Origin of the sequence: Bradyrhizobium sp. CCBAU 45384 (assembly GCF_028128665.1) — a bacterium.
Taxonomy (GTDB): domain Bacteria; phylum Pseudomonadota; class Alphaproteobacteria; order Rhizobiales; family Xanthobacteraceae; genus Bradyrhizobium; species Bradyrhizobium manausense.
Map to the genome: position 1 here is coordinate 1 of NZ_LBIZ01000117.1, position 228,670 is coordinate 228,670.

Below are 228,670 nucleotides of genomic sequence, written 5' to 3' on the forward strand. Positions count from 1 at the left end.
GCGAGCGCGACCGAGGCCGAGATCATCGCCTTCTGCCGCACCCATATGAGCGGGTTCAAGACGCCGAAGGCCGTCGTGTTCGGGCCGATCCCGAAGACGTCGACCGGCAAGATCCAGAAATTCCTGCTGCGCAATCTGGTCGACTCGGCGAAGGCGATCTCGGCTTGAGCCATCATGAAACGGTTTCGAACGCCGCCAGCGTGCTGAGACGTAGCACACCGCACGCAGGCACCGCGCGTCGCGCTCCTTCCCTCCACTGCCCGGAGCTCTCACGAGCTCCGGGCTCTCTTTTGGCAGGCAGCGACCCATTCGGCGCGATGACGGCGATCGCAGCGTCAGTATCTTGGCGACACCCCAGTGGCATGGGCGGCAGGTCAACGCGCGGGGCGAGGTCCGCCAGGCGCTCGCGCCGGTCACTAATCAGCTGGCTCGGTTGTGGTTCAAATACGTGCGAGATATGCCACTCGGCAGAGACAAAGATCTCTTCACGACCGGCTGGTGTCCTCCAGCCCTGCGCGCCTCGCGATCAGAAAGATGGTCGGAGGAGACGGGTATCGCTCGAGACGCGATCCTTTTCCTCGATCGTCTTGCCGTCCACCGTTGGCGCAAGATCTGCGACAGTCCCCTCCAGGATCGTGGCCACCTCCAACAGTGAGATCACCAGGCGTGGCATGCGCCGGAGTTTCTCTTCAACGGCAACCGCGCGGAGATCGTTCATCGACTGCCCACCGAGCAGGCGCCATCCCCCAAAGGCGATCTCGCGGACATTGCCGGAGAGGTGTCCCACTGACGACAACGACTGCTTTGATTCAAGCAAGAGCTCGTCAGCCATGCGATCCATCACTTTGATCACGGCAATCGCATCCCGCGCGACACTAGCGAGACTGTCCCCATGGCCATTGTGCTTGCCGGATTTACCGAGGCTCTCCCAAAGCGCGATGGCCACAGATCGATTATGCAGTTCGGAAAGTCGGGCCACCAGCGTCGAGAATCGCGACCGAGCGGTTCTAACAAGTGCTTCCAGCAATGACAGGTTGGCCTGCATCGATGCCGATGCGGCCTTCGACCTGATGAGTGTGAAGTACATCATTTGCTCCAGAGGCGCCCTGCGATCGCGGCAATACAACTCTAGATTACAGAAGGGCAGCGCGCTTGAACGTCTTGAGCCACGATTGATCAATGCACGCCTCGAAAGCTGATCCCGCTAAAATTAGTCTGCCAGCATCTTGCCAGCCGATCGCCAGCGCCGCAGCGGAATGACGGCTTGGCAAGTTCGGACCGCAAAAAACATGATATGCACCAATCTCGATGGTGAGTTTTCTCTCGCACGCATCGCCAGGGAATGGGGTCTATCGGCAGCGCATTTTGCCCGCGCTTTCAAAGTCAGCACGGAGACACCGCCACATGTGGGCTGCGCCGGCAGCCGAGCTGTCACTGCCCCTCTCTTCGAAAGCTATTTAATCCTATCATTGCCCGGCCTAACCGCTTGAAAATACTGGATAGGAAGAGCACCTTGCGCATGAATCGCCTATCGCGATCCAAACATTTCCGTTCAGCCCTCCTCGCGGAGGCAACGCTCCCAATGAGGCCATATGGCTGCTACGTCTGCCGACAAGCTCAAGCTTTTTCGTATCCGCCGCGCGCCAAAAGGCGGCCGCAAGGCGGCCGCGCCGGGCCCTGACGTCGAAGAAAAGATCCTTGATGCGGCGGAGTTCGTATTTGGGCATTTCGGCTTCCGGGGGGCGACGACTGCTCTGATTGCCAAAAAGGCATCGATCGCAAAACCCCACATCTACTACTATTTCGAGGACAAGGAGGATCTCTACCGCGCGGTGCTCGAACGTGCGATGAACATGTGGGCGCGGGATATGGACAATCTGGACATGACGTCCGACATCCAGACCATTCTTATCGCCTACATCCACAAAAAAATCGATTTCTCGCGAGATCACCCTCATCTGTCGCGCATCTATGCAAACGAAATCATCAGCGGCGCACAATTCATCGGCAGCTTCATCGAGAAGGTCTCAACCCCATTGCTGCTCGACAAGGTCGCGACGTTGGAGCAATGGGCGGCGAGCGGGTCCATTCGCGCGATCAGCGCAGTGGATCTCTTCTTCTGCATCTGGGCAATGACGCAGGCTTATGCCGATTTCTCGAGCCAAATGATCATCATGAAAGGCAAGCGGCAGCTGGAGGATGCGGATTTCGATTCCGCAAAAGCGACCATCGTCCAGCTCGTTCTTGGCGGCCTCGGGCTTGAGAAGAGCGACAAGCCGACGAACCGGCTCCCGACGAGCGGGCCACGGCAAAGCCGGGCACCTAAGGCACGATGACATCTGGATGAATCGTCATCGCGCTTTCGGTTGTCGTCTGCGCACGACATCCACGCAAGCGTATGCCGCGTTTGTCGCGAAGGAAGATTGCTTCGCACCTTTCGGGACCATGCTTTAGGCCCTTGCTCGGCCGCGCGCATCCCGACTCTTCAAGACTTTCCCTCGACAAACGTCACTTCGGCGCTCGCGGCCGACCGGCCACTCTACCTTTAGTTGTTCGCCCAGCTCGCGTCAATGACTAGAGGCGGCCATGAAAACCTTATTGTAAAACTATTTTATCGAACGTAAAATTATTTTATCGATCGTTACAGAGATGGCATGTCGCTTGCTTCGATCCGATCGCCTCGCATGGTGCGGGCCTTCGTCAAACAAACATTGGAGAGAGGATATGACATCCAACAGCGGCGACGTTCCCGCGCTGGTCATTATCGGTGCTCATCCCAAGCTCTATAATCACGACCTTGCTCCGACCGCGCCCGAGGGACGAACATGGGGAGTATTCAGCCTGTTCGCGATGTGGATGTCGGATGTCCACTCGGTTGGCGGCTATACCTTCGCCGCAAGCCTGTTTTTTCTCGGCTTGACCGGATGGCAGGTTCTTATCTCCATGACGGTCGGCATCACGGCGGTCTACTTCCTAATGAACCTCATTGGCCGCCCCTCTCAACGATACGGCATCCCCTTCCCGGTCATGGCGCGCGTGTCGTTCGGGGTAATGGGCGCCAATCTCGCCGCCATCGTGCGAGGCGTCGTCGGCATCGTCTGGTACGGCGTACAGACCTACTTCGCCTCGAAGGCGGTCCAGGTCCTCATCATCACTTTGGCACCTTCAGCAGTCGATCTTACGCACAACAGCACTATCGGCCTGTCCACCCTCGCCTGGTTCAGCTTTCTGTTCATGTGGCTGTTCCAGCTCATCATTTTCCTGAGCGGCATGGAGCGCATCCGCCGCTTCATCGATTTCTGCGGACCGGTGGTCTACGTTGTCATGCTGGCCCTCGCGGTCTGGATGCTGTGGCAGACCGGCTTTTCGAGCCTGTCGCTTCAGCTCAGCCCACCCGCGGCATCGAACGCGGCAACGATTGGGGTGATGGCCAATGCCGCAATGCTGATTGTCGCGTACTTCTCGGCCCTCCTGCTCAATTTCGGTGACTTCGCCCGGTTCGCCAAGAGCGAGGACGCCATGAAGGCAGGAAACCTGCTCGGCTTGCCCGTCAACTTCCTGGTGTTTTCGATCATCACGGTGATCGTGACGGCCGGCACTCTGAACGTGTTCGGGGAAGCGATCATGGATCCAGTCCTGATCGTCGAGAAAATCGGCAACCCCATCGTCGTCATTGTGGGCTCGATCACGTTCATCGTTGCGACCATGGGCATCAACATCGTGGCGAACTTCGTTTCCCCCGCCTATGACATCTCCAACCTCAATCCGGAGCGCATCAATTTCAAGATGGGCGGCCTCATAACGTCTATTCTGTCAGTGCTTGTATGTCCCTGGCTGTTCGTGGCGAGCCCATCGGCCATCACGCTGTTCGTGAGCATCTTCGGCTCAACGCTCGGACCGATGTTCGGCATCATGGTCGCCGACTACTACCTCGTGAGAAAGCAGATCGTGAGAGTGGATGACCTCTATACGATGTCGCCGAGCGGAGCATTCCACTACGACGGCGGCTGGAACTCCAGGGCGTTGATCGCGCTGGCACTATCCGGGGTCCTGTCGATTGGATTGTCCCTGTTGGGTGCCTATGGACTGATCCTCAACGTCGGAGACTGGGGATGGCTCATCGGAGCTTGTGTCGGAGGAACGATCTACCGAGCGCTATCGAAAGAGCAGGACTCGGTCCCCATCGTCGTCGGGGCAGGTGAATGACGGCCGTCTTCGCGGACCCACCGCCATGCCGGCGGCGTCCGGGAAGAAACTTCAGCATGCGCGTTCGACCGAACGCGCATGCAAGATTGAGACGAGCTCGTGATCACCTCAGCAGCTACTGCCGATTATCCGCCCGTTCTGCGGTTTTCAGTGGATGCAGATCGTTGACCGCTTCTTCCAATATGGTCGCGACCTCCAGCAGCAAAATCACCAAACGCATTATCCGCTTGAGATTGTCCTCGTCAGGAACGGCCGGCGGAGCACCCGGCTTCCGCTCGCCCGCCGAGCGCTGTCGTCCGAAGTCGATCCTGCGGATCCGCGAGGTTGCGCTTGAACACCTTGAACCAAGGTTGAACGAATCGAGCCTGCGACGACATGCGGCGGCAGGGCTGGTCGCAGACTGCGCCAAACGGTTCCGGCGGCGCTCCGGGAGCCGACAATGATCAATGCTGGCCGCTACGGAGATCGCTTCGCAAGACTATTTCCCATGCTCCGGCAGCCGAACACCGGAACAGTCAAATCGCTACAGAAGGGAGCGTTCGCCGCCGTCCGGATAACATATTGCGGGGCGGTCGGTGATCCGACATTGCCATCCCCGGCCGACGAGGCTTTTGGGCTTTGCGTTCGGCTACAGCATCAGAGAGGCGAGATATGGGTGGACGGCCGACATATGCGCAAGGGCGCCTTGAAGGACGAAACAACCGTCTACGATCTGCGATGCGAAACGATCATTCACTTCCATGACCCATTCGACTTCCTGTACCTCTATCTGCGCCACAACGCGCTAAGTGAACTTGCGACCGAGCTTGACCTTGGTCGCTTTCAATATGACGTCGTAGCCGGTGCGAACCTCCTCGACCCTGTCCTGGCACATTTGGGCCGCTGCCTGCTGCCGGCCTTGGAGAGACCTCAAGAGGCAAACGAGCTGTTCATCGGCTATGTTTCGATGGCTCTTAATACTCATTTCCTCCGCAAATACACGATCAGTCGACCTGGCAACCGCCCTTGCCGCAGCGGATTGGCGCCATGGCAGCTTCGGACCGCGAAGGCACTCATCCGCGCGAATCTGGACGGCAAAATGTCACTGGCACGGATCGCGTGCGAATGTGGCTTGTCAGCTGCCCACTTTGCGCGCGCTTTCAGGATTAGCATGGGGGCACCACCGCACCGGTGGCTGATGAATCAACGCATCGAGCAAAGCAAGGCCTTGCTGCTGGACTCGACGTTGTCGCTGACGGAAATTGCAATCAAATGCGGCTTCGCCGACCAGAGTCACTTCACCAGATCCTTCTCAGCGGCGGTTGGCGCCACACCAGGCCGCTGGCGACTGATCCGGAAGACTTAAAGCGCGCCGCTAGATGCTCGAAACAGGCTCGCATGCCGACACTCGACCGGTCTGACTTTCTCATCATTCCATCGAACGAAAGTGCTCCTCGACCGACCACTCAACCAAACCGACCGCTCCGGAAGGCTTCGAGGCTCGGAACGTCGTTTCGCCTGTCGATGAGGCCTGCGACGACACGGCTCGTGGCACCGGCCAGGGTCAAGCCGAGATGTCCATGTCCAAAGGCGTGGATCAGGTTGGGAAGGCGCCGGCTGGGTCCGATGACGGGCAGCGAGTCCGGAAGCGAAGGACGAAAGCCGAGCCATCGCGACTGAACCGGTCCAAGGTCCGGGAAAATCCCGCGGACGCCGCGCTCCAGCAGCGCGATCCGGTTCGGATTGATCGGTGCTTCGAGGCCGCCGAGCTCGACCGTTCCCGCAACCCGCAAGCGGCCCGCCATCGGCGTGAGATAGAAGCCGAGATCGACCGGACTGACCGGCCGCTTGATCGGGCAGGCATCCATCGCGAATTCGATGTGATAACCGCGCTCGGTGTCGAGCGGGATGTCGTCTCCGGCTTGTGCGGCGAGATCGCGGGACCACGCACCAGCGGCAAGGACAACACTATGTGCTTCGATCGTGCGGTCGCCACACACGAGATGGATGCGGCCTCCCTCCTGCGGTTGCAGCCGGTCGACACGCGCGCGTTCGAACAAGGCGCCTTTCGCCGCCGCCCCGGATGCCAGCCGGCCGGTCAGTGCGGCCGGATCAACGGTGTGAGCCGCATCGGGAAAGAAGATGCCGCCGGCTGCGCGCGGCAATGCCGGCTCGAGCCGCGCGACCTCGTCCGCGCTCAATCGCTGTTGTCGCACGCCGAGCTCGTTGCGGAGGCGGGCTGCCCAATCGCCGTCGTCGTGTGGCATTTTCCCGCGATAGAGATAGAGGCAGCCTTCATAACGAAGCAGATCCGCAAGCTGCGCCTGCTCGGCAAGCTCGCGCCATGCCGGAATTGCGTCCTTCAGCAGGCCCGCAAGCGCGTGTCCGTTGCGGCGCGCGCGGGCAGGCATCGATTGCCAAAGGAAGCGCGACAGCCACGGCACGAGTGCGGGCAAGGCGGCCAGCCTCACCGAGAGAGGGCTGTCTGCGCCAACAAGCAGGCTCGGCAAGTTGCTGAGAACATCGGGGTTGCCGACCGGCGCGCAAGCGTAGGGCGCAAATGTTCCGGCATTGCCGTAGGAGGCGCCCGAACCGGGCTCGTTGGGATCGATGACGACGACGTCACGGCCGCCGTCCGCCAGCCGAAACGCGATCGCTAGCCCGATGACCCCGGCCCCGACGATCGCGACGTCCGTTTTGATCAATTCGGCCACAATGCCTCAGACCGCTCCCGAGATTTCGAAATGACCGGCATTGAGCAGGTCGGCCATGATCGCAAGCGCCTGGCGCAATTCACCTGAAGACGGTGCTGCACCGACATTGATCCGCACCGCATGGGCGAGGGTCTCGCGTCCGACGGCGAACGCATCCGCCGGGAGCACGCCGACGCCCCGCTGACGGCAGGCACGGGCGAACGCCGCGCCGCGCCAGGGTTCGGGCAAATGCAGCCAGGCGTGCGGCGACGTCTCCTGCGACTGGACATCGAAGGCCGCAAGCGCATCACGCAAAATGGCCTGCCGCCGACGCAGCTCCTCGCGCTGAACGTCGATGATGCGCCTCGCGGTCCCCTCCTCCAAAAGGATGGTGGCGATCAGCGCCGTGAGCGGGCTGATGCTCCAGCAATCGATCCGGAGCGCCGCTGCAACGTTGCCCAGTACCGCACGCGGCGCGACGACGAATCCATAACGCAGGCCCGGCGCAATGCATTTCGACAGGCCGCTGATATGGACGGTGAGTTCGGGCTCCAGCGCTGCGAAGGACGGGACGGCGCGATCGAGCAATGGACGGTAGACGTCGTCCTCGATGATCAGCACGTTATGGCGGCGCGCGATCGCGGCAAGCGCGCGGCGACGCTCCTCGCTCAAAGTGACCGTGGTCGGATTATGCAGGGTGGGCACCAGGAAAACCGCGCGCGGACGCAGGGTCGCGCAAGCCGCCTCGAATGCGTCGGGCCGCATGCCCTCGCGGTCGATCGACACCCCACGCAGGTCGACGCCTTGTGACCGGCACAGCGCGCTGATGCCTTGATACGTGATGGAATCGGCAAGCACGACATCGTCGGGCTGCGTCAGGGCACGCAACACGCAGGCAAGGCCATGCTGAGCGCCATCGGTCAGCACGACGCGGCCTGCATCACCGTCGCCCGCGACGCCATCGAGCCAATCGGCGACCGTGGCGCGCGCCCATTCAGGACCCTCAGGAGGATGGTAGTCCTGCAAGGCGCTGAACCTGCGATCTTTTGCGATGTGCGGGAGCAGCAGCGCGAGCGCTTCGCGATAGGCCGACGTGGCCGGCCTGTTGACGGACAGATCGATCAAGCCGGCCTCATCGCTGGGAGCCGATTTGAAGCCGCCCTCCTCCGTCTCCCTACCCGCGACAAGGGTCCCGCGGCCAGGGCGCGCCTCCACAAGTCCTCGCTGCTGCAACGCAGAGAAGGCACGCGTGACGGTCGTGACATTGATGCCGAGCAGGCGCGCAATTTCCCGGTGCGGTGGCAAACGATCGCCTTCTGCCAGCTCTCCGCGTGCAATTCTCTCACCGATGGCATCCGCCAAACGCTGATAAATTGGTCGATCGTTGTTCGGCAATTCCAGATTTTCGAGCATTGCGGCTTGGCGCCCCGGACGTTCCTGTCATCAGCAAAGCCTTCTTATCATGGAGAAAAGGACCAGACAATCTGACTTGTATGCATACCAACAGGCTTTGCAAGTCTATTATATGGCACGATGTCTGCCATAAATTGCATCATATGATCCGCTTGACGGTGGAATTTCCGCATTATACGGTCACTCAATATCGTATTGTCTGACCACATAACTGCGGCGGGGCGCCCTGGAGGTCGAGCGATGGTTTTATCAGGACAAAGCACGTCGCTTCGCGAAGCGTTGACCGAGAGCGCCCCCTCCGCAATGGACCGGCCGGCAGCCGTCGCCGGCGGAAGAACGGGGCCGGCGGCCCGGGCCGACGCCAAGTTTGTCGAATTCATCAACGTCGAAAAAACCTATGGAAATTTTCACGCCGTCCGCCGGCTCAATCTGAGCATCGGCCGCGGCGAGTTTCTCACCTTCCTCGGGCCGTCGGGCTCCGGCAAGACCACGACCCTGAACATGCTGGCGGGCTTCGAACGCCCGAGCCAGGGCGTGATCACGCTCGACGGCAAATCGGTCGACCGCCTGCCGCCCTATGAGCGCAACATCGGCATGGTGTTCCAGAACTACGCCCTGTTTCCGCATATGAGCGTAGCCGACAACGTCGCCTTCCCGCTCTCGGTGCGCAAGGCGCCGAAGGCCGAGATCGGGCCGCGCGTCATCCGCGCGCTCGAGATGGTCAAGCTGGAGCGCTTCAAGGACCGCAAGCCGACGCAGCTCTCCGGCGGACAGCAGCAGCGCGTCGCGCTGGCGCGCGCGCTTGTCTTCCAGCCGACCCTCGTCCTGATGGACGAGCCGCTCGGCGCGCTCGACAAGAAGCTGCGCGAGCACATGCAGATCGAGCTGAAGCAGATTCACGAAATGCTCGGCGTCACCATCGTCTACGTCACGCACGACCAGAGCGAGGCGCTGACGATGTCGGATCGGGTCGCGATCTTCGAGAGCGGCAACATCGCCCAGATGGGTACGCCCGATGCGCTCTACAACGAGCCTGCGACCGCCTTCGTCGCCGGCTTCATTGGCGAGAACAATGCGCTGGATGGCGTCGTCGAACGCGTCGACGGCGATCAATGCCTGGTCGCGCTGCCGACGGGACTGACGACATCCGCCATGGCGATCGGCGGCATCAGTCCCGGAGCCGCGGTCCAGCTGGCGATCCGGCCCGAGCGGATCGCAGGCAACGGCGAGCCGGCGGACAACCGCTTCAAGGCCATTGTCGAGGGCCGAATCTATCACGGCGACCATCAACGCCTGCTCGCGCGCCTGCCGGGCGGACAAGTGCTGACCGTCAAGGTCAGCCCCGACGCTGCGATGGCGACGGGCGAAACCATCGATCTGAGCTGGCGCACGATTGACTGCCGGGCCTTTCCGGCGGGCGCAGCTCCAGACGGCAACACTCCGAACACAGGGAGCGTGACATGAAGTTGATCTACCGGACGACCTTGGTTGCCTTATTACCTGTCCTGGCAAGCGCAGGAATGACCTCGCAGATCCGGCCCGCCAGCGCCGAAGAGCTCACCGTCATGGCAACCGGCGGTGAGTGGCAGGCGGCGCTGCGCAAGGCCTGGTTTGAGCCATTCGCCAAGAAGACCGGCATCACGTTCAACGAGCAGGAATACACCGGCGAGCTCGGCAAGATCAAAGCCATGGTCGAGACCGGCAATGTGCCGATCGATCTCGTGACCGTCGAGACTTCGACGGTCCTGCAAGGCTGCGACGCCGGCGTGCTGATCCGCCTCGACTATGCCAAGGTCGCCGATCGCGCGCGGTTCCTCCCCGGCACCGCGCTCGACTGCGGTGTCGGCATCGACGTCTATGGTGACGTCCTTGCTTACGACACCACCGTGTTGAAAGAGGCGCCGACATCGGTGCTCGACATTTTCGACACCAAGAAGTTTCCGGGCAAACGCGCCATGCGCAAGGCGCCGGCACAGAATCTCGAATGGGCGTTGATGGCCGACGGCGTGCCGATCGCCGAGATCTACAAGGTCCTGGCGACGCCCGCCGGCGTCGACCGCGCCTTCAAGAAGCTCGATACGATCAAGAAGGACATCGTCTGGTGGGAGGCCGGCGCGCAGCCGCCGCAACTGCTCGCGTCCAAGGAGGTGGTGATGACGACCGCCTGGAACGGACGCATTCAAAACGCGATCGACAAGGACAAGCGGCCGTTCGCGATTGTCTGGGATAACCAGATCGTCGAGTACGACATGATTGCGATTCCGAAAGGCGCCAAGAACCTCGACCTCGCCTACAAGTATCTGGCTTATGCGGCCGGGCCCGAGGTGAGCGCGCAGCTCGGCGCATACATCCCCTACGGTCCCGTGATGGCGGATGCGACGCCTTTCGTGCCCAAGGATGTGCTGGCGAAGCTGCCGACGGCGCCGGACCACATGAAGACCTATCTGGTCGGCGATGTCGAGTTCTGGGGCGACCATGGCGAGGACCTGGTGAAGCGCTTCAACGCCTGGCTTGCCCAGTAGATAGCGCGGCGATAGCGCGGCGAGATCGCGATCGGGCAACCTGCCCGATCGCCAGCGACCACACGAGGTGACGTTCATGTCGTCGATCGCAATATCAGGCGTCAAACCGCGCGCCGGCGCCACCGACCGCAGCGACAGCCTGCGGCCACTGGCATTGGCCGCGCCGCTGCTGCTCCTGCTCGCCTTCAGCTTCGGAGCGCCGATCGTGCTGCTGCTGTCGCGCGCGGTCTATGAGCCGACCATCGCCAACGCGCTGCCGCACACCATCGCGGCGTTGCGCACGGACAGCGCGCGTGTCCCGGCCGAGCCGGTGTTCCGCGCCCTCGCGGACGACCTGAAGACCGCCCAGGCGGCGGGCGCGATCTATGAATTCGCCAAGACGCTCAACACCCGCCTGCCCGGCGCGCGCAGCCAGGTGCTGCGGCTCGCGCGGCTTGCCGGCCAGGATCCGGCGGCCACCAAGGAGGCGATGATCAAGGCCGCGCCGCTGCTCGGCGAAGACCAGGGCTGGACAGCGATACGCGCGGGAACCAACCGTTTCACCTCGTTCTTTCTGCTCAGCGCGTTCGATCTGCGCTGGACCGACCAGGGAACGATCGGCGCTGTCCCGGCCGAGCAGGCCGTGTTCACCCGGGTGTTCGGACGGACCTTCCTGATCGCGACGCTGGTGACGCTGGCGACCCTCGCACTCGCCTTTCCGCTTGCTTATGTCATGACCAACGTGCGGCCGGTGATCGCCGGCATCGTGCTCGTGTTGGTGTTGCTGCCGTTCTGGACGTCAATCCTGGTGCGCACGGCCGCATGGACCGTGATCCTGCAGAAATACGGCCTGCTCAACGATCTGCTGCTCTGGCTTGGCGTGACATCGGATCGCCTGGAGCTGATGTACAGCCGGACCGGTCTCATCATCGCGATGACGCACATCCAGCTGCCCTTCACGCTGCTTCCGATCTATAGCGTGATGCGCGCGGTGCAGACCTCGCAGCTCAGGGCAGCTCAATCGCTTGGCGCGCGGCCCTTCACCGTGTTCCGCAGGATCTACCTGCCGCAGGTCATGCCCGGTGTCCTGGCCGGCTGCCTGCTCACCTTCATCCTGTGCCTTGGCTATTACATCACGCCAGTCCTGGTCGGCGGCGCCAGCGACCAGCTGATCAGCAACTTCATCGCCAACTACGTCAATGTCGAGCTGAACTGGGAAATGGCGGCGGCGCTCAGCTTCGTGCTGCTCGCATCCACGCTCGGCCTGTACGTGACGATGACACGCTATCTCGGTCTCGACCTCTTCAAGATGGGATGAAGCGCCATGCTGTCGCCCTACCCGACCACCTCTGAACGGATCCGCGTCGCCGCGCTCTGGATCTGGTGCGTGCTGGTGCTGATCTTCCTCGTCGTGCCGATCTTCGTGCCCGTGCCGCTCTCGTTCAACAGCGGATCGTTCTTTACTTTTCCGCTCGCAGGCGTTTCGACACGCTGGTACGAGGTCGTGCTCGGCACGCCGCGTTGGCGTGCTGCCATCGGCAACAGTCTGCTGATTGGGGCGGGTGCGACCGTGCTTGCCACCTTTCTGGGAACGCTGACTGCGATCGGCTTGTCGGACCCGAAATTTCCGGCGCGTCGGTTTGTCGTGCCGCTCCTGATCTCGCCGCTCATCGTGCCCGTCGTCGTGACCGCCGTCGGGACTTACCTGTTCTATGCCCGGCTCGGACTCGCCAATACCTATGCCGGCATCATCCTCGCCCACACCGTGCTGGCGAGCCCCTTTGTCGTCGTGACCGTCGGGGCGAGCCTCTCGGGGTTCGATCGCAATTTGATGCGGGCGACATCGATCCTCGGAGCAAGGCCCCTGACCGGATTCTTCCGGGTCATGCTGCCGCTGATCCTGCCCGGCGTGTTGTCCGGCGCGGCCTTCGCCTTTGTGACATCGTTCGACGAGGTGGTCGTCGTCCAGTTTCTTGCCAACGCCCAGCAGCGCACCTTGCCGCTCGAAATGTTCACAGGCCTGCGCGAGCAATTGAGCCCTGCGATCACAGCCGCTGCGACATTGATGATGGCACTGTCGATCCTGTTGCTGATCGTTGCCAATCTGCTGGCCCGCCGGTCCAGACAAGCCGGCCTGCCGGCCGAGTGAGGCCTTGTTGCATGTCCTTCCATACGACGATCAACGGCACACGCTGGACCTTTGATGACCTCAAGACGCTGCTCGCCAAGGCATCGCCGGCCCGCTCCGGTGATGCCCTGGCGGGCATCGCGGCGCAAAGCGCGATCGAGCGCGTCGCCGCCCAGACGGCGCTTGCCGATCTTCCGCTCAAGACGTTCCTTGATGTCGATCTCGTACCGTACGACGAAGACGAGGTCTCTCGTCTGATCCTCGACCGCCATGACCTCCCGGCATTCGCGCCGGTGTCCCATCTCACTGTAGGCGGGTTCCGCGAATGGCTGCTCGACACACGCACCACGACAAGCCAGCTGACGGCGCTGGCCCCTGGCCTGACCCCGGAAATGGCTGCCGCAGTCTCCAAGATCATGCGTGCGCAAGACCTGATTGCGGTTGCCGCCAAATGCAACGTCGTGACCGCGTTCCGCAGCACGATCGGATTGGCCGGCCGACTCTCCACGCGGTTGCAACCGAACCATCCGACCGACGATTCACGCGGAATTGCCGCCAGCCTGCTCGACGGACTCCTGTTCGGAGTCGGCGACGCGGTCATCGGCGTCAATCCCGCAACAGATACATTTCATGACTATGTGCGCGTCGTCACCCTGCTCGACGATGTCCGCCAACGCCTCGACGTTCCGACGCAGACCTGCTGCCTGGGTCATGTTACCACCGCGATCCAGGCCATCAATCTCGGCGCTCCGGTCGATCTCGTCTTCCAATCCATAGCCGGCTCGGAAAAAGCCAATCTAGGATTCGGGATCAGCCTGTCCGTCCTAGCGGAGGCCCACGATGCCGCGCTTTCGCTGGCGCGCGGCACGGTCGGCCGCAACGTGATGTATTTCGAGACCGGGCAAGGCAGTGCCTTATCCGCAGATGCGCATTTCGGCATTGACCAGCAGACGATGGAGGCGCGAGCCTATGCCGTCGCGCGGCGCTTCAGCCCGCTGCTCGTCAATACGGTGGTCGGCTTCATCGGTCCCGAATATCTCTACAATGGCAAGGAAATCACGCGGGCCGGGCTGGAGGACCATTTCTGCGGCAAGCTGCTCGGCGTGCCGATGGGATGTGACGTCTGCTACACCAATCACGCCGAGGCCGATCAGGACGACATGGACACGCTGCTGACATTGCTAAGTGCCGCGGGTGTCAGCTTCGTCATCGCGGTCCCCGGAGCCGATGACGTCATGCTGAACTATCAGAGCCTGGCGTTTCACGACATCCTTTACGCGCGCCAGACCCTCGGCCGCCGATGCGCGCCGGAGTTCGAGAGTTGGCTGAGCCGGGTCGGCCTCGCCGACGCGGACGGTCGCCTGCTCGAGCAGCCAGCATCCGGAGCGATCGGTCCGGCCATTGCGTTGATCGAGACGATGAGAGCCTGATGATGCGCGACGACCCTCCCCGTGACGGCGATCAGCTTGCGGTGCTGGATAAACTTGCAGGCCTGCGGCGCTTCACGCCGGCACGCATCGCGCTCGGACGATGCGGTTCCGGTCAACCGACGATGACGAGCCTCAACTTCATGCTCGACCATGCGCGCGCGCGTGACGCGGTTCACACGGCACTTGATTTCGAGGCGCTCGGGCGATCGCTTCGCGAGCGGAACTGGGACGTCATTGCCGTCCGGAGTGCTGCGGTCGATCGGGCCGAGTATCTGCGCCGCCCGGATCTGGGACGCCGCCTTTCGCCCGAGGGGCGTCTTGCCATCGAAGGCCAGCGGCGTGGCAACGACGTCGCGATCGTCGCCGCCGATGGCCTCTCCGCTTCGGCCATCGAGATCAACCTGCGGCCATTGCTCGATCATCTGCAACGGCTGTTGTTGGCCAAGGGCCTCACTGTCGGTCCCATCGTTCTGGTCGAGCAGGGACGCGTCGCAATCGGCGACGAGATTGGTGAAACCCTTGGCGCGAGGTTGGTCGTCGTCCTGATCGGCGAACGTCCGGGTCTATCGGCCGCGGACTCGCTCGGTGCCTACATGACGTGGCAGCCACGAATCGGCACGATGGATTCGAACCGAAACTGCATATCCAATATTCGCCCCGCCGGACTGCTGCCGGAAGACGCGGCAGCCCAGATCGTCGGCTTGATCGAACTGGCATTCAAGCATGCCGTGACGGGTGTACAATTGAACGATTTGCGGGAAGCGGACGCAATGCTTCTGGTCGGGCCTCGCGCAAACCACGTAAACCGATGAGCGACTCCCGCTTTCCGCGCGGGCTTAAGTTCAAGATCACTGGCGAGTGGCTCCCGGCGGTGCGCAAGCTATTCGGAACCTCGACGTAGGAAAAAGACGGCTGGCTCTATCCATCAGAGGTCATCATGGCCAATGGAAGCGGAGAGCGGCTCGAACCCTCGACCAAATCTTCTGATGAACCAGAAAATACTAAGCACCTCTCCCTGGCTTGGCTTGGTCGGGATCAAAGGAGATCTCGAGGATCATCTGCTCCGGACATCGCGCGACAATTCACCTGTCGCCACATTTATCAAATGAATCCGCGCACAAGCCGGGCAATGCACGACCAAGACCGCCTCGGCACGCGCCCCTGAGGCAGGCTCGCAGATAGGATGTTGAACGTTCATGCCCGTGTTGGGGCAGCGAAACAGGATGTTGGACATGGAAGCTCCGTGACACAGACCTGTCTCTCCCCTGCCCGAAGATCAACTCAGGAAGATCACCTAGGCGGCAGAAGCCAAAACCCCATCCTGATACCGCCGCTCACTCCCTTCGATGCTCGATCCGTTTCGCCGACCCACCGTTAGTGGTAACATGTAACAGTTGCGCGCAGCGCGGGGGAGCAGACCATGCACAGGTACGTCGCCCGGGCAAACATCGATCACTACGTAGAGATTTTGAAGGACATGAGCCTGTCGACGCAGCGCCGAAGCACCACGATCGCACTGCTTATTGCTGAGCTCGACAAGCTCGGCGCGGACGGCGAGCATCTGGAGTTCGCGGAAACCAAGGTTTCAGCGAGCCGTCAACAGGTCGCACAAGCAGCCGCCCGCCGCGATTCTCTCGCCCTCGGCACATCCGCGCGGGAAAACGCAGAGAGATACCTGATCCACCTTGAGAATGTTCATACGGTACTGGATGATTTCTGCCACCGCCTTCGTCACAGAATCGCATCGGGTCCCGCTTGAGAGCTGACGGAGGTCGCGCAGGTAACGCGACACCAAGCCGCGAACTCTTGAGGAGGTGATGGTCGGCTCGGTTGCGATCAGGCAGCGACGGACTCGTTCGTTTCTCTGTTGCCGAGTAGTGGCGTAAACTGCTCCGCGGTCACGGTTTCGTTTGCAATCAACAGTTCAACACCGGCGTCAAGGTCGGCACGGCGTCGCTGCAGGATATCGCGGGCACGGCGATCACCCTCCTCGATCAGATTGCGCACGGCAAGATCAATCTCGCGGCCGGTGGCTTCGGCAGCAGTCACGACCGTATCCTGGGCCGCGAGAAATGCCTGGGGCTTGGGGGCATAGGTGCGCTGCCCGACCGTCTCGTCCATGCCGTATTTGGTCACCATCTCAATGGCCACCTCGGTCGCACGTTGAAGATCGTCGGCGGCCCCGGTCGAAATCGCACCATCGAAGATCAGGCGCTCCGACGCGCGTCCACCCATCAGCACCGCGACCCGGTTCTTCAGCTCTTCGATGGTCAGCAGGAACCTGTCTTCGGTGGGACGCTGAATGGTGTAGCCCAGCGCCCCGATTCCACGCGGGATGATCGATACTTTCTGCACCGGATCGACCCCCGGCAGGCTCGCAGCCACGAGAGCATGGCCCATCTCGTGATATGCAACCCTACGCCGCTCCTCCTTGCCGAGCACCCTGCTCTTCTTTTCCACTCCGGCAACGATCCGCTCGATCGCGGCGACGAAATCGGCGAAAGAGACCTCGCCAGCGCCCCGCCGGGTCGCGGCTATCGCGGCCTCGTTGACGAGATTGGCAAGGTCAGCCCCCGTGAAGCCGGTTGTGAGGCCAGCTACCTTCTCCAGATCAACTAGCTCACCCATCCGGATCTTGCGGACGTGCACTCTGAGAATGGCAATGCGCCCCGTCTTGTCTGGCCGGTCGACGAGGACCTGCCGGTCGAACCGTCCTGCCCGCAACAGCGCGGGATCCAGGATTTCAGGGCGATTGGTCGCCGCCAACAGGATCACGCCGACGCTCGGATCGAAGCCGTCAAGCTCGGACAGGAGCTGGTTGAGGGTCTGCTCCTTCTCATCATGACTCGACAACGACAGCGGTCCACGGCTACGTCCAAGTGCGTCGAGCTCGTCGACGAAGATGATGCATGGGGCTGCCTTGCGGGCTTGCTCGAACAGGTCACGCACGCGCGCGGCGCCGACGCCGACGAACATTTCGACGAACTCGGAGCCCGAAATCGAGAAGAACGGAACGCCGGCCTCGCCGGCGACAGCGCGGGCCAGCAACGTCTTGCCGGTACCGGGCGGTCCCACCAATAGGATGCCCTTCGGCACATGCGCACCCAGTCTGCCGTAGCTGCCGGGATCCTTTAGAAACGACACCACCTCCTGCAGCTCGAATTTCGCGTCATCGACCCCGGCGACGTCGGCGAAAGTCACCTTGATGTCCTTCTCCACATAGACTTTGGCACGCGACTTACCAATCGCCATGAGTCCGCCAAATCCCTGCCGGCCGGTCATGCCGCGCCCGATCCAGTACCAGATCAGGAAAAAGACCACGATCGGGAAGATCCAGGACAGCAGGCTTTGCAATGCGCCGCTCCCGGGAACGCCAGTGACGCTCACGCCCTTCTGCGCGAGCTTGTCGGCCAGGACCATATCAACCCGCGCGGTGACGAACGCAGACTTTCCGCTCGGGAGTTGTTCCTTCAGCTTTCCCTGGATGCTATCGGGTCCCACGGAGACCTCTGCGATCTTTTCCTGGGCGAGCAGCTGCTCAAACTGGCTGTAAGGAATGGTCTCGATCGAATTATAGGTTGCGACAAGGAATTGCAGGGCGACGAGCAACATACTGCCTGCGAAGATGATGGCCATCACGATGGTCTGCTTTCGCGACCCTTGACCTGCCTCCACCTGCTCCTCCCATCAACATCAGCTCGCACTCAATTGGTAACGGGAGATGGCCGCGTCGGATTGATTCAGGTCCACTCGATGGCCAACACCGCTGCAGACCGCGACATCGGCATTGATCACCTGTTTGACCAAGATCAATTTCCGTCAAGCACAGTCGTACACAATGTTTGGCGAGATTTCGGCACAAGGCAGCACAGCCGAGGCATTTCAATGGCTCACAAACAAGTTTTGTTCCATTCAGCCGCGCGCGAGAAAGTCCTGCGCGGCGCTTCCCTGCTCGCGGATGCGGTGCGCGTTACGCTCGGTCCGAAGTCGAAATCCGTTCTGATCCAGAAAGGATGGGGGGCGCCGATCGTCTGCAACGATGGTGTCACCATCGCGAAGGAGTTTGATCTCAAGGACGCCGAGGAAAATCTTGGCGCTCAGGTTCTTCGCCAAGCCGCCGAGAAGACGGGTGACGTCGTCGGAGACGGCACCAGCACCTCGACCATCCTCGCGCATGCCATCCTGTCGGACGGAGTTCGCAACGTTGTTGCCGGCGCGAGTGCGATCGACCTGAAGCGTGGTCTGGACCGAGGGACGCAGGCCGCCATCGCGGCGCTGCGCGCGATGGCAAAGCCGGTGAAGACGGGAGCCGAAAAAGCTCAGGTCGCGACGATTTCGGCCCACAACGATACGTCCATCGGTGAGCTGGTCGCCGACGCGATCGAAAAGGTCGGCGGTGATGGTGTGATCTCGGTGGAGGAATCCAAGACGACAGAGACCCTCCTGGACGTCGTCGAAGGGATGAAATTCGATCGTGGCTTCCTGTCCCCTTACTTCGTCACGGATGCCGACCGGATGGAATCGGTGCTGGAGGACCCATACGTCCTTTTGTGCGACCATAAGATCGGTGCATTGCGTGACCTCGTCCCCGTCCTTGAGCAAGTCGCCAAGAGCGGCCGGTCGCTCCTGATCATCGCCGAAGACATCGAGGGCGAAGCTCTGGCGACGCTCATCGTCAACCAGCTGCGTGGCGTGCTCAAGGCCTGCGCGGTCAAAGCACCTGGATTCGGCGATCGGCGCAAGGCCATGCTGGAAGACATCGCGATTCTAACCGGCGCCCAGGTGATCTCGGAAGACATCGGCCTGAAGCTCGAAAGTGCCACCCTGGAGCAGCTCGGCCGCGCCGCGCGCGTGGTTGCGGACAAGGAGAACACCACCCTCATCGGCAGTGGCGGCGACCGTTCGCGCATCGACGCGCGGGTCGCCCAGATCCGGGTCGAAATCGAGAAGACCACCAGCGACTACGACCGGGAGAAACTCGAGGAACGCCTCGCCAAGCTCTCTGGCGGCGTCGCCGTGATCCGGGTCGGGGCACCGACCGAAGCCGAGATGAAGGCGAAGAAGGAAGCCCTCGACGATGCCATTAGCTCGACTAAGGCTGCGGTTGCGGAAGGCATCGTACCGGGCGGCGGACTGGCGCTGCTTCGGACTGTCGCAGCCGTGGCCAAGGAAGAAGCGGCTTGCGAGGGAGACGAACGTACTGGCGTGCAGATCCTGAGGCGAGCACTCGAAGCGCCGGCCCGTCAGATCGCCGAGAATTCCGCTACCGATGGAGGCGTCGTCGTTGCGCGGATGCTCGGCAGCGAGGGAAATTTCGGCTTCGATGCTGCCCGCAAGGTCTATGTCGATCTCGTGGAATCCGGCATTGTCGACCCCGTGAAAGTCGTGCGGACCGCACTTGAAAACGCCGTCTCAGTGGCGAGCGTCCTGCTTCTGACAGAAGCGACGATGACTGAACTTCCGGAGGCGAAGCGCGAGCGCTTGGCGGAGCACGATATGGCGATGTAGGGCACGTCCCAACTGCCCCGTTTTTTTGGCCAGAAGGTTGACGACACGATCGTCCAGATCTTGCCTACACTTCTGACACCGGCGTGGGAATTTGAGGGAGATCAACCAACGCGCGACAGCCGCGATTATTCTTTCTGTTGACCAATATGGTCAGCCTCTAAGGAGAAGATGATCATGGCAACCGAAACCAAACTACCCGTCACCAAGACCTCCACCGCACCCGCAGCGCCCGGCACGGCATGGCAGCCATTCCAGGCCCTGAGGAACGAAATCGATCAGATCTTCGACGATTTCGGCAACGGTTTCTGGAAGCGGCCATTCCCGTCGCTTGCCCGGCTGGAGCGTGATCTGTCCAAGAACTTCAGCGCGCCAGCCGTCGATGTTTCCGAGAGCGACAAGGCTTACGAGATCACGGCGGAGCTTCCCGGTCTCGACGAGAAAAACATCGACGTCAAGCTCGCCAATGGCGGTCTCACCATCCGCGGCGAGAAAAAGGAAGAGACTGAAGAGAAGAAGAAGGACTATTACGTCTCCGAGCGCCGCTATGGCTCCTTCGAGCGCTACTTCGCACTGCCGGACGATGTCAACTCCGACAAGATCGAGGCAACGTTCAAGAACGGCGTGCTCAAGGTCGTCTTGCCGAAGACCGAAGAAGCGCAGAAGTCTGCCAAGACCATCAACGTGAAGGCCGCCTGAGCGACCGTCGAGGGGAGGCTGTGATTGTCGCGGCCTCCCCGACGACCAACATATCGGCAAGCGCACCACGCTATCACCGCTTTGCCTCGCAATAGCGCAATGGAGATGTTCCACCTTTCGCGTTGTTGGAGATGCCATCGAGGAATTGACTGGCAGCGTCGCGCGCGGACAGGAAGCGACGAGGTGCGGCCGACGGAAAGCGGCCTACGAATGCTTCCTGCGGTTAGGCAGATTCAGCGTCCTCCAGAGCCTCCTTGACCGCGCGTCGGACAGGATTGTCTGGAATGAAACGTTGATAAGGGAGGTTTGCCATGCAGGCACGAGACGTGATGGTATCGCCAGTGGTTACCGTGGGACCGACTGCAACCGTCCGCGAAGTCGCTCAAAAGCTGCTGGAGCGTCGGATCAGCGCTGTACCGGTCGTGGATGCCGACAACAAGGTTCTCGGAATCGTGAGCGAAGGCGACTTGCTGCACAGGGCCGAGAGCGGGACCGAACGCTCTTCTTCCTGGTGGTTGCGCCTGTTGATCGGCGACGCCCAACTCGCGACCGACTACGTCAAGTCGCACGCGATCAGGGTGCAGGATATCATGACGCAGGATGTTGCGACCGCGGCGCCCGAGACGCCCTTGCATGAGATCGCGGTGCTTCTCGAAGAGCGTAGGATTAAGCGCGTTCCCATCGTCAACAGGGAAGGTCAGCTCATCGGAATCGTCAGCCGGGCCAACTTGCTCCAGGCGATCGCAAGCGCCAGGCCGACGCTCGAGATATCGCTGCCAGATTCAGCCATCCGAAAGAGGTTCTTCGAGGAAGTCCGAAAGCAACCATGGGCTCATACGTTCAATTTGAATGCGACCGTGCAGAATGGTGTGATCGATATCTGGGGCTTTGCCCCATCGCTCGCCGAACGTGCGGCCGTTCGCGTTGTCGCAGAAGCGATCCCGGGCGTGGTGGCGGTGAACGACCATCTGCTGGAAACCCCCGCCTTCGTCTATTGACCTGCAGGACCAGTGATCAGACACGGTCGCTGGTCGGCCGCCCGGCGGCGCCGCGTCGATCTCACGGGTCCGCCCTCGACGCGGTCGGAGATGATAACAATGCGACCGCCGCGCATTTCGACATCGGCGCGAAACTCATCGCTTGCTGTCACGATGGTCCGCCGCGAATGGCGGGGTCGGGCTGTGTTACAGATCTCTCCGTCACCTCATCATGGCGGATGTCTGGAAGATGCGCCCCCACGACGCGAGCGCCGTGATGTCGCCGCCGGCGAGACCGAGGGTTCGCCATAGCGTGACCGCGACGGAATCGAGGACGGCGATATCAAGCTCGCGTTCGAGTGCGGGCGCAAGCGCCGCGCCGTCGAGATTGGTGCAGAGGATGACGGCGGCGTCGGCCCCCTGCGCCGCGACCGCGCGGACCATGTCGGCGATATCAGCGGGAGCGACCTCGCCGAAGGAAAAATTGTCGCGCAAGCCGAGATGCCGTTCAGCATGCGGTGCGATGCCCTCCCCGGCCCAGACATTGCCGATCCGCCGCTGCACGTCGTCCGTATAGGGCGAGACGAGCGCGACGCGTTTGGCGCCAAGCGCGCGGACAGCCTCGATACAGGCGAGCGTCGAAGTCGTCGCGGGCACGTTTGTGCGCGCCGTGATCGCCTTGCATAGGCTCCTGTCCCTGTCGATGCCGAGCCAGCTTGCGGAGGTGCCGTTCCAGGCGACGGCATCGACCTTGGCATCGGCAAGCAAGTCCGCCGCAGGCAACATCACCGAAACATCGAACTGACTTAGCGCGGCAGCATCGAGCGCAATCTCGGTGACGCGAAAGCGCGAGAAATGCGCGGTGACGTCGGTTACATCATGCAGCATCGCGCTCGTGACCGGCTCGAGCACCGAGTTGGAGGACGGCGTGATCATGCCGAGGCGCTTGCGCAAAACTGACATCGATCACGATCGCTCCGTTGTGGCGAAGCGCATCCGCGCCCGCTGCAAAGGATCATCCGCATCCCCTTGCGTTCGCGCAACCGGCAATTTGCATGCTGCATACAATTTGTTCGATAAGCACGTGTTTTGAGCCACATACGTCTTCTATTTGAGCACTTGGTTTGACTGGGAATGGCTAGGATCGGGCGCAACAGGAAGTCCCCGCGTGCAGCACAGATCCGATCCGAACCCGGGACGAAAGTCGCCCAAACTCAAGAGGATGGGCCTGCACGAGCGCGCTGCCGCGCGGATGCGGACGATGATCATTCGCGGTGAGCTCCCGCCGGGATCGCAGACCCAGGAAACAAAACTGTCGAAGGAGCTTGGCGTGTCGCGCACTCCGCTGCGCGAGGCGATGAAGGTGCTGGCGGCTGAAGGATTGATCGAGCTTCGCCCCAATCGCAGCCCGCGCATCGCCGACATTGCAGTCGAGACTATCTCGGAGCTATTCGAAGCGCTCGCCGGCATCGAGCGGCTCGCGGCAGAACTCGCCGCGGAGCGCGCCAGCGAACGCGATCTTGCCCGCCTGCGCACGCTCCAGACCCGCATGGAAGGTCATCATCGCAACGGCAAGCTCGACGATTATTTTGCGATCAACGGCGAGATACACAACACCATCGTCCGCATGGCCCGCAACACGCCGCTCCGTGAGGCGCACGAGACATTGATCTCCCGGGCCGAGCGCGCGCGCTATCTCGCGCTGGGCGCCGACAAGCGCTGGAGCAATTCGGTCGAAGAGCACGCCAATATTCTCGCCGCACTCGAAGTACGGGACAGCGAGGCAGCAGGACGCCTGCTCGGCGCTCATGTCCGTCAGACCGGCATCGCATTGCTCGAGACTCTTGTCCCCAAAACCAAGCTGACGGCGGCCTGACCATGAAGCTGCTGCTGCTCAACCCCAACACCAGCACCCCGGTCACGCAGTTGATGACCGAGGTCGGGCAGCGCGCAGCCGCCCCCGGCACCGAGCTCATCCCCTGCACCGCGGCCCGCGGCGTGCCCTATATCGCAACGCGCACCGAGGCGCAGATCGGCGGCGCTATCGTGCTGGAAATGCTGGCCGAGCAGCATCGCAAGGTCGACGCCGCGATCATCGCCGCCTTCGGCGATCCCGGCCTGTTCGCTGCGCGCGAGACGTTCGACATTCCCGTGATCGGTCTTGCGGAAGCCGCGATGCTGTCGGCCTGTATGGCTGGGCGCCGATTTGCAATCGTGACCTTCGCGCAAGCGCTCGGCCCCTGGTACGAGGAATGCGTGCGCGACCATGGCCTGCGAGAACGCTGCGCCGGCATCCGCATGCTCGACACGCCGTTTCAGGCCATCTCCGATGTCGGCGGCGAGAAGGAAGATGTGCTCGTCGAGCTGGCGCAGCGAGCCATCATCGAAGATGAGGCCGACGTTCTGATCTTTGCCGGCGCGCCGCTCTCCGGCCTTGCCGAGCGCGTGGCCGACAGGATCCCCGTTCCTGTGGTCGACCAGGTCGTCGCCGCCGTGAAGCAGGCCGAGGCGGTGGTAGCGCTGCGGCTGCGCAAGGCGACCGCAGGCACGTTCCGCCGGCCGGCCGCCAAACCGACCATCGGTCTTGCCGACGCGCTCGCCGCGCGGCTCGAGCGGCGCGACAGCTAGGGAGGCCCCGGCGGCGATGCAAGAAGTTCAATCCGTTTTGAATCGCCGAGCCGGCATTCCAAGGCTTGCGACTTGCTTTCTCTCTCGACGAAACCGGAGCTACCATCATGGCTGAAGCGCAAGGCGGCCGTTCGCTCGTCGTCGACGCCGTCACCCACCGCTATCCGAGCGGCGCGCTTGCGGTCGAGAACATTAATCTCGATATTAGGGGTGGCGAGATCATCGCGCTGCTCGGTCCGTCCGGCTGCGGCAAGACCACGTTGCTGCGCATCATCGCCGGCTTCATCGCGCAGACGCAGGGACGCATCATTATCGGCGACGACATCGTCGACGCGCTGCCGCCGAACAAGCGGGCCGTCGGCATTGTGTTCCAGAACTATGCGCTGTTCCCACACCTCTCGATCAGCGAGAACGTTGCCTATGGACTGGCCGCACGCGGCGTCGACAAGACATCGCGCCAGCGCGAGGCACAACGCCTGCTCGAGCTGGTGCAATTGCCGACCATGGCGGAGCGTCTGCCAAGACAGCTCTCCGGTGGCCAGCAGCAGCGCGTTGCCCTTGCCCGGGCGCTCGCGATCAAGCCGTCGATCCTGCTGCTGGACGAGCCCTTTGCCGCGCTCGACAAGAATCTGCGGCTGGACATGCAGATCGAGGTGAAGCGGCTGCAGCGCGTGTCCGGCATCACCACGCTGATCGTGACCCACGACCAGGAAGAGGCGCTGTCGATGGCCGACCGCGTCGCGGTGCTGAGCCACGGCAAGCTCGAGCAGTTCGGCTCACCGTCCGATGTCTACGACCGGCCGCAGACCCTGTTCGTGAACACGTTTGTCGGCTCCACCAACCGCATGCCCGGTGTCGTGGTCTCCGCAGATCGCACGGCCGCAAAAGTGCGTCTCGACGCAGGCGCGGAGATCATCGCCCGGCCGGCGGCGGGCAGCCTCACCGAGGGCGCCCGCGTCACCGTCTGCATCCGGCCCGAGCATCTGCAGTTTGTCGGCGACGCGTCGGGGTTTGCCGGCGTGGTCGGCATGTCGCTGCCGTTAGGTGCCACCGTCGTCCACGAGGTCACCACTGCCGATGGCTCCGGCGTAAAGGTCTCCCAAGCGCGCATCGGCGAGACGCACGCCTTGGCGAGCGGCGCGGCCGTGCGCCTCGCACCGCTCGCCCCCTCGCTCGCAAATGCCTTTCCCGCGACGCTTTAGTTCCAGTCATTGTCCACAACGGAGTTCGACATGATCCTCAACCGCCGCAGCCTGATGACCACCGCCCTCACCCTCGGAGCCATGAAGGCGTTTCCCGGACTGAGCTTCGCCCAGGCACGCCCGCTGGTATTTGCGACCTTTACCGGAAGCTGGGAAGAAGCGCACAAGGCCGTGCTGGTGCCGGCCTTCCGCAAGGCCAACGCCGATGCGGCGATCGTGCTCGACCCCATGCTTTCGGTCGACCAGATCGCGAAGATCAACGCCGCCAAGGCCAACCCGCCCATCGACGTCATGCTGCACGATCCCGGCCCGGCGCTCGTCGCGATCGGCCAGGACCTCGCCGAGCCCTATCCGGTCGAGAAGAGCGCCCATTACAAGGACCTGATCGCCGAGGCGCAGGAGCCGATGGGTCCCGCGCCGTTCTTCCAGGTGGTCGGCCTCACCTACAATCCCGAGGCGATCAAGACGCCGCCGACATCCTGGGCTGATCTCTGGAAGCCGGAATTCAAGGGGCGTGTCGGCATCACCAATCTCAACTCGACGCTCGGCACCGGCTGGCTGGTCGAGATCGCCAAGATGCGCGGCGGTTCGGAAGCCAATGTCGATCCGGGTTTCAAGGCGCTGGAGGAACTCAAGCCCAATCTCGCCGCGGTCGCCGCCAATCCCGGTGCGCTCGCGACCCTGTTCCAGCAGGGCCAGATCGACATCTCGCCCGGCAATTTCAACGCCATCCAGATCCTGAAAGCGCGCGGCGTGCCGGTCGAGTTCGTCGCGCCGAAAGAAGGCGCCATCGCCTTCAAGACCACGATCCACATCGTCAAGAACTCGCCGAACCGCGAGCTGGCCTTCAAGCTGATCGAGGCGGCGCTGACGCCGGAGGTGCAGACCACGTTGATGAACCCGCCCTATCTGATCGTCCCGACCAATTCCAAGGTGACAATGGGCGGCGAGATCGCGCGCGTGCTGGCCAAGGACACCGCGGAGCTGAAGCAGAAATTCGTGTTCCAGGACTGGAAAAAGATCAACGAGCAGCGCTCGGCATGGATCGAGCGCTTCAACCGCGAGATCAAGATCTAGGACAGGCTCAAAACCATGGGCGCAGCTCCGGCATCACGGGACGTCACGTCCTACGGAATGGGATTGGCAGCGCCGCTGGCGCTGTTCTTCCTGCTGTTCTTCGTCGCGCCGCTGCTGCAATTGCTCTGGCTCTCGCTCCACAACGATACGGCCGGGCTCCATTGGGGGCTCGGCCAATACCTGCACTTCCTCACCGATCCCTTCAGCCTCGGCGTGCTCGGCTCGACGCTGCTGCTAGGGGCCGAGGTCACAGCGGTCTGCCTCCTGCTCGGCTTTCCCATCGCCTGGCTGTATCAGCGCGTTGGACCAAAGCTGCAAACCATCATCATCCTGATCGTGCTGCTCCCGCTGCTCACCAGCGTCGTGGTCCGCACCTTCGCCTGGATCGTGATCCTGGGCCGCCAAGGCATCATCAACGCGACGCTACAATCCCTTGGGATCATCGATACGCCGCTCAAGCTGCTCTACACCCAGTTCGGCGTGGTGATCGCGCTGGCGCAGGTGCAGATGCCTCTGATGACGCTGCCGCTGATCACCGCACTCGGCCGGATCGACCCCAATCTCGATGATGCCTCCTGCTCGCTCGGCGCCGGTAGCTGGCGCACCTTCTTCAGGATCGTGCTGCCGCTGTCGCTGCCCGGCGTGATCGCCGGCTGCACATTGACTTATGCCGCGGCCATCACTGCTTTCATCACCCAGTCGCTGATCGGCGGCGGCCAGATGCTGTTCATGCCGATGTATCTCTATCAGCAGGCCTCCACGCTCCAGAACTGGCCGTTTGCGGCAGCAATCTCGATCATCTTCCTGCTCGCCGTGCTCGCGGTCGTGTCCGTTTTTACCACGCTCGGCCGCCTGTCGCGCGGCTATGGAGGTGCCTGATGAGCGGGCGCAAACGCACTCTTGAGGCGCTCAGCTTCGAGCTCGTCATGACCGTCATCGCGGTCATCGCGCTTGTTATCATCATCGCGCCGTCGCTGGTGGTGCTGATCGTGTCCTTCACCAGCGGCTTCTCGCTCAAATTCCCGCCGCCGGGTTATTCGCTGCGCTGGTACGCGGAGTTGTGGAACGCCTGGCAGCTTCACTTCGCGGCCAAGAACAGCCTTGTCGTCGCGTTGTGGGCCACGAGCCTCTCCGTCATCCTCGGCGTCGCGGCGGCGCTCGCAATCTCGAGGTCGCGAACGCTATCGGTGCGGCTGCTCGATTCCCTCTTCATGTCGCCGCTGGTCTTGCCGGCGCTGGCCTTTGGTCTGGCGGCTCTGATGCTATTCTCGCTGGTCGGCCTGCCGGTGTCGCCGCTGACCCTGGTGATCGGCCACACCGTAGTCTGCGTACCCTATGTCGTGCGCAACACGGTCGCCGCACTTGCCCAGCTGGAGCCGACACTCCTGGAAAGCTCGGCGGTTCTGGGCGCGAGCCGGCTCTATACGTTCCGCCGAATCGTGCTGCCGCTGATCCGGCCGGGCATCATCGCCGGTGCCTTCATCGCCTTCATGTCGTCATTCGACAACGTGCCGGTCTCGCTGTTCCTGCGCGATGCCGCGACCGATATGCTGCCGATCCGGATGTGGCAGGACCTCGAGGGTAAGCTGGATGTGACCATCGCCGCGCTGTCGGGTGTGCTCATCATCGCCACCGTCGCGCTGGTCGCGGTGATGGAGCGCGTCACCGGCCTGTCGCGGCGGCTGACAAGCTGATCAGGCGCCGCGGAATAGCGCAAAACCCCAGCGCGTGAATTTCAGCGGCAGATGAAAATGCTCGTTGACATCCTTGATACGGAAGCGAAATGGCGTCACGGTCAGGAAGCCCTCGCTGTCGCCAAAGAATTCGCCGAGATGAAACAGCACCTCGTACTCGCCCGCGGTCACGCCCGCGCCTTGTGCGACGGCATGATCGAGTACGCCATTGGCCCCGAGCCGCCCGTCGGCGATACGCGCGGAGTCCGGATCGATCTGCCAGATCTCAACGCGCAGCCCTTGCGCGGGCCGTCCGCTTGCCACATCGACCGCGTGAATGGAAATACCGCCTGCCACCATGTCCCTCCCGTGAGCGCGGCGCCATGGTAGACGCAAACACACAGCTTCGGCCAGCGTCCGCGTTGCTGCCGGCCCTGGGCGCGATGACCTCGCTCCAGGCGCTGGTGGCGCTGGCCCTGTTTGCGCCGGGCGTGGTCGCGCCGCGCGCCCACATCGAGGTCTGGCAACTCTCGCTGTTCTCCTGCGCGGTTTTCACCATCGGCATTCCCGCCTCGTTCTGGGGTGGCGGCCTTATTGCCCGGATGGGCTCGCTCCGGATCGCAAGCCTCTGTGCGGTGGCGATCGGGATCAGCATGGCGCTGGCCGCGTTCGGCACGACGGCCGCCCTGCTCGCCGCCGGCCTCTGTCTCGGCCTCGCGTTCGGACCGGAGACGCCGGCCAGCGCAGCGCTGCTGGCGCGGCTCGTGACCACCGAACGCCGTGCCTTCGTGTTCTCGGTGCGCCAGACGGGTAACCAGATCGGCGCCGTCTGCGGCTCGCTGGTGCTGCCAGCGGTCGCGGTCTCGCTGGGACCGGCCTGGTGCTATGCGGCGGTCGGCGCCTGCGCGCTGATTGCGATCCTGCTGTATGAGTGGCTGCGGCCGGCCTATGCCGGCAAGGCCACTCCGCCACCAGAACTCGATCTCCGCGGGCGACTGGCACTGGTCACGTCAGACCGGCGGATCGCGACGCTGGCGCTGGCCTCGATGCCGTTCAGCGCTATGCAGGTGTCGCTCAACACGGTCTTCGTCACGCTCGGCACGCGCGAGCTTGGCCTCAACCATATCGAGGCGGGCATGGCGCTGGCCTGCGCGCAGGCCGGCGGCCTCATCGGCCGTCTCGGCTGGGGCTTTGTCGCGATGCGCCTCAACGCCTCCCGCGCGGTACTCGTCGTTATCGGCCTCGGCATGGCCTTCTGCGCCGCGCTGCTCGGCCTCGACGGCGCCTCGCTTGGCCGTACCGGACAGTTCGCCATTGCTGCCCTGTTCGGCCTGACGGCGTCGGGCTGGAACGGCGTTTTTGTTGCCGAGATTGCCCGCCTCGCCCCCCAGGATAGGGTCGGCGAGACCACTGGAGCGGTTCTGACCGCATCCTATGCGGGCCTGCTGGCCGCGCCGGCCGTGGTATCGATCCTGGACGGCGCCGCCAGCCTCGGCGCGGCCTTCTTCGCCTTGGCGGGCCTTGCACTGTGCGGCACATTGGCTCTGATGTGGGGAGACCACGGCAAAGCAGGTCAATAGCGCGCCACGCGCGTCGTATCGGCGTCTCGCGGCGTTGACCACGTCCCGCTAATGCGCCGTTCGTCTCCCCCCGGCATTCGCCTTGCGTGTCGCGCTTCGTTTGCCGGAGCCCTTCGCACCCGCTCCCTTCTTGCGTCCGCCACCAGCCGACGCGGCCATGGCCGGTTTGGCTTTCTGCCAATCGGAGAGGAAGATGGTCTCGAAGTACTTGGCGATGCCCGCATGTTCGAGGATGACGCCGGCGTCGCGATTGGTCTGGACGCCGGACGGCGAAAAGTTCTGGCTGCTGACCACGGCGATCTGGGAGTCGATCACGAAGCCCTTGTTGTGCACGTCAGGCTGCAGGCTGATATTCGCCGTCAGGTCGACGCCTGTCGTTTTCATCTTTTCGACCCATGGCAGCCCCCATCGGGCACTCTCGATCAGCCTGACCTTCTTGCCTTCCGCGATCTTGTTCGCGATTGCCTGGAGCAGCTGCTCGTACAGGCTTCCGTCTCCCTTGGACGACTCAATGTATTGAAGCTGGATGTCGATCGACGTCTTGGCGTTCTCGATCAGATTCATGATGTTCGTGAGATATTGCGGGTGACCACCGGGCAGCAGGTCAGGTGTCAACAACGGCGTGATCGCAAGCGCGCTGTTGGAGAAGGTCTTGGCCGCAACCGGCTTCTTCTTCGCTTGCGCGGGCGTGATGGGCGGCGGATTTGCGTGCGCGGCCTTCTTGGCGCGGGCGTCAGCGATCGCCGTTTCGACGGCAACCGCATTCGGGGCTTGATGCAGGATGGCCTGCCCGTAATCGTAGTTCAGGTAATAGGCGAAGAGCTGCGCAAGAGCCTTGTCCTCGATGATGACGTGCCAGTCGCGATCTTCAGTCACCGGCCGCGGCCGAGCGGGATTCGGCTCATTGCTGTTGTTCAGGTTGCCGCTCGACAGCCAGAACCGCTGGTCGTCCTGGACAATCACCTTGATATGGTAGGCAAAGGGAAACATGAACGCGGTCACAAACGGGTCCTTGTCGTTCAGGGCCCAGGCGATCTTGGCGCGGCCCCCGAGGCCCGCCCTGAGATCCTGCACGGTCACGGAGTCGAGCTGGTCGCGCGTCTCGTTGGGCGCAGGGTCATCGAGAACCATCTGCAACGTCTTTTGACCCGCGAGGTCAGCCAGGAAATCGGCGAGCAGGGACCCTGAGGTGAAGTCATACATCCCCACCACTAGTGAATGCTGCGTCGCGGTCAAAAACTTCGACAGGGTTACGTAGCCTGCATCCGGGCTCACCGCCACAGTGATCGTGGTGTTGAGCTGGCGTCGATCGAGCGCGGGAGCCCCGGCCGGCGGTGAATATTGCAGCGCTTGCTTGGTCGCGTGCGCGGAGATCGCCTCATGGATGGTCGGTTGCGTCGTCCTGGACTGCGCGAATGCCGTCTGCGTGTCGCTGGCGGGATCGTCGAGCAGCTTTCCGCTCGGCATTTCGCGCTCCAGCGGCCAGGTCGGTGCTTTTTCCTCCGGCCGCGCGTGGAGCTCGCTCAGGACCGCCGCCGCAGGGTCGACGACGCGGAGACGTTGATGCGCGCTGGCCTCGCGCACGTCGACGGGGAATTTTCCGAGCTTCGTCGGCAGTAGATCGCCACGGGCGATATCGGCGGGGCTCTTCTTGGTATGCACGGTTACGACGATAGCCTGCTTGCCGGTCAACTGATTACCCGCGATCTCGAAGCCGGGCCGGACGGTCAGCACACCCGGCTTGCGCAACTTTGCCAGGTTCTTCCGAATGGTTTGGTCGATCTCCTGCGCCGCAAATCTACCGGCCGTCTTCATAGTGCACGTCCTCGCGAATGACTGAGCTGCGGCGTTGACCAACTTCCTTGAGCGCCAGAGGTTTGATGCTCTCGGGGATACCCGAGAGCACAGCAAATTGATGATGCCGAAAAGACCGCCTGTGCCCGAGCCGCACGCCTAACCGATTGGGTCGCCGGTGCGATCGTCCGTCTGAAGAGATTGAGTCTGGAAGCGCACAAAGAGGGCAACAATTTCCTGGCCGCTGTTGAAAGACAAGAACAGCGCTCCGTCGCCGTGAACCCGGTTGTCGCTCGCGAATTGCCCGCGATTACCCTGCATCATGTGAATGTCATGAATCCCCCTCTCGGGTTGAAAGCCAAAATACTTATCGACCTGCCCCGCGTCCTCGAAAAATTCGCCAAAGGCCACCACCATGGCGCTTGGGTCCGCTTTCGCCCGTTCAATATTGGCATCGAGCAGGTTTTTGAGCGAAACGCCGCTGCCCGCCGGAGGAATCGGCTGCATCGCATCGACCGGGAAGAGATCGCCGCGTAGATAGTCGAGGCCCCCGGAGCCAGACGGGCCGGTCTGCAGCGCCTGAAAGCCGGGATCGCCGTTGAGATAGGGCGCGAGGTCCAACGTACCGGCTTGCTGGAATTGGTCGTCAAAATAAGCCAGCACCTCGCTCTGATCGACCGACCTGACATTGACGGCGATCCGATAGTCCCCCCCGCCATCCACCCTGATCTCGTAGTGGGGGGAAGCTCCATCCGGGCTCTCAAAGCCGTCCACGACTGAGCCGACCAGGACACCATAGTGACGAACCGCGCCTGGCGGCTTCCTGCGCTTATGAGGCATTGCAGCTCTCCGCTTCAAATGATGCAGTCAACGAACCAAATCGCAGACGTCCAGGGCCTCAACTGCCCGATCTCAGCTGCCTCTCGATCGAATCGGCCGCTCGAAGCGCCAGAGCTGCGACAGTCGACGTCGGATTGGCATTCGCCCCGGTCGGAAAGACGCTGCTGCCGACGACGAACAGGTTGGGGTGGTCAAATGCCCTGCATTCAGGATCCACGACAGCTTTCGTTCGATCCGTTCCCATCCGGGTCGTCCCCATGATGTGACCAGAGCCAAGGAACAGCTTGAAGGTCGGCTGGTCGTCCATCATGAAGCGATGCGTGACGTCAATATGATCGAAGATCTTGTTGTGGAACTGGATGATCTTGTGGAAGCAGCGCTCGACATAGCCGCCGTCATTGTCGAAGACCTTGTAGGCGATCTGCGGTCGCTGAAGACCGAGGTCGTCTTTCTTGTCAGCGGGCGCAAGGCTGACCCTGTTTTCGAGAATGGGTAGCTGCTCGCATGCGCTATTCAGCGTGATCTGGTGGGTCGCATGCTTTGCCAGCGTCTCCTTCAGCTTTGTTCCCGCATAGCCGAAATCCCTCACGAGGTTGACGATACTTCCCGGCAGCCAATCGCCCTGCGCCGTCGAAGGAAACCGACCGCTCCCGCGCGGCCAGCTCGCGATGGTGGAGGCCCAGCCATCGTTCTTGATCGAGCATTTGAAGGACGCGTAGACCTCACGGAATGCACCGTCGCGGAAACCCTCGATGTGCGAGGTGGTCTGCGGTCCCCTGTATGGAAAGACCGGCGCTTTCGCCAGCGCAAACGACTGCTTCATGGGATGATCCATGAGATAGCCGCCCAGGACCGGACCGCAGGAGCGCGCCGCATTCGAGCGCAACAGGATCATCGGATTTTCAATGCCGTGAGCCGCCAGCACAACGATGCGACCTGTCGCGTAACCTTCCGAGACGACGGCCCTCCTGCCGTTCTCCTCCGGCTTGGTGGAATCCTCCTGCCAGACCCAGTTCAAATAGTGGACGCCGACCACCCGCTTTCCCTCGCTGTCGAAATCGAGATTGCGAACGACAGCCTGCTTTCGCAGCGTTGCTCCGGCACGAAGGGCTTTCTCGACATGAAACACCGCTTCGTATCGAGCCTTGATGGGGCACAGCGGCACGCAAGACGTGCGGCCGTCGCAAACCGGGCGGCCGTCATACGGTTGCGAGTTGATCGCATGCGGAACGGGTGTCGGCCGCAGCGAGATCATTTCCCGCTTCATCGGCGTGGGGGCCCCCTCGAGCCGCGCATCCATGTACTCGTCGTCGATAACTTCCTTGAACTGCTGATCGACGTAGCTCTGCGCCAGCGGGGGCATCGGGTAAGGCTTGCTCATCGGGTTGTGGAAGCGAGGCCTCCTGAAGTCGTCCAGGCTTCCCGATACGCCCATCTCCTCCTCGGCCCGAACGTAGTAAGGCTCGATGTCTGAATAGCCGATGGGCCAATCCACGGCTTGCTTCACGTGATAGGTGCTGTTGAGCTTGAAATCAGTCGGCAGCATGCGGACATAGATCGCCTGCCAATGCCAGGTCGTTCCTCCGACGATCCGCTCGTAGAAGCTCTTGAACATGTCGCCGGAATACTGCGGCGGATAATAGAGGTAGTTCGACGTATCCGGAGCATTCGTATTGCGAGGATCCGGCTGCGTGGCAAGGATGTTGTCGCCGCAATACGGACTGTCCGTCGCCTTGGACGTCGAAGCCGCGTAGGCGGACAACAGCTCATAACGGCCGATCGATTCGCGTGCGACGCCGCCGGCTTCCAGGATCAGGACGCGAAGTTGCTTTCGCGCAAGCTGATTCGCGATGAGCGCGCCGCTCACTCCTGAGCCAACGATAATGACGTCGTATTCGGGTTGAGAAATCCTGGTCGCCATGCACTCCCCCTTCGCTCGGAAAATCTGCAGGCCGTTAATGCAATCGTGACCTAGGCCAGACGAGGGGCCTTGGCCCAGTAATTTGGCTGGAAGGGCTTCATCGGCATCATCGGTGCATGCGCACCAATGACCTTCCAAATTATTCCTTGCTCGTATTGATCAGTCGTGCCGTAGACCCACGCGGGACCGACGGTCGTATTCAGGAAGAATGCGGACAGATACCAAAGATAGATCAGCTGCTCCGCAGCGGCCCGAATATCCTTGTTGTTCATGATGGCGTCCGCGGTCTCGGCATTCGCCGCAATCAGCTTGCGAACATCGATCGCCGGGACGTTTAATTTGGCGAATCGCACGAGATACTCGCGGCCGAGGCGAATATCGTGCAGTAACGCAAGCGGCATGCCCGTGAGTGTTCGCGAGACCTTCATGAAATCGGCAAGCAGGTCGTCGAGATCGTCGCCCAGGGCCTGTTCAGGAGCCGAGACATGGCACTGGGCCTCGCCCTCCTCCCAGATGTTTGCCTGGACCGCCGGGGCGAGGAAAGCGTTTCCGGCCGCGGCAAGGCCCGTGATCGCTACGCCTTGCAGCAGATGTCTTCGATCGATCGCAATGACAGAATGGCTGGAAGGTACGTCTGAAGCAGATCGGCTCATTGCAATGCCTCCGCCAAAACAGACTGGAAAATGAGAAAATCAATCCGCTTACGCAAGTTACTCTTGATAGGGTATTCAACGCAAGAGCGAGGTTCGCTCACTCGGCTTTTTTCATCGCCCACACGTTACACGGGTGAAGCCCGAGGTGCTAACGTCGACCACAACACACCATTCCTGTCGTTCCGAAAGTGAAGCAGGCCACAGATTGGAGTGTATTTTTGATGTTCTGCCTTGCATGCACGCCGGTTCGAAAAGGCAAACTTCAACGCTCGGACGGATCTGATTCAAAGTTGATTTGGTTGATAGGACAGGCAGGATGACCGATGCAATGCAAGGGAGTTCAACCATTCGTTGAATTGGCAGCGTCGGTCCTAGAGATGGGATGGCGGCTGGACGCTCGTTCTCATCGCGTGTTCGCCTCAGCGAAATTCGGGTTGCGAGCTGCCGCCCAGCCAGATTGGACCGGCGCATGAAGGCGCCCAAAACAGAGGTCCGATGCGACGCGTGTAGCGGCACAGGATCTCAGCCGGCCAAGCACTCGAAAAGACCAGGACGGCGCATCTTCCCGCCCAAGTGCAAGAAATGTGGCGGCAGGGGGAGAATCCCTGCCGAACTCCGGCTTGGGATGATCCCTCCCGCCAAGCCGCGCTTCCGGCCTTCCTGAAATCGAGAGATCAGCTTCCTAGACGATGCCTGCCGAAGTCCCGCCGGCGCTGGGACGTTCGCTCGCCTTCCTCGCCCGGTAGCTGGACGCGCGATACGCGGCAATTGGTGCGATAGCCCCGCCGGCCCGCATGCGCGCGACACCAAGGAGCGGCGAGACATCGGTGGTGAAGGCACGTTTCAATTCAAGATGCGCGCCGAGCGCATCGTTCGCGTCCTGCGCCGCTTCAAGGGCGGGGCGATCGACGATCAGAGCCTGTGCATAGGCGCGCTGCAACTCGATTGCCGATTGCATCAGGCTCTCGATCGGATCGGTCACGTTGTGCGACTGATCGATCATATAAGCGGGCGCTAAGCCTTCCGCTTTGCGACGCTCGGCGTCGATCAGCTCGTTGAAAACAAGAAACAGCCGGAACGGCTCGACCGAGCCGCTGTCGAGATCGTCATCGCCATATTTTGAATCATTGAAGTGAAAGCCGGCGAGCTTCCCGAAGCGAACGAGCCGAGCCACGACCTGCTCGATATTCACGTTCGGCGCATGATGGCCAAGATCGACAAGGCAATGCGCCTTGGGCCCGAGTTCCTGCGCGACCGCAAAACTCGTGCCCCAGTCCGAGATTACGGTCGAATAGAACGCCGGCTCGTAAAGCTTGTGCTCGAGGAACACCCGCCAGTCGGCGGGCAGTGCCGCGACGATCTCACGCATCGCGTCGATGTAGCGGTCGAGCGCCTTGGTCAGATTCGACTGGCCGGCAAAGTTCGAGCCGTCGGCGATCCAGACGGTCAGCGCTTTCGAGCCGAGCTTACGGCCGATCTCGATACATTCGACGTTGTGGGCGACGGCCTGCGCGCGCACCCGCGCATCGGTATGCGAGAGCGAGCCGAATTTATACGAAAGCTCCTGGCCCGGCTGATCCTGGAAGGTGTTCGAGTTGACTGCGTCGAAGGCCAGGCCCTGACCCGCGGCCTGTTCGTGCAAGGCGACATAGTCGTCAACCTTGTCCCACGGAAAGTGCGGCGAGATCGTCGGAGTTGCCCGCGTCAATTGCTGGATCACCGCGCAATCATCGATTTTCTCGACGACATTGCGCGGCTCACCCGGCCCCGGAAAGCGGGCAAATCGCGTCCCCCCAGTGCCGACGCCCCAAGTCGGAATAGCGACGCCGAAGGCCATGACCTTCTGCACCAGAACGTCCGCATCGATCCGGTGCCGCGCCAGCGCGCGCTTCAGGGCGTCATAGTCTTCGCTGATCGCGCCTTCGAGCCGCGCATTGTGTTCGGCGATGAAATCCGCGCTGATCGAGAACGGGGCGCTCATCGCGTGAAGGCCTGGGCGTTGCCGGCATCGACATTGAGAATGTTGCCGGTCGACTTGGCCGAAAGGTCGGACGCGAAGAAGTAGACGCCCTCGGCGACGTCCTCGGGGAAGACCGACAGTTTGAGCATCGAGCGTTGGCGGTAGACTTCCTCAAGTTGGTCCTCCGCAACCTTGTTGGACGCCGCGCGTTGCTGGCGCCATTCGCCCTCCCAAATCTTCGAGCCGCGCAGCACCGCGTCGGGGTTGACCGTGTTGACGCGGATGCCATGCGCGGCGCCTTCCAGCGCCAGGCAGCGGGCGAGATGGATCTCCGACGCCTTGGCGGCGCAATAGGCCGAGGCGCCGGCCGATGCGGCAAGGCCGTTCTTCGAGGCCACGAAGATGATGGCGCCGCCGATGTTCTGGCGCTGCATCAGCCGGAAGGCCTCGCGCGAAACCAGGAAATAACCTGTGGCGAGAATGTCCATGTTCTTCTGCCACAGCCCAAGACTCGTATCCTCGACAGGTGAGGCCGAGGCAATTCCCGCATTCGAGACGACGATATCGACGCCGCCAAAGGCGCGCGCGGCCTCCTCGAACGAGGCGACCACCGCCGCCTCGTCGGTCACATCGAGCTTCACGCCGATCGCCGCATCGCGGCCATGGCGCTTCGTGATCGCCGTAACACGTTCGTTCAGCGCGCTCTCGTCGATATCCGCAATGATGAGGCAAGCGCCTTCGCCGAGCAGCCGCTCCGCGGTTGCCCCGCCAATGCCGCCGGCACCGCCGGTCACATAGGCGATCCGCCCGGCAAGCGATTTCGGCTTGGGCATGCGCTGGAGCTTGGCCTCTTCCAGCAGCCAGTATTCGATGTTGAAGGCTTCCTGTTCGGCAAGGCCGACATAGGCGCTGACGCCCGAGGCGCCGCGCATGACGTTGATCGCGTTGACGTAAAACTCGGCCGCAACGCGCGCCGTCGCCTTGTCCTTGGCAAACGTGAACATGCCTACCCCCGGCACGAGATACACCACCGCGTTGGGATCGCGCATGGCCGGCGAGTCAGGACGTTTGCAGCGCTCGTAATAGGCGGTGTAGTCGCGCCTGTAAGCTGCAAGGACCTCGTCGAGGCCGGCGATCACCTCGCCGAGATTGTCGCGGACGGGATCATAGGGCAGCAGCAAGGGGCGGATCTTGGTGCGAAGAAAATGATCCGGACAGGAGGTGCCGAGCGGCGCCAGCTTCGTCAGCGCGCTGGAGTTGACGAATTCCAGCACCTCCGGCGCATCGGTGAAATGGCCGATCTTGCGCTCATCCGCGGAGATCTTGCCACGGATCAGCGGCATCAGCCTCGCCGCGATCGCGCGGCGCCTGTCCGGTGCGGCCGTCTGGACCATGGCGCCGCCGAAGGCCGGCTTCTGCTCGTGTGCGGCGAGCCAATCGGCGGCCTGCTGAATCACGCGCAAGGTCATCTCGTAACAGGCCTTCGACGTCTCGGCCCAGGTAAAGAGCCCGTGCCCGCCGAGAACCACGCCGACGTAGTCGGGATGGCACTTAGCCATCTCGCCGAGCTTCAGGCCGAGATCGAAGCCGGGCCGCTGCCACGGGAGGAAGCCGAGCTTGCCGCCGAACACCTCGCGGGTGAGACGCTCGGCGTCTTCCGAGGCGGCAATGGCGATGACCGCATCGGCATGGACATGATCGACGTGCCGGTGCGGCACAAAGGCGTGCAAGGGCGTATCGATCGACGTCGCGCGCGGATTGAGATCGAAGGTGCAGTGATTGAACATGGCGACCATCTCGTCCTCATGGGCGAGGCCGCGATAGAGGCCTTTCAGACCTTCCAGCTTGTCGAGATACAGCGTCGAAAAGCCGTCGCGCTTCATCGAGCCGATGTCGCCGCCGGAGCCTTTGACCCAGAGCACGCGCACGCTCTCGCGCGTCAGCGGATCCTTCATCTCGATCTTGGCCGAGGTGTTGCCGCCGCCGAAATTGGTGATGCGTAGATCGGCCCCGAGCAGGTTCGAGCGGTACAGCAATTGACCGGCTTCATCGAGCCCGGCAGCGAACGCGTCGTCCCAAAGATTTGGCAGGGGCGTGGCCGCAACCTCGCTCATGACGCATCCTCCCTGTGCTCGATCTTTCGGTCAGCTTAGGCCAGGGATTCAATCAAGGTCAATCACCGGCACTCAGGACCGCGACGCAATATGATTGATGCAGCGCGATATTGAGCGAATATGACGGTTTGCAGTTGACCACCGGGCGGGAGCATGACCTATTTACGAGTAAAAGGGAGGGCGACGTGCACGAGCGGGAACGCTGGCAGGTCATCAAGGCATTGTTGCGCGAGCGGTCACTCGTGCGCATTGCCGACGCTTGTCACGCGACCGGCGTCTCCGAGGCCTCAATACGGCGCGATTTCGCCAGGCTCGCCGAGCAAGGCGTCGCGATCAGGGTGCACGGCGGGTTAGAAGCGCTGCCGGACACCGCCAGCGCACCAAGCGACGTCCTCTCTCTTGCCACCCGCTCCTTCGACGTCAGCCAGACGCTCAACATCGATGCCAAGCGCGCCATCGCGAAAGCGGCCGTCGCCCTCTGCGCCGATGGAGACACGATCATCATCAATGGCGGCACGACCACTTATCAGATGGGCGAGTATCTGCGCGAGCGCCGCCTGAAGGTCTTGACTAATTCCTATCTGCTCGCCGACGCGCTGATCCACACATCGAAATGCCGCGTCGCGTTGCCGGGCGGCGAGGTCTATCGTGAGCAGGGCATGATCGTCTCGCCCTTCGACGAGGACGCGATCCAGCATTATTCGGCGACACGAATGTTCATGAGTGCGATCTCGATCGGACCGCTCGGCGTGATCGAGGGCGATCCCCTGCTCGCCCGCGCCGAATCGAAATTGTTGAAACGTGCCGACAAGCTGATCGTGCTCGCAGATTGCTCGAAATTCGTCTCGCGCGGCAGCCTTGTCGTCTGCCCGCTCTCGCGCATCGACACGCTGATCACCGATTGCGACGCGCCAAACGACGCACTCGACATGCTGCGCGGACATGGTGTCCGCGTCGTAATTGTCGATGCGAGCGCTCAAACCACTGCGGCGGCGTGACCATGACAACGGACCCGCATCGTGAAGCTCCAACCGCACCGCTCCTGTCGGTGCGTACGATCGAAAAGTCTTTTCCAGGCGTGCGGGCCCTGTCCGGCGTCTCGTTCGAGGCCGCCAGGGGCGAGGTCCACGCCTTGCTCGGCGAGAACGGCGCTGGCAAGTCGACGCTGATCAAGATCATCTCCGGCGTATTCCCGCCCGACCGCGGCGAGGTGCTCGTGGATGGCAGGCCGGTCGACCTTGCGCGGCCGGACGATGCCAGGCGCGCCGGCATTGCCACGATCTATCAGGAGCTGTTGCTGTTCCCGGAGCTTACGGTCGCCGAGAATATCTTCATGGGTCACGCGCCGCGCGCGGGCCTTGGCCGGATCGACTGGCGGGCGATGCACGAGAAGACCAATGCCCTGCTCGCCTCACTCGAGATTCATGATCTGCAAGCCGACCGTGTCGTCGGCTCCCTCAGCGTCGGCAATCGCCAGCGCGTCGAGATTCTGCGCGCCCTGTCGCAGGATGCGCGCATCCTGATCATGGACGAGCCGACAGCGGCTCTGACCGAGTACGACGTGACGCGCCTGTTCGACATCGTGCGCAAGCTCAAAGGCCGCGGTGTCGCTGTGATCTATATTAGCCACCGGCTCGACGAGATTTTCGCCATCGCCGATCGGGTCACCGTGCTGCGCGATGGCGCACATGTCGCAACCAGGCGCGTCGCGGACACGGACGCAGCCGAGCTCGTGCAATTGATGGTCGGCCGCAGGATCGAAAGCCTGTTCCCGAAGGTCACGGTTCCGATCGGCAAACCGGTGCTTGAGGTGATGGGTCTCGAGCGACGGCCGCTGACGAGGAGCGTCTCGCTCACGGTGCGGGCCGGCGAGATCGTCGGCCTTGCCGGCCTCGTCGGCTCGGGTCGCAGCGAGCTCGCGCAAACCATTTTCGGCGTCACGCCGGCCGATGGCGGCGAGATCCGGATCGACGGGCAGCAAGCCGATATTCGCTCACCGGCCCAGGCGCGCTCCCTGGGTATCGCCTACGTTCCCGAGGATCGCGGCACGCAAGGCCTGGTGCGGCCGATGACGGTGCGCGAGAACTTCAGCCTCGCCGCGCTGGGCAAGGTCGCGTTCGGCGGCTTCATCGATCGCGGCGCCGAGCGCAGGCTCGCCGGCGATGGCGTCAAGCGCTTTGCCGTCAAGACGAGCTCGCTCGAGCAGGTCGCGGGCAAGCTCTCCGGCGGCAACCAACAGAAGATCGTGCTCGGCAAATGGCTCGCCAATGGGCCGAAGCTGTTGATCCTCGACGAGCCCACGCGCGGCATCGACGTCGGCGCCAAGGCGGAGATCCATCGGTTGATGGGCGAGCTCGCGGCCCAGGGCCTCGCCATCCTGATGATTTCGAGCGAGCTGCCGGAGGTGCTCGGCATGAGCGACCGCGTGCTCGTGATGCGCGAAGGCCGTGTCGTTGCCGAATTCCCGCGCGAACAAGCGACGCAGGAGTCGGTCGGCGCAGCGATGATGGGGAGTCATGAAAACGCGGAGAAAGCCGCATGACGGCGGTCACCTTGGTCAGCGCCGAGGTTAGTCCGCGGCGGCGGCTGAAGGTGCTCGCCTCGCAGGAGGCCTTGCTCGCGATCGCGGTCATCGGCCTTGCCATCGCGGTCGGCCTTTACAATCCGCGCTTTCTGGCGGCACGCAACCTTTCCGACGTACTGCTAGGGAACGCCTATATCGCTGTCGCCGCAGTCGGCATGTCGATGGTGATCGTATCAGGCAACATCGATATTTCCGTCGGCGCGCTGATCGGCGTCCTCGCGACGATCAGCGGAACTCTGGCCGTGAATGGCGCGCCGATCGTGGTCGCCTGGCTGGCAGCACTCGTTGCCGGCGTCGTGGTAATGGCCTTGCAGGGTGTCATCATCGCCTATCTGCGCATTCCCGCGATCGTGGTGACGCTCGGCATGCTGTCGATCCTCAAGGGCGGCCTGATCAGCCTCACCGGGGGCAAATGGATCACCGACCTGCCCGATAGCTTCCATCTCGCCGATATCGAGCTCTTCGGCATGCTGCCGTTTCCGGTCTTTCTCATGATCGCGGTGACGATCCTGGCCGCGTTGTGGATGCGCTATTCGGCCTCGGGCCGCGCGATCTACGCGGTTGGCGGCAACGCCGAAGCAGCGCGGCTGTGCGGCATTTCGCAGCCGCGGACGATCGTGATGGTCTTCGCGCTGCATGGCTTGTTCGCAGGAGCTGCCGCCCTGCTCTACGCGACGCAACTGCGCGTCATCCAGTCGACCGTGCCGCCCAATCTCGAGCTAACGATCATCACTGCATCCGTCGTCGGAGGCGTCAGCATTCTTGGCGGCGTCGGCACGGTCGTCGGTTCGACCCTTGCGGCCGTCCTGATCGCCGAGATTGCCAGCGCACTGGTCTTCATCGACGTCTCGCCCTACTGGATTCGCGCAGTGCAGGGCGTTCTCATCCTCGTGACCGTGATCGCCGACATTCTGCGGCGCCGGCGCATGGCCGGAGCATGAGCGCCATGAGCGAGATCCCCCTCCCCCAAGCCGCCAAGCGCGTCATGCCCTGGTGGCTGCTGCGCCACGAGACCATGCTCGCGGTGATCCTGCTCATCGCGCTGATCGGGCTGGGGAGCATGAACAGCCGCTTCCTCACGCTCGACAATCTGCTCAACCAGGGCAGGCTGACGACCGAGGTCGGGCTCATCGCGCTGCCGATGACCTTCATCATCATCACCGGCGGCATCGATCTCTCGGTAGGCTCGATCGTCGGGCTCTGCGCGATCCTGCTCGGCTACTCCTGGAAGGTTTTCGGCTTTCCCCTGCCGCTGGCGATTGTCTTCTCGCTGTTCATCGGCGGCGTGGCGGGGTTCCTCAACGGAATCGTCATCACCAGGGTGAAAGTGCCGCCGCTGATCATGACCATTGCGACCCTCGCCCTCTACCGCGGCCTCGCCGAGGGGATCAGCCAGGCGCGTTCGGTGCGCGGCTACCCGGAATGGTTCTACTTCATCGGACAGGACAATCTCTTCGGCGTGCCGGCGCAGCTCTGGCTCTTGCTGATTGCAATCGTGGTGACGGCAATCGTTCTCGACCGCACAACGTTCGGCCGGACGCTCTATGCGATCGGCAACAATGAGACTGCGGCGCGCTTTTCCGGGTTGCCGGTCGATCGCGTCAAGCTGATCATCTACACTCTATCGGGTTTGATGGCCGGCCTTTCCGCGTGCGTTCTCGTCTCCCGCGTCACCACGACCCGCTCGGACATGGGGATCGGCTATGAGCTGGACGTGATCGCGGCGGTCGTGCTCGGCGGCACCAGCATATTCGGCGGCGTTGGCACCATCTGGGGTACCGTAGTGGGCCTCGCGATGATCCAGCTGTTGAAAAACGGGCTGGCCCTGACCGGCGTCAAGGGCGACGCGACGATCGTCGTCATCGGCACGGTCCTCATCCTTTCAACTCTTGTGGCGAGTTCGCTCCAGCGGAGACGCGAGGGCGTTTGACGGCGTGTCTAGCCGCAAAAAAGCGGCATCAAAATGGGAGGAAAACAAGATGAAGCTCGGATTAGCTGCTGCATTCCTCGGCGCGACGCTGCTGGCCGGAACGGCCTCGGCCGCGGACAAGAGATGGGACGGCGCGGACGACCTGCCGGTCAATCCGCTCGCCTGTTCGGCTGGCGAAGCCAATGCCGCGCCCGCGGCCAAGCCTTATGATGGTGGCAAGCCGACAAATGCGGCTGACAAGGCCGGCAAACCGATCACACTGGTCGACGTGCCGAAGCTGATCGGCATCGGCTATTTCAATGCGACATCGAAAGGCATGCAGGATGCCGCCAAGGCGCTCGGCAATGTCACGGTGAAGACCGACGGCCCGACCGAGGCCAAGATCGACGAGCAGATCAAGTTCATCGACAATTACATCACCAGCGGCGTCGACGGCATTCTCTTCGCTGCCAACGATCCGGTGGCGATTGCGCCGGTGCTGAAGAAGGCGCTGTCGAAGGGCATCCACGTCGTCGGCTATGACGCCAATTCGACGCCCGATGCACGCGAATGGTTCGTCAATCAGGCCGAATTCAACGGCATCGCCAAGGCGATGATCGATTCGATGGCCAAGGAGGCCGGCGAGGACAAGAGCTTTGCGATCGTCACCTCGACCTTCACAACGCCGAACCAGGCACGCTGGATCGCCGAAATGTGGGCCTATGCGCAAAAGTGCCATCCCAAGCTGACATGGCTGGAAACGGTCGAGGCGCAGGAGGACAACAACCTGTCCTTCAACCAGGCGACGACGCTGATCAACAAGCATGGCGACAAGCTGGCCGGCCTGTTCGGCATGACTTCGGTCGCAACGCCCGCCTCCGCGGAAGCCGTCACCAAGGCCAAGCTCTGCGGCAAGGTCGCGGTGGTCGGTCTCGCCACGCCCAACGCGATGAAGCCGTATGTCAATGCGGACTGCGTCAAGTCGGTCGTGCTGTGGAATCCGGTCGATCTCGGCTATGCCGCGACCTATGTGGTGCGCGCCGTGGTCGACGGCAGCCTGAAGCCGGGCGCGACCTCCGTCGACGCGGGCAAGCTCGGCAAGCTGAACGTGGTCAATGGCAGCGAGATCCTGCTTGGTTCGCCCTTCATTTTCACCAAGCAGAACATCAAGGACTTCGATTTCTGATCTGAACGCCTCGTCCGGCGCCGAGCGCGGTCGGGCGAGGTTGGTTGCCGAGATGCTCCACTCGCCTTGAGTTGACGATGAGCCAGACGGTCGCAGTCCTCGACATCGGCAAGACCAACGTCAAGCTTGCCTTGTTCGACCGCGGCCGGCTGCTCTGGGAAAAGTCGGCGCCCAATCGCATTCGGTCGGGGCCTCCATATCCGCACGAAGACGTCGAGAGCGCATGGAGCTTCTTCCTCGATGCGCTTCGTGAAGCCGCAGGCACACATCAGATCAATGCGATTGTTCCGACCGCGCATGGTGCTGCCGGCGCCTTGATCGGCGAGGGCGAGCTCGCCGCGCCGGTCATGGACTACGAATTCACTGACGTGGATGCGATCGAGGTCGACTATGCCGCCCTGCGCCCGCCCTTTTCGGAGACTCTTTCGCCGAAGCTGCCGGCCGGCCTCAATCTCGGCCGCCAGCTCGCCTACCAGAAATGGCGCTGTTCGGACCTCTTCGTCAAGGCGAGGCATTTCGTCGGCTATCCACAATATTGGGCTTGGCGCCTGAGCGGCGTCGCGGTCTCCGAAGTCACCACCATCGGTGCTCATACGGATCTCTGGGCACCGCGGGAGGGGCAGGTTTCGAGCCTCGTCAGAGCTCTTGGCGTCGACCATCTGCTGCCTCCGATGCGCCGCGCCTTCGAGCCGCTTGGTCCGATTCAGCCTGCCATCGCGGCCGCAACCGGGCTCGCGTCTGACACGCCGGTCTTTTGCGGTATCCACGATTCCAACGCTTCACTTCTGCCCTACCTCGTCTCGCGCCAGGCGCCGTTCACCGTGCTGTCGACCGGAACCTGGGTCATCCTGATGAGCGTGGGTCTTTCGCTCGATCAGCTCGATCCTCGCGACGACACGCTCGCCAATGTCGATGCGCTGGGCCGCCCGATCGCCTGCGGACGCTTCATGGGTGGACGCGAATACGCCATCATCGCGGAGAGCGGCGGCAACGCGGACCTCGACGCGATCGAGCGCGTCATCGCCTCCGGCGCGATGGCCCTGCCCTGCTTCTCGGGCCAGGGCGGACCTTATGCGACGACCGCGGGCGTGGTCCGCGGTGAAGTCGCAGCGCAAGATCGGGCCGCACTTGCGACCCTCTATTGCGCGCTTGTCAGCGATCTGATGCTGACACGCATGGGAGCGGCCATCGGCGACCTCATCATCGAAGGAACTTTCGTTCGCAACCTTCTCTTCTGCCAGACGCTCGGCGCGCTACGCCCGTCGCAGCGTGTCTTTGCGGCGGAGGACGCCTCAGGCACGGCACGCGGCGCGGCAATGCTTGCGCAATGGCCCCCTTCTTACCGGATGGCGGAGCCGGCCCCTGTCGCTCCGATTTCGATATCCGGCCTCGATCGTTATGGTAAGGCCTGGACGGCAATAGTCGACTTGATCGCTCGGTGAGCCAGCGCCGAACCGGTGATCAGCGCGCGCGTCATATCGAAAACGGAACCAACACGCTGATTCGTGCCTTGAAGATCAAGGAGGATCAAACATGGCACGTACAGCATGGAAACGTCCCGGCTCGCCGATCGGCAAGAAGGGACCGCGCAAGGCAAACCCCTCGTACAAGCGTCGCTCGCGTCAGCCGTGGTCGACGGCGGACGTCAGGATGTTGCGGCAGCTCGCGAAGGGCAACACCCCCACGGGCGTCATGAGCATCAAGCTGCAGCGCCCGGTCGCGGCGATCCGCAGCAAGGCGCATCGCGAAGGCATCTCGCTGAAGCCGATCAATCGCTCGCCCTATAACCGGCGGGCGGCCAAGACGCGCACGGCGAAGCGGCGACGCTGACGAGCAGGCCCGGCTTCCCTCGCGAGGCCGGGCCTGGCGTCTCGACGACTGCGTGAGCGTCGGGGAACTCCTCGTCCGTGAAAGAGAGCCGCAGATGATCCATCACGTCTCGGTCGGCACAAATGACGTTGGCCGCGCGAAGGCATTTTACGACCCGCTCATGCGGCTGATCGGCTTTCGCCTCATCAAGGTCTCGCCGACGGCAGTTCACTATGGCGCCTCCGACATCGCCTTCAGCCTCGAAACGCCGATCGACGGCCAGCCGGCATCTGCAGGCAATGGGGTGCACATCGCCTTTCAAGCGCCCGACCGGGACACCGTCAGGCGCTTCCATCAGGTCGCCCTCGCGCAGGGCGGAGGCGACGCAGGCGCACCCGGAATACGGGCGAACTACAACGCGAATTATTTCGGCGCATTCGTCCGTGATCCCGACGGCAACAAGATCGAGGCTGTCACCTATGCCGCCAGGGAGAGCTTCGATTTGTTGGCGACCTCGACAGATGTGCCGAAAACGGGTGCCGCTCCCTAACAAATGATAAGGCAGCGCGATGGCGCAGGTTTTGGTTGGCACGTCCGGCTGGCACTACGAGTCCTGGCGGGGTCCGTTCTTTCCGGACGGCCTGCCGCTGAAGCAGCAGTTGCGTTATTACGCCAGCCAGTTCGCGACCACGGAGCTGAATGGCGTATTCTACCGAACGCCGACACCCGAGGCGGTCGAAGCCTGGCGCGAACAGACCGGCCGTGACTTCGTCTTCGCCTGGAAGGCGTCCAAATTCATCACGCATTGGAAGCGCCTGACCGATCGCTCGCAAAACAGCCTGGAGCTGCTGGAAGACCGCATGTCATTGCTGCGCGGCAAGGCGGGGCCAATTCTCTTTCAACTGCCACCGCAGTTCGAAGCGAACGCCGACAGGCTCGGCTCCTTCTTCAAGCTGTTGTCGCGGAAACGCCGCTACAGCTTCGAATTTCGCCACCCGAGCTGGTATCAGCCCCGCATCCTGCGAATGCTGGCTGACGAAAACATGTCGCTCTGCCTGTCGGACCACCACGATGCGCCCGCACCCTGGAAGCGCACGGCAGATTTCGTCTATGTGCGCGGCCACGGCCCGAGCGGACGCTATCACGGCCACTATACCGGACCGATGCTGGCGCAATGGGCGCGCCGCATCAAATCCTGGAAGCGGCAAGGCTGCGATGTCTACGTCTATTTCGACAATGACCAGAAGAGCGCCGCGCCCGCCGACGCGCAGAAGCTGAAAGCGCTGCTCTAGCGTCAGGGACCACCGGCAACAGAGCCTGCGATCACCATGACAAGCTCGGCAAGGTCGATCTTTCCGTTGACGACCAATTCCTCCGAGGAACCTTCGACCCTCAGCGCTTGCGGCCGGTTGGCCGCCTGACGCTTGAGTTCGCCGACGATGGATTCCTTGAGCTTCTCTTCGAGCATTTGTGCTCTCCCTGCGTCATTTGGGGTTCGGGTCTTCGAGGCCGAAGCCGGGCTCCTGGAGCTGCCCGCTCCGCGCAAGCCGGACAGCATTGCCGAGCGCACGTGCCGCATTCAAAACCTCCTGCTGGAACGCGTGGTCTTCATCCAACTCGTGATGCGAGGTGGCATATTGCTCCATGTAGCCAACATAGCCGTCGAGCTCCCCGAAGCGGCCCGCGGAGATCAGGTGCATGTCGGTCAGCCAATCCGATAGTGTTCGGCGCACGCCCTCGGCACCGACGCTGTCGCCGTGAACGACCAGCCCGAAATGCCGGCCCGCGAGATGGCGCGGGTACGACCAGCCCTTCAGCTCGATGGCCTTGGCTTCGACGGCCTTCTTGCCGTGTGTCGATGTCGGGTCAGGGTTGCCGCCGTCCGCGCAGACCAAGCGATCCATCATCGCCTTGAGGCCGCCCGGCACGTGATACCAGTTCACCGGCGTCACGATCAGGATGCCGTGGGCGGCGACCCAGAGCGGATAGATCTCGTTCATCCAGTCGTCGGTCTGACCCAGCGAATAATTGGGATAGCAGCTGCAGGGCCAGTGGCACAGCGGCATCGCGGTGGAGACGCAGGACTTGCAGGGATGAATGGTCTTGCCGAACTCCGATGTCAGACGGGACAGATCCAGGATGTCGACGGCAAAGCCCATCTCGATAAAGACAGGCTCCGCGAGCTTGACCATGCGCCAGGTCTTTGACATTTCGCCGGGACAGGTATGCTCGCTGCGCGCCGAGCCGTTGATGACGAGGATGCGCGGCACGACGCTGGCGTCGTCGTGTCGGCGCTGCGCCTTCAGGATCGCGTCACGCGTGGCCAGCCAGTCGACGGCGAGATCATAATCGGCATCAGCAAAGCCAGGGCCAGCCTTACGAGTCACCGGCGCCTTGCGCGAATGGCTGTAAGCATCCCAGGCAGCGCCGACGATCGCATCGAGCTCCCGCTCAAGCGAAGCAAAGACAGGATCGACGAACCGGCTCCTGTAACGGCTTTCGAATTCCTCACGCGACAGCTTGACGGGCGGCATCCCCTTGCGAACGTCCGGTTCCGCCATGCTAGCTCCTCGCGAAGATGGGTGTGATGGACCCAACCCGAGAGGCCCCCATGCGGTTCCTACCTTCGCCAATCCACCCCACACTCAGGACTCGCGTTCGCGTTCTCGCGGCGCAGCGCGCCCGAGCTTTGCTCTGCAACGTCCCCCCGATGAAAGAGGGCGCAGGGAAGACCGGGTGTCCGACCGGCACCCGCGGTCCACTGTGCGATAGTCTGCGCTACAAGAGGCTGCACAGCGGCATACAGGTGAAGCCGAAACATCCGGCCTTCCCTGCGCAGTGGTTTGACGGCTTATGTCGTGATCTCCCCGGGGAGCGATGCACTATTGCCCCCGTCGTCTCGCAGATGACTGATGTGCACGTCCGGTTGGACATCGCACATCACCACGAGCCTTGGCGCACAGGCTCCGGGCGCCAGGACCACACGATTTTGCCGTACGCGGACCACACCGGTCGTTTGCGCGATGCCTTCGCTCACGGTTGCCCGCCCTGCAAAGCCCGATCGCGCCGATGTGGCCCACGCCCACCGCCGTCCGGCCCGCGTCGTGACGATCGCGATACGCCCCTCTTCCGTGGGCCGGGTTGCCTCGACATATACGCCGTTTCCGAATTTCGGTAAAGTGGAATATTTTTGACCATAGGCGTTGCCCTACGCCTGGCGTGTTTTGCCTGTCGGGTAACGCAAGGTCTTGTAGCCCGACACATTGAACCAAAGCCGCCCGATGGCGTTAACCCCGGCACCGCCGGGTGACAACCGGACACAACAGGGAACGATGGACGTGGCGCATTTTTCCGGTTTCTGCCCACGACATCAACGCATCGGTACGCGCTGACATCTAACCTGTTCCCGGCGCGTGCAGCCTTCCCGCCGCACGCGCCAACACAGCCCTCCTACTGCTTTGCCGTGCTGGCTCGGCCATCTTGCGATGCTGCCGCGCCAGCATTTCGTTCGGCGTGACATTTGCAACCGTCGTCTGAAGCCTGTTCTTCATGCCGGTGACGATATCGGACTCGCCGCGCAGCGTCGCCTCGAAGCCTGCTCTCGCGACCTCATGTGCGTCGTCCTTCTCCGGTGCCGACCCTGGTATCCATCATGTCGGCGCGGCGGAAGAATTCGGTCTCGCGGCGCAGAGCCTGTCGACGCCTTCCGTCGTGGCGAGATCGGCCTCGACCGCTTCCACGCTGGCACCGCTGTTGCGGAGTTCGGTGGCGGCCTGCTGGATAGCCGGCTCGTTCGCGGCAATGACGAGGTCGAAGCTGTCTTCAGCACAGCATTTGGCGAGTTCCAGGCCGATACCGGTGGAGGCGCCGGTGACGACGGCGAGTTGGTTGGCGGGCATGGGCAGATGTCCCTGAGGTTAAGGTGATGACGCCCAATCGCTCCACCACCTCCGCGTTCCCATCGGCACGCAAGCCAGCCGGTTACAGAATTTGCGCGTCCGATAGCAACCATCGTTCCATCCTGGACTTAGATGCCTCGTAGTTCAGGCGGGGCACGATTCAGGCGGAGCACGGACATGAAGGCGCTGGTTTGGCACGGCAAGGAGGACATCAGGTGCGACACGGTCACCGACCCTGAAATCCAGGATCCGCGCGATGCGATCATCAAGGTCACCAGCTGCGCGATCTGCGGCTCCGATCTCCACCTCTTTCACAACTATATCCCCGGGATGATGCCGGGCGACATCATGGGCCATGAGACCATGGGCGAAGTGGTCGAGGTCGGCTCCGGCGTCGACGGCAAGCTGAAGAAGGGCGATCGCATCGTCGTCCCCTTCACGATCATCTGCGGCGAATGCGAGCAGTGCAAGCGCGGCAATTTCTCGGTGTGCGAGACCACCAATCGCAAGCGCCATCTCGCCGACAAGGCGTTCGGACATGCGACCGCCGGCCTGTTCGGCTACACGCATCTGACCGGCGGTTATCCTGGTGGCCAGGCCGAGTATCTGCGCGTTCCCTTCGCCGACGCCACTCACATCAAGGTTCCCGGCGGCATCCCCGATGAGCAGCTGCTGTTTCTGAGCGATATCTTCCCGACCGGCTGGCAGGCCGCCGTGCAATGCGACATCGTGCCGACCGACACGGTCGCGATCTGGGGCTGCGGGCCCGTCGGCCAGATGGCCATCCGGAGCGCGATGCTGCTCGGCGCCAATCAGGTCATTGCGATCGACTGCCTGCCGGAGCGGCTGAGCATGGCCGAGGCCGCCGGCGCCACTACGATCAATTTCGAGACCGAGAGCGTGCTGGCGCGGCTGAAGGAACTCACCGACGGCAAGGGTCCGGAAAAATGCATCGATTGCGTCGGCATGGAAGCGCATGTGATGGCCTCCCTGCCCGACACCGTGCTCGATCGCGCCAAGCAGATGGTGATGCTGGAGAGCGACCGGCCTCACGTGTTGCGTGAAATGATCTATGTCTGCCGGCCCGGCGGCATCATCTCGGTGCCCGGCGTCTACAGCGGTTTCTCCGACATGCTGCCGATGGGCGCGTTCATGAACAAGGGACTGACGATGCGGACCGGCCAGACCCACGTCAACCGCTGGACCGACGATTTGCTCCGTCGCATCGAGGAGGGCGAGATCGATCCGTCCTTCGTCATCACCCACACCGTGCCGCTCAACCAAGGTCCCGAGATGTATCAGGTGTTCCGAGACAAGCGGGATTCCTGCGTCAAGGTCGTGCTGAAGCCCTGAAGGAGCCATCATGTTTCATTTCTCCAATATCGTGCGCTCCAAGGGTGATCCTGAGATCGTCGAGAGCGGACCCAGCCTGAAGCGGCCGCAAGACCAGCTGGCACGCGCGCTCGGCTGGTTCAGCCTCGGCCTCGGTGTCGTTGAGCTGCTGGCGCCGCGGCGGGTCACGGAAACGCTGGGCATGGAGGGCAGCGAGACCATGGTTCGCGCCTTCGGCGTCCGCGAGATCATAGCTGGGATCATGTCGCTGTCCGTCGAGAAGAATGCCGGCCTCTGGGCCCGCGTCGGCGGCGACGGCCTCGATGCAGCCGCATTGCTCTCCGGCCTGACATCCGACAATCCCAAGAAGGGCAACATCGCGCTGGCGTTGCTGATGGTCGGCGGCATCGCCATGCTCGACTATCGCGCTGCACAGGATACCAAGCCGCGGCGACCGCCGCGCGATGCAAAACGCAAGCTCTATCCCGGCCGCAGCGGCTTCCCGAAAGGAGTGAAGGCGGCGAAGGATCGTGCGAAGGACATGATCCAGCACGCAACGGCCGGTGTCACTTCCTGACGAGCCTGGCACAGGGCGGCGCCTCCGATCGCGCTGGTTCGCCGCGATCGAGCTCGGCCTGATCAGCAGCAGCTTCTCGACCATCGTCAGCCAGCTCTTCGCCGCCCGCATCGGACGCGACGCAGCCGTCGACTGGATGACCGTTGCGGCCATTCCGGCGCGCGACTGGGCGATCAGCGCCGAGCCGAGCTGGAGCGCGATCGTCACCGGCATCGCCTTCCATCAATGGGCCGACTTCTCGTGGGCGGTGGTCTTCTTTGGCGTGCTCGGGCGCTGGACCGCGAACCTGCGACCCCGGACAATCCTGCTGCTGGCCTTGCCCTGGGCGGTGTTCTCTTCGAGCATGGAATGGTTCGTGCTGGTGCCGCTGTTTCCGTTCTGGCAGCCGCTCTTCAGCCTTCAGCAACCCTACTGGATCGGCCTGCTCGTTCATGGCTCTTCGGCCGTGATGTATCCGCTGTTCGCCAGGTTGCGCTGGCGCCGGGGCCAGGCACCGGCGCAGGTCGTCACCTTCACCAATGCATGGGGCGCGGGCGCCGTGTCGGCCATCGTACTATTGGGGACTATCGCCCTGCTCGGCAGCGGTGGCTACGAGATCCCATGGCGGGGACATGACAGGGAGGTGGACCAGACCTATCTCCGACACATGACGACGCATCATGAGCAGGGCGTCGGGCTGGCTCGGTTCGCCGCCGCCCATGCCCGCGATCGGCATCTGCGCAAGCTGGCCATGCTGATGGTCGCGAGCCAGACCGGCGAGATCAGGATTTTCGCGCATTGGTGGCTGAGCTGGTTCGATACGGATATCCCCGATTGCACCGCCGAGGAGCGCGCCGCCATGCCCGGCTTCCTGACGCCGGTCGAGTTGCGGCTGGTCAAGCTTGCTCCGCCTGATCAGTTCGATGCTGTTTTCGTCGAGATGATGAGCCGGCATCACCGCGGAGCGGTGAAGATGGCGGAGCAGATGTGGCACAGCGGTGGCGATCCGCGCCTGCGCGTGATGGCCCATGCCATCCGCCACGAGCAGCAGGGCGAGATCGCGTTGATGCAGGGAATGAGCGGTCTTGACGCGGTCGTCACGGCGACGCGGAACATGCTGGGAGACAATGTCAATTGATCGCGAGGCGTCATCACTCGCGCCAGAGCTCCATCAGTTCCTCGCTGGTCAACAGATCGACCTGGCCGTGAAACCGTGTGCGGTACATCGTCATGAGCGCATCGTGGCCGACATCCGACGAGCTGCACAACGCGTCCTCCACGAGGACGACCCTGAAACCAATGTCGACGGCGCTCAGAACCGTCGACAACACGCAGACATCGGTCTCCGCGCCGGTGATGACGACGGTCCCGACGCCCTTTTCGACCAGCAGACTTGCCAGGGCCGGATTGCTGAAGGCGGAATAGGCCGGTTTGTCGATGATGCGAACCGGAGGAACGTAGCGGGCCAACGCCGGCACGAGGTCGAGAGCGGATGACGGAAGGTGGTTTCGCGTTGCCTGGTGCCAGCGCCGAAAATAATTCTGCCACTGCCCTGGACGATCCTCCGGCACCTTCGGCGTGATGAAGCGTGTAAAGATGGTGCGGGCCTGGTAGCGCGACACGATCGAGACGATCGTCGGCAGAACCCGCTCCATCCAGGGCGTTGCCCACAGGCCGCCCGGGGCGAAGATATTCTGCATGTCGATGCAGAGATGGGCTGCATCCCTGACTTCGGCGACCTCCGATTGGCTGTCTCGCATCGTCCTCCACCGTCGGCATCCCGCGACATTCTGGCCGGCGTTTCGCGCATCCGTACTAGGAACCTGCCCGGGCGCGAGGCGTTCCAAAGCCACATTGTAAAAGGAGACATCGGATATGGGCCTCTTTACCAAGGACATTAAGTCGATGGAGGATCTGCTGATGCACGGCCTCCAGGACATCTATTATGCCGAGCAACAGATTCTGAAAGCGCTTCCCAAGATGATCGACAAGGCCACCAACCGCGACCTCGTTGCGGGGCTGAAGGCGCATCTGGAGGAGACCAACAAGCAGGTCGAGCGGCTCGACAAGGTCTTTGCCAAGCTCGGCAAGCAGCCGAGCGGCACCGACTGCCCGGCCATCGACGGCCTCATCAAGGAAGCCGACGAGACCGCCGGCGAGATCGAGGACAAGGCGGTTCTCGATGCGGCGATCGTCGCCAACGCGCAGGCCGTCGAACATTACGAAATGTGCCGATACGGCACGCTGATCGCCTGGGCGGAAGAGCTCGGCCACGACGAGATCGTGCGCTTCCTGACCACCAATTTGAACGAGGAAAAGGCCGCAAACACCAAGCTCAATACGGTGGCGCTGCGCAAGGGCGTGAACGCGAAGGCATCGAGTGCCGCTTGATAGCCCGCGCCAGACCAGGTGCCGTAAGACTGGTTGCGTGGCGGGCGATCTCCCTCGGCGTTGCGATCGCGACCACCTGCCCTCCACCAGTCGTCGCGCTGAACGATCGGCTTCTCGACGTCGGCCGGTGCAGGCCAGCGTTCGGCTCATCGAGCGGAATGCATGACTGGAAGCGATGTCACAGCTCTTCGAGGCGCCGCCAGCCGTGCAGAACGCGCCGCTCCTGCGAGGTGAATGCGAAGAAGCAGCCGCCTCCGGCGAGCTGGTCGTGGACGCGATCAATCGCCAAACCGGCGTAATGGCAATACAAGAGAGTGCCGACGCCACCATGGCCGACAAAGAGCACGTCGCCGGGCGTGCCGCGGGCCAGCACATGCTCGACCTCGCCGACAATGCGCAGCTGGGCGTCAACCGCGCGTTCCCAGCCCCGAATGCTGACGTGGGGTTGCCCGAAGAACTGATTGGCCGTCGCCTCGAACTCGTCGGGGACGAGGAAGCCCGTGGCCGATCGGTCGTTCTCGTGCATCGCCTCGCGCACCTCCACGCCGATACCCAGCTTTGCAGCGATGATCTCAGCGGTCTCGATCGCCTTCCGCTCTCCGCTGGAGATGACCTCCCTGGTTCCCGACAGCTGCCCCGTGGCCGTCACGGTTTCCGTACGCGCTCTGCCAATCTGGCTCAGGCCCCATTCCGGAACCGGAATTGACGGATCGATCGTCACCTGAGGATGGGTCAAATAGCGGACGACATTCGTCATGGCTGAACGATCGCCTTACTTGCTTGCAGTCGGCATCGCATCGCCTCCAAAGTGCCTACGTCGCAACACGCAGGCCAGAAGCATCGAAGACGTGAACATCGGGACCCGCGGCAACGAGTGTCACCGTCTCGCCCGGCGCCGGCGTCTGCCGACCGCGGACCTCCGCAACGAACATCCTGCCGTCGGCGCGGCGCAGATAGGCGAAGGAGGCCTCGCCAAGCCGCTCGACCAGTTCGACGACGCCTTCGGCGACGAAAGCACCGGCCTCGCCCCGGACAAGATGCTCCGGGCGGACGCCGACCGTCAGCCTGTCGCCGACCTTCAGCGATGCCGCAGGAATGTCGAGGTCGCGAAACGCGGCACCCGTCACGCGCGCGCGTCCGCCCTCGATGCCCTTGACCTCAACCTCGAAGAAGTTCATCGCAGGCGAGCCGATGAAGCCGGCAACGAACAGATTGGCGGGTTCATAATAGAGGTCGAGTGGTTTGCCGACCTGCTCGATGCAACCCTTGTTCATCACGACGATGCGGTCGGCAAGCGTCATCGCCTCGACCTGATCGTGCGTGACATAGACGATCGTCGATTTCAGCAGCCTGTGCAAATTCGCGATCTCGACACGGGTGGAGACACGCAGGGCTGCGTCGAGATTGGAGAGCGGCTCGTCGAACAGGAAAACAGCGGGCTCGCGCACGATCGCACGGCCGATCGCGACACGCTGACGCTGACCTCCGGACAGATCGCGCGGATAGCGCTCGAGCAGCTCCTCGAGCCGCAGCATGCGCGCCGCCTCTGCGACGCGCCGCTCGCGTTCGGACGGCGGAACGCCGGTGAACTTCAAGCCGAACGTCATGTTCTTGCGCACATTCATGTGCGGATAGAGTGCGTAGGACTGGAACACCATCGCGATGCCGCGCTCGGCGGGAGCGAGCGTGTTGACGAGCTTGCCGGCGATATGGATGTCGCCGCCCGATGCACCATCGAGCCCGGCAATCATCCGCAGCAGCGTCGACTTGCCGCAACCTGAAGGACCGACGAGAACGACGAATTCGCCGTCCTCGATGCTCAAATTGACGTCGTTGAGCACCGTCGTCGCGCCATAACGCTTGTTGAGTTGCTCGATGCGCAGATTGGCCATTCTGACAACCTATTTGACTGCGCCGGAGGTGAGGCCCGCGATGAGTTGGCGCGAGAGGATGACGTAGATGATGACGACAGGCAGGATCGCCATCGACAGTGCGGCGAGCACGGAATTCCAGTCGGTGATGTACTGGCCGAGAAACTGCTGCACGCCGAGCGTCACCGTATGGGTCGAATCGCTCGAGGTCAGAATCAACGGAAACCACAGGTCGTTCCAGATCGGCACGATGGTGAAGACAGCGACCGTGGCGATGGCCGGCCGCAGCAGCGGGGCGACCACCTCGAAGAAGATGCGGGTTTCCGGCACGCCGTCGCAGCGCGCCGCATCGCGCAAATCCTTCGGGATCTGCTGGATGAACTCGCTCAAGATGAAGATCGACATCGGCAGGCCCTGCGCGACATAGACCAGGACCAGAGCCGTCAGCGTGTCGTTGAGCCCGGCGGACCGCATCATGTTCAGGATTGCGACGGAGCCGAGCCGGATCGGCACCATGATGCCGATCGACAGGAACAGCGCCAGCGCCGTCGAACCACGGAAGCGATACTCGGTCAGCGCCCAGGCCGCCATGGCCCCGAACAGCAGGACCAGCGCCATGCTGACGAGAGTGACGATCAGCGAATTCGAATAGTACAGGAGAATATGGGAGGAGCGGAACACCTTCTCATAGCCGATCAGGCTGAAGGTTGATGCGTCCGGCGGCGCCAGCGGGCTGCCGAAGATGGCGCTGCGCACCTTGAACGAATTCATCACGACAAGCAGGATCGGACCCACGGCCAGGAGGCTGTAGGCAATCAGGACCAGATGGACACCGATGCTCCTTGCGCGCTGATCCGTCGTCATGCCTCCCCCTCAGAAAGCGTAACGGCGGATGCGCCGCTGCACGAGGAAGAGATAGAGGCAGAGACCGAGAAGGATGATGAAGAACATCACGGTCGCAACCGCGGCGCCCATCGTCGGATTGCCGAGCTGGAGCTGATTGCCGAAGAAAGTGCGGTAGAAAAACGTGCCGAGGATGTCGGTGGCGAAATTCGGTCCCGCAAGCGCGCCCTTGACCGAGTAGATCAGATCGAAGGCGTTGAAATTGGCGACGAAGGTCAGGACCGAGACCAGGCTGATCGTCGGCAGCACCAGCGGCAGCTTGATGTGAAAGAAGATTCGGAACTGTCCAAGCCCGTCGACGCGTGCCGCGTCGATCAACTCTTCGGGGATGTTGAGCAGCGCGGCGTAGATCAACATCATCGGGATGCCGACGAACTGCCAGACTGAAATCAGCGACAGGGTGACGAGCGCGCTCGATTCGAGCCCCAGCCAGGGAGCAAAGAGCGAGCCCAGTCCGACCGCCTTCAGGGCGCCGGAGGCGACGCCCCAGAGCGGCGAAAGGATCAAATTCCAGGAGAAGCCGACAATGACGACCGACAGCATCGTCGGGAGAAACATCACGGTGCGATAAAAGCCCTTGAGTCTCACACCCGGCAGGCTGAGCAATCCCGCGAGCGCAATACCGACCGGATTCTGCACGCACATATGCACGATGAAGAAGATCAGGTTGTTGCCGAGCGCATTCCAGAATGGCTTCGACCAGAGCGCATCGCCGAGCAGCGTTCGGAAGTTGGCGAGGCCGACGAAAGACCGGGATCCGGACGGATCGCTGGTGTAGGTGGAGAGCGCCATCGTCGCGACGAGCGGATAGATCGAAAACAGGGTATAAATCACGACCGCAGGCCCGAGAAAGAACAACAGAAGGCCCGCGAGCTTTGCGCGAGGCATCTGGGCCGTGACGTGCGAGACCGGTTCAGCCATGACGGTAAATGAACAAACCTACCATGCGTTATCGCGCTGTGTGCTCGTGCCTTCTCCTGGCAGAGCGTGCAGCAACTATCGACCAAGAACAGCCCCTCTCCCCGCGAGAGCGGAGAGAGGGAGACCTCATATCACTTGGCGGGCTTGTACCACTTGTCGAGACCATCCTGGAGCTGCTTGCCGGCAGCTTCGGGCGTCAGCTTGCCGTTGACCACCTGCGCGGACACGTTCCAGAGCTCGTTTTCGAGATTCGGCGTACCGCGCGACAGGATCTGATACGAATTGCGGATCGTCGACTTGCAGGTCTGGCGCCATCCGACCATCGTCGCAGCGACGTCGTCCTCGACCTTCACCGGAGTCTTGCCGAGGGGGAAGAAGCCGGGAAGCGCGTTGGCGTAGATCGTTGCGAATTCCGGCGTCGTCAGCCATTCCAGGAATTTCTTGGCATCCTCCTTGTTCTTCGAGGCTGCGTTGATGCCCATCGCGATGTCGGTGTGATCGGAGATATAGCAATCCGTCGTGCCGGCCGGCTGCGGCGGCGGGAATGCACCCATGGCGAATTTCGCCTGGCCGCGGAATGTCGAGATGTCCCACGAGCCGGCCGCATAGATCGCGCCCTTGCCGAGCGAGAACAGGTTCTGACTGTCGGCGTAGGTCTGCGCCTGGAAGCCCGATCCGAGATAGGGCGCCCAGCCTGCGATCTCTTTGAAGGCCGCGACGTATTGCGGATCGGTGAGCTTCTCCTTGCCGGCGATCAGATTGGCCCTGCCCGTCTCGCCTTTCCAATAGTCGGGACCGATGTTCTGGAAGCCCATGGTCGCGGCCTCCCACTGGTCGGCCGTGCCCATCACCAGCGGGACATAGGTCCCGTCCTTCTTGAACTTCTCGAGCACGGCGTGGAATTCGTCGAGCGTCTTCGGCTCGGTCACGCCGAGCTTGGCGAAGGCCTCCTTGTTGTAGATGAATCCGGCGATGACGGAGGCGATCGGAACACAGAATGTGGTCTTGCCGTCGTCGGTCTGCCACGCAGCCTTTGCGACGTCGGAGAAATTGTCCATGCCCTTGATGCCGTCGACGGCATCGAGCTGATGCTTCTGGTAGAGCGCGAGCGAGGCGTCGAACGGACGGCAGGTGATGAGGTCGCCGGCGGTGCCGCCATCGAGCCGCGCGTTGAGGGCGGCGTTGTATTCCTTGGGCGCCGAGGGCGCGAATTCGACCTTGATGTCGGGATAGTGCTTGTTGAAGGCGGGAATGATCTTGGAGTTCCAGATGTCGGCGTCGTCATTGCGCCAGCTCTCGATCTTCAACGAGCCCGCCTCGGCCGATGCCAGCCCCGCGAGCAACGCCAACGCGGCAACCTCAGCTCCCAATCCGGCCTTGAATGTCCGTCTCATGCTACGCTCCCTTGTTCGGGCCTTCGCCCTTGCTTCCGTGGATCCTTGCGCGGCGCAAGGCGTCGTCGATTCGGCCTCCCGCAACAGCGAGCCAGTTGACGGCTTCGCTCATGCTGGGGATGCCGCAGGCAATCAACACCGCCGGCTTGACGTCGCCGCCGGCCTCACGCAACGCCGCTGCCGCCTGGGCATCGCTGACGTCAGCGATCGCGGCGACGATCCCGCGCGCCCGCTCGCGCAACTTCGCGTTATCCGCCTTCAGATTGACCATCAGCCCTTGATGAATGTGACCGAGCTCAAGTCCCATCAAGGATGAGAGCATGCCGAGCGCGGCCTTCTGCGCGGCTCCGGCCGCGAGCCGTGTCGACCCGCGCAGCGCCTCCTCCCCGCTTTCGAGCAGGATCGAGGCGTCGGCGACAACAAGCAATGGCGAGACCGGACGGTGCGCGACGCCAATCACGAAGGCGCCGCGGCGACGCGCCTCTGCGGCCGCGGCCACAGTGAACGGCGTCGAGCCGCTCGCCGATACGGCGATCACGGCGTCGCGGGAGAGATCGCCAAGCTCTGCTATCGAACGCTCACCGGCTGCAGCATCGTCCTCGGCCGCGCCGTCGATGCGAAATGGCTCGGCGGTCCCGCCGGGCAGGACAATGGCGATCCGGTTCTGATCAAGACCGAACGTCCCGGGAAGCTCGGCGGCATCTTCGGCCGCCGCAAGGCCCGACGACCCCGCGCCGGCATAGACCAGACGTCCACCCGCTCGCCAAATGGCGGCGAGCAGAAGCGCCGCCGTGCGGATGTCACCGGAGACAGAAGCGACCGAAGCAATCGCGCGGCGGTAGGAGGCCAGCATCGCGTCGGCAAACATCGCCTCATCTGAGGTCACGACATCGATGGTGTCGCCGCACCTCTCTCCGCCCGTGTCCAAGTTCGGCAGTACCGACATCGTGAATACCAATGGTAGATACCTCTTGTATTCGTTTTAGACACGTGACATACCACTTGTCTAGAGGCGTTAAGAATTTTTTTAGGAGGCCCCTTGGAGACAGCCCGGTTCTTTCTCGGAGTAGACGGCGGCGCCACCCGTTGCCGCGCGAGACTGCGGGACTCGTCCGGCCTCGAGCTCGGGCGCGCCGTAGGGCCGGCTTCGAACATCTATCTCGACTTCGACGAGGCGATGCAGGTCGTGCGCGACACCATCGAATCCGCGATCAGTGCCGGCACGCCGCGGCAGGAGATCGCGGTCGGTCTCAGCCTTGCCGGGCTTTCGGACGACAATGAAGCGAAGCGTGTCTCCGCCGCCCTGCCCGGCTTCGCGCGCATCGTCGCCGTCAACGATGCGGTCGCTGCCTGCGTCGGAGCCAACGGCGTCGGCGACGGTGGCCTGATCATCGCGGGCACGGGCTCGGCGGGCATCGCGCGTGTCGGAGCGCAAACGACGATCATCGGCGGACGCGGCTTCTGGCTCGGCGACGACGGATCCGCCGCGCGCCTCGGCGAATCCGCGCTTCGCGCGACGCTGCGCGCGATCGACGGCCTGGAGCCGAGGAGCGGCCTCGCACAGGCGCTCGGTCGACATTTTGGTGACGATCCGTTGCGGATGAGCCGCTGGGCGGCGGAAGCCAGACCGCGCGACTACGGCGCCTTCGCGCCGCAAATCCTTGACGTCGCAAGATCCGGAGACATGCGCGCCCGCGAAATCGTCGGGGAAGCAGCCTCCGCGATCGCGGCGCTCGCGAACGCGCTGAACGCGCTCGGCGCCGAGCGCATTGCGCTGGCGGGCGGTTTCGGCGAGCCGTTGCGCCCGTTCCTGCCGCCCGATGTGGCCAAGCGCCTCGCCCAGCCGCGGCGCGACGCCGTCGACGGCGCTATCCTTCTCGCCGGCGGAACGCTCGCGGAGGACCCGGCATGACCCTGACGGTCGAGACTGCGCCGGGCCAGAAGCTCTATCGTGCCGTGGTCGATGCGCTTCGGCGCGAGATCGAGACCGGGCGTTTTGCGGAGACGCAGCTGCTTCCGGCCGAGCGCGTATTGTGCGAGCTGCTCGAAGTATCGCGCACTACGCTGCGTAAGGCGATCGCCGATCTGATCGCCGAAGGCGTGCTGTTTCACCGCCACGGCGCCGGCACCTTCATCCATCGCGCAACGCCGCGGGTCGAACAGCCCTCCTCGCGCCTGACCAGCTTCACCGAAGACATGCGGCTGCGCGGATTGGTGGCGAGCTCGCGCGAACTCGAACGCGGCGTATTCCTGCCGACTCCGGAAGAGGCGATGATGCTTGGCGTACGGCCGAACGATCGCGTGTTCCGGCTCGGGCGCCTGCGCCTGGCCGACGGTTCGCCCATGGCAATCGAACGCGCCGCCGTGCCGATACGCTTTCTTCCTGAACAGGATAAGGTCGGCGACTCGCTCTACGAGGCGCTCTCCGCGGGGGGATTCAAGCCGACCCGTGGCCTGCAGCGCTTGCGTGCGACCCTGCTCGATCCTGCCGATGCCAAACTGCTTGGCGTCGCGCCCGACAGCCCCGCGCTCTACATCCAGCGCATTGCCTACCTCGCCGACGGAGCCTGCGTCGAGTTCACGAAATCCTGGTACCGTGCCGACGCCTATGATTTCGTCTCCGAACTCACGCTGTCGCCACCGGCCCGAAAGGCGCAGCGATGACGACACAGATGCTTCAGGAGATCGGCGAGGCAGGTGAAGCGGCTGCGCGCCAGCTTGGTGAGAATGCGGAACGGCTTGCTGAAGTCGTGGCGCGCCTGCGTGCCCTCGATCCGCCGCTCGTCGTAACCATCGGCCGTGGCTCGTCGGATTGCTGCGCACTCTATCTGAAATACCTCCTCGAGATTCTGTCTGGGGTGCCGTGTGCCTCTATCGGCCCCTCGATTGCGACCCTTTATCGGACGCCGATGCGGCTCAAGGGCTGCGTGTCCGTCGCGATCTCGCAGTCGGGGCGCAGCCCCGATATCGTGGAAATGCAGCGCGCCGCGCGCAGCGGCGGTGCGCTGGCCCTCGCATTGGTCAACGACGTGGCTTCGCCACTGGCGCAAGAGGCCGAATTCCTGCTGCCGCTCTGCGCCGGCGCGGAACGCTCGGTCGCCGCGACCAAATCGATGGTGGCCGGTCTTGTCGCGGGAGCAAGCCTCGTCGCGGCCTGGCGCGAGGATCGGCAGCTCGCCGACGCGCTCGCCGGCCTGCCGGACGTTCTCCGCAGCCAAACAACGCCGCCGCCCGCGACGATGCTGGAGAGTCTCGCAGATGCCCGCAGCGCTTTCGTGCTCGGCCGCGGCGCGACACTTGCGATCGCCGCGGAAGCGGCACTCAAGCTCAAGGAGACGTGCGCGATTCACGCCGAGGCCTACTCCGCGGCCGAGGTGCTGCACGGTCCGGCCGAGCTTGTGACTTCGGGCTTCCCCGTCATCGCCTTCCTGCCATCCGATCCGGCGCGCGAAGGCATGCTGCCGGCGCTCACGGCGCTGGCCGACGCCGGCGCGACGGTGATCGCAATCGAGGCTGGCGGGGATGATGAGCCGAACCGTCTCGCGACGGCACGGGTCGGGGCGCCGCTGTTGGAACCCATCGTCATGATCCACCGTTTCTACCGGCTCGCCGAAGCGCTTGCGCTCCGGCTCGGGCGCGATCCCGACCGCCCGCGCAATCTGCGCAAGGTAACGGAGACCGTCTGATGATCGTTCTGTCCGGCGCGCGCATCTTCGACGGCGAACACTTTCTCGATGACTACGTGGTCGTCATCGATGGCGCGCGCATTGCCGCCATCGTTCCCCACGCGGAGCGACCTGACGGCCCAGTGCAGGATCTCGGCGGCGGCCTGCTTGCGCCCGGCTATGTCGACGTTCAAGTCAATGGCGGCGGCGGCGTCCTGTTCAACGAGGAGCCGACGCCCGAAGGCATCGCCCGCATCGCAGCCGCGCATCGCAATCATGGCACCGTCGGGCTGTTGCCGACGCTGGTAACGGACGCGCCGCAGGTGATGGACGCCGCAATCGCTGCGACGCGCGAGGCGCGGCGCCTGACCCCTGCCACGCTCGGCATTCACCTGGAAGGGCCATTCCTGGATCCGCGCCGCAAGGGTGCGCATGAACTCAACTACATCCGCGACCTCGGGCGCGACGACGTCGCGACGATTGCAAAAGCCGATTGCGGCGCGGTCATGCTGACGCTCGCGCCCAACAGGGTCGGAACCGAGAGCATCGCCGAGCTCGCGCGGCAGGGCGTGCTCGTCTCGCTGGGCCATTCCGACGCGAGCTACGAGGAGGCGCGAAGGGCCGTTGAAGCAGGTGCGCGCGCGTTCACCCATTTGTTCAACGCGATGAGCCCGCCGACGGGGCGCGAACCGGGCATGGTCGGCGCAGCGCTCGATCTCGACGATGTGTTCGTCGGCCTCATCGCCGATGGCCATCACGTCCACGAGGCGAATTTGCGCGTTGCGCTCGCCGCCAAGCGGCACGACCGTTTCATGCTGATTACCGACGCGATGCCGCCGGCGGCCGGCGGCCCCGATCATTTCGATCTTCAGGGTCGCCGCGTGACGTCCGTCGACGGTTGCCTGCGGCTCGACGACGGGACGCTCGCCGGCTCGGTTCTGACCATGGACGAGGCGGTGCGCTATGCCGTCAATGTCGTCAGGCTTCCGCTCGCCGATGCCCTCGCCATGGCATCGCGCGTTCCGGCGACGTTTCTGCGGCGCGAGACTGACCTCGGCCGGATCGCACCGGGCTATCTCGCGAGCCTCGTTCATCTCGACGACGAGCTACGGGTGCTGGAAACCTGGATCGAAGGCCACTCCTCCCGCGGCTCCGAGCATGATGCGGTGGCAGACAACACCTGACTGAAGGACGCGAGCGAGCCATGTCCTCCCTTTCCATGTCGCCTCAACGGACTATTCGCGTTCTCGTGGTTGGCCTCGGCACCATGGGAATCAGCCATGCCCGTGCCTATAGATCAATCGAGGGTTTCGAACTCGTCGGTCTTTGCACCTCTCGCGCGGCCGATCGCGACGATCTCGAGGCCGAGTTTCCCGCGCTTCCGCGCTTCGAAAGCTACGACGAGGCGCTCACGCGTTTGCGTCCCGACGCCGTTTCGATCTGCACCTACACCGAGCATCACGCCGCCATGGCGTTGCAGGCTTTCGCTGCCGGCGCCCATGTTTTCTGCGAAAAGCCGCTGGCCGACACGCTGGATGCCGCGCGGCACGTCGTAAGCGCGGCACGCGCGGCCGGAAAAGCGCTGTTGATCGGCTATATCCTGCGCGTCCATCCTGCATGGTCGCGGTTCGTCGAGATCGGGCGAACGCTCGGAAAGCCGCTCGTCATGCGCATGAATCTTAACCAGCAGTCTGCGGGCTCCTTCTGGGAGGTGCACAAGAGGCTCATGCGGTCGACCTCGCCGATCGTCGACTGCGGCGTTCATTACGTCGACATCATGTGCCAGGTGACGCGAGCCCGTCCCGTCGCGGTCCACGCCGTCGGGGCGCGGCTGACGGGCGAGATCGCACCTAGCATGTACAATTACGGCCATCTCCACATCACGTTCGACGACGGCTCGGTCGGCTGGTACGAGGTCGGCTGGGGTCCGATGATGAGCGAGACCGCTCATTTCGTGAAGGACATGATCGGCCCCAACGGCAGCGTGTCGATCGTCGCGAAAGAGCGGAGCGATGCAGGCGCACGTTCAGCAGATCACGACACGCATACACGCACCAATGCGCTTCGCATCCATCACGCCGCGCGCGACGGCGAAGGCCGCTTTGCCAAGCCGGACGAGTTGGTCTCGACCGCAGATGAACCCGGCCATCAGGAGCTCTGCGAACGCGAGCAGCGGATGTTTCTGAGGGCGATCCGTGGCGAGATCGACCTGTCCGAGCATCACGAGGACGCGATCAACTCGCTCCGCATCGTCTTTGCCGCCGACGAGAGCGTTCGAACCGGTGAGGTCGTACGCCTGTAGGTCGGCACCCGTCTTCAACCGTCAACGATGGCGACCGCCCGCGTCCAGCCTGCGGATGCCCGCTCGATCTTGACCGGAAAGCACGACACCATGAAGCCGGTCGAGGGCAGAAGCTCGAGATTGTGCAGCTTTTCGATGTGGCAATAGCCGATGTGGCGTCCGGCCTTGTGACCTTCCCAGATCAAGCTGGCATCCCTGGTCTCGGCATATTTCTTCGCGGTGTAGACGAAGGGCGCATCCCAGCTCCAGCCATCGATTCCGGTCAGCCGCACGCCGCGTTCCAAGAGATACATGGTCGCTTCATAGCCCATGCCGCAGCCCGAGGTGACGTAGTCCTGCCGGCCATATTTGGCGCCGGCGCTGGTGTTGACGACGACGATCTCGAGCGGCGACAGCTTGTGCCCGATCCGCTTCAGCTCCGCCTCGACATCTCCGGCAGTCGCCACATATCCGTCCGGCAAATGGCGGAAGTCGAGCTTGACGCCGGGCTGGAAGCACCATTCCAGCGGCACCTCGTCGATCGTCCACGCGCGCTCGCCGCGGTTCATCGTGGGATGGAAGTGCCAGGGCGCATCGAGATGGGTGCCGTTATGGGTGGAAAGATTGACCATCTCCACCGCCCAGCCCTGGCCGTCAGGCAGGTCCTCCGCCTTCAGCCCATCGAAGAACTGGAGCATGCGCGGCAGGCCCTGTTGATGATCGATGTATTGAATGGTCGGATGGTTGCCCGGCGGATCGGCCGGCACGTCGTTTTGCAGCGGGACCGAGATATCGATCAGTTTGCGCGCCATGGTGTTTCCTCGTTGCCTGTTTTTGTCTGCTTGAATCCCAAACGTCTTTGCGCTCAAGCGTCTTGCCGCTCGACCCTGTTCTTCAACACGCCGATTTTCTCGACTTCGAGCTCGACCGTGTCGCCATGCTCGAGATACCAGCCGAGCTCGAGGCCGCAGCCATTGCCCACTGTGCCCGAGCCGATGAATTCACCCGGCATCAGCGTCTCGTCCTGCGTGACATGGGCGATGATCTCCTCGAATGAGAACAGCATCCCGTCCGAGACGCCGGTTGAGCGGGTCTCGCCGTTGACACGGGCTTCCATCTTCAACCTGTAGGGATCGCCGATCTCATCCGGCGTCACGATCCACGGCCCCATCACATTGCCGCCGTCAAAGCTCTTGCCCTTGGCGGGACCGAGCCGCCCTTCCATCTCGATGCGCTGCGCATCGCGCGCCGAAAAATCGTTGAAGATGGTGTAGCCGAAGATGTGATCCCCAGCCTTTGCCGCTGGAATATTCGCGCCCCTGTTCTTGGTGATGATGCCGAATTCGAGCTCGTAATCCATCACCTTGCTGTAGCGCGGCCATTTGACGGTCGTGTTGGTGCCGCGGACACTGAAGCGGTTGGTAATGTAGAAGATCGGCTGCTTGCGATAGACCTCGGGCAGTTCGCCGAGCGGCTCGGCGTCGATCCGCGCCAGCTCCGCCATGTCGCCTTTCGCGCGCGCCGCGAGCTTACGCTGCCCGCGCGGCGCCTGGAGGATGTGCAGCGGGAACGACATGCCGTCACGCATCTGCCGAGGCTCCGGCACCGGCGCGAGGAGGTCCACCGCAGATGCCGCCGACGACAGCGCCGGATCCGCGCCGTATTTTTCGAACAGCCCCGCCGCCTGCTCCAGCGCGCGTGGCCCCGCGTCGATCAGCGCCAGCATCGAGGCAAAGGCCTGAAGATCCTGTCCATCGCGTGCAGCGGCCGCGGCGATGTCGAAGATCCGATCGTCATTGGAATGCACGATGCCGATCCGGTCCTGACCGGCCGACCTGAATGTAGCGAGTTTCACCTTGGACACCTCTTGCTTTGGTTGGAAATATATGATCGAATAAAATATCGATAATCAAGATAAAAAAATGCAAACTGGGAGGATGGCCTTGAAGAGGCAGTTGGCAAGATTGGCGGTCACGCTGGGTATTTCGCTTCAGATGGCTTGCGCATTGGCTGGCGCGGCGGCGGCACAGGCGAAAATCCAGATCGGTTGCACGGCCACCTCCGACTGTGCGTCCGCCATGGTCGCCGTCGACGAGGGCATCTTCAAGAAGCACGGGCTCGACGTCGAGATGACGCCGATCGCGATCAATTCGAACATCCCTGCCGCGATCCTGTCGAACTCGATCCAGATTGGCGGGCCGACCTCGACCGTCTTCCTCCAGGCGGTTGACGGCGGCCTCGATCTGGTCGGCATCGCCGGCGCGTCGGTGATGAACCCGACGTCGAACATCGCCATCACGGCTTTCGTCCGCAACGGTATCACCATCAACGAGCCCAAGGATTTCGTCGGCAAGAAAGTCGGCGCGCCGGGACTGAACGCCTTCCTGCATGTGCTGTTCGTGAAGTGGCTGGTGGAGAAAGGCGTCGATCCCAAGAGCGTCAAATTCGTCGAGGTGACCTTCCCGACCATGGCCGACATCATCAAGTCCGGCGGTGTCGATGCCGTCCTCACCGCCGAGCCGTTTGTCACCCGCATGACCAATGCGGGCCTCGGCTCGGTCGGCGCACGCTACGCCGTCGAACTCGCCCGCACCGACCCGATCATCTTCTACGCGGCATCGCGCGAATGGGCGGAGAAGAACGCGGCGATCGTGACGAAATTCCGCGACGCGATCGCGGAAGCGGCAGTGATCGTCAACAGCGACCGCGAGAAGGCCTCCGCTTCGATCGCAAAGTTCACCAAACAGCCGCTCGATCTCGTCAAGGCGACGCCTCCGAACCAGTCCGAGCCACGCCTGAAGCCGGAGAACCTCGCCTGGTGGATCGAGGTGATGTCGTCGCAGAAGATGCTGCAATCAAAGCTCGATACAAGCAAACTGGTGCTGAACTGAGGACCCTGCGATGCCGGCTTCCGAACGTCCTGTCGAACGTCCGAGCGGCGAGGCCGGCACCTTGAGCGAGCGCGCGGCCAGCCTCCTCGAGCAGGACATTCTGGCCGGACGCCTGGCGCCGGGGTCGCGGCTTGGCATCGTCGATCTCGTGCAGCGCTATGAGATCGGCGCCACGCCGCTCCGCGAAGGATTGTCGCGCCTGATGTCACGCGGATTGATCGTGGGCATCGGCCAGCGCGGTTTTCGCGTCGCCGAGGTCAGCCGCGAGGACCTGGCCGATATCACCTGCATGCGCACCGCCATCGAGAAAGAGGCGATCCGGCTGGCCATCATCCTTGGGAATGACGCGTGGGAGGCCGGCATCGTCAGCGCGCTGCACCAGATGCGTCGCCACATCGAGCGCACCGGCAACGAATTCCGCGAGGGCGCCGCCGATTTCGACCGCCTGCACAAGGGCTTTCATACCGCCCTGCTCTCGGCCTGCGGTTCGGGGCGGATGCTCGGCGCGCATTCGGAGCTCTACGACCAGGCCTATCGCTACCGCCGCGTGATGATGCGCGGAATTGACAGCGGTGCAGAGTTTATCCGCAGCCATCAAATGCTCGCCGACCGCGTGCTGGCGCGAGACGTCGAAGGTGCGCAAGAGATGCTGGAAGCGCACCTGCATTCGACCATCAATTTCGTCTATCCGCCCGCCAGCGAGAGCAACCGATGACCCTTCTTGCAAGACTTGAAGACGTAAAGGCGGCGCGGCGGCAAAAGCCGTTGATCAGCTTCAACGGGGCGACGCTTCGGCTTGGCGGCAAGACCATTATCGAGAATCTCGATCTTGCCGTGCGTCCCGGCGAATTCCTCTGCATTGTCGGCGCCTCCGGTTGCGGCAAGACCACTGCATTGCGGCTCGCGGCGGGCCTCTATCGTCCGACCGGCGGCGCCGTCACCTTCGATGGCCAGCCGATGCTCGACCCGCGCCGCGAGGTCGCGATCGTATTCCAGGACTATGGCAAGGCGCTGCTGCCCTGGCGAACCGCAGCCGGCAACATCTCGCTGGCGCTGGAGGCTTGCGGAATTCCCGCGCGCGAGCGCCCCGGACGCATCGCGGCGTTGCTGCGCAAGGTCGGCCTGCCCGGCCATGCCGACAAATACCCGGCGGAAATGTCCGGCGGCATGCAGCAGCGGTTGCAGATCGCGCGCTGTCTCGCTCAGGAGCCGACCACGCTCTTGATGGACGAGCCGTTCGGCGCGCTGGATGCGATGACACGGCAAGGTCTGCAGGACGAGGTTCTGTCCTTGACGGCGGCGAGCAACACCACCGTCATCTTCGTGACCCACGATCTCGACGAGGCGATCTATCTCGGCGACCGCGTCATCGGCCTGTTGCCGCATCCCGGCCGGATCGGAATCGAGCTGGATGTGAACCTGTCGCGACCGCGCGACCAGCTTGCCACAAGGGAGCATCCGGAATTCCTGCGGCTGCGCCGGCAATTGTTCGACTTCATCAAGGCGACCGAACATTGAGCCTCGAACGCACCAAGCCGCTGCTGCTGCCGCTCGCGGCACTGCTCGTCTTCGAGCTCTGGATCCGCCTCGCCCATTTGCAGAGCGACAGCCTGGCGCCTCCGAGCGCGGTGCTCGCCGCTCTGGTCGCAGCACTCGCCGACCTCACGATCCCGATCGCCACCCGTGACACGCTGCTCGCGGCGTTTGCGGGGCTCGCGATCGGCAGCGTGATCGGGCTTGCGCTCGGGATCGTCTTCGGCATCTCGCGCGTGCTCGATCGGTTGATGGAAGTGACCATCGAGGCGATCCGGCCGATCCCGTCGATCGCGCTGTTGCCGATCGCGCTGATCGCGCTCGGCTTCGGCTATCCCATGGAGATCGTGATTGTCGCCTTTGCCTGCGTCTGGCCGATGCTGATCCTGAGCCGCACCGCCGTTCGCGGCATCGAGCCGCGGTTGATGGAGGTGTCGCGGGCGCTGCGGCTGACACCGGTGCAGCGGATCATCAAGATCATCATTCCAGCCGCTTTGCCGCGGATCTTCGTCGCATTCCGCCTGTCCGCCGGCATCGCATTGATCGTCGCGGTGACGGTCGAGATCGCGATCAATCCGCTCGGGCTCGGCGCCGGCATCATGCTTGCGCAGCAGGCACTGCGGCCCGACCTGATGCTCGCTTATCTCGTCTGGATCGGCGCCATCGGCTATGGGCTGAACCTCGCTTTGATCGTCGTCCAGTACCGCCTGTTCGGCCGCGCCGCCACCGCCGGAGCCGGCTCATGAGCGCCACCGCAACGATCTGGCGCATGGCGAGTTTCGCAGTCGCCGCCGGCTTTGTCGGGCTGTGGCAGCTCATTGCCAATCTCAAGCTGGTCTCGCCTGTGTTTCTGCCCGGCCCCGATCGCGCCTGGGCCGCACTGATGCGTGGCTTTGCGAGCGGCGATCTCACCAGCAAGCTCGTCGGCACGCTGGAGCACATGGCCTATGGCTGGCTCGCCGCTTCGATTGCGGGCATCGCGCTCGGCGCCCTGATCGGATCTTCTCGCCTGATGCGCATCTATATCGCGCCATCGCTGGAATTCCTGCGTCCGCTGCCGGTCTCCGCCATCATCCCGGTCGCGATCGCGATGCTCGGCTTGACTGAAGGCATGGCCCTGTTCGTGATCGCCTTCGGTGCGATCTGGCCGATCATGCTTGCGACCATTCACGGTTTTGCCGCGGTCGAGCCGCGCCTCTACGAGGTCGCGCGCGCGTTGCAGATGTCGCGCACCGCCGTGGTCTTCAAGATCGCATTGCCGTCGGCCCTGCCCGACATCCTCGCCGGCATGCGGCTCAGCCTGACGGTCGCGCTGATCCTCTCCGTCGTCTGCGAGGTGCTGGCCGGGCTCGACGGCCTTGGCCATTGGGTGCTGCTGTCGGCGCGCGCATTTCGGTCGGCCGATCTGTTTGCCGGCGTGATCTTGCTCGGGGCCACCGGCTATGTCACGTCGGTTGCGATGTCACTGGCCGAGCGCAGGCTATTGGCGTGGCAGTCGACGCGCTGATCAGCGCGGGACGACAGCTGTCGCTTCGATCTCGACACGCGCCGACGGCTCGACCAGACGCACGACCTGCACCAGCGCCATGCTGGGGTAATGGGTGCCGACCACCTCGCGATAGGCTTTGCCGAGCGCCTTCAGGTTCGCGACGTACTCGTCCATGTCGACGACATACCAGGTCAGGCGCACCAGATGGTCCGGCCGCGCGCCGCCTTCGGCCAGGATTGCGACGATGTTTTCGAGCGTCTGGCGGACTTGTGCGACGAAGCCGTCGGCAAACCGGCCCGCGACGTCCCAACCGACGACGCCACCCGTCACGACCAGGCGTCCCTCGGCCGTGATGCCGTTGGCATACCCTTTCGGCTGCGGCCAGCCGCTGGGCTGAAGCACTTGCAGGCCGCTGGTCGCACCGGCTTCCGGCTTTCTCATCGTACTCATGGAGAACTTTCTATCTTCTCAGCGCGGCTTCAACAGCTCGCGCGCGACAATCAGTTTCTGGACCTCGGTCGCGCCCTCATAGATGCGCAGCGCCCGGATCTCGCGGTAGAGGCTCTCGACGACCTCTCCTTTACGCACGCCGCGGCCGCCGAACATCTGGACGGCGCGGTCGATGACGCGCTGCGCAGTCTCGGTCGCAGTCAGCTTCGCCATCGCCGCTTCACCCGTCGTCGGAAGTTTCTGGACATCGCGCCGCCAGGCCGCGCGATAGGTCAGGAGCGCGGCGGCATCGGTGTCCGTCGCCATGTCGCCGAGCGCGGCCTGGGTCAGCTGGAGATCTCCCAAGGTCGCGCCGAACATCTTGCGGCTGCGCGCGTGCGACAGCGCTTCGTCGAGCGCACGCCGGGCAAAGCCGAGAGCTGCGGCCGCGACCGAGGCGCGGAAAATATCCAGCGTCTGCATCGCAAGCTTGAACCCGCCGCCGGGCGCGCCGAGGCAGCGGCTCGCCGGAATCCGGCAATTGGTGAAGCGCAACGTCGCCAGCGGATGCGGCGCGATGACGTCGATGCGCTCGGCAATGCCGAAGCCGGGATCATCGGGAAAGACGACGAAGGCCGAGATGCCGCGCGCGCCCGGCGCCTCGCCGGTTCGGGCAAACAGCGTGTAGACATCGGCAATGCCGCCATTGGAGATCCAGGTCTTTTCGCCGTCGATGACGTAGTTGTCACCGTCGGTCCGCGCGGTGCAGGACATCGCCGCGACGTCGGATCCCGCCTCCTTCTCGGACAGCGCAAAGGCCGCGAGCCATTCACCGGAGCGAACTTTCGGCAGCACTTGCTTGCGCAGCTCCACCGAGCCGCCGAGCGCAATCGCGCCGGAGCCGAGCCCCTGCATGGCGAAGGCGAAATCGGCAAGTCCATCGGCATAGGCGAGCGATTCGCGCGACAGGCAGATCGAGCGGGAATCGATCGTGGCCGCATCGCCGTCGGGCGCCGCCACCGCGCAATCGAGCAGGCCCGCCTCGCCCATCGCGCGCACGAGGCTGCGGCAGGCGCCGTCGACATCGTCGTGATCGATCGTGTCGAGCGCGCCCGACTGCACGAAGCGGTCGAGCTTCGCGCCGATTGCCTGGTGGCGCGGTTCGAAGAACGGCCAGTCCAGCCAGTCGCGCCTGATGACTTTTGCAACGGAGCTCATCTGTCACCTCCTCCGTTCACTGGGCGCTAGCTGCGGCAGCGCGCGCCAGGTTGGTTTCGTACTGTCCCTTGGCGGACAGATATTGCTTCGGCCAGCTGACCGCGGTGATGCCGATGCGCGCCGCTTCGTGCAGGGTCCAGGCGGGATCGGCCAGATGCGGCCGCGCAATGGCGCAGAGATCGGCGCGGCCGGCCGCCAGAATCGAGTTGGCGTGATCAGCCTCGGAGATCGCGCCAACGGCAATCGTTTCGATGCCGACCTCGTTGCGGATCAGGTCGGCAAAGGGCGTCTGGAACAGGCGTCCATAGATCGGCCGCTCCTCCTTCCAGACCTGCCCCGAGGAGCAATCGATCACGTCCGCCCCCGCCTGCTTGAACATCGCGGCGAAGATCGCCGCATCGGCCGGGGTGTTGCCGCCGTCGGTCCAGTCATGACAGGACAGGCGCACCGACATCGGCCGATCGGACGGCCACACCGCCCGCATCGCCTTGAACACCTCCAGCGGATAGCGCGCGCGGTTCTCGTGGCTGCCGCCGTACTCGTCCGTGCGCCGGTTGGTGAGCGGCGAGAGGAAGCTCGACAGCAGATAGCCGTGGGCGCAATGCAGTTCGAGCCACTCGACACCGGCGGCCGCCGCACGGCGGGTTGCCGCGACGAAATCGTCGCGGACGCGGTCCATATCGCGGCGGTTCATTTCCCGCGGCAACTGGCTGTGGGGCAGGTACGCCAGGGCCGACGCCGAGATCAGCGGCCATTCGCCCGTCTCGAGGGGTTGATCGATCCCCTCCCACGGCACCCTTGTCGCGCCCTTGCGCCCGGCATGGCCGAGCTGAATCCCGACCTTGGCATGCCCAACGCTGTGGACGAGCTCGACCAGCCGCCGCCATTGCTCAGCCTGCGCATCGTTCCAAAGCCCGAGGCAGCCCGGCGTGATCCGCGCGTCGGGCGAGACGCAGGTCATCTCGGCGAAGACCAGCCCGGCGCCGCCCATGGCGCGCGCGCCGAGATGGGCGATGTGGAAGTCGTTGATGAGCCCGTCCTGCGCCGAATACATCGCCATCGGCGAGACCATGATGCGGTTCGCCAGCGCAAGGCCGCGCACGCGGTGCGGCGTCAGCATCGGCGGCGGCACCCGCTCGCCGTCCTTGACGGCGATCCCTGCGCGCGCGGCGAACCAGCGCTCGAAACCTTCCAGCCAGGTGCGGTCGCGCAGGCGAAGATTCTCGTGGCTGATGCGCTGCGAGCGCGTCAGCATCGAATAGAAGAATTGCGGCGGCTCGAGCGTGTCGGCGTAGCGCCGGCCGACCACCTCGAACCATTCCATGGCGTTGCGCGCGGCGTTCTGGATACGCGCGACATCGACACGGCGCACCTCCTCATAGGCCTCCAGCACGGTCGGGATACCGTCGCGGCCGTGACCATGGCGGTCGAACTGGTTGGCGAGCTCGATGGCGTCGTCGAGCGCGAGCTTGGTGCCCGAGCCAATGGCGAAATGCGCGGTGTGCGCGGCATCCCCCATCAGCACGACATGCGACTTGCCGTTGAAGACGCTCCATTTGCCGCAGATCAGGCGGCTGAAATTGAGCCAGGCCGAGCCGCGCAGATGGCGGGCGTTGGTCAGGAGCTTCGCGCCATCCAGCGTCTCGGCGAAGATCTTTTCGCAGAAGTCGATCGACGCCTGCTGATCGAGCTCGCCCAGTCCGTGGGCATTATAGGCTTCTTCCGTGGTCTCGACGATGAAGGTCGAGGTCTCCGCGTCGAACTTGTAGATGTGCGCCTGGAACCAGCCGTGCTCGGTCTTCTGAAAGTCGAACGTGAAGGCGTCGAACGCTTTCTTGGTGCCGAGCCAGATGTAACGATTCGGCCGGATCACCATGTCGGGCTGGAACTGCTCGGCATAGCGGGCACGAATCCTGGAATTGACGCCGTCGCAGGCGACGATCAAATCGGCGTCGGGAAATTCGAGATCGGACTCGACCTCGCGCTCGAACACGAGCTCGACACCCAGCGCCTCGCAGCGCCGCTGCAGAATGTTGAGCAGATGCTTGCGGCCGATGCCGATGAAGCCATGGCCACTGGTGCGCTGGCGTGTCCCCTTGAAGACCAGCTCGATGTCGTCCCAGTGGTTGAAGGCGTCCTCGATCTCGGCGGCGCTCTCGGGATCGGCAACACGCATCGCCGACATCATGGCGTCGGAGAACACGACCCCCCAGCCGAACGTATCGTAGGGCTTGTTGCGCTCGACCACCGTGATGACATGCTCGGGATGCCGACGCTTCATCAGCAGGCCCAGATAGAGGCCGGCCGGGCCGCCGCCGATACAGACTATGCGCATGATCCCTCGCTTTCGCGCGTCGCGCCTGATGTCGAGCTCTCACTCAAATTATTTTAAGCATAAAGTATTTCGCCGGCTCGTGCGTTGTCAAGGCGGTTCTGCAATGCCCCCGGGCGGCGCGCAGAGCCGCGGCATCGATCTTGAAACCGGTATAAATTGGAGACAAGGCGGCGCCGAATCCGAGGACCCCGGGCTCCGCCTTGAATTTACTTTTGGCACGAACTATCTTGCCCAGGTCCGCGAGAGCTGCGCCAGCTTTCGAAAGGCCATCAAGCCCGGGAGATTCGATTGGCACTCGCGAAGGAGCCCACGCCTGTTTCGGCCAAGAATGGGGCGGATCAGGAAGCCGAGTACAGGGCTCAAACCCGAGTCTGGCTCCGGCTGCTCGCCTGCACGACCCTGATCGAGGGCGAACTGCGGCGCCGGTTTCGCGAAGAGTTCGATTTCACCATGCCTCGCTTCGATGTTCTCGCTCAGCTCGACCGCGAGCCGAGCGGGCTTGTGCTGGGAGAGCTGCCCAAGCGCCTGATGGTCTCGGCCGGGAACCTGACGCCGATCGTGGACCGCCTGGTCGCGGACGGATACATCACCCGCACGCCGTCGAACCTCGACCGCCGCGTGCAGATCGTCTGCATGACGGTCGAAGGCCGCAAGACCTTCAGGCGAATGGCCAAGAGCCACGGCGCCTGGCTTGCCGAGCTGCTGGCGAATTTCCCGGCGGACCGGTTCGACGGACTGATCGGCGAGCTCGACGAACTCAAGAGCGCCGTCAGGGACGCGCTGCAGAAACCGTGAATCGATCGACGCTCAGCGCCGCAACGTCACGCCGGCCGCCTCGCGATCCCATGTGTCCGCGGTGACGCCCGCCTCACGCAGCACGCCCTTCTTGATCTTGCCGTTTTCCGTCAGCGGCATCTGGCTCAGAATGCGCACATAGCGCGGGATGGCGAAATAGGCGATCTGGCCTTCGCAGTGCCTGACAATGTCGACGGGCTCGAGCGATTGGCCAGCTTCCGGCAGGATCGCAGCCGCAACCTCGTCCTCGCCCAATTCCGACGGCAATGGGTAGATCGCGCAGGCCGCGACCGCGGGATGGGACTGGATGGTCTGCTCGACCTCCCATGAAGACACGTTCTCACCACGTCTGCGAATCGAATCCTTCATGCGATCGATGAAGCGATAGTGTCCGTCAGCATCCCGAACCACCCGATCGCCGGAGTGGAACCACAGATTGCGCCAGGCCTCGACCGTCTTCTCCGGCATGCCGAAATAGCCGGTGGCAAAAGCAAAGGGCTCACTGGCGCGCAGCACGAGCTCGCCGGCCTCGCCATCGGGAAGCGCTGAATCATTCTCGTCGACGATCCGCGCTTCAATGCCGTCGGCCAGATAGCCCATCGTCCCCGGACGATCGGACGGGATCGTACCCGCGAACACGAAATTGGTCTCGGTCGACCCGTAGCCGTCGACCAGCGGGACATCAAACCGCTCATGGAACGGACCATGGATCTGCGGCGGCACGCCGCCGCCGAGCGCAACGCGAAGGCGATGCGTCTTGTCGTCCGTCGTCGCCGGCTGCGCCAGAAGCATCGATGCCATCGCGCCGAGCAGATAGCCGACCGTTGCATTGTGCCGTCGCGCCGCGGCCCAGAAGCCGGAAGCGGAGAATTTCGGCTCCAAGACATAGGTGCAGCCGGTCAGCAACGCCTGATAGAACGCGTTCAGCGCGTTGGTGTGGAACAAGGGCAATGTCGTGAACAGCACATCCCCTTCGCGGATGCCGAGCGCCCGCGCCGAGTAGATGCCCCACCAGAACAGCTGCGCCTGCGGGCAGCACACCCCCTTCGCAGGCCCCGTGGTGCCTGACGTGTAAAGGATCGCAACGGTGTCGCCGGGACGCACGGCACATGCCGGAGCGGACGTTCCGAGAGGCGGCAGCGACACCGCCGAAAGCCCGGCATCGAACGCCTCCCCGGCAGCTCCGATGATCCAGGTTCGGGGCGGCAGCTCGACACCGGCCTCCACACTCTCGATCGCACCGGCGAACTGCGCCTCAACGGCAAGAAGCGCGGGACGCGAGTTGCGGAAGATGTGGGAGAGCTGGAAGCCGCGCAGCGCGGTGTTGATGGGGACCGCGATGGCTCCGAGCCACGCACAGCCGAGATAGACCTGCAAGAACTCCGGACGGTTCGAGCACATCAGCGCGACGCGATCGCCGGGCTTGATGCCGGCATCGACGAGCGCCTGCGCCGATGCAGCCGCGATCGCCGCGGTCTGCGCAAAGGTCCAGCGCGTCTCGCCCGCGACAAGCAGGACGCGATCGCCATAGCGTTCCGCCTGCCGCCTGAGGATGGTGGAGAGGATCCGGTCGGACGGTGGAAACAGCTCGACCGCGCGCGCCCAGACCGGCAGCACGTTCTTCGCCGTCGCGTCGTTCTCCGTCACGATCAGGCTCCCACCTCAGGGCAACAACTTATATTTACCGTCCACGATCTGGACCATGATGCGCGAGCGGTCGTCGACGCCATGCCGATCCGCCGGCGTATAGGTGTAAACGCCCTGGGTGCCGACAACCTCCTTGGTGGTGAACAGCGCCTGGCGAAGCGCGATACGGAATTCCGGCGAGCCGGGCTTGGCACCTGATGCCATCGCACGCTTGGCGGCATCGGCGAGCACCAGCCAGCCATCGAAGGAATAGGACGAAAACGAATCCGTCGGCGCCTCGCCGTTCGCCTTCTCGAAGGCCGCACGGAAATCCAGCGCCACCTTCTGGATCGGATTGCTGGGGGGAAGCTGCTCCGCCGCGGTCACCGGCCCGGTCGGACAGATGATGCCGTTCGCCGCCTTGCCGGCAAGGCGCAGGAAATCGGCGCTGATCATGCCGTGATTGCCGAAGAGCGGCCCCTTGTAGCCGCGCTCGGACAGCGCGATCACCGGCAGCGCACCGGGCGTTCCCGTTCCGCCCAGCATGATTGCGTCGGGATGCGTGGCGACAACGCGCAGCACCTGCGCTGTGACCGAAGAATCCGAACGCGCATAGCGCTCATTGGCAATGATCTTGATGTCGGCCGTCTTCGCACTTTGCTCGAGCGAGTTGTACATGAGGTCGCCGAACGCATCGGAGAACCCGATGAAGGCAACGGTCTTCAGACCTTTCGCCTTCATGTTGTCAACGATCCCTTGCACCAGCAGCGGCGTCGGTTGGGGCGTCTGGACGACCCATGGACCGCCATCGCCAGGCGGCACCGGCGCGATCGGCGACACCGCGATCATTGGGATCTTCATCTCGATCGCCGCCGTCGCCATCGCCAGCGTCTGGGGGGCGCCGGACGTGCCGATCAGGACATCGACTTTCTCCTGCTCGACGAGCTTGCGCGCATTGCGCGCCGACGCGGTCGGATCGGAGCCGTCATCGAGCTGGATGACCCGGACCTTCTCGCCGCCGATCTCGCCGAGATAGGCCTGCCCTGCCGCAATCCCCTTCGCGTTGGGAATTCCAATCGACGACACCGGCCCACTGAGGCCGGTGACGAAGCCAACGAGGATGTCGGCCTGCACTGCTTGTGGGACGGCAAGCAGCAATGCAGCGGAGGCGAGCAGGCTCTTGGTCAAGTTCATGGCACCTGTCTTTCGTGAGAATTTCTTGTTCTGATCGGCAAGCGCCATTGCAGGGCTCAGGTCGAGGCAACCAGCGCGATGACGCGAAGCGGACTGCCGGAGCCGTTCTGGATCTTCAGCGGCGAAGCCACGATGACGGCGCCGGTGGGTGGCAACTGATCCAGGTTGCACAGGCATTGCAGGCCATAACGCCCTGCGCCGTGCAGGAAGTGATGCGCCGGATAAGGCGGATCGAAATGCCCGGCCTGCCCCGCATCGGTACCGATGGTCTCGGTGCCAAACCCGATGACGCCGCGCTCCTCCACCAGCCACTTCATCACAGCGGGATTCGGGCCCGGCGTATGTGCGCCGTCATCCCTGAGGTTTGCGTAGTCGCGCCACCCCTTCTTCGACCAATCTGTGCGCAACAGAACCCAGTGACGAGGGGGGATCCGTCCATGCTTCGTCTCCCACGCTTCGACATCAGGGACGGTCAGGACGAAGTCCGCATCCTGCGCGGCCTGCGCCGAGCAGTCGATGACGCAAGCCGGGGCGATCATGTCCTGCGGCGGCATGGTGTCGACGGCATTGTTGGGCAGATCCTTGCCGGTGAACCAGTGGATCGGCGCGTCGAAATGCGTGCCGGTGTGCTCGCCGAAGGTAACGTTGTTCCAGTACCAGGCCGGACCGCGGCCGTCATATCGCGAGATTTCCTGGATACGGACCGGCGCGGCCTGCCCGAACTCGGGCGGCAGCACGATGACCGGAAAATCCGGACTGAGCGTAAAGGTCAGGTCGACGACGCGCACCGCGCCCGAGGAAATCGCACTCGCCAGCTCCAGGAGATTCTTGCTTTGCATTGTGACGTCCTCCAGCTTGGTTGAAATCCGCTTCTTACTTGTCGAGCTCGCGCTCCAGCGCTTTCGGATTGGCCGCGAGACGTTGCCGGATCTCCTCGGCGACGTCTCCGACATAGACTTCTTCGAGCCCGCCCTTCAGACCCGACACGATCGCCTGCGCAATCGCGCGCGGCGCCACCTTCGGCGGCGGGACAGTCTGGAACCATTCGGTGTCGACGGGCCCGGTGAACAAATTCATCACCTTGACGCCGCCGGGCCTCAGCTCCGCACGAAGGCAGTGCGAGAGCGACAGGCACGCCGCCTGCGAGGCCGAATAGGCACCAAAGGCAGGCCAGTTCGCCAGCGCATAGACCGAGAGAATATTGACCCACGCGCTACTACTATTGACGCCGTCGGCACCTCGCATCCGCATGGCGGGACCAAAAGCCTGCGCGAGATTGATGAAGCCGAGATAGGCCTGGTCGATCTCGTCGCGCGCAATGCTCGTGCCCCTGCGGTCGAGCAGGCCGCCCGGCCGCACATATTCCGTCGTGTTGACGAGGATATCGACCTTGCCGCCGATGTCGGCGGCAAGATCAGCCGCCGATTTTTCGTCGGCCGCATCGAGGGTCACGATCTCGATCCCATCCTGACCGCGCAGCCGCTCCTCGCCGGCAAAGGGCCGCCACGGTTCGGCGACGCCGACGAACACCGTCTTGGCGCCTGCGGCCTTCAAGGCAGCGACGGCTTCCTGGCCGATCATGTTACGGCCGTTGGTCACGAGCACGCGCCGGAATTTCGGATCGGCTGTCATTTCCCGCCACTGCCTGTCGTCCGCCATGTTCGGAGTCTCCCCCTCGGGATGGGCAAAGGCCACCGCCTGCCCGCTCTTGTCGAGCTGCAACGACATGCGGACGGCCGCGCCCTCTACACAGTCGGCATGAAGATGCGCGACAATGCTCGGACCGCAATCCATCTTGACGAGCCCGATCCGCCACGGCGCCCGTTCGCGAAAATAGACGTCGCTCGGCACGCGGGCCGTGGTCTCGGCGAGCAGGGTGCCCCGGCGTGGCGCGTCGATGAAGACAAGGCCAACCGAAAGACAGGACGGACATGCCTCCCGTGCCGGATAGGCAAAAGAGCCGCAAGCCTCGCAGCGTTGCAGCATGAAGCGGCCCTCGGCGGCCGCGCGCGTGAACCCGTGCGACGTCCTGCTGCGCGGTCGCGGAGGCGAGGCAGGCAGCCGCGTCCGCAGCAGCGGGTTCTTGCGCCGGGGCGGCTTGATCGGCTCTATCATCGCGAAGGCCCTGCAAAGATCGCGGCGCCCGAGGCGAGACCACGGTCATAGTTGATCATACCGAATCCCGAGGCCAGTGCGAGGCTGGCATTCCTGACCTGTGTGGGGCCTGCAGTGCCCAGAACCTGCCGCAGCCCCTCGACGAGACCGAGATAGGCGCCGGCCGCACCGGCCTGCCCGACGGAGAGCTGTCCACCCGAGGTGTTGTGCGGGAAGTCGCCGTCGATCGTGAGATCATGCTGGCGCACGAACGCGGCGCCCTCGCCTTTCTTGCAGAAGCCAAGATCCTCGAACTGCATCATGGCGATGACGGGGTAATCGTCATAGGTCTGCACGACATCGAGATCATCAGGCTTCACGCCGGCCATCGCGTAGAGCTCGTCCACATCCATCGCCCAGCCGCCGCGCACCTGCATCGGATCGTCGGCAAAGGCATTGTGCCGCTCGATTGTCGACAGCAATCGCGCCGCAGGCAGACCCAGCGATGCCGCAGTCTCCTCGCGCATCACGAGGAGGGCCTCGGCGCCGGCGCACGGCATCACGCAATCGAACAGATGAATGGGATCGGAGATCGGCCGGGCGGCCAGATATTGCTCCATGGTCAGCGGCGTCTTCATCAGCGCATGCGGATTGCGCAAGGCGTTGGCACGCTGGGCGACGGCGATCCTGCCGACATCCTCACGCGTGACCCCGAACGTCCGCATGTAGTTGCGTGCGATCAGCGCAAAACTCGAATTGGCGCCTCCCGCGCCGTAGGGATAGACGGCGTCCTGGTTGAAGCGCGAGAAGTTCTCGAGCGTGAGCCTGAACGAATCGACGTGATTGGTGTCACCGGCGACACACGCCACGATGTCGGCGTCGCGCGCCTGAACCGCGCGCGCCGCCTTGCGCAGACCTGCAATGGCGCTGGCGCCGCCGAGCGGGATCGTATCTAGCCACCGGACGCACAGCCCGAAATGCTGCGTCAGTCCAACCCCGCTGTCAGTCCCCATGGTGAAGCTGGAGACGCACAGGCCGTCGATGTCGGAGGCCTTGATGCCGGCTTGCGCAACGAGCGCGCTCAGGGCACGGCCGATCCACCATTGCGCGCTTTCGATGGAGTAGCGCACATAGGGAATCGTGACGGGCGCGGCGATCACCACGCCATCATACGGTGTGCGCAAGGTGTTGGTCACCGACCGCCCTCGTTCATCCGCCTCAGACCACCGTCAGTTTCACGGCAATATTGCCGCGGGTTGCGTTCGAATAGGGGCAGCGCTCATGTGCGGCGGCAACGACCTCTTCCGCCGCTGCTTTCTCGACGCCTGGCAGGTTGACTTTCAGCTCGACAGCGAGCGCATATCCGACCGGCACCGGCCCCATCGCAACCTTCGCCGTCACGGACGGCTCGGCGGAGGGCACCACCTTTCTCGTGCGCGCGACGAGCTTGACCGCACCGAGAAAGCAGGCGGCATAGCCGGCGGCGAAAAGCTGCTCGGGATTGGTGCCTTCGCCGCCGGGACCGCCCAGCGATTTCGGCACGGACAGCGACACCGACAACCGACCGTCGACGCTGGCGGCCTTGCCATCCCGACCTCCGGTCGCCGTCACCTCCGTCTCGTACAGGATCTTTTCGGGAGTCATCATGACGGGTTCTCCAGGAACGGTTTCGAGAACTAGCGGCTGTTACGGGCCAGCAGCGCGCGAAAATCGCTGCGCGCCTGGGCGCTGGCCCGCTTGAAGCTCGGTCCGCGGCTGGGCTCGGTGCCGTTGAGCTTGCGGAGCTGCACCCACATCTCGGCGCTCTTCAGCGCCACGGCCGCGCAGTTGACCACCGGCGCGTGGCCGACCTTCAGGCCATGCTCCTTCCCGATCAGGAGGCCCGGCAGCACGCCGGCCGGGATCACGACATCAGCGCCGCGCGCGACCAGCGGCAGCGCGCAGGCGACGAAGTCCTTGATCATGCGGGCCTGCGCAGCAGCGTCTCCACCAAAGGCGTCGGCGAAATCCTCCGGCTTGCAGCCGAGGCCGGTCACATGGACGACGCGATCGCCGAGGCCGTAGCGCTCGGCCTGCTCATAGTGCCAGACCTCGAAGACAGGATCGAGCGTCACAAGACCGAGACGCCGGCCGAGCTGCGAGGCCGCCAGCAACGTCGCCTCGCCGGTCCCGATCACGGGAATGTCGAGCGCCGAGCGCAGCTCGTAGAGGCCGGGATCCTGGAAATGCCCCATGACGAAGGCATCGAAGCCGCCCTCCTCCGCCGCGATGCCGTTGTCGATCGCCTGGACGGCGCAGCGCAATTCCGCGAGCCGGCCGAACTCGCGGTCCGGCGGACTGATACCCTCGACGTGAACCGTCGTGCCTGGTGCAGCGATGCCGTTGAGGTATTCCGACAGCCGCGCCATGTAGGGCGCGTTCACGCTCGCATCAACGAAGCTCTGCCAGAAGATGCGCATCGTCCTTCTCCTCAAGCGGCGATCGGAGGATCGGTCGTCGGCTGCCGATGAATATATTTCAATCATAAACTAATTCACGCGTCAAATGCGCGCGGCGGCGACTGCGAGGCTCGCCGTCGGAGCATGGGCCGCAGGGCTTTTTCGCTCCACCGGGCCGCCAAGAAACGCCGCACACTGACGAAATTGTATGCAGCAACATTTTTTTCTGACAGCCCCGTGACACGTGTTGACGGCGCCACCGCCGATACTTTAGGCTTTAAGTAATTCTTCGCCGACCAGGGACCGGCGGCCGTGACAATGATGTTGCAGGGCACCGATTTTGAGAGACTCGATCGTGTGGACATTCGCCGGGCTCGAACAGCCGGCTGTAGCGGCAGCGTCGCCGGTCGCGCGTCGCGGCCGCACCGAGGGTCTTTCATCGCTCCGGAAAGGGCCCGCCTGCATTCGCCGGTGGGTTCGACGTTCGCGCGGCAAGCAACATCATGACTGCTGAGCGCCGGGCGAGCAAACTCTCTTCGGACGCGCCCGGTATTTGGCGCTGCAGCAATGCTTTCAATCGGTTGGCTCGTCGTTCGGGGGTTTCCGCGCGGCAGCTTCACGGCATCCCTATCCAGCATCAACGGAGGAGAACGCGTATGCGCAAGACTCTGAGCTTCCTTGCACTTGCAGCGGGCATCGCTGCCGCCCCGGCTGCGCGGGCCGACATCACCATCGGCTTCGTCACCTCGCTCAGCGGCAACGGCTCGTCGATCGGCATCCCCTACGGGCGCGGCATCAACGCCGCCTATGAGTACAAGAAAACCATCAACGGCGAGACCATTCGTCTGATCCAGCTGGACGACGGCTCGGACCCGTCGGCCGCGACCCGCAACGCGCGCAAGCTGGTGGAAGAGGAGAAGGTCGATCTCCTGATTGGGACGGCGACGGCGCCTTCGACCATCGCCATGGCGGCGGTGGCGAGCGAATTGAAGGTGCCGATGATCGCGGTGTCGCCGATCGGCAAGCTGCCTGATACGCCCGAACAGTGGGTGGTGTCGGTGCCGCAGCCGGCATCCCTCCTGGTCAAGATCGTCGCCGATCGCATGAAGCGCGACGGCATGAAGAACATCGGCTATATCGGCTTCTCCGACGCCTGGGGCGATCTCGTCTACAACGGCGCCAAGGCGGCCGAAGCCGCCGGCGACATCAAGATCCAGAGCAACGAGCGCTATGCCCGCACCGACACTTCGGTGACCGCGCAGATCCTCAAAGTGCTGGCCGCGCGGCCGGATGCCGTGCTGGACGGCGGCTCGGGCACGCAAGGCGCGCTGCCGCTGCTCAGCCTCGCCGACCGCGGGTTCAAGGGAAACACCTACGGCACGGTGGCGCTGGTCAATCCGGACTTCGTCAATGTCGGCGGCAAGGCGGCCGACGGCATCCAGGTTTCCGCAGGTCCCGTGATCGTCGCCGAGCAGCTGCCCGACGAGCACTTCGCCAAGAAAATCGCGCTGGATTTCCGCAGCGTCTACCAGAAGGTCCATAACATCCCGACCACCGACGGCTTCTCCGCTTACTCGTTCGACGCCTGGCTGATCTTCGCCAATGCCGCCGAGCGCGCGCTGAAGACCGCCAAACCCGGCACGGCGGAATTCCGCGCGGCGCTGCGGGATGCGATCCTCAGCACCAAGGAGCTGCCGGGCGTGCATGCCGTCTACAACTTCAAGCCGGGTTCGGTCACCGGTGTCGACGAACGTTCGCTCGTTGTGGTGCGCCTGACCGGCGGCGCCTGGAAATACGCGCCTTAGCGGACGGCGGCTGGCCACCACTACAAGGGGACGGCGTTCTCAATGACGAGCGACATCGCAGCCATTCTTGCGATCGACGGGATCGCCACCGGCGCAGTCTATGCGCTGGTGGCGATCGGAACCGTCCTCATCTTCACGGTGACACGGGTCATCTTCATTCCCTTCGGCGACATCGCAGCCTTCACGGCGCTGACGCTGGCCGCGCTCGATGCGAAGCGCTTTCCGGGCACGGGCGCGTTGGTTGTCATCCTGGCCTGCCTCGCAGCCCTGATCGAAATCATCTCGCTGCTGCGCGCGGGCGAGCTTCGGCTGCTGCCGCGCGCGCTGTTCTTCTATCTCGCGTTGCCGCTGGCCGTGGTTGGTCTCGCCTGGCTGACGATGCGCGCCGATCCGCCGCTCGGTGTCAGACTCGTGCTCGCCTTGCTGCTGATCACGCCGATCGCTCCGCTGCTGGACCGGATCGTGTTCCGGCCCATCGCGGACGGAACGGTGCTGCTGCTGCTGACCGTCTCGGTCGCGCTGCACTTCGCGCTGGTCGGACTTGGGCTGTTGTTCTTCGGCCCCGAAGGTGTCCGGACCGAGCCGCTGACCTCGTTCTCGACCGAGTTCGCCGGCGTGCTGATCTCGGGTCAGACCATGCTGATCGTGATCGCAGCGCTCGTCTTCTCCGGCCTGCTCTATCTCTTCTTCGACTTCACGCTGGTCGGCAAATCGCTGCGCGCCACCGCCGTGAACCGGACCGGCTCCCGCCTGATGGGCATCCGCCCCGCGCGCGCCGGCACCATCGCCTATCTGCTGGGTTCGCTGATGGCCGGCGTCTCCGGCATCCTGATCGCACCCGTCAACACCGTGTTCTACGATTCCGGCTTCCTGATCGGCCTCAAGGCCTTTGTCGGCGCCATCGTCGGCGGCATGACCAGCTATCCAGGAGCTGCGATCGGCGCGGTTGGAGTCGGCATCCTCGAAAGCTTCGCCTCCTTCCAGAGCAGCGCGCTGAAGGATGTCATCGTGTTCTCGCTGCTGATCCCGATCCTGATCTGGCGATCGCTCGCCTCGCTGCATTCCGAGGAGGAGATCGAGGAATGACGCGCCTTCACGTTCAGCTCGCAGCGATTGCCGCGGTGGCGTGCCTCGCGCTCGCGCCGCTCGTCCTCAGCCCGTTCAGCATCACGCTAATGAACTATATCGGCATCTATTCGCTGGTCGCGATCGGCCTTGCCCTGCTCACCGGCGTCGGCGGCATCGTGTCGTTTGGACAGGCGGCCTTCGTCGGCGTCGCGGCTTACGCAACCGCGTGGGTCTCGGCGCTGAACGGGTACTCGCCCTGGCTCGGCCTCGTGTTCGGCGTGGTGCTGACCTGCGGTGTCGCGACCGTCCTCGGCGTCGTCACTCTTCGGCTGCAGGGACATTTCCTGTCGCTGTCGACCGTCGCCTGGGGTCTCGCCATCGGCTTCCTGTTCGGCAATGTCGAGGGGCTCGGCCGCTTCAATGGCATCTCGTCGATCCCGCCGATCAGCATCGGATCGTTCGCGCTCGTCAGCAGCGCGCAGATCTATTTCCTGATCTGGGGCATCGTCGCAGCGGTTCTCTTCCTCGGCTACAACCTGTTGGACTCCCGGCTCGGCCGGGCCATGCGCGCGCTGCGCGGCGGCAATATCCTGGTCGAGAGCCTCGGCATCAACGCCTTCAAGATCAAGCTCGTCACCTTCGTGATCGCGGCCTTCCTCGCCTCCCTCTCCGGCTGGCTCTACGCGCATATGAGCCGCTTCATCAGCCCGGGCCCGTTCGATGCCGGCATGGGCATCGAATATCTGATGATGTCCATGGTCGGCGGCGCCGGCAGTTTGCTCGGCGGCGTCGTGGGCGCGGCGATCGTCACCCTGCTGAAGAACAGCGTGCAGGACTATCTGCCGCTGATCGCCAAGGGCGCGTCCGGCCAGCTCGAGATCGTCGCGTTCTCCGCGCTGTTCATCCTGTTCCTGCAATGGGCGCGGCAGGGCATCGTGCCGTTCGTCGCGCGCTATCTGCCGAAGATCAAGCGCGAGCGGCCCGAGCCGGCGCCGCCGTTGCCCCGCCGCCCGCAGCCGGCACCGGGCGAGCTGCTTCTGAAGGTCGATGGCGCCGAGCGTCGGTTCGGCGGCCTCGTCGCGGTCAACAATGTCAGCTTCGAAGTCCGCTCCGGCGAGATCCTCGCCGTCATCGGCCCGAACGGCGCCGGCAAGAGCACGATGTTCAATTGCCTCACCGGCGCGCTGAGGGTGAACAAGGGCGAGATCGTCTTCGCCGGACGCCCGATCACGCGCGATCCGCAATCGCGCATCGCCAAGGGTGGAATCGCCCGGACGTTCCAGCATGTGAAGCTGCGGCCGCGCATGAGCCTCCTGGAGAACGTGATGCTCGGCACTTACGCGCGCACCAGCACGGGCCTGTTCGCCGGCGCGTTCCGCCTCAACCAGCGCGAGGAAGCCAGCACGAGGCACGAGGCGTTGATGCAGCTCGAACGCGTCGGGCTCGGCGACAAGCCGTTCGAGCTCGCCGGCAATCTGCCGCTCGGCAACCAGCGCATCCTCGAGATCGCGCGCGCGCTCGCCGCCGATCCGGCGCTGCTGGTGCTGGACGAGCCGGCGGCGGGGCTGCGCCGCCAGGAGAAGCTGCGGCTTGCGGAGCTGCTACGGTCACTGCGATCGGACCATCTCACCATCCTGATCGTCGAGCATGACATGGAGTTCGTGATGTCGCTGGTCGACCGCATCGTGGTGCTCGATTTCGGCTCCAAGCTTTGCGAAGGCGCGCCCGCCGCGATCCGCAGCGACGAGCGGGTGCAAGAGGCCTATCTCGGAGGCGTCGCGTGAGCGAGATGTTTTCGATGCGCGATGTGACCGTCTGCTACGACAATGTCGAAGCGGTCCGCAACGTCACGCTGTCGGTCGAGGAAGGACAGATCGTCACCGTGATCGGCCCGAACGGCGCCGGCAAGACCACGCTGCTGATGGCCGCGATCGGCCTGCTCGCTTCGCGCGGCCGCCTCGTCTTTCAGGGCAACGACATCGGCAGGATGTCGGTTGAGGACCGCGTCGAGCGCCGGCTCTGCCTCGTGCCGGAAAAGCGCGAGCTGTTCTCCGACATGTCAGTCGCCGACAATCTCCTGCTCGGCTCCTACAGCCTGCGCGACCGCTCCGGCGTGCAGAAGACGCTGGACGAAGTCTACGACCGCTTCCCCCGCCTGAAGGAGCGGCAGCGCCAGGCCGCCGGCACCCTCTCCGGCGGCGAGCGCCAGATGCTGGCGCTCGGCCGCGCGCTGATGGCGAAGCCGAAATTGCTAATGCTCGACGAGCCCAGCCTCGGCCTCGCACCGCTGATCGTGCGCGAAATCTTCCGCACCATCGCCTCGCTGCGCGACCTCGGCGTCTCGATCCTGCTGGTCGAGCAGAACGCCCGCGCCGCGCTGGAGACCGCCGACTACGGCTATGTGCTCGAGACCGGCGAGATCGTGCAGGCCGGCCCCGCCAAGGATCTGATCCATGATAAAAGGCTGATCACGGCCTATCTTGGTGGGCACTGACCGGTCCGACCGGAACAGTCGAAAACAACCCCATGCACAGTAGCCGGCGAGAGCCATATCAATGGCTTAGTCGCCAGCTTACGGATTTTACGAAATTCGCTTGCTCCGTCGGGCAAAACAGTGGCATGATGTCATCATCGCCGCTCAGACTTGTTCGCACGCAACAACGGCGGCTCGACACAGGGGCCATTGTGGCGAGGCTCACATGTTTAGCACATCCTCATCACGCGCTACCTCGACCTATTTTGAACGTCTGACGCGAGCCGGCCAACGGATCAAGGCGGCCGCAAGGTTGGCGGCGTTCGCGCTGGTCGCCGCGCTCGTTGCTGCAAGTTTGAATGCCACGTCTGGAGATACGCCGGCCGCGCGAGGCCTTTCGCAACCGGGCCTTCAGCGCATCGGTGACTATCTACGACATGAGATCGCGATCAGTAAAATTCCCGGCGCGATCCTGTTGATCCAGCAGCACGGAAAGCCGGTCTACTACGAAAAATTCGGCCTGCGCGACGTCGCAACCAAGGTGCCGATGACGGATGACACCATCTTTCGGTACTATTCGATGTCGAAACCGATCACATCGGTTGCCGCGCTGATGCTGGTCGACGACGGCAAGCTGTCGCTGGATGACCCCCTCTCCAAATACATTCCGGCCTTTGCCGACGTAAAGGTCGGCGTGGAAAAGCCCGACGCGACCGGAAGGCCGGTGTTTACGCTGGAACCACTCAAGCGCCCGATCACCGTACTCGATCTGATGCGACAGACTTCCGGTATCACCTACGGGTTCTACGGCGACGGCCCCGTGCAAAAACTCTATCGGCAGGCCGACCTGTACAGCGGCGATTTTGACAACGCCGAGTTCGCTGCGCGCCTGGCGAACCTGCCGCTCGCCGAGCAACCGGGCACGAGGTGGACCTATAGCCATTCCGTCGATGTGCTCGGGAGGGTGATCGAGGTGGTTTCTGGACAATCGCTGTTTCAGTTCGAGAAGGAGCGGCTGCTGGATCCCCTTGGCATGAGCCATACCGCGTTCTTTGTCGCGGACGAGGCGAAGCGCCCGCTGGTTGCCCAGTTCCTGCCAGATGATCTGATAGAACCGCCCATTGCCGGAATCAGGGACCCGATGGTGCATAGGCGCTGGGAATCCGGCGGAGCCGGAATGGTCGGGACGACCGGCGACTACGCGCGCTTTGTGCAGATGCTCTTGAATGGCGGCACGGTCGACGGACGACGCTATCTGAAGCCGGAGACGGTGGCCCTGATGACGTCGGACCAAATCGGTCCCGGGAGCGGAATCGCGCCCGCCGATATCTATTTTTTGGCAGTCCACGCCGGATTTGGGCTGGGGGTTGCCGTGCTCACATCGCCGCAACCGAAGAGGCCGTGGCCGCCAGGCATATATGGATGGGATGGCGTGGCCGGCACCTTCTTCTTTGTAGATCCAAACGACGATCTGTTCGCGCTGTGCATGATGCAGTCACCGTCGCAGCGCGGGCGGATCGAGACGGAGTTGGCGCCGCTGATTTTCGACGCGATGGTGAGGTAGCCTGCCAGAGCTTGATCGACTTCAGAGACCTTAACCGGCAATGCGTTCGGGAATGACGGTGACAGTGCACTCAGCCAGGCTCTAAGCCTGGTTAAGTGCACTGTCACCGGAATGTCCGGACAGATGTAGAATGCGGAGAGCTCTTGCAAAACCCATCGCCCCGAAACGCCGGCGGAGCGTCCGCGTCTTTCGTTAGCTCATGTCATTGCAAGGGTCAGGTTTGATGGGTTTCGCTTCGCTTGGCCTTGCGCCCGCCAAGTCGAGTTGAAAGGGATTGCTCTTGGAACAGCTACAAACTTCCATCGTCGGCCGTCTCGAGAAGCGGCTTGGCAGGCTTCATGCCAGGCAGAGACTTGGAATCGAGGCCGACCACGAAGCGCAGATATTCGGTCAAGGCCTCAATTTTTTCCACATCGAAAACTGGTATTCGGTGCATTCTCTCATTCGCGGAGTCTTCAAGCTTTCCGGCCTCTATTGGCGAGGGTTGAAGAATGCGGCTGACGTTCAGGTCAAAGAGACCGATCTCGTGTTTGCCTTGTTGCCAAGGGCATTCGAAGGTTTCACTCTGCTGCATATCAGCGACTTGCATGTGGACATGAACAAGGGCGCGATGCAGCGCTTGGCGGAGCTTCTTCCATCACTCGTGTACGACATCTGCGTGCTCACGGGGGATTTCCGCGGCGCTACGTTCGGTCCATTCGATGCGGCGATGGAAGGTATGGCGCAAATTTGTGCGCTGCTGACAGCGCCAACTTACGGCGTTCTCGGCAACCATGATACGGTCCGAATGGTCCCGGCTCTGGAGGACCTGGGCATAAGGATGCTCTTGAACGAGTGCGCGCCGATCTCGCGAGCCAACGAGCAGATCTATCTTGCCGGTATCGACGACGCTCATTTTTATCGGGTCGACAGCATTGAGAAGGCTGCCTCGGCCATTCCTTCCGATAGCTTCACGATCCTGCTGTCGCACACGCCGGAAATCTATCGTCACGCAGCCCATGCCGGCTTCGACCTGCTCTTGAGCGGTCATACGCATGGCGGGCAGATCTGCCTGCCGGGATCGGTTCCGATCACGCTGGATTCGAGGCTGCCCAGGCGGTTTGGGGCCGGGCTTTGGAACTACCACCAGATGACCGGCTACACGTCGGTCGGGGTCGGCTCCTCCGTTGTGCCGATACGGCTGAATTGCGCGCCTGAAATAACACTGCACCATCTTCATTCAGCTCACGCCGGTCATCAATAAGGGCGATCGCGAACATGCAGCCTGAACATCAGGCGGGAGAGGACAATTTCGCCCACGAAGAATACGGCGACCAGGACGACCACGTCGGTGACCGATAGGGACAGGCGTTTCCAACACATGAGGGCTGGTAGCAAGGCCTCCGGCACTTGATCGAGGCCCGTGGCCTTGCCGCTTGGCTTTATGCCCAGTCGACGCTTCGTGAAGCTCGAAAGCAAGTCACCGACCATTGCGCCCAGCCCGACCAGAAAGGCGGATGCGAAGTCCAGGCCAAGAAATGGGGACATGGCCGTGGTGACGACGATCGAAAGCAGCAAACCTCGCCACGTCTTCGAAGGGCCGAACAGCGGGCTGCCGTCAATGAAACGAACACCGCCGTCAAGAGCGCAAGAGAGGCGGCTTCCAAAGAGGCGCTTTGCAAGAACGGGCACGCCATTGGCAACGGCGAGCAATATCAGCAACTTGAAAATGAGCAGGATCTGCATGCCAACGCATATCCATTTGTCCGCGGTGAGCTATACGCTTTTTGAGGTCTGCACCGGTCTAGCGGTGCAGACTGGTTTGGCGGCCGATCAGTTCGCTCCGGACCCGGACACCACACCCGGGACAGGGAAGGCTCGGCACATCTCGACGCACTCTGACCTGAGGCGCGCGAGAACCGCATCGTCGCCGTTGGCCCGCAGAGCAGCCGCAATGAACTCGCCGATGCGACGCATTTCGGTCTCTTCCATGCCACGCGTCGTCGCCGCCGGTGTCCCGAGGCGAACTCCACTCGGCCTGAGCGGCGGGCGCGGATCGTCTGGAATAACCTGCTTGTTCGTGGTGATTGCTATGGCGTCGAGCACCTCCTCGGCTGCTCGCCCGTCAAGTCCGACGGACGCTGCCGTATCGACGACCATCATGTGATTGTCCGTTCCATCAGTCACCAGCTTCATGCCGCGCTCCATCAGTGCGCCGGCGAGAACCTTCGCGTTGCGCAAGACCTGCCGCGCGTAACCCTGGAAATCCGAGGTCGCCGCCCGCTTGAGCGTCACGGCAATCCCGGCCACGACATTCATGTGAGGCCCGCCCTGCAGCCCGGGAAAGACGGACGCATCGATCCGCCCCGCAATTTCCCTCCGGCACAGGATGATCCCGCCCCGAGGGCCGCGCAGCGTCTTGTGCGATGTCGTCGTCATGACGTCGAAGCCGGCATCAAGCGGATTGCGCATGACATCAGCGGCAACCAATCCGCCATAATGGCTCACGTCAGCCATCGTGAGCGCGCCAACTTCGTCGGCAATGCTTTTGAATGCGGCATAGTCGAGGTCGCGCGGATAGGAGCTGTAGCCGCACAACACCATCTTCGGACGCACTTTGCGCGCAATTGCGCGCAATTCGTCGAAATCTATCGCGCCTGATGAAGGGATCGTCTTGTAGCGCATGAAGTTGAACAAACGCCCCATGTGGGACACCGGCGCGCCGTGCGTGAGATGGCCGCCATGGGAGAGGTCCATGGCGAGAATGGTGTCGCCGGGATTCAACAGGCCGAGATAGACGGCCTGGTTCATCGGTGATCCCGAAAGCGGCTGAACGTTGGCGTGCTCGGCACGAAACAGCGAGCAGGCCCGCTGCCGTGCCAGGTTCTCGATTTCGTCCGTATAGTGCTGGCCGCCGTAATATCTGCGTCCAGGATATCCCTCGGAATATTTGTTGGTGAAGACCGATCCGAGCAGTTCGAGCACCTCCGGATAGGTGTAATTCTCCGACGGAATCAGTTCGACGCCGTCCTGTTGACGGCGCTCCTCCCCCGCAAGGGCGGCGGCGATCTCGGTATCGTTGATCGACAGTTCGTTGCGAAACGACGGCATGCTCGGGCTCCTCAACACGCTGTTTTTCCAGCAGATGGGTTGCCCAGGCGATCGGCGTCGGATCCGTTCGCGCTTCACCGTGGTCGTTTCCACGTTAGCTCGCCAGTCGCGCGAAAGAACGAATGAGCACGGGCTCTTCGCAAAGGAAGGTTAGCCGAGTTGCGAGGCGTCTGCAACTGCCAGTTCGTGCGGCCGTGGGTCACCAATGGCAGACAAGCTATCCGCGTACGAGCGTCACGCCGGTGATGAGGCACACAACGCCGATTCCTCGCAGGAGCGTGATGGGCGAGGCTGGCGCCTGCAGCCAGGGCGACGAGAGATGCGAGGAAATTCATGCCGCTACTTCAGACGCATAAGAGCAGGACCGGGGAGCTAGGCTGCCTCCCCTACATTGAGATTGCTCTGCAGCTGCGCTCGCCGCAGAAGCGTACGGGCGTAAGCCTCGGAGCTGAGGTCGCCCCGCCGGATTGCCTCGGCAGCGGCAGCAAGGCCGAGCGAGAGATGCTGGTCTGTCACTGCGTCGTTCGTCGAAGGATTGCTAGATATATCCGTCATGCTTCGTCGCTTGCGGAGCAAGCCGGCTGCGGCGGACCACAGCGGCTATCCCAAACCATTGAATGACACTCATCAGCTACGTATCTCGCTTTGGCAAAGGAGCGTCCTGTTGCGCCTCTTCGGGCACGAATGAAAAGCCGTTCGCACGACTGCGTATCCGACCGGCATGCGGGATGCCGAAGTGCGCCGGAAACATGAGGCTGTTATGTTCCGCGCAATGGCCGAGCACGCGCAGGCGCGATTGCATCGCTTGCTCCGGATTCATGCAGAACCGGCTGCTCCAGTCGGGGCGGTAGACTTGAATGGGATTATGCATGACGTCGCCGATGAAGAGGCCCTCATCCTCGCCACTCAGGAGCCGCAAGATCACGTGTCCAGGGGAGTGCCCCGGCGCCGGCTCGATCAAAAGGTTGTCGCCGAGCTGGTCGGTCGTGCTCACGACCTGTTCCTGCTTGGCGGCGATCACGGGCAGGACGGAGTCGGTGAAGACATCGCGCGGCTCCTCCGGCAGATGCGGATTGTGCGATGGGTTCCAAAAGTTCAGTTCCTCGCGAGAGAAGACATATCTCGCGTTTGGGAAGGTCGGGACCCAGCGGCCGTCGACCAATCGGGTATTCCAGCCGACGTGATCAACGTGAAGGTGGGTGCACAGCACATAGTCGATGTCCGCCGGCTCCAGGCCTGCGCTTCGGAGACGATCAAGATAAGGCGTGCCGAGTTGATGGAAATGCGGCGATGCCGGCCGGTTCTTGGCGTTGCCGCAGCAGGTGTCGACCAGAATGTTGTGATCGGGCGTCTGTATCAGCCAGGAATGTACCGACATGATGAACTGGTCGGTTGCAGCCACGTAGTGATGTGGTGCCATCCAATGCAGGTGCTCTTCGAGAACGGCTGGATCGAAGGCCGAGAGCAATTCCTGTGGCCTGAAAGCCGGCCCTAGAAGCTCCTCGATACGCGTGACGATCGTCGTGCCGATCCGCCATGTGAGATGGCTCGTCTGCGTCATGTGCTCTCCTCGACGGGTTCGATTCGAATGAAAGTGCGTGTCGCATGCAGACGGGCTCAAAAGGTCGCCGCCATGCGATCTGCAGCAGCGAGCCTTGCGTGCGCCACCAGCGGGAAATCGGGGATGCCGAGGTCTCATGAGGCGGCCAGCGGCGAGCTTGCCGCCGGCACGCCGCTCGCAAAACAGCTTGCTCAGGACGCTGAAGCTGCCTCGTCCGGCTGAAGGTATCGGGGGGCCGGCCGACCAGCAGCGAGCGAGGTTCGCATGCCCTGGCGAGCCGCCTCGAAAGCTGCCCAAACCGATTCATCCGCCACCGTCGGCAATGTGAGAATCTCGCCCCGGTCAAATCCGACCAGCGCGGCAGTGACGAGATCTTCGGGGTTCATGATCATCGAACGCGGGATGACGCTTTCCGGCACTTGGCCGCGCGCCCACATCTCCGTGTCGGTCGGACCAGGAAGCACGGCCTGAACCCGGATCCCTGCATCCCTGGTCTTGCCGGCGAGAGAGATGGTGAGATTGATCAAATAGTTCTTCGAGCCGCTGTACGCGCCGTCGAACATCTCGGGCGCGAACGCGGTCACCGAGCTGATGTTGACGATACCGCCGCCGCCGCGCTTGGCGAATGCCCGGGCAGCCGCAATGGAAAGCAGCGTTGGCGCCGTGATGTTGACGGCAATCAGCGTTTCGGCGTCGGGCAGACTATTCTGCAGCATGCCGCCCTGAAGCGAGATACCGGCGTTATTGACGAGAAAGGCAATGGATGCGTCATCGGCGATGCGATCCGCGAGCTTTGATACCTCGAACGACTTGGCAAGGTCCGCAACGATGACTTCGGCGTTTTGGCCGGTTTCCTGCCTGATCCGCAGGGCGTTGGCTTCAAGCCGCTCCGCGTTGCGGGCCACCATGATCAGGTCATAGCCCCGCCGAGCCAACTTACTTGCATAGACCGAGCCAATGCCCGTCGAAGCCCCGGTGACAATTGCCGTTCGAGCTGCCGTCTTGTTCATGACTTCCTCGCAAAAGCTGCGACCTTGGACCGCAAGACCGAAGAGAGAGAGCCCCCAATCCATGAGATTATGATTGTAATATCATATTACAACCGTAATACAATAGCTCTTGCTGCACAATAAGTTGTCCGGGTGTCGTCGATACGCCGATCCTCCGCGGCGTCGCTCCATCCGGACGTGCCGGTCGGACTGAAGCAGAGTTTCGCGACTGTCTTGCCGACGCGAGCAAGCTAATTCCGGATTGGCCGTCTTGGGCGCCCCGACGAGAAGCAGATTGGCCAGCCGGACTCCAACCGGCCTAATTGGTGCGGCGCCTACATCGCGGGAGAGCAGACCGGCGGAAAAGGAACAAAGCCCAGGCGATCTGATTGGAGGTTTACGGCTGAGCGGGACAGGCCCGAAAGCTGGGTAAGAAATTATTCCTGGAGGAGCGTCCTCACGACAAAGGGAGCAACCAATGGATCACGAGCGAAAATCATCAGAAGCGGGAAAGCGGGCCGCTGAGGGCTTGCGCGAGGCAACTGCCAAGGACGAAGCGAAACGCGAGAGCAAGATGGGGCACGATCTGGCAAAGGGCGCCGATCGCTTCGAAGAACGCTCAAGAAGCTCCGACGGAAGAAGCGCAGAAGAAAAACAAAAGGGGTAGATGCAAACGGCGGCCAGACGTGGCCTATCTCTTCGCAAACTGACGCCTGGTTCCAAGAAGACCGCGACGCGTTTCTTGGGATCGTTGGCACTTCGACGCGGTTGTCGTCCCGAGGACAACGGCGGCGGGCATGGACCAGGCGGGCATGGACCAGAAGCTGCACAAACCAAGCGAGCGCTTGCAACCATCGACCCCTGGATTTGTCAGGGTGCGTGGTGCGCGCGAGCATAATCTGAAGAACCTGGACGTCGACATTCCCCGGGACGCGCTGGTCGTGTTCACCGGCGTATCCGGCTCCGGAAAATCGTCTCTGGCGTTCGGGACGCTGTATGCCGAGGCGCAACGGCGCTACCTGGAATCCGTCTCGCCCTACGCCCGTCGCCTGTTTCACCAGATGGCAGTGCCTGAGGTGGACGAGGTCGAGGGGCTGCCGCCGGCGGTGGCGCTGCAGCAGCAACGGGGATCGTCGACCACGAGATCGAGCGTCGGCAGCGTCACGACGCTGTCGAACCTGCTTCGCATGCTCTATTCCCGCGCCGGCGACTATCCGAAGTCGCAACCTCTGCTTTATGCCGAGTCGTTCTCGCCCAATTCGGCGGAAGGGGCCTGCCCCAAGTGCCATGGCCTCGGGCGCGTCTACGACGTGACCGAACGCTCGATGGTGCCGGACGATACCCTCACCATTCGCCAGCGCGCCGTCGCGGCGTGGCCGACCGCATGGCACGGCCAGAACCTGCGCGATATCCTGACGACGCTTGGCTACGACGTGGACAGGCCGTGGCGTGAGCTTCCGAAAAAGGACCGCGACTGGATTCTGTTCACGGACGAGCAGCCCACGGTGCCTGTTTACGCCGGTTACGACGCCAAGGAAGTTCGCAGAGCGCTCCGGCGCAAGGAGGAGCCGAGCTATCAGGGCACTTTCACCGGCGCCCGTCGCTACGTCATGGAGACGTTCGCCAATACGACCAGCGCGATGATGAAGAAGCGCGTCTCGCAATTCATGTTGAGCGCTGAATGCCCGCTTTGCCACGGCAAGCGGCTCAAAGCCGAGGCGCTCTCGGTCAAGTTTGCCGGAATGGATATTGCCGAGATGGCTCGCCTTCCGTTGAAGCAATTGGCCGCGCTGATGCGGCCATATTGCGAAGGAAGAGTCGGCCGGCGGGACGCTCACCCGGAGAAGGCGATCGTCGTGCAGCGAATTGCGCAGGATCTGAGCGCACGACTTGGCGTTCTCCTCGACCTCGGTCTCGGTTACCTGACCCTCGAGCGCAGTACGCCGACTTTGTCACCGGGCGAGCTCCAGCGGCTGCGTCTGGCGACGCAAGTACGCTCAAACCTCTTCGGGGTGGTCTATGTGCTCGATGAACCGTCCGCCGGGCTGCATCCCTCCGACACGGAAGCGCTGCTCCGGGCGCTCGACAAGTTGAAGGCAGGCGGAAACTCGCTCTTTGTGGTCGAGCATGAGCTGGACGTGGTGCGACATGCCAACTGGATCGTCGACGTTGGGCCCGACGCCGGTCGGCACGGCGGCAATATCCTTTACAGCGGCCCTCTCGACGGATTGAAATCCGTCGAGACATCGCACACCGCAAGATACCTGTTTGGCCGGGTCCCACCGCCCCGGCAAAACCATCGCAATCCGAAAGGATGGCTCAAGCTGAGCGGTGTCGAGCGCAACAATCTCAGGGGGATCGATGTCGCCTTTCCGCTGGGTGTCCTGACATCAGTCACTGGCGTATCCGGGTCTGGCAAGTCCAGCCTTGTCAGCCAGTTCCTCGTGGAGGCGCTGAGTAGCCACTTCGGGCAGTCCCACGCATCCGACGATGTCGGCGAGGACATCCTTCAGCGCGCGCCTGTTGTCGCTTCGGGCGGCAAAATCACCGAAGGGCTTGATCGGTTGAAGCGGTTGGTCGTGGTGGACCAGAAGCCGATCGGAAGGACTCCCCGGTCCAATTTGGCGACCTACACCGGACTTTTCGACGAGGTGCGAAAGCTGTTCGCGCAGACGAAAGATGCGCGACGGCATCGCTTCGACGCCGGCCGATTCTCTTTCAACCTTCCGAAAGGGCGTTGTCCAAACTGCCAGGGAGAAGGATTTGTCTGCGTCGAGCTATTGTTCCTGCCCAGCGTCTATGCACCATGTCCGGAGTGCCAAGGCTCGCGGTATAATCCGGATACGCTGAAGATCAAGCTCAAGGGCAAGTCGATCGCGGACGTTCTGGCGATGACCGTCGATGAGGCCCATGCGTTTTTTGTGGGCGACGTCCACATTGCGAGGTCGCTCGACGTGATCCGGCAAGTCGGGCTCGGTTATATCCGTCTGGGCCAGCCGGCCACGGAGCTGTCCGGCGGCGAGGCACAACGGGTCAAGCTCGCCACCGAGCTCCAGCGCACCCAGCGAACGGGAAGCATCTATGTCCTGGACGAGCCGACCACCGGCCTGCATCCCTCGGATGTCGAGAAGCTGATTGTTCAGCTGAACGGACTGGTCGACGCCGGCAGCACCGTCATCGTCGTGGAGCACGACATGAGCGTCGTGGCCGCAAGTGATTGGGTGATCGACATCGGGCCAGGCGCCGGGGATGAGGGAGGACAGGTCGTCGCAGCCGGGCAGCCGCTGCAGATCGCGCAGCACCAAGCGAGCCGCACTGCGCCCTATCTGGCGCGAGCGCTGAAAGACTATCGGCTGCGATCACGAGGAGCAGCAGGAGCGACGGTCTCGCCACAATAGCTGACGAGCGCACTCCACGCGCGATCATCAAGAGGGACGGTCTCGACTGGCTCCGATTGCGGTCCCCGGCCCTTCTCGGACGTTTCATGAGCCCTCACGCCTCACCCTGTGATCAACGGAGCCCGATGCAGCCAGTCATCGCTGTGCAGTTGATCCAGCACGAATGTGGCGACGTCCTGTCGCGAGATGCTGCCGCCGCGGAAGCCGGAGAGATCCGTCAGGGCCCGCACCGCGCCGCCGCCGGGCTTGTCGTTCAGGATCGTCGGACGAACGAGGACCCAGTCGAGCCCGCTGTCCCTCACGATGGCCTCCTGCCTGTCCTTGTCGGCATATACGTTCTTCAGAAGCAGCGGGAAGATCACGCGATCGAACAGGAAGCCGCCATGCCCGCGGCTGTCGCCGGCGCCCATCCCCGTGATCGCAACCAGGCGAGCGACGTGCTCGGCCTTCATCGCCTGGACGAGCGCGCGCGTCGCGCTCGAGAGCAGCGTCACGTCGCGGAAGGGGCTCGCCGGCGTGCCGAGCGCGCTGACGACGGCGTCCTGTCCCCTCAGGGCTTCGCGAAGCACCTTCGCCTCGCGCGCCTCGCCGACGACGAGCCTGACGCCGTTCAGATCGCCGGCCTTCTGCGGTGACCGCACCAGCGCGGTGACCTGATGGCCGCGCGCCAGCGCCTGCTTGACGATCTGGCGTCCGGTGCCGCCGGTTGCGCCAAGAACCAGTATCTTCGTTGGGGACGCGTTCGCGTTATTGTCGATGAGGGTCGTCATTGTTGCCTCCATGATGCGGACTGATCGGGAACCAGATTGTTCGACGCGAAGGTGAATTGGTCAGAACGTGCCGTCGGCGAGCAGCTCGCGGGTGCGCTTGAGCGTCGACAGCAGCGCGGCCCTGTAGCCTCTGTCGCTGTCGAACTGCGCCTGCTCGGCCTGCTCCTCGGGACCATCAGGCTGCTTTCCGCGCAGGCCGAGATAGCAGTAGAATCTCAGCAGCAGCTCGCCGGCATCGTTCTCGACGATCTCGTTGATGATGGCGCCTTCACGCGGGCCGGTGGCCTGGAAGAACGTGACCTTGCTCTGCGGCTCGAGCGTGATGATCTCGCGCAGATCCGCGCCGGCGATGGTGGCTTCGCGCACGAAGTGCGTCGCGCTCTCCGCGACAACGTCGCAGCGCGTGCAGAGGCCGGGCGGCAGAAACAGGCGGGCGTCGCGCGCCTTGAGCTCCAGCCCTTTCCAGACCTGCTCGCGGCTCAGCCGGGTCTCGCCCTCGGGGTTCACGGGGACGGTGGCGGTCGAATAGATCATGACGATGGTCCTTGTTGCTGTGGTTGGCGTTCGGCGGCGACAGCTGCGCCGGCCGGGTTGGTGACCACGAAACTAGTGATCCAAAAGAATAGCGATAGCCGTTTATTTTGGACGCATCGTCTCACAGGTGGAACGGTCGTCAGATTTCCAGGAGCAGCCGCGACACGGCGTTTGCGCGCACGGCGCGTTTCAAGTGCGGCAGTTCGAAGAGAGAGTGCTCGGAAGCTGATCGGCGGCGCTCGGCTCGGAGGAGGTCGAGCCACGCGCCTATCGCAGCCGGAATTTGACCTGGGTCAAGGCCGAGAAACGCTCATCGGCACATCATTCTCGTGTGGCCGCCGCATGCGATTGCTTGCGGTCGGCAAAGCTCAGTCTGCGATCTCATGGAGGAAACAATGAGTTCCTCGAATTCTGCGATGAGCGACACGCATCGGCCAGTCAGCGAGACCACGCACGGGTCGGCGTCAATCTCATCACGTCCGGGCTCGCGACCACGATGGTCGCGATCGGAGGCAGAAAGCCCGTGAACGGGATCCAGGCAACGATGCGCTGATCCCCGCGCGCTCCGAGATAACCGACTTCAAGACCAAACGACAGGAGAACTCCTCATGAACAAGATGCTGGTTGCAGTTTTCGAAACCGAGGCTTCGGCATTCGAGGGCTTGAGCGCCCTGCGGGAGCTTCATCAGGAGGGCGACATCACGCTTTATGCCTCGGCGGTGGTCGTCAAGGACAAGGCGGGCAAGAACGAGGTCAAGCAGGCGGCTGACCAGGGCCCGGTGGGCACGGCTGTCGGCTTGGTCACCGGGAGTCTGATCGGGCTTCTCGCCGGCCCTGCCGGACTGCTCGTCGGCGCCTCGCTGGGTGGCCTCGGCGGCCTGGCTTTTGATCTCGACAGCAGCGGCATCAGCGCGGCGTTTCTCGATGAAGTCTCGAAAGAGCTTTCGCCCGGAAAGGCGGCCGTGCTGGCCGACGTCGGGGAAACCTGGATGACGCCCGTGGATACGCGTCTGCACAAGCTCGGCGCGACCGTCTTCCGCCGCCTGCGCTCTGAGGTCATCGAGGATCAACTCATGCGCGAGAGCGCTGCGTTCGAGGCGGAACTGAAGGCATTGCAGGACGATCTCAAGCATGCAGCCGCCGAAAACCGCGCGGCGATCCAAAAGGACATGGAGCAGGTCAAACTGCAGATCAACACAGTGCAAGAGCAGGCGAAGAAGCGACTTGATCAGGCCCGGGCCGAGACGGATGCGAGAATTCAGTCGCTGACGGAGCAGGCAAAGCAGGCCAGCGATCGCGCCAAGCGTCGCATCGACAAGCGCATCGCCGAGGTCAAGGCCGATTTCGACGTCCGCGCCAAGAAGCTCAACCAGGCGTGGACGTTGACCAGAGAGGCGCTGGCGGCCTAGGCGTGGGCTCCTCAGCTTGAAGGGCGCTCGGGTCAGACCGGGCGCCCGCAATCCCCTGAGCACCGCCAGGCTCGTCATGGTCCCGCCATGGCGAGGCGGAATCGTGCGCCTCTCGGCCGTCTCCCGAATCGCAGCAGTCTCGTTTCGCGATCGAGCACGTGCTAACCAGCACGCCCCGTCTTGCAAACGTGGACAGACGGCTCGCTCAAGGACACGCCATGAAAGCACCCGCAAATCTCGCCGAGAAGCTCGCAACCTTCACTGACCGGTTCTCCCCGCGCACGGTCGCGACCTATAACGACAATGACATCATGGTGGCGAAGCTCGAGGGGCCATTTCATTGGCACAAGCACGAGGATACGGACGACTTTTTTCTCGTGCTCAGCGGGACGCTGGATATCGAGCTGCGGGATCGCACCGTCACGCTCAACCCCGGCGAGGTTTTCGTCGTCCCCAAGGGCGTTGAGCACCGGCCCGTGGCGCGCGGCGAAGTGCACATCCTCTTGATCGAGCCGACGGGGACACCGAATTCCGGTGACAAGGCCACCGCGGCGCCTCGCATCCTGGTCTGATCAAGCCGCGCTCGCGATCAGAGCAATCGCCGCCGCGATCATCAGCGCGGCGGTGAGGCCATGGACGCCCAACGCCCTCGCCGTCGAGCCCCTCGCGGCGAGAATGAGCGACATGTCGCCCACAGGAATGATCGCTTCGATCAGCAGAACCAAACCGACCATTCGCGGGCCGCCCCACGCCATCAAGGCGAGCACGACCAGTCCCGAAACGACATCACGCACGCCCTTGAGACGAAGCCACCAGGCGACGTTCGGCCCTTGCTCGGGGAGCGGCAGGCCGAAACTCTGCGTCGCTCCCTTCGGATTGGCCAGATACATTAACCCGATGGCGATGATCCCGAGGGCCGCCAGCAACGCCACAGCGATTGAAAACCAGTACATCGACGCCTCCTTCTTCCATCGCAAAATAATCTAGCGTTGCTAGTTTATCAAGTAACGCTATAATACGGCATCATCACGGTTTGGAGATCAGGGTCTTGGGTGTCGCCGAGAGGAAAACCAGGGAGCGGGCCGATCGGGAGCATCGCATCACCGCGGCTGCGCGGCTGATCGCCGAACGCGCGGGATGGAGTGCCGTCACGATCCGCCGTCTCGCCGACGAGATCGAATACAGCCAGCCGGTGGTCTATTCTCACTTCGAGAACAGGGACGCGATCGTGACCGCTGTCGCGCTCGAAGGGTTCGGCGAACTCGCCAAAGCGCTTCGGAAAGCCGCGCAGCGGTCGAGCGATCGCGGAAAAGCAATTGAGAATGTCGCAATCGCGTATCTCGCCTTTGCGCGCCAGCATCCGGCGCTCTACGAGGCGATGTTCACCCTGCCGACCAGCCTCCGCTTCGCGGACGCCGACACCAGGCCGGAGTTGAAGGACGGTTTTGCGGCGCTGGCTTCCGTCGTGGCGCCATCGAGGAGCGACGTCGAGGTCGCGACCGAGACGTTCTGGGCCGCTCTCCATGGGCTGGCCGAGCTCGAGCGGTCCGGCCGGATCAGAAAGAGTGCACGTGACCAGCGAATAGCGCTGGTCGTCCGCGGACTTCTTGATGCCTGAGCAAGGCAAACGAACGCGCGCAGCCAGGCGCAAGCGGCGGCGCGTAAATTAGTGATCCGGAATTTGGCCAAATACCTTTATCTTTTGGCAGACCGTCTCATGGGTGGACCGTATGGATTTGCTTGCGCTTGCCGATTTCAACCTCGTTGCGCGACATGGAGGCTTCGCGAAGGCCGCCCGGGCCTCCGGACGGCCGAAGGCGACACTCTCGCGCCGGGTCTCCGAGTTGGAGAGCAGCCTTGACCTGCGCCTGTTCGAGCGCGGAGCGCGCACGGTGAAGCTCACCCAGGAAGGACGAGCGCTTCACGAGCGTACGGCGGCACTCCTCACCGATCTCGAACAGACGGCGGCGGCAATCGCCTCGGGCGGCGACAAGCCGCGCGGCCGGCTGCGGGTGAGCGCGCCTCTCTTGTTTTCGCAAACCGCGATGGGAAAGCTGGCGGCCGGCTTCGCGCTGAAATATCCCGATGTCCGGCTCGAGATCACGACGGAGGACCGCTCGGTCGACATGATCGAGGAAGGCTATGATCTTGTCATCAGGGTCAATCCGGATCCGGATGAAACACTGGTCGGACGAATCCTGATGCGCGACCAGCTGGTGGTGGTAGCGAGCCCCACGCTGAAGCGTCCGAAGGGCGATCGCGCCGTTCCGACCGTGGTACGGGGCGCAGGCGATCTGAGCCCCGCCTGGGATGTGACCACGCGGGGCCGGAAAGTTCGGATCACGACCGACCCGGTGCTTCGCCTGTCGTCGCTCATCATGGTGCGCGACGCTGTCCGGGCAGGCGTGGGCGCCGCGCGCCTTCCCGTGTCGCTCGTCAGTCGCGACCTTGGCGCCGGCAAGCTCGTCGCTTGGGGCGATGTCGACGGGCCGCCGATCGCGCTCTGGGCACTCTATCCGTCGCGCCGATTGCTGAGCGCCCGGGTATCGGCCTTTCTGGATTTCCTCAAGGGCGCCTTCCCCTCGGGTACACCCGAGGAGCTCGCCGCCTTCATCGATTAGGCGACCGGCCTGTCTTTGCGCACCACCCGGGTCAGCATCGGAAAATGCTTGTTGCCGCCCGCGAACGGGGGAAACTGCACGAAGTCCGCGCGCATGTGCTTGATCACGTCGGAGGCGAGTGCGTGCGCGAGGGCCGCTGGGCTGTCGAACACCAGCTTGTTGCGCTGCATGTGGTCGATGCGTTGCGACGGCAGGCGGTCGACCCAGTCGATGCGGGTGTAGATCTCGATCTGGCGGACATCGGGAAAGGTCCGCATGATCGAGGGGTGGTGCTCGAGATAATGCAGGTTCCAGGCGTTCATGTCCGCGGCCGGGCCGGGATAGTGCACGAGATAGCTGCACGGCGTTGTCGTGTCCGGCGGATGCTCGGCGACGTCGACGGGAAACGCACGTGTCAGCATCACCTGGTGCGTGACGTCGAGATCAGTGAGGCCGGAGTGTCCGGCGCCCGTCGCGAGGCTGGCCAGGATGCCGTCGCGCCCCATCGCCGCCTCGCAGGCAAACAGGTCGGGAAAGCGCAGCTGAAGCGCAAACACGGGGCCTGAGCCGTCGGCCTTGTAGGGATGGTCGACCGACTGTTCGAGCGGCGTGAACAGCATGGCCTCGGTCATCTCAGGGATCGATTTGACCAGCTCCGCAACGGCGTTCACCTCGTCGGGATGAACCCGGCGTTCGCCCGCGGAATCCGAGAATGTCATGAACAGCGAGATCATGCCGGCGTCGCCTCTGCGCCCTCGCCCGCATTCACATGCGGCACGAGCGCGGCTCTGATGTCATCGGGCCACGGGATCGCATGATGATCGACCAGCGAGGTCGCGGCAAGGATCTGGCGCGCACGCCAGCGCGGGCCGTTCGCGCCTGATATGACATGCTCCAGATGGAGCGATGATCCGCCGACCTTGACGATGCGCAGGTTGAAGGTCAGGAGATCGCCGAACATCGACGGCCGGGAGAAGTCGCACGCAAGATGTACCGTGGGCGTGCCGATCTTCCTGACGGTGATCAGCTCCGGCCATGGAAAACCGATGCTTGCCCAGAAATCCTCGACGACGCCGTTGAGGATGTTCAGGTAGGACGGGAAATACGCGATCCCCGAGGGATCGCAATCTCCGAACCTGAGCTCACGCTCGAACGCAAAATTCGTCATCAGATGGCGACAACCGGATGCCTGAGGACGCCGACGCCGTCGACCCCGGCCTCGACCACGTCGCCCGGCCACAGCCATTCCTGCGGGGTCATGCCGGCGCCGACGCCTTCGGGCGTTCCCGTTGCGATGATGTCGCCCGGCTCGAGCGTCATGCCCGACGAGATGTCCGAGATCAGCACCGGAATGTCGAAGATCATGTATTTGGTGTTGGAGTCCTGCTTCATGACGCCGTTCTTGGTCAGCCACAACCTGAGATCATGCGGATCGGGAATCTCGTCCGCGGTGACGATGCAGGGGCCGAACGGCGCATAGGTGTCCATGCCCTTGGAGAAGATCCACTGGCCGGCGCGGCGATTATCGCGCGCGGAAATGTCGATCATCACGGAATAGCCGAACACGTGATCCATCGCCTTGTCGGTGGAGATGCGCGTTGCGGTCTTGCCGATGATGACGGCGAGCTCGACCTCCCAGTCGAGCTGCTGCGTCATCTTGGCATTGTGCTGGATCGCACCGCCCGGACCGATCACAGAGGTCGGCGGCTTGGAGAAGACGACCGGCTGCTTCGGCAGGTCCTTGTCGGTGTCGAGTCTCTCTGCGGATTCGGCGACATGGGCCCGGTAGTTCAGCCCGATACCGAAAATGTTTTTCCGCGGCCGCGGGATCGGCGCCTGCAGCTTGACGTCCTCGACCGCAACCGCCGAGCCGGCCGGGAAGCGGCCATTGGCCTCCTCCAGTGCATCCCGGAGCGCCGGCAGCAGGGTCACGTTGTTGTCGATGAACGACAGCATACCATCCGGCCATGTCACGCCGCTGGACGCACCGAGGTGCTCGACATCGACGACCAATCCGTTGACCAGCGCGCCGAGGCGCGCACCGCTGGAGCCCAAAGTGTAGGTGACGAGACGCATGAAGGATTTTATCCGGCTGTTGTGGTTGAATTCTGCAAGGAGGCGTCAGGCCGCGACCGATTGGTAACCGCCATTGTCGCCATAGGCCTCTTCCCGGTAGAGCCCGAGGCCTTCGATCACAGGCAGATCGTTGAAGCAGAACAGGCAGGCATCTTCGCTCACGGAGGCATTGCCGTGCTCGTGCCAGGCCCAGGAGGGAACGCAGAAGATGTCGCGTTCCTCCCATTCGAGCCGCTTGCCGCCGATGATGGAATAGCCGCGTCCCTTGGCGACCTGGTAGAGGAAGCTGCCGGTGTGCCGGTGCGATCTTGTTTTCTCGCCGGGCCGCAGCAATTGCATGCTGGCGCCGATGGTCTGCATGACATGGCCGCCGGTGATGGGGTTGACGTAGTTCATGAGCGTGCCGTCGTAGGGCGAGCCCTCGGTCGCGGCGGCGTATTTCTGCAAGGACTCGTAGGTCGGCTCCCACTCATATTTGAACATCGGCGAATAGCCCTTCGACCATTTCGAGCCGGCTGGCCGCAGACCGGGATTGCCCCAGGTCTTGGTCATGTCGTCGACGGGATAGCCTGACTCTTCCTGCTGGATCTTGGGATGCACGACGAAGAAATTGGCTTCGAGCGCGTTGACCAGCGGGATGTCGAGGCCATCCTGCCAGATGCAGACCGAGCCGCCCGCCTCGACGCCATGCTCGTGCCAGGTGCCGTTCGGCGTCAGCACGAAATCCCGCGCGCCCAGCGTCATCTTGTGACCGTCGACGATGGTGTAGGCACCCGCGCCTTCCATGATGAAGCGCAAGGCGGAAGCCGAGTGAGCATGGGCGGTGGCGACCTCGCCGGGATGCATCACCTGCAATCCCGAATAGAGCCAGCCGACCGCGGCCGACACGTCGCGCCTTCCGGGATTGTTGAGGTAGATCACCCGCCGGCCCGCCTTCTCCGGCGAGACCAGCTCGACCGAGCGCAGCACATGCTCGCGCAGATCCTTGTAGCGCCAGAGCACGGGGACCGAGGCCGATTGCGGCGCCCACGGCTCGATCTTGTTGGCGACCGTCCACAGCGCGCCGGCTTCATACTTTTCGAGATCCTTGTAATAGGCCTTCAGCTCGGGGGTGTCCTCGACATTGGCCCGGCCGATCACGTTCTCGCGCATGCTGTCCTCCAAGTCGTGTCGCTTCAGCTAGAGCAAAGTGAATTGATTGAAGGGATGGGAGCCGCGGGCGCTTCACCTCTCCCGCTTGCGGGAGAGGTCGGCGCGTAGCGCCGGGTGAGGGTTCTCTCCTCTTGGGGGTTCTCGCGAGAGGAGACACCCTCTCCCCAACCCTCCCCCGCAGGCGGGGGCGGGAGCGCACCTTCGTTGCGGTTTGCAGCCGGGCTCAATCTCATCATCATTCCGATCTCAGCGGGATCGGCATAAAGCCCTGCTCCAGGGCATCGCCCTCGCCTGCAAGGCCTAGCGGCGCCAGGGGGCGCCTGTTGACCCGCAGATCAAACACGTCGAACCGGTTGTAGTGCCCGACGATGTCGTGCATCTGCTTCGGCTGGATGCAGCGATCGAGGTCGATGTCGGCATAGACGATGCCTTCGTCGTCGATCAGCGGCGTGCCGACCACGCGACCGTCAGGGCCGATGATGCCGGAGAAGGCGCTGGACTTGCGCTGCAAACGTGCGCGCGCGTCGGGAACGACTGATTCCATCGCCGCGATGATCTCTTCCGATACGGTCGAACAGGAGACGATGGTAAAGATCTTGCCTTCGAAGGAATGGGCGATGGCGCGCAGCTTGATCGCCTCCGCCATATCGTAATCCGGCGGCGCGACGGGAAGCGAGATGTAGCTGGCGACATGCACGAGCTCACCCTGGCCGAGTAGCGCAAAGCGCGCGAGCGTGTTGGTGTTCTCGCCGCAGGCAAGGCCGCCGAGACGCCCGATTTCGGTATCATAGACGCGCAGGCTCGAGCCGTCACCGCCGGTCCAGGTCAGCTTCTCTGCCCAGGTCGGCACCAGCTTGCGGTGCTTACCGAGCAACGCGCCATCGGGCCCGATGAACACCAGGGTGTTATAGATCGCGCCGAGCGAGACCGGGCTGCGCTCGTTGACGCCAAGGACAACGTAACAGCCGGCGTCGCGCGCGGCCTTCCGGACGATGTCGACCTCGGGCCCCGGCACCAGCACCGAGACCTTGGCAAGCTTCTCGAACCACGCACTGCCGGTGACGGGATCGGTGATCCAGTTCCAGTAGGGATAGCCGGGTACGAACACTTCGGGGAACGCGACCAGCCGGGCGCCATTGGCCGCCGCCTCACGCACCAGTGAGGCCGCCTTGTCGACGGTCGCGCTCGCATTGAGATAGACTGGTGAAGCCTGGACGGCGGCGGCTCTAAAGCGAGGCAGCTTCAGCATCGGCCCTACCCTGTCGGCTCGCTCATGACCGCCCGCCGGAAGTGCAGATCCGCAGGCGTGGTCGCATGGCGCGCGTTGACTTACTTCACATGTAAACGTATGCTATCGCATATTTCTGGAGGGTGCAATGGCTGAACGTTCCTTTGCTCGCGAAGTCGAGGATCTCCGGCTCGGCGATGGCGACACCTTTCGCGGCGAAGGCATCCTCGCCATCACCAAGGCGCTGCTGCAATCGGGCGTCGCCTATGTCGGCGGCTACCAGGGCTCGCCGATCTCGCATCTGATGGACGTGCTCGCCGACGCCAAGGACGTGCTCGACGATCTCGGCGTGGTGTTCCAGAGCTCCGCCAATGAAGCCGCCGCGGCGGCAATGCTGTCCGCTTCGGTGATGTATCCGCTGCGGGGCGCAGTGGCGTGGAAATCCACCGTCGGCACCAACGTCGCCTCGGACGCGCTCGCCAATCTCGCCTCGGGCGGCGTCACCGGCGGCACCATGATCATCGTCGGCGAGGATTATGGCGAGGGCTCCTCCATCATGCAGGAGCGCACGCACGCGTTTGCGATGAAGTCGCAGATGTGGCTGCTCGATCCCCGCCCCGACCATGAATGCATCGTCAACCTGATCGAGAAGGGCTTTGAGCTCTCGGAATTCTCGAACACGCCCGTGATGCTGGAGGTGCGCGTCCGCGCCTGTCACATGCACGGCAGCTTCGCCTGCAAGGACAATGTCAGGCCGGCGCATACCATCAAGGACGCGCTCAACAATCCCAAGCGCGACGTCAATCGCATCGTGCTGCCGCCGGCGGCCTATGAGCACGAGCAGGAGAAGATCAAGACGCGGATGCCCGCGGCCATCGGCTTTATCAGGGACAACAAGCTCAATGAGTGGATGGGGCCGAAGGAGGGCAAGGTCGGCATCATCATGCAGGGCGGCATGTACAACAATGTCATCCGCGCGCTGCAATATCTCGGGCTGTCGGACGCCTATGGCAATACGCAAGTGGCGCTCTACGTCATGAACGTCACCTACCCCGTGATCGACACGGAGGTTGCGGAATTCTGCGCCGGCAAGGACGCGGTACTCGTCGTCGAAGAGGGCCAGCCGGAATATCTGGAACAGGCCATCAACACGGTGCTGCGGCGCAGGGACATCCAGGCGCGCGTCCATGGCAAGGACGTGCTGCCGATGGGCGGCGATTACACGGCTCAGGTGCTGCTCGGCGGCGTCAGGGAGTTCCTGGAGAAGACCGAGCCGCGGCTGCTGGGCAACCGGCCGCCGGCGCCCGATGCCGCGCCCGTGCTCAATCACCCCGCGGTCGAGAAGCTCAAGCAGGTGGTGCCGGCGCGCCCGCCCGGGCTCTGCACCGGCTGCCCGGAGCGGCCGATCTTCGCCGCGATGAAGCTGGTCGAGGAAGAGCTCGGCCAGCATCACGTCTCGGCCGATATCGGCTGCCATCTGTTCTCGATCCTGCCGCCGTTCAACATCGGCGCGACCACGATGGGCTTCGGCCTCGGCCCGGCCTCGACCTCGGCCTTCAACGTCAAGGCCGACAAGCGCTCGATCGCGGTGATGGGCGACGGCGGCTTCTGGCACAACGGGCTGACCAGCGGCATCGGCAATGCCGTGTTCAACAAGCATGACGGCGTCTTCGTCATCGTCGACAACTACTACACCTCGGCGACCGGCGGTCAGGACATCCTGTCCTCGCGCGCGGTCAACAAGCGGCGCAAGACCAACAATTCGATCGTGCAGGCGGTGAAGGGCATCGGCGGCCAATGGGTGCGCCAGCTCGATCGCACCTATGATGTCGGCAAGATGCGCGACACGCTGAAGGAGGCGCTGACCACCAAGGAGGAAGGTCCCAAGGTCATCGTCGCCTCCTCCGAATGCATGCTGAACAAGCAGCGCCGTGTGAAGCCGCAGATGAGCAAGGCGATCAAGGACGGCGTGCGCATCGTCAAGGAGCGCTTTGGTGTCGACGAGGACGTCTGCACCGGCGACCATGCCTGCATCCGGCTCTCCGGCTGCCCGTCGCTGTCGGTGAAGCAGCTCGACGATCCCTTGCGCGATGATCCCGTCGCGGCGATCGACAATTCCTGCGTCGGCTGCGGCAATTGCGGCGAGGTCTCCGAGGCCGCGGTGCTCTGCCCGTCGTTCTATCGCGCCGACGTCATCCACAATCCGAGCCATTGGGACAAGTTCAAGTCGAAGATCGCGATGAGCGTGATCGGCTGGCTGCAGCGCCGGCGCGACCGCCGGCGGCCGGCACTCGAGGCACTGGTATGAGGGACGAGACGGTCCGGCTGGCCCTGCCCGCTTCAGGTGAAGCAACCGAGCGGCCGATCTCCATTGCGATCGTTGCGATGGGCGGCCAGGGCGGCGGCGTGCTGACTGACTGGATCGTGCAGCTCGCCGAGAACCATGGCTGGGTCGCGCAATCGACCTCGGTGCCCGGTGTCGCCCAGCGCACCGGCGCCACGATCTACTATATCGAGGCGATGACGCCGCTCGATGGCCGCAAGCCGATCCTGTCGCTGATGCCGACCCCCGGCGATGTCGACGTGGTGATGGCGGCGGAGTTCATGGAGGCGGGTCGGTCGATCCTGCGCGGCCTGGTGACGCCTGACCGTACCACGCTGATCGCGTCCAACCACCGCTCGTTCGCGGTCGGCGAGAAGATCGCGCCGGGCAACGGCATCGCCGACAGCGGCGCCGTCACCGGCGCCATCGGCATTGCGGCGAAGACCGAGATCATCTTCGACCTCAATGCGCTGGCGATCGCCCATGGCAGCGTCATCTCGGCGGCGATGTTCGGCGCGCTCGCCGCGTCCGATGTGCTGCCGTTCAGCCGCGACAGCTATCTCGACGTGATCCGCGCCGGCGGCAAGGGCGCCAAGGCCAGCGTCGAGACCTTCGAGGCCGCCTTCGAGCGCGTCAAGACCGGCCCGGCCGAGCCAGCAGCACCGGCGCAAGCCGAGCCGGCCAATAAGACGCCCTTCTCAGCAACGCCCGGTCCGCAACTCGGCGCGCTCATTGCGAGATTGAATCAGGAACTTCCTGTTTCAGCGCTTCCCATGGCGCGCGCCGGCTTGAGAAAGGTCGTCGACTTCCAGGACGTCGCCTATGGCGCCGAATATCTCGACATCCTCAAGGAGCTGCACGCGGCCGACCGCAACGCCGGCGGCGGCGCGCACGCCTATGCCTTTACGGAGGCCGCGGCAAAGTATCTCGCCAACGCGATGAGCTATGACGACGTGATCCGCGTCGCCGATCTCAAGACCCGCGCCGGCCGCCGCGCGCGCATCGAGAGCGAGCTCGAGATGACGGACGGACAGGTGCTCCACACCACCGAATTCATGCATCCCCGCATGGAGGAAGTGATGGGCATGCTGCCTGCCGGCTTTGGCCGCTGGCTCGGCACGCGGCCACGCCTCGTCGGCTGGCTCGATCGCCGCGTCAACAAAGGGCGGCGGGTGCGGACCTATTCGTTGCCCTGGTTCCTGGTGCTCTATGTCGTCGGCGGCATGCGCGGCCTGCGCCGTCGCTCGCTGCGTCACGCTATCGAGACGGCGCACCGGGATGCCTGGCTGAAGGCCGCGCTAGGGGCGGTCGGCACAAATTACCAGCTCGGCGTCGAGATCCTGCAATGCCGCCGCCTGGTCAAGGGCTATTCCGATACCCACAGCCGGGGCCTGTCGAAGTTCGACAAGACGCTGGCTGCGATCAAGCTGATCGAGCGCCGCGAGGATGCCGCCGACTGGGCTCGCCGCCTGCGCGAGGCCGCGCTGAAGGACAGCGCCGGCACGGCGCTCGACGGCGTGATCCAGACCATCAAGACCTTTGCATGATTCAAACCGCGCAGGATGCAGGATTGGATTGCCGTTCGCCCGCGGGGACGTCAGGATCAGGCGGCTTGACTACGATTCTCAAGTCGTTCATCGGAGCGACAAATCCGCGATAATCCCCTTAAGCTCGACGAGACATTCTGTCCTCAATGGTCATGCGATGCCGGCAGCACTCAAAGAGAACATTGTTCCCGTCCCTGGGCAGATCGAGACCCGGCTCTGGCTGCAATTGCTGTCGTTGCATGGCGAGCTGTTTGCCTCGCTCAATTCGGTGCTGAACGCCGAGTTCGGCCTGTCGCTGGCGAAGTTCGACGTGCTGGCCCAGCTGGATCGCTACCGCGATGGCCTTGCGCTCGGGCAGCTGTCCCAGAATTTGAAGGTCACCGGCGGCAATGTCTCCGGCCTGGTGCAGCGCCTGCTCGCGGACGATCTCATCAGCCGGGAAATGTCCAGCGAGGACCGGCGCTCCTTCATCGTGCGCCTGACGCCGAAGGGCGAAGCGCTGTTCAGGAAGGCGGCCGACGTGCACAAGAAGCTTCTCGCCAAACGGTTCGAGAACATGTCGGCCCGGGAGCTCGACAACGCGCTGTCGGTGCTGAAATCGCTTTCTTCGAAACTTGATGCCGAGAGCAAGAAGCAAAGTCGCAAGAGATAATGGCCAGAGAATCCAAGAGCCGATGGAAGTCGGGTCCGCCGCGGACGCGGGACCAGCTGCAGAGCTACATCCCCTATCTATTCAACCGGCTCGCCAATCGCTGGAACCTCGACCAGAACCGCGACCTCAGCGAGCACGGCATCAACAACGTCGTGTTCCGGACGCTGTCGGTGCTGTTCATCTACAAGACCCTGACGGTCAACGAGGTCGCCGTGCTCGCGGTGACCGAGCAGTCGACCGCGAGCCGCATGGTCGAGTCCATGGTGTCGTCGGGCCTCGTCAAGCGCGAGATCGCCGAAGAAGACCAGCGCCGCCGCGTCGTCGGGCTGACGCCTGACGGCGAGGCGCTGCTGCGCAAGATCTGGCCGATCATGGCGAACAATTACGACAGGCTGATCGAGGGCATCGACCCTGACGACATCGAGGTCTGCGCGCGCGTGCTGGCCAAGATGGTCGAGAATATCAAGCAGAACCAGATTTGACTGGTGCGCTTAGATCACGCCGCGGGCTCATTCGAAGAAACGCCGAGGCAAAGCCTCGGCTATGGCGGAGCGCTCGGGGCTCTCTCCTCTAGCTAGCAGGTGACGGCGGCGTTGACGAAAAGCGCCGTGCGGGCGCGGCGGCCACCGGCCGCGCCCACTGAGCAATGTTCAGTTCTGCATTAGCTGCTTCGCGTTGTCGGGCGTAATCGCGGTGGTCGGCACGGTCACCACGGTCGGCACCTTCTCGGCGCAATCGAGCAGGATTGACTTTGCCATGTCGATCGCCTCCGGGCCTCCGGTCGGATAGGTGAAGGTGGCGGCCCACTCGCCTTCCGCCACCGCGCGGATGCCGCCAGCAGGTCCGGGCAAGCCGTCGGTGCCGAGGATCTTCACCTGATCGAGCTTGCCGGCGCCCTTGGCCGCGAGGCGCGCACCGGCCGCCATCATGTCGTTGCTCGCATAGACCGCCTTGATGTTCGGATGGGCCTGGAGCATCGCGGCGAACGCGGTCTGCGCCTTGTCCGGCAACCAGTCGGCGGCCTGCTCGGCGACGACCTGGACCTTCGGATTGTCCTTCACGCCGGACTTGAAGCCGTTGAGCCGTTCGACGGCGGGCGTCGAGCTCGGCAGGCCCTGGAGCACAGCCACTTCGCCGCCTTGCGGAAGGAGCTTGTCGGCGACGTATTTGCCCGCCTCCTCGGCGATCTTGAAATTATCGCCGCCGATGAAGGCCGTATAGTCCTTGCCGGGCTCGCCGACCGTCTTGCGGTCGAGTTCGATGACGGGAATGCCGGCCTTCATGGCCCGCGCGACGACCGGCGTCAGCGGCGCGGCCTCGAACGGCGAGATCAGGATCAGGTCGACCTTCTGGGTGATGAAATTGTCCATCTGCGAGGTCTGCGTGTTCACGTTGCCGGCGCCGTCGGCGATCTGCAGCTTGAATTGCGGCACTTTCTTCGCCGCAGCGGTGAGCTGATCGTTGACATGCTGGCGATAGGGCTCGGCATTGTTGGCCTGCGAGAAGCCGATGACAAACTCCCCGGTCTTGCCGCACTCCTTGACCAGCGGTGCGGCCTGCGCTGCACCGGCGAGGAGCGCCGCGGTGCCGGCGCCCAGCATCAGATTGGACCATAACCTTGACTTGGTAGATGCGCGTCGCATGATTCACTCCCCTGTTTTGCCTTGAACATTCCGCCACTACCGGCGGTCGCTTGCCGGCGGCCGCTGGCCACCGCCAGATCTTTACGTCCCAGCCTTTGCGTCGCCATTGGGGTCAACGACCCAATCCCTCGCGGCGACGAACGAGAGATTGAAGAACCGCGGCCACGACGATGATCGCGCCGGTCGCGAGCAGCTGCAGCGCCGCATTGATGTTGTTGAGCTGAAGGATGTTGGCCAATGCACCGAGCATGATCGCACCTGCGATCGTGCCGATCATCGAGCCGGCGCCGCCGAACAGGCTGGTGCCGCCGATCACCACCGCCGCGATCGCGGTCAATTCGTAACCTGTACCATCATTGGCGCTGCCGAAATTGAACTGGCCGGCGTGGACGATGCCGGCGATGGCCGACACCAGACCCGTAATCGCATAGACCGAGATCTTGACCAGCGTGACTGGCACGCCGGAAAGCCGCGCCGCCCGCTCATTGCCGCCGACCGCGAAGACATAGCGGCCAAAGCGCGTGAAGTTCAGCACGAAAATGGCCACGATCGCGACGACGAGAAAGACCAGGGTTGCGACCGGAACCGTGTTGTCGAACAGACGATCACCCAGCACCGAGAAGATCGGCGGCGCAAGACCTGGACCATTGCCGTAGGAGATATTGATGTACTGGTTGTTGGAGATCACCAGCGCCAGGCCGCGTGCGACCTGCAGGCCCGCCAGCGTCACGATGAAAGCCTCGAGGCGGAATCGGGTCGAGATCGCGCCCTGCGCGCAACCGAACAGAGCGCCGCAGATCATGACGAACAGCAGGGTCGGAACAAGTCCCCAGCCCCAGGTCGTCATGATCGTGGCGGTAAGCACACTGCACAGGCTGAGCAGCGCGCCGACCGACAGATCGATGCCTGCGGTGATGATGACGAAGGTCATGCCGACGGCGATGATGCCGGTCTCGGAAATCGCCCGCACGATGTTCGCGATGTTATCAGGCGCCAGGAACAGGATGGAGCCGTGCCGCCGCGGCGAGAAGATGACGCCGCCGATCGCAACGAGGATGAGGCCGATGACGCTCTGAAAACGGACCGCGATCGCGAAGAAATCAAGACGGCGCCTCGGCGTGGACCGTGCGGGTGCGGATTTCAAGAGTGTTGCGGCGTCATTCATCGCTATCGTCCTGACTGGATTCGGCCACCGCGAGGATGTCGTCCTCCGCGGCGCCGGCGGGAAATTCGGCTACCGTACGCCCACCCCTCAGCACGACGATACGATCGCACAGGCCGATCAGTTCGGGCATTTCGCTTGAGGCGACGAGAATGCCGACGCCTTGCGCGGCGAGCTCGCGAATGCGGGCATAGATTTCGCCCTTTGCGCCGACATCCACGCCGCGCGTCGGCTCATCGAGCAGAAGCAGGCGCGGCTCGCCGAGCACCTCCTTGGCAAGCGCGACTTTCTGCTGGTTGCCTCCGGAGAGGGCGCCGACCGCAAGCTCAGGCCGCGGCGGCCGCACGTCGAACGCCTTGATCGCCTGACGGGCGAGTCTCGCCTGGCGCACCTGCGACATCAGAAAGAACGGCGACACGCGCCGCAGCACCGAGGCGACGAGATTGCGTTCGACGCTGTCGCGCAACATCAAGCCGGCGCCGCGGCGATCATCGCTGACAAAGGCGACGCCGGCGCGGCGCGCCTCCGCTATAGAGGTCAGCCTGGCCGGCCTCTCCCCGACCTCGACGCGGCCCGACCAGGCGCCGGGACCGCCCGCGCCATAGAGTGTAGAGAGCAGCTCGGTCCGTCCCGCTCCCATGATGCCGGCCAAGCCGACGACCTCGCCGGCGCGCACCTCGAGCGAGACCTCGCGCGGCGCACGCCAGCCGGCCTTGGGCCGGCGCGGGCGATAGGCGGCCCGCTCCAGATGCAGCACACGGCGACCGAATGCGCCGCTGCGGCGCGGATAGAGCTCTGCGAGCGGCCGTCCGACGAGCAACGCCACGAGATCGGATTGCGGAGCGGTCGGCGGCGCCGTCCCTGCGATCCTGCCGTCGCGCAAGATCGTCACGCGGTCGGCGACGCGCGGCACCTCTTCGAGCCGATGCGAGATATAGACGATGCCGACCCCGCGCCGTGCGATCTCGCGCATCACATGAAACAACCGCTGCACCTCCGCGGCGGTCAACGCGGCCGTCGGCTCGTCCATCACGAGAATTCGCGACGCGTAGGTCAGGGCCTTGGCGATCGCGACGATCTGCCGCCTGCCGACCGACAATTCACCGACGGGCTGATCGACATCCACATCGAATCCGATCTCATCAAGCCGCGCCCGCGCCGCGCGACGCATCGCGCCGCCATCGAGCACGCCGGCCCGCGTTAGCTCTCGGCCGAGGAACAGGTTGGCGGTTACGTCGAGGCTCGGGACGAGATCGAGCTCCTGGAAGATCGTCGCAACCCCCGCGGCCTGCGCGGCGCGTGGATCGGTGAAGCGGACGGCGGCCCCGTCGACGCGGATCTCGCCCTGATCCGGCGCGATCACGCCGGAGAGAACATTCATCAGGGTCGACTTGCCCGCGCCGTTCTCGCCAAGCAGCGCGTGGATTTCCCCGCTTTCGAGATCGAAATCGACGCCGCGCAGCGCCTGCGCGCCGCCAAAGCTCTTGACGATGCCGCGCATGGCGAGCAACGGGGTGTGAGAGCCCGTGTTCATTTGGGCCTCCCGCAAGATTCGCGCTCGATGATAACAGCGTCGAGTTGAATGGAACGCCGCGCCCCTTGCGGCGCGGCGATGCGCTCCATGAGCAGGAAGGCAGCGCGCCGGCCGATCTCGGCGCAGGGCTGCGCGACCAGCGTCAGGCGCGGCTCAAAGCAATCGGCCCATTCGAAATCGTCGAAGCCGACGATCGAGATATCCTTCGGCACCCGCAATCCGCGCCTATGGATGGCCTTCATGATGCCGATCGTCGCGAGATTGTTGCCACCGACCAAGGCGGTCGGCGGCTGATCGAGATCAAGGAGCCGCTCCGCCGCCTGCATCGCGCTGTTCGTCGTCGCACTGCCGGTCACCAGAAGGCGTTCGTCGATCGCGCCGCCGGCGCCGGCCAGGCCCTCGCGATAGCCGGCAATGCGCGCGAGCGTGGTCGCGAAGCCGGGATTGCCGCCGACATAGCCGATGCGGCGGTGACCGTGCGCGGCGACCCGCGCGACGAGATTGCGCATCGCCTCGCGGTTGTTGATGCCGACCTGATCGAAGGTCGGGTCGGGCATGCGATCGACAAGCACACAGGGCAGCCCGACGTCGCGCAGATAGGCGAGCGTGCGGCGATCGGGATCGGGACTCGGCGCGAGGATGATGCCGTCGACGCGCCGTTGATGCAGCGCCATGACGACCTCGAGCTCACGCTCCGGGTCGTCCTCGGTATCGGACAGAAACACCATCATGCCGAGGCGCGCACACTCGGTTTCGATCGCGCAGATGATGTCGCTGAAATAGGGATTGGAGATTGAAGAGATGGCGATGCCGACCGAACGGGTCGACGCGGCCTTCAGGCTGCGCGCCATGATGTTGGGGCGGTAACTCAAGGAGGCGATCGCCGCTTCCACGGCGCGTGCCGTGTCCGGCGCAACCCGCCGCGTACCGTTCACGACATGTGAAACGGTCGAGACCGAAACGCCCGCTTTGCGGGCTACATCGGCGATGGTCGCCACGTCCCCTCCCGTGCCTGGGCTTTGTTGAACAACCCAAGTTTTGGAGGATTATGTCACACGAAAACGTTTGCGCAATCGTTTTTATGCCATTCACTGTCGTCTAGCTTCGGCGTCGCCGCAAAAAATCGAGCCTGGTCTCACGGCCTTTTAGGGCCCCAGCCCGACGAGGCTGGTGCCGCCGCAGACATAGAGCACCTGGCCGGTGACGAAGTCCGAGCGCTCGTCGAGGAAGAACGAGATGGCGTGCGCGACATCCTCGCGGGAGCCGAGCCGCCCGACGGGGACGTTGCGCGCCATCCGCTCCTGCTGCTCGGAGTCCTTCGGGATGATGCCCCAGAAATTGTCGGTGAGGATCGGCCCCGGCGCCACCACATTCACGGTGATGCCACCAGCGGCAAGCTCCAGTGCCCAGGTCCGGGCCATGCCGTGCACGCCGGCCTTGGTGGCCGAATAGGCCGAGCGGGTCGCGGCGCCCATCGCCGCGCGCGACGAGACGAACACGATGCGCCCGAAGCGGCGCGCCAGCATCCCCTCCAGCGCCGCCTGGGTCAGCAGCATCGGCGCACCCAGATGCAGCTGCGCCAGCATCAAAATGTCTTCCGGCCTCGCATCGGGCAGCAGGTTCGGCAGGATCACGCCGGCATTGTGCACGAGGCGATCGATGGCGTGATCGCGGCAAATCTCTTGCGCGACCGCGCGCGTCTCCTCGAGATCGGAGAGATCGGCGCGGTAGGCCGCGAGCAGCTCATGCGTCCATGTCGGCTGCTCCAGCCCGACCGAGACCACGCGCTCGCCGCGCGCGACCAGCTTCTTCGCCAGCGCCTCGCCGATTCCGGAATTGCCGCCGGTGATGAGTGTGGTGCGCTGCTCGCCCATGATCAGATCTGCCGCTTCTTGAGGTCGCGAAGGTCGAAGAACGCGCCCTCACGCATCAGCTTCGCGACAAAATCCTTCAGGCTGCCGCGCTGGATTTTCTCGGTTGCCGTCAGCGGCAGGCTATCGACGAAAGCGATCCAGCCCGGCGCCTTGTAATAGGCCATCTGCTCCAGGCTCCAGCGCACGATCTGTTCGGCGAGCGCACGGTCGGCGCCGCTGTGTTCTGCGATGATCACCGCCGCGACCTCGTCGCCGCGCAGCTGATCGGGCGTCGCCGTAACGGCAGCCTGCCGGATCGCGGGATGGCGGTTGAGCACGGATTCGACCTCGACCGCGGCGATGTTCTCGCCGGAGCGGCGGATCACGTTCTTCTTGCGATCGACGAAGTGCAGATCGCCATCGGCATCGCGCAACACGACGTCGCCGGTGTGCAGCCAGCCGCCGGCCCATGCCTCAGCAGTGGCTTCCGGATTCTTCAGATATTCGCGGAAGAAGCCGTAACGTGGATCGGCGCCGGCCCGCCGCACCAGGAGCTCGCCGGGGACGTCGTTTGGAGCATCGTTGCCGGCATCATCCACGATCCGAACCTCCACCTCGGGGGCCGGACGACCAAAGCAGCTGGTGCCAATCTTGCGCGGCTCGACATTGGCGGCGATGACGCCGCCGCTGCCGGTCTCGGTCATCGCCCAGGCCTCCAGCAGCGGAAAGCCGAAGCGCTGCTCGAACGGTGCATGCAGCAGCTTGTCGACGCCGGCGCCGAAGCCGAAGCGCACGCTATGCGCCCGGTCCTGGTCCGATGGCGGCGCGCTCATCAGCATCGAGGGCATGACGCCGAGATAATGCAGGCAGGTGGCGCGGCTGTCGCGCACCGAGGCCCACCAGGAACGCGGATGAAAGCGATCGAGCATGGTCAGGCAGCCGCCGACCGAGAGCATCGCCATCAGCGACACCGCCATCGCATTCATGTGGAACAACGGCAGCGGCGTGATCATGCGCTCGCCATCGTCCCCGAGGTCGATCAGCCCGCCGACGTCGCGATACCAGTTGCCGGAATGCAGGAAATAGGTGTTGGTGAGCACGCAGCCCTTGGGCTGCCCCGTCGTGCCTGATGTATAGAGAAGCGCGCATTCGCTCCAGCCGTCGCCCGCGCTCGCTGGCCGCGCGCCGCCGAAGGGCGCGGGAACGTCGTCCTGATCGGTCACGACAGGGATCGGCCGGCCGGCCTGGCGTGCCGCCGCCCCGACCTCCTCGCGCCGCTCGGCGAGGACGAAGGCCGCGTTCATCTCGGAATGCGCGATGATGTATTCGAGCTCACTGAGGCGCAGGTCCGGATTGATCGGCACCACGGAGACACCGAGCGCATTGAGGGCGAACCACAGCTCGATGAAGACGGGCCGGTTCTGCAGCAGCAGCCCGACCCGGTGACCTTCGCCGTAGCCGCGCTCTACAAAGGCCGCGCGCCGGCGTTCGACCCGGTCGAGCATCGCGCGGTAGGAGATCTCGCCCGCGGCGATGCCGTAGATCTCGGCGGTCTCCGGCAGCACGTTGAGGAAGCCCGCCTCACCCCGGCGCAGCGCGGTCTCGCGAAAGCGGTCATAGACTGAGGTCGCAGGGGTCAAAGCAGTCTCACATGAAAAGCTGGATATTGCCGAACGGCGCATCGAAATTGACGAGATCGATCCGCTTGAGCTTGATCTTCAGGGCATCGCCGACCTCTACGAGATCGTGCGAGGCCCATCCCGAATAACACTCCAGCGTATCACCGCGGGTCTCGGTGTAGATGTAGGACGTCCGCGCCTTGAACACGCCGGCTTCAGGATCGCACGCCACGATCCTGGGCGCCTGGAGCAGATGATGACAGCGGCTCTTCGGCTTCTGGCTGAAGGTGCGCTCGCCGGCCAGCCGCTCGACGCGAACCTTCAGGAGCAGCAGGTCCTCGTACATCAAGGACGGCTGCAGCACCGGATCCTGCTGCTGCCATTCCAACGGCATCCAGTAGCGCCCCTCGGGATGAAACAGTTCGAGCCAGGCCTGCCACTGCATGGTGTCGAGCAGCTCAGCCTCGCGGTAGATGAAGTCCGTAACGTCCCTCTCGCTGATCATTCCGCGGCCTCGATGCGCTTGTCCATGTCCATGGTCATGAATTTCGCCCAGGCATGGAACTGGTTTCGCATCTGCCGCTCCGACGTGCCGTTGATGACGGCCGTGACATCATGCTCCTCATGATCGTCGTAGAGCCGCCGCAGATTGACCCATTGATTGCCGTTCGACTTCAGCCCTTCCTGCGCTCGCTCGTACATTTCGAGATCGTCGTGGCCGACGATCGAAGTGGGCGCGTTGATGAAGCGGTTGTACATCAGGGCCCGCTCGTAGAGCTTGTCGGGCGCGCCGACCAGGCGATAGACCCAGCTCTCGACCAGCGTCTTGTCGACCGCTACGGGGATGAAGTTGCGCAGGATCTGCACCGCGCCCTTGACCATGATGTTCGGGAAATAGACGGTATTGTGTCTGACCTCGCCGAGGATCTCGTGCGCCCGCTGCTCGCCATAGGCCGCAACCATCTGGTCGAGATAGCCGGGGACATCCTGATAGTTCGAATGGATGGAGTTGGCGACGCCGGTGTGACCGTGGCCGTTCGGCCAGATCCTGATGCCGCTCTGCTCGTAGAACTCGTACGGGCTCATGAAGGGCCCGTAGAGCTGCACCGCCATCGGCGTCTCCGTGGCATCCCCCTGCTCGCGCTTCCAGACCTTGACCGCGGTGCCGGCCGAGCTCTCATGCGCCACCATGGGATGGCAGGTGTCGGTCTGGTTCTCGACCAGCATCTTCCAATTGCAGCTGTGCATGTAGCGGATCGGCGTCGCCTGGACTGCGAGCTTTCCCTCCGGCGAGCGGTCGACCATGTTGTCGATGGTCGAGAGGCTCTCGCCGAAATAATCCTCGAACGACACGCCATTATCGCTGAGGCGGGCGAAGATGAAATCGCGGTAGATGACGACGTTTTCGACCTTCGACAGCCCCTCATTGGCCTGGGTGTCGCCGAAGCCGGTGCTCTCGTAGCCCTTCTTCAAGGGAATCGCGAGCAGCGAGCCATCGGTCTTGAAGGACCAGGCATGATAGGGACAGCGAAAGAATTTTCCGGTGTTGCCGCAGGGCTCAGAGGCGATCTTCACGCCCTTGTGCGGGCAGCGATTGTAGAAGACGTGGATGGAGCCGTCGCTGTGGCGGCTGGTCATGACCGGCTGCCGGCCGATGGTGGCAGTGATGAAATCGCCTGAATTGGCCAGCTGGCTGGCATGGCCGACATAGATCCAGCTGTTCGGAAACAGGTGCTCCATCTCGAGCTCGAAGATTTCAGGGTCGACATAGACGTCGCGGTGCACCTCGGCCTCGCGCACCAGCGCGGCAATCGCTTGGGCATTCCTTCCGTATTTCGTCATGGCTCCCCTCACAAATCCAGCACCAGACGTTCGGACTTGGCGCGCGACACACAGATCTGCATGACCTTGTTGCACGCCCTCTCCTCGTCGCTGAGAATGACGTCGCGGTGATCAGGCACGCCATCGATCACGCCGCATTGGCAGATGCCGCAATCGCCGCGCTGGCAGTCGTAGAGAACGTCGAGCCCCGCCGCCTCCAGCGCCTGGATGATGCTCTGCCCCACCGCGACGCCGACGACCTGCCCGGTCGATTTGATCTCGACCTCGAACGGCCGGTCCGGCGAGGACGGCTGCTCGGATTTGAACAGCTCGTAATGGATGCGATCGGCTGATACGCCGGCGGCGAGCGCACCGGCCTTGACCGCCTCGATCATGCCTGAGGGGCCGCAGACATAGATGTGAGCATTTGCACCTGAAGCGCCGAGCGCTGCTGCAATGTCGAGGCGGGTCTCGTCGCTGTCGTAGTGAACAGACAGATTCCTGGCGCAGATCTCCTGCAATTGCGGCAGGAACGCCAGCAGTCCTTGCTTACGGCCGGCATAATGCAGGCGATACGGACTTCCTCGCGCCGCCAGCTCCGCCGCCATCGACAGTACAGGCGTGATGCCGATGCCGCCGGCAAACAGCAGCGCCGGCGCGCTTCCCTCGTGCAGGCGAAAATTGTTGACCGGCGCGCTCGCCTTCACGACATCGCCGACCTTCAGCGCGTGCATGAATTGCGAACCGCCGTTCGAAGCCTCTTCGCGCAGGACACCGAGCGCCAGCGCATCCCCAGGCAGGCCCGGCAACGCCATCAGCGAATACGGCCGGTCCCCTCCATCGGGGAGCGCCACGCGGAGATGCGCGCCGGCCTGCCAGCGCGGCACGGCCCCGTCCTCCACGCCAAACACAAGGCTCCGTATGAACGGCGTCTCCGCGGCATACGACCTGACCTTGAGCTTGAGCGGATGCGCGTCCATTCAGGCGGCCCGTGAATTATATGAATTTGCATATTTTTAGACATGTAATAATTGCCTGTCAATCGTCCGCGCGGGCCAGGCCCGGCGGGGCGCACATCGCGCCTCTAACTATTTGGGAAGATGGAGCTCTTGGTATGCTGGGGTGTGCCGGCCTGAACAGTCCCGGGCGATGCATCGTCCCGAGCGCTCCGCCGACACCATCAGGCCGTTACGGCAGGTTGTCGCGCAGGAAGATGTCGATGCGGATGCGCTCCTGATCGGGGCTGATCGGCTCTTCCATGCAATGCGCCAGCAGCACCCGTGCGGCGGAGCGCGCCTCGTGGCCGGGATCCTGGTTGATGATCGCATCGAGCGTGCCGCGCACCAGGAAGCGACGCGTATGCTGGGTCAGTTCATGGGTGATCCAGACCACGTCGCGCGCGCGGCCGGAGGCCTCGAGTGCCTCGGCAATGCCGCGATTGCCGGCGCCGCAGCAATAGATGCCGCGCAGGTCCGCATGGCGTTTGAGCAGCGCGGTGGTCAGCTCCCGCGTGCGCTCGCTGTCGTCACGGCCCTCGATGACAGGCAATGTCACCAGGTTTGGATACTCGCTGGACAAGATCTGATGGAAGCCGAACTGCCGCTCGCTGTGATCGCGCAGCGACAACGATCCCGCGATGACCGCAACCTTGCCGTCGCGAGCGGCGAGAAAGCGCCCCATCAGCGTTGCCGCGGTCCGTCCCGCGGCCGGATTGTCGATACCGACATAGTGCAGACGGCGCGAGCTCGGCGCGTCCGATACAAGGGTCACCACGACGATCCCGCGCGCGGTGAGCTCGTCGATCGCGTCGCGGACCTTGGGATGGTCGAGCGCGACCACGGCGACCCCCTGATAGACCGGCGACAAATCCTCCAGTGCGCCGGCCAGAACTTCCGGATCGAACACGTCGACGTGGCGGACGTCGATGAAGCCGCGCTGGCCGGCAAGCCAGCCGGCGGTGCGCTGGACCTGCTCGGACAAATTGGTCATGAAGCTGTTGCTGCCGGTCGGCAGCACGAAGGCGAAACGAAACGACTGCCCGCGGGCGAGGCGCGCAGCGGCGACGTCGGCACGATAGCCCAGTTTTGCCACCGCGGCCTCGACACGCGCGACGGTCTTGGCGCGCACGCCCTCGCGCCGGTTGACGACGCGATCGACGGTGGCGAGCGACACCCCCGCCGCGCGCGCGACATCCTCGAGCGTGGCGCGAGCCATGGGCTGGGTCGCGCTCTCAGTCATTCGCGCGCCGCCCACAGCATGCCGCGGGTCATCAATGTCCGGATCTCCGGTACGTCGAGCTCATAGGCGCGATGACCGAGCGAGGAATAGAACACCCTGCCCGCGCCATATTGCTTCTTCCAGACCACCGGCATCACCACGCCGTCGATCCAGGGCGCGTGCTCGCCGGTAAAGGTCGTCGTCGCCAGCACCTCGATAGCGGGATCGACATGCATGTAATACTGCTCGGAACGATGCTCAAAACTCTTCAGGCCCTTCATGATGGGATCGTCAGGCTTGGTCACGTCGACCTTGTAGTCGATGATGTTGCCGGGATGCGCGACCCATTGCCCGCCGCACATGAACTGGTAGTCCACAGAATCGCGGAAGGCATCGCACATACCGCCATGATGACCGGCGAGCCCGACGCCGCTGCGCACGGCCGCGCAGAGATTGAGCGCGTCCGCCTTCTCGATCTTCGACATGGTGTAGATCGGGATGATCAGCGAGAGATCGTGGATCTTGGGATCGCCGAACGCCTCGGTCGTGGTCTCGATCCGGACTTCGAAGCCTTCCGCCTTCAGCCAGCCGCGGATCATCGAGGCACAGAGATCGGGATCGTGTCCCGGCCAGCCGCCCCATACAATCAATGCCTTGCGCATGCTCATTCCCTCAGTCGATCTGTCCGGTTTCACGTCCGGCCGGCAGCATCGCCGGCCGCTCGACGCGGTTTTCGATCTTGACGCGCCGCCCCTCGTCCGCCGAGGTCTGGAACGCCTCCATCACTTCCAGCACATGGAAGGCGAGCGCGCCGCTGGCGCGGTGCGGCCGGTTGTTCAGGATCGCGGAGGCCATGTCGGCGACGCCGATCGAGCGGAATTCGCCTTCGACATGACCATGCGTCAACGGCATCGTCTCAAATTCGCCGCCGGTCTTGGCGACCTGCACTTCGCCGCCGAAGCGGTTCGGGTCCGGCACCAGCATGCTGCCCTTGTCGCCATAGATCTCGATCGGCGCGTGGCGGTGCTTCGGCACATCGAAGCTCATCGTGATCGAGACGACGGCCCCGCTTTCGAATTCGAGTGTGCCCGCGACGTGGGTCGCCACCTCGACCGGGATGAAGCTGCCGTTCATCGGCTGACTGGTGACCAGACGCTCGGATCTCGGGCGCGCGGTCGAGCCCATCACACTGGCAACGGGCCCCAGCAGTTGCACAAGATCGGTGATGTAATACGGGCCCATGTCCAACATCGGCCCGCCGCCCCGCAAATAATAAAAGCCCGGCGCCGGATGCCAGCGCTCATGGCCGGGGCAGCCGAAGAAGGCGCTGCCCGCCACGGGCGTGCCGATCGCGCCGTCATCGATCAGCTTGCGCGCGGTCTGGTGCCCGCCGCCGAGGAACGTGTCGGGTGCGCAGCCGACACGAAGGTTCTTCTGCGCGGCGAGATCCATCACCTTGCGGGCTTCCGCAACGTTGATGCCGAGCGGCTTCTCGGAATGGACGTGCTTGCCCGCGTTCAGCACCGCGAGGCTGACATCGGTGTGGGCGAGCGGGACGGTGAGATTGACGACGATCTCGACGTCATCGCGCTTGAGCAGCTGGTCGACCCGCATCGCCGGCAAGTTGAAGGCGGCGCCCTGGCGCTCGGCGACATCGCTGCGCATGTCGGCGAGTGCCCTCACCTCCATGACTGGAAAGCGCTGCGCTGCCTTGAGGTACGCAGTGCTGATGACACCGCAGCCGATGATTCCGACGCCGACTTTTCTCATTGTTGTCTCCGTGAAGTCTTGCTTATCCCTTGACCGCGCCCGCCGTGAGGCCGGCAACGATGTGCTTTTGCGCCAGCAGGAACAGAATGATCGTCGGCAGGATGGTGAGCGTGATGAAGGCGAGGATCAGGTGCCACTCGGACGAATATTCGCCCTGGTAAACCATGATGCCGAGCGGCCAGGGATAGAGCGCATCGGTGTTGAGCATCACCAGCGGCAGCAGATAGGCGTTCCAGCTGTTGACGAAGGTGATGGTGCCGACGGTGGCCAGGATCGGCCGCGACAACGGCAGCGTCACATAACGAAAGAACTTGACGTAGCTGCAGCCGTCGACCAGCGCGGCCTCCAGCAGCTCATAGGGAATGTCCTTGAAGAAGCGGCGCAGCAGCAGCACGCTCATGGCGAGGCTGAAGGCCACTTGCGGCAACGCCACGCCGAAATAGGTATCGAGCAGGCCGAGATCGCGCACCTTGATGAACAGCGGCAGCACCGCGGTCGCCGCCGGAAACAACAGGCCGAGCGTCAAATAGCTCAGCAGCATCGACGAGCCGAAGAACCTGACATGGGCGAAGGTGAACGCCGCCATCGAGGCGACGATCAGCGTCAATGTCACCGTGAGGGTCGAGATGATCAGCGAGTTGCGCAGGAGCTGCCAGTAGCGGGCAGAGAACAGGATGTTCGCATAGTTCTGCCACTCCCAATGTTGTGGCAGGCCGAATGGATTGACGCGCAATTCGCCGAGCGATTTGAAACCGCCGAGCAGAGTCGCAAGCAGCGGCACCAGCACGAAGATGGCAACGATGCCGAGAAATGCCGCCTTGAACAGCATTGCGGGGTCGAACGGCGCGCGGGCAGTCTCGGCACTATTCATCGCGCATGAACCATCGCTTGTAGGTGAAGGCAAAGGTCACGCAGATCGCGAACAGGATGACGCCGATGGCGCTGCCATAGCCGACCCGCATGCGCGAGATGCCGTTGTTGTAGAGGAAGCTGACCATGGTGTTGGAGGAATCCGCAGGTCCCCCGCGCGTCAGCGGCATGACGAGATCGAACAGCTGCAGCGAGCCGACGATGGCGAAGAACACCGAGAGGCGGATGGTCGGGTAGAGCAAGGGGATCACGACATGGCGCAGCGCCTGCGAGCGCGTTGCGCCGTCGATTCGCGCCGCCTCGACCAGACTCTTGTCGAGGCTCTGCAGCGCCGCGATGAACAGCATCATATGGAAGCCGAAATACTTCCACACGATGACGATCAGCACCGCCAGCATCGCCGTATCGGTCGAGGCCAGGAGGTGCGGCGGCTCGGCGCCGAAGGTGCGCCAGATCGATGCGACGAGACCGTAGTCACCGTCATAGACGAAGCTGAAGATCAAGCCGGTCGCGATCTCCGCCAGGATATAGGGCATGAAGAACAGCATGCGCAGCGCCACCGCGCCGCGGAACTTCTCGGCCAGCATCAGGGCCAGTGTCAGCGCAAGCGGCAGCTGGATCGCGAGCGAGACCGCGATGATGAGTCCGTTGTTGCGCAGCGCGAGCCAGAACGCGCGGGTTTCGAGCACGAAGCGATAATTGTCGAAGCCGATCCAGTTGGTCGGCCTGCCGAAACCGTTCCAGTTGAAGCCCGAGTACCACGCCGCCTCGCCGATCGGCAGCACCACGAACAGCGTGAACAGCAGCAGCGCCGGCGGCAGAAACAGGATCAGGACGGTGAAGCGGCCGTCCCAGCCCGGGCCCCGCACCGCAACCTGAGGAGCCGCCTCACCGGCAACGCTGATCGGCGAGGTGATCGCGATCCGTCGCGCCACAGTCAGTTACCTTGCTTGTACGCCGCTTCGATTGCCTTCGCAGCGTCCTGCGGGCTCATGCTGCCACCAGCGATCTCCGCCGTGACGTCGTTGACCACGCGCCCGACCGACGGGCCGAGGCTCTGGTCATAGAAGTTCTGGTGATACTGCGACCTCGCCAGATTGGCTGCGATCTGCTTCATGAAGGCGCTGTTGAGGCCGGCTTCGCCGCCCTTGACGACGGGAACAATGAAATTGCCGGCGGCGAGCCGCGCCTGCACGTCCTTGGAGATAAAGAACTTGAGGAAGTCGGTGGCTTCCTTGGGCGCGCCCTTGGTGATCAGCCAGCCGGTGATGCCGCCGAGCGTGTCTGACGGCTCACCCTTGCCGCCGCCGGGTACGACCGGAAAATCGAACCAGCCAAGCTTGTCGTCGCTGAGACCGACCTTGTCGGCGGCAAGCGCGCGCTGGGTGTGATAGAAGGAGGAGATGGCCAGGATCATCGCGGCCTTCCCGTCACCGAAATAGCCGACGGCCTGCGGGTTCTTGAAGCCGAGGAAGCCGTTCTGGAACGGCTGCAGATCGACCAGCTGCTTGAACAGCTCGCCGGATTTCTGGAAGGTCTCGCCGGCGAAGCCGCCATTCTCGCCCTTCAGCGCTGCATCGAAGGCCGGCTTGCCGCCGATGCGCACAGCGAGATGCGTCCAGTAGAAATGCAGCGGCCATTTGTCGGCACCGCCAACCACAATCGGCGTAACACCCGCGGCCTTCAGCGTTTTCACCGCGCCGAGCAGATCGTCCCATGTCTTGATCTTGCTTGGATCGACATTACCCTTGGCCATCAAATCCTTGTTGTAGAGGAAGCCGACCTGCGAGAGCGAAATCGGAAGTCCGAAGACGCGGCCGTTCTGCGTGAAGGCGGCGAGCGCCGCCGGTGCGATCGTGTCGCTGTAGCCGTCGCTCTTCACGGAATCGGTGATGTCTTCCAGCACGCCCGCATCGACCTGCGTCTTCAAGACGCCGCCGGCCCAGCTATAGATGATGTGCGGCCGGTCCTTCGATTGCAGGATGGTCGGTAGCTTGGCCTTGTAGGCCTCGTTCTCGAGGAACTGCATCTCGACCTTCACACCGGGGTGCGAGGCCTCATAGCTGCGTGCGACCTCCTCCCAGATCTTCACCTGGGCCGGATTGACCTCGATGTGGAGCCATTTCACGGTGGTGTCGGCTGCCGCGACATTTGCGCCAAGCAGGCATGCGGCAACGGCGAGTCCCAGCTTCCCGAGCAATCTCATCACAACCTCCCAACGGCTTTTATTCTTTGAACGCAATCCTGCCTTCAGTTTTTGAGGTACGCAACTAAAATTCTGACATATGGACCTCACAAGAGGAACGGCTAAGTTCCTGCGAAAGAATCAGGGCGGGCTTCGCCGCCCATAACAAGATGAAAGGTTCCCCATGGCTGCCATCTATTCCGACCTCGCCGGCAAGGTTGTGCTCATCACCGGAGGTGCAGCGGGAATTGGTGCTGCGATCGTGCGGCGCTTCGCGGAGCAGAAATCCAAGGTCGTGTTCTTCGACATCAAGGTCGACGAAGGCCAGCGCCTGGCGCGCGAGCTGTCGGATCAAGGGCTGGCCGCGCATTTCCAGCGCGTCGATCTGACCGACATCCCGGCCCTGCGCGCCGGCGTCGAAGAGGCCCGCAAGGCACACGGGCCGATCAACATCCTCATCAACAACGCCGCGCATGACGAGCGGCACAAGACCGAGGAGATGACGCCGGAATATTGGGATGACCGCATCGCGGTGAACCTGAAGCACCAGTTCTTTGCGTCACAGGCCGTGTTGCCGGACATGAAGGCGGCCAAGTCGGGCGCCATCATCAATTTCGGCTCGGTGTCGTGGATCGCCGGACAGGGCGGCATGGCCGCCTACACCGCCAGCAAATCAGGCGTGATCGGGCTCACGCGCTCGCTGGCGCGTGACTACGGTCCCTTCAACATCCGCGTCAACGCGATCGCACCGGGATGGATCATGACCGAGCGCCAGCTCGAGAAATGGATGACGCCCGCAGGCGAAGCCGAGCTGCAGCAGCGTCAGTGCCTGAAGCGCCGGCTCGTGCCTGATGAAGTCGCGAAATTCACCCTCTTCCTCGCCTCAGACGAAGCCTCTGCCTGCACCGCCCAGCACTACATCGTCGACGGCGGCTGGGTCTGAGGCGCTTCGCCCGGCTGGGCAGAACCACAATCAGGTAAGCCCAGCCGCCTTCAGGCTCTGCTTCAGATGGGCAACACCCTTCTTGGCATAGGTCAGCGGGTGTGCCTTCTGCGGGTCCTGCTCAGCCTCGACGACGATCCAGCCGGAATAGCCCGGCAGTTCGCGGAAGACGGCGGGGTAATCGACCATGCCGTCGCCGGGCACGGTGTAGACACCGAGCTCGCTGCCCTGCCCCAGCACCGCATCGAGGAAGCTCCAGTCCTCGCGGCGCGCCTGCTCCATCACCGCCCGGCGCACATCCTTGGCGTGGACGTGGCTGATGCGGGCGCGATATTTTCGCGCCAGCGCGGCCGGATCGGCACCGCCCCAGGTGGCGTGGCCGGTGTCGAGCAGGAGATGCGCAGCCTCGCCGGTCGCCGCCATGAAGGCGTCGATGTCATCAGCGCTTTCGACGATGGTGCCGATGTGATGATGGTAGACCAGCCTGACGCCTTCGGCGAGCGTGCGCTCGGCGACTTCAGTGATGCGGCGGCCGAACTGCGCCCAGTCGCCTGCCTTCATAACCGGCCGCTGCGACAGCGGCTTGCGGCGATCGCCGTGGATCGCATTCGAGGTCTCGGCGAAAACGAGGACTGATGATCCCATCGCCTTGAGGAGATCGAGATGCGGGCGCAGATGCTGCATCTCCGCGTCGGCATCGCGCTTCAGGAGCTCCGCCGAATACCAGCCGGAGATGCAGGCCATGCCGAAAGGCGCGAGCGCGGCCTTCAGGGCCTGCGGCTCGCGCGGAAATTTGTGGCCGAGCTCCATGCCCTCGAAGCCGGCTTCGCGCGCCTCGGCAAGGCAGGTCTCGAGCGGTGTGTCGCCGCCGATCTCCTGGAGATCGTCGTTCGACCAGCCGATGGGGTTGGCGCCGATACGGATAGGCATGTCGTCCTCACTCGATCAGATATTGCGACGCGCAAGCGCCTCGATATAGCCGCGCCTTGCGGCTTCGACCTCGGTGCGCTCGGAGACCGCCGGCACCGCCACCTCCCACCAATGGCCACCGGCGTCGGTCGAGCGCAGCGGATCGGTGTCGATCACGACGACACTGGTCCGGTCATGACCTCGCGCCTCCTCGAACGCCGCTTCCAGCTCAGCGATACCGGCGACCTTGCGCGCGGTCGCTCCCATCGAGGCGGCGTGGGCCGCGAAGTCGATCTCGGGCAGCGTCTCGTGACGGGCGTCGCGCAAGAGGTTGTTGAAAGGGGCGCCACCGGTCGCGTTCTGGAGCCGGTTGATGCAGCCGAAGCCTCTGTTATCGAGCACGACGATGATGAGTTTTGCCCCTAACATTACCGACGTGGCGATCTCGGAATTCATCATCAGATAGGAGCCGTCGCCGACCATCACGATGACTTCGCGCGAGGGATCGGCGAGCTTGACGCCGAGCCCGCCGGCGATTTCGTAGCCCATGCAGGAATAGCCGTATTCCATGTGGTAGCCGCCGGGCGCGCCCGGCTGCCACAGCTTGTGCAGCTCGCCGGGCAAGCCGCCGGCCGCGCACAGCACGACATCGCTTGGCCGGCTGCGGCGCTGGACGGCGCCGATGACCTGGGCATCGCTCGGCAAGGTTTCGTTGCCTGACGCGGTGTAGCGCGCGGCCGTTTCCAGCCAGGCCGTGCGGCCACTCCTGGCCTGCCCGGTCCAGACGGCAGGTGCCGTCCAGCCCTGAAGGGCGGTGCCGAGCTCGGCCAGGCCGACCTTGGCATCGGCCACGAGCGGCTGCGCGCGATGCTTGCCGGCATCGAAGCTTTGCGTATTGAGGCCGATGATCCGGCAGGCGGGATCGGCGAACAGCGAGCGCGAGCCGGTGGTGAAATCCTGCAAGCGGGTGCCGATCGCCAGCACGAGATCGGCCTGCCGCGCCGCATCATTGGCGGCGCCGGTGCCGGTGACGCCGATCGCGCCGAGATTAAGAGGATGGTCGTGCGGCAGCGCGCTCTTGCCGGCCTGCGTTTCTGCCGCCGGAATGCCGTGCGCGGTGCAGAAGGCCGCAAGCTCGGCTTCCGCCTCGCTGTAGAGAACGCCGCCGCCAGCGACGACGAGCGGGCGCTTGGCGGCCTTGAGCAGCGCTGCGGCCTGCGCCATCTGCGTCGCGTCGGCGCGCGGACGGCGCGGCTGCCAGACGCGCTCGGCGAAGAACCAGTCGGGATAGTCGAAGGCTTCCGTTTGCACGTCCTGGCAGAGCGCAAGCGTCACGGGTCCACATTCGGCCGCGTCGGTCAGAACCTGCATCGCCCGCTCGAAAGCGGGCATGATCTGCTCGGGCCTGGTGATGCGATCGAAATAGCGCGAGACGGGCCTGAAGCAATCATTGGCGGAGACAGTGCCGTCGCCGAAATCCTCGATCTGCTGCAGCACGGGATCGGGACGGCGTCCGGCGAAGACATCGCCCGGCAGCAGCAACACCGGCAGGCGATTGACGTGAGCGACGGCTGCCGCCGTCACCATATTGGTCGCGCCGGGGCCGATCGAGCTCGTCACCGCCATCGTGCGCCGGCGGCGCGAGGTTTTCGCGAAGGCAATCGCGGCATGCGCCATCGCCTGCTCATTATGCGCGCGCAATGTCGGCAGGCGGTCGCGCGCGGCATAAAGCGCCTCGCCGAGGCCTGCGACATTGCCATGCCCGAAGATCGCCCAGACGCCGGCGAACAGCGGCTGATCCTTCCCGTCGATGACAGTCCGTTGCGCGGCCATCGCGGCGACAAGCGCCTGGGCCATCGTGAGCCTGATCGTCGCCATCACTCGCTCCCACTCAACCCCGTCGCGCGGACCGGCCCGTCAAGAAATTCCGCCATCGCGCCGACCGAGCGCTTGTGCTCGCACAACTGTGTCGCGAATGTGTCGTCGCTCGATCCGATACGATGTTGCGTGGCGGTTGATGACATCGAGAAGTGCAAGCTCCGACCTTGACTGGGCGGCGCAGAGAATGGAATGCTTATTCGAATAGTCAAGCAGTGATGATGGCAATGCGGTTTGGACTTCTCGGCGCCGGCAGGATCGGGCGCATTCACGGTCTCAATGTAGCGGCGCGCAGCGATGCACGGCTCGTCGCGGTGGCCGACGCCTCGAACGAGGCTGCGTCCTCGCTGGCTCAGGCGACGGGCGCGAAAGTGGCCGATGCGGATGCGATCATCGGCGATTCAGCCATCGACGCCATCCTGATCTGCACGCCGACCGACACGCATGCCGACCTGATCGAAGCCGCCGTTTCGGCCGGCAAGGCGGTGTTCTGCGAGAAGCCGGTCGATCTCGATTCGGACCGCATTCGCCGCTGCCTCGCCACGGTGGAAAAATCCGGCAAGCCTCTCATGATCGGCTTCAACCGCCGCTTCGATCCGAACTTTGCGGCGCTGGAGAAGCGGCTGCGCAGCGGCGAGGCCGGCGAGATCGAGATCGTCAGCGTGATCTCGCGCGATCCCGGACCGCCGCCGGTCGACTATGTGAAACGCTCGGGCGGCCTGTTCCGCGACATGATGATCCACGATTTCGACATGGCGCGCTTCCTGCTGGCCGAGGAGCCGGTCGTCATCTTCGCAGTCGGATCGGCGCTGGTGGACAAGGCGATCGGCGAAGCCGGCGACGTCGACACCGCCGCTGTGGTCATGAAGACGGCGAGCGGGCGCATCGCGCAGATCTCGAATTCGCGCCGTGCCACTTACGGCTACGACCAGCGCGTCGAAGTGCATGGCGCGAAGGGCATGCTGCGGGCCGGCAACGTCCACGAGACGACTCTGGAGATCGCGACCCGCCAGGGCTTCCGTGCCGATCCGGTGCAGAACTTCTTTCTCGAACGCTATGCCGCCGCCTATCGCGCCGAGCTTGCGGCCTTCATCGATGCCTGCAGCGGCAAGGCTGCGCCCTCTCCCACCGGTCTCGACGGGCTGCGCGCGCAGGTGCTCGCCGACGCGGCGACCGAGTCGGCCCGCACCGGCCGCCCTGTCGCGATCAAGGCTGCCTGAGCATGACGCCGGCCGACCTCATGCTGCGCCGTTACGCGGCCCAGGGCCTCGCCACTGAAGCGGGGCGCATCGCGCTCGGCTATTTCGGCCGGCAGGAAAGCCTCGGCGTCACGATGAAAGGCGCGCAGGATTGGCTCACCGTCGCCGACGGTGCCGTCGAAGACTTTTTGCGCGCACGGCTGACGGAGCTCTTCCCCGGCGACACTGTCATCGGCGAGGAAGGCGGCGGCGAGGCCAGCGATGCGGTCTGGATCCTCGATCCGATCGACGGCACTGCGAACTTCGCCCATAGCGATCGCAACTGGTGCATCTCCATCGGCTTTTTGTTCAACCGCGAGCCGACGATCGGTATCGTCGCCGCGCCCGCACTGGACGAGCTCTATGTCGGCCAGCGTGGCCAGGGCGCGACCCTGAATGGGCGGAAGATTGCCGTCTCAGGTATCGATGACCTCAGGCAGGCCTCCATCGAACTGGGCTGGTCGTCCCGTATTCCGCCGCAGCGCTATGTCGACATGATCGGCCGCGGTTATGATGCCGGCTGCTCGGTCAGGCGCGTGGGCTCGGGCACTTTGGGCCTCTGCAATGTCGCAACCGGGCGCACCGAGGGCTACGCCGAGCTGCACATCAACGCCTGGGACGTTGCCGCAGGCATCGTGATCGTCGGCGAGGCCGGCGGCTGGGTCAGCGACTTCTTCGCCGGTGACGGCATCAGCAAGGGCAACCCGATCCTGTGCTGCACGCCGGCGCTGGCATCGCAGCTCAGCGAAATCACCGGGATTTCCTAGTCGACTTAATAGTTATTGCTTTGGACCTGAAGAGACGCCACCGTCCCAGCCAATGACAGAGAATATCAAGTTCTCGTTCTGGGGAGGTGGACCATGGTTTGGAAATCCCTGATTGCCAGGGCGCTGTTCAGCGCCGGTATCCTGGTCGCGGGCGCAGCCTCGGCGTCGGCCGAGGGGTCGCTCGTCATGTATTGCGGCGTGCAGGAGGAATGGTGCCGCGCGATGTCCACCACCTTCGAGAAGGAGACCGGCATCAAGGTTTCGATGACGCGGAAATCCGCCGGCGAAACCTATGCGCAGCTCAGGGCCGAGGCCTCGAACCCCCGCGCCGACATCTGGTGGGGCGGCACCGGCGACCCGCATCTTCAGGCCGCCGATGAGGGACTGACGCTCGAATACGAATCCCCCGCCAACCGGGATCTGCACGACTGGGCGCTGAACCAGTGGAAAGCGGCGAAGCAGCGCGCGATCGGCATCTACGCCGGCGCGCTCGGCTTCGGCTACAACACCGAGCAGATCAAGGCCAAGGGCATCCCGGAGCCGAAATGCTGGGCCGACCTGCTCAACCCCAAGCTCAGGGATGACGTGCAGGTCGCCGACCCGAACTCGTCCGGCACCGCCTATACCCTGCTTGCCACGGTCGTGCAGCTGATGGGCGAGGACAAGGGCTTCGATTATCTCAAGGCCCTGCACAAGAATGTCAGCCAGTACACCAAATCAGGCGCCGCGCCGGCCAAGGCTGCGAGCCTCGGCGAGACCGCCGTCGGCATCGTCTTCATCCATGATGCCCTCACCTATGCGGTCCAGGGCGACCCGATCAAGGCGGTCGCCCCGTGCGAAGGCACCGGCTACGAGATCGGCTCGATGTCGATCGTCAAGGGCGCACGCAATCTGGAGAACGCCAAGAAGTTCTACGATTGGGCGCTAAGCCCCGCCGCACAGGCCCTCGCGGCCCCCGCGAAGTCGTATCAGGTGCCGTCCAACAAGAACGCTCCGGTGCCGCCGCAGGCGCCGAAGATGAGCGAGATGAAGCTGATCAACTACGACTTCGTCAAATACGGCTCGTCCGCGGAGCGCTCGCGGCTGCTGACGAAGTGGGACAAGGAGGTCAAGGCGCTGCCGAAATAGCCGTCGGCTGCGGAGATCTCGGATGCGCCCTTCGACACGGCTTGCTCTTCTGCTCGGCTGGTTGGGCTATATGCTCGTGCCATGGTACCTGCCGGAAGGTTGGGACCTTGCAGGCTATCCGTTCGGGCGGGCCGGCACCGCGCTGGTGCTTGCGACATCAGGCGCAGCCCCATGGCTGTGGCCGATCGGCATCGCGCTGCTTGCGGCGACGCTCCTCGCCGTCCGTGCCGAGACCACCCTTAGTGGGCCCGCGTTGATCGTCGCCGGGCTGCTCGGCCTGGTAGCGTTCTTCGCACAAGGCTTTGCGGTGACGCTGCCCGGGCAAGGCATTCCCTGGCTCGCCGCGCTGCTGGGCGGCGCAGGCGCCGCGCAGCCGGGCATGGGTTTCGGCGCGCTGCTGACGCTGTTCTCGCTCCTCTTGCTGCTCTGCCACGGCCTCGCCTATCGCGGGTTCTGTCGGGGCGATCTCTTCACCACGTCCTCCATCGGTGTCGTGGTGCTGCTGATCGGCCTCTTCATCTTCCTGCCGGTGGCGACGATCCTGCGCAGTGCGCTGGTCGACGCCAACGGCAGCTGGGCGCTGGGCGAATTCGCAGGCCGCCTCTTCTCCTCGACGATCTGGGGCCTCGGCTGCGTCGGCGGCGGCATCGCCTGCGGCGTCGCCTGGAACACATTGATCCTCGGCGTGCTGACCGGCCTCATCACCACGCTGCTGGGCCTCGCCTGCGCGCTGCTGGTGTTACGCACGGCGATGCCCGGCAAGCGGCTGATGCGCGCGATGACGGTGCTGCCGATCATCACGCCGCCCTTCGTCATCGGTCTGGCGCTCATCCTGTTGTTCGGCCGTTCCGGCGTCGTCACCGGCCTGATGTCCGAATGGTTCGGCATCCCGCGCTCGCGCTGGATCTACGGCCTGCCGGGCGTGCTGCTGGCGCAGGTGCTGGCCTTCGCGCCGATCGCCTTTCTCGTGCTGATGGGCGTGGTTCAGGGCATCGCTCCCAGCCTCGAAGAGGCGTCCCAGACGCTGGGCGCCAGGCATTGGCAGACGTTCCGCTCCGTGACCTGGCCGCTGCTGCGACCGGGGCTCGCCAACGCCTTTCTGCTCGGCTTCGTCGAGAGCCTGGCCGATTTCGGCAACCCGCTCGTGCTCGGCGGCAATTTCGAGGTGCTTTCGACCAAGATCTTCTTTGCCGTGGTCGGCGCCGCACACAACCAGGGTCTGGCGGCCGTGCTCGCGATCGTGCTGCTCGTCTTCACGCTCGGTGCATTCTGGCTGCAGCAGAGCTGGCTCGGCGGCAAGAGCTACACCACCGTCTCCGGCAAAGGCGATGCCGGCATTCCGGCGAAGCTTCCGACCTCCGTCACCGTGCTCTCCGCCGCGGTGATCGTACCCTGGGTCGTGCTGACAGCGGTGATCTACGCGGTCATCCTGATCGGCGGCTTCGTCAAGACGATGGGCCGAGATCATACGCCGACGCTGGAGCATTACCGCACCGGCTTCGCCGTCGATTTCAGCCACGGCCTGTTCTTCGAGGGCGCAGCCTGGCCCTCTTTGTTCACGACGTTGAAAGTGGCTGCGATCTCGGCACCACTGACGGCGCTGATCGGCCTGCTCACCGCCTATCTGCTCACGCGGCAACGCTTCGTCGGCCGGCAGCTGCTCGAATTCACGACCATGCTGAGCTTCGCCATTCCCGGCACCGTGCTCGGGGTCGCCTATATCCTCGCCTTCAACGTGCCGCCGATCGAGATCACCGGGACCGGCCTCATTCTCGTGCTCGCCTTCGTGTTCCGCAACATGCCCGTCGGCATACGCTCGGGCATTGCGGGACTGGCCCAGATCGACAAGAGCCTCGACGAGGCCTCGACCACCTTGCGGGCGCGCAGCTTCACGACATTGCGCCGTGTGGTGCTGCCGTTGCTCAAGCCCGCGCTCGTCGCGGCGCTGATCTACAGCTTCGTGCGCAGCATCACCTCGGTCAGCGCCGTGATCTTTCTGGTGTCGGCCGAATACAATCTCGCCACAGCCTACATTGTCGGGCGAGTCGAGGCCGGCGAGTTCGGCCTCGCCATCGCCTACTCCTCGGTGCTGATCGTCGTCATGGCGGCGGGCATCGCGCTCATCCAGTTCGGCGTCGGCGAGCGCAAGCTTGGCCGCAGGCCCGTTGCGCTCGCGACCTCGGCCGCCGAGCCGGCCAGATAGGACTTGCAGATAGGACTTGCCATGCCCAAATCAGGCCCCGCCTCCGTCGAGTTCAGACATGTCAGCATGCGCTACGGCAATGTGACGGCCGTGGACGATGTCAGCTTCAGGATCCACGCGGGCGAGCTCGTGACGCTGCTCGGCCCCTCCGGCTGCGGCAAGACCACGACCTTGCGCATGATCGCCGGCCTCGAGATCGCGAGCGACGGGCAGATCCTGATTGGCGGCAAGGATGTGACACGGCTCTCGGCCGCGGACCGCGACGTCAGCATGGTGTTCCAGTCCTACGCGCTGTTTCCGCATATGAACGTGCTGGAGAACGCGGCGTATGGACCGACGGTGAAGGGGCTGGGAAAGGCGCGGGCCGAGGCGATGGCGCTGGAGAAGCTCGCTTTGGTCGGGCTCAAGGGCTTCGAGAAGCGCTATCCGGCCGAGCTGTCCGGCGGTCAGCAGCAGCGCGTCGCCGTGGCGCGCGCCCTCGTGCTGGAGCCGCAGGTGCTGCTGTTCGACGAGCCGCTCTCCAACCTCGATGCCAAGCTCAGGCGCCGGGTGCGGCAGGAGATCCGCGAGCTCCAGCAGTCGCTCAAGCTCACCGTCGCCTATGTCACGCATGACCAGGAGGAGGCGCTCGCCGTCTCCGACCGCATCATCGTGATGTCGAATGCGAAGATCGCGCAGCAGGGCTCGCCGCGCGAGCTTTATGAAGCCCCGGCGAACAGCTTCGTCGCCGATTTCATCGGCGATGCCAATCTCGTGGAGGTGTCGATCGAAGCCGTGCATGACGGGCAAGCGCAGGTCATGCTGGGACCTCTCCGCCTGACGCTTGCCGCGCGCGGCCTCACGCCCGGGCCGGCCAAAGCGGCCATCCGGCCCCACGGCATCATGCTCGGCGATGGCCTTGCAGGAACCGTCAGGAAATCCTCTTACCTCGGCGATCACGTCGAGATGATCGTCTCGACGCCGATCGGCGAGCTTTTCGTCGTGAGCCGCCAAACCGATGAGATCCCGGCTGAAGGCGCGGCGATCAAGCTGTCATTCGTCCAGCAAAATATCGCTCTCGTGCGGTGACGGGCTCGAATCCGCATACTCGCTCGCGATTCCCGCGGCCCGATTGTATCATCCCGGCATGAGCTATTCCGACGCCGCGGACGACGACCCGACACGCGTTCGCAAGATCATCCATATCGACATGGATGCCTTCTACGCATCCGTGGAACAGCGCGACAATCCCGAGCTGCGCGGCAAGCCCGTCGCGGTCGGTGGTTCGGCCGAGCGCGGCGTGGTCGCTGCCGCGAGCTATGAAGCGCGCAAATTCGGCGTTCGTTCCGCGATGCCGTCGGTCACCGCGAAGCGGCAATGTCCCGACCTGATTTTCGTAAAGCCCCGCTTTGAGGTCTACAAGGCGATCAGCCGGCAGATCCGCGAGATCTTTGCCGAGCACACCGACATCATCGAGCCGCTGTCGCTCGACGAGGCCTATCTCGACGTGACGGAAAACCTGCAAGGCATCCCGCTTGCCCGTGACGTGGCGCTGCGGATCCGCGAGAGGATCAAGGCCGAGACCGGCCTCAACGCCTCGGCGGGCATCTCCTACAACAAGTTCCTGGCAAAGCTCGCCTCCGACCATCGCAAGCCCAATGGGCAGTTCGTGATCTCGCCCGAAATGGGGCCCGCTTTCGTGGAGACGCTGCCGGTCGGCAAGTTCCACGGGATCGGACCGGCAACGAGCGCAAAGATGAACGCGCTCGGCCTGTTCACCGGCCTCGACATCCGCAACCAGACGCTTGAATTCATGAATGCGAATTTCGGCAAGTCAGGCGCCTATTATTACTGGATCTCGCGCGGCGTCGACGAACGGCCGGTGCGGGCCAACCGGATCCGCAAGTCGATCGGCGCGGAGACCACGTTCTCGACCGACCTCGCCGAATTCGACGCACTCGTCGTCGAGCTGCGCCCGCTCGTCGACAAGGTCTGGCGCCATTGCGAGGCATCAGGCAGCCGGGGCCGGACCGTGACCTTGAAGATCAAGTTCGCCGACTTCGAGATCATCACGCGCAGCAGGTCCGTGGCTGCGCCGATCGCAGGCCGGGACGAGCTGGAGCGCCTCGCCTGCGGCCTGCTCGAGGCGGAGATGCCCCTGCCCAAGCGCGTCAGGCTCCTGGGAATCTCGCTGTCATCGCTCCAGGTCGGCGACGATGCGGCCCCGCAACTGACGTTCGAAATTTGATCCGGACGCCGGGGATTCGAATGCTCAGGCCGCGATCTCTTCTGCCCTGCTCCCGACCTCGTCGCGCTTCGCATTGATCAAATTGAGCAGATGCGCGGCCGCGCGGGCATCGCACAGCGCGCGGTGGTGGTCCTTCAGCTCGATATTGTAGGCCCTTGTGAGCTTGCCGAGCCCGTAGGATTTGTGGCCTGGGTAGTGCCGGCGCATGCTCGCGCAGGTGCAGAGCTTTGGAAAGCGGAAACGGCGTTCGAGGCGCTCGTATTCCGCGGCGATGAAGCCGTAGTCGAAATTGACATTGTGAGCGACGAAGACGCCGTCACGCATGAACTGCATGAAGCTATCGGCGACTTCCGCGAACAATGGCGCACCCCGCACCATCTCATTGCTGATGCCGGTCAACGCGACGATCTTGGCCGGGATCGACCGCTGCGGGTTGATCAGCGAATGCCACTCCGCCACGACCTCGTGATTGCGGATCTTGACGGCGCCGATTTCAGTGATGCGATCCCCGCCGGTCCAGCCGCCGGTGGTCTCGATGTCCACGACGACATAGTCCTGGCCCGGATCGAAACGGAAATCGGCGCGGCCGATCTCCGAAGGGATTCCAGCGTTGCCGAGCTGGCGAAGCCGCGTCAGCTGGTTGCGCCTGATGACGTCGCCCTCGGCCTTCACTTCCATGAACGAGACGGCGCCATCAGCCACAAGCATGAGATCGGGGAAGCCATCGCGCATCGCGCGATAGTCCTCGCACATCAGGCGAAGGATCGCGGCGAGGCCGTCAGCACTGGCCCCCGCAAGCAACGCGCGGAGCGCGTCCATATCGACATGGTCCCAGGCGAACACGCCGTTCGGCTTGCCCCATTTCGCAGCAACGATCCGCAGGATCTGGGGCAGCGCGGAGCTCGCGGCCACGGCCGCCAGCTTCGCCTCGATCTGAGACGCGAACATCCGGGCAAAGGTTCTGTCCTTCAGGCAGTGCGGCATCCAATCGAAGCCGCTGTGCAGCTGTCCGGATTCGAACAGCTCATCCCAGAACAGCAAGCCGAACAGGCAGTGCCAGAGTGTGTTTTCGGCGTGGAAGACCTCAAGGCCCTGCCGGCGCAGAACGCCTGCGATCCCGGCCTCCGGGCTGCCGCGCCAGGTGTCGTCGACCCGGAGCGTTCGTCCTGCCCGCAACAGCTCGGTGCAGAGTCCCGTCCGGCGCCCATCGAACTTCCGGGCATAGAAGTCGCTCGCAAAGACGCATTCGTCATCGCTGGCGGGATCATCGATCATGCGACGTAGCAGGTCCTCCGCGGCGTCCTTGTCGCCCTCCGCATAAAGCAGCCGGGCGAGGCGCTCATTGCATTCGGCCGAAGCGCCGGCACGATAGAGCTGCACCGCGAGCGCGGCCTCACCCTTCTTCTCGAAGTGCAGACCCGCTTTGTGGGCCGCGCGGCTGCGCAGATCGAGGGCGTAATCCGTCGGGCAGGCAGGACCACCGAGAATGTCGGCAACGGACCTGCGATACACCTGCTCGGATTTGGCCTCGAGCTGGCGCAGCAGGCGCGCATAGTGGAAGCAGGCCCTCGCCTCGTCCGCATCGGCAAACCGCGCGCTGAAATCCGCCTGGCCGTTGGTGCGCAGGATGCCGAGATCGCGCAGCGCGAAATTCTTCAGGTTGTTCTCTGTCTTGCCGAAATAGAGATAGAGCAGGAACTCGAGCGGTTCGGTGTCAGCGAGCGCGATGAAGGCCTCTCCACCGCAGTGCCGGAATGCCGTGCCGAACGACAGATTGGCGAGGCAATACTCCGACAGCTTGGCCTTGGGCCACGAGGCCCTGACGTCGTTCATGCCGGCCGCCTTTGCCCCGTCGAACAGATCAGGCTTTGCAAGGCACGCCAGGAACGCAGCGTAGTCCTGTTCGGTCAGGCCTCGAACATAACCGGCAACGCCAAGCTCCCCCAGCGCACCGACGGGGTCGGCGATCTCGGCGTATTTGAAGGTGGAGGGATTGAAGACCGTGCCGTTGCGGTTGACCATCCGGATGAACAGGCACTGGGCGTCCTTCGACAGCTGTGAGAAGCGGGCGACAAAGGCGTGATGCCTCTCGGCCAGCACCGGACCGTAGGTCTCGCAAACGAAGCTCAGCATCTCGGTGAAGTGGTCGTGATAGTAGTAGACCGGCAGGACAGGCAGCGTCATCCGCGCGCAGCCCTCGGCGCAGCGCAGCGCGATCCCGCTCCGGTCGAAGTTCCCCGTGATTCCTTCGCGTTCATGTTCGACTTCTGTTCTTTTCGCCGGGCACTGTCAAGCTCGGAACTTCGCGACCCCGCGCCGTCCCGACGCCGGGTTTCGGCGACAACCACGGCGCGTGGACGCGCCTATTGCACCGCGGAACGATTTGCGACGCACCATTCAAAATGAGACTGCCCGTTAAGCCGCGCGTGGCGCCGACCGGTGCGCCGTATCCGAGTTCGGTTAGCCTTCATCCCAAGAAATCGTCGAAGACCCGATGGCCTTGCAAGAACGTCGCACCGCGCGGCGGAAGCGTGAGGTGCGGTGAAAAACAGCGACAAGAACGACCAGGGAGGAGAGCAATGTTGAAAGGCAGTCTAGGACTGATTGCGTTGAGCGGCCTGCTGATGTCGGGCACCGCCTTCGCGCAGGAGAAGATCAAGGTCGGCGTCACCGCGACCCTCGAAGGCACCTACACCGTGCTCGGCGAGGACGGCATCCGCGGCTTCCAGACAGCACTGAACGTGCTCGGCAAGAAGGTCGGCGACAAGGAACTCGAATTCGTCATCGCTTCGACGGACGCGACACCGGACTCGGCTGTGCGCGCCGTGCGCAAGCTGATCGAGCAGGACAAGGTGCAGATCCTGCTGTCGCCGCTCTCCGGCGACGAGGGCATCGCGGTCAAGAACTTCGCGAAGACCCATCCGGAGCTGACCTTCATCAACGCAGCCTCCGGCGCGCAGGAAACGACCTATGTCGATCCGGCCCCGAATTTCTTCCGCTACAACATGGACGGCGCGCAATGGCAGGTCGGCCTCGGCAAATACGCCTATGACACCAAGGGTTATCGCAAGATCGCAACGGTCGGCGAGGACTACTCCTTCATCTACACCCAGGTGTTCGGCCTCGTGCTCGAATTCTGCGGCGCGGGCGGACAGGTCACCAACCGGCAATGGGTGCCGCTCGGCACCAAGGATTTTGCGTCGGTCATCGCGGCGCTGCCTGACGACGTCGACGCCATCTATCTCGGCCTCGGCGGCGGCGACGCCGTCAACTTCCTCAACCAGTACCAGCAGGCCGGCGGCAAGGCGCATCTGATGGGCGGCTCGATCATGATCGACCAGACCATCCTGTCGTCCAAGGGCAATGCCAAGAACGCGCTGATCGGCACGCTGGCCGCCAGCGGCCAGGCCGACACGTGGGAGGATCCGGGTTGGCAGAAGTTCGTGAAGGACTATCAGGACGCCTTCCCGCCGAACAAGCGCTTCCCGAGCCCGTCGCTGCTCGCCACCAACTATTACGGCTCGACCATGGCGCTGATCCTGGCATTGCGTCAGGTCAATGGCGATCTCAGCGACAACCAGTCGAAGTACAAGGCTGCGCTCGCCAAGATCGAGCTTGATGCGCCCAACGGCAAGATCAAGCTCGACTCCAACCGCCAGGCGATCGGCACCAACTTCGTCACCGAAGTGGTCGATGACGGCAAGGGTGCGCTGTTCTCGAAGGTCGTGAAGGTGATCCCGAACGTAAACCAGACGCTGGGCTATGACCCTGCCGTGTTCGCCAAGATCGGTTTGCCCAGTCGTACAGTACCGGAATGTAAGAAGTACTGACGTAGTCGCATCAGCGACGTGATGACTGACCGGGGAGAGATTTGCAGAGGCGCGACACGCGCTCTTGCATTCTCTCCCCGGTTGTTGAACCCTACAAAAAAAGACAAAAGCTTTTGGGAGGGAAGGCATGAGCCGGGCGCTCGCCGTCTTCCACGGCCGTTTTGGTCGGGCGACGGTCTATCAGTTGAACCGCCCCTTCAATATCCACGCGCATCGCGAAGGTCATTTGATCTTCCATGTGGGCGGGCGTTCTGCATGCATCGATGTCAACGACGGACGCTACGACCTCACCGAAGGCTCAGTCGTCGCGGTCAATCCATGGGAACCGCATAATTTTCTTCCCACCGACCTCGACGGCGGCGCCGTCTTCTTCGTGCTCTATGTCAATCCGGAATGGTTCGCGCCGGATGCGCCCGGCGCCGACCGCCTGCGCTTCGGCCGCACCCAGTTCGCGCGATCGCCTGCGCTGGACAAGCAGATCAGGCACGCCGCAGCCCTTGTGTGCGGCGCCCCCTCGCTGAACAGCCTCGATGGCGAGCTGCGACGGCTGATCGATATCTGCTACGACGAAAGCTGGCACCAGGCCGAGACCGCGCCCGATCTGCGCGCGAACGGATCCATCACCGATTTTCGCGTTCGCAAGTGCATCAAGATGATGTCGGAGAGCCCCGGCGCGGAGATCGAGCTCGACACCATCGCACGCGAATCCGGCCTGTCGCGGCCGCATTTCTACCGGCTGTTCCGCACCCAGACCGGCGTCACGCCGCACCTTTATCTCAACACGCTGATGATGGAGCAGGCGCTGGAGGCGCTGGTGGAAAGCGAGGTCCCGATCGCCGATATCGGCTTCGATCTCGGCTTCTCCTCGCAGAGCGGCTTCACCCGCTTCTTCGCCGCCAATGTCGGGATGGCACCGACCGATTATCGCCGCGCGGCCAAGGTTTTGCGCGGCTGACGAACGCGCGAAAAGATACTCACGATCAAATGCCTCTCTCTCCGCCCCACTAGGATGGACGGAACGCGATCCCGGCAAGAGGATCGCATGTCCCGGGAGGACGCAAATCCATGGCGCGGTACGCAGCCTGCACAGGGCTGTCCGACCTGCATCCGAAGTGGTGTGGCGCCCGTCGCAAGCGGAGCGAGGTGACGCCATGACCCGCTTTGTCGAGCGTCATCCGGCCTGGGCGCTGATCGTCATCGTCGCGGTCGCAGTCGTGCTGTGGCTGATCTTTGCGGTATGGCCCCCGGGGCTTGAAGATGCGATCGGCCGCAAGCGCGTGTTCCTCAACGCGGTCTTCAACGGCATTACGCTCGGCGGTCTCTATTTCCTTGTCGCCAGCGGCTTCACGCTGATCTTCGGCCTGATGCGCAACGTCAACCTTGCGCACGGCTCGCTCTATCTGTTCGGCGGCTATGTCGGCTACGCCATCAGCGCCTCGACCGGGTCGTGGATCCTCGCCTTCATCGTCGCCTTCATCCTGACGGCGCTGGTTGGCATCCTGCTCCAGGTGCTCGTGTTCCGCCGCATGGAGGGCCAGGATCTGCGCCAGACCATGGTGACGATCGGCCTCTCGATCGTGTTCGCCGACCTGATGCTGTGGGCCTGCGGCGGCGACTTCTACCAGATCCAGACCCCGAACTGGCTGATCGGTCCGGTCGAGCTGCCGCTGATCACCGCACTGAAATCCTCCGGCGAGCCGGTTTACTTGCGCTATCCGCTGGTGCGGCTCGTGATCTTCCTGGCCTCCGTCATCATCGGCATCGCGATGTGGCTCGCGCTCAACCGCACCCGGATCGGCATGATCATCCGCGCCGGCGTCGACGATCGCGACATCCTTGCAGCGACCGGCGTGCGCATCCAGATCGTCTTCGTGCTGGTGTTCGCGCTCGGCGCGGGGCTTGCCGGAATCGCGGGCGTCGTCGGCGGCACCTTCCAATCGCTCTCGCCCGGCGAGGACATCCGCTTCCTGCTCGCTTCCCTCGTCGTTGTGATCGTCGGCGGGATGGGCTCGATCCCCGGCGCCGCGCTCGGCGCGCTGATCATCGGCCTCGCCGAGCAGCTCGGCTCGGTCTACATCCCGACCTACGCCATCGTCGTGACCTTCCTGATCATGGTGCTGGTGCTGGCGCTTCGGCCGCAGGGCCTGCTGGCGAGGCGCTGACATGTCCGTCACCCACGATACGCGCATCCAGATCCGCAGCCCCGTCTCATCAGCGCAGCGGCAGGCCGCACGCGGCTGGCCCGATCTCAACAATCCCGCAGCCTGGATCGTCGCGGTGATCCTGCTGATCATGCCGCTGATCGCCAACGGCTTCTTCCTGATCGAGATCTTTGCGACCACGCTGATGCTCGGCACCATCGCGCTCAGCCTGATGTTCCTCGCCGGCTATGGCGGCATGGTCAGCCTGATGCAGCTCACCATCGCGGGCTTTGCCGCCTACATGGTCGCGGTGTTCGGCACCAGCGACAACGCCAATATCAGCCTGGGCTGGCCGTGGTGGCTGGCGGTGCCGATGGCGCTGACGCTCGCGACCATCTTCGGCACGCTCGGCGGTGCGCTCGCGGTGCGGACCGAGGGCATCTATACCATCATGATCACGCTGGCGATCGGCGCGGCGTTCTACTACTTCACCAACCAGAACTGGGCGATCTTCAACGGTCATACCGGCATCAACAACGTCGCGACGCCGCATTTCTGGGGCGTCAACTGGCGGTCGGACATTCCGTTCTACTATGTCGTGCTCGCGATCGCCGCGCTCTGCTATTTCGCGGTCGACTACATCTCCCGCGCGCCGTTCGGCCTGGCGCTCCAGGGCGTGCGCGACAATCCGCGCCGCATGGCCGCGCTCGGCTTCAACGTCAATGCGCACCGCGTCGCCGCCTATGCGGTCGCTTCGTTCATTGCGGGCCTCGCCGGCGTGCTCCAGGTCTGGAACTATCGCCAGATCTCGCCGGGCTCGGTCAGCGTCGGCGCCTGCATCGATATCCTGATCATCGCCATTGTCGGCGGCATCACCCGCCCGATCGGTCCTTATATCGGCGCCCTGGTGTTCGTGCTGCTACGCACCTTTGCGCTCGACTTCTTGGTCAAGATCGGGCTCGACGGCAACCGCTTCCGGCTGCTGATCGGGCTCGGCTTCCTTGCCATCGTGTTCTGGTCGTCGGATGGCGTGATCGGCCTGTGGCAGCGCTGGCGGAGGAGCCAGCGTCCGCAGTCGGATCGCCCGAACGGAGGGCGCGACCATGGATAGCGTCGCCCGGCGCCTCTCCGCGGTCGGAGCCGGTGCAGCGCTGGAGCTGCGCGGCGTGACGCGACTGTTCGGCGCACTGGCGGCGCTGACCGACGTCACCATCACCGTGCGCCCCGGCGAGCGGCGCGCCGTGCTCGGCTCCAACGGCGCCGGCAAGACCACGCTGTTCAACTGCATCACCGGCGACTTCCCGCCGACCTCAGGCACGATCCGCTTCTTCGGCGAGGACGTCACGCACTTCCCGCCCTATGAGCGCATCCGCCGTGGGCTCAGGCGCACCTACCAGATCTCCGCGCTATTCCCCGGCCTCACCGTGCAGGACAATGTCTACCTCGCCTGTCGCGGCGTCTCGCGCGGACGCTTCTCGTTCCTGCGGCCCGCCCAGAACGATGCGCTGATGCATGCGGCCGACAATCTGGTGCAGGCGGTGCATTTGAGCGCGGTCAAGGATCAGCGCGTCGTCGAGCTCGCGCACGGCCAGCAGCGCCAGCTCGAGATCGCGCTGGCGCTCGCAGGCGCCCCCCGCTTCGTGCTGTTCGACGAGCCCGCCGCCGGCCTGTCGCCGACCGAGCGGGCCGAGCTGGTGGAGATCCTGACCTCGCTGCCCGCGCATATCGGCTACATCATCATCGAGCACGACATGGACGTTGCGCTGCGCGTCGTCGAGAGCGTGACGATGATGCACAATGGCCGCATCTTCAAGGAAGGCGTGCCGGAGGAGATCCAGTCCGATCCCGAAGTGCAGGAGCTTTATCTCGGAGGCGGCCATGAGTGAGGCCCGCCGCAGTGCCGCCGCTCTCGAGGTCCGTGGCCTCGATGTCTATTACGGTCATTCGCACGCGCTGCAGGGTGTCGACCTCACGCTCGACGCCGGCGTGTTCTCCGTGGTCGGCCGCAACGGCATGGGCAAGACCACGCTGTGCAAGGCGATCATGGGGCTTGTGCCGGTCAGCGGCGGCTCGATCCGGGTTCGCGGCGAGGATATCACGCGGCGGCCGCCGGCGAATATCGCGCGCCTCGGCGTCGGCTACGTGCCGCAGGGCCGCCGGCTGTGGCGCTCGCTCAGCGTCGACGAGCATCTGCGGCTCGCTGGCGGCATCCGCTCCGGCGCCTGGACGGTCGAGCGCATCTACGACACCTTTCCGCGGCTTGCCGAACGCCGGGATCACGGCGGCGGCCAGCTCTCGGGCGGCGAGCAGCAGATGCTGGCGATCTCGCGCGCGCTGCTGACCAATCCGCAATTGCTGATCATGGACGAGCCGACCGAAGGGCTTGCGCCCGTCATCGTCGCCCAGGTCGAGGAGATGCTGCTGCAGCTCGGCGAGGACGGCGACATGTCCGTGCTCGTGATCGAGCAGAACATCGGCGTCGCCACCGCGATCTCGCGCAACGTCGCGATCATGGTCAACGGCCGCATCAACCGCATCATCGACTCGGCGCGGCTGTCCGCCGACCGCGCGTTGCAGCAGCGCCTGCTCGGTGTCGGACTGCATGCCGAGCTGGAGCCCGACATCGACGTGCCTTCTGCGGGCGACGAAGCAAAGCCGGTCGCTCAGCCCGCACGCACCAGCAGCCCGATCCGCATCTACATTTCCAATCCGACGCCGCCGACGCGCTGGTCACAGCCGGTCCCGATCGCTCGCATCGAAGCCGCCGCGCGCACGCTGTCGACGCAAGTCGCGCGTCTTGATGAGACCGCGAGGCGCAAGCGTGAGCCGATAACGGCGCAGACCTCCGGTCCGCCGGTCGTTCTGGTCGTCGGCACGCTCGACACCAAGGGCACCGAGCTACGCTTCATCCGCGACGTCATCGGCGAGAGCGGGCTGCGCACGCGGCTCGTCGACGTCTCCACCACCGGCAAGCACGCGACCTGCGACGTCTCCGCGCAGGAGATCGCGCTGAACCATGGCCGCGGCGGCTCGGCGGTGTTCGGCCCGGACCGCGGCGCTGCTGTCACCGCGATGGCGGACGCGTTCGCCAAGTGGATCAAGCGCCAGGGCAATATCGCCGGCGTGATCTCGGCCGGCGGTTCGGGCGCCGCATCGCTGGTCGCCCCCGCCATGCGTACCCTCCCCGTCGGCGTGCCGAAGCTGATCATCTCCTCGGTCGCTTCGGGCGATGTCGCGCCTTACGTGGGTCCCGCCGACATCACCATGATGTATTCGGTCACCGACGTGCAGGGACTCAATTCGATCTCGCGCGCGGTGCTTTCGAACGGCGCCAATGCCATCGTCGGCATGGTCAAGGCCCGCCTCGACCAGCGCGAAGCCAAGGAGCGCGCCGCGAGTGCCGGCTTGCCGTCGATCGGCATCACCATGTTCGGCGTCACGACACCAGCGGTGCAGAAGATCGCGGCCGATCTCGCTGGCGATTTCGAATGCCTCGTCTTCCACGCCACCGGCGTCGGCGGTCGCTCGATGGAGAAGCTGGTCGATTCCGGCCAGCTCGCCGGCGTGATCGATCTCACCACCACCGAGATCTGCGACCTCTTGATGGGCGGCGTGTTTCCGGCGACGGAAGATCGTTTCGGCGCCATCATCCGCACCCGCCTGCCCTATGTCGGCTCAGTCGGCGCGCTCGACATGGTCAATTTCGGCGCACCCGACACCATCCCCGAGCGCTATCGCGGCCGCAAATTCCACGTCCACAATCCACAGGTGACGTTGATGCGCACGACAGCGGACGAGAACGAGCGCATGGGCCGCTGGATCGGCGAACGGCTGAACCAGATGGACGGTCCGGTGCGCTTCTTCCTGCCCGAGGGTGGCGTCTCCGCGCTGGATGCGCGTGGCCAGCCGTTCTGGGACCCCGAGGCCGATGCTGCCTTGTTCCGCGCGCTGGAACGCACGGTGCGTGCGACCGGCAACCGGCAACTCATCCGCGTCAAGCAGAACATCAACGATCCCGAGTTCGCCTCGACCATCGTGAGCGCATTCCGAACCCTGTTCGGACGCGCCGGGGCGCGCCGGAGAGCAGCGAGGTGACCGATGGCCCGGTTTGAACGCGCAGCACTCCTGAAGCGGTTTCGCGACATGGCGAAGCGCGGCGAGCCGATCGTCGGCGGCGGCGCCGGCACCGGCCTGTCGGCCAAATGCGAGGAAGCCGGCGGCGTCGATCTCATCGTGATCTACAATTCCGGCCGCTATCGCATGGCCGGCCGCGGCTCGCTTGCCGGGCTGATGCCCTATGGCGATGCCAACGCGATCGTGGTCGAAATGGCCGGCGAAGTGTTGCCGGTCGTCAGCAAGACGCCGGTGCTCGCGGGCGTGAACGGCACCGATCCATTCCGCGACATGGATGTGTTCCTCGACCAGCTCAAGGCACTCGGCTTTGCCGGCGTGCAGAACTTTCCAACCGTCGGCCTGATCGACGGCATCTTCCGCGCCAACCTCGAAGAGACCGGCATGTCCTACGCGCTGGAGATCGACATGATTGCGAAGGCGCGCGAGAAGGATTTGCTGACGACGCCCTACGTCTTCAGCGAGAAGGAAGCCGCCGCGATGGCGATCGCCGGCGCCGATATCATCGTCTGCCACATGGGCCTCACGACCGGCGGCACGATCGGCGCGCAGACCGCGCCCAAGCTGAACGACTGCCCGGCACGCATCGACACCTGGGCATCGGCGGCGCTCAGCGTCAACCCGGACATTCTGGTGCTCGCCCATGGCGGCCCGATCGCGGATCCCGCGGATGCCGATTTCATCATGAAGAACACCCGCTACTGCCACGGCTTCTACGGCGCCTCCTCGATGGAGCGGCTGCCGGTGGAGCGGGCATTGACGGAACAGGTCCGCAAATTCAAGGCGATCGGCGCGCCGTAACGCCTTACAAGATCGAGGGAGGGAAACATGTCAGGGATCCTGGTCGGCGAGCTCATCCTCTGGCTGATCGTCGCGATCATCGTGATCGTGGTCGGCGTCTACATCGTCAACTGGCTCTACCACCGCTCTTCCAAGGAGGTGTCGTTCGTCCGCACCGGTTTCCTCGGCGAGCGCGTGGTGATCAACGGCGGTGCCTTCGTGCTGCCGTTCATTCACGACTACACACCCGTCAACATGAACGTGCTGCCGATGGGCATCGTGCGCTCGCGCCAGGACGCCGTGATCACCCGTGATCGCATGCGCGTCGACATCGAGGCAGATTTCTATGTGCGGGTGCAGCCGACCCGCGAGGCCGTCTCGATTGCGGCCGCCACGCTCGGCCGCCGCACCATGGAGCCGGGGCAGCTCCATACATTGCTGGCCGGCAAGTTCATCTCGGCCATCCGCTCGGTTGCCTCGGAAATGACCATGGAGGAGATGCACGAGCGCCGCGGCGACTATGTCGCGCGGGTCAAGACCAACGCGGCCGAGGCCCTGGCCCTCAACGGCCTCGAGATCGAGTCCGTCGCCATCACCGATCTCGACCAGACCGACCTCGAATTCTTCAACCCGTCGAACCGCTTCGACGCCGAAGGTCTGACCCGCCTGATGGAGGACATCGAGGCCAGGCGCAAGCTGCGCAACGACATCGAGCAGGACTCGATGATCAAGATCCGCGCCCGCAATCTGGAGGCCGAGCGGCAGGCGCTGGAAATCGAACGCGAGAGCGAGACCGCGCGGCTCGAGCAGGAGCGCGACATCGAGATGCGCCGGGCGCTCCAGCGCACCGAAGTCGCCCGCGAACGCGCACTGCGCGAGACCGAGGCCGAGCAGGCCCAGATCTCGGCGCGCGAAGCCATCGAGCGCTCGCGCATTGCCAACGAGCAGGCGATTGCGGAGGCCCGCATCGCCTCCGAGCGCGAGACTCGGCAGAAGGAGATCGAGCGCACCCGCACCATCGAGGAGAAGGAGCTACTGGCGCGCGAGGAGATCGAGAAGACCCGCATCGCCAACCAGCGCTCGATCGACACGACGCGGATTGCCAGCGAACGCGAGGTCCGCCAGCGCGAGATCGAGCGGATGCGCACGGTCGAGGAGGCCGAGATCGCGGCCCGCGAGGCGATCGAAAAGGCACGGATCCAGCAGGACCGCGTCGTCACCGACGCCCGCATCGCCAATGAGGAGGAGACAAGGCGCCGCGAGATCGAGCGCACCCGCGTCGTCGACGAGGCCGAGATTGCCGCCCGCGAGGCCACTGAGAAGGCGCGCATCGCGCAGACGCTGATCGTCAATGTCGAACGCATCTCCTCCGACGAACGCACCCGCGCGCTGGAGATCCAGCAGGTCCGCACCATCCAGGAGGCCGAGATCGAGGCGCAGCGTGCGGTGGAAGCCGCCCGCATCGCCCGCGAACGGACGCTCGCCGCGGAACGGATCGCCGCCGAGCAGACCACGCGACAGCTCGAAATCGAGCGCAACCAGACCCTCGAAGTCGCCGGCATCGCGGCACGCGAGGCCACCGAGGCCTCGCGGATCGCCCAGGAAGAGCGCGTCCGCTCGCTGGAAATCGCGCGCAACCGCGCCGTCGAGGAAGCCGATATCGCCTCCCGCGAGGCGATCGAGGCGGCGCGCATCGCCCAGGAGAAGGCGGTGGCGGCCGAACGCATCCAGGCCGAGCGCGACACGCGCTCGCTCGAGATCGAGCGGACCGGAATCCTGGAGGCCGCCGAGCTGAAGCGGCGCGATGCCGTCGAGCGGCAGCGCATCTCGGTCGACCTCGCACTGGAAGCCGAGCGGATCAACTCGTCCAAGAAGCGCGAGGTGCTCAATATCGAGCAGAAGAAGGCGATCGAGATTGCCGACGAGGACCGCGTCATCGCCCTCTCCGCCAAGAAGTCGGAACGGATCGATGCCGATCGCCAGGTCCGCCAGGCCGAGATCGTCGCCCGCAGGGAGGTCGAGACAACAGACGTCTCGCGCGAGCAGGCGTTGGAAGCCGCCCGCCTCGAGCGCCGCCGCGCCATCGAGCAGCTCGAGGTCGCCCGTGTCCAGTCGCTGCAGGAGGCCGAGATCTCATCCCGCGAGGAAGTAGAGCGCGCCCGCATCGCCTCTGATCGCGGCCTCGACGAGGCCCGCATCGGCCGCGAGCGCGAGCTGCGCAAGCTTGAGGTCAACCGCGAGAAGGAGGTCGAGACCGTCTTGATGGAAAAGGCGATCGCCATTCATCAGAAATCGCTCGAAGAATCCGCCGCCCGCGCCGCGGCCGAAGAGGCCCGCATGCGGGCTACCGAAGCCGCCGAGCGCGTGGTCACGGCCCGCGAGAGCGAAATTGCAAAACGCCGCAAGACGGTCGAGGTGCTGCTCGCCGAGAAGCAGGCCGAGGAAACCCGCATTGCCGCGGATGCCGAACGTGTCCGCGCCGCCGTAGAGGCTGAGGCCCAGCGGATGCTCAACGAAGCCGAGAACGTGCTGACGGACCAGGCGCGCTACTCGCTGTTCCGCCGCAAGCTGCTCGACAAGATCGAGGGCATCGTGCGCGAGAGCGTCAAGCCGATGGAGAAGATCGAGGGCATCCGCATCCTCCAGGTCGACGGCCTCAACGGCAACGGCCACGGCGGCAATGGCGGCCGCAGCGCCACCGACGAGGTGATCGACTCGGCACTGCGCTACCGCGTGCAGGCGCCGCTGATCGACTCCATCCTGTCCGACATCGGCGTCGAGGGCGGCAGCCTCGCCAAGATGCCGGGCCTGATCCGCGAGGCCCGCGACATGCAGGGCATCAAGGATTCCGCGCGCAAGGGCGGTGGCGACAAGCAGGCCAGCCCCACGCCCGCGGCCGAGGGCGGTGGCGAGCCGCCCGCCGAGCGCGGTCCGCGGAAGAAGAGCTGAGGTCTGACCCATGCCCCGCGTCTACGTCTCCACCGTCGTCAATGCGCGCAACGACCGCGTCTGGGCGCGCGTGCGCGATTTCAACGGACTGCCGAACTGGCATCCCGCGATCGCCGAAAGCCGTATCGAGGGCGGCGAGCCCGCCGACAAGATCGGCTGTGTGCGCGACTTTCGCCTGCGCAACGGCGACCGCATCCGCGAGAAGCTGCTCGGCCTCTCCGACTACGACATGTTCTGCACCTATTCGATCCTGGAATCCCCGATGGGCGTCGAGAACTATGTCGCGACGTTGCGGCTGACGCCCGTCACCGACGGCGACCAGACGTTTGTGGAATGGACCGCCGAGTTCGACTGCGCCCCGGAGCGCGAGACCGAACTCGTCGGCAATATCGGCGGCGGCGTGTTCCAGGGCGGGTTCGATGCCCTCAAGCGCGTGTTCGGAGGCTGAAGCCGGTGCCGCATATCGTCAAAAGCACCATCCTGGACGCGCCCACCGATGCAGCGTGGGCACTGCTGCGCGATTTCAACGGGCACGATCGCTGGCATCCGGCGGTCGCGACGTCTTCGATCGAACGCGCGCATTCGTCCGACAAGATCGGCTGCATCAGACGGTTCAAGCTGAAGGACGGCGCCGAGCTGCGCGAGCAATTGCTGGCGCTGTCCGACCTCGAACAAAGCTTCAGCTACTGCCTGCTCGATACCCCGATCCCGATGTTCAACTACGTCGCCCATGTCCGCCTGCTGCCTGTCACTGACGGCGACCGCACCTTCTGGCACTGGGAGTCGCGCTTCACGACCAGGCCGGAAGACCGCGACCGCATCACCCACATGGTCGCCGAAGACATTTACCAGGCCGGGTTCGATGCAATCCGCCGGCACCTGAAGGAGGCCGCCTAGATGGCCGTGACAGTGAAGACTTTTGCAAGCGCCAGCGAGGCGGCCGGGGCGCTGTCGTCGGACCGCAGCGCCCGCTATCTCGGCGGCGGCACGCTGGTGATGCGGGCGCTGAACGAGGGCGACGTCTCGATCTCGACGGTGGTCCGCGCCCAGGATCAGGCACTGACCCGGATCGACGCGTCCGGCCCGCGCATCACGCTAGGTGCCGGCGTCACCTTCACGCGCGTCCTCGCCGAGCGCGACCTCGGCTTCCTGCACGCCCCGGCCCGCTCGATCGGCGGCCCAGCGGTGCGCAACATGGGAACGGTCGGCGGCAATCTTTTTGCGCCGAACCCCTATGGCGATTTCGCCGTCGCGCTGCTGGCGCTCGATGCGACCGTGGCCGTCGCGGGCGGCTTTGGCTCGCGCGACATTCCGATCGAGGAATTTTTGCAGGCACGCGACCGACAGGCGGGGGCATTGGTCCTCTCGATCTCCTGCACCCGGCCAGCAAGCACCGAGGCGTTCCGCTATCGCAAGATTGCGCGCATCAAGCCGAAGGGTGGCTCGGTCATCACGCTGGCCGCGCATCTGCCGATCTCGGGCGGCCGTATCGCAGGCGCCCGGATCGCACTCGGCTCGATGGCGCCGACGCAGATCCGCGCCCGCGCCGCCGAGCGTGCGCTGGAGGGACGTTCGCTGGATGCAGCGACCATCGCCGCTGCCGCATCGGCCGTCACCGAGGGAACATCACCATCCGACAATGCGCTCGGCAGCGCCTGGTATCGCCGCGAGATCGTCGGCGTCCATCTGCGCCGCCTGCTGTCGGGACAGGAATAGAGCCCCATGTCCAAGATCCCGCTTCAATTTCGTCACAACGGCCGCGACGTCGCGATCTTCGTCGACGGCGGCACCAATCTGCTGGTGGCACTGCGCGAGCTGATCGGCGACATGACGCCGAAATTCGGCTGCGGCCAGGGCGGCTGCGGCACTTGCAGCGTGCTGATCGACGGCGAACTCCACCTCTCCTGCCTGACGCTGGCGGAAACGGTCGCTGGCCGCGCCGTCGAAACGCTCGACGGCATGAAGCAGGGTCCGAACCTGCATCCGCTGCAGCGCGCCTTTGCCGACAATTTCGCCGCGCAGTGCGGCTATTGCACGCCGGGCATGCTGATGGCCGCCAAGGCCCTGCTCGACCGCAATCCCTCACCGAGCCGCGACGAGGTCATCGAGGCCATCTCCGGCAACATCTGCCGCTGCACCGGCTATGAGCCGATCATCAATGCCATCCTCGCCGCCGCCGGCGGCCGGGTCAGCGCGTAAGGGAACGCGACCATGCTGGAACTGCGCAAGGACATCTTCGCCGACGAGCGCGACGACAATTTAAAGGAAATCGGCAAGGGCACGCAGCGGCAGGACATGCTCGGCCATGTCACGGGCACGTCGAGCTATTTCAACGACCACAAGCTTCAGGGCATGTTGCATCTGAAGGTCGTGCGGTCGACGCAGGCGCATGCCCGCATTCGCCGCATCGACACGACGGAGGCTGAGCGCTCGTCCGGCGTGCGCCGGATCATCAGGGGCGCCGATGTGCCGGTGAATCTGAACACGCTGCTCAGCCTGATCAATTTCGGCAAGGACGACGAGCCGTCGCTGGCGGTCGACAAGGTCCGCTACAAGGGCGAGCCGATCGTCGCCATCGTCGCCGACAGCGAGCGCGAGGCCTTTGAGGCGATCGCGAAAGTCAGGATCGACTACGAGCCGCTGCCGGCGGTGTTCGATGTCGAGGATGCGCTGAAGCCCGGCGCACCTGTCGTCAACGAAACCTATCCCAAAAACACCTTCACCTATCACGAGACCTACGATCACCAGCGGCTGCGCTTCGGCGATGCCGATGCGGCGCTGGCGACCGCCGATCATGTGCTGGAACAACGCTACCAGATGTCGCCGATCGAGCACGCGCCGACCGAGACCAACGGCGCGATCGCCGCGCCCGACACCAACGGCCGCTATGTCGTCTATACCTCGACCCAGGCGCTGTTCTTTTCGGTCGATACCTGCGCCAAGATTCTGAACGTGCCGTCCAACACCTTCCATTTCATCGGCGGCACCGTCGGCGGCGGCTTTGGCGGCAAGGTCGACACGCTGACCGAGCCGCTTGCCATCCTCGGCGCCATGCTGACCGGAAAGCCCGTCCGCTACGTGTTCGGACGCGAGGAGGAGATGCAATACGGCCCGCCGCGGGGGGCCGAGCGCATCTACATCAAGGACGGCGTGATGCGCGACGGCCGCATCGTCGCGCGCAAGATCCGCGCCTATTTCGACAGCGGCGCCTATACGCGTCTCTCCAGCTACGCCGCGGTGAAATGCGCCGCGCATCTGCCGGGCCCCTATACCATCCCGAACGTCTATGGCGACGTCTATTGCGTCTTCACCAACCGCACGCCAGCGACTGCCATGCGCGGCTTCGGCGTCACCGCAATGGACTACGCCATCGAGTGCCAGATGGACAAGCTGGCGCACCTCATCAACATGGATCCCATGGAATTCCGGATCCTCAACGCCTATCGCGATGGCGATATGAAGGCGCACCGGCGCGAGGCCAAGAACACGGCGCTGATCGAATGCGTGCAGGTCGCGGCTGAAAAAGCCAAATGGCCGCTGCGCGAGGAGTTCAGGCGGGCATCCTCGCGCAAGGACGGCGGCGGCAGCCGCGCCATGATCCCGCCGACACCGGCAGACTCGCGCGCACGGCCAGCGGCTCCGGTGCAGCAACGCACCAGCTATGACCGGCTGCCACCCACGGTGACCCGCGAACCGCCGCGCGAGCCGCCCCCACCGGCTCCGCCGCCGCCTTCACCGCGGCCCGCCGCGCCCTCGCATGGCGCGACCCGCTTCTCCTCCGTCTTCGGCACCAGGAGGCGCTAGATGACCCGGCATCGCGGACGCGGCATGGCTTCGATCAACTATCCCATCGGCATGAATCTCGGCGGCGATCCCAGCCAGGCGCTGGTGCATTCCAATCCGAGCGGCAAGTTCACGGTCGCGCTGTCCTCGATCGACCTCGGACAGGGCATGAAATCGGTGACGCGGCAGATCTGTGCGGAGACGCTGGGCGTGCCGGTCGAGGACGTCTATGTCGACACGGCCGACTCGGACACCGGCCCGCATTGCATGGGCTCCTTCGCCTCGCGCGGAACGCATCGCGTCGGCAATGCGGTGATGGCAGCTGCGCGGGAGGCGCGTGGCGTGATGATGGAAGCCGCCGCCGAGGAGCTGGAGGTCAACGCCGCCGATCTCGAGACCGACGGGCGCGGCAACATCCACGTCAAGGGCGCGCCGCACCGTTCGATCTCGACCAAGGACGTCGCAATCGCGGCCCAGTTCAAGCAGGGCAAGACCATTTCCGGCCGCGGCATTTTTCTCGTGCCGCTCTCCGAAGTGAATCCGGAGACCGGCGAGATGTCGCCCGCGACCTGCTATGCCCACGCCTGTCTCGTGGCCGAGGTGGAGGTCGACGACGAGACCGGCGAGGTCGCGATGATCAGGATGGACTCGGCCTATGAGCTCGGCCGCGCGCTCAATCCGCGGCTGGTCGAGCAGCAGCTCGTCGGTGGCGCCTGGATGGGCGTCAGCCACGCGCTGTATGAGACGCCCGAGCCGTATTATCCCGAGCCGGTGCATGGCCCGCGCGACTTCGTCGAATATCTGATGCCCGGGCCCGGCGACATCTGCCCGCACGATATCGCCGTGCTGGAGCGCCCCGCCCCGGACGGTCCGTACGGCGCCAAGGGGCCCGGCGAGATGTGCGCGAACCCGGTGCTGCCGGCCGTCGCCAACGCAATCTTCAACGCGGTCGGCGTGCGCATCGACGACCTGCCGATCACGCCGGAAAAGGTGCTGCGCGCGATCAAAGCCCAGGGCGGCGCGCGGCCGCAGGCGCGGCGCTAGAGGTTTTGGCTCATGCCGGTCCGCAGCAACATCGTCGGCATCGACAGCCCGGAGGCGCTGGAGAAAGCGCTGCGCGCTGCCTATTACCTCGCCGACGAGGGCCTAGCGACCGCGGCCTATCTGGGCCTTGCGCTCGGCAAGCCGTTGCTGCTCGAGGGCGCGCCGGGTGTCGGCAAAACGGAGGCCGCAAAGGCCATCGCCGCCGTGCTCGGCCGCCGCCTGATCCGCCTGCAATGCTACGAGGGCATCGACGCATCCGCTGCACTCTACGAGTGGAACTATCCGCGCCAGATGCTCGCGATCCGCCAGGCCGGCGACGAGAGCATCGACATCTATGGCGAGACGTTCCTGATCGAGCGGCCGATGTTGGCTGCCCTGCGAGCCCCGGACTCGACTGTGCTGCTGATCGACGAAGTCGACCGCGCCGACCAGGAGTTCGAGGCTTTCCTGCTGGAATTCCTCTCCGACTTCCAGATCTCGATCCCCGAGCGCGGCACCGTGCGTGCTGCCGAACGCCCCGTCGTCGTCCTGACATCGAACCGGACGCGCGACCTGCACGAAGCCTTGCGCCGCCGCTGCGTCTATCACTGGATCGACTATCCCACCGAAGAGCGCGAGGCCCGCATCGTGATGCTGCGCGCCTCCAGCGTCGCCGAAGCGACCGCGCGGGCCGTTGTCGCAGCGGTCGGCAAGCTCCGGCGCGAGCCGCTGAGCAAGGCGCCTGGCATCGCCGAGGCCGTGGATTGGGCCGAGGCCGCAACGCTGCTGCACAAGGGGGGTGCGCGCTGGCCCGATGCGTTCAAGCGATCGATCGGCGTCGCGCTGAAGGACGAGGAGGATCTCCACTTCATCTCGCCCCGGCTCGACGCCATGCTCGCGGAGGCGACCGCATGAGCACCGAGCCCCAACTGCCGCGCGCCGCCCGCATCTTCGTCTCCTTCGTCGCATTGCTGCGTGCCAACGCCTTTGCCGTCGCGCCGGAACAGACCACCGCGTTCCTCACCGCGATCGAGCTGCTCGGTCCGCGCGACCTCGGCGATATCAGGCAGGCAGCACTCGCCACCCTCGCCCCGCCGCCCGAACGCCGCACGACATTCGACCGTCTGTTCGACCTCCACTTCCGCGGCAGTGAGGCGATCGAGCATGCCGATGACGGCGAGGACGATGAGACCGTCCGCCTCCAGGAGGAAGGCCGCGGCGACGAGGAGCCGCTGCGCTCCGACGACGCCAACGAATCCGGCCTGACCGCAACGCGCACCGAGGCGCTGGTCGAGCGACGCTTCGCGCAGCTCTCCACCACGGATGCGCTCCGACGGCTGTCCCGCGAAGCGCCAAGGCGCCTGCCCAGGCGGCGTGGCCACCGCCGCATGCGCACGCGCCGCGGGCCGTTTGCCGATCTTCGCCGCACTCTACGCGACTCCGTCCGCAGCGACGGCGAGATCCTGCGGCTCGGGCATATGAAGCGGCGCCAGCGGCTGCGAAAATTCCTTCTGCTGATCGACGTCTCCGGTTCGATGAAGAGCCGCACCGAAGAGAACATGAAGCTGGCGCATGCGCTGGTGCAGGCCGCGCCCAACGTCGAGGTCTTCACCTTCGGCACCCGGCTGACCCGCGTCACCCGCGCGCTGCGGCTGAAGCGCCGCGAGCAGGCGCTGAGCGCGGCTGCGCATCTCGTCAGCGACTGGGATGGCGGCACCCGCATTGGCGATGCGCTGCAAGCCTTCCTGGCGGTGCCCCGCTTCGGCAGCTATGCGCGCGGGGCGGCCGTGGTCGTGGTCTCGGACGGGCTGGAGCGCGGCGAGCCCGATGCGTTGCGTGATGCGGTGGCAAAGCTGTCGCGACGGGCCTGGCGCGTGAGCTGGCTGACGCCACTGGCGACCGGACCCGGCTTTCGGCCGCAGACCGAGGCGCTCGTTGCCATCGAGCGCTTTGTCGATGATCTGGTCGACGGTGGATCGAGCGCGTCGATCGTCGCGCATGTCCTGGCCTTGGGACGAAGGAGAGTGGCGTGAGCGAGCTTGTCGACGGCCATCATCATATCTGGCGGCAGGCCGACCTGCCCTGGCTGGTCGGCCCGATGCAGCCGCGCATCTTCGGACCTTACGAGGCTATCCGGCGCGACTATCCGATCGAGGAATATCTCGACGACCTCAAAGGCAGCGGCGTCACCCGCTCGGTCTATGTCCAGACCAATTGGGCCAATGACCGTTTCGAGGACGAGGCGGCCTGGGTGCAGCGGACCGCCGATGAGCACGGCTGGCCGCACGGCATCGTCGCCTATGCCAATTTCGCCGTGGACGACGTCCGTCCGCAGCTTGACCGCCTCAAGCGGTATTCCCTGGTGCGCGGCGTGCGCATGCAGCTGCACTGGCACGAGAACCCGCTCTATCGCTTCGCAGCCAAGCCCGATCTCTGCGTCGATCCCATGGTCCGCCGCAACGTCGCGCGTCTCGCCGACTATGGCTGGAGTTTCGATCTGCAGGTGTTCACGCCGCAGATGCCGGATGCCGCGCATCTCGCCGACTCCTGCCCCAAGGTGACCTTCATCCTCCAGCATGCCGGCATGCTCGAAGACCTTTCGCCAGCGGGCCGCGCGGCCTGGCGCGCCGGCATGGCCCGGCTCGCCACATGTCCGAATGTCGTCTCGAAGCTCTCGGGCCTCGGCACCTTCATCCATCGCAACGACCCCGCGCATATCGCCGCTGTCGTCGCCGACACCGTCACGATCTTCGGCGCCGAGCGCTGCCTGTTCGGCTCGAATTTCCCGATCGAGAAATTGTGGACCAGCTATCGCGAGCTCGTTGAGGCCTTTCGTGCGGCGGCCGCGCCGCTGAGCGCCGAACAACGGGATGCGATCTTCCGAGGTACGGCGACACGCGTCTATCGACTTTGAACGACAAGAAAGAACACAAGGAGGGCAACGAATGGCGCTGGAGATCAAGATCCTGGACTACGGCGATATCGAGCTGGAATCGAGCTTCCTGGTGCTCGGTCGCGATTGCGGCCGCACCCGCCGCGTCCTCACGCTGGGCTTTTTGATCCTCGGCGGCAAATATCCTGTCGTGGTCGACACCGGCTATCGCTCCAACCAGATCATGGAGACGCTGGGCATGCGAGGGCTGCAATACCACGAACACATGATCGAGAACCAGCTCGCCCGCCACGGCGTGCGCATGGGCGACGTCCGTTTCGTCTGTCACACCCATCTGCACATCGATCATGCCGGCAAGGACGATCTGTTCCCGATGAACACGACCGTCGTGCTCAACCGCAAGGAGCTGGAATATTCCGTCTCCGGCCTGATGCACCCGCAATATCCGGCGCCCGACATCAAGCATTTGATCGACCGTCTGCACACCAAGAGCGCGCTGCGCTTCCTCGACTTGGAGATCACCGGCCCGATCGAGCTGATGCCCGGCGTCTATTGCGACGCCGCCAATGCCCATACCGAGGGCTCGATGAACATCATCGTCGAGACCGCCGACGGCATTGCCACCATCTGCGGCGACGTGATCTACGATTTCAACGACCAGATCGTCACGCCCTTCCACGAGATCCACGACTGGGAGCCGCGCACCACCGGCAACCACGGCACCAGCAAACGTGCGGAGAAGGCCGCGATCAAGAAGCTGCTCAGCAATTCGCGCTACCTGCTGCCGGTGCACGACCGCCCCGCCAAGATCGAAGGCGGCAATGTCGTGGGCCGGCTGCACGACCAGGTCCCCGGACCGATCGTGCAGTCCCTGCCCGCGCGCAACTGGTTCCCTGCCTAGCATGATGTGAGGGCCGACCGATGACACATGTCACCCTGCGCTCCGAATTCGAGACGCTGATCGATCCCTACGCGCCCGTTGCGCAAGTCGGCACGGGCTTTGAGTTCACGGAAGGACCGATCTGGCATCCGGTCGATCATTACCTGTTGTTCTCGGACATGCCGGGCGACGTGCGCCGGCGCTGGGATGCGCGGCGCGGCGTCGTCGAGGTCAAGCGTCCGTCGAACAAGTGCAACGGCATGACCTACGATGCCGAGCTCAATTTGATCGTCTGCGAGCATGCGACCTCCTCGCTGATCCGCGAACGGCCGGACGGGCGGCGCGAGGTGCTGGCCTCGCACTTTGGCGGGCAGGAGCTCAACAGCCCGAACGATGTCTGCGTCCACTCCTCAGGCGCAATCTATTTCTCCGACCCCTGGTATGGCCGCATGCCCGTCTATGGGGTCGAGCGGCCGCGCCAGCTCGGCTTCCAGGGCGTCTATCGCGTGGTGCCCGGCGGCGAGCCGAAGCTGGTGGTCGACAGAACCTTGTTCGACCAGCCGAACGGCTTGTGCTTCTCGCCCGATGAAAGACTGCTCTATGTCAACGACACCGTTCAGGCGCTGATCCGTGTGTTCGACGTCAACGCCGACGGCACGCTGGCGAATGCGCGCGTGTTCGCCAGCGGCATCCGCTCCGAACTGGAGGCGGGCGTGCCCGATGGCATGAAATGCGATCAGCACGGCAATGTCTGGGTCACCGCGCCCGGCGGCGTCTGGGTCTATTCATCGCGCGGCGAGTTGCTCGGAAAAGTCCGTGTGCCGGAGCTGGTCGCCAACCTCTCGTGGGGTGGGCCGGATTTCCGCACGCTGTACCTGACCGCGACGCATTCGGTCTACGCCATCCCGACCAGGACCGGACCGCGCCACGAGCCCTATATGAGCGGACGGCGCAGCAGCGGTGGTCCAAGCACGGGCCCCGCGGCCACAGCGCCGATCCTCGCCGATGGCGAGTTGCGGCTCGATCCGAACCGCTGCGCCATGATCATCCAGGATCTGCAGAACGACGTGATCATGGATGGCGGCGCCTTCGCCGACTCCGGTGCGCCGGGCCATGCCAAGCAACAGCACGTTGTCGAGAATGTCCGGCGCCTGGCGGAGACCGCGCGGGCGCGCGGCGTCGCGATTATCCATGTCTGGTTCGTGGTCGAAGCAGGCGCGCCCGGCGTGACGCTGAACGCGCCGCTGTTCGAAGGCCTGGTCGACAGCAAGGCGATGGTGCGCGGCAGCTGGGGCGCGGCGCCGGTGTCAGGCCTCGAGCCGCGGCCCGGCGATTTCGTGGTCGAGAAGATGCGCATGAGCGCCTGGGAAGGCACCAAGCTGGAGACGATCCTGAAAGCCACCGGCCGCGACATGATCATCAATACCGGTGCCTGGACCAACATGTCGGTCGAGCACACCGCCCGTACCGGCGCCGACAAGGGCTACTTCATGATCGTGCCGGAGGACTGCTGCTCGACCATGAATGCCGACTGGCACTCGGCCTCGATCAATTTTGCCATGCAGAACGTCGCCGTGGTCACGCGCGCGGATGCCGTCATCAGAGCGCTGGGATGAGCGGTGGCGAAGCTTCTGCATCTCTCCTGCTCGCCGCGCCCCGACTCCGAGTCCAGTGCCGGTGCAGGCGTGTTCCTTGACGGCTTTCGCCAGGCCCGCCCCGATTGGGACATCGACGTCGCCGACCTCTGGCGCGAGCGGATGCCGGAATTTGCAGGTCCCATCGTCGAGGCCAAATATGCGCGCATGAACGCGCAGGCCTTCAACGATGCTCAGCGCAATAGCTTTGCCGAAGCCGAGCGGATGGCCCTGCGCTTCGCGCTCGCCGATCGCGTGCTGATCTCGACGCCGATGTGGAACTTCAGCATCCCCTACAAGCTGAAGCAGTGGTTCGACATCATCATCCAGCCCGGCCTGACGTTCCACTTCGATCCCGCGCAAGGTTACTTTCCGCTGCTGAAGGACCGGCCGACCATTGTCATCCTCGCCTCAGGCAGCGATTTCGCGACCGGCATGAACCGCGGTCGCATCGACATGGCGACCCCCTATTTGCGCGAAGCGCTCCGCTTCATCGGTGTCAGCGACGTGCGCTTCGTGCCGATCGGCCCAACCGCAGGTCCGACTGAACCGATCCGCGCCGCCCGCGAGTCTGCGCATCGCCGCCTCGCCGAGATGGCGAAGCGGTTCTGAGCCGCATTGTCAGCTGCATCGACCGGTGCCATGACTCATGGCCATCACTCTCCGTCCGGCGCGATCACGCCCTTCGAGAAGATGAAGCAGCCGTAGAAGCGCCGCTCGCCGGTGGCGATGACGCAATAGGCCGTTTTGGCCTTCTCATAGAAGGCGTAACGCTCGACCCCGACCAGCGGCCAGGAACGTCCCTCGGCGCGGTCGATCACGGCCTGCACTTCGCGCTGCACCGGCGGCACCTCCTGCGGCTGGCCGACGATCTCCATCCGCATGGCCGCGTCGTCCACGAACGTATCGAGCGGCAGCACCGAGAGAATGGCTTCGACCGCCTTTGCGGTGCTGACATTGTCGATGCGAAGCAGCTCGCCAAATGCGGTCTGGCGCGCGATCGAGTCGGCCGGGAAATTGGTATCGCACACGACCAGACGATCCCCGTGCCCCATGGCACGCAAGGCATAGAGCACGTCGGCATTGAGCAGCGGGTTGATGCCCTTGAGCATGTTGTATCGTTCCCTCTCTCGGAATCGCCCGGACTCTGAAGGTCCGGCTGCCCATCTATATCACCCCCAATCGACTTCTCCAGTCGCTATAAGCAGGCGTCCCGCGGATCGATCTGCGCCCCACTCCGCAATCGAGCGACTTGAGCCATGCCGTTGGTGATCGGGCCTGATTTCTGGCCGTCACATCCCCCAGCGAAGTGCCGCGGTATGCACCGGCGCGTCCCACAACTCCTTTGACTGGCCATCGAGCACCGAGACCGTGATCGAGGCGCCGGCCATGTCGAGGGACGTCACGTAGGAGCCGGTCAGGAAACGCGTCGCCGTGATGCCGGCGCCATCCAGGAGGCGCTTGGCACTGTTGGCCATCAGATAGAGCTCGATCAGCGGCGTTGCGCCGAAACCGTTGACCAGAAGCAGGACTTCGCTGCCCTTGCTCAGCGCGAGATCATCCAGGATCGCGCCAATTATGTCGGCTGCAATCGCATCGGCAGAGGCCAGCGGCACCCTGCGCCGCCCCGGTTCGCCATGGATGCCGACCCCCATCTCCATTTCGTTGTCAGCCAGTGTGAAGTTCGGCCGTCCCGCCGCAGGAACGGTGCACGGCGACAGCGCCACGCCCATCGAGCGGGTACGCCTGTTGACATCATCGCCGAGCGTCTTGAGCGCGGCGAGCGGCATGCCCTGTTCGGCCGCGGCGCCGACCATCTTTTCCACGATCAGCGTGCCTGCAACACCGCGACGACCGGTCGTGTAGGTCGATTTCTCGACCGCGACATCGTCATTGGTCACGACGCTCGCGACCTCGCGGCCCGCCATCTCGGCGGCCATGGTGAAATTCATCACATCGCCTTCGTAATTCTTGACGATGAAGAGCACGCCTGCCCCGGTATCGACGGCCTCGGCCGCCTCGATCATCTGATCCGGCGTCGGCGAGGTGAAGACCTGGCCCGGACAGGCGGCATCGAGCATGCCATGGCCGACAAAGCCGGCATGAAGCGGTTCATGGCCGGAGCCGCCGCCCGAGATCAGCGCGACCTTGCCCGGCTTCAGATTGCGGCGGCGCACGAACTTCCTGTCAGCACCGAGCTGCAGGATATCGGCATGCGCAGCCGCGAGCCCATCGAGACTCTCTTCGAGCACCGTGTCGGCGCTGTTGATCAACTTTTTCATGGCGTCCTCCCGGTTATCTTTTGCGTTTCGAATGGGTCAGCCGATGCTCTCGGCATAGCGGGCGAGCTGGGCGGCAAAGTCGACGATGAGCTGCTCCAGCGCACGATTTTTCTTGTCGTCGCCGAGATCCGGCACCGTCACGGTCACATCGCGCGTGCGCGTCTCGCGATGAGCGCCACGCAGCCGCCCCGGATGCGCGCGCCCATAGGCTTCCAGAAAAGCCGCGCGCTCGGTACCGGAGAGATGGCAGACCTCGAAGATGATCGCGACATGCTTGGCCGGAATCGGCACCAGATAGGCCGGATTGGTGATCTGGCTGACGAAGGAGCGGTTCTTGCCGAGCGCCGCCGCGAGCTTCAACCGCGTTCCGGATGGCCGGTTGTCGAGCGCCCGCCGCAGGATGAGCTTGTAATCCGCGACGTTGCTGTCGCCCGGCCGGCTTATGTCCTCGCCTGCATCCTCGCTCATGCGCTCACCCCGGCGATGGCGGCTTTGAGCCGGGCCACGGCGATCGGAGAGACCGAGAGGGTTGTCAGGCCCGTCGCCAGCAACGCCCTAGTCAAGCGCGTATCGGCGGCGGCATCGCCGCAGAGCGAGACCTCGACGCCGCGCTTGAGCCCGGCCTCGACCGTCCGTGCGATCAGCGCCAGCACCGCCGGATGGCCGGCATCGTTGAGGTCGGCGACGGCGCCGATGTCGCGCGCCGCGGCCATTGTGTATTGGGTCAGGTCATTTGAGCCGATGGAATAGAACGCCGCGCCGAAATCTTCCGCGCAGAGCGCGGCCGAGGGAACCTCGACCATGATGCCGAGAGGCGGCTTGGCGCAGTCTGTGCCTGCTGCCTTCAGTGCAGCGAATTCCTCGTCCAGCATGGCGTTCGCACGATCGAGCTCCGTGGGAATCGCCACCATCGGCAGCATCACCTTCAGCGTCCCATGCACGGCTGCACGGCACAGCGCCCGCAACTGCACGCGAAACACCTCCGGCCGCGCCAGCGAGAGCCTGATGCCGCGCAGGCCCAGGAACGGATTGCGCTCGCCATCAACAGTCACGCCGGGGATCGGCTTGTCGCCGCCGGCATCGAGGGTGCGGATCGTCACCGGTCGCCCTTCGGCCCATTCGAGAATGCGGCGGTAGACCTGATATTGCGCATCCTCGCCCGGAAGTCCTCTCGATCCCTCGAACAGAAACTCCGTCCGTACGAGTCCGATGCCGTCGCAGATGGCGGGATCGAGGCCTGCGAGATCTTCCGGCGCAGCGACATTGAGGAGAACGGCGATACGGCGCCCATCGGCTGTCACCGCGGGCTTGAGGCGACCAGCATCGGCGGCAATCTGCGCGGCATTCGCAGCCGCCATGCGTTGCTCGAACAGGCGGCGCGTTTCGGGCATAGGATTGAAGATCACGGTGCCGGCGTCACCGTCGACCAACGCCAGTGACGGCGGCTGTCCGTTCCATGGCAACGGCCCCAACCCGACGACCATTGGGGCGCCACGCGATCGCGCGAGCATCGCGACATGCGACGATGGCGATCCGCTGGCGAGCGCAATCGCGCCGCCGCGGGTCCAGTCAACGGCGAGGAATGTCGATGGCGAAATATCATCACCCGTAACGACCGAATCGCCGGAGATGTTTGCGATCGTGTTTGCACCGTTCAGGCCCGCGAGGACGCGATCGCGAATGTCGACAAGATCGGCAGCACGCGCCCGAAAATATTCCTCATCCGCCGCGCGGTAGCCGGCGATCTCGACGTCGAGTGCCACCCGCCAGGCTTCATCGGCGGCCGTACCGCCCGCAATGGCTTCGTAAGCGCCCTCCGCAAGCGCATCGTCGCCGAGCATCGCGACCTGGAACTCCAGGATCTCCGCGGCCTCGCCGTGGACCGTCGCGATCAGATCGGCGAGCTCGCTTGCAGCGCCCTCGATCGCCGCCTTCAGCGCTGCGGCCTCCTGTGCCGGATCGCCCTTCTCAGCCCTGCTCGCCACTTCGCTCGTCAGCACCGCGACCGGGCCGATGGCTAGGCCTGGCGAAGCGGGATGGCCGGTCAGGTGAATCTCGCCCACGACTTATGCCTCGCCGAACCCATCATGCACCAGCGCCAGCATGGCCGCGAGCGCCGCCTCGCCATCGGGACCGTTGACGCGGAAATGCAGCGTTGCGCCCTGCGGCGCTTTCACACGCATCACCTTCACCGGGCTCTTGGCGTCCGTCCACGGTCCCTCGGCCGCAAGCGCAATCTCGATCTTTGCGGTAAAGCCCTTTGCCAGTTGCGTCAGCTTCACCGATGGCCGCGCGTGCAGGCCGACCGGATTGACGAGGACCGCCGAGGCGGTCAGCGGCGCAAACGTCTGGGCCGCCCGGTTGGCGTTAACATCATGCATAGAATTCCTCCGCACTGCGCTTGACGGCGGCCAGCGATGAGCCGCCCGACGATTCGGTCGCGGCGATCACCGCCCCCTCGACCACTGGGGCATTGCAAACCAGAACGCGCGCGCGACGATCTTCGGGGAGCATCTCCACTGCCATCTCGGAATTGGTCTCGGCACCCCCGAGGTCGACCAGGATCGCCACGCCTGCCGGCGACCAGGCCGACTCGATCGCCTCGAGGATTCCGGAAACGTTCGTACCAAGTCCGCCATCGACATCGCCGCCGGTCCAGGCCAGCGGCACTGCGTCACCGACCATCTGGCGCACCATATCGGCCGCGCCTTCCGCGATCTTCGGTGAATGCGACACGATGACAATTCCGACATTGCTCATGGATTGACCTCGAACTCCAGTGTCTCAACGGCTGCGCCGATCAGAAGGGACGCCGAGCGCGAGCCGGGATCCATGTGACCGATGGAACGTTCACCAAGGAACGATGCGCGGCCGCGAATCGCCTGCATCGGCGTGGTGCGATCGGCGGCCTGCGCAGCCTCAGCCGCGATCGCCTTGGCATCGCCGCCTCCCGCCAGGACGGCGTGAACCGGCACCAGGACATCCAGCAGCGTTTTCTGCCCCGCCTCCGAACGGCCGCGCGCCTTGACGGCTTCGATCGCCTTCTCCGTCGCGGCGACCAGATCAGAGCGGCTCGGTTGCTCCGGAAGCGCCTTACCCAGTTCCATGAAGAAAGTTCCGACCAGCGGCCCCGACGCGCCGCCGACCTTCATCACCAACGTCATTCCTATCGCCTTCAGCATTTCGGGAAGCGACTTGTCGGCAAGGCCCGGCAGTGCCGCGAGCACCGCCTCGAAACCGCGCTTCATGTTCAGCCCGTGATCCCCATCGCCAATCGCCTGGTCGAGGCTCGTCAATTCCTCCGCGTGCTCGATCACTGAACCCGCCAGCGCTCGCACCAATCTTTCCCTGGCTACCCGATCAAGGCTCATGCCGCCACCCTCCAGCCATTCGCATCGAAAAACAGCGGTTTGTTGAGACAGAGTGACACGACATCTCCGGCGCCAAAGCCCGCCTCGGGATCCGCCAGGGTCACAACTGGCCGGCCGGCGAGGTCGAGATGGAGATGGCTCTGGTCGCCGAGATGCTCGACCCGCTTGACAATTGCCGAGACCTCGCCGCCGCCACGGGCGATTGTCAGATGCTCGGTCCGCGCGCCGACCGTCGCGGCGCCGGCAGGCGCACGGCCGAACAGAGCTGCCGGAAGCAGATTGATCGTCGGCTGGCCCAGCCTTGCTGCGACATGCGCGTTGATCGGGTTCTCGTAGATCTCGCGCGGCGAGCCGATCTGCAACAGCCGTCCGCCCTCGATCACGCCGATGCGCGAGGCCATGGTCATCGCTTCGGTTTGGTCGTGGGTGACATAAAGAATCGTCGCGCCGAGATCGACCTGGATGCGCTTGAGCTCGAGACGCAACTCGCCGCGCAGCTTGGCATCCAGCGAGGACAGCGGCTCGTCCATCAGATAGATCGAGGGCGAACGCACCAGCGCCCGGCCGATCGCAACGCGCTGCATCTGCCCGCCCGAGAGCTGCGTCGCCTTGTTGTCCAGCTTGTTCTCGATGTGAAGCAGACGCGCGACCTCCCGCACTTTCATGCGAATATCGGCCTCGCCCACGCGGCGGGTCGGCGCCCGCAACGCGAAGGCCATGTTCTCGAACACGGTGAGGTGCGGATACAGCGAATATTGCTGGAAGACGAAGGCCACATCGCGGTCCGCCGGCGCATTGCCGGTGACGTCACGCCCGTCGATCCGGATCGAGCCGCTATCCGGCTGCTCCAATCCGGCGATCAATCGCAATGCCGTGGTCTTGCCGGCACCGGTGGGCCCGAGCAGCGCGACGAACTCGCCGTCGCCGACGGTCAGCGACAGATCACCCAAGGCTTGCGTCTTGCCGAAGGCCTTGGAAACGGAGACGATCTCGACCTCAGCCATGCGCAACTCCCTCATGCAGCGCAGTGCGAATGGCCCGGCCCGACACCTTGTCGAAGATCGACAACGTGTCGGGCCGGAAGTCGAGCCCAACGGTCTCGCCCGTCCGAAACGATCTGCTGCTGGGCGAGCGGGCCTTGAGCGCGCCATAGCTCGTCGTCACCGTCACGATCTGCGTCGTGCCCAGATATTCGGTGCCATAGACCTCGCCGCGCACCATGCCGCGATCGGTGAAGCGCACGTGCTCGGGTCGCACGCCAAGCACGAGCTCGCTCTCCGCCATCGCCTCGCGTGCAGCCGGAATGGCCACATCGCGCTCGCCGAGCCGGATTGCCTCGGCGCCGGTCTGCAGGCCGCCACGGAACGGCAGGAAGTTCATCGGCGGCGAGCCGATGAAATCCGCAACGAACAGCGAAGCCGGCCGGTCATAGATGTCCCGCGGGCTTGCGACCTGCTCGACAACGCCGTTGTTCATCACCGCGATCCTGTCGGCCATCGCCATGGCTTCGAGCTGGTCATGGGTGACATAGACGGTCGTCGCGCCGAGCCGGTCATGCAGGGCACGCAGCTCATGAATCATGGCCTCGCGCATCTCGGTATCGAGCGCGCCGAGCGGCTCGTCCATCAGGAAGCATTTTGGCTTGCGCACGATCGCCCGCCCGAGCGCGACGCGCTGCCGGTCGCCGCCGGCAAGGCCCGAGACGGAACGGTCGAGGAGATGGGAGATCCGCAGGATGCGCGCGGCCTCGACGACCCGACGGTCACGCTCGGCCGCACCGATGCCCTCGCATTTCAGGGGAAAGCCGATGTTGCGCCGGACATTCATGTGCGGATAGAGCGCAAACAGCTGGAACACGAAGGCGATGTCGCGCGCCGAGGCGCGGTTCATCGTCACGTCCTCGCCGTCGAGCCTGATCGTGCCTGCCGTCGGCAGCTCCAGGCCGGCGATCATGCGGAGCGTTGTGGTCTTGCCGCAGCCGGACGGTCCGAGCAGACAAAGGAACTGGCCGTCCTCCACGGTGAAGCTTGCGGACTTGACGGCATGGAAGTCACCAAAGGATTTGTCGAGCGCCTCGACCTTGATCTGTGCCATCGCGCTACTCCCGGACCTTCGACACGATGGTGAACATCACCGTGCCGAACAGGGTTGTTGCGAACGACCAGGAATACAGGGTCAGCGAGAATGGCTGCATCAGCATCACCACACCGGCAGCGATGATCGCGGTCGCCACGGCTTCAAGCGGGCCGCGGCGCAGAATGCGGTCTGCAAGCCCGCGAGGCGTGATGGATGGGGTAACATCGACACTCATTTGCGGACAGCTCCAAAGGTGATGCCGCGCAGCAGATGCTTGCGCAGAAGCACCGTGAACACCACGATCGGCACCAGGAACAGCGTGGTGCCGGCGGCCACCGCGGGCCAGTCCTGCCCGCCCTCGCCGATGATGATCGGAATGAACGGCGGTGCCGTCTGCGCGTTGCCCGAGGTGAGAAGCACGGCGAAGGCGTATTCGTTCCAGGCGAAGATCAGGCAGAAGATCGCGGTTGCCGCGATTCCCGTGGTGGCCTGCGGCAGCACCACCTTCACGAAGGCCTGGAAGCGGGTGTAGCCGTCGATCATCGCCGCTTCCTCGTACTCGCGCGGGATTTCGTCGATGAAGCCCTTGAGCAGCCAGACGGCGAGCGAGACATTGACCGAGGTGTAGAGCAGGATCATCCCGAGCCTGGTGTCCGACAGTCCGATGGTGCGGTACATCAGATAGATCGGGATCGCGACCGCGATCGGGGGCATCATCCGGGTCGACAGGATGAAGAACAGCAGATCATCCTTCAGCGGCACGCGGAAGCGCGAGAAGCCGTAGGCCGACAAAGTGCCGAGCGCGACGGCGAGCACGGTCGAACCGAACGCGATGATCAGCGAGTTGACGAAGCGCGGCACATAGTTCGAGGGACCGGCAACCACCATGTTGCGGCTGCGCGCGATGTCGTCGCACATCCCCTGCGGCGGTCCCAGCGAACGGATGAACTCGGGCGTCTGGCGCGAGCGCGTCGTGAACAGGTTGCAGAAGCCTTCGAGCGACGGCTTGAACAGCACCTTGGGCGGATAGGAGATCGCATCGTCAGGCGACTTGAACGCGGTGAGCATGATCCAGACCAGCGGGATCATGGTGATGACGGCGTAGAGCACGACCAGCGAACCGGCAAAGCGCCGCGTCGTGGCCGAGGGCTCGACGACCGAATGGGCTGTGGTGGCTGAGGTCATCGGCTTTTCACCTTGTTCAGCGCCTTGACGTAGATATTGGCGAGACCGAAGACCGTCACGAACAGGATGATCGCGAAGGCCGAGGAATAGCCGGTGCGCCAGCTCTCGAACGCGGCCCGCTTGAGCGTGATCGAGGCAACTTCGGTGGTCGATCCCGGCCCCCCGCCGGTCAGCAGATTGACCATGTCGAACATCTTGAAATTCTCGATACCGCGAAACAGCACCGCCAGCATGATGAACGGCAGTGCCATCGGCAGCGTGATCGACCAGAACTGCCGCCATTTCGACGCGCGATCGACCTCCGCCGCTTCGTAGATGTAATCGGGGATCGAACGCAGGCCTGCGAGGCAGATCAGCATCACATAGGGCGTCCACATCCAGGCATCGACGATGACGATGGCCCAGGGGCTCAGCGTGACGTCGCCCAGCATCTGGAAGGACGAGGCCGCGCGTCCGGTGAAGAAGGCGACGACGTAATTGAACAGTCCGATCTGGGGCTGGTAAAGGAACGTCCAGAAATTGCCGACGACGGCCGGCGACAGCATCATCGGCAGCAGGATGATCGTGGTCCAAATCCCGTGGCCCCTGAACTTCTTGTCGATGAGATAGGCCAGGCCAAATCCGAGAACGGTCTCGATCACGACAGTCCAGATCACGAAATGCGCCGTCACCTGCATCGCCGCCCAGATGTCCGGATCGGTCAGGATCGACTGGTACCAGTCGGCGCCCAGCCAGATCGTCGGCACATTGGCTCTGTTGGCGCGATAGTTCGTGAACGACAGATAGATGGTCCAGAGCAGCGGAAAGATGTTGATCGCCAGCAGCAACACGATCGTCGGCGTGATGAAGAGCCAGGCGAGCGTCCTGTCCGACAGGCCGCGGATACGATGCGCCACACTGGGCCGGACCATGACGGCCCGATAGGTGATCCGCGAAGAGGCACTCAATTCATTCATTGCAGCGACCGATCCTGGCACCCGGGATGTCGACGATGCGACAGTTCCGGTCATCGAAGGAAAGCCCGGAGCGCGAGCGCACGCGCTCCGGGAATCAACCTCAGAACTTCTTGCCTTCTTCCTTGAAGATCGCCTTCCAGTCCTTGACCAGACCGTCGAGCGCTTCCTGTGCGGTGCCCTTGTCGGCCACCACGTAATCATGCACGCGCTTCTGCTCGGCTTGCAGCAGCTGGGCGTAGGACGGCTCGGCCCAGAAGTCGACCACCATGCCCATCGATTGCAGGAACTCCTTGGCGAACGGCGCACTGCTCGGGAAGCTCGGATCGTTCAGCACCGACTTGGCGCAGGAATAGCCGCCGAGCGCCCACCACTTCTTCTGGACGTCGCCGCCGGAGAACCACTTGATGTATTGCAGCGCCTCGGGCTGGTTCTTCGAGTAGGAGACCACCGAGATGCCCTGTCCGCCGAGCTGCGTCGCCTGCGCGGCAGGACCTGCCGGATTGACGAAGAAGCCGATCTTGTCGCCGCCGACATTCGGGTCCTTGTAGAGGCCCGGGAAGAACGCGAAGAAGTTCATCTGCAGTGCGACCTGGCCGGACTTGAAGGCATCAAGCCCTTCCGACATGTAGGAGTTGGAGGCGCCGGGCGGCGTGCAGCACTTGTAGAGCTCCTTGTAGGCTTCGAGTCCCTTCACCGCGTTGGCCGAGTTCACGAACCCGTCCATCGCATAGGGCTTCTTCGGATCGTCGTATTTGAAGCCGTAATCGTAGAGGTAGTTCGAGACGCCCATGGTGATTCCTTCCGAGCCACGCTCGGTATAGATCGAGGCGCCATAGACCTTCTTGCCGTCGATCTCGCGGCCCTGGAAGAATTGCGCAATGTCCTTGAGCTCATCGAGCGTCTTCGGCACACCGATTTCGCGGCCGTACTTGGCCTTGAAGTCCTTCTGCACGTCGGGCCGTGCGAACCAGTCCTTGCGATAGGTCCAGCCCACCGCATCGCCCATCGCCGGCAGCGCCCAATAGTTCGGCGTGTTCTTCGGCCATTCGGAATAGCCGACCACCGTCGCCGGCATGTAGTCGTCCATGCTGATTCCTTCCTTCTTGAAGAAATCGTTGAGCTTGACGTACTGGCCGTTCTCCGCGGCACCCCCGATCCATTGGGAATCGCCGATGATGAGGTCGCACAGCGAGCCGTGCGAATTGAGTTCGTTCAGGAAGCGATCGGCATAATTGGTCCACGGCACGAATTCGAACTTCATACCGATACCCGATTTGGCGGTGAAGTCCTTCGACAATTCGACCAATGCGTTGGCCGGGTCCCATGCGGCCCAGCACAGCGTGATGGTCTTGCCTTGCGCCTGCGCGGGCGTGGTGCCCGCTCCGACGCCAAATGCGGCGGCGACTGCCCCGCATGCCACTACAAGCGTCTTCGTCGTCCGTTTCATTACACGTTCCCTCCTGGTGGACCGGCCATCGACATGGCGCGGCTTTCCTACCCGCTCGAATGCTTCGAGCAGAGCAACACAGTCCATGACGAGCTGAGTAACTAAACTGGTGTTTCCTCGCGCCACCCGGATTCTGTAGGCCCGGCAGGCTCGATTTGTTTAGTGAACCACCAATTACTAAACATTGCAAGCGCAGTTTCTCAGGCTTCCGGCATCGGGCCCGCGGGGATTGCACTCCGCCTCCAGCACACGAAAATTCGGCGCGCCTACAGCACTTGTAGCCCGATTGATTTGATCACCGGCGCAAGGCTTGCCGAGGTGGCATCGACAACCCGCTGGAATTTCTCCGGACTTGAATCGCTGTCGGGCTCCATACCCTGCGCGCGATAATTCGCCTGCAATGCTGGATCGGCCATCGCCGCCCGCGTTGCCTGCGCGATGCGGTCGATGATCGCATCGTCGGTTTTTGTCGGAGCGAAAAGCCCGAACCATCCCTCGTAGCTGAGATCAGGCATGCCGGATTCAATGGCGGTCGGGATGTCGGGCGCGCCGCTCAAGCGCCTGTCGGTGGTGACCGCAAGCAGCCTTATTTTGCCGGTCCGTCTCAGTTGCTGCAATTGGTCCGACATCACGGCAATGACGAGCGATATCTGGCCGCTGACGAGATCGTTGGTAGCCTGCGAGATTCCCCGATAGGGCACGTGGACGATATCCAGGCTGCCTGCCTGCTGCTTGAACAGCTCCCCCACGAGGTGATTGCCGGTGCCGATACCCGGGGTCCCGTAGGACAGCGTGCCCGGTTTGCTCCTGGCATAGGCGATCAGGCCTTGCAGATCCGTAGCAGGCAGCGACGGATGGACGGCGAAAACCAGTGCGCTGCTGATCAGGCGATAGATCGCCCGGAAATCCGCGACCGAATAGGAAGGATTTGGCGTCGTCAGCGGAATGATGACCTGCGTGCTGCCGTTTCCCAGAAGCAGCGAATAGCCATCGGGCTTCTCGCGCGCCACCGCGGTGGTCCCGATCGCGCCGCCTGCACCGCCAACATTGTCCACAAATGTCGGGCCGAGTTGAGACGACATCTTCTCAACCCACGGGCGCCCGATCTGATCACCCGAGCCGCCGGCCGCATAGGGAATCACAAGGCGGATGGGCCGCGATGGATAGTCAGCGGCTTTCCCGCTGCGCGAGAGTCCGGGGAGCGCAACGGCAAACGTGGCCGCGTTGACGAAATCTCGTCGCGAAAGGGAAGGCATGTCCTATTTCCGAACGTCGTAAGCTTTGATCAGCGGCGGGACCGGCTCCCAAAGCTCCAAACGCAGGAGACAGCCATCGTCAATGGCACATGCGATCAGCGTGCCATCACGGAATGCGCGCAGAACGAGAGTGTCCATCCGTTTTCGACTAAGGTCCCTGCGCAAGCCAGACAGCTCGGTGGAAGAGCAAGCCTCATCCACCAGTCTAAAGCCTTCATCTAACTACAATATTTTCAAATGCGCTGGGCTGACTGAAGCTACGGCGCGTAGACCTGAAGCGCTCCCGCTGCTTTCGTCGGGTTTACTGTACGCTTCGTTCTGATAGGACAAGGACAGACAACTTTGACTCCCCGCTGCGGGGACGATGGCGCGTGTCAGACAACAACCAAGACTCGGCCATTTCTTTTGGGCCATTTCGACTGTTTCCGAAGTCCCGTCTCCTGGAGAAGGACGGCGCGCATCTTCATGTCGGCGGCCGCGCGCTCGACATCCTGATCTTCCTGGCCGAGCGGCCCGGCGAAGTGGTCGACAAGCGGGAGCTCGTCAAGCGTGTCTGGGCCGACGTGAATGTCGACGATGGCAGTCTCCGTTTCCACATCGCGGCCCTGCGCAAGACACTCGGCGACACCGGCAAGTCGGCCCGCTACGTCGTCAACGTCCCCGGGCGCGGTTATTGCTTCGTCGCGTCTCTCACCCAGATTGCTCCCGCGCCTTCTGCTCCCGCGACGGCTATCCCTCCGCCCCGCTCCCTTCCCGCTCCGCTCGCGCGGGTGATCGGGCGAGACGAGGTCATCGAGAAGATTTCGGCCGGGCTCGCGATGCATCGTTTCGTGACGGTGGTCGGCCCAGGCGGCATCGGCAAGACCGCGGTGGCCGTGACCGTCGGCCATCGCCGGCTCGCCCATTTCGACGGGCATGTGTTCTTCGTCGACTTCGGACCGGTGCGGAAGCCTGAACTCGCAGCAATCACCATCGCATCAGCGCTCGGGCTATCCGTCAATGCGGAGGATCCGGTCCCGGCCCTGTTGACGCACCTGCAGACGAAACCGACGCTGCTGATCTTCGACAGTTGCGAGCACGTGCTGGAGACGCTTGCACCGCTGGTCGAGCGCCTCGTTCGCGAGGTGCCTCGATTGCATGTGTTGGCGACCAGCAGGGAATCCTTCCGCAGCGAGGGCGAAAGGATCTTTCGGCTGTTTCCACTGGATTGTCCGCCTCGGAGCGACGACCTCACCGTAACCGACGTCCTTGCCTATCCGGCCGCCCAGCTCTTCGTCGAACGTATCGCGCAGAGCTCCGGACCGTTTCAGCTGAGCGCAGAAGACGCGCCGCTGGTGGCCGACATCTGCCGCCGCCTCGACGGCATCGCGCTCGCGATCGAGCTCGCTGCGGGGCGCGTCAACGCCTATGGCATCGCCGGCACGGCATCCCTGCTCGACAGCCGCTTTTCGCTGCAATGGCGCGGACGGCGCACGGCCATCCCGCGACATCAGACGCTCGGCGCCGCGCTCGACTGGAGCTACGACCTGCTTCCCGCATCCGAGAGCGCGATCTTGCGGAGATTGTCCGTGTTCGCCGGGCCGTTCACGCCGGAGGCGGCTGCCGCCGTCGCCTCGGGCGACGGGCTCAGTGCGGCCGCGACCATGGAGGCGATCGACAATCTCGTCACGAAATCGCTGATCGCACCGTCAGCTGGGCGAACACTGCGCTATCGCCTGCTGGATACCACCCGCTCCTACGCGCTTGGCAAGCTGAACGAGGCCGGTGAAGCGCAGCGGATTGCACAGCGGCACGCCAAATATTTTCGCGACCTTTTCGAGCGCGCCGAGGTCGAAACGTCCGCTCCACTGGCGGACTGGCTCGGCACCTACGGCGCCGAGTTGGACAATCTGCGCGCTGCGCTGGATTGGGCTTTTTCGCCTGAAGGCGATGCCCGGCTCGGCATCGCGCTGACGGCGGTGGCGGTCACGCTCTGGATCAGGCTTTCGCTGTTCGCCGAGTGTCGCGAGCGCGCCCAGACGGCGCTTGCCGCGCTGGGAGACCATGACGACGAGCGCGTACGCATGCAGCTGCTGGCAGCGCTCGGCTGGTCGTTGATGTACGGCGAAGGACGGGCGCGCGAGGCCCGCCCGATCCTCGAGGCCACGCTTGAACTTGCCGAGAAGCTCGACGACAAGGATTTCCGGTTGCGGGCCCTCTGGGGCCTCTCAATCGACCAGTTCAACAATGGAGCGTTCGGCAGGGCACGCGCGCTTGCCGACCGTTTCGCCGAAGCCGCGGCGCATTCACCCGACAACACGGATCTCATGCTGGCGGACCGGTTGACGGCCGTCGTGCTGCATTATCTCGGAGACCAACGCGAGGCCCGCCTTCGTATCGACCGGGTGAATTCGTCCCTGCATGTGCTGGCCGAGAAGCCGAAGATCTTCCCGCTCGATCTGCGGATTTCGACGCAATACTTCCGCGCCCGCATCCTGTGGCTCCAGGGTCATGCCGATCAGGCTCTGGCGTTGGCCGAACAGAATATCCACGAAGGGCGGGCCAACGGCCACGCCCTGACATTCTGTAGCGTGCTCGGACAAGCCGCCTGCCCGATTGCCTTCCTCGCCGGCGACTACGAGGCCGCCGAGCGCTACGGCACCGAGCTGCTCGAGCACGCCGATCGCCACGCCATCCGGCTCTGGGGGCTGTGGGCCCGTGCGTTCAACGCGCTGGTCGCTGCAAAGCGCACAGACGTCGACGCAGGCTTGCCGCTGTTGCGAGACGAGCTCAATCGCGCCGGCGATGCGCGCTTCCTGCCGCGCTTCCTTCCCCTGCTTGGCGAGCTCGCCGCGTGCTTCGGACAAGCCAATCAGGTTCACCATGGCTTCGACACGATCGAGAGCGCGCTGGCGCGCTGCAACGACAGGCAGGAGCGCTGGTATCTGCCGGAGCTGCTCCGCATCAAGGGTGAGCTGATGCGGAAGGAGTCACCGCAATCGGATGCCGCAGATGCCTGCTTTCACGAAGCCATGGAGCTGACAGCACAGCAAGGCGCGCACTTCTGGCAGCTGCGTTGCGCGATCAGCATTGCGCAACTCAGGATCGGACGAGACCAGCGCGCCGAGGCGCGCGCGGTGCTCGAGAAGGCATGCAACGCCATGGCCGAAGGATCAGCGATCGCCGACATGCTGATGGCGCGCGACCTGATCGCGCATTTGCGGGTCTGAATCCAACGTGTCTCGCGACGCCGCATCATGGTCGTGGCGCGCGGTTCCCGTCGTTCGATTCATCCAGCTCTCGGAATAAAGCCAGGGACACCGGTCTCAATCACCGAGTTGAATCTGACGTTCGTCTTGATCTGTTCCCGTATTTCCCGCATGGCCTCATCAGGCAAAGCGGAGATATCGATATTTTCCCGAATGCGCCGAGGGTTTGTCGAGGTGGTCAGAAAAGCGGAGCCGCGTTGTACGGCCCATGCCAGTGCGATCTGAGCCGGCGTCTTATGCAGGCGCTCCGCGACGGCGGTGATCACCGGGTCGGCCAAGACGTTCGGCTTCATGGCGTGTCCAAGCGCCGCAAACGCTTGCAACACAATGCCGTGCTCGCGGCAGAAGTCGAGCAGCTCCCATTCGGGAAGATACGGATGCGCCTCGACCTGCACCATGGCAGGCCTGATCCGCGCGACGGCCACGATCTCGCGCAGTTTTTCCAGGGTAATGTCCGAAAGGCCGATCGACTTGCAGTGTCCTTGATCGACGAGGCGCTCCATCGCGTGCCAGGTCTCAGCCAGCGTCACGCCTTTATCATAGATGACGTGGCCGCCCGCGTCCCGCGGATCCTGATCGTCGCCGGGCTGGAAGGCAAAGGGCGTATGGATGATGTAGCAGTCGATATCGTCGAGTTGCAGGCGCTTGCGGCTCGCGTCGAGGGCGGGCTTGACCCGCTCCGGCCGATGATTGGTATTCCACAGCTTCGTCGTCACGAACAGGTCCTGGCGTCGAAGCTTACCCGCCGTGAACGCGCCCTGCATCGCATCGCCGACGGCCGCTTCATTGCGATAGCGCTCGGCGCAATCGAGGTGCCGGAAACCGGCTTCCAGCGCGTCATTGGTGGCCCGTCTGGTCACGACTGGATCGGGAATGAGCGTGCCAAATCCCATTGCGGGAATCGTTCCGGACTCATGAGTGGGAATCCTCGTGTAGCGAAGCGAATCGGAGGTGGTCATATTGATGCTCCTTTGACGATCGCTCGCCGACGCTGCGGACGAGATGATCGAGGTTGCGGGCCAATGTCATGTCGCGGCTCGCCGGCATCAGCCGGCAGGCCGCGGCTTACGGAGAAAGAACACGAGCGGGATCACGACCAGCATGGCGAACATCAGGATCTCGAACTGATCGATCACGGCCACCGTAGCCGCCTGATGCGTGACCATGCCGTTCAGCGCCGCAAGACCCGGCTTGCCGATCGGGCCCACCGTGTTCGCAGCGATACGGAAGGGCGTGAGATGCTTGGCAAGCGCGACGTGCACGGCCTGGGTGTTGGCATAGAAGAACAGCTGAACCACCGCGATGCCGATCGTGCTGCCATAGAGGCGCGACAGATTGATCAGCGCGCTGCCTTCCGAACGCAGCCTCGGATCAAGTGTGCCGAATGCGGCCCTGGCGAGCGCCGGCAGCAGCATGCCGAGACCCGCGCCCTGGAGGAAACCGGCCTCGACGACAGGTCGCCAATCCATCTCGGGCGAATAGCCGAGCATCAACCAATTGGCATACACCACCAGCGCCATTCCACCCATGAGGAACGGCCGGTAGTCTAACTGGATCGGAGCAAGGCTCGTCAGCACCAGGGCCCCCACCAGGGCCACGCCGCGCGGAATGCTCATGTAACCGGTGGTGTCGACGGGGTAGTTGAGCAACTCTTCCAGCATCGGAGACGTCAAGGCCAGTGTCGGCAGCAGCACGAAACCGAGGGCGAAGGAAATCACCGTCGAGAGTACGAGATTGCGGTCCGTGAATAGCGCCGTACGGAGGAAGTGCTCCCTGGTCGTCATGACGTGGACGATGAAGAGATAAAAGCCGAGGAGCGAAACGCCCGCTTCGACCCGGATCTCTATCGAGGCGAACCATTCGAGGCGCTCGCCACGATCCAGCAGCATCTGGAGCCCGATCATGCCGAGCGAGAAGGTGATCAGGCCGAAGAAGTCAAAGGTCTTGCTTCGTTCAGCCCGCTTCTCGGTCAAGAGCGTAGCCATCGTCAGGAAGACGAAGGCCGTCATCGGCAGGCTGACATGGAAGATCGACGGCCAGCCGTAATATTCACTGAGCCAGCCGCCAATGGCCGGGCCGGTGCTGATGCCGAGCAGCGAGCAGACGGTCCACGCCAGGCTCACGCGCGCATGCCGGGCCGTCGGTGTCACCTCAAGCAGGATCGTGAGCGACAACGGCGCGAGCGGCCCACTCGCCGCGCCCTGGACAATCCTGGCCAGCACAAACTGATTGGACGTCGTTGCCAGTGAGACCAAGCGCGAATATAGCGAGGGCCGTCTGATAGACCGCCTTGCGACCATAACGCGTCGCCAGCCATTGCGTGACGGACATTGTGACGGCGCTAGCCGCGATGTAGGACGAGAATACCCAGCCGACCTCGTCATTCGCCATCGACAGCGTTGCCTGGATGTGCGGCAGCGCGGCGTTTGGCACGGAAATGTTGACCGCTTGCATGTAGGTCGCAAGGAGCGCCCCGGCAAACATCACATGACGACCGTCTGCCGCCGCGGTGGATCGTTGGGGCGTACTCATTTGACCTCGGTCGCAGTCGCGAGTTGGAGCAGATGCAGCCAGTTGCGGCGATGGCCCGTATCGACCCGCGCCGTCACGCTGATGCCGGAGAACAGCGGCCGGCTCGGATCAGAATCGTCGAGTTCGAGGCGCACCGGCAGCCGCTGCACGACCTTCACCCAGTTTCCGGTCGCATTCTCGGCCGGCAGGACCGAAAACTCCGATCCGGTGCCGGGGCTCATGCTGACGATATGCCCTTTGAATTTGTGGTCAGGATAGGCATCGACGTCGATCGTCGCCTGCTGGCCGGGACGCATGTGAGTCAGGCCGGTCTCGCGAAAATTCGCCTCGATCCAGACGTCCCGACTCGACATCAGAGAGAACGTGGGCGCACCTGCACTGACGAAGCCTCCGACCTGCAGGTCATCGACCTTTGTCACGATACCATCGTCGGGTGCCCTCACCGTGGCATAGGAAAGATCGAGGCGAGCCCGGTCTAGCTGCGCCCTGGCCGCGCGAACCGTCGGATGACGGTCGACATCGATGTCGGGGTCGCCGCTAAGCGCGACAACTGTGTTGGCGATTTGCTGATCGATCGATGCCGTCCGATTGCGCGCAACCTTCAAGTCGGTCTCAGCCCGCTCATAGACCGCGCGCGGCGTGAAGTCGGAAACGACCAGCATCTTCTTGCGGTCAAACTCGCGCTCGCTAAAATCGGCGGAATCCTTCGCCGATTGCAGTTCAGCCTGCTGCTGACGGTAGGTTGCCTTAAGGGCATCAATCTGGAGACGCGCACTCCCGAGCCGGGCCTCCGCCTGATCGACGGCAATCTGATAGGGCTCGGGATCGATGCGAAACAGGACCTGGCCCCGCCGAACACGCTCATTGTCGCGCACCGCGATCTCGACCGCCTGGCCGGAAACCCGCGCATTGATCGTCACTTTCGCGGCGCGCACGAACGCGTCGTCGGTCGAGACGTATTGTTGTTGCGCGACATACATGTAGGCGCCGATCAGGGCGGCCGCTAGCGGCGCCCCGAGCATCAGGGGCCGGCGCAACCGCCTGGCAATATCCGCCTCGAACAACGGCGCACCGGCCGCACCGCTGCGAAGGCTCTTGCGATCGCCCAGCCAGCCGGCGATTGGCGCAAACATCGAACCCATCGTCCTTACCTTGCCTTATTTAGCTAACGATCGTTACAAATATCTGTACTCAAATGTCGCAATCAAGACGGCCGGCCATTGATTTTTATAACGATGCATACAAATATACGTGTAGACCGTCGCAACCAGGATCATGCTGATATGGCACGGAAGAAGAGCGGCACTGGCCCGGTGCGCCGCGGACGACCACCCGCCTATGATGCGAAGACGGCCCTGAAGCGGGCCACGGAAACGTTCTGGCGGACCGGCTATTCCGGCACGTCGCTTGACCAGGTTGCCGCCGCGACCGGCATGAGTCCGCCGAGCCTCTATGCGGTGTTCGGCAACAAGCACGCGATCTATCTCGAAGCGCTGGCACGCTATTGGGAGATGAGCCTTTCGGCGACGCGTGAGGCCCTTGCGGGGGACCATCCCTTGGACGAAGCCCTGATGCTGGCCTACGACGCGGCGCTATCGATTTATTTTTCCGGCAGGGGCACCGCGCGCGGCTGCTTCGTGGTCGGAACCGCGGTGACCGAAGTCGCGGAAGATGCGGCCATTCGCAACAGCGTTGCGGCGGGACTGCGCGCGATCGATGCTGATTTCGAAGCCCGCTTCCGCCGCGCGCAGGGGAACGGCGAACTGCCCCCGGACGCCGATCCTGCCGCACTTGCGATCCTTGCCGCCGCGACGATGCAGACCATCGCCATTCGCGCACGCGCCGGTGCCCGCCGGGCCGAGTTGCGCGAGCTTGCCCGGAAGGCCGTGAACGTGATCTGCGGGCGCCGACCGAAAGGGGAGCAGTGCACGGCAAGCGCCTGAGGTCGCAGGTTCGACGGGCCGAGCGAGGCCGCAGCGAGCCAAGCGCCATCAGCGCACCGACGCACGGGTGCATCAGTCGGAATCGTGTCATCCGGCTCACCGATCCAATGTGTGGTCTTTACGCTAAGCGTCCGGTCACGACTCGCTTTCTTGCGTGTGACCGGCGGGGCTCACCCCAACCCGTCGACGATGCGGATATCCCGCGCGCAGGCATCGCCGACCGCCTGAAGTGCTTCGCGATAGGCGCAGCTCTCGTGAGCCGCGATGGCGAGCTCGACACTGTAGCCCTTCGCCATTGCTAGCCTCCGGCAACGGCGGCGCGTCGGGGCAGCTTCCAGTCGGGCCGGATGAAGTGACAGGTGTAGCCGTCAGGGTAGCGTTCGAGATAGTCCTGATGCTCGGGCTCGGCCTCCCAGAATTCACCAACGGGAGCGACTTCCGTCACGACCTTGCCGGGCCACAAGCCCGATGCTTCGACATCGGCAATGGTGTCTTCGGCAACGCGCTTCTGCTCATCCGACGTGTAGAAGATCGCAGAGCGGTAGCTCGTCCCCAGATCATTGCCCTGGCGATTGAGCGTTGTCGGATCGTGAATCTGGAAGAAGAACTCCAGCATGGTCCGGAAGCTGGTCTTCGCGGGGTCGAAGATGATCTCGATCGCTTCGGCGTGACCGTCGTGATTGCGATAGGTGGCGTTCTTCACCCGTCCGCCGGTGTAGCCGACGCGCGTTGCGATCACACCTGGCTGCTTGCGGATGAGATCCTGCATGCCCCAGAAGCAGCCTCCAGCCAAAACCGCGCGCTCTGTCGTCATGTGTCAGCTCCCGTCGTGCCAGGGATGTCCATCCGGTTCCAGCCCTTCAGCGAGGAACCGGATGGCCAATCTATTCGAAGCGGGCCGACTAGACCAGCTTGGCGTCGAGGCTGATGTCGGCGTTGAGGACCTTGGATACCGGGCAGTTCTTCTCGGCCTCGCCGGCAATGCGGGCAAAGCCGGCATCGTCGAGATTAGGGACCTTAGCGCGCAACGTCAGCGCCGACCTACTGATCTTGAATCCCTTCCCTTCGGGCTCGAGGGTGACGGCGGCCTCAGTGGAGAGCTCGGTCGGGGTAAAGCCCGCGAGTTGAAGACCGAACGCCAGCGCCATCGTGAAGCAGCCGGCATGAGCGGCCGCGATCAATTCCTCGGGATTGGTGCCCTTCTCGTTCTCGAAGCGAGTCTTGAACGAATAGGGCGTCTCGGCGAGCACGCCGGATTCGCTGGAGAGATGGCCGGTGCCGTCGCGACCAGTGCCCTGCCATACAGCTTTTGCCTTGCGGATCATCTCTCGTTTCTCCTTGCTTGATTTGGGGTCGTCCAGCGGCGCTCCCCACCGATGAAAGAGCCATTGGCGCGCCGCCCCCGTGTCGCCTACAACCGGTCGAGCGCCGCAGCGGTTCCATCAACTGCCAACCTGTCGCACGTGGAAGCCCACCGGGTTCTGGCGTGGGCCGCGCATCAGGTCGGCAGCGGCTGGCCGGCCTGCTCGCGTACGATGTAATCGGCGTACCAGTCCGGCCAGTTCTCGTCGTGTCCGCCGGTTCGCTTCTCGTGCTCGCCATGCGCCGCGGCGGCGCGCCGCAGCGCGCCTGCAAGCTCGCTTGACGAGGCGAACGCGGTGTCCTCCGCTTCGATGCGACCCGGCAACCGGGTCGTGACCTCCTGAAGCAGCCAGCCGTTGCCGTCTGGATCTCTGAATGAAGCAAACGAGCTGTAGCTGCCGCGTTTCGGATCAGCGCCGTTGAGCCTGATGCGGCCAAATAGATAAGGCTCGTCCGTCCCGGCGTGAACATCGCCGCCGCCATGGAAGGGTTCACTGACCCCAACGCCACGCGCGAGCAGATCCTGAGTTGCGGCCTTGAGGTCGGAGACGACAAGATACAGGCCTTGGGCCGAGCCAGGGACCGCTGATGTGACGTTCTTGCCGAAAATCACCGAGCAGGCCGAGCCCGGCGGCGTGAACTGAATGACGCGCCAGCCATCGGCAGAGGCGAAATCGGCATCCAGTCTCCAGCCGAGGCTCGCATAAAATATTTTGGCGCGGTCCACATCCGATACCGGAATGACAATGACTTCGAGCTTGAGATCGGCTCGCTGCGATCTCGACGCTTTTGTTTCGACGTCGTGCGCCGTCTCGGTGATGGTCATGTCGAACTCCCTGAGTTGAAGTGCAGGTTCGAGCGTGAAGCCGCCGTTCAGGCCGCCCCAAGCGGCATCGCGATGGATACGCGTGTACCGGCATGGGCGGCTTCGCCGTGCATCCGGGCACCAATGCTGCGTGCCAGACCTTCCAGGATCCGGCTGCCGGCGCCCTGAAGCGGTCCGGTCGCGCCGACGCCATTGTCGGTCACCGTGCAGAACCAGCAGCCCTCACGATTTGCCACCTCGATGCGGATAAGGGCTCCGTTCTTGTTCGAAAAGGCATGCTTCGCGGCATTCGTGACCAGCTCCGTCAGCATCAGAGCGAGCCGATGGCACTGCCATGCCGGCAGCGCGCCGCTCTCGATCGCTGCCTCGCAGCGGACGGCCGCCGGTTCCAGCACCGCCTGAGAAAGCGCACCGCACAGGTTTTCGAAGAAGGCCTCAACGGAGATCTGCGTGAGATCGTCATTGTCGGACAGAAGCTGATAGAGCCTGCCGAAGGCGACGATCCGCCGCTCCAGCCGGTCCACCGCGACCGAGATGTCTCGCCCTCCGGCCCGCGTGAAATCGCGACGGACTGACGCACCCAGCAGCGTCAGCGTGTTCTTCATGCGGTGGTGTGATTCACGCAGCACGAGTTCCCAGTCGCGCGAGACGTCGTCCAGATTGCCGGCGAAATGTGTTCGAACGCCGCCGTCATTCGGCCGAGAGTTGATATCGGGCATCATAGTCTTCCCCCGTTGGGAACAGGCCTGATCGCAGGCTATACTGATACAGACTCGCACCTCATGCTCGTTAGACGTTGCAAGATTTTGTTATGATCGGACGGCACGTGATCCTTGCGTGATACGACCGGTGCACCCATTCTGAATGCGCGCGCGGCTGGAAGCTTCGGGGCGCGATGAGCCTTGCTCTCGTCCGGCGGCGGGATGGCCGGAAGGTCGGCGCGCAGGCTCTGCTTGCGCCGCTTGTTGCGCCCTGAATTAGGAGCGTCTTCAACAGGATACCGCAAGATCTGGCTCTTGCAACTCCTAACAACTTCTAACACGCCAGGCCGCGCCCACTCCGCCATGGTGATCCCAATTCATGGTGGATGCAGTGAGACATGGCACTTCTCGACGATGCGATCGACGCCTGCGGGGGACTGGCCCGCTGGAACAGCTTGAGCCGGTTCACCCTGCATTTGTCCGTCGGCGGAACGCTGTTCGCGGACGCCGGGCATGCCCGCGAATTCAAGGATGTCACCGCGGAAGGATCGATGCGCACACAATCGGTGCGCTTCACGGGGATCACCGGCGGCGAACAGTCAGGCGCGTTCGCGCCTGATGCGATCACGATCGAAACCCTCGACGGTCAGATGCTGCGGACGTTGAGCAACCCCAGTCTCGCCGTCCCCAGCAATGGCACGCATGCGCTGGCGGACGAGCTGCATCTGGTTTTCTTCTGCGGCGTCCAGATATGGAACTATCTCACCACCCCGTTCCTTCTCGCCCGTCCTGACGTTGCGATCGAGGAGCTGCCGCCGTGGCGGGAGAACAATGAGACGTGGCGGCGCCTTCGCGCGCAATTGCCGCCGAGCCTGATCAATCTTGCGTCCGAACAGGTGTTCTACTTCGATGAAAATGCCTTGCAGCGGCGAACCGATCACGATCTCCTCGGCGCACGTGTCGCGCACTATTCGTGGGCTCACGACAACTTCGACGGCATCGTCGTTCCAACCCTGCGGCGCACGCTGATGCAACAGCCCGACGGCAGCGCTATCGCCAAGCCGGTGCTGATCGACGTCGAGATCTTCGACGCCGTCTTCGAGTAGCGGGCCAAGTCGCTGAGACCTGGTTCAAGGGAACTTTTCTGCGATCGATGACTGCAGATTGTCCGCATCTACAGAATCTAACAGTTCCTAACGGGCTTCCAGGCCGGAGCGCGCATATCCTGTCACCATGCCAAGGGTTCGGAATCCCGTGGTTACAGCGAACGAGCTTTGAGAGAACAGGCGATGCTGACGGAATTGCAGACGGTTTACACCCAGATCGACCTTGCGGCGGGGCCCGGGGATCACGAGGTCCGCCCCGAATTGCCGCGCGCCAAGGTCAATGCTCTGCCGAAATGGCGGCTGCGACGCGTCGAACAACACATCGCTGCTCATTTCGAACGCGGCATCAGCCTGTCCGAGCTGGCCGGCGTCGCAGGCCTCTCCAGGATGCATTTCGCCGCGCAGTTCCGCGCAGCGACCGGATATCGTCCGCGCGAATATCTGCTCAATCATCGCATCGAGCAGGCGAAGTCGCTGTTGACGACGAGCGAGAGACCGTTGGCCGAGATCGCGCTTGCAGTCGGCTTCAGCACTCAGGCGCACTTTTCGACCGTCTTCAAGCGCATCAGCGGCGAGACCCCGGCGCGCTGGCGTGCGGCCAGCAAGAGCCACCGGCCTGACGTTGAAACGCTGCCACGACGGCGTCCATCATGGGATCAGGCCCACATCGTGAGCACCGCTGCATGACAACGCTCTCGATAACCCGCTTGGCGTAGGTGCGCTGCCACTTGCGCCGGCTCGCGCCCTCCTCCTCCCGGGCCTACGAGCCTCTTGGGGCCGCCCTGCACCCTCACAGGACGGCCCCTTTTTTCATGGCGCCGCGGTTTTCGGCATCACGAATGCGCCCTATCCCGTCGGCAGCGCATCCAGATGACAGGCGACCCATTGCTCGCCTTCCGCCGAACGAAGCTGCGGCTCTTCGGTCCGGCAGCGATCGAAGACGTACGGGCAGCGGGTATGGAAGCGGCAGCCTTTCGGAGGGTTGATCGGGCTCGGCACGTCGCCACCGAGGATGATGGGACTGCGCTTGGCCCCCGGGTCCGGCAGCGGGACCGCCGAGAGCAGCGCCTTGGTATAGGGATGTCGCGGCGCTGCAAAGATCTGCCGGCGCGGCGCCACCTCGACGATCTTGCCGAGATACATCACCGCGACGCGATGGGTCATATGCTCGACGATGGCGAGATCATGGCTGATGAAGAGCAGCGCCAGGCCAAACTCGCGCTGCAGATCCTGCAGCAGGTTGACGATCTGCGCCTTGACCGAGACGTCGAGCGCCGAGACCGCCTCGTCACAGACGATCAGCTCGGGCTCGGCCGCCAGCGCCCTGGCGATGCCGATGCGCTGACGCTGACCGCCGGAGAACTCGTGTGGCCGGCGGTTCAGCGCCTCGCGCGGCAGGCGCACCGTGTCCATCAGCGCGGTCACGCGCGTTTCGAGATCGGTTGCCGATTTGGCGAGGCCGAAATTGCGGATCGGCTCGGCCAGAATGTCGCGCACCCGCATGCGCGGGTTGAGGCTCGAGAACGGATCCTGGAACACGACCTGCACGCGCCGGCGCATCTGGCGCATCGTGCTCGGCAGCGCATCATCGATGCGCTGGCCGTCGAGGATCACCTGGCCCGACGTCACATCGAACAACCGCAGGATCGCGCGGCCGACCGTCGACTTGCCGCAGCCGGATTCGCCGACCAGCGACAGTGTCTCGCCGCGCGCGATCTCGAACGAGACGCCGTCGACGGCATAAACGAATTCGGACTTGCGCCCAAACAGGCCCTTGTTGACAGGAAAATGCTTCTTGAGGTCGTTGACCTGGAGCAGCGGGACACTCATGCCGCGACGGCTCCCTTGGCTGCGTAGTGGCAGGCCGCGATATGGCGCGGCCCCTTCTCCTCGAGCCCCGGCGCATATTGCCGGCACAGATCGGTCGCGAGCGCGCAGCGGCCGGCGAAGACGCAGCCGGTGATCGGTTTGCGCAGATCGGGCACTTGCCCCGGAATTTCAGCGAGCCGCGTCGTGGTGCCTGATAGCGAGGAGCCGAGTTTCGGCACTGCGCCGAGCAATCCTTGGGTATAGGGATGGCGCGGGGAACGGAACAGCTCGGCCACCGGCGCTTCCTCGACCTTGCGGCCGGCATACATCACCATGACGCGCTCGGCGATCTCGGCGACGACGCCGAGATCGTGGGTGATCAGGATGATCGCGGCGCCGACGCGGCGCTTCAGATCGAGCATCAGCTTCAGGATCTGCGCCTGGATGGTGACGTCGAGCGCCGTGGTCGGCTCGTCCGCGATCAGGAGCTTCGGATTGCAGGCGAGCGCAATCGCGATCATCACGCGCTGGCGCATGCCGCCGGAGAGCTGGTGCGGATATTCCCGCACGCGCCGCTTCGGCTCGGGAATGCCGACCAGCGTCAGCATCTCGACCGCGTGCGCCTCGGCGGCCTGCTTGTCCAGGCCCTGATGAATCATCAGGGTCTCGCGGATCTGGCGGCCAACGGTGAGGACCGGGTTGAGGCTGGTCATCGGCTCCTGGAAGATCATCGAGATGTCGTTGCCCCTGATGGCCCGCATCTCGCGGTCGGACATTTGCAGCAGATCCTTGCCGGCGAAGCGGATCGCGCCGGCGATCCTGCCCGGCGGCTCCGGGATCAGCCGCATCAGCGACATCGAGGTGACCGACTTGCCGCAGCCGGACTCGCCGACGATGGCGAGCGTCTCGCCCTCATTGACATGGAAGGACACCCCGTCCACCGCGCGGTTGATGCCGCTGGGAGTGCGGAAGTGGGTCTGGAGATTTTCGACTTCAAGCAACGCCATTGCGATCAGCCCCGGTCAGAGACGCTTGGCCATGCGCGGATCGAGCGCATCGCGAAGGCCGTCGCCGAGCAGGTTCACGGCGAGCACGGTGACGGACAGGAAGGCCGCCGGGAAGAACACGATGTAGGGCTTGACCTGCCACAGCGCGCGGCCCTCGGCCATGATGTTGCCCCAGGACGGAATCGTGGGTGGCGTGCCGGCGCCGATGAAGGACAGGATCGCCTCGGTGATCATGGCGCTGGCGCAGATATAGGTCGCCTGCACCAGCATCGGCGCAACCGTGTTGGGCAGGATGTGGCGCAGGATGATCATCGGCGCGCGTGTGCCGCACGCGACCGCCGCATCCACATAAGGCTGCTCGCGCAGCGACAGCACCACGCTGCGGACCAGGCGCGAGACGCGCGGGATCTCGGCGATGGTGATGGCCAGGATGACGTTGCCGACGCTGCCGCGCGTCAGCGCCATCAGCGCGATCGCGAGCAGGATCGGTGGGATCGACATCAAGCCGTCCATGAAGCGCATCAAGATGCCATCGGCCCAGCGGACGAAGCCCGAGACCATGCCGATGGCAAGGCCGGCCGCGGAGGCAAAGATCGCGACCGACAGCCCGACCGTGAGCGAGACCCGTGCGCCGAACAGCACGCGTGAATAGATATCGCGGCCGAGCACGTCGGTGCCGAACCAGAACGCTGCCGACGGTGCCCTCGTGCGCTTGGCAGGCGCGAGCGCAGTCGGGTCGACCGTCCAGAGATACGGCGCAAAAACCGCGATCAGCACCAGCGCCAGCAGCAACACGCCGCCGATCGCAACGGTCGGATGGCCGCGCAAGAACCCGATGAAGCCGCGGCGGATCGTGACCGGCCGGAGGATGTCAGGCAGTTGCGGCGCGAGGACGAGGCCGGCCGGAAGCGACTGCGGGTTGACGGTGGTATCGGTCAATAGCGGATCCTCGGGTCAACGAGCGTATAGGTGACGTCGATCATCAGGTTGACGAGGACGTAGACAAAGCTGAACAACAGCACGATGCCCTGAATGACGGGATAGTCGCGCCGCAGGATCGCATCGATGGTGAGACGGCCGAGGCCGGGAATCGCGAACACGCTTTCGGTCACGACCGCGCCGCCGATCAGGAGCGCGATGCCGATGCCGATCACGGTGACGATCGGCACCGCCGCGTTCTTCAGCGCATGAATGAACAGGATGCCGCCCTGCCCGAGGCCCTTGGCCTTGGCGGTGCGGACATAGTCCTGCTGCAGCACTTCGAGCATGGCGGCACGGGTGATGCGCGCCACCAGCGCGATATAGACGCAGCCGAGCGCAATCGCCGGCAGGATCAAATTCTGCAGCCACGGCCAGAAGCCCTGGTTGAGCGGCGTATAGCCCTGCACCGGAAGCCATTCGAGCTCGAGTGCGAAGATGTAGGCCAGCATGTAGCCGACCACGAAGACCGGCAGCGAGAAGCCGAACACGGCGAAGCCCATGATGGCCCGATCGATGAAACTGCCGGCCTTCCACGCCGCAACGACACCGAGCGGCACCGCGACGACGATCGTGAGCAGCAGTGTTATCACCATCAGCGACAGCGTCGGTCCGAGACGCTGCCCGATCATGGTCGACACCGGCAGGTTGGTGAAGATCGAGGTGCCGAGATCGCCGTGCATGAGACGCCAGACCCAGCTTCCGAACTGGATCAGGAACGGCCGGTCGAGGCCGAGGCTCTGGCGGATGCGCTCCACATCCTCCGGGCTCGCCTGGTCGCCCGCGATCACCACGGCCGGATCACCCGGCGCGATGTAAAGCAGGCTGAACACAAACAGTGCGACAATCGCCATCACCGGCAAGGTGGCGACGATGCGCCGGAGGATGTAGGAAAGCATCTGGCCTCAGTGCAGGATCATGCGGTCTTCGACACACCCCAGAAGAACGGCAGCGGTCCCTTGGTGACACCGGAGACGTTCTTGCGCCACGCGGTGTAGGTCAGGAAGAAGCCGGTCGGCGCGTAGACGACGTCATCCATCGCCGCCTTGTTGAGACGGCCGATCGCGGCCTTCTCTTCGTCGAGGTTCTTGGCTTCGAACCAGGACGTGACCTCCTTTTCCGTGCCGGCGCTGGTCGGCCAGCCGAACCAGGCCTTGTCGCCATTGGCACGAATGGCGGTGTAGGGCGCGGGATTGATGCAGTCCGCGCCGGCATGCCAGGTGTGGAACATGTTCCAGCCGCCCTGGCCCGGCGGCGTCTTCTGTGCGCGGCGCGAGCCGACCGTGCCCCAATCCGTCGCCACGAAGTCGACATTCATGCCGAGCTTCTTCAACAGATCGGCCGTCACGTCGCCCATCGCCTTGGTGATCGGCTGGTCTTGCGCGACGAGACACGTCACCGGCTGGCCGGAATAGCCGCTCTCCGCAAGGAGCTTCTTGGCCGCATCAAGATCCCGCTTGCCCTTCAGAACCTCGCCACCCACTTCGGTGTAAAGAGGCGTATCGGGCGTGAAGAAGCCGGGCAGCGGCTTCCACAGCGAATCGTCGTCGCCAACGAGCGCGCGCATATAGTCTTCCTGGCTCATCGCCATCAGCACGGCGCGCCGCGCGCGCACGTCGTTGAAGGGCGGGTACAGGAAATTCATGCGGAACGAGCCGATATTGCCGAGCGGATCGCCGATATCGACATTGATGTTCTTGTTCTTCTTCAGCACCGGAACGAGATCGGCGATCGGGTTCTCCCACCAGTCGATCTCGCCATTCTGCAACGCCGCCGCCGCGGTCGCCGGATCCGGCATGATCACCCACTCGATGCGATCGAGCAGGATCTGCTTGCCACCCGCGAGCCAGGACGACTTCTCCTGCCGGAGTGCATAGTCGGCGAATTTTTCGAACACCGCTTTCGCGCCCGGCACCCATTCGCCCGCGACGAACTTCATCGGGCCGGAGCCGATATAATCCGAAATCTGCTTGAACGGATCGGTCTGCGCGATGCGCTCCGGCATGATGAAGGCGCAGGGCGCATTGTTCTTGGCGAGCGCGTAGAGCAGCTTCGGAAAGGGCTGCTTCAGGACCCATTTGAAGGTGCGGTCGTCGACGGCGGTGAGCTCCTGCTGGATCGCCTTGAGCATCAGGCCCATGGGATCGCGCGCAGCCCAGCGAGTGAGGCTCGCGACGACGTCCTTGCTCCGCACCGGCTCGCCGTCATGGAATTTCAGGCCCGAACGCAGCTTGAACGTCCAGGTCATGCCGTCGTCGGTCACTTCCTCGGATTCGACCATCTGGCGTTGTGGCTGGAACGAGGAATCGATGCCGTAGAGCGTGTCCCAGACCATCGCGGCCGCATTGCGCACGACATATTGGGTGCCCCAGATCGGGTCGAAATTGGCGAGATTGGCCTGCGGCACGAAACGCAGGGTACGGGCTGCCGCGCCTTGCGCGATCGCCGGGGCCGAGAGGCCACCGGTGAATGCCAGACCGCTTGCGCCGGCCAGTCCCTTCAATACCGTCCTGCGATCCATAAAGTCCTCCAGTAAAGCCGTGGTGCCAGCCAATCATTGGCCAAAGGCAGGTGAAACAGAGCCCATTGGCTTGCAAATGGTATGCCAGCAACCGTTCCTTCGGCAGCGGGCTATTGGCGACTTGCGCCTGTCGCCGCGCAGTAGCGCGGACGGCGATCGTCATCGCGCCGGGTGCGCGATCACAGCAGTTTTGCTCCGAAATTCCGCTCCGGGTCCATGTCCGCCACGAGCCGACCGGTCGGCTTCGCCGCCTCGCCGCCGCTGCGCGCCAGGAATTGGCCACTGCCTGCGCTGGCGAGACATTTGCCGCCGTCGACGATCAGCCGGCCACGCGACAGCACGGATACCGGCCAGCCCCTGAGCTTGCGGCCGGCGAACGGCGTATAGCCGGCGAGATCGTGCATCATCTCGTCGGCGATCACGGTCTCGCGGTTGGGATCCCAGATCGCGATATCGGCATCGGCGCCGACGGCGATCGAGCCTTTGCGCGGATGCAGATTGTAGATCTTTGAGGGCGCCGTCGCGGTCAGCTCGACGAACTTTTCGAGGCCCAGCCGGCCCTTCGAGACCATGGCGTCGAACAGCAGCGGCAACCGCAGCTCCAATCCCGGAAGGCCGTTGGCGACCTGCTTGAAGTTCGGATTGGGGCCGGCGCGCAGCTTGCCGGTCTCATCAAAGCGATAGGGCGCGTGATCCGACGAGATGGTCTGGAGATCGCCGAGCGACAATGCCTGCCACAGCGCTTCCTGGTCGGAACGTGTGCGCGGCGGCGGACTGCACATCCACTTCGCGCCTTCCGCGCCGGGCTTGTCGAGATCGCTAGCGGTGAGGAACAGATATTGCGGGCAAGTCTCGGCAAACACCTTCAGCCCCTGCCCCCGCGAGTCGCGGATCACCTTGGCGCCTTCGGCGGTCGAGACATGGAAGATCATGATCGGCTGGTCGATCAGCGCCGCCATGCCGATCAGCCGGGTGAAGGCTTCCGCCTCAGACACGCGGGCGTGGCTGACGGCGTGGTATTTCGGCATGGTGTAGCCGCGCGCGAGCAGCCGCTTCACCATCCAGGCGATGATGCCGTGGTTCTCCGCGTGCGCACACAGCATTGCGCCGGACTGGCGCGCGGCGAGGAGGATGTCGAGCAGCGGCTCGTCGTCGACCTTGAGCCGGTCATAGGTCATGAAGATCTTGATCGAGGCATGGCCCTGCTTCACCAGTGCGGGAATGTGCTCTTCGACCGTCTCCCTGGTCGCATCCGCAATGATCATGTGAAAGGCGTAGTCGATCACGGCGCCCTTCCTGGCGAGTGCGTGATAATCCTCCACCACCTGCGGCAGCTTCATGCCGACATGCTGCGCTGCAAACGGAATCACCGTGGTGGTGCCGCCAAAGGCCGCCGATACGGTCGCGCTCTCGAACGTATCGGCATTCATGATGCCGGCCGCGGAGAGCTGCTCGATATGGGCGTGGCTGTCGACGCCACCCGGCAGCACCAGCTTGCCGCGCGCATCGATCTCGCGCTTGGCCGGAGGCAGACCACGACCGATGGCCGCAATGGTCTCGCCGGAGATGGCAACGTCGGCCTCGAACACGTCTGTTGTTGTGGCGACGCGCCCGCCGCGGATGATGAGGTCGTAGGTGGGTTCGGTCATGAGGCACTCCATGGTTGATCGCCAGCTTGCGAGAAGGCCGTCCGCATCACGTCTCAGGCGGCGGCACCGCACCGGTGCGGCTGGTGATCAGGCCGTAATGCTCGATGCGGCGATGCCTGGCGAAGTCGAAGATCGTGGTCTTGCCGAAGGTGGTGGCGTCGAGGTCGCAGGCGTGGACCAGAACCTCGTCATCGTCGGTCTTTGCTTCGGCAACGATCTCGCCATTGGGATCGACGATCAGGCTGCCGCCGAACAGCGCATGCCCATCCTCGACGCCGGCCTTGGCGACCGCAACCACCCAGGTCGCATTCTGATAGGCGCCGGCCTGCACGGAGAGGCGGTTGTGGAACAGGCGCTTCTCGACGCCCTCTTCGCTCTTCTCCGCATTCACCGACGGCGTGTTGTAGCCGATCAGCACCATCTCGACGCCCTGCAAGCCCATGACGCGATAGGTCTCGGGCCAACGGCGATCGTTGCAGATGGCCATGCCGATGATGCCACCGAGCTCGCGCCAGACGTTGAAGCCGAGATCGCCCGGCTCGAAATAGCGCTTCTCCAGGTGCTGATGCGAGCGGTGGGATTCGTATTCGACATGGCCGGGCAGATGGACCTTGCGATATTTGCCGACGATCCTGCCGGATTTGTCGGTGAGGATCGCGGTGTTGAAGTGGTGACCGTCGGGGGTCAGCTCGGCATAGCCGAAATTCATCGCGATTCTGTGCTGCGCCGCGCGCTCGAACAGCGGCATGGTCGCCGCATTCGGCATCTCGCGCTCGAACCAGCTGTCGAACTCGGCTCGGTCCTCCACATACCAGCGCGGGAAGAACGTCGTCAGTGCCAGCTCGGGATAGACGATGAGATCGGCGCCTCTTCTCTTGGCTTCGTCCATCAGCGCGATCATGCGCTTGACCACGACCTCGCGGCTGTCGGCCCTCTGAATCGGGCCCATCTGGGCGGCTGCAACTGTGACGATACGCATCAGCGATGTCCTGACTTCTTGACGACTTTTTTTGGCGAGGCTGGCGATCGCAGCTTCAAGCGCGGGTCTGCGCGCGCAGCATAACGTGGCCGAGCGGCGTTTTGCCAGCCAAGCAGCTTTCATGCCGTCCGTTCTCCCCCGTTCGGCACCTTGCAGCCGCGCCACAGTAAACCCTCGGGCGCGGAGATGATGCTCCACGTCCAGAGGATGCGCGCTCACCTCCATCTCGGTGGACCGCACTGCCCGCGGAATGAGCAGATGAGCATAGGGATAACGTGCAGCGCACCACGGATTTTCCGCGATGAATTAGCGACTTTCGCCGCGCTGCAATCGAAGGAATTGAGCTGTCTGGCTAATTTACAGGCGTTCGCGCGGCAATACCGGATCGTCGGATGCCTATGAGCTATGCACGCGCGTCAGCTCAGCTCAGCGCAGCATCCACCGCAGCCGATCCGCGGCTCGTGACGATGGCGGCAGACGAGACAAATCCGAATTTCGGCAAAGTGGAATATTTCGAATGTATGGCGCGACGAAACGGGGGGCGCCGCAAGCCGCTCTCTCCGCCGTCATTCCGGGGCACGCCGTTTGGCGCGAGCCCGGAATCCATTCACCCTCACAACGCGCGGCACGATGGATTCTCAGTTGCGCAATTGCGCACCATAGTTCGCGCTTCGCGCGCCCCGGAATGACGGCGGAATCTTGTTGGATTGCGCTTCCGCGTTCGCTCCAGAACCGCACCATCGGGCTACAAGCTTCCGAACGACATGATCATGATACAAAACGTCAACTCACGGCCCCCGCGGAACTCTGGTATTCGCTTCCCGTTGATCTAAGCGTAGCCCTCGCACGCGATCGCGTGCGTTTCCCCCGGAGTTTCACCGATGGCCTCAGCCGACCGGCCGGCGACGCGGCTCGCCACGCGCCTCTCGTTCCTGGTCGCCGGATTCGGCCTTGCGTGCTGGGCGCCGCTGGTTCCGTTCGCGAAGGCGCGGCTCGCGGTCGACGACGCCGTCCTCGGCCTGCTGCTGCTCAGCCTCGGCATCGGCTCGGTTGTGGCGATGCTCGCGACCGGCATTTTGAGCGCGCGTTACGGCACCAAGCCGATCATCATCGCCGGCGGGATCGGCCTTGCCCTGATGTTGCCGCTGCTGGTCGTCGCCGGCACGCCTGTAGCGTTGGCGCTGTCGCTGCTCGCATTCGGAGCTGCGCTGGGCTCCATCGATGTCGCCATGAACATCCACGCCGTCGAGGTCGAACGCGCGGCAGGACAGCCGCTGATGTCGGGCTTTCATGCGCTCTTCAGCATCGGCGGGTTTGCCGGCTCGGCCGTGATGACGGCGCTGCTGTCGCTGCATCTTGGACCGCTCGGAAGCGCATTGATCTGTTCCGTACTGATGCTGATCGCGATGGCGATTGCTTGGCCGCGCCTGCTGCGCAGGACACAGGCGCAGGAGGGACCGCTGTTCGTGCTGCCGCACGGCATCGTGCTGTTGCTGGCGCTGCTGGCCGCGGTCACCTTCCTGATCGAAGGCGCGATGCTGGACTGGGGTGCCCTGCTCGTCATCGGCGCGGGCCTCGTCAGCGAGGCTCGCGGTGGGATCGGCTACATCGTGTTCTCGATTGCGATGACCGTCGGCCGGCTTGGCGGCGACGCTGTCGTCGCGCGGATCGGCGATCGCGCGACATTGATCGGGGGAAGCGTACTTGCGGTCGCGGGCCTTGCGGTGCTGCTGCTCGCGCCGAGCGCGGCCATTGCCATCGCCGGTTTCCTGCTGATCGGCCTTGGCGCCTCGAACCTCGTGCCGGTGCTGTTCCGTGGTGCGGCCAGGCAGACCGCCATGCCCACCGGGCTTGCGGTGGCGTCGATCACCACCGCCGGCTATGCCGGTGTGCTGGTTGGCCCTGCCGGCATCGGCTTTGTCGCCCATGTCATCGGATTGCCGGCGGCATTCTGGATGCTCGCCGCGCTGATGTGCATCGTCACGCTGTCGGCGCGCGCCGTGACCAGAAAAATTTAGCGCGTCATGCGCCTTTGCTTGCAAAGGTTGCCCGCAAGCGCCGCCAGCCGATCACGATTCCGGTGACGGAGAACGCCAGGCCGAGCGCGCAAAGCCCGACGATCAGGCCATCGCGCAGGCGCGAATGCGCCATGAGGACGGGGACGTCCAGCGTATGCAGCGCGCTGTAGGCCCAGCGATAGGCCCGCCGCGAGGCGTCGAGCCTTTGCAGAATGCTGCCGTCAGCGCCGTCAACGTCAAACCAGAGATCGCCGCAGCGTGAGCGATAGACGGGAGCGCCGGGAACGCTGGACCGGGCCGGATAGGCGTCGTCATCCGCAACAACCGACACCGCGCCGCAGCCTCGCGCAAGGCGCGTCGTCAAGCGGAGGACCTCCTGCTCATCCAGGAACGTCTTCTGCCGATCGCGGGCTGCCTCGCCCGCTTTGGTCAAGATCTGGCGGCCAAGATCAGTCCGGTCGCGCCGAAAGACGCTCACGTGGAAAGCAAACCATTCGACTTCGCGGGCAGAAATCGACAGCGCCAGCTGATCGAGCGATGGAGCCGTGCGCCAGTCCGGGACAGCATTCGTTATGCCCGCCTCAGCCACGGTCAATTGCCCGCGCGAAAACAGCCGTCCGTGATCCATGGAGAGCCAGCCGCTGAAAATCCAGGTCAGCACGAAGACGGTCGAGACGAGACCGATGACGTGGTGCAGAGCGTGCCAGCCGCGATAGGGTGACGAGACCCGCCCCCGGATCCTGATCCTGATGACACCGAGCAGCGCCCCAAGCGCCGCCGCGATCAGGGCCGCCAGCGCGAGATTCGAAACCACCCGGTCCCACAGCACCCAGTTGCTCCTGAGAACCGTTGGATAGATCCAGTGCACGACGCTGCCGATCCAATTCCAGCCGCGCTCGCTGCGGGTCGTGTCCAGCACGACCTCGCCGGTGCGCGACGACACGTAGATTTCCGTCCCGGCCGCATCGCCGAGAGCGATGCGGAATAGCGGCCGGTGGCGATCAAACCCTTCGGCACACTCCATTGATCGTAATCGGCGCGCGCAATGATCGCAGCGTGTGCGGCATCGAACCCGCGTCGGCGGGCATGGTCCTGTGCAATGGCGAGCGCGACATCGGGAAATTCCACCGAGGCGTCGGCTCCGTCTGACGCATGGACCGCCCGAACCCGTGACGGTCCCGACACGACATAGACCGGCCCGTCGCTGCGCTGGATCAGGCGAATGCGCGTGGCGTCCGTGATCCCGCTTGCGGCGACCGCGTCGGCAACCGGAATGATCGATGCCCCCTCCACCGGCGCCAGACCGGTGAAGCGTTCCGCCTCCGTCAACGCGGGAAACGGAACGAAGTGCATCACGATGCCGCTTGCGAACCACATCGCGAACATCAGGCAGAACGCGATGCCGAGCCAGCGGTGCAGAAGGATGATCACGCCGGTCATGCGATCCCCCCTACCATTTGAACGCGGCGGCGATCTCGTAGGTCCGGGGCGCACCAAGCAGGATCTGGTCGGGATAGAACGGGTCGCCCCAGATCGCGTAGCGCTTGTCGGTGACGTTGCGCACGCGAAAGGTCAGTCGGGCCTGGTCGACGGCATTGAAAACCGTCTTGGGAATGTCGACGAAGGCGTAAACGTCGCCGACGGTATAGGCATTCATGGTCACCGTGTTGGCGTCGCTGTTGGCGCGATCGCCGACATGGCGGCCGGTGATGCCGACTTCGACCGGCCAGGGCGTGAAGAAGCGCCAGGACGCGCCGGCATTGGCGACGATGCGCGGCACGTTCGGTGGCCTATTGCCCGAGAACGAGCCGCCGGTGAAATCATAGTCGGCATAACGCGCATCGACATAGGCGATGTTGCCCCAGAGACGCAAAGGCGCGATGGGGCGAATCGATCCGGCAAGCTCGACGCCCTTGGATTCCTGCCGCCCCGCAATGTTGAGCGTCTGGCCGCCGGCCGCGGCATAGACGTTCTTGCGCTCGATATCGTAAGCTGAGAACGACCACTCCGCCCTGTTGTCCCAGAGCACGTGCTTGACGCCGGTCTCGTAGGTGCGTGCGGTGGTCAGATCGAGCGGCTGGGTCGGCCCCAGCAGGAAGATGTTGTTGGCCGAGACATCTGCGCCGGTGGCGTACTGGCTGAAGAAGGTCAGGCCGGGAATGGCCTCCCAGGTGTAGCCGAGGCGCCCCGTGACGGGCGCCCAGGATTTCGTGAACGGGAATCCCGCGTTCTCCAGCCCGGCGACGTCGGTCGAGTTGCGGTCGAGCCCGATATGTTCGACGCGCAGGCCGCCGATCAGAGCGAATGTCCGCGTCAGCTTCAGCCGGTCCTCGAACGACAGCGCCTCGTTGTCGATCCGCGCGGTCTGCTGCCTGGTCGTCAGCAGGCCGTAGAAGCCACGGTCGGGATCGACGAGATCGACGGAATCGCCGGGGAAATTCGCCGCGCCCGGCCGGACGAAATCGAGATAGCTCGACGAAAAGGTCGTGACGAGACGATTTTCGAGGCCCGCGATATCAGCATCCCACGTCAGGTCGGTGATATTGCCGACCAGACGCTGGCTGTGCGCGACATAGAAGCGGCTGCGATCGACCGTATTCGTCGTTGTGTTGAACGCCTCAACCTCGTTGTTGAGCCAGGAGCGCTCCGCGCCGTAGGCATAGGCCTGACTCTTCAAGGTGAGGTCGGGCGCGAGCCCCAGCTCGAAGCCGCCGCGGAGCCACACCTCCTGAGCCACGTTGCGGTTGTCGAGAACGTTGTAGTTGGTGTTGAAGGTGCGATCGTCGATGGTAACAGGGCCGAGATTGGTCCCGTTGAAGTTCGAGATATAAGTGCCCGAGACGATGCCTGCCGTCGCATGCGAGCCGCTGAAGGCCACCGGCACCAGCGGCGTGCCCCAATAGGCCCGTCCGCGATCCTCCCGATATTCGATCGCGCCCCAAACCTTGAGGCTGTCCGAGATGCGGTAGTTGAGCTGGCCAGACACATCGAACGTCCTGGTGCTGGTATCGTCGGCAAAGCCGTTAAGCGTGGAGCGGCTGATATCGAAGCGGTAGTCCAGCCCCTGCACATTGGTGCTGCCGCCCGAGCCGTAATGCGCGCGGAACGAGTTCAACGAGTCCCAGGAGAAGTCCGCTTCGTTCCGGATCGGCCCCGTGTGCGGCTGCTTGGTAACGAAATTGATCGCGCCGCCGGCGGCGCCCTCGCCCGAGATCAGCGAGGCCGGGCCTTTGAGGATTTCCACGGCTTCGAGATTGGCGGTGTCCATGATCCGCGAGGTCATGTTCTGCGGGCCGATCTTGATGCCGTTGTAGAGCGTGTTGATCTGGCTGTTGGTGAAGCCGCGCATCGAGAAGGCTGAAGGCTCGGCGGGATTGTCGCCGGCGGTGACGCCAACCGCGCCTTGCGCGACATCGGAGACGGTGCGGTAGCCCTGCTCGCGCATGGTCTCGGCGGAGATGACTTCGACCGTTGCGGGTGTCTGTCGCACCGTCAGGCCGAGGCGCGAGGCGCTTTCGGCAACCGCATTGCTGTTGAGCGGCGTCGGCGCCGCATTGTTCGTCACGACCGGTCTTGGCGCGACCTCCGCCGCGGCCGGCTCGCGAGCCGTCGCGCGGCGGGTGCCTGCCGCGTCCCGGGCGGCCGGCTTGGCCTGCTTGCGGGATTGCGGGGGCGACACCTCGACGGCCGGCAGCGTCTCGCGGGCCTGCTGCGCCAAAGCAGCGGACATATCGACAACTGCAAGAGATGTCAGAGCGGCGGACGCCAGCAAAATGCGGCGTGGTCGTACAATACGGCTGGCAAACACGGTCCTGGACCTCGGAGTGACGTCAGTGGCACGTCACCGCGAACCAAGGTCCCATCATCAGGCACTAAGCCTTCCGATGAAGCCTGATGTCTGTACTCCCCGACCGACATCTTCGCGTGTGACCACGGCTGACGGCAGGTCTCCTGGCTCGCGGGTCGTGACCGCTTCGTCGCCTTCCCGGGACCGAGGACCCAGTGGCTTTAAAGACGAAGGATTCACCGCTTACAGTTGCGGGGGCAGCTACGGCATTGGGGACAACGTCCCCGCACCGCATTCCCTTTTCATCCCCTCTCGGGGAAACCGTCGCCAGCATCTAGGATTACGACCAAGACGGAGTCAATGTGCAAGACGCGGCGATATTGCCACAGCCACCAACTTCCCCCGGAGATTGACATGGAAGGCGCGACCTTCCTCTGGCTGATCCGACATGCGCCCGTCGACGGCGTCAAAGGGACGATCCACGCGGCCGATGCGGCGGCGGACCTGACCGATCGCGCGCAACTGGAGGTGCTGCGATCGCGCTTGCCGCACGATGCTGCGAGCTATGCGAGCCCTGCGCGGCGCACGATCGAGACGGCGCGCGCGCTGGGGCTCGAACCAGAACTGGTGCACGAGTTTGGCGAGCAGGATTTCGGCGACTGGACCGGCCGGCGGCATGACGAGCTCGCCAGCAGCGGTGGCGAGGCCTATGCGCAGTTCTGGAACGCCCCTGCACACCAGAGACCACCGGGCGGTGAAAGCTTTGAAGATCAGGTCGCCCGCGTCCGTCTGGGTCTCGCGCGGGTCGGCGCGGGTCCGGCGGCGCTGATTGTGCATTCCGGCACGATCCGCGCCGCGCTGTGCATCGCGCTCGACCTGACGCCGGATGCCGCCTTGCGCTTCGTGATCGATCCGCTGTCGCTGACCCGGATCGACCGGCTCGCGACCGGCTGGCGGGTCTGGTCGGTCAACCAGCGGGTCAGCTAGGCCTGTCAGGCACGTTGGCCTGCGCGAAGGTCGCCATGTCATTGTGGAGCGCGCAGGCCGATCGCACCAGCGGCAGCGCGATCGCGGCGCCAGAACCTTCGCCGAGCCTGAGATCGAGGCTGATCAAGGGCTGCACGTTCAGCGCACGCAACACCAGCCGATGCCCCTGCTCCGCCGATTGATGCGACGACAGCAGGAATGGCTGGCACGACGGATTGAGCCGCACCGCCGCCAGTGCCGCGACCGAAACGATGAAACCGTCGATCAGCACGGGAATGCGCGCCTGCGCGGCCGCGATGATCGCGCCTGATATCGCCGCGATCTCGAGGCCGCCGACGGCGCACAGGATGTTTTCGGGCGAAGCGCTCGCCACACCGTGGCGCGCGATTGCCGCCTCGATCACGCCCACCTTGTGCGCACGGCCGGCCGCATCGACGCCGGTACCACTGCCCGCGATCTCCTCGGCGCTGATGCCGAGCAGGCTCGCAGCAATCGCCGCAGAAGCCGTGGTGTTACCGATGCCCATTTCGCCGAAGATCAGCAGGTCAGGCTGATGGGCCTTCGCCCGCGCTACCGCGCGCTCGCCGGCCTCGAACGCAAAGGCCAGCTCAGCCGGCGTGAGCGCAGGCTCAACGCTGAAATCGCGCGTGCCGTGGCGCGGCTTGTCCGTGATGATATCAGGCATCGCCTCCTCGGCCAGCGTGCCGGCATCGACAACTTCGAGCGTCGAACCGAGCTCGCGCGCCAGCACCGAGATCGCGGCACCTCCGGACGCAAAATTCGCCATCATCGCGATCGTCACAGCCTGCGGATAGGCCGACACGCCCTGCGCGACGACGCCGTGATCGCCGGCGAAGATGATGATCGGCACGCGCGCGGCGCGCGGGCGCTCGGTCGCCTGCAGGCCGGCAAGCTCGATCGCGAGCTGCTCGAGGCGGCCGAGCGCACCGGTCGGCTTTGTCAGTTGTGCCTGCCGCGCGATCGCCGCTTCGCGGTGGTCGGCGGAGATTTCGGGGCATTTCTGGGTAACCCATTCAGGGAGCATGCTGCCTCGCTTATGGCCTGCGCTTGAGAATGTAGCTGTCCATGATCCAGCCGTGCCGCTCGCGCGCGTCCTGCCGCGCGGCGACGATACGCGGGCCGACCTCAGTCAGGGCGCCGGACAGGATGATCTGGTCGGCCATGCCGAGATAGGCGCCCCACCAGATCTGAAGGCCTTCAGGATCCAGCGACTGGAACGCCGTGCCGCCGTCGAGCATCACGACGACCGTGTCGACGCCTTCAGGCCAGCCGCCTTCGCGCAAGCGGCGCCCGGTCGTCACCAGGAACGGCTCGCCGATATCGTTGAGCGGCAGCGCATGTGCCGCGCACAGCGCCTGGATCGAGGTGATGCCCGGCACCACTTCGATCTCAGGCAAGGGATCGAGCCGGCGCGCGATGCGGAGCGAGGAATCGTAGAGCGAGGGATCGCCCCAGATCAGCAGCGCGACCTTGCCGTCTGCGCCCAGATGATCGGCGATCGTCTGCGACCAGGTCGCCGCGACCGCGTCGTGCCAATCGTCGACGCCCTTGCGGTAATCGGCTTCGCGGGCGTCGCGCACGGGAAGATCGAATTCGGCGATGCGCGTGGTGTCGTTGGTGAGAACTTCGGCGCAAATCGTCCGCCTGAGTTCGGCGAGGTCGGATTTTGCGGCGCCCTTGCGCGGGACTAGGATCAGGTCTGCGGTGTTGATCGCGCCAATTGCCGCGCGCGTAAGCTGCCCGGGATCGCCGCAGCCGATGCCGATCAGGGAGAGGGTCATCATCACGATCCGCCCTCCGCCAGCGCGCCGAACAGGATGACGGCGGCCGTGGAGGCCGCGCCGCCGCGCGCCAGCTGATCGGCCAGCTCGACAACAGTGGTGCGGACCAGACGCTCGTCAGCGCGGCCGAGCGATTCCGCGAACAGCGCCGGCGTGCTCGGCGAGAGGCCATGCTCGATCAATTTCGCGACCAGCGCCGGAAAGGTTCGCCGGCCCATATAGACCACCGTCATCGCATCGGGATCGGCAAGAGCCACCCAGTTCAAATTGGGCGGCAGCTCGCCGGTGACATCGGCACCGGTCACGAATTGGACCCGGCGCGAGGTGTGGCGACGCGTCAGCGGAATGCCGGCATGTGCGGCGGCGACGCAGGCCGAGGTGACGCCGGGAACGATCTCATAGCCGATGCCGGCCTCGCGCAGCGTCTCGATCTCCTCCTCGAGCCGGCCAAAGATGCCGGCATCGCCCGACTTCAGCCGCACGACGCGGACGCCCGTCGCCGCATAGTCGACCAGCAGGCGGTTGACATGATGCTGCTTTGTCGATGGCCGCCCTGCCCGCTTCCCCACCGCGACGAGGTTGGCCCCGGGCCGCGCCAGATCGAGGATCGCCCCGGAGGCGAGATCGTCATAGAGCACGACATCAGCCTCGCGCAGCCGCGCGGCGCCCTTGAGCGTGAGCAATTCAGGATCGCCGGGACCGGCGGAGACGAAGGAGACAAAGCCGCTCACCGGTCCTCCGCGATCAGGTGAAAGAAGGTGCCGGTGGCGTGGCGGCGCCGCGAGCCGGTCTCGGCGATGACCGCACCGGTCGCATCGTGCACGACCGCCAGCGGCGTGTCGGGCTGGGCGAGAATGGTCGAATAGTGAAACTCATGGCCGCGCAGCCGCGCCCCAACCTTGTGCCCCGGCATCGGCGCCGCAAGCGCTGCAAGACGATAGCCAAGATGCATGCGGCGCTTGGCGAAACTCGTCTCGAGGCCGAGCAGACCTGTCATCTCATGCCTGATACCATCGGCATCAGTCAAAGCAGCTCCCAGCACCATATACCCTCCGCATTCGCCATGCACCGGCCGCGTCTCGGCGAAGGCGCGCAGACCGCTGCCGAAGCGCGTGTTCGCGGCGATCTTGCCGGCGTGAAGCTCGGGATAGCCGCCGGGGAGCCAGCACACATCGGCGCTCGCGTCGGGCGCTTCATCTGCGAGCGGCGAGAAGGTCGATATCTCCGCGCCGGCCGCGCGCCAGGCTTCCAGCATATGCGGATAGACGAAGGAGAACGCGGCATCGCGGGCGAGCGCGATGCGTTGGCCGGGCGGCGTCACGTTCAAGCCGTTCACGACCGGCTGCGGCGACCAGCTTGCGGCCGATTGCAGCACCGCATCGAGATCGACATGCTCCGAGACAAAGCGCGCGGCCTCCTCGATCAGTTTTCCGATCTCCGCCTGCTCCTCGGCCTGCACCAGGCCGAGATGCCGCTTCGGCAGGCTGATCTCGGCATGGCGCGGCAATGCGCCGAACACGGCAATCCCGGCATCGTTGATCGCACGCCGCACGAGGTCTTCATGGCGCGGGCTGGCGATGCGATTGAGCACGACGCCCGCAAGGCGCACGCCGGCGCGATAATCGCGCAGGCCAGTTGCGATCGCCGCCGCTGTCTGCGCCTGTCCGGACGGGTCGATCACCAGAACCACCGGCCAGCCCAGCATCTCCGCAATGTCGGCGGTCGCGCCGGTGCCGGAGACACCGCGTGCAGCGACCCCGTCGAACAGGCCCATCGAGCCCTCGGCGAGCACGACATCGGCGTCCGCGCCGCGGCTGATCAGGTGTGAGATCGTCGCGCTGTCCATCGCCCAGCTATCGACGTTGACCGAAGCGCGGCCCGTAGCGGCGGCATGGAAGGCGGGATCAATATAGTCAGGGCCGCTCTTGAAGCATTGCACGTTCAGGCCACGATGACGCCAGGCACGCGCGAGCGCCAGCGTGAGGGTGGTCTTGCCGATGCCGGAGGCTGGTGCGGAGATGACGAGGGCAGCTGCCATCACGACGCCTCCGGAAAGCGCGGCTCGGCGCCAACGGGCCGATAGCGGCGGTCGTAGTCGGCGGCATAAAGCCGGCTCTCGTCGAAATCCGCCGCGCCAAGCGTCTTGCCGACCAGGATCAGCGCGGTGCGCTCCATCTCGGCGCCGAGCGCAGCATCGAGCGTCGCCAGCGTGGCGCGGACGACGCGCTGGTCCGGCCAGCTCGCACGCCAGACGATCGCGACCGGGCAGTCTGTGCCGTAATGCGGGGTGAGCTCGGCGACGACCATGTCGAGCTGATGGATCGAAAGATGAATGGCGAGCACCGCGCCTGTCGCGGCGAAGGCCGCGAGCTTCTCCCCATCGGGCATCGCGCTGGCGCGACCCGCTGTGCGCGTCAGCACAACCGACTGGGAGAGACCGGGCAATGTCAGCTCGGCTTCCAACGCGGCAGCGGCTGCGGAGAAGGACGGAACGCCCGGCGTGACAGTAAAGGGAATGCCGAGCGCGCGCAGGCGGCGCAGCTGCTCGCCCATCGCCGACCAGATCGAGAGATCGCCGGAATGCAGCCGCGCGACATCCTTGCCTGCGGCATGGGCCGCGGCAATCTCGGCGATGATCTCGTCGAGCGACAGCGGCGCCGTATTGACGATCCGCGCGCCTGGAGGGCAATGCGCCAGCACGCCTTCCGGCACCAGCGAACCCGCATAGAGGCAAACCGGACAGGCCGAGATCAAATCACGCCCGCGCAGGGTGAGCAGATCGGGCGCGCCCGGCCCGGCGCCGATGAAATGCACCGTCATGGGCCGTCTCCTTCGGCGATTGCAGCGGTCGCCGTGCGATCCTGCGAGACCGCGCGCGTTGCGATCAGCCGCGCGTGAGGGCCGGCGGCCGCGAGGGCCGCGGCTTCGGCGAGCGAGCCCGTGCCGAACCTTTCGGTGATCCGCTGCGACTGCGTCGGCGTTGCGATGCCGGCCAGGGTCTCGGCGGGCACCGCCTTGATCGGAACGCCACACTCGCGCGCGAGCTGCTTCAGCGGCTCCGCATCCGCCTTGTCGCTCACGGTCGCGACCGCAGCCAGCCCTGCGGAACCGCCGGCTGCCAGCAGCGCCTCGCGCAAAGAGGCCAGCGTCACATCCTGCTTGAATCCAAGCCCGGCGACCTTCATCGGACCGCACTCCACTGCACCACCGGCCGCGTCGCCTCCCACGCGCGGTAACGGCCGAGCGGAGCGGCACGCGCGATCTCGACCCGCATCAGCTCGCCGCCATGCTGTTGATGCAACTCGCCGAGCAGCGCTTCCGTCTCCAGAGTCACGGCATGGGCGACGAACCGCGTGCCGGGCGTAATCCGCAACCAGACAGCTTCGAACAGCGCGGTGTCGAAGCCGCCCCCGACGAACACAGCATCCGGCCCGTCCAGCGCAGCGAGCGCGTCGGGCGCGGTGCCCGCAACGACCGTGATCTTATGTTCCACCCCGAACGCTTCCGCATTGCTGCGGATGTTGGCGGCACGATCCTCGCGCGTTTCGACGGCGACCGCTGACCCGCCGCCCAATGCCCACTCTACCGAGATCGACCCCGAACCTGCACCGATGTCCCACAACTTTCTGCCAGGGCATGGACCGAGTGCCGAGAGCGCCAAGGCGCGGATCGGCCGCTTGGTGATCTGACCGTCGTGAGCAAAGAGAACATCCGGTAGCCCCGAACTGCGAGAGAGACCGTCCGCCCCTCTTGCCTCCAGCGCCACAGCAACGAGGCTTCCGGCGGAAACGCGCGTATAGGTCTCCGCGTGATGCTTACCGACCTTTTCATGGGGGCCGCCAAGCGCGGAGAGAGTCCAGAATAGCGAGACACCCCACCCGCGCTCCGTCAGCCATCTCGCCAGATCAACGGCGGCCTTGCCGTCTCGCACCAGACAGATGATCCGCGCGCCATCCGCCAGATGGGGTACAAGCCGTTCGAACGGCGCGGCATGAAGGCCGAGGCAAACGGTGGATTCGAGCCGCCAGCCCAACCGCGCCGCGGCGAGCGAGAAGGTCGATGGCGCGGGATGCGCGATCCACTCATTGGCATTCAGCTTCTCGGCGAGGCCAGCGCCAGCGCCGTACCAGAAGGGATCGCCGGATGCCAGCACTGCCGTCGGCCGGCCACGGCAGCTCAGCACGACGTCAGCGTCGAACGGTACCGGCCACGCGCGGCCGCGGCTGCCAGCAGCGGCAAGCGCAAGATGGCGCTCGCCGCCGAACACGGTTTCGGCCTTGGCCAGCGCCTTTCGGCTTGCCTCCGACAGCCCGGCAAGGCCATCTTCGCCGATACCGATGATGGTCAGCCAAGGATTAGCCGGGGAATCAACCATGATGCGCGCCCTTATTCTGGGCGGAATTGCCGACGCGAGCCTGCTCGCCGCCGAGATCGCGCGCGCAGGGATCGATGCGGTGTATTCCTATGGCGGGCGCACCAGAACCCCTGCCGATCAACCGCTGCCGACCCGCATCGGCGGCTTTGGCGGCGTGAGCGGTCTTGCTGATTACATCAGCCGCGAACGCATCACGCATGTGATCGACGCGACCCATCCCTTCGCGGCCGAGATGAGCCGCCATGCCATCGCCGCGTGCGCGGCGGCCGGCACGCCGCTGATCGCGCTGGAGCGTGCCCCCTGGGCGAAAGCGCCTGATGATAACTGGATTGAAGTGGTTGACGTCAACGCAGCAGTCGCTGCGCTGCCCGAAGCACGGGCCAACGTGTTCCTGGCCATCGGCCGCCAGCACATCGCGCCGTTCGCGGCGAAGCCGCAGCATGCCTACACGCTGCGGTTCGTCGATCCGCCCGAAGTGCCCCTGCCCTTCGCCGCCGATGTGATCGTCTCGCGCGGACCCTTCACGATTGACGGCGAATTGGAGATGATGCGCATGCGCGGCATCGCCTGGATCGTCGCCCGCAATTCCGGCGGCGACGGCGCCCGTGCCAAGATCGACGCGGCCCGCCTGCTCGGCCTGCCCGTGATCATGATCTCGCGGCCAAACTTGCCCGAGCGCAAGCGGGTCGAGAGCGTCGCGGAAGTGATGCAGTGGCTTGGTCATCGGACTTGCCTCGGCGCATAGACCCAGCGGCCAACGCGGCGCGTCTGCGAGTTGCCGACGATCACCAGCGTGCGCATGTCGGCCATCTCAGGCGTCGCATCATTCAGCGGGACGGTCACGATCGTCTCGTCAGGCGCGCTGATCGCGCGCGCGAAGATCACAAGACGCCCGCCACAGCCCGCTTCCTTCAGCACCGCGAGCGCGCGGCCAAACCCGTCCGGCCGGCTCGCGGAGCGCGGATTATACATCGCAATTGAAAAATCCGCTTCCGCTGCGAGCCGCAGCCGTTTCTCGATCATCGCCCATGGCTTGAGATTGTCGGAGAGATTGATCGCACAGAAGTCGTGACCAAGCGGCGCACCGGCGCGTGCGCTAGCTGCCAGCATCGCGGTGATGCCAGGCAGCACGCGGACCGGCAGGTCCTGATATTGCGGCGCCATTTCGAGCGCCTCGAACACGGCTGAAGCCATGGCGAAGACGCCAGGGTCGCCGGAGGAGACGACGACGACCTGCCCGCCTTCAGCCGCCAGCCGCAGCGCCTCGCTCGCGCGCCGGAGCTCTTCACGATTGTCGGATGGATGCACGGTGAGCCCAGGCCGCGGGGCGACGCGCGCGACATAGGGCGCGTATCCCAAAATATCGGTCGCGGCGGCAAGCGCGGCGGAGACCTCCGGCGTCACCAGCGCTTCACTGCCCGGGCCGAGGCCCGCGATGGTCAGCGTGCCCGTCATTCGGCGGCGTCCGGAAGCCGGCCCTTGCCGTGCACCAGCACGATCGCGAAGTAAGGACACTCGGTGGCGTCGATCTCAACGAGTCGCGCGACGCGCTCCCCCGGCATGGTGCCGCGCTCGACCAGCCAGGCATCATCCAGCCGCCCGGCGGCCGCGAGCGCGCGCCGCACCTTTGCAAGATTGCGGCCGGTCTTCATGATCACAAGTGCATCGGAATCGCGCATACGGCGTTCAAGCTCGGCCTCAGGAAGCGTGCCCATCAGCACCGTCGTCACGTCGTCGCCGAGGGCAATCGGCTGGCCGACGCCGTTCCAGCAGCCGACCATGCCGGGAATGCCGGCGATCACCTCGATCTCGACGCGGCCCTGCAGGCGCGTGTGCAAATGCATGAACGAGCCGTAGAAGTAGGGATCGCCCTCGCAGAGCACGACGACGTCGACGGCACGCGAAAGCCGCGCCAGGCGTTCGGCCCATTCGTCGTAGAAGCCGGAGAGCTGCTGCACGTAGTCCGGGCTGTCGAAGGCGATCTCGGTGGTGACAGGATATTCCATGGGATATTCGGTGACGTCGGCAGCGAGCATGCCCTCGACGATGCGCCGCGCCTGGCCGGGCCGCCCCTTCTTGCGGAAATAGGCGACGTGCTTGGCCGCCCGCACCATGCGGTCGGCGCGCACGCTCATCAGATCAGGATCGCCGGGGCCGAGACCGCAGCAGATGATGCGTCCCATGGCTATTCGCTCCGGCTCGCCAGCGCGTTCACGGCGGCGACCGTGATCGCGGAGCCGCCGAGGCGGCCTTCGACGGTGAGCGCCGGCACCGGCGGATCAGCCATCAGCGCGGCCTTTGACTCGGCGGCGCCGACGAAGCCGACGGGACAGCCGATGATCGCCGCGGGACGCGGACAGTCGGGATCCTCGAGCATGTTGAGCAGATGGAAGAGCGCCGTCGGCGCATTGCCGATCGCGACAATGGCGCCATTCAGATGCGGCCGCCACAGCTCCAGCGCCGCAGCCGAGCGCGTGTTGTTCATCGACCTGGCCAATGCCGCGACGGTCTCGTCGCCCAGCGTACAGATCACGGCATTTGCCGCAGGCAATCGCGCACGGGTAATGCCCTCGGACACCATGCGCGCATCGCACAGGATCGGCGCGCCCTTCTGCAGGGCCGCGCGCGCAGCCGTCGCCATGCCGGGCGTGAAGCGGATATGCGCCTCGAGTCCCACCATGCCGGCGGCATGGATCATCCGCACCACGACCTGCTCCTCGTCAGCCGTGAAGCGCGCCAGATCGGCCTCGGCCCGGATGGTCGCAAAGGATTGCCGGTAGATCGCCGCGCCGTCGGTCTCGTAGATGTGCGGCATCAGTGCCCTCCCATCAGGATGGAGGGATCACGAACGATATCGTCACGATCGAGCCCGCGCAGGACGGGCTCGTCGCGGGTCGAGCCGCCGCGCACGAGATCGAAACCCTTTGCCGTCGCGACCAGCGTGATCGCGGCCGCGCCGGAATGGGCGCAGCCCTTGGTGCAGCCAGAGACGTGAAGCTGCGCGGCCCCGCCGATGTTTGGCGCCAGCGCCGCCGCCAGCCCCCGCGTATCGGCATGGGCCTCGCGGCAGCGCGGCGCACCGCTGCACGCGATGACGCGCAACGCCGGATCATGGGCTTCGGTGATCAGGCCGGACGCGGTCGGCATGGTCCGCTTGCCTTCGCTCAGGACCATCCGCCACGGCGTCATCCGCAACGCATGCCCGCAAGCAGCGAGCTGATCGAGCGTCGCATGCGACATCTGCCCGAAGGCGATGCCGACCATGGCGCCTTGCGGATAGAGGCCGGGACGCGCTGCGGCCATGATCGGCGCAGGCTCGGCCTCGCCGCGGAGCGCCTCAGGCAATTTTGCGCCGGCCGCAAGATGCGCTGCCATGCGCCCGCGCCCATCCCTGACGCCTGACGCGACGAACCAGCGCGCAACAGCAATCGCGGTGCCCACAACCTCACCACGCGCGACGCTGCGGCCGAGCCGGGCGCCGTCCGCGCGCACGAGGAGATCACCTGAAACGTCACGCTCGATCCGCACGTCGGCGGAATCGCCGGCGAGCACGCGCGAGTTGCCGTCGTCGATGGCGAAGCCGAATTTCGTCGGCAGTTCGAGCATCGAATCTGCCAGCGCCTCTTCGAGCTCGGCGGCGAGCGCCTGGGTCTCGTCGCCGTCGCGCCAGAACGGCGTGACCAGGATGTTGCGCCGGGATTCGGTGTCGGCATCGGGGTCGAGCAGCGTCAGTTGCGCAAGACCGTCGAGCAGCGACCGATGGCTGCTTTCGCTGACGCCCCTGATCTGGAGATTGGCGCGGCTGGTGACGTCGATCAGGCCATTGCCGTGGCGCTCGGCGAGATGCGCGAGCCCGGCCGTCTGTGCCGCATCGAGCCGGCCGCCGAACGGGCGCACGCGGACCACGAGCCCGTCGCCCGATTGCATCGGCCGCAGCGCGCCGGGACACCAGCCCTTCACTGACGCCGCACTCATGACGCCTCCTTCAGCGCCGCCGCGATCGAGTTGCGGCGCGTCCGCCAGAGCGAGGCCTCGTGCAGGCGCGTGAAGCACGTTTCCATTGCGGCAAGCGCCGCCGGATTTTCGCGCGCCAGGAAGGCGCGGACATCGGCGTCGCCCAGCGTCGCGTCGTAATAGAGATCGAACAGATGCGGCGGCACCGCGCCGGCAAGATGGGCGAAGGCCGCCATGTGCTCCAGCGTCGCCGATATTTCGGCCGCGCCGCGAAACCCGTGGCGCATCATGCCGGCGATCCAGGCCGGATTGGCGGCGCGGGCGCGGACGACGCGGGAGATTTCTTCAGTCAGCGTGCGCGCATGCGGCGCGTCGGGGCGCGTCGTGTCGAGGTGATAGAGCGATGGCCCTGATGCGCCGAGATGCGCGGCCGCCGCGGCGATGCCGGCTTCATGCGCCGCATAGTCGGCGGCGAGCAGGAGGTCGGTCTCGGGCAGATCCTGGGCGTGAACGAACGCATCGGCCGAGGCGAGCCGCTGCTCGATGCCGGCGCGATCGGGCTTGATTGCACCATCGGCAGAGAACGCCCAGGACGAAGCGCACAGCCAGGCCTCGCCGGCAGCATCGCGCGTCTCCGATGTGAACGCATCGGGGATGGCCGAGAGGCCGACGCCGTATTGTCCGGGCCGCGGCGCGAACACACGCGACGCACGCTGACGATACGGATTCTCCTCGCCCTCCTCGTCGCGGCTGGCGAGCGCCTCGGAGGCCGCCTCGAACAATTGCGCAAGGCCGGCGAAGACATCGCGGAACAGGCCGGACACGCGCAGCGTCACGTCGATGCGGGGACGGCCGAGTTCGGCCGGCGCGATGATGTCGTAGCCGGTGACGCGGCCGGAGGCGTGATCCCAGCGCGGCGCTAGACCAGCAAGATGCAGCGCCATCGCAAACTCCTCGCCCGCGGTGCGCATCGTCGCCGAGCCCCAGAGATCGACGACGAGGCCCTTCGGCCAGTCGCCGTGATCCTGCAAATGACGACGCAGCAGCTCTTCGGCGAGCTTGATCCCCTGTGCATGCGCCGACGGCGTCGGCACCGCGCGGGGATCGACAGCGAACAGATTGCGCCCGGTCGGCAGCACGTCCTGACGCCCGCGATAGGGCGAGCCGGACGTACCCGGCGCCACGCGTCGTCCTGCGAGCGCGGCGCGGAGTGCGTCCAGCTCGGCCTCGCCACAGGCGCCACGGCCGAACACATGCAGGCCGTCGCCGAACTGGCTTTCCTTGAGGTCGCAGACGAAACGATCGATGCGCGGAATGGCTTCCGCCGGCGCGGCCGAGGCATCGATCCCGAGATCGTCTTCGAGGCCGGCCGCACGCGCCTCGTCGCGGATCGCGGCGATCAGGCGTTGGCGCCGCGCGGGGTCGAGACCATCGGCGGTCGAATATTCGTCAAGCAGGCGTTCGAGTCGGCGCAGCCCTTCCGGCACAGCGGATTGCTCGAGCGGCGGCGGCAGATGGCCGATGGTGACGGCGCCAATGCGCCGCTTGGCCTGCGCGGCCTCGCCGGGATCGTTGACGATGAAGGGATAGATGACGGGGAGATCACCAGTCAGCGCTTCCGGCCAGCACGCGGACGACAGCGCCACCGACTTTCCCGGCAGCCATTCCAGCGTGCCATGCGCGCCCATATGCACGACGGCATCGATCCCTTGCGCGCGGAGCCAGAGATAGAACGCGACATAGCCATGGCGCGGCGTGCGGGCGAGATCGTGGTAGTCGGCATCGCGCGTGATCGCGTTGCCACGCTCGGGCTGGACCGCGATGATCGATCGGCCGCATGGGATCGCAGCGAAGTGGAACGCGCCGTCGCGGCAACTCGGATCGTTTTCCGGCGCGCCCCAGGCCTGCGCGAGATCGTCCTGCAGGATTTGCGGCAGGCGCGCGAGCGCGGCGCGGTAATCGGCGACGCTCCACGTCAATTTCTGCTTCAGCAACATCTCGCCGAGTGCATGCACCGACGCAACATCGAAGCCGGCCTCGGCGAGATCGGTCACCAGCGCTTGCACCGAAGCGAGTGCATCGAGACCGACCGCATGCGCGATCTGGTGCGGACGGCCGGGATAGTTCGACAGCACGATGGCCAACCGCTTCTCGGCGACCGGCGTCTTGGCAAGCTTCCGCCACGCCGCGACGCGGGCTATCACGGCCTCCACACGCTCCTGATCCGGTCTGTGGGCCAGATGAGAGATTTGCAGATCGGGATCGCGCGTTGCGGCTGACTTGAAGCTCACCACGCCGGCGAACAGGCGGCCGTCGACCTCGGGCAACACCACATGCATGGCGAGGTCGCCGGGCGACAGCCCGCGCAGCGATTCCGCCCAGTCCTCGCGCCGCGCCGAGGAGAGCGCGACCTGGAAGACCGGACATTGCGCGGCATCGAATGGCGTGGTGCCGTCGTCGCCCATCGCCGAGAACGCGGTCGCATTGACGATGGCCGCCGGCGGATTTTGCGCGAGATGCGCGCGCAGCCAATCCGCGACGCCCGCCGCCTTCAGCGACGCGACGAAAGCCCCATAGGCATGAAAACCCTTCTCGCGCAGTGCTGCGATCAGCGCATCGACAGGCCCGGTGTCCGCAGCGGTGAGATAGGAGCGATAGAATGTCACGAGCGCGAAGGGCTTCCCCTCGCCCGGCGGCGGCGCAATGACGCCGCGCACGGGATCGTAAAAGCCCATCTCGGGCACGTTCATCTCGCCGGTAACAGGCCCGGCATAGAGACCCGAGGCCAGCGCGAGTTGCGCGATCGCGGCTTGCGCCGCGACGGGACCGCCGGTGTCGCAGAGCACCTTCAGCCGCCGCAGCGTCGAGACCGGCAAGGTCGAATACGCATCCAGCCTGGTGTCATCACGGCCATCGGCCGGCAGCACCGCGAGAACGATGCCCCGATCCTTTGCCAGTTGCTGGAGCGCCGCAAGCCCGTACGACCAATAGGACTCACCACCGATCAGCCGCACCAGAATGCCGCGCGCCTGCGACAGCGTGCGCTCGATATAGGTGTCGACCGAGAGCGGATGACGGAGCTCCGCAAGGTTCGCCAGCCGCAGCGACGGCAGGCCGTCGCGGCCACGCCGCCAGCCCGCCGCAAACGCTGCCAGGTCCGAATCCGAGAACGAGAGCACCACGAGATCGGCCGGGTCCTGGCCGATGTCCCTTGGCGTCGCGGTCTCCTCGAGACCACGGCTCTCGCGGAAGACGACGTGCATCAGACTCCCAATCCCGCCCTGATCGCGGCTTCGTCAATATCGCCGTGCTCGCCGATCACGACGAGCTTTGACTGCCTGCGGCCCGCGCCCCAGGGCTTGTCGAACTGGTGGCGCACGCGTTCGCCGACCGCTTGCAGCAGCAGCCGCATCGGCTTGCCCGCAACCGCGATGTAACCCTTGGCCCGCAGCACGTTCTGCTCGCGCGCCAGCTTCTGCACGGAGGCGACCAGCGCATCGACGTCGGCGACCTCAGGAAGATCGATCACGACGGAGGCGAAATCATCGTGCTCGTGCTCCTCCTCGCCATCATGATGCGAGGGGCGCGCGGCAAGATCGTTCTCGGCGGCAGCGCCGAGGCCGAGGATGACGCGCGCATCGATGGCGCCGTCGGTGATCGGCAGCATCGGCACGCGACGCGACATCTCCGCGGCGATCGCGGCCTTTGCGGCTTCGATGCCGGCAGCGCCCGCAAGATCGGCCTTGGTCAGCAGCACGATATCGGCGCAGGCGATCTGGTCCTCAAACACTTCGGACAGCGGCGTCTCGTGATCGAGATTTTCGTCCGCAGCGCGCTGCGCCTCGACCGCATCCGGATCCGGCGCGAAGCGGCCGGCCGCGACGGCCTCGGCATCGGCGAGCGCAATCACGCCGTCGACCGTGATGCGCGAGCGGATCTCCGGCCAGTCGAACGCCTTCAAGAGCGGCTTTGGCAGCGCCAGCCCCGAGGTCTCGATCAGGATGTGATCGGGCCGCACGGGGCGCGCCAGCAGCTGCTCCATGGTCGGAATGAAATCGTCGGCGACGGTGCAGCAGATGCAGCCATTGGCGAGCTCGACGATGTTCTCTTCCGGGCAGTTCGCGTCGGCACAGGATTTCAGGATCTCGCCATCCACGCCCTCGCTGCCGAACTCGTTGACGAGCACGGCGAGCTTCTTGCCGCCCGCATTGCTGAGCAAATGCTGGATCAGCGTGGTCTTGCCGGAGCCGAGAAAACCCGTGACCACGGTCACGGGGACTTTTGCAAGCGAGTTCATTCGGCGGCCTCCGGCAACACGGCGATAGGGGGAATGCGGGCAAGCGACTGCTTGCGGAAGATTTCGGGCCGGCTGCGCCAGGGCACGAGACCATCGGGCGCGGCGGCATAGGCGGCGGCGCCGGCGACGACGTCCTGCGCGTTGGCATCCGTCAGGCGGCCATAGACATACGACCAGCGCCCGGGCGCGCTGAGTGCGACCGAGCAGCCCTGGCTGCATGCCGACAGGCATTCGACGGGAACCACCGTCACACCCTCGGGCACGCCGGCCTCGAGGATCGCACCATGCAGGCGCTTGCCGGGCGTGACCTCGCCCTCGCCCAGCGTCTGGCCGGCGCGGCAGGTGATGCAGACATGCAGTGTGACAGTCATCGCCTCTTCCAGAAGTATCAGCGGGAGGCGAAGAGGCCCACGGACCATCCTTGCGAAGGCCCGCTTCCCCGTCGCGGAACACCCCGTCCGCCGGTCCACAAATCGTCCGCGCTGGCAGGTCTCCCGGCTTGCGGAGCAGGGTTTCCCCTTCGATCCCCGCCTTCCCGATCCCTTCAGGGGATCAGTGGCTTTGGGCATCTCTCCGGTCACGGTCGCGGGGGCGGCTGCATTTTGGACCCAAATCTTGCCGATTCGGACCCTATCGCATTCCCTCTTCGCCTGTCATAGGACAGGAACCAACGCCGGAGCACCATTTGCCCCCGGCCGCCTCTTGTCAAGCCGAAGGACCGATCCGATGACGAGCGAGCCGGAGACCGAAACGGCAGATGAAACCGACGCCAAGCACGCCGCCAAGATGGCGAAGATCAAGGTCGCCCGCGACAAGATCATGGCGACCAAGAGCGGCGAAAAGGGCCTCATCATCGTCCACACCGGCGCCGGCAAGGGCAAGTCGTCCTCCGCCTTCGGCATGATCGTGCGCTGTGTCGCCCATGGCCTGCCCTGCGCGGTGGTGCAGTTCATCAAGGGCGCCTGGGATACCGGCGAGCGGCGCCTGCTCACCGGCCATTTCGGCGAGCTCTGCCAGTTCCACGCCATGGGCGAAGGCTTCACCTGGGAGACGCAGGACCGCGCCCGCGACATCGCGGCGGCGCGCGCCGGCTGGGAGAAGGCGAAGGAGCTGATCCTCAATGAGAGCCTGCGCATGGTCGTGCTCGACGAGATCAACATCGCGCTGCGCTACGACTATCTCGACATCGCAGAGGTCGTCGATTTCCTCAAGACGTCGAAGCCGCCGATGACGCATGTCGTGCTCACGGGACGCAATGCCAAGGACGAGCTGATCGAGATCGCCGATCTCGTCACCGAGATGACGCTGGTGAAGCATCCGTTCCGCTCCGGCATCAAGGCGCAGCCCGGCGTCGAGTTCTGAAGTCGATGGCACGCGCGCTGATGATCCAGGGGGCGGGCTCGGACGTGGGCAAATCGCTCATCGTCGCCGGCCTCGCACGCGCCTTCACGCGCCGGGGATTGCGCGTGCTCCCCTTCAAGCCGCAGAACATGTCGAACAATGCCGCCGTCACCGTCGACGGCGGCGAGATCGGCCGCGCCCAGGCGCTGCAGGCGCTCGCAGCGGGCGTCGAGCCGCATACCGACATGAACCCGGTGCTGCTCAAGCCCGAGACCGATGTCGGTTCGCAGGTGATCGTGCAAGGAAAGCGCATCGCCACCGCACGCGCGCGCGAATATGCGGCGATGAAGCCCTCGCTGATGGGCGCCGTGCTGGAAAGCTTCGAGCGGCTGAAGGCGCGTTCCGATCTGGTGCTGGTCGAAGGTGCCGGCAGCCCGGCCGAAGTGAATTTGCGCAAGGCCGACATCGCCAATATGGGCTTTGCCCGCAAGGCCGACGTGCCGGTGGTTCTGGTCGGCGACATCGACCGCGGCGGCGTCATCGCCCAGCTCGTCGGCATCAAGACGGTGATCGACCCTGATGATGCCGCGATGATCCAGGGGTTTGTCATCAACAAGTTCCGCGGCGATCCCACGCTGTTCGACGACGGCTACAAGCTGATCGCGCAAAAGACCGCATGGCGCGGCCTTGGCGTGCTGCCCTGGTTTTCGCGCGCCGGCGAGCTGCCGGCCGAGGATGCGCTGGGCCTGAGCGATGCGCGCAAGCCCGGCCAGACCAAGATCGCCTGTCTCGCGCTATCGCGCATCGCCAATTTCGACGATCTCGATCCGCTCAAGCTCGAGCCGGGTGTTGATCTCTTGATGGTGCGCCCGGGCGAAGCGATCCCCGGCGATGTCAGGCTCGTCATAATCCCCGGCTCAAAGTCGACCCGCGGCGATCTCGCCTTTTTGCGCGCGCAGGGCTGGGACATCGATTTGCTCGCACATCATCGGCGCGGCGGCCATGTGCTCGGCCTCTGCGGCGGCTATCAGATGCTGGGACGCAGCGTCGCGGACCCCGAAGGTATCGAAGGCTCTGCGGGCGATACGCCGGGCCTGGGACTTCTGGATGTCGAGACGGTGATGAGCCCGCAAAAGACACTGACGCGTGTTGCGGCCGTGCATGCGGACACGAACCAACCGATCGAGGCTTACGAAATCCACATCGGGCGCACCGACGGGCCGGATCGCGTGCGGCCGTTCGCCAAACTCAACGGCGAGGCGGAGGGCGCGATGTCGCGCGATGGCCGTGTCCAAGGCAGCTATCTGCACGGCCTGTTCACGTCGGATGATTTCCGCAAGGCGTATCTGGCAAAGCTCGACATTTCCGCGGGCGACGAGCCGTATCACGCCAGGGTCGAGAGCGCGCTCGAGGCCCTCGCCGATCACATCGAGAAACATCTCGATGTCGAAGGCCTGCTCACGCTAGCGCGCTAGCATCTCGGCGAGGCGCGTCCATTCGGCCTCAGCGCCCGGAAGGCCGAGACGCAACCACGAGGGGTTCTGCGTGAAGACCCGCGACCAGATCTGACCGCGCGCGAGCCTCTCCTGCGCGGCAAGCGCATCCGGCGTCTCGTAGAGACGGAACAGTGATGCGCCACCGACGAGCCGCCAGCCCTGCGCATGCGCCATCGCGTCGAGGCGCGCACAGTCCCGCAAAAGCCGCGCTGACGTCGCCTTGGCCCAGGCCTCATCGCGCAAAGCGCGGCAGCCGATCGCGATCGCGGCGCCCGAGACCGGCCATGGCCCCGATGCCGCCGCGAGCTTGTCAATGTCGGCTGCATGGCCGATCGCGAAGCCGAGCCGCAGGCCGGCCAGACCGTAGAACTTGCCGAACGAGCGCAGGATCAGCAAGCCCGGCCGGCCGGCTTCCGAGGCGAGCGAGAACTCGGGAACGGCATCGGCAAAGCTCTCGTCGATGACGAGGTGACCGACGCGCGGCGACAGCGCAAGCAGATCCTTCGGCGCATGACGGCGGCCATCGGGATTGTTGGGATTGACGACGATGGCAAGATCCGCACCCGCCAGCGCATCGAGCTCCCTCACCTGCTCGACCTGCCATCCCGCGACCGAGAGAACGGGCGCATATTCGTTGTAGGTCGGCGCGAGGATGCGGGCCAGGCCACGCGGCGCGAGCTGTGGCAGCAGTTGAATGGCGGCCTGTGCGCCGCCCATCACAACGACAGGCGCTGATGTGCCATAGGCGTGTTGGGCGGCCTGATGCAGCGCCTCGATCTCGGAGCGCGAGGGCAAGGCTTGCCAGTGATGCGCTGATATCTCGCCGACGGGATAAGGCAGCCGGTTGATGCCGGTCGACAGATCGATCCAGTCCTCCGCGCGCCCGCCAAAACGCTGCTGGGCCAGATCGAGATTTCCACCGTGCTCGCGCATGGCCCGTTGTTTCACGCATACGCCAGGATCGCAAGCACGCCTGCGAGCAGCAGCATGGCGCGGCGGTAGATCGCCAGCCCCTCATGAATGTCCGCTGCAAGCGGATCGCGCGCACCTTCGTTAAGCCAGGGCTCTTTCGTGACACAGCCGTGATAGATGCGCGGGCCACTGAGCCGCACGCCGAGCGCGCCGGCCATCGCAGCTTCCGGCCAGCCGGCATTGGGCGAACGATGCCGGCGCGCATCGCGCGTCATGCACGACAGCGCCTCCGAGCGCCGCGGTGCGAGCAACACGAACAGCAAGCCGGTCAGGCGCGCCGGAATGAAATTGGCGACATCGTCGATGCGAGCAGCGGCCCAGCCAAAGGCTTCGTGACGATCGCTGCGATGGCCGATCATGGAGTCCAGCGTGTTGATGGCCTTGTAGCCGAGGATTCCCGGCAAGCCGAACAGCGTCCCCCAGAACACCGGGGCGACGATGCCGTCGGAGGCATTCTCGGCGAGGCTCTCGATCGCCGCGCGTGCGATGCCGGCTTCATCAAGCGCGGCCGGATCGCGGCCGACGATGCGCGAGACCGCCTCGCGCGCGGCGGCGATGTCGCGGGTCAGCAGAGGCTTGGCGACCGCGGCGACGTGATCATGCAGCGAGCGCAGCGCCACCAGCGGCCAGGCCAGGACGCCGGCCAGCACGAATCCGATCCAGCCTGAGGGAAGCAAGGACTGAAGCACCCAAGCGAGCGCCACCGCGAGCGCGATCACCAGAAGCGCGCCGGCAATGCCGGCGGCGCGGCGGAGCGCCAGGGCATCGGACTCGCGATTCCAGCCGGCATCGATGGCATCGATCAGCAGGCCCAGCCAGGTCACGGGGTGGCCGATCCGCGCGAACAGCCATGACGGCCAGCCCAGGAGGGCATCCATCGCCATCGCCACCACCATCGCGCCTGCAAAACCCAAACCCGCCTCCTGTCCCGCCCCTGTTGCGCAAAGCGAGGGGCGAGCGCAAGCCCCTGCCGGGCTGATTTTCGGCTTTGTCTTTGGCCGCGATTGGTGATTAGTCAGGCTCACAGGAGAGCTTTATGGCCGTCATCTTGATCACAGGCGGAGCGCGATCGGGCAAGAGCGCCCGCGCGGAAGCGCTTGCGCGCAGCTTTCCGGACCAGCCGCCGATCTACATCGCTACGGCCGAGGCGCTCGATGCCGAGATGGAGGCGCGCATCGCTGGGCATCGCGCGCGACGCGGACCCGGCTGGATCGAGCGCGAGGTGCCGCTCGATCTCGTGCGTGCGCTCATCGCAAGTGATGGCGGCGGTGCGAGGCTGGTGGACTGCCTGACGCTGTGGCTCTCCAATCTCATGCATGCGGAGCGCGACTGGCAACGCGAAGTGAGCGAGCTTGCCGCCGCCCTGCCCCGCCTCGAGAGCCCCGTCATCTTTGTCACCAACGAGGTCGGACTCGGCATCGTGCCCGACAACGCATTGGCGCGCAGCTATCGCGATGCAGCCGGCATCATGAACCAGACCATTGCTGATGTCGCCGATAAGGTCGAGTTCGTGGTCGCCGGCCTGCCGATGAAGCTGAAATGACGCCGCGCGCCGACATTCTGAAAGACGTCGCCGCCGATCTCAGGATCGCCGCGTCCTTCGTCACGATCCTTCCCGTGGCCTCGTCGAAGCCATCAGGCGAAGGCGCCGTCGCGCGCGCGACATGGGCCCTCCCAGTGGCCGGGCTGCTGGTCGGCCTTGCCGGGGCGCTCGTCTACAAGGTCGCCATTCGCGTCGGATTGACGCCTGATATCGCCGCCCTGCTCGCGCTCGCGACGACCACGCTCATCACCGGCGCACTGCACGAGGACGGGCTTGCCGACACCGCCGACGGCCTCGGCGGCGGGCGGACGCGCGAGCGCAAGCTCGAGATCATGCGCGACAGCCGGATCGGCAGCTATGGTGTCTGCGCCCTGATCCTGTCGTTCGGCCTGCGCTGGAGCGCGCTTGCGGCGATCGCCAATCCCTGGGCCGTGATGCTCGCGCTGTGCGCAGCTCATGCCGCGGCCCGCGCGGGCTTGCCGGCCTTCATGTCGCTGGTTGCCCCGGCCCGTCCCGACGGTCTTTCCGCGAACGCAGGAGCGCCGCCGGGCCGCAGCGTGGCCACGTCCTTCGCCATAGGAACGCTCGCGCTCGCTCTGGCGTTGGGGCCGGGCAAGGCGCTGGTCGGGCTGGTGCTGCTCTCCCTCGCCGGGCTGATGCTGGCGCGGCTTGCCATCCGCCAGGTCGGCGGGCAGACCGGCGACATCCTGGGCGCATTCGAGCAGGTCGGCGAAATCCTGATCCTGCTGGTCGCGGCCGCCTTCCTCCACGGGGGAGGATGAAATCATGGTCGAGTTCGACGACACCTTCCGCCTTCAATTGCGCGAGCTGTTCGTGTGGCGCCGCGACGTGCGCCGCTTTCGTAACCAGGCACTGCCCGACGGCGCGATGGAGCGGCTGATCGAGACGGCTTGCCTGTCGCCCTCGGTCGGCCTGAGCCAGCCCTGGCGCTTCGTCATCGTCGATGATCCCCAGCGGCGCCGCGCCGTGATCGACGATTTCAAGGCGTGTAACGCCGATGCACTCAACTGCTATTCCGGCGAGCGCGCGCTACGCTACGCCACGCTCAAGCTCTCGGGCCTCGAACAGGCCCCTGGCCACCTCGCCGTGTTCGCCGACAAGGCCAGCGACACCGGCCACGGCCTCGGCCGCGCCACCATGCCGGAGACGACAGAATATTCGGTGGTCGCGGCCATCACCGCGATGTGGCTCGCCGCCCGCGCCGAAGGTATCGGGCTCGGCTGGGTCTCCATCCTCAGCCCGCAGCGTATCCACGGCCTGCTCGACGTGCCCGCTTCCTGGAAGTTCATCGCCTATCTCTGCATCGGCTATCCCGAGGCGGAATGCGACCAGCCCGAGCTCGAGCAGGCGAAGTGGGAGCACCGGCGGGACGCGAGCGAGTTCACGCTGCGGCGGTAGCAGCCCGCTCTATCCACCGGGACCGCTGCGAACGAACATTCACAAGCGCATTTTTCATCAATTGTGGTTGCCATCCTTTCGCGTTAAGCACGTTCCCCGGGGACAAATCTTGCGAAACATTTCATGAGCGAGCGGCCTGCTCCTGCCCGTGTCGTGCCGGCGATCGCCCGTCGCGATTTCATTCGGCTTGCGGGAGCAACTGTCGCAGGTTTGTTTGCGCTCGACGCAACGTCGGACCGCATGCGAATCGTCGCCTCGATCACCGCTCTGGCGCTCGATGACGAGCTGACCCGACGCAACATGAGCGAGAGTTCGAACTCTCGCCTCGGTGCGCTGATCGCGGGCTTGCGACAACGCGGCTGGGTCGAAGGGGTCAATTATCGTCTCGAGGTTCGCTCGACATTCGGCGGGCCCGACAAGTTGCAGACCGCGATCGCGGAGCTCATCGATCTCAAGCCGGATGTCATCCTGACCGGCTCGACTGTCGAGACCGCGGCCGTCATGGCGGCCACCAAGACGGTCCCGATCGTTTTCGCGACCTCCAACGATCCCGTCGGCAACGGCTTCGTCGAAAGCCTTGCCCATCCCGGCGGCAATGTCACCGGCTTCACCAGCAGCACCCCCGAGATGGGCGGCAAATGGCTTCAGCTGATCAAGGAAGCCGTGCCTGACATCCGGCGCATCGGCGTCCTGTTCAACCCGGCCAGCACCCCTCGCGCCGGCCGCTATTACCTTGATTCGCTCGAGCGGGAAGCCGCGACATCAGGCGTCGCGGTGGAGCTTGCACCCATCGACGCAGTCGCCGAGATCGACGGCGCGATCGGCCGCTTCGCTGATCCTCCGAAGGCGGCCATGATCTCGCTTGTCGACAGCTTTCTCGTGGTCAACCGGAAGGCGGTGGTCGAGACGGCCGCGAGACATCGCGTGCCGATGATCTATCCGTTCCACTACTTCATGGATTCGGGCGGGCTGATGAGCTACGGGCCGACGCTGGAGGTGCGCTCGGCCGATTATGTCGATCTCATCCTCCGCGGCACCAAGGCCGGCGACCTGCCGGTGCAATCGCCGCGCAAATACGAGCTGCTGATCAACCGCACCGTCGCCAGCGCGCTCGGATTGAAGATTCCCTACACGCTGCTGGCGCGCGCCGACGAGATTCGCGAGTGAATGAACAGGTCGACCAGGAACCTTTGCGGACGCCTCCCGGACGGCTGTTCCGCAAATATCTCTACTCGATCGTCGCGCTTGCCTTTGCCGCGCTCGCCATCAACACCAGCTTCGACGTCTGGTTCTCCTATCACGAGCAGAAGCAGCTGCTCGCGGCAACCCAGCGCGAGCAGGCTGCGAGCGCGGCGATCCAGATCGGCCAGTTCATCAGCCAGATCGAGACCCAGGTCAGATGGCTGTCGCACCTGCCCCCGGAGCTTTCGACCAATGAAGACGTGCGCCTGAATGCCATCAGGCTGCTGCGCCTCTCGC

211 protein-coding genes, 5 pseudogenes and 3 riboswitches (1 of these 219 cut by a window edge) are annotated in these 228,670 nt (G+C 64.3%); of the genes and pseudogenes, 102 read left to right on the forward strand and 114 right to left on the reverse strand.

Annotation, left to right across the window (positions count from 1 at the left end; translation table 11 throughout):
• Positions 1-168, forward strand: a pseudogene (locus XH80_RS31505) (acyl-CoA synthetase); the annotation flags it as partial.
• A 358-nt stretch (positions 169-526) separates the two neighbouring features.
• Here XH80_RS31505 and XH80_RS31510 read toward each other — a convergent pair.
• Positions 527-1,087, reverse strand: coding sequence for a hypothetical protein (locus tag XH80_RS31510; RefSeq protein WP_271601968.1), 561 nt, complete (start codon positions 1,085-1,087; stop codon positions 527-529).
• Positions 1,088-1,592: 505 nt separating this feature from the next.
• Here XH80_RS31510 and XH80_RS31515 point away from each other — a divergent pair.
• Both XH80_RS31515 and XH80_RS31520 read left to right on the forward strand, forming a co-directional pair.
• Entirely contained in the window at positions 1,593-2,336 is a 744-nt protein-coding gene (locus tag XH80_RS31515; RefSeq protein WP_442869189.1) for a TetR/AcrR family transcriptional regulator, read from the forward strand.
• A gap of 325 nt (positions 2,337-2,661) precedes the next feature.
• Positions 2,662-4,206, forward strand: coding sequence for an NCS1 family nucleobase:cation symporter-1 (locus XH80_RS31520; RefSeq protein ID WP_271601969.1), 1,545 nt, complete (start codon positions 2,662-2,664; stop codon positions 4,204-4,206).
• Positions 4,207-4,321: 115 nt separating this feature from the next.
• On the opposite strand, the gene XH80_RS31525 is transcribed toward XH80_RS31520, so the two are convergent.
• On the reverse strand, positions 4,322-4,615 hold the full coding sequence (locus XH80_RS31525) for a hypothetical protein (RefSeq protein WP_271601970.1): 294 nt from the start codon (positions 4,613-4,615) through the stop codon (positions 4,322-4,324).
• Between the two features lie 30 nt (positions 4,616-4,645).
• On the opposite strand from XH80_RS31525, the gene XH80_RS31530 reads away from it, so the two are divergent.
• On the forward strand, positions 4,646-5,551 hold the full coding sequence (locus XH80_RS31530; RefSeq protein WP_271601971.1) for an AraC family transcriptional regulator: 906 nt from the start codon (positions 4,646-4,648) through the stop codon (positions 5,549-5,551).
• A 100-nt stretch (positions 5,552-5,651) separates the two neighbouring features.
• On the opposite strand, the gene XH80_RS31535 is transcribed toward XH80_RS31530, so the two are convergent.
• From XH80_RS31535 to XH80_RS31545, 3 genes and pseudogenes are all read right to left on the reverse strand, one after another.
• Positions 5,652-6,899: an NAD(P)/FAD-dependent oxidoreductase gene (locus XH80_RS31535; RefSeq protein WP_271601972.1), complete on the reverse strand. Its 1,248-nt coding sequence runs from the start codon at positions 6,897-6,899 to the stop codon at positions 5,652-5,654.
• Between the two features lie 6 nt (positions 6,900-6,905).
• Positions 6,906-8,003 (reverse strand): aminotransferase-like domain-containing protein, encoded by a 1,098-nt coding sequence (locus XH80_RS31540; RefSeq protein ID WP_271602340.1) that lies wholly within the window; start codon positions 8,001-8,003, stop codon positions 6,906-6,908.
• Between the two features lie 69 nt (positions 8,004-8,072).
• A pseudogene (locus XH80_RS31545) lies at positions 8,073-8,291 on the reverse strand (GntR family transcriptional regulator); the annotation flags it as partial.
• A 303-nt stretch (positions 8,292-8,594) separates the two neighbouring features.
• Between XH80_RS31545 and XH80_RS31550 the strand changes: the two are divergent.
• The 7 genes from XH80_RS31550 (at position 8,595) to XH80_RS31580 (ending at position 16,109) form a co-directional block, all read left to right on the forward strand.
• Complete coding sequence (locus tag XH80_RS31550; protein WP_442869191.1) at positions 8,595-9,755, forward strand: ABC transporter ATP-binding protein; 1,161 nt, start codon at positions 8,595-8,597, stop codon at positions 9,753-9,755.
• The gene (locus XH80_RS31555; protein ID WP_271601974.1) at positions 9,752-10,813 is read left to right on the forward strand and encodes an ABC transporter substrate-binding protein; all 1,062 of its coding nucleotides are present in this window, start codon (positions 9,752-9,754) and stop codon (positions 10,811-10,813) included. Before XH80_RS31550 ends, XH80_RS31555 begins: the two co-directional genes overlap by 4 nt.
• Before the next feature lie 76 nt (positions 10,814-10,889).
• A complete protein-coding gene (locus XH80_RS31560) occupies positions 10,890-12,110 on the forward strand; it encodes an ABC transporter permease (RefSeq protein WP_271601975.1) in 1,221 nt (406 codons plus the stop codon).
• Between the two features lie 6 nt (positions 12,111-12,116).
• A complete protein-coding gene (locus XH80_RS31565; protein WP_271601976.1) occupies positions 12,117-12,941 on the forward strand; it encodes an ABC transporter permease in 825 nt (274 codons plus the stop codon).
• 11 nt (positions 12,942-12,952) lie between these two features.
• Positions 12,953-14,350, forward strand: coding sequence for an ethanolamine ammonia-lyase subunit EutB (locus XH80_RS31570; protein ID WP_271601977.1), 1,398 nt, complete (start codon positions 12,953-12,955; stop codon positions 14,348-14,350).
• Entirely contained in the window at positions 14,350-15,162 is an 813-nt protein-coding gene (eutC, locus tag XH80_RS31575) for an ethanolamine ammonia-lyase subunit EutC (protein ID WP_271601978.1), read from the forward strand. The genes XH80_RS31570 and eutC overlap by 1 nt, the downstream gene beginning before the upstream one ends.
• A gap of 608 nt (positions 15,163-15,770) precedes the next feature.
• The gene (locus XH80_RS31580) at positions 15,771-16,109 is read left to right on the forward strand and encodes a hypothetical protein (RefSeq protein ID WP_271601979.1); all 339 of its coding nucleotides are present in this window, start codon (positions 15,771-15,773) and stop codon (positions 16,107-16,109) included.
• Positions 16,110-16,186: 77 nt separating this feature from the next.
• On the opposite strand, the gene ftsH is transcribed toward XH80_RS31580, so the two are convergent.
• On the reverse strand, positions 16,187-17,986 hold the full coding sequence (ftsH, locus tag XH80_RS31585) for an ATP-dependent zinc metalloprotease FtsH (RefSeq protein WP_205668304.1): 1,800 nt from the start codon (positions 17,984-17,986) through the stop codon (positions 16,187-16,189).
• 249 nt (positions 17,987-18,235) lie between these two features.
• Between ftsH and groL the strand changes: the two genes are divergently transcribed.
• From groL to XH80_RS31600, 3 genes are all read left to right on the forward strand, one after another.
• Positions 18,236-19,858, forward strand: a complete 1,623-nt coding sequence (groL, locus tag XH80_RS31590) for a chaperonin GroEL (RefSeq protein WP_271602341.1) — start codon at positions 18,236-18,238, stop codon at positions 19,856-19,858.
• Positions 19,859-20,032: 174 nt separating this feature from the next.
• Positions 20,033-20,554: an Hsp20/alpha crystallin family protein gene (locus XH80_RS31595; RefSeq protein WP_271601980.1), complete on the forward strand. Its 522-nt coding sequence runs from the start codon at positions 20,033-20,035 to the stop codon at positions 20,552-20,554.
• A 311-nt stretch (positions 20,555-20,865) separates the two neighbouring features.
• Positions 20,866-21,552, forward strand: coding sequence for a CBS domain-containing protein (locus tag XH80_RS31600; protein ID WP_271601981.1), 687 nt, complete (start codon positions 20,866-20,868; stop codon positions 21,550-21,552).
• 201 nt (positions 21,553-21,753) lie between these two features.
• On the opposite strand, the gene XH80_RS31605 is transcribed toward XH80_RS31600, so the two are convergent.
• Entirely contained in the window at positions 21,754-22,494 is a 741-nt protein-coding gene (locus tag XH80_RS31605; protein ID WP_057758574.1) for a maleate cis-trans isomerase family protein, read from the reverse strand.
• Positions 22,495-22,699: 205 nt separating this feature from the next.
• On the opposite strand from XH80_RS31605, the gene XH80_RS31610 reads away from it, so the two are divergent.
• From XH80_RS31610 to XH80_RS31635, 6 genes are all read left to right on the forward strand, one after another.
• A complete protein-coding gene (locus XH80_RS31610) occupies positions 22,700-23,407 on the forward strand; it encodes a GntR family transcriptional regulator (RefSeq protein WP_271601982.1) in 708 nt (235 codons plus the stop codon).
• A gap of 2 nt (positions 23,408-23,409) precedes the next feature.
• Entirely contained in the window at positions 23,410-24,159 is a 750-nt protein-coding gene (locus XH80_RS31615) for an aspartate/glutamate racemase family protein (protein WP_271601983.1), read from the forward strand.
• A gap of 107 nt (positions 24,160-24,266) precedes the next feature.
• The gene (locus XH80_RS31620) at positions 24,267-25,361 is read left to right on the forward strand and encodes an ABC transporter ATP-binding protein (protein WP_271601984.1); all 1,095 of its coding nucleotides are present in this window, start codon (positions 24,267-24,269) and stop codon (positions 25,359-25,361) included.
• A gap of 30 nt (positions 25,362-25,391) precedes the next feature.
• Positions 25,392-26,438 carry an ABC transporter substrate-binding protein gene (locus XH80_RS31625; protein ID WP_057758582.1) on the forward strand — a complete coding sequence of 349 codons (1,047 nt, stop codon included), beginning with the start codon at positions 25,392-25,394 and terminating at the stop codon, positions 26,436-26,438.
• A gap of 15 nt (positions 26,439-26,453) precedes the next feature.
• Positions 26,454-27,317, forward strand: a complete 864-nt coding sequence (locus XH80_RS31630; RefSeq protein ID WP_271601985.1) for an ABC transporter permease — start codon at positions 26,454-26,456, stop codon at positions 27,315-27,317.
• Positions 27,317-28,132 (forward strand): ABC transporter permease, encoded by an 816-nt coding sequence (locus XH80_RS31635; RefSeq protein ID WP_271601986.1) that lies wholly within the window; start codon positions 27,317-27,319, stop codon positions 28,130-28,132. The genes XH80_RS31630 and XH80_RS31635 overlap by 1 nt, the downstream gene beginning before the upstream one ends.
• Here the strand turns inward: XH80_RS31635 and XH80_RS31640 are convergent, their stop codons facing one another.
• Entirely contained in the window at positions 28,133-28,468 is a 336-nt protein-coding gene (locus XH80_RS31640; RefSeq protein ID WP_057759084.1) for a hydroxyisourate hydrolase, read from the reverse strand.
• 26 nt (positions 28,469-28,494) lie between these two features.
• Between XH80_RS31640 and XH80_RS31645 the strand changes: the two genes are divergently transcribed.
• Complete coding sequence (locus XH80_RS31645; RefSeq protein WP_271601987.1) at positions 28,495-29,691, forward strand: MFS transporter; 1,197 nt, start codon at positions 28,495-28,497, stop codon at positions 29,689-29,691.
• Positions 29,692-29,739: 48 nt separating this feature from the next.
• On the opposite strand, the gene XH80_RS31650 is transcribed toward XH80_RS31645, so the two are convergent.
• The 6 genes from XH80_RS31650 to XH80_RS31675 form a co-directional block, all read right to left on the reverse strand.
• Positions 29,740-31,506, reverse strand: coding sequence for a phospholipase D-like domain-containing protein (locus XH80_RS31650; protein ID WP_271601988.1), 1,767 nt, complete (start codon positions 31,504-31,506; stop codon positions 29,740-29,742).
• Between the two features lie 138 nt (positions 31,507-31,644).
• Positions 31,645-32,325 (reverse strand): DUF2278 family protein, encoded by a 681-nt coding sequence (locus XH80_RS31655; protein ID WP_271601989.1) that lies wholly within the window; start codon positions 32,323-32,325, stop codon positions 31,645-31,647.
• Between the two features lie 58 nt (positions 32,326-32,383).
• Positions 32,384-34,246: a GMC family oxidoreductase gene (locus XH80_RS31660; protein ID WP_271601990.1), complete on the reverse strand. Its 1,863-nt coding sequence runs from the start codon at positions 34,244-34,246 to the stop codon at positions 32,384-32,386.
• A gap of 50 nt (positions 34,247-34,296) precedes the next feature.
• Positions 34,297-34,899 (reverse strand): hypothetical protein, encoded by a 603-nt coding sequence (locus tag XH80_RS31665; RefSeq protein ID WP_271601991.1) that lies wholly within the window; start codon positions 34,897-34,899, stop codon positions 34,297-34,299.
• A gap of 682 nt (positions 34,900-35,581) precedes the next feature.
• Positions 35,582-36,880 (reverse strand): L-rhamnose catabolism isomerase, encoded by a 1,299-nt coding sequence (rhaI, locus tag XH80_RS31670; RefSeq protein WP_271601992.1) that lies wholly within the window; start codon positions 36,878-36,880, stop codon positions 35,582-35,584.
• Complete coding sequence (locus XH80_RS31675; protein WP_271601993.1) at positions 36,877-38,973, reverse strand: bifunctional rhamnulose-1-phosphate aldolase/short-chain dehydrogenase; 2,097 nt, start codon at positions 38,971-38,973, stop codon at positions 36,877-36,879. Before XH80_RS31675 ends, rhaI begins: the two co-directional genes overlap by 4 nt.
• Before the next feature lie 185 nt (positions 38,974-39,158).
• Here XH80_RS31675 and XH80_RS31680 point away from each other — a divergent pair, with 185 nt between their 5' ends.
• The 9 genes from XH80_RS31680 to XH80_RS31720 all read left to right on the forward strand — a co-directional run bounded on the left by XH80_RS31680 (position 39,159) and on the right by XH80_RS31720 (position 47,753).
• On the forward strand, positions 39,159-39,971 hold the full coding sequence (locus tag XH80_RS31680) for a DeoR/GlpR family DNA-binding transcription regulator (protein ID WP_271601994.1): 813 nt from the start codon (positions 39,159-39,161) through the stop codon (positions 39,969-39,971).
• Positions 39,972-39,973: 2 nt separating this feature from the next.
• Entirely contained in the window at positions 39,974-41,515 is a 1,542-nt protein-coding gene (locus tag XH80_RS31685) for a sugar ABC transporter ATP-binding protein (protein ID WP_271601995.1), read from the forward strand.
• The gene (locus XH80_RS31690) at positions 41,512-42,498 is read left to right on the forward strand and encodes an ABC transporter permease (protein WP_271601996.1); all 987 of its coding nucleotides are present in this window, start codon (positions 41,512-41,514) and stop codon (positions 42,496-42,498) included. Before XH80_RS31685 ends, XH80_RS31690 begins: the two co-directional genes overlap by 4 nt.
• A complete protein-coding gene (locus tag XH80_RS31695; RefSeq protein ID WP_271601997.1) occupies positions 42,495-43,487 on the forward strand; it encodes an ABC transporter permease in 993 nt (330 codons plus the stop codon). Before XH80_RS31690 ends, XH80_RS31695 begins: the two co-directional genes overlap by 4 nt.
• A gap of 49 nt (positions 43,488-43,536) precedes the next feature.
• A complete protein-coding gene (locus XH80_RS31700; RefSeq protein WP_271601998.1) occupies positions 43,537-44,652 on the forward strand; it encodes an autoinducer 2 ABC transporter substrate-binding protein in 1,116 nt (371 codons plus the stop codon).
• A gap of 77 nt (positions 44,653-44,729) precedes the next feature.
• The gene (locus XH80_RS31705) at positions 44,730-46,094 is read left to right on the forward strand and encodes an FGGY-family carbohydrate kinase (protein ID WP_271601999.1); all 1,365 of its coding nucleotides are present in this window, start codon (positions 44,730-44,732) and stop codon (positions 46,092-46,094) included.
• A 91-nt stretch (positions 46,095-46,185) separates the two neighbouring features.
• Complete coding sequence (locus tag XH80_RS31710; protein ID WP_057758609.1) at positions 46,186-46,482, forward strand: hypothetical protein; 297 nt, start codon at positions 46,186-46,188, stop codon at positions 46,480-46,482.
• A 94-nt stretch (positions 46,483-46,576) separates the two neighbouring features.
• Positions 46,577-47,011 (forward strand): VOC family protein, encoded by a 435-nt coding sequence (locus tag XH80_RS31715; protein ID WP_271602000.1) that lies wholly within the window; start codon positions 46,577-46,579, stop codon positions 47,009-47,011.
• Positions 47,012-47,030: 19 nt separating this feature from the next.
• On the forward strand, positions 47,031-47,753 hold the full coding sequence (locus XH80_RS31720) for a DUF72 domain-containing protein (protein ID WP_271602001.1): 723 nt from the start codon (positions 47,031-47,033) through the stop codon (positions 47,751-47,753).
• A 2-nt stretch (positions 47,754-47,755) separates the two neighbouring features.
• Here XH80_RS31720 and XH80_RS31725 read toward each other — a convergent pair whose 3' ends face one another.
• From XH80_RS31725 to XH80_RS31735, 3 genes and pseudogenes are all read right to left on the reverse strand, one after another.
• Entirely contained in the window at positions 47,756-47,929 is a 174-nt protein-coding gene (locus tag XH80_RS31725; RefSeq protein WP_271602002.1) for a hypothetical protein, read from the reverse strand.
• A gap of 16 nt (positions 47,930-47,945) precedes the next feature.
• Complete coding sequence (locus XH80_RS31730) at positions 47,946-49,022, reverse strand: flavodoxin family protein (protein WP_271602003.1); 1,077 nt, start codon at positions 49,020-49,022, stop codon at positions 47,946-47,948.
• Between the two features lie 834 nt (positions 49,023-49,856).
• Positions 49,857-50,360 (reverse strand): annotated as a pseudogene (locus XH80_RS31735) (SDR family NAD(P)-dependent oxidoreductase).
• 177 nt (positions 50,361-50,537) lie between these two features.
• On the opposite strand from XH80_RS31735, the gene XH80_RS31740 reads away from it, so the two are divergent.
• Genes XH80_RS31740 through XH80_RS31750 form a run of 3 tightly spaced genes read left to right on the forward strand, consistent with a single transcriptional unit; the run spans position 50,538 to position 53,386 of the window.
• A complete protein-coding gene (locus tag XH80_RS31740) occupies positions 50,538-51,713 on the forward strand; it encodes a zinc-dependent alcohol dehydrogenase (RefSeq protein ID WP_271602004.1) in 1,176 nt (391 codons plus the stop codon).
• 10 nt (positions 51,714-51,723) lie between these two features.
• The gene (locus tag XH80_RS31745) at positions 51,724-52,269 is read left to right on the forward strand and encodes a hypothetical protein (protein WP_271602005.1); all 546 of its coding nucleotides are present in this window, start codon (positions 51,724-51,726) and stop codon (positions 52,267-52,269) included.
• Positions 52,256-53,386 (forward strand): DUF305 domain-containing protein, encoded by a 1,131-nt coding sequence (locus XH80_RS31750; RefSeq protein WP_271602006.1) that lies wholly within the window; start codon positions 52,256-52,258, stop codon positions 53,384-53,386. Before XH80_RS31745 ends, XH80_RS31750 begins: the two co-directional genes overlap by 14 nt.
• 13 nt (positions 53,387-53,399) lie before the next feature.
• Here XH80_RS31750 and XH80_RS31755 read toward each other — a convergent pair whose 3' ends face one another.
• The gene (locus XH80_RS31755; protein WP_271602007.1) at positions 53,400-54,008 is read right to left on the reverse strand and encodes a cysteine hydrolase family protein; all 609 of its coding nucleotides are present in this window, start codon (positions 54,006-54,008) and stop codon (positions 53,400-53,402) included.
• Between the two features lie 115 nt (positions 54,009-54,123).
• Here XH80_RS31755 and XH80_RS31760 point away from each other — a divergent pair, with 115 nt between their 5' ends.
• Positions 54,124-54,639, forward strand: coding sequence for a YciE/YciF ferroxidase family protein (locus tag XH80_RS31760; RefSeq protein ID WP_057758622.1), 516 nt, complete (start codon positions 54,124-54,126; stop codon positions 54,637-54,639).
• Positions 54,640-54,817: 178 nt separating this feature from the next.
• On the opposite strand, the gene XH80_RS31765 is transcribed toward XH80_RS31760, so the two are convergent.
• From XH80_RS31765 to XH80_RS31790, 6 genes are all read right to left on the reverse strand, one after another.
• Positions 54,818-55,396, reverse strand: coding sequence for a histidine phosphatase family protein (locus XH80_RS31765; RefSeq protein ID WP_271602008.1), 579 nt, complete (start codon positions 55,394-55,396; stop codon positions 54,818-54,820).
• A 55-nt stretch (positions 55,397-55,451) separates the two neighbouring features.
• Complete coding sequence (locus XH80_RS31770; protein ID WP_271602009.1) at positions 55,452-56,531, reverse strand: ABC transporter ATP-binding protein; 1,080 nt, start codon at positions 56,529-56,531, stop codon at positions 55,452-55,454.
• 9 nt (positions 56,532-56,540) lie between these two features.
• Positions 56,541-57,374 (reverse strand): carbohydrate ABC transporter permease, encoded by an 834-nt coding sequence (locus tag XH80_RS31775; protein WP_057758627.1) that lies wholly within the window; start codon positions 57,372-57,374, stop codon positions 56,541-56,543.
• Positions 57,375-57,383: 9 nt separating this feature from the next.
• A complete protein-coding gene (locus tag XH80_RS31780) occupies positions 57,384-58,334 on the reverse strand; it encodes a carbohydrate ABC transporter permease (protein WP_057758629.1) in 951 nt (316 codons plus the stop codon).
• A gap of 131 nt (positions 58,335-58,465) precedes the next feature.
• Positions 58,466-59,728 (reverse strand): ABC transporter substrate-binding protein, encoded by a 1,263-nt coding sequence (locus tag XH80_RS31785; RefSeq protein WP_271602010.1) that lies wholly within the window; start codon positions 59,726-59,728, stop codon positions 58,466-58,468.
• A gap of 1 nt (position 59,729) precedes the next feature.
• On the reverse strand, positions 59,730-60,674 hold the full coding sequence (locus XH80_RS31790) for an N-acetylmuramic acid 6-phosphate etherase (protein WP_271602011.1): 945 nt from the start codon (positions 60,672-60,674) through the stop codon (positions 59,730-59,732).
• Between the two features lie 93 nt (positions 60,675-60,767).
• Between XH80_RS31790 and XH80_RS31795 the strand changes: the two genes are divergently transcribed.
• From XH80_RS31795 to XH80_RS31815, 5 genes are read left to right on the forward strand one after another with little or no spacing between them, the layout of a single operon-like run.
• Positions 60,768-61,640, forward strand: a complete 873-nt coding sequence (locus XH80_RS31795) for a BadF/BadG/BcrA/BcrD ATPase family protein (RefSeq protein WP_271602012.1) — start codon at positions 60,768-60,770, stop codon at positions 61,638-61,640.
• Positions 61,637-62,392: a GntR family transcriptional regulator gene (locus tag XH80_RS31800; protein ID WP_057758636.1), complete on the forward strand. Its 756-nt coding sequence runs from the start codon at positions 61,637-61,639 to the stop codon at positions 62,390-62,392. The genes XH80_RS31795 and XH80_RS31800 overlap by 4 nt, the downstream gene beginning before the upstream one ends.
• A complete protein-coding gene (locus XH80_RS31805; RefSeq protein WP_271602013.1) occupies positions 62,389-63,414 on the forward strand; it encodes an SIS domain-containing protein in 1,026 nt (341 codons plus the stop codon). The genes XH80_RS31800 and XH80_RS31805 overlap by 4 nt, the downstream gene beginning before the upstream one ends.
• Positions 63,414-64,577, forward strand: a complete 1,164-nt coding sequence (nagA, locus tag XH80_RS31810; RefSeq protein ID WP_271602014.1) for an N-acetylglucosamine-6-phosphate deacetylase — start codon at positions 63,414-63,416, stop codon at positions 64,575-64,577. Before XH80_RS31805 ends, nagA begins: the two co-directional genes overlap by 1 nt.
• Positions 64,578-64,597: 20 nt before the next feature.
• Positions 64,598-65,695: a Gfo/Idh/MocA family protein gene (locus XH80_RS31815; protein WP_442868636.1), complete on the forward strand. Its 1,098-nt coding sequence runs from the start codon at positions 64,598-64,600 to the stop codon at positions 65,693-65,695.
• A 14-nt stretch (positions 65,696-65,709) separates the two neighbouring features.
• On the opposite strand, the gene XH80_RS31820 is transcribed toward XH80_RS31815, so the two are convergent.
• Both XH80_RS31820 and XH80_RS31825 read right to left on the reverse strand, forming a co-directional pair.
• Complete coding sequence (locus tag XH80_RS31820; RefSeq protein ID WP_128952545.1) at positions 65,710-66,486, reverse strand: cyclase family protein; 777 nt, start codon at positions 66,484-66,486, stop codon at positions 65,710-65,712.
• Positions 66,487-66,539: 53 nt separating this feature from the next.
• Positions 66,540-67,529, reverse strand: a complete 990-nt coding sequence (locus tag XH80_RS31825; RefSeq protein WP_271602015.1) for a fumarylacetoacetate hydrolase family protein — start codon at positions 67,527-67,529, stop codon at positions 66,540-66,542.
• Between the two features lie 139 nt (positions 67,530-67,668).
• On the opposite strand from XH80_RS31825, the gene XH80_RS31830 reads away from it, so the two are divergent.
• Genes XH80_RS31830 through XH80_RS31850 form a run of 5 tightly spaced genes read left to right on the forward strand, consistent with a single transcriptional unit; the run spans position 67,669 to position 71,605 of the window.
• Entirely contained in the window at positions 67,669-68,565 is an 897-nt protein-coding gene (locus XH80_RS31830; protein ID WP_333932745.1) for an ABC transporter substrate-binding protein, read from the forward strand.
• A 10-nt stretch (positions 68,566-68,575) separates the two neighbouring features.
• Positions 68,576-69,280, forward strand: a complete 705-nt coding sequence (locus XH80_RS31835; protein WP_271602017.1) for a GntR family transcriptional regulator — start codon at positions 68,576-68,578, stop codon at positions 69,278-69,280.
• Positions 69,277-70,083 (forward strand): ABC transporter ATP-binding protein, encoded by an 807-nt coding sequence (locus XH80_RS31840; protein ID WP_271602018.1) that lies wholly within the window; start codon positions 69,277-69,279, stop codon positions 70,081-70,083. Before XH80_RS31835 ends, XH80_RS31840 begins: the two co-directional genes overlap by 4 nt.
• Positions 70,080-70,844, forward strand: a complete 765-nt coding sequence (locus tag XH80_RS31845) for an ABC transporter permease (protein ID WP_271602019.1) — start codon at positions 70,080-70,082, stop codon at positions 70,842-70,844. Before XH80_RS31840 ends, XH80_RS31845 begins: the two co-directional genes overlap by 4 nt.
• Positions 70,841-71,605: an ABC transporter permease gene (locus XH80_RS31850; RefSeq protein WP_271602020.1), complete on the forward strand. Its 765-nt coding sequence runs from the start codon at positions 70,841-70,843 to the stop codon at positions 71,603-71,605. The genes XH80_RS31845 and XH80_RS31850 overlap by 4 nt, the downstream gene beginning before the upstream one ends.
• Here the strand turns inward: XH80_RS31850 and XH80_RS31855 are convergent, their stop codons facing one another.
• The 3 genes from XH80_RS31855 to XH80_RS31865 are packed head-to-tail and all read right to left on the reverse strand — an operon-like array spanning position 71,606 to position 75,569.
• Entirely contained in the window at positions 71,606-72,037 is a 432-nt protein-coding gene (locus tag XH80_RS31855) for a RidA family protein (RefSeq protein ID WP_220002884.1), read from the reverse strand.
• An 18-nt stretch (positions 72,038-72,055) separates the two neighbouring features.
• Positions 72,056-73,234 (reverse strand): acyl-CoA dehydrogenase family protein, encoded by a 1,179-nt coding sequence (locus tag XH80_RS31860; RefSeq protein WP_271602021.1) that lies wholly within the window; start codon positions 73,232-73,234, stop codon positions 72,056-72,058.
• Positions 73,235-73,250: 16 nt separating this feature from the next.
• The gene (locus tag XH80_RS31865; RefSeq protein ID WP_271602022.1) at positions 73,251-75,569 is read right to left on the reverse strand and encodes a bifunctional salicylyl-CoA 5-hydroxylase/oxidoreductase; all 2,319 of its coding nucleotides are present in this window, start codon (positions 75,567-75,569) and stop codon (positions 73,251-73,253) included.
• A 288-nt stretch (positions 75,570-75,857) separates the two neighbouring features.
• Here XH80_RS31865 and XH80_RS31870 point away from each other — a divergent pair, with 288 nt between their 5' ends.
• On the forward strand, positions 75,858-76,364 hold the full coding sequence (locus XH80_RS31870; RefSeq protein WP_220002881.1) for a MarR family winged helix-turn-helix transcriptional regulator: 507 nt from the start codon (positions 75,858-75,860) through the stop codon (positions 76,362-76,364).
• A 12-nt stretch (positions 76,365-76,376) separates the two neighbouring features.
• Here XH80_RS31870 and XH80_RS31875 read toward each other — a convergent pair whose 3' ends face one another.
• Genes XH80_RS31875 through XH80_RS31905 form a run of 7 tightly spaced genes read right to left on the reverse strand, consistent with a single transcriptional unit; the run spans position 76,377 to position 83,737 of the window.
• Positions 76,377-78,011 carry an ATP-dependent acyl-CoA ligase gene (locus tag XH80_RS31875; RefSeq protein WP_271602023.1) on the reverse strand — a complete coding sequence of 545 codons (1,635 nt, stop codon included), beginning with the start codon at positions 78,009-78,011 and terminating at the stop codon, positions 76,377-76,379.
• A gap of 15 nt (positions 78,012-78,026) precedes the next feature.
• The gene (locus tag XH80_RS31880; RefSeq protein WP_271602024.1) at positions 78,027-79,184 is read right to left on the reverse strand and encodes an ABC transporter substrate-binding protein; all 1,158 of its coding nucleotides are present in this window, start codon (positions 79,182-79,184) and stop codon (positions 78,027-78,029) included.
• Positions 79,185-79,240: 56 nt separating this feature from the next.
• The gene (locus XH80_RS31885) at positions 79,241-80,023 is read right to left on the reverse strand and encodes a cyclase family protein (RefSeq protein ID WP_271602025.1); all 783 of its coding nucleotides are present in this window, start codon (positions 80,021-80,023) and stop codon (positions 79,241-79,243) included.
• A gap of 34 nt (positions 80,024-80,057) precedes the next feature.
• Positions 80,058-81,299 carry an SDR family NAD(P)-dependent oxidoreductase gene (locus tag XH80_RS31890; RefSeq protein ID WP_271602026.1) on the reverse strand — a complete coding sequence of 414 codons (1,242 nt, stop codon included), beginning with the start codon at positions 81,297-81,299 and terminating at the stop codon, positions 80,058-80,060.
• Entirely contained in the window at positions 81,296-82,474 is a 1,179-nt protein-coding gene (locus XH80_RS31895) for a thiolase family protein (protein ID WP_271602027.1), read from the reverse strand. The genes XH80_RS31890 and XH80_RS31895 overlap by 4 nt, the downstream gene beginning before the upstream one ends.
• Positions 82,475-82,496: 22 nt before the next feature.
• Positions 82,497-82,925 (reverse strand): organic hydroperoxide resistance protein, encoded by a 429-nt coding sequence (locus XH80_RS31900; protein WP_271602028.1) that lies wholly within the window; start codon positions 82,923-82,925, stop codon positions 82,497-82,499.
• 29 nt (positions 82,926-82,954) lie between these two features.
• Positions 82,955-83,737, reverse strand: a complete 783-nt coding sequence (locus XH80_RS31905; RefSeq protein WP_271602029.1) for an aspartate/glutamate racemase family protein — start codon at positions 83,735-83,737, stop codon at positions 82,955-82,957.
• A gap of 635 nt (positions 83,738-84,372) precedes the next feature.
• Between XH80_RS31905 and XH80_RS31910 the strand changes: the two genes are divergently transcribed.
• From XH80_RS31910 to XH80_RS31935, 6 genes are all read left to right on the forward strand, one after another.
• Positions 84,373-85,521, forward strand: coding sequence for an ABC transporter substrate-binding protein (locus tag XH80_RS31910; RefSeq protein WP_271602030.1), 1,149 nt, complete (start codon positions 84,373-84,375; stop codon positions 85,519-85,521).
• Positions 85,522-85,563: 42 nt separating this feature from the next.
• Positions 85,564-86,607 carry a branched-chain amino acid ABC transporter permease gene (locus XH80_RS31915; protein WP_271602031.1) on the forward strand — a complete coding sequence of 348 codons (1,044 nt, stop codon included), beginning with the start codon at positions 85,564-85,566 and terminating at the stop codon, positions 86,605-86,607.
• On the forward strand, positions 86,604-88,373 hold the full coding sequence (locus tag XH80_RS31920; protein ID WP_271602032.1) for a branched-chain amino acid ABC transporter ATP-binding protein/permease: 1,770 nt from the start codon (positions 86,604-86,606) through the stop codon (positions 88,371-88,373). Before XH80_RS31915 ends, XH80_RS31920 begins: the two co-directional genes overlap by 4 nt.
• Positions 88,370-89,083 (forward strand): ABC transporter ATP-binding protein, encoded by a 714-nt coding sequence (locus tag XH80_RS31925; protein ID WP_271602033.1) that lies wholly within the window; start codon positions 88,370-88,372, stop codon positions 89,081-89,083. The genes XH80_RS31920 and XH80_RS31925 overlap by 4 nt, the downstream gene beginning before the upstream one ends.
• Positions 89,084-89,288: 205 nt before the next feature.
• Positions 89,289-90,626: a serine hydrolase domain-containing protein gene (locus XH80_RS31930; protein ID WP_271602034.1), complete on the forward strand. Its 1,338-nt coding sequence runs from the start codon at positions 89,289-89,291 to the stop codon at positions 90,624-90,626.
• A 280-nt stretch (positions 90,627-90,906) separates the two neighbouring features.
• Positions 90,907-91,869: a metallophosphoesterase gene (locus XH80_RS31935; RefSeq protein ID WP_271602035.1), complete on the forward strand. Its 963-nt coding sequence runs from the start codon at positions 90,907-90,909 to the stop codon at positions 91,867-91,869.
• Here XH80_RS31935 and XH80_RS31940 read toward each other — a convergent pair.
• The 4 genes from XH80_RS31940 to XH80_RS31955 form a co-directional block, all read right to left on the reverse strand.
• Positions 91,863-92,351, reverse strand: a complete 489-nt coding sequence (locus tag XH80_RS31940; protein ID WP_271602036.1) for a CDP-archaeol synthase — start codon at positions 92,349-92,351, stop codon at positions 91,863-91,865. The genes XH80_RS31935 and XH80_RS31940 overlap by 7 nt on opposite strands.
• A gap of 87 nt (positions 92,352-92,438) precedes the next feature.
• Entirely contained in the window at positions 92,439-93,716 is a 1,278-nt protein-coding gene (gene glyA / locus XH80_RS31945) for a serine hydroxymethyltransferase (protein WP_271602037.1), read from the reverse strand.
• 34 nt (positions 93,717-93,750) lie between these two features.
• A riboswitch (ZMP/ZTP riboswitch) is annotated at positions 93,751-93,836 on the reverse strand.
• A 511-nt stretch (positions 93,837-94,347) separates the two neighbouring features.
• Positions 94,348-95,277: an MBL fold metallo-hydrolase gene (locus tag XH80_RS31950; protein WP_271602038.1), complete on the reverse strand. Its 930-nt coding sequence runs from the start codon at positions 95,275-95,277 to the stop codon at positions 94,348-94,350.
• A 191-nt stretch (positions 95,278-95,468) separates the two neighbouring features.
• Entirely contained in the window at positions 95,469-96,287 is an 819-nt protein-coding gene (locus XH80_RS31955; RefSeq protein ID WP_271602039.1) for an SDR family NAD(P)-dependent oxidoreductase, read from the reverse strand.
• Between the two features lie 457 nt (positions 96,288-96,744).
• Here XH80_RS31955 and XH80_RS31960 point away from each other — a divergent pair, with 457 nt between their 5' ends.
• Positions 96,745-96,933 carry a hypothetical protein gene (locus XH80_RS31960; RefSeq protein ID WP_271602040.1) on the forward strand — a complete coding sequence of 63 codons (189 nt, stop codon included), beginning with the start codon at positions 96,745-96,747 and terminating at the stop codon, positions 96,931-96,933.
• 145 nt (positions 96,934-97,078) lie between these two features.
• Positions 97,079-99,664, forward strand: a complete 2,586-nt coding sequence (locus XH80_RS31965) for an excinuclease ABC subunit UvrA (RefSeq protein WP_271602343.1) — start codon at positions 97,079-97,081, stop codon at positions 99,662-99,664.
• 101 nt (positions 99,665-99,765) lie between these two features.
• On the opposite strand, the gene XH80_RS31970 is transcribed toward XH80_RS31965, so the two are convergent.
• Both XH80_RS31970 and XH80_RS31975 read right to left on the reverse strand, forming a co-directional pair.
• Positions 99,766-100,434: an NAD(P)-dependent oxidoreductase gene (locus tag XH80_RS31970; RefSeq protein WP_271602041.1), complete on the reverse strand. Its 669-nt coding sequence runs from the start codon at positions 100,432-100,434 to the stop codon at positions 99,766-99,768.
• Positions 100,435-100,494: 60 nt separating this feature from the next.
• Positions 100,495-100,968 (reverse strand): SRPBCC family protein, encoded by a 474-nt coding sequence (locus XH80_RS31975; RefSeq protein WP_271602042.1) that lies wholly within the window; start codon positions 100,966-100,968, stop codon positions 100,495-100,497.
• Between the two features lie 608 nt (positions 100,969-101,576).
• Here XH80_RS31975 and XH80_RS31980 point away from each other — a divergent pair.
• Together XH80_RS31980 and XH80_RS31985 are read left to right on the forward strand one after the other, a co-directional pair.
• The gene (locus XH80_RS31980; protein ID WP_271602043.1) at positions 101,577-102,377 is read left to right on the forward strand and encodes a DUF1269 domain-containing protein; all 801 of its coding nucleotides are present in this window, start codon (positions 101,577-101,579) and stop codon (positions 102,375-102,377) included.
• A gap of 218 nt (positions 102,378-102,595) precedes the next feature.
• Positions 102,596-102,949 carry a cupin domain-containing protein gene (locus XH80_RS31985; protein ID WP_036024830.1) on the forward strand — a complete coding sequence of 118 codons (354 nt, stop codon included), beginning with the start codon at positions 102,596-102,598 and terminating at the stop codon, positions 102,947-102,949.
• Here the strand turns inward: XH80_RS31985 and XH80_RS31990 are convergent, their stop codons facing one another.
• Positions 102,950-103,330 (reverse strand): DUF4267 domain-containing protein, encoded by a 381-nt coding sequence (locus XH80_RS31990; RefSeq protein ID WP_271602044.1) that lies wholly within the window; start codon positions 103,328-103,330, stop codon positions 102,950-102,952.
• 95 nt (positions 103,331-103,425) lie between these two features.
• Between XH80_RS31990 and XH80_RS31995 the strand changes: the two genes are divergently transcribed.
• Positions 103,426-103,995 carry a TetR/AcrR family transcriptional regulator gene (locus XH80_RS31995; protein WP_271602045.1) on the forward strand — a complete coding sequence of 190 codons (570 nt, stop codon included), beginning with the start codon at positions 103,426-103,428 and terminating at the stop codon, positions 103,993-103,995.
• Positions 103,996-104,107: 112 nt separating this feature from the next.
• A complete protein-coding gene (locus XH80_RS32000) occupies positions 104,108-104,998 on the forward strand; it encodes a LysR family transcriptional regulator (protein WP_271602046.1) in 891 nt (296 codons plus the stop codon).
• Here XH80_RS32000 and XH80_RS32005 read toward each other — a convergent pair.
• From XH80_RS32005 to XH80_RS32025, 5 genes are all read right to left on the reverse strand, one after another.
• On the reverse strand, positions 104,995-105,711 hold the full coding sequence (locus XH80_RS32005; RefSeq protein WP_271602047.1) for a hypothetical protein: 717 nt from the start codon (positions 105,709-105,711) through the stop codon (positions 104,995-104,997). The two genes, XH80_RS32000 and XH80_RS32005, sit on opposite strands and share 4 nt — an antisense overlap.
• The gene (locus XH80_RS32010) at positions 105,708-106,145 is read right to left on the reverse strand and encodes an acyl-CoA thioesterase (RefSeq protein WP_271602048.1); all 438 of its coding nucleotides are present in this window, start codon (positions 106,143-106,145) and stop codon (positions 105,708-105,710) included. The genes XH80_RS32005 and XH80_RS32010 overlap by 4 nt, the downstream gene beginning before the upstream one ends.
• Entirely contained in the window at positions 106,145-107,053 is a 909-nt protein-coding gene (locus tag XH80_RS32015) for a fumarylacetoacetate hydrolase family protein (RefSeq protein WP_271602049.1), read from the reverse strand. The genes XH80_RS32010 and XH80_RS32015 overlap by 1 nt, the downstream gene beginning before the upstream one ends.
• A 45-nt stretch (positions 107,054-107,098) precedes the next feature.
• Positions 107,099-108,205: a cupin domain-containing protein gene (locus tag XH80_RS32020; protein ID WP_271602050.1), complete on the reverse strand. Its 1,107-nt coding sequence runs from the start codon at positions 108,203-108,205 to the stop codon at positions 107,099-107,101.
• Positions 108,206-108,440: 235 nt separating this feature from the next.
• On the reverse strand, positions 108,441-109,454 hold the full coding sequence (locus XH80_RS32025; protein WP_271602051.1) for a carbon-nitrogen hydrolase family protein: 1,014 nt from the start codon (positions 109,452-109,454) through the stop codon (positions 108,441-108,443).
• Positions 109,455-109,581: 127 nt separating this feature from the next.
• Between XH80_RS32025 and XH80_RS32030 the strand changes: the two genes are divergently transcribed.
• The 4 genes from XH80_RS32030 to XH80_RS32045 all read left to right on the forward strand — a co-directional run bounded on the left by XH80_RS32030 (position 109,582) and on the right by XH80_RS32045 (position 114,437).
• On the forward strand, positions 109,582-111,741 hold the full coding sequence (locus tag XH80_RS32030) for an indolepyruvate ferredoxin oxidoreductase subunit alpha (protein ID WP_271602052.1): 2,160 nt from the start codon (positions 109,582-109,584) through the stop codon (positions 111,739-111,741).
• Positions 111,738-113,303 (forward strand): indolepyruvate oxidoreductase subunit beta family protein, encoded by a 1,566-nt coding sequence (locus XH80_RS32035; protein ID WP_271602053.1) that lies wholly within the window; start codon positions 111,738-111,740, stop codon positions 113,301-113,303. The genes XH80_RS32030 and XH80_RS32035 overlap by 4 nt, the downstream gene beginning before the upstream one ends.
• Before the next feature lie 157 nt (positions 113,304-113,460).
• Entirely contained in the window at positions 113,461-113,955 is a 495-nt protein-coding gene (locus XH80_RS32040; RefSeq protein WP_271602054.1) for a MarR family winged helix-turn-helix transcriptional regulator, read from the forward strand.
• On the forward strand, positions 113,955-114,437 hold the full coding sequence (locus XH80_RS32045) for a MarR family winged helix-turn-helix transcriptional regulator (RefSeq protein ID WP_271602055.1): 483 nt from the start codon (positions 113,955-113,957) through the stop codon (positions 114,435-114,437). The genes XH80_RS32040 and XH80_RS32045 overlap by 1 nt, the downstream gene beginning before the upstream one ends.
• A gap of 168 nt (positions 114,438-114,605) precedes the next feature.
• Here XH80_RS32045 and XH80_RS32050 read toward each other — a convergent pair whose 3' ends face one another.
• The 15 genes from XH80_RS32050 to XH80_RS32120 form a co-directional block, all read right to left on the reverse strand.
• Complete coding sequence (locus XH80_RS32050) at positions 114,606-115,556, reverse strand: substrate-binding domain-containing protein (RefSeq protein ID WP_442869192.1); 951 nt, start codon at positions 115,554-115,556, stop codon at positions 114,606-114,608.
• Positions 115,557-115,710: 154 nt separating this feature from the next.
• Entirely contained in the window at positions 115,711-116,763 is a 1,053-nt protein-coding gene (locus XH80_RS32055) for an ABC transporter permease (protein WP_057758715.1), read from the reverse strand.
• Positions 116,756-118,294 carry a sugar ABC transporter ATP-binding protein gene (locus XH80_RS32060; protein ID WP_271602057.1) on the reverse strand — a complete coding sequence of 513 codons (1,539 nt, stop codon included), beginning with the start codon at positions 118,292-118,294 and terminating at the stop codon, positions 116,756-116,758. The genes XH80_RS32055 and XH80_RS32060 overlap by 8 nt, the downstream gene beginning before the upstream one ends.
• A complete protein-coding gene (locus XH80_RS32065; RefSeq protein WP_271602058.1) occupies positions 118,291-119,292 on the reverse strand; it encodes a LacI family DNA-binding transcriptional regulator in 1,002 nt (333 codons plus the stop codon). Before XH80_RS32065 ends, XH80_RS32060 begins: the two co-directional genes overlap by 4 nt.
• A gap of 147 nt (positions 119,293-119,439) precedes the next feature.
• Positions 119,440-120,168, reverse strand: coding sequence for an SDR family NAD(P)-dependent oxidoreductase (locus XH80_RS32070; RefSeq protein WP_271602059.1), 729 nt, complete (start codon positions 120,166-120,168; stop codon positions 119,440-119,442).
• A gap of 2 nt (positions 120,169-120,170) precedes the next feature.
• Positions 120,171-121,787: an ATP-dependent acyl-CoA ligase gene (locus XH80_RS32075; protein ID WP_271602060.1), complete on the reverse strand. Its 1,617-nt coding sequence runs from the start codon at positions 121,785-121,787 to the stop codon at positions 120,171-120,173.
• Between the two features lie 7 nt (positions 121,788-121,794).
• On the reverse strand, positions 121,795-122,271 hold the full coding sequence (locus tag XH80_RS32080; protein WP_271602061.1) for an aromatic-ring-hydroxylating dioxygenase subunit beta: 477 nt from the start codon (positions 122,269-122,271) through the stop codon (positions 121,795-121,797).
• Positions 122,268-123,608 carry a Rieske 2Fe-2S domain-containing protein gene (locus XH80_RS32085; protein ID WP_271602062.1) on the reverse strand — a complete coding sequence of 447 codons (1,341 nt, stop codon included), beginning with the start codon at positions 123,606-123,608 and terminating at the stop codon, positions 122,268-122,270. The genes XH80_RS32080 and XH80_RS32085 overlap by 4 nt, the downstream gene beginning before the upstream one ends.
• An 8-nt stretch (positions 123,609-123,616) precedes the next feature.
• Positions 123,617-124,567 carry a PDR/VanB family oxidoreductase gene (locus XH80_RS32090; RefSeq protein WP_271602063.1) on the reverse strand — a complete coding sequence of 317 codons (951 nt, stop codon included), beginning with the start codon at positions 124,565-124,567 and terminating at the stop codon, positions 123,617-123,619.
• A gap of 208 nt (positions 124,568-124,775) precedes the next feature.
• Positions 124,776-125,825 carry a LacI family DNA-binding transcriptional regulator gene (locus XH80_RS32095; RefSeq protein WP_271602064.1) on the reverse strand — a complete coding sequence of 350 codons (1,050 nt, stop codon included), beginning with the start codon at positions 125,823-125,825 and terminating at the stop codon, positions 124,776-124,778.
• Positions 125,822-126,466 (reverse strand): ThuA domain-containing protein, encoded by a 645-nt coding sequence (locus XH80_RS32100; protein ID WP_057759104.1) that lies wholly within the window; start codon positions 126,464-126,466, stop codon positions 125,822-125,824. The genes XH80_RS32095 and XH80_RS32100 overlap by 4 nt, the downstream gene beginning before the upstream one ends.
• Positions 126,467-126,476: 10 nt before the next feature.
• Positions 126,477-127,574, reverse strand: coding sequence for a Gfo/Idh/MocA family protein (locus XH80_RS32105; RefSeq protein WP_271602065.1), 1,098 nt, complete (start codon positions 127,572-127,574; stop codon positions 126,477-126,479).
• A 22-nt stretch (positions 127,575-127,596) separates the two neighbouring features.
• Positions 127,597-128,445 (reverse strand): carbohydrate ABC transporter permease, encoded by an 849-nt coding sequence (locus XH80_RS32110; RefSeq protein ID WP_271602066.1) that lies wholly within the window; start codon positions 128,443-128,445, stop codon positions 127,597-127,599.
• Positions 128,438-129,379: a carbohydrate ABC transporter permease gene (locus XH80_RS32115; protein ID WP_271602067.1), complete on the reverse strand. Its 942-nt coding sequence runs from the start codon at positions 129,377-129,379 to the stop codon at positions 128,438-128,440. Before XH80_RS32115 ends, XH80_RS32110 begins: the two co-directional genes overlap by 8 nt.
• A gap of 2 nt (positions 129,380-129,381) precedes the next feature.
• On the reverse strand, positions 129,382-130,650 hold the full coding sequence (locus XH80_RS32120; protein ID WP_271602068.1) for an extracellular solute-binding protein: 1,269 nt from the start codon (positions 130,648-130,650) through the stop codon (positions 129,382-129,384).
• Positions 130,651-130,813: 163 nt separating this feature from the next.
• Between XH80_RS32120 and XH80_RS32125 the strand changes: the two genes are divergently transcribed.
• A complete protein-coding gene (locus XH80_RS32125; RefSeq protein ID WP_271602069.1) occupies positions 130,814-131,572 on the forward strand; it encodes an SDR family NAD(P)-dependent oxidoreductase in 759 nt (252 codons plus the stop codon).
• 30 nt (positions 131,573-131,602) lie between these two features.
• Here the strand turns inward: XH80_RS32125 and iolE are convergent, their stop codons facing one another.
• Positions 131,603-132,502, reverse strand: coding sequence for a myo-inosose-2 dehydratase (iolE, locus tag XH80_RS32130; RefSeq protein WP_271602070.1), 900 nt, complete (start codon positions 132,500-132,502; stop codon positions 131,603-131,605).
• 15 nt (positions 132,503-132,517) lie between these two features.
• Positions 132,518-134,359, reverse strand: coding sequence for a 3D-(3,5/4)-trihydroxycyclohexane-1,2-dione acylhydrolase (decyclizing) (iolD, locus tag XH80_RS32135; protein WP_271602071.1), 1,842 nt, complete (start codon positions 134,357-134,359; stop codon positions 132,518-132,520).
• 227 nt (positions 134,360-134,586) lie between these two features.
• On the opposite strand from iolD, the gene iolG reads away from it, so the two are divergent.
• The 6 genes from iolG (at position 134,587) to dinB (ending at position 141,922) form a co-directional block, all read left to right on the forward strand.
• Positions 134,587-135,579: an inositol 2-dehydrogenase gene (gene iolG / locus XH80_RS32140; protein WP_271602072.1), complete on the forward strand. Its 993-nt coding sequence runs from the start codon at positions 134,587-134,589 to the stop codon at positions 135,577-135,579.
• Between the two features lie 2 nt (positions 135,580-135,581).
• Positions 135,582-136,364 (forward strand): inositol monophosphatase family protein, encoded by a 783-nt coding sequence (locus tag XH80_RS32145; protein ID WP_271602073.1) that lies wholly within the window; start codon positions 135,582-135,584, stop codon positions 136,362-136,364.
• Positions 136,365-136,457: 93 nt separating this feature from the next.
• Positions 136,458-137,492 carry an ABC transporter substrate-binding protein gene (locus XH80_RS32150; protein ID WP_271602074.1) on the forward strand — a complete coding sequence of 345 codons (1,035 nt, stop codon included), beginning with the start codon at positions 136,458-136,460 and terminating at the stop codon, positions 137,490-137,492.
• Positions 137,493-137,514: 22 nt separating this feature from the next.
• A complete protein-coding gene (locus tag XH80_RS32155; protein ID WP_271602075.1) occupies positions 137,515-139,695 on the forward strand; it encodes an ABC transporter permease in 2,181 nt (726 codons plus the stop codon).
• A 21-nt stretch (positions 139,696-139,716) separates the two neighbouring features.
• Complete coding sequence (locus XH80_RS32160) at positions 139,717-140,763, forward strand: ABC transporter ATP-binding protein (RefSeq protein WP_271602076.1); 1,047 nt, start codon at positions 139,717-139,719, stop codon at positions 140,761-140,763.
• A 58-nt stretch (positions 140,764-140,821) separates the two neighbouring features.
• Positions 140,822-141,922, forward strand: a complete 1,101-nt coding sequence (gene dinB / locus XH80_RS32165) for a DNA polymerase IV (RefSeq protein WP_271602077.1) — start codon at positions 140,822-140,824, stop codon at positions 141,920-141,922.
• A 24-nt stretch (positions 141,923-141,946) separates the two neighbouring features.
• On the opposite strand, the gene XH80_RS32170 is transcribed toward dinB, so the two are convergent.
• Complete coding sequence (locus tag XH80_RS32170) at positions 141,947-144,106, reverse strand: exonuclease domain-containing protein (protein ID WP_271602078.1); 2,160 nt, start codon at positions 144,104-144,106, stop codon at positions 141,947-141,949.
• 395 nt (positions 144,107-144,501) lie between these two features.
• Here XH80_RS32170 and XH80_RS32175 point away from each other — a divergent pair, with 395 nt between their 5' ends.
• The 20 genes from XH80_RS32175 to XH80_RS32270 all read left to right on the forward strand — a co-directional run bounded on the left by XH80_RS32175 (position 144,502) and on the right by XH80_RS32270 (position 166,578).
• Complete coding sequence (locus XH80_RS32175; protein WP_057758758.1) at positions 144,502-145,752, forward strand: ABC transporter substrate-binding protein; 1,251 nt, start codon at positions 144,502-144,504, stop codon at positions 145,750-145,752.
• A 127-nt stretch (positions 145,753-145,879) separates the two neighbouring features.
• Positions 145,880-146,707 (forward strand): helix-turn-helix domain-containing protein, encoded by an 828-nt coding sequence (locus XH80_RS32180; RefSeq protein ID WP_271602079.1) that lies wholly within the window; start codon positions 145,880-145,882, stop codon positions 146,705-146,707.
• 196 nt (positions 146,708-146,903) lie between these two features.
• Positions 146,904-147,914: a branched-chain amino acid ABC transporter permease gene (locus XH80_RS32185; RefSeq protein ID WP_271602080.1), complete on the forward strand. Its 1,011-nt coding sequence runs from the start codon at positions 146,904-146,906 to the stop codon at positions 147,912-147,914.
• A 1-nt stretch (position 147,915) separates the two neighbouring features.
• On the forward strand, positions 147,916-149,004 hold the full coding sequence (locus XH80_RS32190) for a branched-chain amino acid ABC transporter permease (RefSeq protein ID WP_271602081.1): 1,089 nt from the start codon (positions 147,916-147,918) through the stop codon (positions 149,002-149,004).
• Positions 148,997-149,779 (forward strand): ABC transporter ATP-binding protein, encoded by a 783-nt coding sequence (locus tag XH80_RS32195; protein WP_271602082.1) that lies wholly within the window; start codon positions 148,997-148,999, stop codon positions 149,777-149,779. The genes XH80_RS32190 and XH80_RS32195 overlap by 8 nt, the downstream gene beginning before the upstream one ends.
• Positions 149,772-151,988: an ABC transporter permease gene (locus XH80_RS32200; RefSeq protein WP_271602083.1), complete on the forward strand. Its 2,217-nt coding sequence runs from the start codon at positions 149,772-149,774 to the stop codon at positions 151,986-151,988. The genes XH80_RS32195 and XH80_RS32200 overlap by 8 nt, the downstream gene beginning before the upstream one ends.
• A gap of 3 nt (positions 151,989-151,991) precedes the next feature.
• Positions 151,992-152,825, forward strand: a complete 834-nt coding sequence (locus tag XH80_RS32205; RefSeq protein ID WP_271602084.1) for a phosphoenolpyruvate hydrolase family protein — start codon at positions 151,992-151,994, stop codon at positions 152,823-152,825.
• Between the two features lie 27 nt (positions 152,826-152,852).
• Positions 152,853-155,753, forward strand: a complete 2,901-nt coding sequence (locus XH80_RS32210; protein ID WP_271602085.1) for a flotillin family protein — start codon at positions 152,853-152,855, stop codon at positions 155,751-155,753.
• A gap of 10 nt (positions 155,754-155,763) precedes the next feature.
• Entirely contained in the window at positions 155,764-156,201 is a 438-nt protein-coding gene (locus XH80_RS32215) for an SRPBCC family protein (protein WP_200468663.1), read from the forward strand.
• 5 nt (positions 156,202-156,206) lie between these two features.
• Positions 156,207-156,650: an SRPBCC family protein gene (locus XH80_RS32220; protein ID WP_220002812.1), complete on the forward strand. Its 444-nt coding sequence runs from the start codon at positions 156,207-156,209 to the stop codon at positions 156,648-156,650.
• The gene (locus XH80_RS32225) at positions 156,651-157,469 is read left to right on the forward strand and encodes an FAD binding domain-containing protein (RefSeq protein WP_271602086.1); all 819 of its coding nucleotides are present in this window, start codon (positions 156,651-156,653) and stop codon (positions 157,467-157,469) included.
• Between the two features lie 6 nt (positions 157,470-157,475).
• Positions 157,476-157,952 (forward strand): (2Fe-2S)-binding protein, encoded by a 477-nt coding sequence (locus XH80_RS32230; protein ID WP_057758780.1) that lies wholly within the window; start codon positions 157,476-157,478, stop codon positions 157,950-157,952.
• A gap of 12 nt (positions 157,953-157,964) precedes the next feature.
• The gene (locus tag XH80_RS32235; RefSeq protein ID WP_271602087.1) at positions 157,965-159,557 is read left to right on the forward strand and encodes a xanthine dehydrogenase family protein molybdopterin-binding subunit; all 1,593 of its coding nucleotides are present in this window, start codon (positions 157,965-157,967) and stop codon (positions 159,555-159,557) included.
• Complete coding sequence (locus XH80_RS32240) at positions 159,558-160,580, forward strand: xanthine dehydrogenase family protein molybdopterin-binding subunit (protein WP_271602088.1); 1,023 nt, start codon at positions 159,558-159,560, stop codon at positions 160,578-160,580.
• 12 nt (positions 160,581-160,592) lie between these two features.
• A complete protein-coding gene (locus tag XH80_RS32245; RefSeq protein WP_271602089.1) occupies positions 160,593-161,474 on the forward strand; it encodes an AAA family ATPase in 882 nt (293 codons plus the stop codon).
• A complete protein-coding gene (locus XH80_RS32250) occupies positions 161,471-162,592 on the forward strand; it encodes a vWA domain-containing protein (RefSeq protein ID WP_271602090.1) in 1,122 nt (373 codons plus the stop codon). Before XH80_RS32245 ends, XH80_RS32250 begins: the two co-directional genes overlap by 4 nt.
• On the forward strand, positions 162,589-163,473 hold the full coding sequence (locus XH80_RS32255) for an amidohydrolase family protein (RefSeq protein ID WP_271602091.1): 885 nt from the start codon (positions 162,589-162,591) through the stop codon (positions 163,471-163,473). The genes XH80_RS32250 and XH80_RS32255 overlap by 4 nt, the downstream gene beginning before the upstream one ends.
• Positions 163,474-163,504: 31 nt before the next feature.
• Positions 163,505-164,353 (forward strand): MBL fold metallo-hydrolase, encoded by an 849-nt coding sequence (locus XH80_RS32260; protein ID WP_057758792.1) that lies wholly within the window; start codon positions 163,505-163,507, stop codon positions 164,351-164,353.
• Between the two features lie 20 nt (positions 164,354-164,373).
• Positions 164,374-165,948, forward strand: a complete 1,575-nt coding sequence (locus XH80_RS32265) for an isochorismatase family protein (RefSeq protein ID WP_271602092.1) — start codon at positions 164,374-164,376, stop codon at positions 165,946-165,948.
• A 3-nt stretch (positions 165,949-165,951) separates the two neighbouring features.
• Positions 165,952-166,578, forward strand: a complete 627-nt coding sequence (locus XH80_RS32270; RefSeq protein WP_271602093.1) for an FMN-dependent NADH-azoreductase — start codon at positions 165,952-165,954, stop codon at positions 166,576-166,578.
• A gap of 44 nt (positions 166,579-166,622) precedes the next feature.
• Here XH80_RS32270 and XH80_RS32275 read toward each other — a convergent pair whose 3' ends face one another.
• The 14 genes from XH80_RS32275 to XH80_RS32340 all read right to left on the reverse strand — a co-directional run bounded on the left by XH80_RS32275 (position 166,623) and on the right by XH80_RS32340 (position 178,539).
• A complete protein-coding gene (locus XH80_RS32275) occupies positions 166,623-167,078 on the reverse strand; it encodes an RbsD/FucU family protein (RefSeq protein WP_271602094.1) in 456 nt (151 codons plus the stop codon).
• Between the two features lie 180 nt (positions 167,079-167,258).
• Positions 167,259-168,248, reverse strand: a complete 990-nt coding sequence (gene dhaK, locus XH80_RS32280; RefSeq protein WP_271602095.1) for a dihydroxyacetone kinase subunit DhaK — start codon at positions 168,246-168,248, stop codon at positions 167,259-167,261.
• 36 nt (positions 168,249-168,284) lie between these two features.
• Positions 168,285-168,716, reverse strand: coding sequence for a hypothetical protein (locus XH80_RS32285; RefSeq protein ID WP_057758802.1), 432 nt, complete (start codon positions 168,714-168,716; stop codon positions 168,285-168,287).
• Entirely contained in the window at positions 168,713-170,311 is a 1,599-nt protein-coding gene (ptsP, locus tag XH80_RS32290; RefSeq protein WP_271602096.1) for a phosphoenolpyruvate--protein phosphotransferase, read from the reverse strand. The genes XH80_RS32285 and ptsP overlap by 4 nt, the downstream gene beginning before the upstream one ends.
• A gap of 3 nt (positions 170,312-170,314) precedes the next feature.
• Positions 170,315-170,629: an HPr family phosphocarrier protein gene (locus XH80_RS32295; protein WP_057758806.1), complete on the reverse strand. Its 315-nt coding sequence runs from the start codon at positions 170,627-170,629 to the stop codon at positions 170,315-170,317.
• Entirely contained in the window at positions 170,622-171,008 is a 387-nt protein-coding gene (gene dhaM / locus XH80_RS32300) for a dihydroxyacetone kinase phosphoryl donor subunit DhaM (RefSeq protein ID WP_271602097.1), read from the reverse strand. The genes XH80_RS32295 and dhaM overlap by 8 nt, the downstream gene beginning before the upstream one ends.
• Complete coding sequence (dhaL, locus tag XH80_RS32305) at positions 171,005-171,619, reverse strand: dihydroxyacetone kinase subunit DhaL (protein WP_271602098.1); 615 nt, start codon at positions 171,617-171,619, stop codon at positions 171,005-171,007. Before dhaL ends, dhaM begins: the two co-directional genes overlap by 4 nt.
• Positions 171,616-172,623: an ABC transporter ATP-binding protein gene (locus XH80_RS32310; RefSeq protein ID WP_271602099.1), complete on the reverse strand. Its 1,008-nt coding sequence runs from the start codon at positions 172,621-172,623 to the stop codon at positions 171,616-171,618. Before XH80_RS32310 ends, dhaL begins: the two co-directional genes overlap by 4 nt.
• Positions 172,616-173,713 carry an ABC transporter ATP-binding protein gene (locus XH80_RS32315; RefSeq protein WP_271602100.1) on the reverse strand — a complete coding sequence of 366 codons (1,098 nt, stop codon included), beginning with the start codon at positions 173,711-173,713 and terminating at the stop codon, positions 172,616-172,618. The genes XH80_RS32310 and XH80_RS32315 overlap by 8 nt, the downstream gene beginning before the upstream one ends.
• Before the next feature lie 4 nt (positions 173,714-173,717).
• A complete protein-coding gene (locus XH80_RS32320) occupies positions 173,718-173,930 on the reverse strand; it encodes a hypothetical protein (RefSeq protein WP_271602101.1) in 213 nt (70 codons plus the stop codon).
• Entirely contained in the window at positions 173,927-174,880 is a 954-nt protein-coding gene (locus XH80_RS32325) for a carbohydrate ABC transporter permease (RefSeq protein ID WP_057758816.1), read from the reverse strand. Before XH80_RS32325 ends, XH80_RS32320 begins: the two co-directional genes overlap by 4 nt.
• Positions 174,877-175,836 carry a carbohydrate ABC transporter permease gene (locus XH80_RS32330; protein ID WP_057758818.1) on the reverse strand — a complete coding sequence of 320 codons (960 nt, stop codon included), beginning with the start codon at positions 175,834-175,836 and terminating at the stop codon, positions 174,877-174,879. Before XH80_RS32330 ends, XH80_RS32325 begins: the two co-directional genes overlap by 4 nt.
• A gap of 100 nt (positions 175,837-175,936) precedes the next feature.
• Entirely contained in the window at positions 175,937-177,283 is a 1,347-nt protein-coding gene (locus XH80_RS32335; protein ID WP_057758819.1) for an ABC transporter substrate-binding protein, read from the reverse strand.
• Positions 177,284-177,549: 266 nt separating this feature from the next.
• Positions 177,550-178,539 carry a Bug family tripartite tricarboxylate transporter substrate binding protein gene (locus XH80_RS32340; protein WP_271602102.1) on the reverse strand — a complete coding sequence of 330 codons (990 nt, stop codon included), beginning with the start codon at positions 178,537-178,539 and terminating at the stop codon, positions 177,550-177,552.
• Positions 178,540-178,910: 371 nt separating this feature from the next.
• Here XH80_RS32340 and XH80_RS32345 point away from each other — a divergent pair, with 371 nt between their 5' ends.
• Positions 178,911-181,748: an ATP-binding protein gene (locus XH80_RS32345; RefSeq protein ID WP_271602103.1), complete on the forward strand. Its 2,838-nt coding sequence runs from the start codon at positions 178,911-178,913 to the stop codon at positions 181,746-181,748.
• A 59-nt stretch (positions 181,749-181,807) separates the two neighbouring features.
• Here XH80_RS32345 and XH80_RS32350 read toward each other — a convergent pair whose 3' ends face one another.
• The 4 genes from XH80_RS32350 to XH80_RS32365 form a co-directional block, all read right to left on the reverse strand.
• Complete coding sequence (locus XH80_RS32350) at positions 181,808-182,746, reverse strand: aldo/keto reductase (protein WP_271602104.1); 939 nt, start codon at positions 182,744-182,746, stop codon at positions 181,808-181,810.
• Positions 182,747-182,833: 87 nt separating this feature from the next.
• Positions 182,834-184,009, reverse strand: a complete 1,176-nt coding sequence (locus tag XH80_RS32355; RefSeq protein WP_271602105.1) for an MFS transporter — start codon at positions 184,007-184,009, stop codon at positions 182,834-182,836.
• Positions 183,939-184,319 (reverse strand): MFS transporter, encoded by a 381-nt coding sequence (locus XH80_RS32360; RefSeq protein ID WP_271602106.1) that lies wholly within the window; start codon positions 184,317-184,319, stop codon positions 183,939-183,941. The genes XH80_RS32355 and XH80_RS32360 overlap by 71 nt, the downstream gene beginning before the upstream one ends.
• Entirely contained in the window at positions 184,316-185,452 is a 1,137-nt protein-coding gene (locus tag XH80_RS32365; RefSeq protein ID WP_271602107.1) for an HlyD family secretion protein, read from the reverse strand. Before XH80_RS32365 ends, XH80_RS32360 begins: the two co-directional genes overlap by 4 nt.
• A gap of 150 nt (positions 185,453-185,602) precedes the next feature.
• Between XH80_RS32365 and XH80_RS32370 the strand changes: the two genes are divergently transcribed.
• A complete protein-coding gene (locus XH80_RS32370; protein ID WP_271602108.1) occupies positions 185,603-186,262 on the forward strand; it encodes a TetR/AcrR family transcriptional regulator in 660 nt (219 codons plus the stop codon).
• A 170-nt stretch (positions 186,263-186,432) separates the two neighbouring features.
• Here the strand turns inward: XH80_RS32370 and XH80_RS32375 are convergent, their stop codons facing one another.
• The 5 genes from XH80_RS32375 to XH80_RS32395 all read right to left on the reverse strand — a co-directional run bounded on the left by XH80_RS32375 (position 186,433) and on the right by XH80_RS32395 (position 189,169).
• A complete protein-coding gene (locus XH80_RS32375) occupies positions 186,433-186,558 on the reverse strand; it encodes a hypothetical protein (protein ID WP_271602109.1) in 126 nt (41 codons plus the stop codon).
• 2 nt (positions 186,559-186,560) lie between these two features.
• Positions 186,561-187,076, reverse strand: coding sequence for a peptide-methionine (S)-S-oxide reductase MsrA (msrA, locus tag XH80_RS32380; RefSeq protein ID WP_271602110.1), 516 nt, complete (start codon positions 187,074-187,076; stop codon positions 186,561-186,563).
• An 88-nt stretch (positions 187,077-187,164) separates the two neighbouring features.
• Positions 187,165-187,587, reverse strand: a complete 423-nt coding sequence (locus tag XH80_RS32385; protein WP_220002788.1) for an OsmC family protein — start codon at positions 187,585-187,587, stop codon at positions 187,165-187,167.
• A gap of 173 nt (positions 187,588-187,760) precedes the next feature.
• Entirely contained in the window at positions 187,761-188,450 is a 690-nt protein-coding gene (locus XH80_RS32390) for a VOC family protein (RefSeq protein ID WP_271602111.1), read from the reverse strand.
• A 47-nt stretch (positions 188,451-188,497) separates the two neighbouring features.
• A complete protein-coding gene (locus XH80_RS32395) occupies positions 188,498-189,169 on the reverse strand; it encodes a sensor histidine kinase (protein WP_271602112.1) in 672 nt (223 codons plus the stop codon).
• 380 nt (positions 189,170-189,549) lie between these two features.
• On the opposite strand from XH80_RS32395, the gene XH80_RS32400 reads away from it, so the two are divergent.
• Positions 189,550-190,257, forward strand: coding sequence for a hypothetical protein (locus XH80_RS32400; protein ID WP_271602113.1), 708 nt, complete (start codon positions 189,550-189,552; stop codon positions 190,255-190,257).
• Positions 190,258-190,500: 243 nt separating this feature from the next.
• A pseudogene (locus tag XH80_RS32405) lies at positions 190,501-190,944 on the forward strand (helix-turn-helix domain-containing protein); the annotation flags it as partial.
• A gap of 159 nt (positions 190,945-191,103) precedes the next feature.
• Here the strand turns inward: XH80_RS32405 and XH80_RS32410 are convergent.
• The 7 genes from XH80_RS32410 to XH80_RS32440 form a co-directional block, all read right to left on the reverse strand.
• Positions 191,104-192,087 (reverse strand): ABC transporter ATP-binding protein, encoded by a 984-nt coding sequence (locus tag XH80_RS32410; RefSeq protein WP_271602114.1) that lies wholly within the window; start codon positions 192,085-192,087, stop codon positions 191,104-191,106.
• Positions 192,084-193,073 carry an ABC transporter ATP-binding protein gene (locus tag XH80_RS32415; protein ID WP_057758835.1) on the reverse strand — a complete coding sequence of 330 codons (990 nt, stop codon included), beginning with the start codon at positions 193,071-193,073 and terminating at the stop codon, positions 192,084-192,086. Before XH80_RS32415 ends, XH80_RS32410 begins: the two co-directional genes overlap by 4 nt.
• A 15-nt stretch (positions 193,074-193,088) precedes the next feature.
• Entirely contained in the window at positions 193,089-194,012 is a 924-nt protein-coding gene (locus XH80_RS32420) for an ABC transporter permease (protein ID WP_271602115.1), read from the reverse strand.
• Positions 194,009-194,950: an ABC transporter permease gene (locus tag XH80_RS32425; protein ID WP_220002783.1), complete on the reverse strand. Its 942-nt coding sequence runs from the start codon at positions 194,948-194,950 to the stop codon at positions 194,009-194,011. The genes XH80_RS32420 and XH80_RS32425 overlap by 4 nt, the downstream gene beginning before the upstream one ends.
• 17 nt (positions 194,951-194,967) lie before the next feature.
• Positions 194,968-196,572 carry an ABC transporter substrate-binding protein gene (locus XH80_RS32430; RefSeq protein WP_271602116.1) on the reverse strand — a complete coding sequence of 535 codons (1,605 nt, stop codon included), beginning with the start codon at positions 196,570-196,572 and terminating at the stop codon, positions 194,968-194,970.
• A gap of 179 nt (positions 196,573-196,751) precedes the next feature.
• Positions 196,752-198,221: a dihydropyrimidinase gene (gene hydA, locus XH80_RS32435; protein WP_271602117.1), complete on the reverse strand. Its 1,470-nt coding sequence runs from the start codon at positions 198,219-198,221 to the stop codon at positions 196,752-196,754.
• A 46-nt stretch (positions 198,222-198,267) separates the two neighbouring features.
• Complete coding sequence (locus XH80_RS32440; RefSeq protein ID WP_271602118.1) at positions 198,268-199,200, reverse strand: N-carbamoyl-D-amino-acid hydrolase; 933 nt, start codon at positions 199,198-199,200, stop codon at positions 198,268-198,270.
• A gap of 881 nt (positions 199,201-200,081) precedes the next feature.
• On the opposite strand from XH80_RS32440, the gene XH80_RS32445 reads away from it, so the two are divergent.
• Positions 200,082-201,218, forward strand: a complete 1,137-nt coding sequence (locus XH80_RS32445) for an MFS transporter (protein WP_271602119.1) — start codon at positions 200,082-200,084, stop codon at positions 201,216-201,218.
• A gap of 4 nt (positions 201,219-201,222) precedes the next feature.
• Here the strand turns inward: XH80_RS32445 and XH80_RS32450 are convergent.
• Positions 201,223-202,658, reverse strand: a pseudogene (locus XH80_RS32450) (PepSY domain-containing protein).
• 10 nt (positions 202,659-202,668) lie between these two features.
• A complete protein-coding gene (locus XH80_RS32455; RefSeq protein WP_271602120.1) occupies positions 202,669-205,026 on the reverse strand; it encodes a TonB-dependent receptor in 2,358 nt (785 codons plus the stop codon).
• A 116-nt stretch (positions 205,027-205,142) separates the two neighbouring features.
• Positions 205,143-205,346: riboswitch (cobalamin riboswitch) on the reverse strand.
• Between the two features lie 73 nt (positions 205,347-205,419).
• On the opposite strand from XH80_RS32455, the gene XH80_RS32460 reads away from it, so the two are divergent.
• The gene (locus XH80_RS32460; protein ID WP_271602121.1) at positions 205,420-205,992 is read left to right on the forward strand and encodes a histidine phosphatase family protein; all 573 of its coding nucleotides are present in this window, start codon (positions 205,420-205,422) and stop codon (positions 205,990-205,992) included.
• Here XH80_RS32460 and cobT read toward each other — a convergent pair.
• Genes cobT through cbiE form a run of 7 tightly spaced genes read right to left on the reverse strand, consistent with a single transcriptional unit; the run spans position 205,985 to position 212,169 of the window.
• Positions 205,985-207,037 carry a nicotinate-nucleotide--dimethylbenzimidazole phosphoribosyltransferase gene (cobT, locus tag XH80_RS32465; RefSeq protein ID WP_271602122.1) on the reverse strand — a complete coding sequence of 351 codons (1,053 nt, stop codon included), beginning with the start codon at positions 207,035-207,037 and terminating at the stop codon, positions 205,985-205,987. The two genes, XH80_RS32460 and cobT, sit on opposite strands and share 8 nt — an antisense overlap.
• Before the next feature lie 10 nt (positions 207,038-207,047).
• Positions 207,048-207,797, reverse strand: coding sequence for a precorrin-6A synthase (deacetylating) (gene cobF, locus XH80_RS32470; protein WP_271602123.1), 750 nt, complete (start codon positions 207,795-207,797; stop codon positions 207,048-207,050).
• Positions 207,797-208,525: a uroporphyrinogen-III C-methyltransferase gene (cobA, locus tag XH80_RS32475; RefSeq protein ID WP_271602124.1), complete on the reverse strand. Its 729-nt coding sequence runs from the start codon at positions 208,523-208,525 to the stop codon at positions 207,797-207,799. The genes cobF and cobA overlap by 1 nt, the downstream gene beginning before the upstream one ends.
• Positions 208,522-209,832, reverse strand: a complete 1,311-nt coding sequence (locus XH80_RS32480; RefSeq protein WP_271602125.1) for a cobyrinate a,c-diamide synthase — start codon at positions 209,830-209,832, stop codon at positions 208,522-208,524. The genes cobA and XH80_RS32480 overlap by 4 nt, the downstream gene beginning before the upstream one ends.
• Positions 209,832-210,614, reverse strand: a complete 783-nt coding sequence (cobM, locus tag XH80_RS32485; protein ID WP_271602126.1) for a precorrin-4 C(11)-methyltransferase — start codon at positions 210,612-210,614, stop codon at positions 209,832-209,834. Before cobM ends, XH80_RS32480 begins: the two co-directional genes overlap by 1 nt.
• On the reverse strand, positions 210,611-210,979 hold the full coding sequence (locus XH80_RS32490; RefSeq protein WP_271602127.1) for a cobalamin biosynthesis protein: 369 nt from the start codon (positions 210,977-210,979) through the stop codon (positions 210,611-210,613). The genes cobM and XH80_RS32490 overlap by 4 nt, the downstream gene beginning before the upstream one ends.
• Positions 210,976-212,169, reverse strand: a complete 1,194-nt coding sequence (gene cbiE / locus XH80_RS32495; RefSeq protein ID WP_271602128.1) for a precorrin-6y C5,15-methyltransferase (decarboxylating) subunit CbiE — start codon at positions 212,167-212,169, stop codon at positions 210,976-210,978. Before cbiE ends, XH80_RS32490 begins: the two co-directional genes overlap by 4 nt.
• Here cbiE and XH80_RS32500 point away from each other — a divergent pair.
• A complete protein-coding gene (locus tag XH80_RS32500; protein WP_271602129.1) occupies positions 212,168-212,914 on the forward strand; it encodes a cobalt-precorrin-6A reductase in 747 nt (248 codons plus the stop codon). The two genes, cbiE and XH80_RS32500, sit on opposite strands and share 2 nt — an antisense overlap.
• Here the strand turns inward: XH80_RS32500 and cobJ are convergent.
• Genes cobJ through XH80_RS32535 form a run of 7 tightly spaced genes read right to left on the reverse strand, consistent with a single transcriptional unit; the run spans position 212,890 to position 220,791 of the window.
• Positions 212,890-213,624, reverse strand: a complete 735-nt coding sequence (gene cobJ / locus XH80_RS32505; protein ID WP_271602130.1) for a precorrin-3B C(17)-methyltransferase — start codon at positions 213,622-213,624, stop codon at positions 212,890-212,892. The genes XH80_RS32500 and cobJ overlap by 25 nt on opposite strands.
• Positions 213,621-214,352 carry a precorrin-2 C(20)-methyltransferase gene (locus tag XH80_RS32510; protein WP_271602131.1) on the reverse strand — a complete coding sequence of 244 codons (732 nt, stop codon included), beginning with the start codon at positions 214,350-214,352 and terminating at the stop codon, positions 213,621-213,623. The genes cobJ and XH80_RS32510 overlap by 4 nt, the downstream gene beginning before the upstream one ends.
• Positions 214,353-214,354: 2 nt before the next feature.
• The gene (locus tag XH80_RS32515; protein WP_271602132.1) at positions 214,355-214,984 is read right to left on the reverse strand and encodes a precorrin-8X methylmutase; all 630 of its coding nucleotides are present in this window, start codon (positions 214,982-214,984) and stop codon (positions 214,355-214,357) included.
• A complete protein-coding gene (gene cobG, locus XH80_RS32520; protein WP_271602133.1) occupies positions 214,984-216,144 on the reverse strand; it encodes a precorrin-3B synthase in 1,161 nt (386 codons plus the stop codon). Before cobG ends, XH80_RS32515 begins: the two co-directional genes overlap by 1 nt.
• Entirely contained in the window at positions 216,141-219,386 is a 3,246-nt protein-coding gene (cobN, locus tag XH80_RS32525) for a cobaltochelatase subunit CobN (protein ID WP_271602134.1), read from the reverse strand. The genes cobG and cobN overlap by 4 nt, the downstream gene beginning before the upstream one ends.
• Entirely contained in the window at positions 219,386-220,420 is a 1,035-nt protein-coding gene (cobW, locus tag XH80_RS32530; protein WP_271602135.1) for a cobalamin biosynthesis protein CobW, read from the reverse strand. The genes cobN and cobW overlap by 1 nt, the downstream gene beginning before the upstream one ends.
• Positions 220,417-220,791, reverse strand: coding sequence for a DUF1636 family protein (locus XH80_RS32535; RefSeq protein WP_057758883.1), 375 nt, complete (start codon positions 220,789-220,791; stop codon positions 220,417-220,419). Before XH80_RS32535 ends, cobW begins: the two co-directional genes overlap by 4 nt.
• Positions 220,792-220,887: 96 nt before the next feature.
• Positions 220,888-221,107: riboswitch (cobalamin riboswitch) on the reverse strand.
• 39 nt (positions 221,108-221,146) lie between these two features.
• Here XH80_RS32535 and cobO point away from each other — a divergent pair.
• Together cobO and XH80_RS32545 are read left to right on the forward strand one after the other, a co-directional pair.
• Positions 221,147-221,782 (forward strand): cob(I)yrinic acid a,c-diamide adenosyltransferase, encoded by a 636-nt coding sequence (gene cobO / locus XH80_RS32540; RefSeq protein ID WP_271602136.1) that lies wholly within the window; start codon positions 221,147-221,149, stop codon positions 221,780-221,782.
• Between the two features lie 5 nt (positions 221,783-221,787).
• A complete protein-coding gene (locus XH80_RS32545; protein ID WP_271602137.1) occupies positions 221,788-223,236 on the forward strand; it encodes a cobyric acid synthase in 1,449 nt (482 codons plus the stop codon).
• On the opposite strand, the gene cobD is transcribed toward XH80_RS32545, so the two are convergent.
• Positions 223,225-224,190: a threonine-phosphate decarboxylase CobD gene (gene cobD / locus XH80_RS32550; protein ID WP_271602344.1), complete on the reverse strand. Its 966-nt coding sequence runs from the start codon at positions 224,188-224,190 to the stop codon at positions 223,225-223,227. The two genes, XH80_RS32545 and cobD, sit on opposite strands and share 12 nt — an antisense overlap.
• 11 nt (positions 224,191-224,201) lie before the next feature.
• Positions 224,202-225,143 (reverse strand): adenosylcobinamide-phosphate synthase CbiB, encoded by a 942-nt coding sequence (gene cbiB / locus XH80_RS32555; RefSeq protein ID WP_271602138.1) that lies wholly within the window; start codon positions 225,141-225,143, stop codon positions 224,202-224,204.
• A 122-nt stretch (positions 225,144-225,265) separates the two neighbouring features.
• On the opposite strand from cbiB, the gene cobU reads away from it, so the two are divergent.
• From cobU to XH80_RS32580, 5 genes are all read left to right on the forward strand, one after another.
• Complete coding sequence (gene cobU, locus XH80_RS32560) at positions 225,266-225,772, forward strand: bifunctional adenosylcobinamide kinase/adenosylcobinamide-phosphate guanylyltransferase (RefSeq protein ID WP_271602139.1); 507 nt, start codon at positions 225,266-225,268, stop codon at positions 225,770-225,772.
• Positions 225,769-226,554, forward strand: coding sequence for an adenosylcobinamide-GDP ribazoletransferase (cobS, locus tag XH80_RS32565; RefSeq protein WP_271602140.1), 786 nt, complete (start codon positions 225,769-225,771; stop codon positions 226,552-226,554). Before cobU ends, cobS begins: the two co-directional genes overlap by 4 nt.
• Before the next feature lie 4 nt (positions 226,555-226,558).
• Complete coding sequence (bluB, locus tag XH80_RS32570) at positions 226,559-227,191, forward strand: 5,6-dimethylbenzimidazole synthase (protein ID WP_271602141.1); 633 nt, start codon at positions 226,559-226,561, stop codon at positions 227,189-227,191.
• Positions 227,192-227,314: 123 nt separating this feature from the next.
• Positions 227,315-228,358, forward strand: a complete 1,044-nt coding sequence (locus XH80_RS32575) for an ABC transporter substrate-binding protein (RefSeq protein WP_271602142.1) — start codon at positions 227,315-227,317, stop codon at positions 228,356-228,358.
• On the forward strand, positions 228,355-228,670 hold the 5' portion of the coding sequence (locus XH80_RS32580) for a hybrid sensor histidine kinase/response regulator (protein WP_271602143.1). It continues 2,381 nt past the right edge of the window; the window shows 316 of its 2,697 coding nt (coding positions 1-316); it begins with the start codon at positions 228,355-228,357; its stop codon lies off the right edge, out of view. The genes XH80_RS32575 and XH80_RS32580 overlap by 4 nt, the downstream gene beginning before the upstream one ends.

Coding starts and splice junctions, on each gene's coding strand:
- XH80_RS32325 (WP_057758816.1), bottom strand. CDS start 174,880: ATGACCTCAGCCACCACAGCCCATTCGGTCGTCGAGCCCTCGGCCACG.
- XH80_RS31850 (WP_271602020.1), top strand. CDS start 70,841: ATGAGCGCCACCGCAACGATCTGGCGCATGGCGAGTTTCGCAGTCGCC.
- XH80_RS31615 (WP_271601983.1), top strand. CDS start 23,410: ATGAAGCTGCTGCTGCTCAACCCCAACACCAGCACCCCGGTCACGCAG.
- glyA (WP_271602037.1), bottom strand. CDS start 93,716: ATGCCGTCGTTTCGCAACGAACTGTCGATCAACGATACCGAGATCGCC.
- XH80_RS32050 (WP_442869192.1), bottom strand. CDS start 115,556: ATGCTGGGCGCCGGCACCGCGGCGCTCCTCGCCGGTGCAGCGCAGGCC.
- XH80_RS31780 (WP_057758629.1), bottom strand. CDS start 58,334: ATGGCTGAACCGGTCTCGCACGTCACGGCCCAGATGCCTCGCGCAAAG.
- XH80_RS32070 (WP_271602059.1), bottom strand. CDS start 120,168: ATGGGCGAGCAGCGCACCACACTCATCACCGGCGGCAATTCCGGAATC.
- XH80_RS31695 (WP_271601997.1), top strand. CDS start 42,495: ATGAGCGCCATGAGCGAGATCCCCCTCCCCCAAGCCGCCAAGCGCGTC.
- XH80_RS32515 (WP_271602132.1), bottom strand. CDS start 214,984: ATGCCGCACATCTACGAGACCGACGGCGCGGCGATCTACCGGCAATCC.
- XH80_RS31770 (WP_271602009.1), bottom strand. CDS start 56,531: ATGGCCAATCTGCGCATCGAGCAACTCAACAAGCGTTATGGCGCGACG.
- XH80_RS32085 (WP_271602062.1), bottom strand. CDS start 123,608: ATGACGAAATACGGAAGGAATGCCCAAGCGATTGCCGCGCTGGTGCGC.
- XH80_RS31900 (WP_271602028.1), bottom strand. CDS start 82,925: ATGATGACTCCCGAAAAGATCCTGTACGAGACGGAGGTGACGGCGACC.
- XH80_RS31860 (WP_271602021.1), bottom strand. CDS start 73,234: ATGAGCTCCGTTGCAAAAGTCATCAGGCGCGACTGGCTGGACTGGCCG.
- XH80_RS31815 (WP_442868636.1), top strand. CDS start 64,598: ATGTCCTCCCTTTCCATGTCGCCTCAACGGACTATTCGCGTTCTCGTG.
- XH80_RS32315 (WP_271602100.1), bottom strand. CDS start 173,713: ATGGCACAGATCAAGGTCGAGGCGCTCGACAAATCCTTTGGTGACTTC.
- XH80_RS31745 (WP_271602005.1), top strand. CDS start 51,724: ATGTTTCATTTCTCCAATATCGTGCGCTCCAAGGGTGATCCTGAGATC.
- XH80_RS31990 (WP_271602044.1), bottom strand. CDS start 103,330: ATGTACTGGTTTTCAATCGCTGTGGCGTTGCTGGCGGCCCTCGGGATC.
- XH80_RS31890 (WP_271602026.1), bottom strand. CDS start 81,299: ATGATAGAGCCGATCAAGCCGCCCCGGCGCAAGAACCCGCTGCTGCGG.
- XH80_RS31620 (WP_271601984.1), top strand. CDS start 24,267: ATGGCTGAAGCGCAAGGCGGCCGTTCGCTCGTCGTCGACGCCGTCACC.
- hydA (WP_271602117.1), bottom strand. CDS start 198,221: ATGACCGAACCCACCTACGACCTCATCATCCGCGGCGGGCGCGTCGCC.
- XH80_RS31920 (WP_271602032.1), top strand. CDS start 86,604: ATGACGCGCCTTCACGTTCAGCTCGCAGCGATTGCCGCGGTGGCGTGC.
- XH80_RS31885 (WP_271602025.1), bottom strand. CDS start 80,023: ATGCAAAGCAAGAATCTCCTGGAGCTGGCGAGTGCGATTTCCTCGGGC.
- XH80_RS32460 (WP_271602121.1), top strand. CDS start 205,420: ATGGAAGGCGCGACCTTCCTCTGGCTGATCCGACATGCGCCCGTCGAC.
- XH80_RS31790 (WP_271602011.1), bottom strand. CDS start 60,674: ATGTCGGTACTGCCGAACTTGGACACGGGCGGAGAGAGGTGCGGCGAC.
- XH80_RS32035 (WP_271602053.1), top strand. CDS start 111,738: ATGAGGGACGAGACGGTCCGGCTGGCCCTGCCCGCTTCAGGTGAAGCA.
- XH80_RS32160 (WP_271602076.1), top strand. CDS start 139,717: ATGCCCAAATCAGGCCCCGCCTCCGTCGAGTTCAGACATGTCAGCATG.
- XH80_RS32265 (WP_271602092.1), top strand. CDS start 164,374: ATGACACATGTCACCCTGCGCTCCGAATTCGAGACGCTGATCGATCCC.
- XH80_RS31710 (WP_057758609.1), top strand. CDS start 46,186: ATGGCACGTACAGCATGGAAACGTCCCGGCTCGCCGATCGGCAAGAAG.
- XH80_RS31570 (WP_271601977.1), top strand. CDS start 12,953: ATGTCCTTCCATACGACGATCAACGGCACACGCTGGACCTTTGATGAC.
- XH80_RS31970 (WP_271602041.1), bottom strand. CDS start 100,434: ATGACGACCCTCATCGACAATAACGCGAACGCGTCCCCAACGAAGATA.
- XH80_RS31675 (WP_271601993.1), bottom strand. CDS start 38,973: ATGAGCGAGGTTGCGGCCACGCCCCTGCCAAATCTTTGGGACGACGCG.
- XH80_RS31835 (WP_271602017.1), top strand. CDS start 68,576: ATGCCGGCTTCCGAACGTCCTGTCGAACGTCCGAGCGGCGAGGCCGGC.
- bluB (WP_271602141.1), top strand. CDS start 226,559: ATGGTCGAGTTCGACGACACCTTCCGCCTTCAATTGCGCGAGCTGTTC.
- cobU (WP_271602139.1), top strand. CDS start 225,266: ATGGCCGTCATCTTGATCACAGGCGGAGCGCGATCGGGCAAGAGCGCC.
- XH80_RS31940 (WP_271602036.1), bottom strand. CDS start 92,351: ATGCAGATCCTGCTCATTTTCAAGTTGCTGATATTGCTCGCCGTTGCC.
- XH80_RS31955 (WP_271602039.1), bottom strand. CDS start 96,287: ATGAACAAGACGGCAGCTCGAACGGCAATTGTCACCGGGGCTTCGACG.
- iolG (WP_271602072.1), top strand. CDS start 134,587: ATGCGGTTTGGACTTCTCGGCGCCGGCAGGATCGGGCGCATTCACGGT.
- XH80_RS31775 (WP_057758627.1), bottom strand. CDS start 57,374: ATGACGACGGATCAGCGCGCAAGGAGCATCGGTGTCCATCTGGTCCTG.
- XH80_RS32000 (WP_271602046.1), top strand. CDS start 104,108: ATGGATTTGCTTGCGCTTGCCGATTTCAACCTCGTTGCGCGACATGGA.
- XH80_RS31515 (WP_442869189.1), top strand. CDS start 1,593: ATGGCTGCTACGTCTGCCGACAAGCTCAAGCTTTTTCGTATCCGCCGC.
- XH80_RS32490 (WP_271602127.1), bottom strand. CDS start 210,979: ATGAAGGTCGCCGGGCTTGGATTCAAGCAGGATGTGACGCTGGCCTCT.
- XH80_RS32295 (WP_057758806.1), bottom strand. CDS start 170,629: ATGCATGATGTTAACGCCAACCGGGCGGCCCAGACGTTTGCGCCGCTG.
- XH80_RS32415 (WP_057758835.1), bottom strand. CDS start 193,073: ATGGCGTTGCTTGAAGTCGAAAATCTCCAGACCCACTTCCGCACTCCC.
- XH80_RS32430 (WP_271602116.1), bottom strand. CDS start 196,572: ATGGATCGCAGGACGGTATTGAAGGGACTGGCCGGCGCAAGCGGTCTG.
- XH80_RS32395 (WP_271602112.1), bottom strand. CDS start 189,169: ATGCCCGATATCAACTCTCGGCCGAATGACGGCGGCGTTCGAACACAT.
- XH80_RS32195 (WP_271602082.1), top strand. CDS start 148,997: ATGGATAGCGTCGCCCGGCGCCTCTCCGCGGTCGGAGCCGGTGCAGCG.
- XH80_RS32225 (WP_271602086.1), top strand. CDS start 156,651: ATGGCCGTGACAGTGAAGACTTTTGCAAGCGCCAGCGAGGCGGCCGGG.
- XH80_RS32360 (WP_271602106.1), bottom strand. CDS start 184,319: ATGAGTACGCCCCAACGATCCACCGCGGCGGCAGACGGTCGTCATGTG.
- XH80_RS32090 (WP_271602063.1), bottom strand. CDS start 124,567: ATGGACGCGCATCCGCTCAAGCTCAAGGTCAGGTCGTATGCCGCGGAG.
- cobG (WP_271602133.1), bottom strand. CDS start 216,144: ATGAGTGCGGCGTCAGTGAAGGGCTGGTGTCCCGGCGCGCTGCGGCCG.
- XH80_RS32120 (WP_271602068.1), bottom strand. CDS start 130,650: ATGAGATTGCTCGGGAAGCTGGGACTCGCCGTTGCCGCATGCCTGCTT.
- rhaI (WP_271601992.1), bottom strand. CDS start 36,880: ATGAGCGCCCCGTTCTCGATCAGCGCGGATTTCATCGCCGAACACAAT.
- iolE (WP_271602070.1), bottom strand. CDS start 132,502: ATGCCTATCCGTATCGGCGCCAACCCCATCGGCTGGTCGAACGACGAT.
- cobW (WP_271602135.1), bottom strand. CDS start 220,420: ATGAACTCGCTTGCAAAAGTCCCCGTGACCGTGGTCACGGGTTTTCTC.
- XH80_RS32180 (WP_271602079.1), top strand. CDS start 145,880: ATGAGCCGGGCGCTCGCCGTCTTCCACGGCCGTTTTGGTCGGGCGACG.
- XH80_RS32535 (WP_057758883.1), bottom strand. CDS start 220,791: ATGACTGTCACACTGCATGTCTGCATCACCTGCCGCGCCGGCCAGACG.
- XH80_RS32545 (WP_271602137.1), top strand. CDS start 221,788: ATGGCACGCGCGCTGATGATCCAGGGGGCGGGCTCGGACGTGGGCAAA.
- XH80_RS31635 (WP_271601986.1), top strand. CDS start 27,317: ATGAGCGGGCGCAAACGCACTCTTGAGGCGCTCAGCTTCGAGCTCGTC.
- dhaM (WP_271602097.1), bottom strand. CDS start 171,008: ATGAGCAATGTCGGAATTGTCATCGTGTCGCATTCACCGAAGATCGCG.
- XH80_RS31720 (WP_271602001.1), top strand. CDS start 47,031: ATGGCGCAGGTTTTGGTTGGCACGTCCGGCTGGCACTACGAGTCCTGG.
- XH80_RS31690 (WP_271601996.1), top strand. CDS start 41,512: ATGACGGCGGTCACCTTGGTCAGCGCCGAGGTTAGTCCGCGGCGGCGG.
- XH80_RS31820 (WP_128952545.1), bottom strand. CDS start 66,486: ATGGCGCGCAAACTGATCGATATCTCGGTCCCGCTGCAAAACGACGTG.
- XH80_RS31560 (WP_271601975.1), top strand. CDS start 10,890: ATGTCGTCGATCGCAATATCAGGCGTCAAACCGCGCGCCGGCGCCACC.
- XH80_RS32390 (WP_271602111.1), bottom strand. CDS start 188,450: ATGACCATCACCGAGACGGCGCACGACGTCGAAACAAAAGCGTCGAGA.
- XH80_RS32320 (WP_271602101.1), bottom strand. CDS start 173,930: ATGAGTGTCGATGTTACCCCATCCATCACGCCTCGCGGGCTTGCAGAC.
- XH80_RS31985 (WP_036024830.1), top strand. CDS start 102,596: ATGAAAGCACCCGCAAATCTCGCCGAGAAGCTCGCAACCTTCACTGAC.
- XH80_RS32095 (WP_271602064.1), bottom strand. CDS start 125,825: ATGACTGAGAGCGCGACCCAGCCCATGGCTCGCGCCACGCTCGAGGAT.
- XH80_RS32155 (WP_271602075.1), top strand. CDS start 137,515: ATGCGCCCTTCGACACGGCTTGCTCTTCTGCTCGGCTGGTTGGGCTAT.
- cobT (WP_271602122.1), bottom strand. CDS start 207,037: ATGCTCCCTGAATGGGTTACCCAGAAATGCCCCGAAATCTCCGCCGAC.
- XH80_RS31650 (WP_271601988.1), bottom strand. CDS start 31,506: ATGAAGACGGCCGGTAGATTTGCGGCGCAGGAGATCGACCAAACCATT.
- XH80_RS32245 (WP_271602089.1), top strand. CDS start 160,593: ATGCCGGTCCGCAGCAACATCGTCGGCATCGACAGCCCGGAGGCGCTG.
- XH80_RS31600 (WP_271601981.1), top strand. CDS start 20,866: ATGCAGGCACGAGACGTGATGGTATCGCCAGTGGTTACCGTGGGACCG.
- XH80_RS31725 (WP_271602002.1), bottom strand. CDS start 47,929: ATGCTCGAAGAGAAGCTCAAGGAATCCATCGTCGGCGAACTCAAGCGT.
- XH80_RS31765 (WP_271602008.1), bottom strand. CDS start 55,396: ATGACGAATGTCGTCCGCTATTTGACCCATCCTCAGGTGACGATCGAT.
- XH80_RS32030 (WP_271602052.1), top strand. CDS start 109,582: ATGGCTGAACGTTCCTTTGCTCGCGAAGTCGAGGATCTCCGGCTCGGC.
- XH80_RS32015 (WP_271602049.1), bottom strand. CDS start 107,053: ATGCGTCTCGTCACCTACACTTTGGGCTCCAGCGGTGCGCGCCTCGGC.
- XH80_RS31865 (WP_271602022.1), bottom strand. CDS start 75,569: ATGCGCATAGTCTGTATCGGCGGCGGCCCGGCCGGCCTCTATCTGGGC.
- XH80_RS31930 (WP_271602034.1), top strand. CDS start 89,289: ATGTTTAGCACATCCTCATCACGCGCTACCTCGACCTATTTTGAACGT.
- XH80_RS32370 (WP_271602108.1), top strand. CDS start 185,603: ATGGCACGGAAGAAGAGCGGCACTGGCCCGGTGCGCCGCGGACGACCA.
- XH80_RS32400 (WP_271602113.1), top strand. CDS start 189,550: ATGGCACTTCTCGACGATGCGATCGACGCCTGCGGGGGACTGGCCCGC.
- cobO (WP_271602136.1), top strand. CDS start 221,147: ATGACGAGCGAGCCGGAGACCGAAACGGCAGATGAAACCGACGCCAAG.
- XH80_RS32330 (WP_057758818.1), bottom strand. CDS start 175,836: ATGAATGAATTGAGTGCCTCTTCGCGGATCACCTATCGGGCCGTCATG.
- dhaL (WP_271602098.1), bottom strand. CDS start 171,619: ATGAGCCTTGATCGGGTAGCCAGGGAAAGATTGGTGCGAGCGCTGGCG.
- XH80_RS32125 (WP_271602069.1), top strand. CDS start 130,814: ATGGCTGCCATCTATTCCGACCTCGCCGGCAAGGTTGTGCTCATCACC.
- ftsH (WP_205668304.1), bottom strand. CDS start 17,986: ATGGCCATCATCTTCGCAGGCAGTATGTTGCTCGTCGCCCTGCAATTC.
- iolD (WP_271602071.1), bottom strand. CDS start 134,359: ATGGCGACGATCAGGCTCACGATGGCCCAGGCGCTTGTCGCCGCGATG.
- XH80_RS32335 (WP_057758819.1), bottom strand. CDS start 177,283: ATGAAACGGACGACGAAGACGCTTGTAGTGGCATGCGGGGCAGTCGCC.
- XH80_RS31805 (WP_271602013.1), top strand. CDS start 62,389: ATGACGACACAGATGCTTCAGGAGATCGGCGAGGCAGGTGAAGCGGCT.
- XH80_RS32235 (WP_271602087.1), top strand. CDS start 157,965: ATGCTGGAACTGCGCAAGGACATCTTCGCCGACGAGCGCGACGACAAT.
- XH80_RS31665 (WP_271601991.1), bottom strand. CDS start 34,899: ATGAGCCGATCTGCTTCAGACGTACCTTCCAGCCATTCTGTCATTGCG.
- XH80_RS31760 (WP_057758622.1), top strand. CDS start 54,124: ATGGGCCTCTTTACCAAGGACATTAAGTCGATGGAGGATCTGCTGATG.
- XH80_RS31595 (WP_271601980.1), top strand. CDS start 20,033: ATGGCAACCGAAACCAAACTACCCGTCACCAAGACCTCCACCGCACCC.
- XH80_RS32105 (WP_271602065.1), bottom strand. CDS start 127,574: ATGAGAAAAGTCGGCGTCGGAATCATCGGCTGCGGTGTCATCAGCACT.
- XH80_RS31705 (WP_271601999.1), top strand. CDS start 44,730: ATGAGCCAGACGGTCGCAGTCCTCGACATCGGCAAGACCAACGTCAAG.
- XH80_RS31950 (WP_271602038.1), bottom strand. CDS start 95,277: ATGACGCAGACGAGCCATCTCACATGGCGGATCGGCACGACGATCGTC.
- XH80_RS32350 (WP_271602104.1), bottom strand. CDS start 182,746: ATGACCACCTCCGATTCGCTTCGCTACACGAGGATTCCCACTCATGAG.
- XH80_RS32445 (WP_271602119.1), top strand. CDS start 200,082: ATGGCCTCAGCCGACCGGCCGGCGACGCGGCTCGCCACGCGCCTCTCG.
- XH80_RS32215 (WP_200468663.1), top strand. CDS start 155,764: ATGCCCCGCGTCTACGTCTCCACCGTCGTCAATGCGCGCAACGACCGC.
- XH80_RS32275 (WP_271602094.1), bottom strand. CDS start 167,078: ATGCTCAAGGGCATCAACCCGCTGCTCAATGCCGACGTGCTCTATGCC.
- XH80_RS31840 (WP_271602018.1), top strand. CDS start 69,277: ATGACCCTTCTTGCAAGACTTGAAGACGTAAAGGCGGCGCGGCGGCAA.
- XH80_RS31755 (WP_271602007.1), bottom strand. CDS start 54,008: ATGCGAGACAGCCAATCGGAGGTCGCCGAAGTCAGGGATGCAGCCCAT.
- dinB (WP_271602077.1), top strand. CDS start 140,822: ATGAGCTATTCCGACGCCGCGGACGACGACCCGACACGCGTTCGCAAG.
- XH80_RS31530 (WP_271601971.1), top strand. CDS start 4,646: ATGATCAATGCTGGCCGCTACGGAGATCGCTTCGCAAGACTATTTCCC.
- XH80_RS32285 (WP_057758802.1), bottom strand. CDS start 168,716: ATGAGCGAGGATGCAGGCGAGGACATAAGCCGGCCGGGCGACAGCAAC.
- XH80_RS32025 (WP_271602051.1), bottom strand. CDS start 109,454: ATGCTGAAGCTGCCTCGCTTTAGAGCCGCCGCCGTCCAGGCTTCACCA.
- XH80_RS31510 (WP_271601968.1), bottom strand. CDS start 1,087: ATGTACTTCACACTCATCAGGTCGAAGGCCGCATCGGCATCGATGCAG.
- XH80_RS31700 (WP_271601998.1), top strand. CDS start 43,537: ATGAAGCTCGGATTAGCTGCTGCATTCCTCGGCGCGACGCTGCTGGCC.
- XH80_RS32250 (WP_271602090.1), top strand. CDS start 161,471: ATGAGCACCGAGCCCCAACTGCCGCGCGCCGCCCGCATCTTCGTCTCC.
- XH80_RS32185 (WP_271602080.1), top strand. CDS start 146,904: ATGACCCGCTTTGTCGAGCGTCATCCGGCCTGGGCGCTGATCGTCATC.
- msrA (WP_271602110.1), bottom strand. CDS start 187,076: ATGACGACAGAGCGCGCGGTTTTGGCTGGAGGCTGCTTCTGGGGCATG.
- XH80_RS31910 (WP_271602030.1), top strand. CDS start 84,373: ATGCGCAAGACTCTGAGCTTCCTTGCACTTGCAGCGGGCATCGCTGCC.
- cobJ (WP_271602130.1), bottom strand. CDS start 213,624: ATGACGGGCACGCTGACCATCGCGGGCCTCGGCCCGGGCAGTGAAGCG.
- XH80_RS31960 (WP_271602040.1), top strand. CDS start 96,745: ATGGATCACGAGCGAAAATCATCAGAAGCGGGAAAGCGGGCCGCTGAG.
- XH80_RS32575 (WP_271602142.1), top strand. CDS start 227,315: ATGAGCGAGCGGCCTGCTCCTGCCCGTGTCGTGCCGGCGATCGCCCGT.
- XH80_RS31605 (WP_057758574.1), bottom strand. CDS start 22,494: ATGTCAGTTTTGCGCAAGCGCCTCGGCATGATCACGCCGTCCTCCAAC.
- XH80_RS32480 (WP_271602125.1), bottom strand. CDS start 209,832: ATGGCAGCTGCCCTCGTCATCTCCGCACCAGCCTCCGGCATCGGCAAG.
- XH80_RS31550 (WP_442869191.1), top strand. CDS start 8,595: ATGGACCGGCCGGCAGCCGTCGCCGGCGGAAGAACGGGGCCGGCGGCC.
- XH80_RS31685 (WP_271601995.1), top strand. CDS start 39,974: ATGACAACGGACCCGCATCGTGAAGCTCCAACCGCACCGCTCCTGTCG.
- XH80_RS32010 (WP_271602048.1), bottom strand. CDS start 106,145: ATGACGAATTTTGCGTTCGAGCGTGAGCTCAGGTTCGGAGATTGCGAT.
- XH80_RS32375 (WP_271602109.1), bottom strand. CDS start 186,558: ATGGCGAAGGGCTACAGTGTCGAGCTCGCCATCGCGGCTCACGAGAGC.
- cobN (WP_271602134.1), bottom strand. CDS start 219,386: ATGCACGTCGTCTTCCGCGAGAGCCGTGGTCTCGAGGAGACCGCGACG.
- XH80_RS31785 (WP_271602010.1), bottom strand. CDS start 59,728: ATGAGACGGACATTCAAGGCCGGATTGGGAGCTGAGGTTGCCGCGTTG.
- XH80_RS32385 (WP_220002788.1), bottom strand. CDS start 187,587: ATGATCCGCAAGGCAAAAGCTGTATGGCAGGGCACTGGTCGCGACGGC.
- XH80_RS32110 (WP_271602066.1), bottom strand. CDS start 128,445: ATGAATAGTGCCGAGACTGCCCGCGCGCCGTTCGACCCCGCAATGCTG.
- XH80_RS32425 (WP_220002783.1), bottom strand. CDS start 194,950: ATGCTTTCCTACATCCTCCGGCGCATCGTCGCCACCTTGCCGGTGATG.
- XH80_RS31975 (WP_271602042.1), bottom strand. CDS start 100,968: ATGATCTATTCGACCGCCACCGTCCCCGTGAACCCCGAGGGCGAGACC.
- eutC (WP_271601978.1), top strand. CDS start 14,350: ATGATGCGCGACGACCCTCCCCGTGACGGCGATCAGCTTGCGGTGCTG.
- XH80_RS31630 (WP_271601985.1), top strand. CDS start 26,454: ATGGGCGCAGCTCCGGCATCACGGGACGTCACGTCCTACGGAATGGGA.
- XH80_RS32210 (WP_271602085.1), top strand. CDS start 152,853: ATGTCAGGGATCCTGGTCGGCGAGCTCATCCTCTGGCTGATCGTCGCG.
- XH80_RS31660 (WP_271601990.1), bottom strand. CDS start 34,246: ATGGCGACCAGGATTTCTCAACCCGAATACGACGTCATTATCGTTGGC.
- cobD (WP_271602344.1), bottom strand. CDS start 224,190: ATGCGCGAGCACGGTGGAAATCTCGATCTGGCCCAGCAGCGTTTTGGC.
- XH80_RS32500 (WP_271602129.1), top strand. CDS start 212,168: ATGATGCGCGCCCTTATTCTGGGCGGAATTGCCGACGCGAGCCTGCTC.
- XH80_RS32175 (WP_057758758.1), top strand. CDS start 144,502: ATGTTGAAAGGCAGTCTAGGACTGATTGCGTTGAGCGGCCTGCTGATG.
- XH80_RS31565 (WP_271601976.1), top strand. CDS start 12,117: ATGCTGTCGCCCTACCCGACCACCTCTGAACGGATCCGCGTCGCCGCG.
- XH80_RS32080 (WP_271602061.1), bottom strand. CDS start 122,271: ATGATCAGCGAGAGGGACGTTACGGACTTCATCTACCGCGAGGCTGAG.
- XH80_RS32240 (WP_271602088.1), top strand. CDS start 159,558: ATGACCCGGCATCGCGGACGCGGCATGGCTTCGATCAACTATCCCATC.
- XH80_RS32230 (WP_057758780.1), top strand. CDS start 157,476: ATGTCCAAGATCCCGCTTCAATTTCGTCACAACGGCCGCGACGTCGCG.
- XH80_RS31880 (WP_271602024.1), bottom strand. CDS start 79,184: ATGAACTTGACCAAGAGCCTGCTCGCCTCCGCTGCATTGCTGCTTGCC.
- XH80_RS31625 (WP_057758582.1), top strand. CDS start 25,392: ATGATCCTCAACCGCCGCAGCCTGATGACCACCGCCCTCACCCTCGGA.
- XH80_RS31980 (WP_271602043.1), top strand. CDS start 101,577: ATGAACAAGATGCTGGTTGCAGTTTTCGAAACCGAGGCTTCGGCATTC.
- XH80_RS32020 (WP_271602050.1), bottom strand. CDS start 108,205: ATGCGCGAGAACGTGATCGGCCGGGCCAATGTCGAGGACACCCCCGAG.
- cobF (WP_271602123.1), bottom strand. CDS start 207,797: ATGATGACCCTCTCCCTGATCGGCATCGGCTGCGGCGATCCCGGGCAG.
- XH80_RS32060 (WP_271602057.1), bottom strand. CDS start 118,294: ATGAACACGGGCTCTCACACCCCGTTGCTCGCCATGCGCGGCATCGTC.
- XH80_RS32510 (WP_271602131.1), bottom strand. CDS start 214,352: ATGGGACGCATCATCTGCTGCGGTCTCGGCCCCGGCGATCCTGATCTG.
- XH80_RS31715 (WP_271602000.1), top strand. CDS start 46,577: ATGATCCATCACGTCTCGGTCGGCACAAATGACGTTGGCCGCGCGAAG.
- XH80_RS32190 (WP_271602081.1), top strand. CDS start 147,916: ATGTCCGTCACCCACGATACGCGCATCCAGATCCGCAGCCCCGTCTCA.
- dhaK (WP_271602095.1), bottom strand. CDS start 168,248: ATGAAAAAGTTGATCAACAGCGCCGACACGGTGCTCGAAGAGAGTCTC.
- XH80_RS32200 (WP_271602083.1), top strand. CDS start 149,772: ATGAGTGAGGCCCGCCGCAGTGCCGCCGCTCTCGAGGTCCGTGGCCTC.
- XH80_RS31645 (WP_271601987.1), top strand. CDS start 28,495: ATGGTAGACGCAAACACACAGCTTCGGCCAGCGTCCGCGTTGCTGCCG.
- XH80_RS31580 (WP_271601979.1), top strand. CDS start 15,771: ATGCACAGGTACGTCGCCCGGGCAAACATCGATCACTACGTAGAGATT.
- nagA (WP_271602014.1), top strand. CDS start 63,414: ATGATCGTTCTGTCCGGCGCGCGCATCTTCGACGGCGAACACTTTCTC.
- XH80_RS32145 (WP_271602073.1), top strand. CDS start 135,582: ATGACGCCGGCCGACCTCATGCTGCGCCGTTACGCGGCCCAGGGCCTC.
- XH80_RS32365 (WP_271602107.1), bottom strand. CDS start 185,452: ATGTTTGCGCCAATCGCCGGCTGGCTGGGCGATCGCAAGAGCCTTCGC.
- XH80_RS32040 (WP_271602054.1), top strand. CDS start 113,461: ATGCCGGCAGCACTCAAAGAGAACATTGTTCCCGTCCCTGGGCAGATC.
- XH80_RS31905 (WP_271602029.1), bottom strand. CDS start 83,737: ATGCGCATCTTCTGGCAGAGCTTCGTTGATGCGAGCGTGAACGCGCCC.
- XH80_RS31655 (WP_271601989.1), bottom strand. CDS start 32,325: ATGCCTCATAAGCGCAGGAAGCCGCCAGGCGCGGTTCGTCACTATGGT.
- cbiE (WP_271602128.1), bottom strand. CDS start 212,169: ATGGTTGATTCCCCGGCTAATCCTTGGCTGACCATCATCGGTATCGGC.
- XH80_RS32410 (WP_271602114.1), bottom strand. CDS start 192,087: ATGAGTGTCCCGCTGCTCCAGGTCAACGACCTCAAGAAGCATTTTCCT.
- groL (WP_271602341.1), top strand. CDS start 18,236: ATGGCTCACAAACAAGTTTTGTTCCATTCAGCCGCGCGCGAGAAAGTC.
- XH80_RS31915 (WP_271602031.1), top strand. CDS start 85,564: ATGACGAGCGACATCGCAGCCATTCTTGCGATCGACGGGATCGCCACC.
- XH80_RS31965 (WP_271602343.1), top strand. CDS start 97,079: ATGGACCAGAAGCTGCACAAACCAAGCGAGCGCTTGCAACCATCGACC.
- XH80_RS32005 (WP_271602047.1), bottom strand. CDS start 105,711: ATGATCTCGCTGTTCATGACATTCTCGGATTCCGCGGGCGAACGCCGG.
- XH80_RS31740 (WP_271602004.1), top strand. CDS start 50,538: ATGAAGGCGCTGGTTTGGCACGGCAAGGAGGACATCAGGTGCGACACG.
- XH80_RS32440 (WP_271602118.1), bottom strand. CDS start 199,200: ATGCGTATCGTCACAGTTGCAGCCGCCCAGATGGGCCCGATTCAGAGG.
- XH80_RS32340 (WP_271602102.1), bottom strand. CDS start 178,539: ATGCCTTCCCTTTCGCGACGAGATTTCGTCAACGCGGCCACGTTTGCC.
- XH80_RS31800 (WP_057758636.1), top strand. CDS start 61,637: ATGACCCTGACGGTCGAGACTGCGCCGGGCCAGAAGCTCTATCGTGCC.
- XH80_RS31730 (WP_271602003.1), bottom strand. CDS start 49,022: ATGGCGGAACCGGACGTTCGCAAGGGGATGCCGCCCGTCAAGCTGTCG.
- XH80_RS32170 (WP_271602078.1), bottom strand. CDS start 144,106: ATGACGCTGCCTGTCCTGCCGGTCTACTACTATCACGACCACTTCACC.
- XH80_RS32150 (WP_271602074.1), top strand. CDS start 136,458: ATGGTTTGGAAATCCCTGATTGCCAGGGCGCTGTTCAGCGCCGGTATC.
- XH80_RS32260 (WP_057758792.1), top strand. CDS start 163,505: ATGGCGCTGGAGATCAAGATCCTGGACTACGGCGATATCGAGCTGGAA.
- XH80_RS32205 (WP_271602084.1), top strand. CDS start 151,992: ATGGCCCGGTTTGAACGCGCAGCACTCCTGAAGCGGTTTCGCGACATG.
- XH80_RS32055 (WP_057758715.1), bottom strand. CDS start 116,763: ATGAATGACGCCGCAACACTCTTGAAATCCGCACCCGCACGGTCCACG.
- XH80_RS32310 (WP_271602099.1), bottom strand. CDS start 172,623: ATGGCTGAGGTCGAGATCGTCTCCGTTTCCAAGGCCTTCGGCAAGACG.
- cobS (WP_271602140.1), top strand. CDS start 225,769: ATGACGCCGCGCGCCGACATTCTGAAAGACGTCGCCGCCGATCTCAGG.
- XH80_RS31555 (WP_271601974.1), top strand. CDS start 9,752: ATGAAGTTGATCTACCGGACGACCTTGGTTGCCTTATTACCTGTCCTG.
- cobM (WP_271602126.1), bottom strand. CDS start 210,614: ATGACGGTGCATTTCATCGGCGCCGGGCCGGGCGCGCCCGATCTGCTC.
- XH80_RS31830 (WP_333932745.1), top strand. CDS start 67,669: ATGGCTTGCGCATTGGCTGGCGCGGCGGCGGCACAGGCGAAAATCCAG.
- XH80_RS31855 (WP_220002884.1), bottom strand. CDS start 72,037: ATGAGTACGATGAGAAAGCCGGAAGCCGGTGCGACCAGCGGCCTGCAA.
- XH80_RS32045 (WP_271602055.1), top strand. CDS start 113,955: ATGGCCAGAGAATCCAAGAGCCGATGGAAGTCGGGTCCGCCGCGGACG.
- XH80_RS32100 (WP_057759104.1), bottom strand. CDS start 126,466: ATGCGCAAGGCATTGATTGTATGGGGCGGCTGGCCGGGACACGATCCC.